Source organism: Pedobacter sp. BG31 (assembly GCF_042464845.1).
Lineage (GTDB): Bacteria > Bacteroidota > Bacteroidia > Sphingobacteriales > Sphingobacteriaceae > Pedobacter > Pedobacter suwonensis.
The window spans coordinates 57,672-236,594 of record NZ_JBHNZK010000008.1; the positions used below are offsets into that span (position 1 = coordinate 57,672).

Here is a 178,923-nt window from a genome sequence, read left to right on the forward strand (position 1 = left end):
TTGTTTTGTGGCCTGATCGCCTTTAAAAAGCTGAATGACGTCTTTATTTTCTTTAACGGATTTACACATGAAGTAAAAATTAAACTCCCCCTGAAAGATCATAAATCCTGCTTTTTCATTTTCAGTTTTCGGTAAAAAATGTAGTGATGTACTGGCTGAACAGAACATGTGTTGCTGCCTTTTGCCTAAAAAAGCTGGATTTCCTTTTTCCATGCAGGTTTCTGGCTTAAGTTTCATCATTAGCCCATTTTTCTTGTCCAGTTTGTACCATGAACTGTCGTTTTTTCTTAAGAATAACAGGGATGGATCTAAAACTTTATCAAATGTGGTGCGATAAGAAAAATTACCACTTTGTGGTGGCGTTCCCTTTTGTTTAACTTCTTTAAAATTCGCCTCATATTGATATTGTACTTCTTTGAAATCGGGATTGATTACCGGCCATCCATCTGTCCATTTAACCGGCGCGATGAAAGTTTCTCTTCCGGTGTTGTAAAAATTCCCTTCATATGGACGCACGGCAAGAAAAATGGCGTAAGTTTTTCCATCAGGTCCTTCAACCAATTCGGCATGACCGGTCGAGGTAATCGGATTTGCACGGTTGGGGTCTAAATCCCGTTGCGTTAGAATGGGATTTTTTTCATAAGGTACATATGGGCCGGTAGCCGAGCGACTTCTAAGGATAACCTGCGAATGGTTTACACTCGTGCCACCTTCAGCAGCGCAGATATAATACCAATCACCGCGTTTAAAAATGTGTGGTCCTTCAATCCATACCGGTTTTTTAGAAATATCTACACCACCATTTACGAGCAAATGCTCTTCCCCTTTAACTTTGAGTGTTGCAGGATCAAATTCATAGGTGCGGATGGTACGGTGGCCGCTATAAAGGGGTTTGTTGTCAGGAGCATCACTATTGTAAACAATATAGGCCTTATCCTGATCAAAAAATAACGACGGATCTATTCCGCGTACTTCACGAAGCCATACCGGATCGCTCCATGGACCTGCAGGATTTTTAGCCGTCATCACAAAATTTCCGCCCTTATCTATATTGGTACAAGTCATATAAAAGGTTCCGTTATGGTAATTGATAGACGGCGCGAACAGACCGCGTGAGGTTCCGTCGCCCAGAAAAGTCATCTGCGAATTTCGCTCAATCACATTTCCAATCTGTTTCCAGTTTTTTAAATCCTTGCTGTGAAAAACAGGAATGCCCGGAAAATAGGAAAAAGTAGAATTAACCAGGTAATAATCAGATCCCACTTTAGTGATACTTGGATCCGGATAAAAACCGGCAAGAATGGGGTTGGTAAATTTTATTTGGGCAAATGCTTGTGTGGTGAAGCATAATAAAAATAGATAAAGGATTTTTTTCATAATTGTATTTGGTAATTGAGGAAATATGCTCGGATTTTTGATGTTATTTTTAAACAGGATTTTTTCGATTTATCTAGCGAAGTATGTTTTCTGTCTTTAAAGTTTCGCTGATGCCCAATTCGAGTCCGCGTAGTTCGGCAAGGCCTTTCAGTCTTCCTATAGCAGAGTAGCCAGGGTAAGGATTTTTATCTAAATCATCGAGCATCTGGTGCCCGTGGTCGGGGCGCATAGGGATCGAACGGTTTTCTTCGGACATGAGTTTTAGGATAGCCCTGACCAAACTGCTCATCTCTGCATTTCCTTCCAGGTGGTTGGCTTCATAAAAGTTGCCGTTATCCTCTCGCTGAACGCTGCGAAGATGTAGAAAATAGATTTTGTTGCCCAAACGTTCAATCATTCCTTTTAAATCATTATCCGGCCTGGCACCGAAAGACCCGCTACAAAAACAGATTCCATTGGAAGGTGCAGGTACTGCCTGTAATATTTTGTGGGCATGTTCTTCTGTGCTCATAATTCTGGGCAGACCCAAAATCGGGTAGGGAGGATCATCCGGATGAATAGCGAGTTGTAATCCGTTTTGATCCGCCGTTGGCGTAATTTCCTTTAAAAAACTGATTAAATTATTGCTGAGTATTTCTGCAGAAATGTTCCGGTATCCTTCTAATAAATTCAATACCTGATCTTTGGTAAAATGATCTTTACTTCCCGGCAGGCCCTGCAAACAGTTGCTCATTAAAGTGCTTTGTTCTTTTGCATTGAGTTTAATAAAGAAATTTTTGGCATCTTCCAGTTCCTGCGCCGTATAGTCAGCACTTGCACCCGGTCGGTTTAGCAAATAAAGGTCAAACGCAATAAACGCTGTTTTCTCAAATCGTAAGGCGAGTGCGCCGGTACTGGTTTTAAATGTTAAATCGGTACGCATCCAGTCTAACACCGGCATAAAGTTGTAGGTAATCACTTTAATGCCGCAGCTGGCCAGATTTTTCAGACTGATTTTATAATTTTCAATCCACTGCTGATATTCGCCCTGTCTCTTTTTTATGTCTTCATGTACCGGTAAACTTTCTACCACTTCCCAAACCAGACCAGAAGATTCTATGAGTGATTTCCGGGCCATTATTTCCTTTTCAGTCCAGATTTCTCCAACGGCGATATGATGTAAAGCCGTTACTACTCCAGTGCAGCCTGCCTGCCGGATATCGGCAAGCCTAACAACATCATCAGGGCCATACCAGCGCATGGTTTGGATCATTTTCATAGCATCACGGTATTGTTTTCAAATATTTTATGATTGCAGATCATCGCATTTCCTGTCTGCTTTTTACGTTGAGCATTGATACACGGCCGCTCTTTGAGGTTGTTTTTCATATTTGGTTTTTAGGTTTGGTCCTGTAAAATGTTATGCCCACAACCATTTGGGCTTTTTTCTGCAATCGATTGCTAAAAAGCTTAACCATGCTAATTTTTTCTTAGCTTAGTTGATGCTTAAAGCCTGTTAATTACGAAACGCTTCCGGTCAGATACCTTTTTCCAAGAAGTATCTCTAAACCGAAGTTCATTAAAGATTTTTAAATAAATGATGATTTGTTCTGCTTAAAGGCATTTTTGAACATTTTTGCACTCAAAATAATCAATGGTTCCATTACCCTGATGTGCGATGCGCTTAAGTTTGTATTAATAATTAATTTCAGGCAGGCTATCAATTATTGCTGCCAATCACCGCTAACCAATTCAAATGAAACGATTAATCTCCATCTTCGCCACACTTATTTTTATTCAGGTTGCAGTTTTCGCACAAAAGCAGATTCCTGCGGCGCCTGCAGATTTCGATGTTAATCAGGAAAACATCCCGCATGGCAAAATAGATACGATCCAGTATGCATCAAAAACTGTTGGGACAAATAGAAAAGCTACTATTTATTTCCCGCCAGGTTACCTGAAAACCAAAAAATACCCGGTTTTATATCTGCTCCACGGGATTGGCGGCGATGAAAAGGAATGGCTGAACGGTGGTAAACCTCAGGTAATTTTTGATAACCTGTATGCTGCTGGAAAGCTTGCACCGATGCTGGTGGTGATGCCGAACGGAAGGGCGATGCAAGACGACCGTGCTACCGGAAATATTATGGCTCCGGATAAAGTTGCTGCTTTTGCAACCTTTGAAAAGGATCTGTTACAGGATCTGATTCCATATGTAGAAAAAAATTATCCTGTTTTTAAAGACAGGGAACACAGAGCGCTTGCCGGATTGTCTATGGGCGGTGGTCAATCCTTAAATTTTGGATTGGGCAATTTAGATACTTTTGCATGGGTTGGCGGCTTTTCTTCTGCACCAAATACCAAAGTGCCTGCTGAATTATTGCCAGATCCGGCCAAAGCTAAAACCATGCTTAAGTTGCTTTGGATCTCCTGCGGGGATAACGATAGATTACTTAATTTCTCTCAACGTACCCACGAATACCTGGTAGAAAAAAATGTACCCCATATTTATTATGTTGAACCAGGTGTGCATGATTTCAAAGTATGGAAAAATGATCTTTACCTGTTTAGTCAGTTGTTATTTAAACCTGTTGATCAGGCTGCCTTTCAAAAGTATAGCCTAAATCCTTAACAACTGATTATTCTGCTCCATGAAAAAAATTGTAACCCTGTTGCTATTCACCAATGTTGTTCTATCAAGCCTTGCCCAACAAAAACCAAAGTTAAAACTATGGTATAATAGCCCGTCTGGCCAAATTTGGGAAAATGCATTACCTGTGGGTAACGGCAGGCTTGGCGCAATGGTTTATGGAAATGTGGTTAATGAAATTATTCAGCTAAATGAACATAGCCTTTGGAGCGGTAGTCCCAACAGAAATGATAATCCTTTGGCATTAGATTCATTGTCCCGCATCAGAGCGCTTATTTTTGACGGCAAGCAAAAACAGGCAGAACTGCTTGCCAATAAGGTGATCATCAGCAAAAAATCTCAGGGACAGATTTTTCAACCTGTTGCAGATTTACACCTGGATTTTGCTGGTCATGAAACCTATACCAACTTTTACCGTGAATTAGACATCAGTAATGCGGTGAGCACCACCACCTACCAGGTAAAAGATGTTGTTTACACCCGGCGTGTGCTGGCCTCAATGGCCGATGGAATAATTGCGATTGAGCTTAGCTCGAGTAAACCGGGTGCATTAAGCTTTACGGCTTCCCTATCGTCTCTGCAGCCCAGTGCTAAAATGAATACGCAGGTGCCAGGGCAAATTGAAATTACCGGAACTGCTACCTCTCATGAGGGCGTACCTGGGCTTGTCCGCTTTAATGGGATCGCGGCATTTAAGCATATTGGCGGTAAAATCTCCAGTACCGGGCGTACAATTGTGGTAGAAAATACCAATGCGGTAACCATTTATTTAGCTATTGCCACCAACTTTATCAATTACAAAGATATTAGCGGGGATGAAAAGTTAAAGGCCAGGGAAATGCTAAACCGCGCGTTGCCTAAAAAATTTGAGGCTGTTTTAAAAGCGCATCAATTACAATATCACAAATATTTTGATCGGGTAGATTTATCGTTAGGGAAAAGTGATTTTGAACATGTACCTACTGATATCAGGCTGAAGAACTTCAATTCGGTTAATGATCCGCAGTTTGCAGCTCTATATTTTCAATATGGACGCTACCTGCTCATTTCGTGCTCTCAGCCGGGCGGACAGCCTGCTAACCTGCAAGGCATCTGGAATAATAAATTATATCCGCCATGGGACAGCAAGTATACCATCAACATTAACGCAGAAATGAACTATTGGCCTGCCGAGAAAACCAATCTGGCCGAGTTGCATGAGCCTTTCTTAAAAATGGTTCAGGAACTGGGCGAAACCGGAAAGCAAACTGCCCATGATATGTACGGAGCGAGGGGATGGATGGCGCATCACAATACAGATATCTGGAGAACTACTGGTGCTGTTGATGGCGCATTCTGGGGCGCATGGACTCATGGTGGTGGTTGGGCGAGTCAGCACCTTTGGGAACACTATCTTTACAGTGGTGATCAGTCATTTCTCAAATCAGCCTATCCAACTTTAAAAGGAGCAGCCATGTTTTATGTTGATTTCCTGGTTAAAGACCCTAAAAGAGGGTTTTTGGTCATTAATCCGGATATGTCTCCTGAAAATGCCCCTCCTGCGCATCAGGGCTCTTCGCTCGATGCCGGAACAACCATGAGTAATCAAATTGTATATGATGTTTTTAGTTCGGTAATCCGTGCGGGAGAAATTCTGGGTGAAGATAAGGCCCTGGTTGATACGTTGAAAAAGATGCGCAGCCAGCTCCCGCCAATGCAGGTGGGACAATATGGGCAGTTGCAGGAATGGATTGATGATATCGACGATCCAAATGATCATCACCGGCATGTATCTCATTTATATGGCTTATTCCCATCTGCTCAGATATCGCCATATCTAACACCGGAATTGTATGCAGCGGCCCGGAAAACACTCTTGCAACGGGGCGATGTTTCTACCGGCTGGAGCATGGGATGGAAAGTGAACTGGTGGGCAAGGCTGCTGGATGGAAATCATGCCTACCAGCTTATTCAGAGTCAGTTAACGCCAGTGGGAGGAAACCGGGCAAGCGGTGGTACTTACAACAATCTTTTTGATGCGCACCCGCCTTTTCAGATTGATGGTAATTTTGGTTGTACTTCGGGTATTGCAGAAATGCTGATGCAATCAGATAACGGCGCCATTCAACTTTTACCTGCACTGCCCGATGTCTGGAAGGCAAGCGGACATGTTAGCGGCTTAAGAGCGAAGGGTGGGTTTGAGATTGTTGAACTGGAATGGGTAAACGGTATGGTTACCAAATTAGTGATTAAATCGCATTTGGGCGGAAATTTAAGGATCAGGGTACCTAATGAATTAAATTTATCCAAACTCAAAGCTAAAAAGGCCACCGGTGATAATGAAAATCCTTTTTTCTTCGTTAACGAGACACCAAAACCGGTAGTTTCCAAGCTGGCGCCAGCTGTAACTATTGATTTGCCTGAAACTCAACTGTATGATATTAAAACAGCTATTGGGAAAACCTATACGATGTATAAAAAATAAAAAATCTCTGTTTTACCGCAAAGTTCGCAAAGTTTTTGACGCGAAGGAGGTAAAGATGTTGGGGAATTCGTAGTTACATTTATTAACTCTAGAGTTGTCGTCATTGCGAGGAGGAACGACGAAGCAATCTCTCGGATAATTATAAATCCTTGCTATAAAGATTGCTTCATCGGCTGAAAAAGCCTCTTCGCAATGACGATTTTTAAAGGGATCTACTCCTATTCATAATCGCGGCTTTTGGTCATTTCCTTTAACGATTGAAGATCATGGACCGGGCGTTCGATTTCAAATGGAATTTCTCTTCTGCTAAACTGCTGGAAATAAAGTAAACAGGCATCTTTCCAGATCTGGGCATCTCTGCTCTGTGTTCGGAGTTTAGATTGCACCTCTGCAAAACGTTCGCTGTCTATCGATCCCTTTATTTTGTCCCAGCCTTTCTGAAAAGACCTCACCTGTTGAACGCCATGGTCATAACGGATGCATAGTTCCGTCCACAAATCCCTGCCATTTTTTAAACGGTAAGACCAGGGTACATGATGAAACCACAGCAGGTAAATTTCCGGGCAGCTGGAAAGATTATTAAAGGTTGAGCTTAGTGGCTCATGATACTGATCAACCGCATCACTTCCGCTTCTGGTCCTGTCAAAACCTATTCCTGCCGTATCTGCCTTATGGTAATAAACAGAGGTCCAGTCGGGGCGTATTTTATCATTGGAAAACCAAGGTGCCGGTCCATAATGATGACCTTCCGCAAAAATATGGTGTAAACCCAATGGCATCATATAATCAACGGCTGCTTCTCTGCTGTCAAGCATGATTTCCTGGATGGTTTTAATGAAGTTGGTGTCGGTTTTCTTTTCTTTATCATCCAGAAAAGTCTGTTTTATCCATTCTTCAGCAATTGTTTTGCTTTCGAGTTTGTTGTTCCAGGCCAGGCGTCCGAAAGCATACCAGTTTGCCTGGGCAAAAGTATGTCCGGTCCAGTTTACATCGTTTCCAATATTGGCCACACCAGCAATGGCGGTAAAATCTGTTTTGCTCAATGAGCCATCAGTGCAGGCGGCTACGGTACTGCCCTTTCCGTTTTTGTAAGTGTCGCTATTTAAACATTCTTCCCATAAGGTAGAGAGGAAAACGAGTTGCCTGGAAGCGCCCAGATACTCCTGGGTGATTTGGAATTCAGGCATCACCGGCGTGTTCGACATGGCGCCAAATAAAGGGCTAAAGGGTTCTCTGGGCTGAAAATCAAGCGGTCCGTTTTTTACCTGCAAAATTACATTTTTCTTAAAGGCTCCATCCAGTGGTAAAAATTCTTTATAAGCCTGTTTGGTCCTGTCTTCTGGTGATGGGTTGTAAACAAAGGCACGCCACATCACGATTCCGTTAAAAGGAGCCAGGGCGTCGGCCAGCATATTCGCACCATCCACATGGGTTCTTCCGTAATCCTGCGGACCAGGTTGCCCCTCGCTATTGGCTTTAACCAGAAATCCTCCAAAATCAGGGATGAGTTTGTAGATTTCTGCTGCTTTATCTTTCCACCATTGTTTAACCAAAGGATCCAATGGATCTGCCTTTTTTAATTTGCCAATAAGCACCGGTGATGAAAAATTAACAGATAAATAGGTTTTTATTCCGTAAGGACGCAAACTCTCTGCAATGGCTTTTACCTTTTTCAGGTAAGCCGGAGACAGGATTTTTGCAGAAGCATTTACATTGTTTAAAACCGCACCATTAATGCCAATTGATGTATTTGCCCTGGCATAAGCTTTCCATTTTTCTCGGTCCTGATTTGTAATATTTAATCCATTCGCCGTATTGCCCCAAAATATCGAACTTCCGGCATAACCTCTTTCAATGCTGCCATCCAGGTTATCCCAATGGTTCAGGATTCTTCTGGAGTAGGATGGATTTGAAATAACGTTGCGTTGCGGCAGGTTAAGGTATTGGCGCCTTAACAATTCGTAGGTGCCATATAATAAACCCAGTTCTGTGCGGGCGTTGATTGCTGTTTCCTCCAATTGAAATCCATCACGCTTGATCGACGGATTTTTAGTTAAATTAAGTTTTATGGTCATATTCTCCTTACCCAACCAGCCATTTCTGAGTTCAGCTATGGCAAGATCTACAGTAGCGGAGCGTAATGTGCTTGAAATATTAACTTTGATAGCAGTATGGTTTCTAAGCCACAAGGCGTGGCCATCTTCAGCTTTTAATACTGTGGCCTGGTTTAGCATCAGCAATGCAACGATAATGATCCTTTTAATATATGCCATTTTTCTTTTTACAATCATGCTATGATATATTTGATCTAATTTTCAGCTGCTCAGGCCGAATCTTTTTCTTTTATTGAGATAAATGCCGGAATGTTTAACGCTGTTGAAAACGCCACCAGTCTATATCAATTCCGTTAGCCGAATCAACCCCAGATACTACCAGATACAGATCTTGTTTCCCCTTGATAAGTTCTGCTTTTCCGGTATGCAGTTGTAAACCAGCTGTCTGTTTTCCGGTCGAAACCAGTTTTGCAATCTGTTTTCCGTCTAAACTGCCTGCGCGCACCTCAAGGCTTGTGCCGGGTGAGAGGCCGCTGATTTGGGCGCTAAATAGCTTTGGACCTTTTTTGCCAAAGTCTACACCTTGAATTTTGATCCAGTTATTATTCTTCATGCCCGAAATCTGCATTCCGCCATCAGCTGTATTTTTAGTCATGATCCCCTCCTGATCCTGCAGGGTTTCGGCTTCGTTACGTTGGTAAGGATTTACTGCGCCAATTTGTGTTACGCCATTAGCAGTATAATTGATTTGAACAATCGAACCGTCCGGCTTATAATTTAACTCTTCAATTGCCAGATTCCTTTTGTAAACCGGAGGAATACCTTTTTTAATAGCCACAACCCTGTTATGATAAGCATGGTACCATTTTCCTTTAAATTCAAATATGCCGTGGTGATTATTATTGTTATTGTTGGGCGGTTGTGCGCCAATAACACCTTTGTAAACAAATCCGGTGGTCGGATTTGTACTCATCATATAATCAATCCTCATTTCTGCCTTAGGATTAGAGGAATACGAAAAATAGTAATTGCCGTTTCGCTTGTGCATCCATGAAGCTTCGAAAAAAGCAGGCACATGAAATGAGGTTGCGCGCCCATTCACGCTGATCATATCTTCATTTAATTTAATTACGCGCATATTGTCTTCGCCATTGCCTCCGAAATATAAATAGGCCTGTCCGTCATCATCCAAAAAGGCCATCGGATCGAATAACCACATATTTTTTGCAGGCTGTACACCAGGCGTCTCATTATCAATTAACTTTTTGCCCAATGGGTCTTTAAATGGTCCGATAGGGGAGGAGGAGGTAGCTACACCAATTCCTGAGCCACCATTACCAAAATACAGGTAAATTTTACCATTTCTGGCAATAACTGAAGGCGCCCAGGTTCTGCTGGCCCAGGTTACATCACGTGGCGCCTCAAACACCACACCATGGTCGGTCCAGTTTTTCATATCACTGCTGGAAATACAAACAATAGATTTCATTTTATAACCACTATCCTTATCATCGGTATTGTCATCATCGTTTGAGGCATACAGGTAAACCCTTCCGTTATAAACCAGCGTGGCCGGGTCTGCAAGGTGACGATGGCTGGCAATATGGTCATCAGCAAAAGAATTTTTAGCCAGCATGAATAATAGGCAAAATAGGAGCGTGAGTTTAGGGTATTTTTGGTTTGCTTGTTTCATTATCATTGTTGTAGATTGTTAATGGTTTATTGCAAGGATTAATGAGTTATCTTAGTTACAGATTAGTTTACTCGAATAACTTTTTTGATGATATTTCCGCTTTTGGCAGCTAACTCATCTGGTTGGCTACCACCGATTGCCAATGTAATACTGCCTTTGTAAAATTGTTTCGATCCATTCTGGTCAACATAAGCAAGATCATTGGCTTTTAAGCTGAATTTAACCAGCTTACTTTCTCCGGGTTCAAGGCTGATTCGCTTGAAGCCTTTTAAAGCTTTAGCTGCTGATTTGATTGATTTTTGGTTATTGAGCTGGTACAATTGAACAACTTCGTCGCTCTTTACACTTCCTTTATTACTAACCTGAACTGATATCTCCATACCTTTTCCAGCTTTTAATACTGCAGGAGCAACACACTTTTCATATAAAAAAGAAGAATAGCTAAGTCCATAGCCAAATCCATAGAGTGGTTTACCTTTAAAATAACGGTAAGTTCGGTTGCTCATGCTGTAATCGCTGAAATCACCAAGGTCCTGATCACTTGCGTAAAAGGTAACCGGTAATCGTCCGGATGGGCTGTAGTCGCCGAACAGAATATCCGCTACGGCTTCACCTGTAGCCTGACCACCATACCACGCATTCAGAATAGCCGGGATGTTTTCAGCTTCCCATGGTATGGCAATCGCACTACCGGTCATCATCACGAAAACAACTGGTTTTCCCGTCTCTTTAAGCGATTTCATTAAGGCTGTTTGAACGGCAGGCAGCATGATAGAAGTTCTGTCCCCTCCGCTAAATCCAGGATAATCCACTTTCATTTCCTCTCCTTCAAGTTGTGGAGAAATCCCGCCTACAAATACGAAGGCATCAGCATCTGCATGGCTTTTGGTCAGCGCATTGAAATCGGTTTTTACAAAGGTGCCAGCCTTAAAGCGGATGTTTGCACTTCCTTCTCCTTGCCAGTATTCTACAACCAGATTGTAAACCGAGTCTTTTACGGTCTCTAGGTTATAGGTTTTAGCGCCCCATCGGTTCCTCGACCAGGCATCAATTACATTTTTACCGTTAATCATAAAACGATAGCCGTCATCAGCATTCAATTCAAAAGTGATCGAACCTGAAGCGGATGGTTTAAATGTGGTGCTGTATCTGGCAGAAAAATGGTTGGCTGTCAATTTATCGGCAATTTTTTCACCTTCCTGCCAATTGTTTTCAATTCTGGGTTCTGTACGGATTAATACTGGTTCGCCTTCAAGCGTAGTGTTGTTAAAATATTCTGACTTAAATCCCTGAACACCGTTTATTTTGTATTCGTTGTCTAAATCAAGGTAACTTAAAAGCGTATCATTGGTGAATGAAATGGCCTGCTGGTAAACTACATTGGTCTGCTGGCCAACCTTTTCCCTGATGCCCGCTAAAACTGTGGTAATTTTTGAAGGAATTCCATTATAATTACCCAATACCGAAATTGAATTATCAGCATTAGGGCCCAATACAACAATTTTTCTGAGGTTCTTTTTTAATGGCAGCGTATGTGATTCATTCCGGAGTAACACCATCGATTCGCGGGCCATTTTAAGGGCATGTGCCTTATGCTCGCTATTTTCAATCACAGTAGCAGGGGTATTGGCATATTTGACCATGGAAGGCGGATCAAACATGCCCAACCGGAATCGGATCATAAATAGTCTTTTCACCGAAACATCAATGTCTTTTTCTTTAATAATGCCGGTTTTTACTGCAGTGATCAACGCCTTGTAGGCCTCGGTACCGCAATCCAGATCCGTTCCGTGAAAAACAGCGTCAGCTGCTGCCGATGCTGCATTTGGATGGGTTTTATGGTTTTTATAAAAGTCGTCTATCGCCCAGCAATCAGATGTAACATAACCTTTAAAGTTCCACTTTCTGCGTAGAATATCGGTCATTAAAAGATCATTGGCGCAACAAGGCTGGCCTTGAAAGGCGTTATAAGCGCACATTACACCCGCAACCTTAGATTGTGTAACCAGTTTTTCAAATGCGGGCAGGTAGGTATCCCATAAATCGAAAGCGCTTACTGTGGTATTAAAAACATGCCGAAGTGGTTCCGGACCGCTGTGTACCGCATAATGCTTGGCGCAAGCAGCAGCTTTAAGGTATTTTGGATCATCACCTTGCAGGCCTCTTACAAAAGCGTCGCCGAGCGTTCCTGTCAGGTAAGGATCTTCACCGTAGGTTTCCTGGCCTCTTCCCCAGCGCGGATCCCGGAAAATATTAATGTTCGGAGTCCAGTAGGTCAGGCCAAGATAACGTTCATTTGTTCTTCCCAGTGCTAATGCTTTATTGTAAATAGCCCTACCTTCTAAAGCAGAATAATCGGCCATTTTATAAAGTGCAGATGGATCAAAAGTTGCAGCCATGGCAATGGCCTGAGGAAAAACAGTGACTTTGAAAGGCGTTCTGGCTACTCCATGTAAAGTTTCGTTCCACCAGTCGTATGCCGGAATCTTAAAGCGGGAAATTGCCGGTGCCGAGTTAAGCATTTGCATAACCTTTTCATCCAGGCTAAGTCTTGAAACCAGATCATCTACCCGCTTTTCAAACGGAAGTTTATAGTCTTGAAATGGATACTCCTGGGCGCCGGCAAAACCGCAGAAACTGCAGAGCAAGATTGCAAGAAATAATTTTTTAAGGTCGTTGTGTTTTCTCATAATTATGCTGCTAAAAGCTTACTGCTAAGAATTTTTTTGTATCTGTTTGTTGTTGCAGATTATAAAAAAGATTCGATGATTTAGATTGATCTGGTTAATAGTGCCTGTATGTAGACGTAAAGCGTTTTTAAATTAAAATTTTATATCCTCAGTGTGACTGTAAAAATCATTTTTTTAATTGTTCAAACACCTCAATATAAAAATGTTAGTTAAAATTTTACTACTTCATAGAATGCTTTTTTGGGCATCAGATTTTGATCAAATAACAGCGGAAAATTTTTCCGGCCCCGGTTGTCCAGCCAGCTGTATTGATCTGATAAATTCCAGAAAGTCACACCCGTGATGTTAGCTTTATATTTGCGCAGCACTTCAAAAATCATTTTATATTGCTGGCGCTGCTTTTCTTCCATTTCAGGTGTAAACTGTTCGGTATTGCTACTTTTATTGCCCTGGATTAAACGTCCGCCCTGATTGCCGCTATAAACCGATACATCCAGCTCTGTAATCTGAATTTTAAGTCCTAATGAGGAAAACAGGGCAATGGATTTTTCCAGTTCAGAACGACTTGGATTATTTACAGACCAATGGCCCTGTAATCCAACACCATGGATTGGCACACCCTTAGCCAGCAAACCTTTAAGCATTTTGTAAATTTTCTCACGTTTAGATGGCTGTTCTGTGTTATAGTCGTTGTAAAACAACTGGGCATTGGGATCAGCCTGGTGGGCATACCTGAAAGCCATTTCTACAAAATCTTCGCCTGCGATCTGGTATAGCGGCGATTTGCGGAAATAGGCAGAATCATCTGCTATAACCTCGTTAACCACATCCCAGGCATATATATCTTTTTTGTATCTGCTTACAACCGTGTTAATGTGCGTTTGAATTCTTTTTAACAAAGTTTCTTTGGATACCACACTTCCATCTTCATTTTTAAATAACCAGCGAGGGGTTTGATTATGCCATACCAAACAATGCCCACGCAGCTTCAGTCCATTTATCCTGGCGAAGGATGCGATAGAATCTGCTATTTTCCAGTTATAGGTGTTTTCCATAGGATGGATCGGTCCCATTTTCATTGCATTTTCAGCTGTGATGCTGTTGAACTGATTAAGAATTAAATTCCGCTTATCACCGCTAAGGTCCCATGGGGTAACCGCCACACCTATGGGAAAATATTTTCGGTAATAGTCTTTTAATCCTTTGGTGTTAAACTCCTTGGTTTTATATGCACTGAACATGATGCCAGTAACCAAAAGTAAAACGGCCAGGTAAGGGAAGATGTTCGGTTTTCTCATATTTGATCAGGTAAGCGATAAAGTTGCAAAGTCGCAGGTTTTTTGTGCTGACCAAGCTTCTTATCGTCAATTTAAGGAAACAAATGTCATGTAATGAATTTATGACATGATGGCCTCGCTGCTTATCGGGTTATTAATTTAACCAATTTTGAGCGATTTGATGCTTTTTTGAACATCTGTTCTTATTGTTTTGACAAATATGACTGCCGGTGTATTTACTTAGGTCTAAATTTACTGGATTTTTCCGCTACCCTGATGAGGATAAAATCGACCTTGCCATTCAACCAAATATAAATGCGTACAACTAAATTTCATATTGCCATTTTTACTATTGCTGTTTTCGCGGTTTTTGCCAGTTGCGGCAGTTACCCTAAAGTTAAGAAAAGTAATCCGGGCCTGAAAGATTATTATCAGTCTTACTTCAACATCGGAGTAGCGGTTTCGCCCCAAACCATTAAAGGGGAGCAGGGCGCATTGCTTTTAAAGGAATTCAATAGCATAACGCCGGAGAACGCGATGAAGATGCAACCTATTCATCCGCGCGAAGATGTTTATAACTGGGCGGATGCCGATGCGCTGGTTAATTTTGCACTTGATAACCGACTTAAAATAAGGGGGCATACCTTATGCTGGCATGAGCAGGTGCCGGCATGGATTTTTAAAAACAGTTCCGGAGGCCGGGTGGATAAAGCCCTATTGCTCAAAAGGCTTAAAGATCATATTAAAACCGTGGTGGGCCGTTATAAAGGAAAGGTATATGCATGGGATGTTGTTAATGAAGTGATCGGCGATGAAGATGACCAGTATTTAAGGTCTTCTTTATGGAATGAGATCTGTGGAGAAGAGTTTATTGCCAGGGCTTTCGAATATGCGCATGAGGCTGATCCTGATGCATTGCTTTTTTATAACGACTATAATTCTGAGAGACCTGTAAAAAGAGCCAAGATTTATAAAATGCTGAAAAAACTCGTCGATAACAAGGTCCCTATTCACGGGGTAGGGCTGCAGGGGCATTGGTCTGTTTTTGAGCCTGGTGATACTGAATTAAGGGAGTCATTAAAATTATATGCATCTCTTGGCCTGCAAATTCAGATTACAGAACTGGATCTGTCCATCTATCCGTGGGAGAAAAATTTAAGGGCTAAGAAACCAGATGAGCAGGACCGTTTCACAGCAGCGCTCGAAAAAAAGCAAATTGACCGATACACCCGGATTTTTTCTATTTTCAGAAGTTTTAAAAAGGAAATCAGCAGTGTAACTTTTTGGAATCTTTCTGATCGTTCTACATGGCTCGATCAATACCCCGTACCCGGAAGAAAAAACTATCCCTTGCTTTTTGATCAAAACCTGCAAAGAAAAAAAGCCTATTGGAGTGTGGTTGATTTCAGGAAATAATCAGTTTTTTAAGCTGATAATGAAGAAAATAATACTGTGAAAGCGGTAATGATGCAATGAACTAAATTAGTTTTTTTATCTTACCGCCACTAAGCCAAATAGATCATGTATCCAGATAATTTTGAATCTTCCTTAGATTTTAGCGCATTGTTTAGCTTTTCTACACCTTTTGAAGTTGAAATTTTATTAATACAGCAAAATCATTAAATATGCTCAGGGGTTCTGCTTATCTATCCTTCTTTCTAATTGTTTACCTGCTTTTTAATGCGGGCTATATAAAAGCACAGCCTAAAACGCAACAGCCTGAATTGCGTTTCACCTCGCTGACCTCTAAAAACGGGTTATCGTCTAACAATGTAACCGTAATTTTTAAAGATCGGTACGGATTGATGTGGTTTGGTACAGAAGATGGATTAAATAAATTTGACGGTACCAACTTTACCACTTATAAATATCAGGCAAACGATTCTACAAGTATTCAGGCTAATGAGGTTAAGACCATTCATGAAGACCGCAGGGGAAACCTTTGGTTTGGTACCAGTGGAGGGTCACTGGCCCTTTTTGATAGAAGAAAAAATTCTTTCATTAATTATCGTGCTTCAAATGGCCCAACAGGTTTTAGTCACAGCCTGATCAGGTATATTACCAGTGATTATTTGGGTAAAATATGGGTGGCCACCTTTACCGGACTTGATCTTTTTGATCCGGATACCAAAAAAGTGTCTAAATTCCCAATTGCAGCCGGCCAGTTGGGTAAACTTCCGCCAACCATAATCAACATCCTGATGGAAGACAGCAAACATCGGATGTGGGTAGGAACAGAGGATGGATTATTTCTTTTTAACCGAAAAAACGCTTCTTTTATCCGGATCGGATCTGCAGCAGATAAACCTGTACAACTGGCAGGAACTATAGTGAAGTCTTTAGCCGAAGATGGTGATGGCAATATCTGGGTTGGTACTACCTCAGGCTTAAGTATGCTCAAATCGGATGGTATGGGATTTGAAAACTATCAACGCGTTCCTGGCGATCCCAATTCACTGAGTGATAATAATGTTCAAAGTATTGCGGTATCGCCAAACGGTCAGTTATGGCTGGGTACCGAAGATGGCCTTAATGTTTTTGATCTCCGTACCAAAAAAGTGAGGGTATACCGGCCAAATCCCCGCAATCCCTACAGCTTAAGGGGCACCAGTGTAAAATATGTATATATAGATAAAGAGGGTATATATTGGTTAGGGTTATACCGCGAGGGAATCAATAAATTTGATAGCAACCTCAATCTCTTTAACCTCATTAAGAGCAATGTGTTCGATGTATATGGTTTAAACGCACCTGTAGTAACTTCATTTGCACCGAAAAACCTTACGGAGATATATGTAGCTACAGAGGGCGGCGGACTGAGTATTTTCAACAGAAATACTGGTCTGTTCCACAAAGTTAATTTAGAGAAGTTGGGTTTGCCACCGCGTTTAACCCTGATGTCGCTATTTGTCAGTTCAGCCAAGAAGCTCTATCTGGGTACTTTTGGCTATGGTCTGATCGTGCTGGATTCAACACTAAGCAAAGCGGCCTCTTACCGGAAAAGCAATACGGATTCCGGTCTTAATTCTGACGATGTATTTTGCATTACCCAGGATAAAAACGGACTGATATGGGTTGGCACCAATGGAGGGGGAATTAATGTGATGGACGCTAACCATAAGGTTGTTTTTAGGTATGTTGATAAGGTACAGTCGCCCACAGACCACAAGTTTCCACTTAATAATTATATCCGTTTTATTAAAGAAGACCGTTTTGCAAACATTTGGGTAGGCTCTCATGGTTCTGGTGTAGCCATGATTAGTTCTGATAAGACCAGTATTAAACATTATAACGAACTTAACTCAGACCTTAAGGGCGATATTGTTCAGGCCTTTCTGGAAGATTCAAAGGGGCGGATCTGGATCGGTACAGCTGGAGGCGGCTTAAACCTATTGGATAAAAGGACAAATAAGTTCATCAATTTTACCGAACGTAATGGTTTGGCAAATGATGTTATTGATGCCATTGTTGAAGACGACAATCAGAATATTTGGTTGAGTACCAGCAAAGGGATTAGCCGTTTCGACCCAAAGACACAAAAATTTAGCAATTACGGCATATACAATGGCGTGCAAAACAATAGCTTTATCAGGGGAGCAGCCTTAAAATGCAAAGACGGTGAAATATTTTTTGGTGGGGCAGAAGGGATGAATTACTTCAACCCGGCCGGATTCAGAAAAAACAAAAATGTTCCCGCTGTACTTTTTACCGAGCTAAAAATTTCCAATAATGTGATCGAGGCGAGCGAGGACGGACCGATAACCGACCATATTTCGGTTGCCAAAAAAATCGACCTGGATTATAAGCAGAATTTTTCACTGAGCTTTGTAAGTGTAAACTACACGGCTCCGGAACAAAACCGTTATAGTTATAAACTTGAAGGTTTTAATAAAGAATGGATTGATGCCGGTACAGCTAAAACGGTTTCTTATACCAATCTCGATCCGGGAGAATATATCTTCCATGTACGGGCAAGCAACAATGATGGCGTTTGGAATACAACCGAATCTTCGATAAAGATAATTGTTCATCCACCGTGGTGGAGAACCATCTATGCTTATATTTTTTACCTGGTTGCTATTGCCGGTACTTTACTTTACATCCGCCACCGGGGCATCAAAAACCTGGAGAGAAAGTTCGCGCTGGTGCAGGAAAAAACAAAAATTGAACAGCAGATTTTGCAGGATAGAAAAGAGGCCGAGCGGTTGCATGAGCTGGATTCGCTAAAAATTAAATTCCTGACCAACCTGAGCCATGAATTCCGTACACCACTTTCGCTTATCCTGGGGCCGGTCGAGAAACTCCTTTCGCAACAGGGCGATGATACCAAAAACGCATCGCTTAAAATAGTAAAACGGAATGCCCGCCGCTTGCTCAACCTGGTGAACCAAATCCTTGATTTTCGTAAAATTGAAGAAAATGAACTCAAGATCAATAATGCCCCGGGTGAACTGGTTTCCTTTATTGCCGATGTAATCGAATCTTTCAACGATTTAAGCGAACGGAAATCGATAAGTCTTACTTTCCAGACCCAGTTCGATAGCTATCCAACGGAGTTTGACCACGACAAGCTGGAACGTATTTTATTCAACCTGCTTTCCAATGCCTTTAAATTTACGCCATCAGGTGGTACCATCACCGTTGATTTAAAGAGAACACCGCGTAACGGCCAGGAAGAGACTGTCCTGATCACGGTAAGCGATACGGGCATTGGCATCAGCGAAGAAGAGCAGCAGAAAGTATTCGAACGATTTTTTCAGGCCGATACCGAGGTATCTATCCTGAACCAGGGAAGTGGAATCGGGCTTTCCATCATCAAAGAGTTTGTCAAAATTCAGGGTGGGACCATTGATTTGCAAAGCGAAGTTGGAAAGGGCACACATTTTATGATTGCCCTGCCTTTACCGCTGCTAGACCATATCGAAAAACTTAACGTTGATTTTTCCAGCCCCGAACCCCCCATACAGACTGAGGAAGAAGTTTCAGCTAAAGCCATTAGCGAAACGGATGGAGAAATCCACACCATTCTGCTCGTAGAGGATAATCAGGACCTTCGGGAATACCTGAAAGATAATTTGAAAGCGCATTACCGTATTGTAGAAGCGGCCGATGGTAGGGAGGGCTGGCAAAAAACACTGGCAAACCATCCTGAGCTTATCGTAAGCGATATCAGTATGCCAAATATGTCGGGTATTGAACTTTGTAAAAAGATAAAAGAAGATAAAAGAACAAAACATATTCCGGTTATTCTGTTAACTGCGCTTACAGGAGAACAGGAACAATTGACGGGACTCGAAATTGGTGCAAATGATTACCTTACCAAGCCTTTTAATATTGATATCCTCAATATTAAAATCAAAAACCTTTTGCTCCTTAACCGTACCCTGAAAAATACCTATACCAAACAGATCAAGATGGAAACAGCGGAGATTTCGGTTGAATCGCATGGTGATAAGTTACTTAAGAATATCTTGAAGTACATTGAAGATAACATCAACAATTCACAATTATCTGTAGAAGATCTAAGCAAAAATGTAGGGATGAGCCGTGGCTCGCTCTACCACAAAGTGCTGGAATTAACGGGGCTTTCGCCGGTGGAGTATATCCGCTCGGTAAAGCTTGATAAAGCTGCGGCTTTACTCATAAAAAGCGACCTGAACATTTCGCAGATTGCCTACCTGGTAGGCTTTGCTACACCAAACTATTTTGCCAAGTCTTTTAAATCAAAATTTGGTATGCAACCTTCAGAATATTTAAACCTTTACCGTAAGCATGATCATGCTCCTGATGCGGGTAATTAGCTGAAATTTACTATTATGCAATCGATTGTTTTGCGCTGGTAAAATCGTTTTATCAAATATAATATTTCGAGTATTAGTATAAATAACGGTTTTTTACTTATTTAAATAATTGTATTTCAGCTATTTGAGTTGATAGAACATTTGTATCTGATTTATGCACAAATCTTCTAACCGTTAAATTCGTTTTTGGGCTATGTTTGGATTAACCAAATAAAACTTATAAACCATGACTAATCAACTGATCAACTTCTATGAGGAAGGCTTAAGCGATCTGGCCCTGCAAAAAGGGACAAATATGCCGGCGATGTCAAATCAATACCAATCCAAAACTTCGGCTTACCCACTTTTAATTCCATTGAGCGATAGGTAGAACAAGCGCTGTAATGGCTAAGCAATGGCTTGCTGTATAAGTTGAAAAATGACTTTCATTTACATGCAGGTATTGAGCCATAACAGGTCGACCTGAAATTCATCAAAGCTAAATGCACTATTGCTTTGGTTAAAAATTACCGGCGATGAGAGGTAGATGTCAGATGGCATTTACACACAAGATACAAACGAAAGTTAGATTACCCAGACCGGAAATGCTGATTACAAAAATAGGTATGCTAAAACGCAATTGGATGAAACCACCAACATAGTAACTTTTTTAAGGCTTCGGTATGCGCTTAACTGATTACACAATTAATAGCCAAATGATAAAATCATGCTCAAGATAGCGTGCCTATCCGTATCAGTTAAATTGGAGAGTAAGCGTTACCACATCATGAAGCTAATCATTATTGAAGAAAGAATTAAAATCAACTTTTCTTCCTATTTAAAAACCCTAACCAAATAATAATGCTAAGAGATTTACTTAAAATTCCATTTAGGAAAACTACTTCCTTTCGAAACGTCTTATCGGGAATAAAATGTTCCGGAACGCCATATCAAACAGACGTCATCAATTTTACCCATCATGCTCAATAAATGACTTCGAAAAATGAAAAGAATTATACTATTGCATTTTGCTGGGGATAACCTGGGCCCGAAAAGACAACTCTTTAAAAGATGTTGTTTAACCATGCTAACCTTAATGCTGATGATTAAAATCACTTTTGCACAGCAGACAAAGGTAACCGGAACCATCTCCGATAATAAGCAAACGCCAATAATAGGTGCCACAGTTACTGTTAAAGGCACAAATATCCGTACCCAAACGGACACTGATGGCCGGTTTGTGATTAATGTACCTGGCGATCAGTCCATTCTGGTAATTGGCTACGTGGGTATGGTAACTAAGGAAGTTTCTCCAAAAGGGAAAAACAACCTCAAAATTGTCCTTTCAGAAGATCAATCGGCCCTTAATGATGTAGTGGTAATCGGTTACGGTACACAGAAAAAAGCCAGTGTGGTAGCCGCCATTGCACAAACTACGGGTAAGGTACTGGAACGTGCCGGTGGGGTATCGAGCATAGGTGCTGCATTAACCGGTAATGTGCCGGGGGTGATCACTACTGCCAGTACAGGGATGCCCGGCGAGGAAGATCCTCAAATATTGATCCGCGGTCGTAGTACATGGAACAATACCGGTCCGTTAATCCTGGTAGATGGTATTGAACGGACAATGAATAGTGTGGATATCGGTTCTGTAGAAACCATATCCGTGTTAAAAGATGCTTCTGCAACAGCAGTATTTGGGGTAAGGGGAGCCAATGGCGTAATCCTGATTACCACCAAACGTGGCCGCGAAGGACAGGCATCAATCAGGGGTACCATCAATAATGTAATTAAATCTCCATCACGTTTACCAGGGAAATATGATTCTTATGATGCCCTGACCATAAAAAACCAGGCCATAGAAAATGAACTTTCCCTTAAGCCTGAAAGCTGGGCAGATTATCTGCCGCAGGCTACGATTAATAAATACCGTTATCCTGCAAATTTAGCAGAATCAGAACGCTATCCGAATGTAAACTGGGACGAGGTATTGTTTAAAGATTATGCCCTGTCCAACAATGTTAACCTAAACATTTCGGGCGGAACCGCTAAAGTGAAATATTTTGCCAATGCTGATTACCTGTATGAAGGCGATTTGTTCCGCACTTTTAAAAACGATCGTGGTTACGAGCCAGGTTACGGATTTAACAGGTTAAATGTGAGAAGTAACCTCGATTTTCAACTGAGTAAATCCACCCTTTTTAAAGTGAACTTATCAGGTTCCAGAGGGGTGAAGAAAAGCCCATGGGGCAATTCCAACAGTGATTATTCTTACTGGATTTCTGCTTATTCTACTGCTCCTGATGTATTTATGCCGCAATATTCGGATGGTACATGGGGTTATTATGCACCAAATGTGCAAAAAGGTTTAAACTCTGCCCGGAACCTGGCCGTTAGTGGGGTAGGCTATACCACCACGAGCAGGATTACAACCGATTTTACACTTGACCAGGACCTGGGATCGCTGGTAAAGGGCTTAAACTTCAAAGGTACCATTGCGCTGGATAATTCTTTTATAGAAGGAAACAGGGGGATTAATGATTTGTACAATGGTATTCAAAGCAAATGGATCGATCCAAAAACCGGATTAACTACTTATGAGCAGGCATTTGACGGAACCAACCGCTTCGATTTTCAGAATGGGATCAACTGGACCACAAGCGGAGGTACCGTGCAGGATTGGTCTACCCAACGCAGGTTGTTCTACCAGGGCCAACTCAATTATGCTGTAAAACTGGGTACCAACCACAACATTACAGCTATGGGACTTTTCAACCGGAATGAAGTAGCAACAGGAAGTGAGATTCCAAACTACCGTGAAGACTGGGTTTTCCGTACCACCTACAATTATGCCAATAAATACATGATCGAATATAATGGTGCGTACAATGGTTCTGAAAAATTCAGTACGAAAAATCGTTTCGCATTCTTTTCATCAGGAGGATTGGGCTGGATGTTAAGTGAGGAAAAATTTATGAAACCGCTGAAGTTCATTGATATGCTTAAATTGCGTGCTTCGTACGGAGCCATTGGTGATGATAATGTAAGCGGTCGCTGGCTTTATCTTACACAGTGGGCGTACGGCGGTCAGACCAGACTTGGCGTAACCGGCGAGGGTTCTGAATTAAGTCCGTACACCTGGTATAAAATATCAGCGCTTGGCAATCCTGATGTACATTGGGAAAAGGTAAAGAAAACCAATTTTGGTATTGATTATAGTTTCTTTAAAGGTATGGTTACCGGAAAGGCTGACTTTTTCCGCGACCGCCGTACCGACATCCTGATTCTCGGGGCTAACCGCGCCATACCTTCTTATTTCGGTGTTGATGCACCGGTGGCCAACCTCGGTATTGTAGAAAACAAGGGTTATGAGCTGGAACTGGCCTTCAACAAAAGATTGGGACAGAACTGGAGACTTTGGGCCAACCTGAACTATACCCATGCAAAAGATAAAGTGATCGAAGCTGATGATGCCCAATTGTTACCCGAATATCAGAAAAGGGCCAATAAACAAATCAGCCAGAGTTATTCTTACGTGAGTGCCGGAAATTACAATACCTGGGATGAACTTTATGGCAGCACTATCCACGACAATAACGACGGGCAAAAGTTACCGGGGAATTATTATATCATCGATTATAACGGCGATGGTATTATCGATTCAAAAGATAATATTCCTTATGGTTTTCCATCAAACCCTCAAAACACCTACAACGCTACATTTGGCGTAGATTGGAAAGGTTTCAGTCTGTTTGTTCAGCTCTATGGCGTAAACAATGTTACCCGCCAGGTGGTATTTAGCAGTTTAGCCGGCCAGAATCATTTGGTATATAATGAGGGATCTTACTGGAGCAAAGATAACCCAAATGCCGATGTACCGCTACCACGGTGGCTATCTACGGCCAGTGGTTATACTTCCGGTAACCGCTACATGTACGACGGATCATACATCAGGTTAAAAAATGCAGAATTGGCTTACACTTTTGAAAAAAGTAAAAGTTTCATCAAACGTATCGGCATGGAATCGCTGCGGGTATATGTAAACGGAAATAACCTGTATGTATGGACCAAAATGCCTGATGACCGGGAGTCCAATTTTGCCGGAACAGGTTGGGCATCACAAGGTGCTTATCCAACTGTAAAGCGATTTAACATTGGGGCTAACATTACTTTTTAATGCTACAATCATGAAAAAATATATCAAAACTTTAGTATGTTGTACCATTATCTGGTCGACAGTATCCCTTTCTTCGTGTGAAAAATACCTGGATAAAGCCGATGAAACCGTGATTTCGGAAAAAGAGGCTTTTAAGAATTTTGTTAATTTCCAGGGCTATACCGAAGAACTCTACAACTGTATTGTAAATTTTAGCACAAACTACTGGACCAACTCCTGGAATTGGGGAGAGGATGAGATTACTTCAACCGCCGGAAACTTTCATTTTATCCATAAAATAGACGATGGAAATTTCTGGGGCTGGCAAGCTGAATTTGATGGCTGGGGCTCGGGTTGGATGAACCACAATAATTTTAGCACTAATAACGATCGTTTTAACAAGGACCTTTGGAAAGCGGCCTGGTATGGGATCAGTAAAGTGAACATGGGCCTGGCCAATATGGATAAGATGACAGATGCTACGGATGAGGAAAGAAACCTGATCAAGGGGCAGCTGCTGTTTTTCCGCGGCTGGTTTCACCACAGGCTGATGGAATATTTTGGTGGCTTACCTTATATAGATACCGTTTTGCCTACCGATTCAAAACTCACTCTTCCACGCCTAAGCTATAAAGCGTGTGCCGACAAAGCTGCTGCAGATTTTAGGGCTGCTGCAGATATTTTACCGGTGAACTGGGACAATACCACAGCGGGTAAACGTAGCCTGGGAAAAAACGCATTGCGCATCAATAAAATCATGGCTTTGGGTTACCTGGGTAAAAATTACCTGTGGGCAGGAAGTCCGCTGATGAATTTCGAATCCACCGGTAGCAAGACCTACGATGCCGACTACTGTAAAAAAGCAGCAGCTGCATTTGCCGAACTGCTTACCCTTACCGAAAGTGGTACTACGCAATATGCCCTGGTAGAATTCAAAAACTATTATCGTAATTTTTACACCAGCGGGCAAAACTGGGATTTACCCGGAAGCACCGAAGCCATATTCCGTGGTCCGTTTTTTAGTGCCAATAATTCCAACTGGGGAACCAGTAAGCAATATACACCGGTAGTGATTTCAGAAGGCGACCTTAAGTTTACGCCTACGGCTAATTATGTAGATTATTACGGTATGGCCAACGGCTTGCCGATCCAGGATATTACCAAGGCCGACAGTGAATCGGGTTACAATCCTGAATATCCATGGAAAGGTAGAGATCCAAGGTTTTATAATGATATCGTTTATGACGGTGTAAAATTTGTACAAGGTGCGATGGGCGCCAGTGATGAGAAAAACAGGTATGCCAATTTATACACCAGCGGAAGTTACCGCGATGTAAGTACAGGAAGCAGAACCGGTTATGTTTTGCGCAAATTCATTCCGATTACGGCTAACAAATATGATAATGGTTATTCGTATGGCAATAGCCTTCACATTTATGTTCCTTATATGCGTTTGGCCGATATCTACCTGATGTATGCTGAGGCTGCGCTGATGGGCTACAATTCGCCTACAGGTAAAGATCCTGGTTTTTCCAAAACAGCGGTTGATGCCATCAACATGATCCGTACCAGGGCCGGAGTAGCTAATGTGGCAGCTAAGTTCCTGACTTCGGTAGATGGATTTTTGGGTGAAGTACGAAGAGAACGTGCCGTAGAATTATCATTTGAGGGCCACCGCTTTAACGATCTGCGCCGCTGGTTGCTATTGATTGAAAAACCATACACGTTGAAAACATCGGTTGAGTTTGATCGTAGCGGAACTTTCAGCACTACCGACCCTACAGCTAACCGGGTTGTTAACCTGAAAGAAGTGGTTATTCTGGAGCGGAAGTTTAGTCAGAAACATTATTGGCTGCCACTCAAAAATGCCGATGTGAACATGTATATGGAATTTAAACAAAATCCAGGCTGGTAAGGGCGTAAACTAATTCAAACGAATGAAATGAAACAGATCAAGATAATATCAGCCTTATGCCTTGCCGTTGCCCTTTTACTGCCGGCAGCAGGATCAGCGCAAACCAACAGGCAGGCCAGAAAAAATAATAAATCCGTTAATAAAAACGAAGAACGCCAGCCACAAGATACCATATTTGTAATGCCTCAGGTAGATTCTGTACAGGTTGCATTCAGAAAAGTGGCTAAACGCGACCTTTTAGGTGATGTTTCGGCCATAAATCTATCTCAAATGCTGGAAAAAAACTATACTACCTCCAGCCTTGAAGGCCTTGATGCCCTTTTGCCGGGTTTTAACGGTAACATTTGGGGAATGGGTGGCTACCTCGTATTGGTAGACGGAATTCCAAGAGACATCAACAACATTATGCCGACGGAAATTGACCAGGTTACCGTACTTAAAGGTGTTAATGCGGTAGCATTGTATGGTAGCCGTGCAGCTAAAGGCGTACTGTACATTACCACCAAAAGAGGAGGTAATTATGAACAAAAAGTAAATGTAAGGGCCAATACAGGTTTAAATGTTCCTAAAAGCTATCCACAGTTTCTGGGTTCTGCAGAATATATGACCTTGTATAATGAAGCGCGCCGCAATGACGGATTGCCAGACCTTTATACCCAGCAGACCATATACAACTATGCCTCCGGGGCAAATCCTTACCGCTACCCGAACGTAGATTACTATTCTTCAGATTATCTGAGAAACAGCTATGGACGAAACGACCTTACCGCAGAAATTTCAGGCGGAAACAACCGCACACGTTATTACACCAACCTCGGTTACTGGTCGATTGGTTCGCTGCTGAATTTTGGTGAAGCCGTAAAAAACAGTGGTGCCAACCGCTTTAATGTACGTGGAAATATTGATGTAAAACTGAATAAGATCATTTCCTTAAATGTGGATGCTACGGCCAGTTTCTATACCGGAAAAGGTGTAAATACCGATTATTGGGGCAGCGCAGCTACGGTTCGTCCGTATCGTTTTGCGCCGCTCATTCCCATCAGTATGATCGAGCCTGGTGATGTGGCTTCGCTGGCACAGGCCAATAACAGCAATAATATCATCAATGGCAGCTATCTGTTGGGCGGAAGCCAGCTGGACCAGACGAATACTTTTGCCAGTATTTATGCAGGAGGTTACAACCGTAACGTATCCCGCCAGTTCCAGTTTAATACCGGGATAAATTTTGACCTTAACAGCCTGATGCAGGGACTGAGCTTTAAAACCATGCTAGCTGTTGATTATTCAAGTGCTTTTAATCAATCGTATAATAATACCTATTCGGTTTACGAAGCAACATGGAACAATTATGCAGGCATTGACCAGATTTCGAGTTTAACAAAGTATGGTATCGATGCCAGATCGGGCGTGCAGAACGTGAGCGGAAGTGCTTATCGCCAAACCATCTCTTTTTCAGGTCAGTTTAATTATGCACGTACTTTTAAACAAAAGCATAATGTTACCGGATCATTGTTGGGTTATGGTTTTAACATCAGCGAATCTTCGGTTTATCATGCTACCAACAACGCCAATCTGGGTTTGCAGTTGGGTTACAACTATGATCATCGCTACTATGCCGATTTCAGCGGTGCATATGTGTATTCAGCAAAATTACCAATAGCTAACCGTGGCGCATTCTCGCCAACACTATCTTTAGGATGGCGTCTTAGTGAAGAAGCGTTTCTTAAAAACTCTGAAATCGTTGATCAGTTGAAGGTTACGGCTTCTGCAGGAATCCTGAATACCGATCTCGACATCAACAACTATAACCTTTACCAGGGCTACTTTACTTATAACGATGCGGCCTGGTACAGCTGGCGTGATGGCGGATTGGTACATACTTTCGACCGTCGAAGAGGAGATAACCCTAATTTAAAGTTTCCGCAGAGAAGAGAGATTAATATCGGTCTGGAAGGATCGTTCTACAAAAACCTGATCAACTTTACGGCTTCTGCATTTTTCAGTCAAATGCGCGGCAATGTAGTACAGCCAGGTGTACTTTATCCTTCCTACCTGACTACCGGATTTCCGGTATATTCTGATATCCCGTTTGTAAACTACGATAACGATCAGCGCAGAGGATTCGATTTTGGCATCAGGATGAATAAAAGAACCGGTGAGATAGATTGGACTCTGGGGGTAACCGGTACCTATTACGATACCAAAGCCACCAAACGTGCTGAATCTTACCAGTTTGATTACCTGAACCGTACAGGAAAACCACTTGACGCGCTTTGGGGGCTGCAAAGTATGGGCTTTTTTACCAGTACTGCTGATATCGCTGCTTCGCCTGCCCAGTCTTTTGGCCAGGTTAAACCCGGAGATTTAAAGTACAAAGACCAGAATGGTGATGGTATTATTGATACAAGGGATGAAGTTTACCTGGGTAAAGGTGGATGGATGGGAGCACCAATGACTTTGGGTGTTAACCTGACTGCGAAATGGAAAAATTTAACTCTGTTTGTATTGGGTACCGGCCGTTATGGCGCCAAAGCCATGAAAAACAGTAGTTATTTCTGGGTAGACGGCGAGGATAAATATTCCGTAGTAGTTAGAGACCGCTGGACTCCTGAAACGCAAGCTACAGCGACCTATCCACGGTTAACCACAGCAAACAGCGATAATAATTTCCGCTCTTCAGACTTCTGGCTGTACAGTACGAACCGTTTTGATTTGTCGAAAGTGCAATTATCTTACCAGTTTCCGGCCAACCTGTTCCGTAACGGATTCGTAAGGGAACTAGGTATTTATGCCAGTGGTATGAACCTGCTTACCATTTCTCCGGAACGTGATATACTGGAACTCAATGTCAATACTTCACCTCAAACCCGGTTTTATAACCTCGGTGTAAAGGCTTTGTTTTAACCCTGATAACAAATAGATATGAAAAAAATACAACTTCTGATCGGTTTGGCAGTACTGCTTTTCTCTGTTGGCTGCAAGGATATGTTAAAACCTGAAATCGAGAACAATCTCGATCTGGAAAGCACTTACAACAATGCAACCTATGCACAGGGTTTACTGCTGAATGGTTATGCCCGCATACCCACCAATAGCTGGTCGTTTAATGATGTAGCGACTGATGATGCCGTAAGCAATGACCGCAATAATGCTTACCTGAAAATTGCTACCGGGCAATGGACGGCGATAAACAATCCACTTTCCCAGTGGACCAATTCGCGTGCTGCTATACAATACCTTAACCTGTTTTTTTCGGTAACAGACCAGGTGAAATGGGCCGTTGAACCCAATATTAACCGCATGTTTAACGATCGTATGAAAGGAGAGGGTTATGCACTCCGTGCCATGTTTAATTACTACCTTCTGCAGGCGCATGCTGGTAAAGGAAATAACGGGCAATTACTTGGTGTTCCTGTTGTATTGCAACCAGAAGGCCAGGATGCCGATTTCAATAAACCCAGAGCCACATTTGATGCGACTATGGAGCAAATTTATCGCGATCTGGATATGGCTGAGCAACTGCTGCCTACTGATTTTGAGGATATCGCCAGTGATGCGCAGGTGCCTGCTAAATATTCGGGAGTAGGAAAAGATAACTATAACCGGGTTTTTGGCTATTATTTCAGGGGACGTGTAACAGCACGTATAGCAAAAGCCATCCGTGCTAAAGCCTCATTGCTGGCTGCAAGTCCGGCATTTAATCCTTCAACACTTGCCAAATGGGAAAAAGCAGCAAATGATGCTGCCGCTGTAATCAATTTAAGGGGTGGATTGGTAAACCTGACTGCGAACGACATTAAATGGTATGATAAAGATGCCGGTATTGATGGATTGGCATCGGGTGTAAACCCTTCTGAAATTTTATGGCGGAGTGATGTGGGCAATAGCAATGACCTGGAAAGAAATAACTTTCCCCCAACACTTTTTGGCAGCGGCCGGATCAATCCGACACAAAATCTGGTGAATGCATTCCCAATGGCCAACGGCTATCCGATAGCAGACGCCAATAGCGGTTTTTCGGCATCCAGTCCTTACGATAACCGCGATCCAAGGTTGAAATTGTACATCCTGGTGAACGGTGGTACAGCAGGAACTGCTGGTAGCGCTATTAATACAACGCTTAACGGGCCTACGAATGATGCTTTGAATAAAGTAGAAACTTCTACCCGTACCGGATATTACATGCGAAAACTCCTCAGACAGGATGTGAACCTGAACCCTTCATCAACCACCAATCAGAAACATTATAACCCACGAATCCGGTATACAGAAATTTACCTTTCTTATGCTGAGGCTGCGAATGAAGCCTGGGGTCCTTTAAATGGCGGCACCAATGCTTATTCAGCTTACGATGTAATTAAGGCTATCCGCAGGAGAGCAGGTGTAGGTACCAATAATAACGATGCTTACCTCGAATCGATCAAATCAGATCAGGTTAAAATGAGAGAACTGATCCGCAACGAACGCCGCCTGGAACTGTGTTTTGAAGGCTTCCGTTTCTGGGATCTGCGTAGGTGGAATGCCAGCCTGAATGAGGTGGCCCAGGGAGCAAGCATTACCGGAACAACATTTACCCCGATTAATGTAGAAAACCGCGTGTATCAGCCTTACATGATTTATGGACCGGTACCGTATAGCGAAATTTTAAAGTATAATAACCTTATCCAGAACGCAGGCTGGTAGTTCATCAATACCAGGATTAAAATTTAAAGAAAATGAAAAAGAAAATCCAATTTTTGCTGGCAATGGTCGTGTTTTTAGGAGCATGCAAAAATCAGGAGTGGGAATTTCCTGATTATGGGACCCAAACTGTATATTTTGCCTACCAGAGCCCTGTTCGTACCATTACCCTTGGTGAAGATTTATATGATACTTCTCTTGACAACCAGCACCGTTGCGAAATCATGGCAACCACAGGTGGCGTGTATGAAGTTAAAAATGAGGTAAGTATTGGTGTGGCCGTAGATAATTCTTTGGCCAGCAACCTTACCTTTGGCGGCGCCGGAAACGTGGTGGCCATGCCTGCAAACTACTACAGTATTCAGGGTGGTTCTATCACCATACCTAAAGGTAAAATTACCGGTGGGGTGCAGGTACAGCTTACCGATGCATTTTTTGCCGACCCGCTTGCGCTGAAAAATACGTACGTTATTCCGCTTCGGATGACTTCAGTGCAAAATGCTGATAAGATTTTGGAAGCCAAGAACTATACCTTATATGCCATTAAATACATCAACCCTTGGCATGGCTATTACCTACGCCGAGGTAAAGATGTAATTACCGGTAAAAACGGCAATACCAGTTTAAATAAAACCGTTAGCAGACACATGACATTTGTTGAAAGTGATGAGGTAAATCAGGTGGTAACTACTTCCTTAAAGTCTAATACGTTTAATGCCGTATTTAAAGATAAAGACAACAGGAATATCACCTGCAAATTGCTGCTTACTTTCGATGATTCAGGCAACTGTACAGTATCTGCTGCCGATAACACGTTTACAGCCAGCGGAAATGGTAAATTTATCAAGCGGGGAGAAAAGAACAGCTGGGGAAATACCGATCGGGATGCCCTTTATCTGAATTACAACATTGACCTTACGGACATGTCTGTAGCCACTACTGATACACTCGTGATGCGTAACCGCGGCGTAACCATGGAAACCTTTAATCCGGTTAAAAAATAAAATGTTAATCAAGATGAAAAATATTTATAAAATTGCCTTAATCATCGGTATTCCGGTTTTATCGGTATCATGCAAAAAGCATGAAGCACTTGATTTTTCTGTTGAAAAACCTACATCAATAGCCGCACAGGAGCAGATTGATGCTTATAATGCATTAAAATCTTATTTCAACTGGTCTGCCAATCCGAATTTTAAACTGGGGGTAGCCACATCACTTACCGAATACAATAACAAAGGGGTGTTGTATCGCCTGGCGAACAGCAATTTCAACCAGATTGTAATCGGTTATGAAATGAAACACGGCGCCATTGTGAAAGATGATGGCAGTATGGATTTTGATAATGTGAAGAAATTACTGGAAAATGCTAAAAATTCAAATATGGAAGTGTATGGGCATACGCTTTGCTGGCATGCCAATCAAAATGCCAAGTACCTTAATAGTTTAATTGCACCTACAGTTATTAAAGGAACCAGCGGACCGGCACTTGAGGACAACCTGATTAGCAATGGTGACTTTGAATCGGGAAATATTTCAGGCTGGTTTGGCTGGGGAAATAGTTCTGTTAGGGAGGTTTCGGCAAAGGGTGATGGCTATGGCGGCACGGGCTATGCACTCAATATGTCTAATCCTAAGGTTGTTAATTCCTGGGAGGCACAGACGGCGATGGATTTCACTACTCCATTTCAAAACGCCTCAACCTATAAACTCAGCTTTTATGTTAAAGGTAGTGTTGCCGGAGCAGCCTCAGTAGCGGCACAGGAAACCAAAAGTTATGGAGCAGATGATTTTGGCTCTTTTAATATTTCAACCGATTGGAAACTTGTACAATTGGAAAAAACCATTACCGCCGGTGACAGAACACGTTTGGTTTTTAGCTTCGGTGCCTATGCCGGCAAAATTTCTATGGATAAAATCTCCATTAACAGGGTAAATCCAAATGGGGGCGATAAGATCATTGAAAAAACAGCCGATGAGAAAAAAGCTATTTTAACAGCTGCACTTGATAAATGGATCGCCGGAATGCTTGCCGTTAGTAAAGCCAGCGTAAAAGCATGGGATGTGGTTAATGAGCCAATGTCTGACTGGCCGGACCCATCACTGTTGAAGACAGGTGTGGGTAAAACGAATATAGCTGCTGATGAATTTTATTGGCAGGATTATTTGGGCAAAGATTATGCTGTGACTGCCTTTAAACTTGCACGCCAATATGGTAATGCAACTGATATTCATTTTATAAATGATTATGGATTGGAAAGCAGTCTTGATAAATGCAGGGGATTGATTGAGTATGTAAAATATATTGAAAGCAAAGGTGCCAAAGTGGATGGTATTGGAACACAAATGCACATGGGTACCGAAAATGATAAAACGAAAATCGTTGAAATGTTCAAACTGCTGGCGGCTACGGGCAAATTGATCAAGATATCGGAACTCGACCTTGGCGTTTCGAATAAAAAGACAGCTGCTGTGACACAAGAAGAATACAAAGCACAGGCAGATATGTATAAATATGTGATTGATAAGTATTTTGAGATTATTCCGCCTGCCCAACGTTATGGCATTACCATCTGGAGTCCGTTAGATAGCCCGGCCAGTTCATTTTGGAGACCTGATGAGCCAATTGGATTGTGGACAGGAGGTTTTGTGCGTAAACCTGCTTACGTAGGTGTTGCCGAAGCCCTTAAAGGCAAATAAGCTTTTTGCCATTCATAGTTTTTATATAAAAGCATTAATAATATAGCTCTCCCCGAAGAATCGTCATTCCCAGCTTTTTGGGAATGACGATATCTTTTGAGATATATCACCCAAAAGTTAAATCGTCATTCTCGCGCATGCGGGAATCTTACTCAGCGAAACTAAACCTTGTTAACAGGGTTCAAAAGATCTCTCCGCTCCGCGTTGCTTCGGTCGAGAGGACGAACACTTTTTTTCAATAGTATGAAAAAAGACTTATTTAAGCATATTTTTATATGATTCAGCTCCTTCAATAAATTCATTTTACCCCAGTTATGAAAAACCTTGTATTTTATCTGTGTGTTGTACTTTTAAGTGGATTGTCTTATTTTACAGCCTATAGTCAGTCTGCTACAAATCCCATCATCTTTGCCGATGTACCCGATCCATCCATCATTCGCGTTGGAAAAACCTATTACATGAGTAGTACCACCATGCACATGAGTCCGGGTCTTCCGATTATGAAATCTACAGACCTGGTCAACTGGAAGATGGTAACTTATGTATATGATACCCTTGCAAATACTGACCAGCTAAATTTAACTAACGGCAAAAATGATTATGGCAGAGGATCATGGGCAAGTAGTTTACGTTATCATGAAGGCCGGTTTTATGTAAGTACTTTTTCTGGTACTACCAACAAAACCTACATCTATTCTACTACAGATATTGAAAAAGGTCCCTGGAAAAGGTCTGCCTTTAGTCCTGCACTTCACGATCATTCCCTGTTTTTTGAAAATGGCCGGGTATTTATGGTGTATGGCGCAGGCAAAATTATGCTTGCCGAGTTAAATACCGATTTATCCGGCATAAAAACTGGTACGAGCCCTCAGGTATTGATAGAAAATGCCACTCAGGTGGCTGGTAACAACCCAGGTTTGCCTGCTGAAGGTTCTCAACTTTTCAAGGTAAAAGACCAATATTATCTGTTTAATATTACCTGGCCAAGAAACAGTATGCGTACGGTAATTATCCATAAGGCTGACAAGCTCATAGGGCCATACACAGGAAAAATCGGCCTTCAGGACAAAGGTGTTGCACAGGGTGGGTTGATCAGTACCCCTGAAGGACGGTGGTTTTCGTACCTTTTTCGCGATTATGGTGCAGTAGGGCGGATTCCTTATCTTGTGCCGGTAAAATGGGAACAGGGCTGGCCGGTGCTGGGCGTAAATTCGAAAGTTCCGGATACACTTCAGCTGGCTAAAAACCAAAGCCTGATTCCTGGTATTATCGATTCTGATGATTTTGACGGTAAAGGAGAAGAGAGGGGACTTAAAAAAGTTTGGCAATGGAATCATAATCCGGATCATGCCAATTGGTCGCTCACCAAAAGGAAAGGTTATTTAACCATTCAAACCTCCAGGATTGATACCTCTGTGCTCTCTGCCAGAAATACGCTTACCCAAAGAACCGTAGGGCCGAGAAGTTCAGCCGAAACCAGCATCGATCTGAAGAATATGAAGGTGGGCGATTGCACCGGGATGCTACTGCTTCAGAAAAAGTATGGCTGGATTGGCGTTAAATCTTTAAAAGAAGGCTTATTTATCGTAGTGAATACAGTAAATGATACGCAGCCGACCGAAAGCATCAAAATTCCGTTGAAACAGCAAAAAATTTATTTAAGGGTAAGTTGTGATTTTACGGATCGTCGTGACCTGGCTTCTTTCGCTTACAGTTTAGATGGTAAATCATGGAATACCGTTGGCGAAAAACTAAAAATGGCTTACACTATTCCGCACTTTATGGGTTATCGCTTTGGCCTTTTCAATTATGCAACGGAACAAATTGGCGGACACGCGGATTTTGATTATTTCCATATCAAGGTTAACTAAGCCAGCTCGTTTAAAGATATGATGTGGATCTACTTCTGCCGGGATAAACAATTTTGAACATTATTGGCTGTATTATACTCAAATGGCAAAAAAAACCTAGACGCGTTTAGATAGTTTTGGAAATTGATTAGAATATGAGAACAAAATTCATTTTATACAGCTGGGTCTGGCTACTGCTTTTCAGTTTTTCGGCTTCTGCCAAAATTACTTTACCACAATTGGTATCCAGCCACATGGTGCTCCAGCGCGAAACCAATCTAACGATCTGGGGCTGGGCAGCACCAAAAGAAAAAATAACCGTCAGTTTTAACGGAAAAACATACAAGACTATTACCGATGATCAGGGCTCATGGGCTGTTAAAATGGGCAAAATGAAAGCTGGCGGTCCTTTTAAAATGATGATCAAAGGTGAAAATACAATTACCCTGGAAGATATTATGCTGGGGGATGTTTGGTTTTGTTCAGGGCAGTCTAATATGGCCTTACCCATGGAGCGTTTAAAAGAAGCTTATCCGCAGGTGATTGAAAAGGATCATTTTCCAATGATCAGAAATTTTTTCGTTCCAACCAAAGCAAACCTGTCAGGAGAATCTGCCGATCTTCCTCCCGGAAAATGGGTTCCAGCTACAGGAGCGGATATTTTAAGTTTTGGGGGAACCAGTTATTTTTTTGCCAAAACGCTCTTCCAAAAATACAAAGTTACTATTGGCATCATCAATTCGAGTGTTGGCGGTACTCCTATTGAGGCCTGGATGAGTCGTGATGCATTTTTAACAAATCCCGAGCAGATAAAAAAAATAAATAATTTCAGGGATTCGGTATTTATGGCCAATTACCAGAAAAAAATTAAGGAAAAGAACTTAGCCAGGCCATCAACATCAGCTACAATAGTTGATGAAGGATTATCAGGCCCTGTAAAATGGATTGATCCGGATTTTGATGCCAGCGGCTGGCGAAAATTTTGGATGCCAGGTTACTGGGCAGATCAGGGAATACGGAACATCAACGGAATTCTTTATTTCAGAAAAGAACTGCAAATCCCTGCAGAAATGAGCGGAAAGCAGGCTAAACTTTATATCGGGCGCATTATCGATGCAGATTCGGTATTCCTCAATGGTCAGTTTATCGGCAATACCACCTATCAATATCCACCCCGCAGGTATGTTGTCCCGGCAGGACTGTTAAAAGCAGGAAAAAATATTCTCATTGTTAAAGTCATCAGCAACAGTGGCAAAGGCGGCTTTGTACCCGATAAAAATTATTCTTTGTTAACGCCCGATAAAAAAATAGACTTACGTGGAGAATGGAGTTTTGAAGTGGGCTATGCCCAACCAAAGCAAAACCAGGGGTTCCGCGCCGATGCCGAAATGCCTTTGGTTGCACAGAATGAGCCAACCGGATTATTTAATACCATGGTTTCACCCGCGGTAAAATTTGCAATAAAAGGTTTTGTTTGGTATCAGGGAGAGTCGAACACCGGAGATCCGAAAGCATACGGGCAATTATTGCCGGCGCTAATAAAAGACTGGCGTGATAAATGGAAGCAGGGTGATCTGCCTTTTATTTATGCACAGCTGCCTAATTTTATGGAAGCCAACTACTTGCCCGAAGAAAGTAATTGGGCACAGTTTAGGCAAAGTCAGCTGGAGGCACTTTCTGTACCGAATACGGGAATGGCGGTAACCATTGATTCCGGCGAATGGAATGATATTCATCCGCTCGATAAAAAAGACGTGGGTGAACGTTTGGCACTATGGGCTGAACATTTAGCTTACCACGATCAGCAGATTACCTATTCAGGACCTATTTATAAATCAAATGAATTAAAGGGATCTGAATTGGCCATAAATTTTGACCACAGTTCACCTGGGTTAATGATAAAGGGAGCCGACAAACTGATCGGTTTCGCCCTTGCAGGAGAAGATAAGGTTTTTTACTGGGCCCGGGCCAGGATAGTAGGAGATAAAGTTTTGCTTTCGTGTCATATGGTAGTAAAGCCGGCCTTTGTTCGCTACGCGTGGGCAGATAATCCCGATCGGTCTAATTTATACAATAAAGCCGGTTTGCCGGCTTCACCTTTCGAAGCGGAAGTTACTAAATAGAAATAGCGATGTATACCCAAAATTTTAAATTCTCACGCTATTTATTTTCTTATCGTCGAGGCTGTATAATAAGATGCAAATTTCCACCGCTAATCTGTAAGGTTGAGCTTAGACTGTGCTTAGCTTGAAGAAGTATCGAAACGTCTTTGAAATCTTTAAAAGAGGTTTTTCGACATGCTATCAATTACAGATTTAAAGAATCGCCGTCATTTCGACTGAAGCGCAGCGAAATGGAGAAATCTTTTAACATCGTTCAAAGATTTCTCCACTGCGGTCGAAAGGACGAAGCTTGGAGATTCATACAATCTATCATTTATATTGATTTTTATAAAATAAATTATCTTTCAGGATTGACAATTTTCTAATTATGAATCTCCAATCTCGAGGAATGATATTGCTAAAAGGTAATAGAAATATTAATTTATACTATAGAATAAATTTGATAATTATAGTAATAATATGGTTATTTAGTCATCTGGTTTTTTAAAATAAAAACAAAAATTCAACCGATTGCATAAGATAATTTTTTACCTTATTTTCTCTCATTTGTAACTTTTTATTAGCCATTTTTGTGAATATATGGTGTATCTAGTTAAAAGCTAAGTCTGCTTTCTATACAAGTCTAATGATATCTTTTTTTGGATTAAAAGTGGTTTTTTTAGTATTTTAAGGCTGTTTTTAATTCGATTTTCCAATTCTAAAAGACACTCGTTTTCACTTTGGTAGTAAGTTTTTGTCTTTTAAATGACTTGCTTTTGTCTCTGTTTTTTGTGTTTTGCCTGTCATGATAACTTCCTTTCCGTTTGAACATTTATTCCATTAATATGCACAATCAAATCAGGAGCAGATGCGCAATGTAAATAACTTTATCACAGCATAAGTAAGAACTGACCAGACAAGGTATCGTCCCTTAATTTTCGGCGAGTGATTTTGACATTACACTTGTTGATCATTTCGATCGATGGAGCTGTTTTTCTTATTCTTTAACCATTATAAACCATAAATTATGAGAAGTGAAATTTTACAATTTTGTGTAACGTCGCGCTGGAAATTTTTCAGGTATCTCCCCAAAGTGATGTTATTGGCAACACTGATATTTTCGGCTTTTATTGCACAGGCACAAACTGTGGTAAAAGGGAAAATTGTTGATGAAAAAGGTAATGCAATGCCAGGTGTAGGTGTCCTTTTAAAAGGAACCAATACCAGTACCTCCTCGCAGGATAACGGAAGTTTTTCCATTACCACTACTGGTACAAACCCCGTTTTAATATTCTCCTTCGTGGGTTATACCAATAAAGAGGTTCCGGTAAAAGGTCAGAGCACTTTAAATGTAAGCCTTCAACCAAGTGCAGCAGAGCTGGGCCAGGTGGTTGTGGTAGGTTATGGTACCCAACGCAAAGAGGCGGTTACCGGGTCTGTAGCTTCTATTGGAGGTGAAAAAATCCGCGAAGTGCCTGCACCCAATATCGCTCAGGCCATTCAGGGACGTTTGGCAGGTGTTAATATTTCCCAAACTTCAACCAAACCTGGTGCAACCATGCAGATCCTGATCCGTGGTCAACGCTCTCTTTCGGCAAGTAACGATCCGCTGGTGGTATTGGATGGAATTCCATTTCCTGGCTCAATCGGCGACATCAATCCTAACGACATTAAAAGTATCGATATCTTAAAAGATGCATCTGCAACCGCCATCTATGGCTCTAGAGGTGCCAATGGGGTAATCTTATTGACGACCAACAGGGGACAGATTGGTGCTCCCGCTAAAATCTCTTACAATACATATACAGGTTTGCAAACCTTATTTGCGAAATATCCGATGATGAACGGACCTGAATTTATTGCATTGAGGAAAGCGGCAGGGCTATTTACAACACCTGGCGTTGATGAATCCAATGATGTGAATACAGATTGGCAGGATCTGTTTTATAATAAAAGTGCTATTGTAACCAGTCATGATTTGGGTGTTACCGGCGGTTCTGCAACCAGTAACTATAGCTTTGGTGGTGGGTATTATAAAAATCAGAGTTTAATTCCAACACAGCAGTACACCAGGTATTCGATGAAGGCATCGCTTGATCAGCAAATCGGTAAGCTTTTTCGTGTTGGATTTACCACCAACAACAATTACAATATCAGTGAGGGCAATCAGGTTGGTATTTATGGTAATCTGAGTAATACCCCTATTTCAAATCCTTATAATGCAGATGGTAGTTTAAAACGTACCGTAAGAATGCCACAAGATGAAGCTTTTGTTTACACCAATGGCATTGTAAAGGATTTGCATGACAAATGGTTGAATGAGACGCGTGGCTTTGCTACCTATAATTCATTATATGGCGAGGTTAAAATTCCCTGGGTGGAAGGATTGAAGTACCGCGCCAATCTGGGACTGGATTTTATCCAGAGCAATAACGGTAACTTTACTGGTGTTGGGGTGGGCAGTACTACAGCCACTACACCTTCTACTGCCGGAGTAAGTAACTCGCAAACCTACCATTGGACATTGGAGAATTTATTGACCTACGACCGCAGTTTCGGAAAACATACTTTCAATGCGGTTGCGTTATATTCTGCTGAACAAAATAAATTCAATTCTTCTTCCATGACTGCCAGGGATATCCCTGCTGAAGCTTTCCAGTTTTATAACCTGGGGCAGGCAAATGGCGAGATCACGATCGGCAACGGTAACTATAGCCTTACCGGGTTGGTTTCTTACATGGGAAGGATTATGTACTCATACGATAATAAGTACCTATTAAGCGCCACCCTTCGGTCTGATGCCTCATCGCGTTTGGCACCAGGACACAAATGGCATACCTACCCGGCTGTTTCTGTGGGATGGAACATCATGAATGAATCTTTTATGAAAGGTATTACCGTAATTGATAAATTAAAAATACGTGTAGGTTACGGACAAACTTCCAATCAGGCTGTTGCTCCATATCAAACACTCGGACTGTTGAGTACCCGCCCATATAATTTTGGCGATAATACTTATGCAACCGGATATTATGTGTCTCAGCTTCCAAGTCCGGGTTTAGGATGGGAATATTCTGAAACCTGGAACTATGGTTTGGATTTTTCAATCTTAAAAAACCGCATTTCCGGAACATTTGAATACTATGACACCAAAACTAAAGATATTTTGCTTAGCGTAGCCTTACCGTCAACTGCGGGGGTAGGTAGCTATACCGCTAATATCGGCCAAACCCAGAATAAAGGCTGGGAGCTGAGTGTTAATGGGGTGATCCTTGAAAATCAAGGTGGATGGACCTGGGATGTAGGCTTCAATATTACCGCAAACAGGAACAAACTAACCGCCCTGGCATCCGGACAGACCCGAGATGAAGGAAATGCATGGTTTGTTGGTCATAATATCAATGCCATTTATGACTTTGAAAAAATTGGACTATGGCAGGCAGGTGATCCTTACCTAAATGTGCTTGAACCAGGTGGAAACGTAGGGATGATTAAAGTGAAGTACACAGGAGACTATAATGCAAACGGGGTTCCAACCAGGGCCATAGGCGCTGCAGACAGACAAATTATCGATATTGACCCAAAATTTACCGGTGGTTTTAATACCAGGGTTGCCTATAAAGGATTTGACCTGAATGTAGTCGGGCTTTTCAAAAGTGGCGGAACATTGGTGAGTACACTTTATGGTTCAGCAGGCTACCTGAACTTACTAACTGGTCGTAGAAATAATGTTAAGGTAGATTATTGGACACCTGATAACACAGATGCCAAGTATCCTAAACCAGGAGGTATAGCCAGTGGCGATAACCCTAAATACGGAAGCACATTGGGGTATTTTGATGCTTCATTCCTTAAAATACGGACGATTTCTCTTGGTTATGATTTTAACAGGGACCTGATCAAAAATTCGAATGTAAGGCTTCGCGCGTATCTAACCGTACAAAATCCTTTCGTCATGTTCTCTCCTTACCATAGAGAGTCGGGTATGGATCCGGAAACAAATTCATATGGAGATGAAAACCAGGCAGTAAATTCTTATCAGCGAAGAATTTTAACAATTGGTACCAATACACCTTCAACCCGCAATTACGTTGCAGGTCTTAATTTAACATTTTAGCATAAACAGGATATGAAAAATATACAATTAAAAACTGTCGCAGCTGTTTGGTTACTGATGGTGATCTTTTCAGGTTGTTCTAAAATTTTGGAAGAAGAACCACGCAGCACTTTTACACCCGATTATTTTAAAACGGTAACAGGCGTAAACGGTGGACTAACTTCTATGTATGCCCACTTAAGAAATATTTATGGGCAGGCTTATTTTTACAATTCTTTAATCACCGGAACCGATGAGGCTACCTGGGGCAAAGATGCTGATGGAAACTTTAAAGATATGGACTGCTCCGGAGTGGGTTCCATCTTATCAACAAGTTTCCCAAGCAGCATATTGTGGAGTGAAGCCTTTCCAAATATCAACAATGCCAGTGGTATCATCGAAAATGCCAGTGCAGCAGGGATATCAAATGCCTTGGTGGCCGAAGCCAGATTTTTCCGTGCCTTCGACTATTTTCTTTTGGTACAAACTTTCGGTGGCGTTCCGCTTGACCTGGGTGCCGGAGAATTGAGATTTAACACCAATCCGGTTAGAACTTCCGTACGAAATACGGTACCGGTTGTGTACACAAAAGGGGTATTTCCTGATCTTATAAAAGCTATTGCGGACCTGCCTGCAACGGGAAGGGTTACCGGTGGTGTTACTAAGGTAGCTGCACAGCTATTCTTATCAAAAGCTTATTTAACTTATGCATGGTGGTTACAAAATCCAAATAATATTCCAACCTATCCTGCATCTGCCAGGACTGACCCTGATGGGCATGATGCCAATTACTATTTTCAGCAGGCTTACGATATTGCTACGGCAGCAATCGAAAACCCAGGTACATTTGGGCTGATGGATACCTATTATGATGTTAACTGGGCGGTGAATGACCGTAACAAGGAAACATTATTATATGCCGACCATACGCAAACAAGCGAGAAATTTAACGGTGGTAGCTTAACGTTTGGAAGCGGTGGTGCGCCAGATAATTTTGCAGGTTGGATGATGACCTGGAATTACACCAATATCCGTAGCGGAGGTATCAGTTCCGTTCAGCGCGAGGCAGAACAGCACTTAGGCCGTCCATGGAACCGTATGGCGCCAACCATTGAAGTATTGAAAAATACCTTTGCCGATAAAACACTCGATTCGAGATATGATGGTACTTTCACCACGGTTTACAGGGGTAACTGGCCTAAGGGTTACAACCCACCTTCAAGTGCACCCGCATCATTGGTTAACGCAAACGGATTATCTGTAGTTCCGGGAGATGCTGTACTGAGCTTTCTAAATACAGATGATGCTACAATCGCTTACCCGACAGGTGCTGGCATAAGTGGTGTAGGTGCAGGTATTCTGCCTGGAAGAGCTGATTATGTGATTGCTCCTGGCGGAATCAGCAGAATTGTTTACCCTGGGCTTTGGAAATTAGGTCCTTACCGTACCGACAATGGCACAGGTTTAGGACAACCAAACGCAGGTAGTACGCGCCCGTTTCCGGTAGCTAAATTTTCCGAGCTTTATTTTGTTGCAGCCGAAGCAGCGGTGAAAGGAGCAACAACCAAAGCTGGTAAAAGCGCACGCGATCTCATCAATGTAATTCGGGCAAGAGCTGGTAAATGGCGTTTCGATAATAATGGTAATGTGGCTAAAGTTGCAGATAACAGTGCAGCGATGGTTGCGGCTACCCCGGCTACAGTAGATATTAATTATATTTTGGCCGAACGTTCAAGAGAGTATTATGCTGAAGGTTACCGCAGGTACGATCTGATCCGTACCCAGAAATGGAGCGAGCTTGCTGCTACTTATACCATCGCAGGAACTGCATACGGCGATCACACGCCACAAACCGTAACCCGTACCATTACGCCTAACTTATATTTACGTCCTATCCCTCAGGCGCAAATAGACGGAATGCAGATGAGTGCTGACGAGAAAAAGGCTTACCAAAACCCTGGATATTAATAATACTTTGGTTTAGTTGGGTGGGCGGCGTCAATTGATGTCGCTCATTCGTTTTTTATAAAAGTGCCTGCCTTTTTTGCGACCAGAAGATTTTGGGCAAATAAAATCACTATTCCGAAATAAAAATCCCACTTGCTAACCTGTTACTTCAATAGCTTGAATACCGGCTAGCTTAAAAAAATAAAGATCAATCAAGAACCTAATTTCTTTCCCTAATGCCAGTAAATTTTTTTAAAAAAAGCCATATTTTTTTTACGTTCCTTATCCTTTTCTCTTTTCGGGTTAATTACACTAAAGCCCAGGCAAGTTTAGGTTTGGAAAAGCAATTTATTCAAGAAACCAGAAAGAATAAAGAAGATTTTGCATTGATAGAAAAAGGAACCGCAACAAATATTTTTTATGATGGGAATGATTATAAAGGCGTAATAAGGGCAATTGGCGATTTAAGTCAGGATTTTTTCCGCGTATCGGGCCTTAAGCCGGAATTAAAAAGCATGAGCCCTGCTGGCAAGTCTGTTATTATAATCGGATCCCTTGGTAAAAGCAAACTCATTGATCAGTTGGTCTCATCAGGTAAGCTGAGCAGTGCAACCATTTCTGGCAAATGGGAGAGTTTTGTTATATCAACTGTTAAAAATCCGTTTCCCGGCGTCAGTCAGGCATTGGTTATTGCAGGGAGCGACAAAAGAGGAACCATATATGGCATATACGAAGTATCAGAACAATTAGGCGTATCGCCATGGTATTGGTGGGCCGATGTTCCGCCCAAACCCCGTCAAAGTGCATTTGCGCTTTCCGGGACTTACAGTTCTGGTGAACCTGCGGTAAAATACCGGGGAATATTTATTAATGATGAAGCCCCGGCCATGACAGGTTGGGCCAAAGAGAAGTTTGGCGGGATGAACAGTAAAATGTATACCCATATGTTTGAACTGCTGCTTCGTCTGCGTGGAAATTACCTGTGGCCAGCCATGTGGAGTAACGCATTTAATGAAGATGATCCTGAAAATCCACGTCTGGCCGACGAATATGGCATTGTTATGGGCACTTCCCATCATGAACCGATGATCCGTGCGCAACAGGAATGGAAAAAACATGGGGTTGGCGCCTGGAATTATGCAACAAACCCTCAGGGGTTAAACGCTTTCTGGCAGGAGGGAATTAAAAGAAACAAAAACTATGAAAGCCTGGTTACGATGGGCATGCGTGGAGATGGAGACGAACCCATGGTTGAAGGTGGAGATATGGCATCCAATGTGAAGTTGCTGGAGAATATTATTACGGATCAGCGCAAAATTCTTGCAGAAAATATGGATCAGCCTGTAGAAAAGATTCCACAGCTTTGGGCCATATATAAAGAAGTTAAAGATTATTACGATTTCGGAATGAAAGTTCCTGATGATATTACCTTATTGTGGGCCGATGACAATTGGGGCAACTTAAGGCATTTGCCCACTGCGCAGGAGCGCAAACGGAGCGGTGGATCAGGAATCTACTATCATTTCGATTATGTTGGCGCACCCAGAAATTATAAATGGCTAAATACCACTTCCCTGCCAAAAGTTTGGGAACAAATGAATCTGGCTTATCAGTACGGCGCCGACCGTGTTTGGGTGGTAAATGTCGGCGACCTGAAACCCATGGAGATTCCCATCGAGTTCTTTTTACGTATGGCCTGGAACCCCAACGCGATAAGCCGCGAAAAGCTGGCAGGTTTTCTTGAACACTGGGCAACGCGCGAATTTGGAACCGGCCAGGCAAAAGAAATTGTAGATTTAGTGCGCCTCTACTCCAAATATACCACCAGGCGCAAACCTGAACTACTGAGTCCTGAAACTTTTAGTTTGGCAAACTTCAATGAAGCGCAGCGCGTAAGTATGGAATGGAGTACGTTAAACAACAGGGCAGCGCAGGTAAATAAGAAATTGCCTCAAAAATATAAAGATGCATTTTATCAATTGGTCTATTATCCCATCCAGGCGATGAAAACGGTTACCGATTTATATATTGCTGTAGGTAAAAACCGCCTGTATTTTAAACAGGGAAGAGCTGCTACCAATCTTCAGCGTAACCTTGCGCTCGATCTTTTTAAACAGGATCAACAGCTTAGCGATGAGTATAACTATCAATTAGCTGGCGGCAAATGGAACCATATGATGGATCAGGTAAGGATTGGGTATACGAGTTGGAACGATCCGAAGAAAAATATCATGCCGAAAACAGATGAAATCCAGGTGCCTTCAGCATCGGGCTTTGGTGTTGCCATAGATGGTTCATTTGATAGCTGGCCCTCAAGCGCCCCGGCGCCCACGCTTCCGGCATTCGAATCTTTAAATAAATCGGAGTCTTACTTTGAAGTTTTTGCAAAGGGGGCTGCGGCGATCAATTTCCAGTTAAAAGCCGATCAGTGGATCCGTTTGAAAAAGGAAAGTGTTCCCGGTACAAATGATTACCGTGTATTCGTTGATATCGACTGGACCAAACTAAACAGTGGAAAACACGAAGGTAAAATCCAGATATCTGGTGACACGACCACTGTCATCATTAATGTGAAAGCCAATAAGGCAACGCCAAAGCAATTGGCAGAAGCAAAAGGAACCTTTGCCAGTTTAGGTGCACCAATTGCATTTGAGGCTTTCCAGGCCAGTAAAAATGTATCTGGAAATGGAATCAGCTGGGAAGCCATACCGGGTTATGGAAGAGGAAAATCTGGCATGTCGGTTTTTCCGGTGACCTCTGCTTCGCTTGATCAGCCTGGTACGCCTGTGTTAGAATATCCTGTTTTCTTTGCCGAAAGCGGTGAGACTAAAATTGATTTGGTGGTAGGACCAACGGTAAATTTCTCGCCCGAAGGCTTAAGGGTTGGAATTTCTGTAGATGGCGCAGCACCTCAAATCCTGACCATTATCGCTAAGCCTAGTGCCTCAGGATCTGATGCCAGTTGGGCAAACGCGGTAAAGGATAATGCCAGAACGCTTACTTCTTCACATTCTTTTAAAAATACTGGCAGGCACACCGTAAAAATATGGATGGTTGATCCCGCAGTTGTTCTGGAAAAAATAATCATCTATAAAGATAAATTGCCACCCAGTTACCTCGGGCCGATAGAAAATGAGATATTAAGATAGAGTCTGTTTAAAAGTTATATAAAATTAATTCGTGTGTCAGTTTGAGCGTAGCAGACTATTTCAACGCATTAATAAAAGCAATCGATTTCGTTATCATTGATGGATACCAATAGAATGGTCGTCATTGCGAGGAGGAACGACGAAGCAATCTATCATACTAATAAGCCTTACTATAAAGATTGCTTCGTCGGCTGAAAAAGCCTTCTCGCAATGACGATTCTTCACGGCCTATAATTAATTAAAATCCCTGTTGTTCATATTGATTTTTATTAAATAAATTATCCCTTAGTTTGACAACAAAAGACAATTTATATTGGTTATGGAAAATTTAAACAGTCTCATGGTTATTTGAATTAACATATGAAAAATTAATATCCAGCCGAATATTTAAAACAGACTGGGTATCAATCGCTATCCAGCTGCAAAAGTAGCATGTGTATATTAATTATTTAACACCCTACCTAAATAACAAAGGCGCAAAATTTTGCAGGCTGCGTCTCCAGGTAAGCCATTCATGCGCTGTTTTCGGAGATTCATAATAAGTATACCTGATTCCCTGCTGGTCTAACATTGCCTTAAATGCGCCAACGGATTTAGGGAAAGGGGCAGGTTCTTTGGTCCCCAGTCCGAGCCAAAGCAGTTTGAGTTTATGGTTTACTTCAGTACCATTTTTAAACTTCCCATCCATAAATACATTCGGATCGACTACATCCGTGCTGGGATAATTTGAGGTACCGCTAAAGCCGCCATAATAGGCAAACTTGTCCAGATTTTTCATGACGATACGCATCGTTTGGTTTGCCCCCATTGAAAGCCCTGCAATAGCGCGGTGTTCACGATCAGCAAGGGTGCGGAAACGTTGATCAATCATTGGGATGACTTCTTTAATCAGTACATCTTCAAAAATTGAAATACCTGGTCCTTTTGAAGGTATCGCATTATCTCCTGCTTTAAATGCGTAGCCATTATCCGCAACGATGATCATCGGTTTCGCCTTATTTTGTGCAATTAAATTATCCAGGATTAAATTTGCTTTTCCCTGGTTAACCCAGCCCGTTTCATCCTCAAAGCTTCCGTGTTGAAGGTAAAGTACAGGGAAACGCGATTTGTTGTTTTCGTAATAACCTGCAGGTGTGTAGATGAAACACCTTCTCCAGGTTTTGGTTAAATCAGAGTAGTAAATATTTTCGCTCACCAGACCATGTGGTACCTTTTGCAAGGCATAAAATGCCTCATCATCAGCCGGAACTTCTATGCCGCTGCCCAACCTTCCCGCACCGTAAAAATAACGGCTGTTAGGATCCGGATTGGATGCCCCATCTACATTAAGCTGATAATAATGAAACCCTTCGTCCTGCGGGTCTGATTCACCCGTCCAAAGGCCAGCTTCATTTTTTGTCATCTCATATTTTTTCCCACCCAGGTCCAACTGGACTTTAGATGCATGTGGTGCATATAAGCTTGCCCTTACTTTGCCTTCCCTATTTACCTGCGGAAATAATTTGCCGGGCTGATTGCTTTCAGCCGGTCTGAATGTTTTTAAATCAGACGTCTGTTCAGTTTGGGCTAAACAAAAATGACTAGCTAAACAGCTGGTAAAAAGTACAATAATATTTTTGGCTTTCATGTTTAAACTTTTGGATTATACGCTTCTCCGATAAAAATTAAATCCGGATTTACTTTTTTAACCTGCGGAATTACCCAGTTCCAAAATGCAATGGGCACCATTTCGGCCATATCACATCTGAAACCATCTACTCCTTTATGGGTCCAAAAGATTAAAATATCGCGCATTTTCAACCAAACGGGTGGAATGGGATCAAAGTATTGTTTCTCGCTGTTCTGATAATCAACACCGTAATTCAACTTAATGGTTTCGTACCAATCATCATATTTTGGTTGTGCTGAAAACACATTATTACCGGTTGTCAGTTTGCGCGTAGCCGAAGACCATTTAACCTGTTAATAAAAGCACTTTTACCATGCTACTGTTGACAGACTAAAAAAAATGTCGTCATTGCGGGGAGGAAAGACGAAGCAATTTTGTAGCATGATAGATTGCTTCGTCGGCTGAAAAAGCCTTCACGCAATGACGATTCTTCACGAATTGACTTTTATGCAGGTTACCAGAATAATCTATTTAAACAATAGCGGAGCAAGCTCACGAAGGCTTCGGCGCCAGGTCTGGAATTCGTGACCTGTATTTTCCGAAACATAGGAAACGGCATTGTAGCCCGCTTCTTTTAGCGCTGCTACAGCATTTTTTACACCTTCAGGACGCTCCTTGCTTCCACAGCTTATGAAAATCAATCGCGGTTTCGGCTTTTCTTTCAGTTCGGCAGGGGTGAATGTTCCGCCACTCAACAATGCATAGTAGCCAAAAAGTTCCGGTTTGTTAAGCGTAATGGTATGCGTTTCCATGCCGCCCATGGATAGTCCGGCCATGGCACGGCCATTTGAGGTTTTTATCGTTGAAAAGTTGGTGTCGATATATGGGATCAGCTCTTCCGTTAATAAGGTTTGAAAGCCATCAATCTTAAAATCTTTCATACGTCCCCATTTAGTTTCATTGGTCATTCCGTAGGTCATCACAATGATAAACGGCTTAATTTTTCCTTCTGCAATCAGGTTATCCATAATCAGGTTCGCGCGGCCCTGATTACTCCAGGCGGTTTCGTCTTCGCCCCATCCATGTTGCAGATACAGTACCGGAAATCGTTGTTTATCTTTACCATAACCTGGTGGCGTGTAAACATATGCCCTGCGTGAAGAGTTGGTACTCTTTGATGGAAAAAGTATTTGCTGCACATTTCCATGGGCTATATTTTTATTGGCGTAAAAATCTTCGTCCCTGGCCGGGATTTCAATTCCACTTTCCCAGCGCGTTGAGCCAAAATAATTCATCGAGCCAGGATCATTAAATACGCCGCCATCAATGGTCAGGTGATAATAGTGGAAACCCTCGTCCATTGCCCCCGCAGTGGTGCCGATAAAAAAACCGTCGGCCGTTTTGGTGAGTTTGGTTCCGCCTTGTCCTCCCAAACCTAGGCTGACCCTAATACTATCGGCCTGCGGTGCTTTGATGCGAAATCTGGCGTAGCCTTGCGAATTAACCTGTGGAAACTCCTGGCCGGGCTGATTGGTTACAGCAGGTTTGAAGTCATCTTTAATCGCCTCAGGATTGTTTTGAGCCTGGCATATACCAAAGCTAAGGCTTGCTCCCAAAGCAATTATCATAAATCTGAATTTCATCATATTTGGTTGATTAAGTTGTGTAGTCCGCCTGGCCCTGTAGATGAAGCGTTATGCAGATTGCTTAAAGATAATGGATATATCTATTTGGGGTTGCGCAGATTGTTTAGTTTTATAGCAGAAATGTTTAATGCCATTCAGGTAAATGGTTAGCAAATCTTTTGCAGCGCTAAACCTGTTCTCGGCTTTCTTAACCAATAAAAAAGGCGGCCCGCAAACGAACCGCCTGAATCAAGTATAATTCCTTTTCTTTATTTGCCAAGCAAGGCAAGTGAATTTTCAGTGTTTAAACTGGTTTTGGTATTAGCGGCAACAAATTTGTCCATCGTTAACTTTTGTTCTTTGCCCATTACCAGCATATGGTCGCCGGTTGAGCCGCTTAAGGTTAAGTCAGCATGATCTTCAATCACTGTATACAATCCTTCAGTTTGTGAGTTTAAGTCTAAGGATGCATTTCCGCTTAAAAAAACCTGCAGGTATTGCGCATTGATTTTACCTTGTGTTTTTACTTTAGCATTATCCATGGCTTGGATTCGGTAAATATCATTTACATAAATGGTCAGTTTCGCAGTGTTATTGTCTGCAGCGGAAATTTCTAAACCATCTCCGCTTTGCATCACCTTAACTTCTCCGCTGTTTTCATCCGCATAGCTAATGCCTGTACGTTTTCCCTGTATAATGGTCAGCTCTACATTTCCTTTTACTTTAATGCGTTTGAAGTTCAACACTTTTGAAGCATGAACTGGTTTAAGGGTTTCAGTTGCATGAGCTGATACTACTGCTGAAGTTGATAATACCAATGCTAAAGATGATGCGAATAATGTTCTAAGTAAAGTTTTCATATGCTTTAAATTTTAAGTTTTTATAATGTTTTTATTGATTGTTCTGATTATAAGACGTGCAGACCTGGCAAACGTTTCAGCGTAAATCAGGGCATTATACCAGTCTGGGTAGCCAATCGACCAACGCCCAAAATTTAAAGACAAAAAGATGGTGGTCGCTGTGAATTTTCCTGATTCGCTTTGCAGGTAGATGATTGTATTTCTTTTTTATTTGAGGAAGATGGGTTTTATCGTTGCCGTTGTGGTGATGCCTTTCGGCTTTCGGTAACAATCAAATCCATGTTGATCTGGAGCTTAACCTAATATAGGTAAATCAGGGAAATCGCTTTTAACTTTTTACTGTTAGTTCTAGATCTTTCTGCACATGCCTAAGTGTTATGTTTGCCACGGAAGCACGACAAACACGGAAAAATTTTAATCTCCTCCGTGATTTCTGTGTTTCCGTGGCTAATTAATTTTTGCAAATGTTTTAAAAGCAATATCCCTGATAGGTAAATGAAGGAAATTGTGATTTAACACAGTTTTTCGTATATTTGTGGTTTGGTATTTGTACCAGAAAAACTTTCTCTGGGGCCGTTCTTGGATTTGACGGGGTGGCGAAAGTTATGTTAGCATGCAGTGCGTTGTTCGGAGAGCACTTAAAGTGAACGATCAAATTTTAGTTGGCGAAAATACTTACGCCTTAGCTGCCTAGTTTAGAACTAGCTTAGCTTTTGTCCCTCTAACTGCTGCATTGTTGGGTTAGAATCTGGGGCATCGAAACAACAAAGCTGGCTTTAAGGAGATACGACTTAAAGTGAGACAAAGTATCTAAGGATATAAATAAGGTCGGTTTTCAGCCCGTTTATTTCCCGAAAATTAACTGAAAAATAAGCATGTAGAAGGTATAATTTATCTCACCACTGGACAAGGGTTCGACTCCCTTCGGCTCCACACAAAAAAAAACCTCTATTTGATTGATTAGCAACTTCGCAAATTATTAAAATAGAGGTTTTTTATTCTAATCTGTTTGCAGATTTTTTATAAGCACCTTTTGATTCTAATATCGCTTCTTTTATTAAAAACATATTTGATTTATTTACGTTAACAACTTATAAACTGGACAATTATTTTTATATTTGATTTCAATATTTATAAAATGAGCGAAAAAGACATATTATTACTAATTGAGCTTGCAGAGAAAAAACTTGCTGAAGTAGAAAATATGTCAAAGACAGAAGCTATTTTATCTTTGAACGACGCTGGTATTTTGACAAAAAAGGGCAAGTTGATGAGTGCCTATTCTGAACTGGAGGAAGAACCAGCTTAAGCATTATCATTAATGTATGATCAAAGGCCTAGTATGATTATTGGCTTTCATGGCTGTGATGAAAGTAAAGCAAATCAATTAGTAAACGATCCAGATACAATTTCATTTAGTAAAGAAAACTACGATTGGCTTGGTCATGGGTTATACTTTTGGGAAAATAATTACGACAGAGCTTTAGAATGGGCTACACACAAAAAAGCTCAGGGAAAAATAAAAAATGCTGCGGTTGTTGGAGCCATTTTACAGCTCGGACAATGTTGTGATTTCCTGGATACCAAATTCATTAGGACGATTTCTGCCTATCATAAATTGATGGAAAGTCAATATCAACAAGCCGGGAAAAAATTACCAGAAAACTTAAATGCGACTGTAGATCCACATAATGATCGTTTACTAAGGATGTTAGACTGTGCTACAATAGAATTTATGCATAAAGAGATAACCCAGAAATATAACGAAGATATTCTAAACACAGGTTATTCGAAAATCAAAGTTTTTGACTCTACAAGAGGTGTTTTTACTGAAGGTGGTTTAGCATATACTGGAGCTGGAATATATGCTAAAAGTCATATCCAAATTTGCATCAGGAATTTTAATTGTATCAAAGGATTCTTTATCCCTAGAAAAGAGATAGATTTTCCTACGCCAATTAAAAATACCTAAACTCTCATTTTGCGGTATAGCTTTTGTCCCTCTAACTGCTGCATTGTTGGGTTAGAATCTGGGACATCGAAACAACAAAGCTGGCTTTAAGGAGATACGACTTAAAGTGAGACAAAGTATCTAAGGATATAAATAAGGTCGGTTTTCAGCCCGTTTATTTCCCGAAAAATTAACTGAAAAATAAGCATGTAGAAGGTATAATTTATCTCACAACTGGACAAGGGTTTGACTCCCTTCGGCTCCACGTTATTGAATATTAAAACAGAAAACCCTGCAAATCAAATGTTTGCAGGGTTTTTTTTACAAAGATCATTCATTAATCTGCAATAAATGAAGTATTGGATTATCTTTTAACAGATAGTATAGCCTAAATATCTTTATTTTTTTCGATGAGCTGCATCATATGTTTGTTGAATAGCGAAACATCATTCTTTAAGGTATTAAAAAATGCCAGGTCGGCACGCTCAATCTCAATCAAAGCTTTTTGCAAAACGCGGCCTCCATCAGTTGTTAACTTAATCGTCTTTGCTCTTGTGTCTGTTTTGTGTTCCTGCCTGGTGATAAAGCCTTTTTCCTGAAGGGTACGCAATACTTTTGATACCATCATTCTGTCTGCATTGCTTTGGTTGGCAATGTCTACCTGGGTTACTGCATCACTTTTTTTTGAAAGCCATGCTAAGGCTGCCATTAATACCAATTGGGTTTGTGTTAAATTCAAAGGATCAAGTACCCTTTTTTGCTTTCGTTGCCAAAGCATAGTGACTTGCCCTAACAGATAACCTGGACTATCTGCCGGGCTTTTAAAATGAAATTCAATTTCTTCATACATCATTCAGGATCCTCTTTTTAATCAAAATATTGATTCTCTTCTTATATCGATAAAATTAAAAATTCCGTAGTTAATTCCATATCAGATCTATTTTAATATTTGTTTTGCCGTTTATGTGAATTGCATCTGCTGGTTTATTTAGCATTCAGGAAAGTCAATTTATAGCCATCAAGATCTTTAACATGAAATGCACGGCCAAATGGCGTTTCAATGATTTCTCCCGTAGTTGTAACCCCGTTCCCAATAAATTTTTCTTTCAGTTCTTCAACATTTTCCTCAACGGCGAACCAAATGGCCACCCCAACACCCAGTTCTCTGTCTTCGAGTGGTTCAAGAGGAGTACGGATAGCGAAACTTGCTTCGCCCTGGTTATATTTAAAAACACAGGCTTGCGGATTCGAGTTGCCGACTTCGAAACCCAAAAGGTTCTCATAGAAGGCTTTTGAAGCGTCCAAATTTTTTACTTGTAGGGATGCAAATGTTAATTGTCTCATAGCTTTTATTATTTTTTGTTGTTGTAAATATAATATACACGACTACAAAATATTGACAGATTAATTATTTTTACAAATAATAGACAATTAAATTGTTAGGTAATTCAGAAGTTTTGAATGGCTAGATCTTATTTGGAAGATATCATTTAAAATCTCATACCTTATAATGAGCAATTTATTTTAAGATTAACATCGGCCTAAATTTATGGCACCATGTCTTTGCATCTACTGTAAATCCCTGATCCATCAGCGTAATAGATTCTAACTATTTCATTATAGAATTAAATGATTGTGATTAGTTATTTCAATTCTCTAATTTTAATCATCGGTTAATTTTTAATAACAGATCAGATTTTACTAAAAAAATATTATACATAATGGAAAAAGAATCGAACGATATCAGCAAATGCCCGTTCCATAACGGCAGCATGAAGAGTAATGTAGCAGGTGGTGGCACCAGAAATGGCGATTGGTGGCCTAAACAGTTAAATTTGAGTATTTTACGTCAGCATTCCAGCTTATCTAACCCAATGGATGATGGATTTAATTATGCTGAGGCTTTTAAAAGTTTAGATCTGGCAGCTTTAAAGGCAGACCTTCATGCACTGATGACCGATTCACAGGATTGGTGGCCGGCAGATTTCGGTCACTATGGCGGTTTGTTTATCCGCATGGCCTGGCACAGCGCCGGAACCTATAGGGTAGGCGATGGCCGTGGTGGTGCTGGTGCCGGCTTGCAACGTTTTGCACCGCTGAACAGCTGGCCGGATAATGTGAGTCTTGATAAAGCGCGTAGGTTGCTTTGGCCGATTAAACAAAAATACGGGCGCAAAATTTCCTGGGCAGATTTAATGATCCTAACCGGTAATGTTGCTTTAGAATCGATGGGTTTTAAAACTTTTGGTTTTGCCGGTGGACGCGAAGATGTTTGGGAAGCCGACGAATCCGTATATTGGGGTTCAGAAACTACCTGGTTAGGTGGCGATCTCCGTTATGGGCATGGTTCTGATGGCGCAGATAAGGTACACGGCGTGGTGGTTACAGATGATGATGCCGATGGCGATATACACTCCCGTAATTTAGAAAAACCCCTTGCAGCGGTGCAGATGGGTTTAATATATGTAAATCCTGAAGGACCGGATGGAAATCCGGATCCGATTCTCGCGGCCAAAGATATCCGCGATACTTTTGGTCGCATGGCAATGGATGATGAAGAGACTGTGGCTTTAATTGCAGGCGGCCATACCTTCGGTAAAACCCATGGAGCTGCTTCGGCAGACCACGTGGGCAAAGAGCCTGAAGCTGCTGATATCGAAAATCAGGGTTTTGGATGGAACAACAGTTATGGTTCTGGCAAAGGTGCTGATACGATTACCAGTGGACTGGAAGTAATCTGGACCAAAACGCCAACGCAATGGAGCAATAATTTTTTCGAAAATCTTTTTGGATTTGAATGGGAGTTAACGAAAAGTCCTGCGGGGGCACACCAGTGGAAAGCAGTAAATGCAGGTGCCATTATTCCTGATGCTTTCGATGCCTCAAAAAAACACCTGCCAACGATGTTAACCACCGATCTTGCTTTAAGATTCGATCCGGCGTATGAAAAAATATCAAGACGTTTCTTAGAAAATCCAGATCAGTTTGCAGATGCATTTGCAAGAGCATGGTTTAAATTAACCCATCGTGATATGGGGCCAGTGGCTCGTTACCTCGGTCCAGACGTACCACAGGAAGAATTGCTTTGGCAAGATCCGATACCCGCTGTTGACCATGTGTTAATCAGTGAAAGTGATGTAGCTGCATTAAAAGCAAAAGTATTGGCTTCAGGATTGAGCGTTTCAGAACTGGTTTCTACGGCATGGGCTTCAGCTTCTACCTTCCGGGGTTCCGATAAACGTGGCGGGGCAAATGGCGCAAGGATCCGTTTGGCACCACAAAAAGACTGGGCTGTTAACAATCCGCCGCAGTTGCAAAAAGTATTGAATGTGTTGGAACGGATTCAAAATGAATTTAATGCGGCGCAGTTTGATGGTAAAAAAGTCTCCTTGGCCGACTTAATCGTGTTGGCAGGCGTTGCTGCAGTAGAAAAAGCAGCTGCTGACGCCGGACATTCAATTGTAGTACCATTTACACCCGGCCGGATGGATGCTTCGCAGGCACAAACCGACATCGAATCATTCGGTTATCTAGAGCCAGCGGCAGATGGTTTCCGGAACTACCGTAAAGCTAAATCACCTGTTCCTACTGAGGAATTCCTGATTGATAAAGCCCAGTTGCTTACTTTAACCGCGCCTGAATTAACGGTATTGGTAGGTGGATTGCGTGCATTGGATACGAATTTCGATGGATCTAAAAACGGTGTGCTAACTACAAAACCAGGTCAGTTGACCAACGATTTCTTTATCAATTTATTAGATATGGAAACCGCATGGAAAGCTATTGCAGAGGATAAAGAGCTATATATGGGAAGCAGCCGTTCAACCGGTCAGCCAAAATGGACCGCAACCCGCGCTGATCTGGTATTTGGTTCCAATGCCGAATTAAGGGCTATTGCAGAGGTTTACGCAAGTGCTGATGCACAAGAAAAATTTGTGAAAGACTTTGTGGCCACCTGGAATAAAGTAATGAATTTAGATCGCTTTGATTTGAAATGATAAGTAAAGGCTAGTTTGATAAAGGGGCTTTAAATAAGCCAATTTTTAATTTTTTTCACGTCAAGCTCAGCTTATGTTGAGCTTGACCAATCACAGAAAGGCCTTATACGATATTATGATAAACAGGTATATCGTCATTGCGAGGAGGAACGACGAAGCAATCTTTCGTGCAGCGATCCTGGCTAAAAAGATTGCTTTGTCGGCTGAAAAAGCCTTCTCGCAATGATGGATTTTTTGGTTTTTTTCCCTAACTTCTTTTGTCGCTTATGTTGTCTGGGTAACATTATTTATTCCTATAAGTTGAATAGTAAGAATTATTAAAATATTTTTTATTTATTAAAACAATTCCCAAACTCATTTGTCTTATAGTCTCATTAGTTTGTTTGGTTTAGTTTTATTCTGTGGATGCAAATAAAACAAAATAATTGGCCTCATAGAAATATGAGGCTTTCTAGTTTATATACGGTGCCTATCCGGTCGCAACATTGTCGATGTTGATTACTTCTCCTTCAAAAAAAATAATAGACTTTACTCGATAAGCTAATTTTTTTTATCAAATTCTTAAAAATAGGCCTAAATATTTGAGGTTTAATTGTTTAAGATGCAGTGGTTTCTCATTCACCTGAAATATTCAGTCAAAAATTTCAGCTTTTGTAAAAGTAATTATACCGTAATTTAATTTCTACGATAATGTATTTCTAGTGTCCGAAACAATATTCTTGATTTCTCAATAAAATACTTATTATTGAATACATAAAACGATTTATGAATAACCGAATATATCGATGAGCTGATGGCTTTATTGTACCCTGTGCGCAATATATGTCTGTGTAGTTTGCTTTTGTGTAGTTTTAATCCATTTATATGGGAGCTCCTATTACAAAATTGCCTACTTAAGCCGTCTGATTGAAAGAATTGATAAAGCGTTTTAGCTGCTAGCAGTAGAAATTTTACACTATTAACTAACCATTTACTAAACCTAAACCAATGAAAATCAATCTACTCAAGATTTCGGGGCTTTCTGCGCTTTTTCTGCTGAATAGTCCTGCTTTTTCGATGAATCCGGTTGTTGAAAAACCCAAGGGGTTTTCCGGCCCTACCTTGCCTCTGGTGCATATTCAAAATCGAAAAGTAATTACAGGCACCGTATTAGACGAAAAAAATATGCCTATCCCTGGAGTTGGCATCAAAAACCTTTCGTCAGGTAAAACTGCAGTAACTGATGACACAGGTAAATTCAGCATTGAGGCCAATGTAAACGATGTGATCCGTTTTTCTTATGTTGGCTATCAAAATAAGGATGTTACAGTAGGGAGTGAAGCCAACATCAGCGTTAAAATGACACCTGCTGAAGCCAATAAGTTAGATGAGGTGGTGGTAATTGGTTATGGATCGGTGAAAAAAACCGACCTGACGGGGTCTGTTGGTGTGGTTAAAGCAAGTGAACTTCAGGAACGTCCGTCTTCATCCCTCAATCAGGCATTAGCCGGCCGTATCTCTGGGGTACAGGTAAATACCAACTCAGGCCGGCCTGGCGGACAAACCAATATCAAAATCCGTGGATTTAGTTCAATAAATACGAGTAACAATCCTCTTTATGTGGTAGATGGTGTGGCTTTGCCGGTGGGCTCGCAAACACAGAATAGTAATGCCATTGATTACATCAATCCAAGTGATATCGCTTCAGTAGAAGTGCTAAAAGATGCTTCTTCTACGGCCATATACGGCGCAAGGGGTGCAAACGGGGTAATTTTAATTACCACTAAAAAAGGAACTGCAAATGCCCAGCGCATTACCTATGATGCAGATTTTGGCATAAATACCCTAGCCGCACACCATGTTAAGATGCTTGATGCTTTTGAGTATGTAAAAGTGCAGGACCTCGCTTATGAAAATATCAAAGTTTACGATCCGGTAGGTTGGGCAGCAGGAAGTTATGCCTCAACGCCTGTTCCCAAGGCTGCCAGAATTGCTTTACCTCAGTTTTTTGATAGCAACGGAAATCCATTATATAATACGGATTGGTTAAAAGAATCTACTCAGAATAAACTTTCACAAAATCATCAGCTGGGTTTTACCGGTGGAAACGAAAATAATACTTATGGTGTTTTTGCGGGTTATCGCGATGACCAGGGACTTTTACTAAACTCTTATTTAAAACGTTATTCGGGCCGGTTTAATTTCGATAGTAAAATTAAACCCTGGTTAAAGGTAGGCGGTAATTTGAGCTACAATAACCAGATTGAAAACATTGTTGATCAGGGAACAGGCGGCTTAAATTCAGTGCGTATGATTACAGAAGCATTCCCTTTTCTTCCCATTAAACTGGCAGATGGCAAATGGGGCGATAATAAACTGATCCCATGGGCAGAAGGAGGCTCCAATCCGGTACATATTTTAACCGATCAAAAATATGGCATGGTTACCCAAACGGCTTTGGGAAGTATTTATTCTACCATTAGCTTTAGCAAAGATTTAGAGTTCCGTACCCAATTAGGAGCCAATATTGTAAGCCGTAACATTAATGAATACAATGCCAAACAATTATACGGTATTTCTGACGGGCAGAATGGAACGGCGAACGTAACCAACGATCGGGAAACCTTCTGGTCATTGGAAAACTATTTGACCTATAATAAACGTTTCGCCGAATCTCACGCCATCAATGCCTTATTGGGTATCTCGTGGCAGGCGACCAATTTCTTTAGCAATACCAGTCATGCCGAGAATTTTGTAACCGATTTTTATGGAAACAATAACATGGGCTCCGGAAGTAAATCGATTACAGTAGGCTCCAGCCGGAACAGATCGGCTTTTAACTCTTATTTCGGAAGATTAAATTATGCCTTCAAAGATAAATACCTGGTTACTTTTACAGGCAGGGTAGATGGATCATCCAAATTCGGAGAGAATCATAAATTCGCCTTTTTCCCTTCGGCAGCATTGGCCTGGAAAGCCTCAGATGAAGATTTTCTTAAAGGAAACAAAACCATCTCTAACTTAAAACTAAGAACCAGCTATGGTTTAAGCGGTAATTCAGAGCTGCCAGCCTATCAGTCGTTGGCTACATTGGTGAATAATGCCGCTATTATTAACGATAGCAGGGTGACGGGTATCGGTATTGGCCGGTTAGCCAATCCAGACCTGGTTTGGGAAAAAACAGCACAGGTTGATGCAGGTTTAGAGTTAGGCTTGTTTAACAACCGCATTAATTTAGAAGCCGATCTTTATTATAGAAAAACAACCGATATGTTATTGGATGCCCCGGTTCCGCGTACCACAGGATACGCGGTGATCAGAAAAAATATCGGATCTATGCAGAACAAAGGTTTAGATTTAGGGATCAATACGGTAAACGTACAAACCGATAATTTTACCTGGAAAACCAGTTTCAATATTTCCCTTAACCGCAACAAGGTACTTTCTTTAGCCACTCCTGATGATATTTTTGGTGTGGGTAACCCAAATTTCACCAATCAAACGGGTATTATCAGGGTAGGTGAGCCAGTGGGTTCATTCTGGGGGCTGGTACGTTTAGGCACCTGGAGCGAGGCCGAAAGGGCAGAAGCAGCTAAATTTGTGAGTTACCGTGGTGGTAAAACCTTGCTTCCGGGCGACATCAAATATTTGGATGTAAACGGTGATCATGCCATTACCGATGCCGATCGCCAGATTATTGGCAACGGAATGCCAAAAGGCTGGGGATCCTTTGGTAACTCATTTCGCTATAAGAACTTAGAACTGATTGTAGAACTGCAATACTCTTATGGCAATGATGTGTTGAATATGACCCATCACTCGGGTGAAGACAGACAGGTACAGGCCAATAGTTTTGCCAGCGTATTAAATGCCTGGACTCCGCAGAATCAAAATACACCAATTGCCGCCATCAGGGATCAGGCTGCGGGATATGTAACCAATGTAGATACGCACTGGTTGGAAGATGGCTCTTTCATCCGCGGTAAAAACCTGTTGCTGGGTTATACTTTTGATAAAGCACTTGTTGAAAAATTACGCTTAAGCAAACTACGTGTTTATACATCTGTTCAGAATTTCTTCCTGGCAACCAGGTATACCGGTAACGACCCTGAGGTAACTACCTACGGAAATGCATTTGCACAAGGTCAGACATTTTTCGATTATCCAAAGCCAACTACTTTCATGGTAGGCTTAAACATTGGATTATAAACATTAAAAAAGAAAGGATATCAACATGAAAATAAACATAAGAAATATCGCTGTTTTGTTTTTGCTGAGCGGCGCTATCATCGGGAATTCGGGATGTAAGAAGTTTTTAGATGAAACAGATCCGACCAATCTTTCACCAAATAGTTTTTACACTTTGCCCGAACACGCAGAAGCAGGTATTGCTGCCGTTTATGCAGAGCTCCGGTTTATAGGGAATGGTGCGGGTATTTATTCCAACAACTGGCAGATGCTGGATGCACCAACGGGCATACAGTCAACCGAAACCGCACAAAACTCCGATCTGAACAATTTGTATTCACTCATTTATGACGGCACAAATCTGCATGTTAACCAAAACTGGAACGGACTTTATAAAGTAATAGCACAAGCTAATCTGGTTTTGGATAAAGTTCCGGGTATAAATCCAATGGATAATGCACAGAAAAAAAGAATTTTGGGAGAGGCTGCGTTTGTCCGGGCCTGGGCCTATTTTTACCTGGTGCGTTTATGGGGCGATGTGCCTTTAATTACTAAACCGGTTACCAGTCCTAATGATCCTAATTTTGCGCCTTCCCGTACACCACAGGAACAGGTTTACAAATTGATTGTTGATGACCTGGTTGCTGCAGAAGCCGCCGGCTTGCCTTATACGGATGCCAGCGGACGTGTTTCTACAGCAGCAATTAAAACTGAACTGGCAAAGGTATACCTGACCATGGCCGGGCAACCCCTTAACAAAGGAGCAGCTTATTATAGATTAGCTGCGGATAAAGCCAAAGAGGTAATTGATTATTCAGCAGGAAATCCATCATCACTTGGCTTGTTTTCCAGTTATGGAGCGCTGCACGATGCAAAGAATGACAATAAAGTAGAGCATTTGTTCGGAATCCAGTACAATGATGCTGCCGGATCGGGGAACCCCTTACAGTCATCTTATTTACCTTTGCACCAGCCATTGGTTTCTAAAATTGATGGAATTGGAACGGCTATTCCGACTACAAGTTTTTATGGTTCGTATGAGGCAGGAGATTTAAGGGCTAAAAACCGGGAAGGTTATTTCTTTACTGATTATTATACCGATGGATTTAAAATGCCGTTGATTAACCGCGGTAAGCCATATATTTTTAAACACTTCGATCTGATTGCTAACGGAACACTAGGCGTAGAAGGTACCAGCAGAAGCGATCTGAATATTCCACAGATCCGTTATGCCGAAACCTTATTGATTTATGCCGAAGCACAAAACAGGGCAGATGGTAGTCCGAATGTTGCTGCCTATGCTGCGGTAAATGCCATACGTAAGAGGGCCCAACTGACTGATCTTGCGGGTTTGAACCAAACACAGTTTGAAGAGTCGGTGTGGAGAGAACGCTGGCACGAGCTATGCTACGAGGGGATTATCTGGTTTGATATGGTCCGTTTGCGTAAAGTGTACAATGAAACCACCAATGGTTTTGATAATTTTGTCGGACACATTAATAAAAGTGTAAACCAACCATTGCAAACCAAACATTTGCTGTTCCCGATCCCTACTCCTGAAATCAAGAATAATCCTAACCTGACGCCAAATCCAGGTTATTAGCAGTTATAGGATGGTCGCCATAACACTGACCATCAATAATTTTCAACAAAAACGGGTGTCCGATATTCGGATACCTGTTTTTTGTTAGGAGGGGCAGACTATTAAACCAAACCATATAACCAGCGAATGGTTGCGCTTATGGCAATTTGAAAAATGGGTAAAAAATAAAAAGGCCTGAAAGGATTTTTTTTAATTAATTAGGCTTATTTTTGCAGCAAATTATAGAACCACACAGGAGATCAAAAATTCCTGTGCACCTCGACAATCATTTGAAAGTTAATATTTAATCCATGACAAACGACAAAAAAGAAATATTCGAAAGCGTAGCACAACGTTTAAAAATTGAAGGTTTTAATGTAGTAAATCGCGATGAAACACGTCCTTGGGGTGGTTTCTTTGTAATAGATGAAGCGCAGGCGCAACAATTTGCAGATACTTATTTTGATGGATTAAATGTTGAAGACCTAAAAATTGGTGGTAAATTAAGTCCGAAAATCTTAATCGTTGCGCCAAATACACGCCTGTCATGGCAATATCACCACCGCAGAGCAGAAATCTGGCAAGTGGTTACCGGCACGGTCGGCATCAAAACCAGCCAGACTGACGAAGAAGGTGAAGTGAAAAAATACGCACCAAAAGATCAGATTAAATTACAACAAGGTGAACGCCACCGTTTAATCGGCTTAGAAGATTGGGGAGTAGTTGCTGAGATTTGGCAACATACCGATGCTTCAAACCCGTCAGACGAAAGCGATATCGTACGCGTTCAAGACGATTTCGGTAGATAATAAAATAATAAAACATTATCCTGTTCCACGTTTTAGAAGAGGATAATGTTTCTCTAAACGTTTAGGCCAGTATAGTTTTTGTACGGTATGAAAACTAAAAGTCTTAAAGCTACGTTTATATAGTATACACACTCATACATGATTATCCTCATTTTTTTTCTTTGCCATTGGTTTTTATCCCTGTTTAGCCAAACCTTTTTCCTTCATCGTTACTCTTCACATAAGATGTTTAAAATGGAGCGTTTTTGGGAGCGGTTTTTCTATCTGGTATTACTAATCTCGCAAGGTTCATCATTTTTAAACCCGCGGGCTTATGCCATCCTGCATAGGATGCACCATGCCTATAGTGATACCGAAAAGGATCCACATTCTCCACATTTTTTTAAGGATGTTTTCGGGATGATGATTGCAACAAAGAATATGTACATGAATTATCTGAAATATAAAATACAGCCTGAACCAGCTTTCCAGGGAAATTATCCTGAATGGCCATTGGTTGATAAGATCGGAAATTCATGGGCCTGGAGAATTGCATGTGGGTTGTTTTATATCGGTTTTTACATTGCTTTTGCCAATTACTGGTGGATGTATTTACTGTTACCGATCCACTTTTTAATGGGGCCATTACATGGGGCAATTGTAAACTGGTGTGGACATAAGTATGGTTATTCAAACCATGATAATGAGGACCATAGTAAAAACTCATTACCCTGGGATTTTTTATTGATGGGCGAGCTTTTTCAGAACAACCACCACAAAAAACCAAATAGTCCAAATTTTGCTACTAAATGGTGGGAGTTTGACCCAACCTATCCGGTAATGAAAGTTTTGCACTGGATGAAGATTATCAAAATCAGAAAGGTTTAAAAGCCTATATCCATGGTCTGTGTCTCACAGACCATTATTATTTAAAATCCCTTTCCTTTACTATTCTCTGTTAACTAAACAGCAGCGAAAATTCTTTTACCTGCAATAACTTTCAAATACCCTGTCATGCTGAGGTACGAAGCATCTGCACCCGATGAAAAAGGATATTTGCTCACAGCATAACAGCATCTCAAAAAGATTGCAGCAAATGGCAGGACTATCGCAACCGATGAGCACAGGAACCTGCTTTCCAAATAAAAATGCATTGGTTTTTTGCCACGGAAATACGGAGTATATCCCGCGCTTGATCAACCCTGGGGTATAATTTATGAAACAAAAATAAATGGCAGGAGAACTTAATAGTAAATAAAATCTCCTCTGATTATCGTCATTATAAGAAGGCTTTTTCAGCCGACGAAGCAATCTTTTATGGCAAGGATTAATGGTATGAAAGATTGCTTCGTCGTTCCTCCTCGCAATGACGGTCGTGTTAATGGAGCCTGTCAATGGTAGCGGAGTCGAAGGGTAAAGGCAAGGGTTTTACCATAAAATCTTTTTTGCCTGTCTTAACGTATATATTCCAATCTGTTTCAAAACTTAAACTATCATATGATCAACCTCCTCAAATTTATTTTCTCCGCACTGTTGGTTTTTATGTGTTATAAAGTAATCAGCACCTCGTTAGAAAGCAACCTTTTCGAACAATGGAATTTCCTGGGCAGCATTCCATGGATGCGTGCTACCCTCTGGGATTTTTATGCCAACATCTTTATTATTACACTTTGGATGTTTTATAAAGAAAAAAGCATTATTCTTAAAATCTCTATTGCTGTTTTGTTCGTATGTTTAGGCAGCATTGCAACCCTGGCTTATGTTTTAGTGTATTTATTTAAACTAAAAGATGGTGAAGGTGTTAAGGAATTACTTTTAAGACGTGAGGTGTAAGATTTAGGTTGCAGAATGGCGTAACGGTTTTTCTTAGCAAAGCTAACTGGCTTTTGGGCCTTAAACCTTTTACTTTAAACTTATGCCGCTCCAAACAGGACATCTTTTATCTATCGCACTCCTTTCGCTTATAGCCTGCTGTTTTATCATGGCCATGGTTTGGCTTTGGGCGAAGAAAATCAAAAACGCAGGTGTGGTTGATGTTTTTTGGGCACTGAATTTTCCCGTAATCACCGTCATTACATTTTTTTTATCTGAGGGCTACGAACCCCGGAAAATTTTAATCTGTGGGATGTTTTTACTGGCTGAGTTACGTTTAGGTGTTCATCTTTGGCAACGTGTTATTGGTCATCTGGATGAAGAAGAAGGCAGGTATGTACAGTTGCGTAAAGAATGGGGAGACAAAGCCGATCGAAATTTCTTTGTCTTTTTTCAATTTCAGGCCATATCAAATGTCATACTGGCCATTCCATTTTTTATCATCACCGCCAATCAGTCGCAGGCTATTTCCTTTTTTGAGTATGCAGGTGCATTGGTTTGGGTAATCGCGTTTTTTGGAGAAATGATTGCCGACAGACAACTTGCAGCCTTTAAAAAAGATCCGCTTAATAAAGGCAAAGTACGCGACACCGGTTTGTGGTACTATAGCCGTCACCCCAATTATTTTTTTGAATGGTTAACCTGGATGGCTTATTTCATTTTTGCGCTGGCATCGCCATGGGGAATTCTGGCTATTATTAGTCCGGCAGTGATTTTGTATTTATTAACAAGGGTTACTGGTGTGCCGAACAATGAAGAACAAAATCTAAGGAGCAAACCTATAGCTTATAAAAGATACCAGGAAACAACGAGCGCCTTTTTCCCCTGGAGGAAAAAGAGGTGAAATGTAATATGGATAAGGTTCATGCAAACCGCAAATCCATCAACCGTTTCACACCGTACATTAACCTAAACCTCAATCATACATTTTTATTACACGTAAACCTTCAACCTTACAACCCTTAACCTTCCAACCTCAAAATGTGGTACGATAAACTTTTAGAAAACGACAAACTTCCGGATACGGCCTTGCGTATAGGCATTAGGAAATTGTGCAAACAGCGCCTGGATGATGAAACGCTGGGCAATGAAGAATTGCAGCAGGAAAAATTTATGGACCTGGTGGCAGAGCTGAAGCAATCGCCTATTGCGGTAAATACTGCTGATGCGAATGAACAGCATTACGAGCTTCCAACCGAATTTTTTCAGTACTGTTTAGGCAAAAACTTAAAGTACAGCAGTGGTTACTGGAAACCTGGCGTTAAGGATATTGATACTTCGGAAGAAGATATGCTGGCATTAACCTGTAAAAGGGCCGATTTACAAAATAGACAGAATGTTTTAGAATTGGGCTGTGGCTGGGGGTCGCTGTCGCTGTATATGGCAGCTAAATATCCGGAAAGCACATTTACCGTGGTATCTAACTCTGCTACGCAAAAAATTTTCATTGATGAAACGGCGAAGCAACGCGGAATCCAAAACCTAACGGTTTTAACCGCCGATATGAATACGTTTACCATTGCCGATACATTTGACAGGGTGGTTTCTGTTGAGATGTTTGAGCACATGCGCAACTATAAATTTTTGCTTAACAAGGTGGCCTCATTTATGAAGCCTGATGGGAAGCTGTTCGTACATATTTTTACGCACAAAACCCTGGCTTACAAATTTGAAGTGATTGACGAAACCGACTGGATGAGCAAATACTTTTTCACCGGCGGGATTATGCCATCCAACCATTTGTTCTTCTACTTTAACGACGACCTTAAAATTGATAAACATTGGGTGGTAAATGGAAATAATTATGGCAAAACGGCTGAAGCTTGGTTAAGCAATATGGATAAGCATAAGAAGGAAATCATGCCAATTTTCGAAACGACTTACGGGAAAGATCAGGCGGTAAAATGGTGGGTATATTGGAGGTTATTTTACATGTCATGTGCAGAACTTTTTAATTACAACAAGGGAAACGAATGGATGGTATGCCATTATTTGTTTGAAAAGGTATAAGGTAAAGGGTTTAAGGTGTATCGTTTATCCGGCTCAAATCTCATGTCTCACGTCTGATATCTTCCGTCATCCATATTAAATTATCCATCATTAAATCATGAAAACACTCGCCATTATTGGTTCAGGAATAGCAGGCATGGGTTGTGCCCATAAACTGCAACATCAATATAATCTTACGATTTTCGAAGAAGCAGATTATATTGGCGGACATACCAATACGATAACGCTTGAAGAGGATGGTAAACCCATTTACCTGGATAGCGGCTTTATGGTTTTTAACTATCAGACTTATCCAAACCTGACAGGGATGTTTGCGGAGATTGACGCACCCGTAATGAAGACAGATATGTCTTTTAGCGTGCAGTTTCTCCCCAAAAAGTTGGAATATAGCGGCTCAAGCTTGAATCATCTTTTTGCCCAGCGGAAGAATTTATTCAATATTCCGTATTTAAAAATGTTGATGCAGATTAACCGTTTCAACAAACAAAGTGTAGAAATTTTGGATAAGCCTGAATACCGGGATTATTCGATCGGGCAGTTTTTTAAGGAATTTGGCTACAGTGACGATATGCTCTGGCAATACCTCATCCCAATGAGTGCTGCGGTATGGAGTGCGCCAATGGAACAGATTCTGGATTTTCCGGCAGTTACCTTAATCCGTTTCTTTAAAAATCACGGCTTTTTAGGTTTGAATACTCAGCATCAATGGTATACATTGCAAAACGGCAGTCAGGCTTACCGTGAAAAACTGATTGCCCCGTTTCGCGACAGGATCAAGATCAATACCAAAATTGTAGCGGTAAAACGGTTAGGGAATGGTAAAGTTGAAGTAGAAAACCAAAAAGGTGAGAAATTTGAATTCGATAAAGTAATTATGGCCAGCCATGCCGACCAGACTTTTGAGATCGTAAAAGATAAAACAACGCTGGAATCTGAATTGCTTTCCAAATTTAAATACCAGTTAAACAAAGCCGTTGTACATACTGATGAGAAGCAGATGCCTGAAGCCAAACTGGCCTGGAGCAGCTGGAATTACCGTGTAGAACAGCAAGGTGATAAGTTATTGCCAAGTACTATTTATTGGATGAATAATTTACAAGGTGTGTCTAAAAAGCAGAATTACTTTGTTTCCATTAATCCTACCGAAACGTTAAATCGAGATAAGATTATCAAAGAAATTGACTACCATCACCCATTGTTTGATGTTTCGGCAATGCAGGCGCAGGAGCATTTGCACAAGCTAAATGAAACCGGTCCTGTTTACTATTGCGGAAGTTATTTTAAATATGGTTTTCATGAAGATGCTTATAAGAGTGCGGTAGATTTGTGCAAACAGATGTAATTGATCTTAAATTACCGTCATTTCGAGCGGAGTGCAACGAAGTCGAGAAATCTACCAGATAGATCTCTCCGTTTCACTGCGTTCCAGTCGAGATGACGAATCGATGAAAAGATATCCACAAAAAAAAATCGTAAATTGTTACAAAAATGGCATTCAATTCAAACATCTACACCGCAAAAGTCATGCACCACCGCCTGGCGCCCAAAAAACATTTCTTTTGGTATAGCGTGTATATGTTTTATATCGACCTGGATGAGTTGGATCTGTTGGATAAAAAGTTGCGCTGGTTCAGCAGAAATAAATTTAACCTTTTTTCTTTTCGTGATTCGGAGCACTTTCAGTTACCAAAGGAAAATCCCGATCAAACCAAAAACGCACGTCAGCATGTAGAAACTTATTTAAAAGAAAATGGCGTTGATGGTAGCAGACTTAAAATAAAACTGCTTACCAACCTCAATGTGCTGGGTTACAACTTCAATCCTGTTTCCTTTTATTATTGCTTTGACAAGCAGGGCAATCCGGTTTGTTGTGTGGCCGAAATCAGCAACACTTACCGGGAAATGAAACTTTTTTTCTTTGGAAAAGACGAATTGCATGGGGATACCTTTACCAAAATCACTACTAAATATTTTTATATTTCACCGTTTATTGACCACGACGATGCTTTCGATTTTAAGTTGAGGGTTCCGGCTGATAAACTTGATATCAAAATTGACGATATAGATAAGCAGGGCAATCGCTTTTTTATCAGTACTTTGAAAGGAGAAAAGAAGCCATTAAGCAACATGGCTTTGCTTCGTAATTTTTTTTCTATCCCCTTCATTCCGTTGCAGATCATGGGCATGATCCACTGGCAGGCCTTCAAACTTTGGATTAAAAAAATACCATTTCATCCAAAAGCCGAAAACCCTGAATTGCAACGTAACGTATATAAACCTTACAAACCACAAATTAAATAGATCAGACGCTATGAATACGCTTACCGCCGCCAGAACATCAAAGGGCTTTTTCGAAAGAGCAGTATTGAATGCACTTTCTAAAATGACCTTGGGCAAATTGGAACTTTCACTGCCAGGTGGCGAAACACTGGTTTTTGGAAATGGTGAACATCAAATAGAAGCGCACATACAGGTAAATCATCCTCATTTCTTTAAATCCATCGCACTTTATGGCGATATTGGTTTTGGGGAGGGCTATACCTCTGGCCTGTGGGATACCACAAATATTACCAACGTAATTAAATGGGTCATCCTGAATATTGAAAATGCACCCTCAGTAACCGGCAGTAAGGTAAATTCCATAGCGCTGAATATTTTTAAATGGGTAAACAAAATCTACCACGTGCGCAGGGCAAATACTTTGGCCGGATCGCAGAAAAATATTTCAGAGCATTACGATCTGAATAATGATTTCTTCGCCACTTTCCTGGATAAAACCATGACTTATTCGAGTGGTTACTTTAACCCCGATAATTTAAGTTTAGAAGACTCGCAATATGCCAAATACGATCGCCTGGCGAGGCAGTTAAAAATCAAGTCGACCGATCATGTATTGGAAATCGGAAGTGGCTGGGGTGGTAATGCCATTTTCTTGGCCAAAAACTACGGCTGTAAAGTTACTTCGGTAACCATTTCTAAGGAACAACAGAGATTAGCGATGGAACGCGTGCATGAAGAGGGATTGGCCGATAAAGTTTCGATCATTATCCAGGACTACCGCAAAATTGAAGGTGTTTTTGACAAAATCGTATCAATCGAAATGCTGGAGGCTGTAGGACATCAATATTTGGAAACCTATTTTGAAAAATGCCAGCAATTATTAAAACCTGATGGAATTTTTGCCTTTCAGGTCATTACGTCTCCTGATTGTAGGTACGATAAATTGAGAAATGGCGTAGATTGGATTCAGAAGCATATTTTTCCGGGTTCGCTTTTACCTTCGGTAGCAGCCATTAACAAAGCTATAAATGAAACCGGTGATTTAACCATGGTTGATTTAAAAGATATGGGTTTGGATTATGCCCGTACACTTCATTTATGGTTTGTTGAATTTAACAAAAACCTGAATAAAGTGAAAGCATTGGGTTTTGATGAAACCTTTATCCGCAAGTGGAACTATTACCTGAATTATTGTGAAGCTGCTTTTGCCATGCGGAATATTAATGTGATGCAAATGGTTTATTCCAGACCTAACAATATTTCGAGGTAAGGATGATGTGAAATGGAGGATGTAAGATGGAGAAGTGAAATTCTCATCTTCCATTACACATTTTACTTCTTCCATGTTTTTTTGCCGATAAAAGTGTGGGCTTCGCCGGGTAATTGGTAGAGTTGGTGCAAAAAGTATAGCGTATTATTGTAACAAAATGCAATTTGCGCAGACTAATTAAAAAAGACAAACTCTTGAAATGAAAAAACTTTTACTATTAAGCTTTATCCTTGGTATATTTTTTAGTGCACATGCCCAGTTTCCTACTGGCGGACTTGGTGGAGCACCCAAAAAATCAACAGTTACCGGACGGATCACGGCCACTATACTCGATTCATTAACTAAAAAGCCAATTGATTACGCAACGGTTTCTTTGATTAGTGTGAAAAACAATAAATCGGTAAACGGTGGCGTAACCGACGAAAAAGGAAAACTTACCTTACAAAATGTTTCTCCTGATTCATATAAGCTGATGATTGGTTTTATGGGCTATAAAACAAAATCTGTTCTGGTTACCACCACGCCATCTAAACCGGATAATAATATCGGTACGATTTATATCGTGGGAACAGAAAATACTTTGGCAGATGTGCAGGTGCAGGGTACAAAGGCGGTTATCGAAAATAAAATCGACAGAATGGTTTATAATGCAGAGGCTGACGGAACAAATGCCGGTGGTGATGCAACAGATGTAATGCGTAAGGTACCCATGTTATCTGTAGATATGAATGGAAATGTTCAGCTGCGTGGTGGTGCGGTACGTGTGTTAATTAATGGTAAACCTTCTGGTACGATGGCCAGTAGCGTGGCTGATGCGTTAAAGATGATCCCGGCAGAGCAGATTAAAAGTGTAGAAGTCATTACCAGTCCATCAGCAAAATACGATGCTGAAGGTTCTGGTGGTATCATCAATATCATTACCAAAAAATCGAATGCACAAGGTGTAAGTGGTTCTGTAAATGCGTCTGCTGGCACACGACAAAACAACGGTGCTTTCAATTTGACAGCTAAGACAGGCCGTTTAAGTGTTAATACAGCGCTTGGAGGTAACTTTGCATATGCCCAGAATTCAAGGGTTGTAATTGTTAACAATACGCAGCTAAATAATGGAAACGCCATCAACACGTCACAAGATGGATACTCCAAATGGAGTAGGGATGGTTTGAATGGTAGCTTAGGTATAGATTACGATTTTAATGCATATAATAACATTAGCTCTAATGTAAAATTTAACCGTTTTTCGAATGGCGGACCAGGCGAATCAGATTTTATTTCTAATGGTATCCGTCAAAAAAATATTAGTGATATGGATATGACATTCAGTAATATGGATTGGAATGTCGATTATAAAAAAACTTCCAAAAAAGAAGGAGAAGAGTTTTCTATATCTGCGCAACTATCCACTGGTCGTACCCCTCAAAGATTTAGTAATACGTTTATTCCTGAGGGTGCTTCAACAGGGAACACTACTGAGCGAAATAATACCAGTAGAAATAATGAGTATACCGTTCAAACAGATTATACTTACCCATTTTCTAAATCGACTACTTTAGAACTAGGAGCAAAAGGGATTTTCCGTGAGATTAAAAGTCAATTCGATTTTTCTTCTCAAGATTTTGATTACAATCAGGACGTTGCTGCAGCCTATGGTGTAATCAACTTCAACTTAACCAAGAAATTAAAGTTTAAAGGTGGTTTAAGAACGGAGTATACTGCGATTAGTTTTAATACAAAAGCAAATGGAATTCAGAAAAATGATTATTTAAATTTATTCCCAAGTGCCATTATTTCTCAAACCTTAAAAGGCAACGCCACGTTGAAATTAAGTTATAACCGTCGTTTACAAAGGCCCGGTCAGAATTATTTGAATCCTTTCCTTAACGACAGTAACCCAATTAGCTTACAGCAGGGGAATCCGTATTTGGATCCTGAACTAAGCGATAACTTGGAACTGGGTTACAGTACTTTTATAAAAGGATCAGTAATTAATGCGTCCGTATTCTATCGCCGTACAGGTGGGATAATTGAAAGCTCGCTGACTACAACTGCTGCCAATGTGCCGTTAACCACTTATATCAATGTTGGTACTGGCCAAACTTATGGTTTCAATGTTTTTGGCTCATACAATCCTAAGCCTAAATGGACTTTAATGAGTAATTTTGGATTAAATACTTACGAAGTGAATAACAAAGTAATTAATTTTAATACCGGTACTTTTGTAAACTATAATCTGTTTATCCGTTCAGCTTATGGCTTTGGTAAAGGTTACAATTTTGAATTATTTGGTGTAGTAAATTCGCCAAGAAGAACATATCAAGGCAAAACAGATGCGATGGTTTTTTATGGCGCATCATTCAAAAAAGATGTCTTAAATAAAAAAGGTTCAATCGGTGTTAATACATTAAATCCTTTTACAAAAGATCTTCACATCCAAACTGTAAATAATTCTGTTACGGCTAATGAAACTGTTTTTCAAAGTCAGAATATCTATTATCCATTACGTTCTTTTGGTGTTAATTTTAGTTACTCTTTCGGCAAGCTTAAGTATACAGAGAAGAAAAAGATTAAAAATGACGATATCAAGCAAGACCAGCAGCCGGGTAACATGGGCGGTGGCGTTCAGCAGTAAAAACCAAATTCAAATATATATTAAAGTCTTTCCGTTAATTCGGAAAGACTTTTTGTCGTTAAAGGGAAGCTACCAGCTTTCAAACAGGGCTATTGGCATATGGTTTAATGATCTGAGGTTGATCAGGCGGTGTAATAACTGATAATTATTTCAATAGTGATGCGTAGATAAATTAATATCCTACGCCACATGAATACGCCCTGGATTTTCGCCAGTTTAGCCGAGTGATTGCTCAAATTATGTGTATACTTCCGTATTCTTGGTTTTTAAGATTCTATTTAGGTGTTTCTTAACTAATTTATCATTTCTAAGTGAGTTTTCACTGTTTTTGAATGCGTATTCTGCTTGTTTGTGCGAGGTACGCCAATTTGTAATGTAAAAAATACTTTAAATTAGGGATTGCTGTCTGTTTTAATGCATTTTTATTTGGTTAAAAACCTATATTGCAATCAACTAGCAATCACTATCCTAAATAATCTACATATGAAAAAACTCTTTACCTCGCTTGTTTTTCTCTGCATCTTACTTACCGGATTACCTACTTTGGCCCAGGTAAAAACCATAACAGGCAAAATCACTTCAACTGATGACGGAGGTCCGTTACCCGGAGTAAGTATAAAAATTAAGGGAACTGCAATAGGTACCTCAACTGATAGTAATGGTGCTTTTACCATTCAGGCACCTTCGCCAAGCTCGGTACTCGTAGTTAGTTTAATCGGGTATAAAACCCAGGAAATTACCGTTGGCAGTAAAACCACGGTTAATGCAGTGCTGGCTTCTGATACGCAAGAGTTACAGGAAGTAACCATTTCTACTGCTTTAGGTATCACCCGGCAGGCAAAATCTTTAGGTTATGCCGCACAAACTGTAGGCAGTATTGATTTAAACTATAATCACCAACCCAATCTGCTTAATGCATTGCAGGGTAAAGTAGCAGGAGCAACCATTTCTAGTACAGGTGGTGGTCCGGGCCAGGGGGCAAGTATCCGAATAAGAGGAGTAAACTCCATTGATCCGAACATTTCGGGCGATCCTTTATATGTAATTGATGGGGTACAGATTGATAACTCAACCTCTACTATTGGTGCAAATCCTGATGGTACAGCATTTGGTTCTAGAGGAGTAACAAACAGGGCATCAGATATTAATCCTGAAGATATTGAAACCATTAATATTTTAAAAGGAGGCGCCGCTACCGCACTTTATGGCCTAAGGGGAGCCAATGGCGTTGTAGTTATTACCACGAAAAGGGGGAAACAAAATGGTGTTAGTATAAACTTTAATAGCAGTTATGGCTTTGATGAGGTTTTGAAGTCGCCAGATGTTCAAACAGAATATACCCAAGGCGTTCTGGGGGTTTATACCAATCCACCGGGTGGTATCGGACCAGGCTGGGGACCAACTATTGCCGAGGCAAAATTAATCGATCCAACACATCCCGATCAATTATTCAATAATTACGACCGCGCATTTGGTACCGGTCAGCAGGTTAAAAATTCCTTATCGGTTACTGGTGGAAGCGATGCTATAAAATTTTTCTCTTCCATTTCGCAGCTTTATCAAAAGGGGATGATGCCGAATACCGATAACAAAAATTTCTCTGGAAGATTGAATACCGACTTTATCATCAGTCCGAAATTTAAGGCATCAGTAAACATGAATTTTACCAATTCGGGTGGTTATACCTATAGCGCAGATCGATTTGGCGAAAGCCTTGCTTACTGGTCGCCACGCTATGATGTTGCCGATTATCAGAATCCGGATGGATCACAAAAATATTTCGGAACCAATAACCCGATTTGGGGTACTGCAAATAATAGGTTCAAAGGTGATGTTAACCGTTTTATTGGTGGGGCAAGTTTGAGTTACGATCCTGCCAAATGGCTTAATTTTTCTTACCGTTTAGGGGTGGATACCTATGGTGATAACCGCGTTCGCACCGCACGTGGTCCAATGTATGCCACTGAAGCCATGTATGATAATGCGCAGGGCTTTTATGGAGAGTATAACACCAAATTCAGGACCATCAACAGCACTTTTGTTGCCACTTTTAATACAAAACTAACTGACGATATCACCGGAACGTTAAGGATTGGACAAGAAGTCTACGACCGTATGTCGAAAGATGTGGGTACTTTGGGCAGTATCCTTGGGGTATATAATTTCTTTAATTTAGCGAATGCTGGTGTGTTAACCCCTACGCAAACACTAAAACAAAAAAGATTGGTAGGTTATTTTGGAGAGGCTACTTTCGATTATAGAAATTACCTTTTCCTAACCATTACTGGAAGAAATGATATTACCTCAACGCTTCCTAAGGCAAGCAGGTCCTTTTTTTATCCTTCTGCCAGTTTAAGTTATGTATTTTCCGATCAGTTTAAATTACCCGCAGCCATTAGTCAGGCCAAATTGCGCTTATCTTATGCCAGGATCGGTAAGGATGCATCAGAATATTCTACCTTTACAGGCTATACACCTTATACTTCTTTGCCAACCGGTACCGGAGGTTTAACTATTGCTCCAAATCTTGGTAATTCCGAGCTTCGTCCGGAGTTTACCAATACTTATGAAGCGGGTTTGGAAATGTCGTTCTTTAAAAGCCGTTTAGGTTTTGATTTAACATACTATTATTCATTAAGCAAGGATCAGATTATCCAAACACAGGTGTCGTCTGCCGTCGGTTATGTAACCAAATCGATCAATGCAGGCGATATCAGGAACAGAGGAGTGGAGCTGGTATTAAATGGTAAACCCATTGTATCAAAAGATTTCAGATGGGATGTAAATGTTAATTTTTCTGCAAATAGGAATATGGTACTGAGCATGCCTAACGGAATATCAGAAATTGTATACGGTGCCGCAAGGGGGTATGGCAATGCCGGAGTAACCATGAAGTTGATTAAAGGTCAGCCTTATGGTAATATTTACGGTAGTTATTTTAACCGCTATTATGGAAATACACCAGAAGATCCGGTTGTGCTTGATAAAAGCCTTCCATTGCTGATCGGTGCAAATGGTTTCCCTAGCATTTCAGGAGGAAAGCAGAAACTGTTGGGTAACTCGCAACCGAAATATATTATTGGTATGGGCAATACCTTCAGGTACAAAGATTTTAGTTTAAATGTATTGTTTGATGCACGTTTGGGATTTGAAAAATACAACTGGCTGGAAGATTTTTATTCGGCTTTCGGATTACCTGATTATACTGCTGACAGAAGAACCATAAAAGTATTTGATGGTGTCCTGGCCAACGGTCAGCCGAATACAAAACCGGTCTACATGGGCCAAAGGATAGGGCCTGACGGCGTTGATTACGGCGAAGGATATTACCGCATTTACTACCGTAACGTTTCTGAACCTTTTGTAAGCGATGCCTCCTGGGTACGTTTGCGCTCTGCCAGTTTAACCTATAGCTTACCAGCAAACTGGTTGCCTGCAAAAACGATCAAAAATGCTTCGCTATCAGTTACCGGAAATAATTTATGGCTGTGGACGAAATATTACGGCGTAGATCCTGAATCCAGCTCTTATGATGCTGGCAGTAATAACGATGGTTCTGCTGGTTTTACTTATCCATCTGCCCGTACAATAATATTCACGCTTAATGTTGGTTTTTAAATAGAAATACGATGCAAAAAATCATAAAATATACATTGTGCTCAGCTTTGATTGCAACACTAGGTCTGCAAAGCTGCAAAAAAAGTTACTTTGATTCACTGTCCGACAACCCGAACCAGGTTCCCGTAGCTACTTTAAGTACTTTGTTGGCCACATCAACTTATAAGGCAGCAAATAACAATTACCTTATTGGAAACATCATCGCTCCTTATGTACAGTATACAGCCAATCCTGCTGCGAATGGTGCCGGCGATACTTATCAGGCCATTGATTTTACCCCCAGCTGGGATGCCCTTTATTTTGCTATGGCCGATGCCAATGAAATGAAAAAGCTGGCCGTTGCTCAAAACTCAAGCGAATATAAAGGCGTAGCTGATGTACTTATTGCTTATAACCTTACATTGGTGAATGATCTTTGGGGAGATGTGCCATTTTCGGAAGCCTTTAATATCAATAACCTAACACCGAAGTACGATAAACAACAGGATGTTTATAATCAGGCCATAGCACTTTTAGATGAAGCTATTTTGGAACTTGCCAAAACAGATGCAACTGTTAAACTGGCGCCAACCAGCGATTTAATTTATGGTAAAAGCACAACAGAAAGAGTAAACTGGTTAAAAATGGCTTATGCTTTAAAGGCCAGGTTATTAAATAAGATTAGCAAAACCAGTGCCTATAACCCTACGGCTGTGTTGGCCGCATTGGGCAGTTCTTTTACAGCTAATACAGATGATGCCACTATGGCTACCTTTAAAGAGCGTAATCCATGGGCAAATGTCGCATTATCCAATTTACAACAATCATTGGGAGGCTGGCTTTCTGAACAATTAATTGATGCATTAAATGGTAAGACATTTAGTGTTTTTGATCCCCGTATAGAAAAGATTACCGATAAAACCATCAATAACATTTATATAGGAACGATAAACGGTGCAGGTAACAGGTTGCCTGGGGCTAATACGACGAAAGATGAATGTTATATTTCGAGAAACTCCCCATGGACCAGCGATACTTCGCCAATATTCATCGTTACGTTTGCTGAATTGAAATTTATAGAGGCTGAAGCTTATTTCAATACCGATAAAACGAAGGCTTATGCAGCATATCTCGCAGGTATAAGTGCCAATATGGATAAGTTTCAGGTTACTGCAGCAAATCGTGATGCTTATCTGGCAAACCCTTTAGTGAGTGTTGGTGAGGCTGCCTTAACCAAAGACCTCATTTTTAAAGAAAAGTACATTGCAACTTACCTGAATCCGGAAGCATGGAATGATGCCCGCCGTTTTGATTATCAGTACAAAGATTTTGGTATGCCTGCTAATGCTGCGCTTCCTACATTCATCCGCCGGTTAGATTATACGCAAGGCGAAAGAAGTAAAAATGGTGCAAATGTGCCTGCCGATGTTCCAAGAACAACCAAACTTTGGTGGGATCAGTAATTCAAGCGTATGGCATTTGGCGTGAAACGCTTGTTCTTTTCTTCGCCAAATGCTTAACCCTTAAAAATACGTTTGGCAGAAAGCAGTTAATCTGACTTCTGCCAAACGCTATTCACAATGCACTAACCGCCAAACCAGTTACGAAATGAAGAAACTATCGCTTATCCTTTTCGTTTTATTTTCTGCTTCCAATCTATTCGCCCAGTCTTTCACTTTAAAATCTGTTTTATCTTATCCTTTTCCAACCCAATTGGTGGCCGCGCCTGTAGGGGCTAAAATTGCCTGGGCGGCAAACGAACAGGGAAAAAGGAATATTTACGTAGCAGAGGCACCAGGTTATAAAGCAGTAAAAATTACAGACTATATGGATGATGATGGGCAGGAGCTAACCAGCTTAGCTATTTCTGCTGATGGAAAGCGGATTGTATTTGTACGTGGGGGAGATCATGGAGGGAGAGATGGCGGGCCGGTTAATGCAAACTCATCGCCAATTGCACCTAAAGTGCAGGTATTTAGTGTTTCTTTTGAGGGAGGTGATATAGTTACTTTAGGCGAAGGCGATAATCCGGTAATTTCGCCCAATAGCGACCAGGTTATTTTTGCCAAAAACGGTCAGGTGATGGTCAGTCCTCTTGATGGAACATCAGCGGCTAAAAACCTCTTTTACGCCAAAGGAATAAACGGAGCTTATAAATGGTCGCCCGACGGAAAAAAAATAGCTTTTATTTCAAACCGGAGCGATCACTCGTTTTTAGGGATTTATACTGATCAGCAAACACCTGTTAAATGGCTATTGCCTTCATTTTCTAAAGATAATACGCCGGTATGGTCGCCGGATGGAAATGATATTGCCTTTATCAGAACGCCCGGTGTTGGCGGGGAAACCGACTCCATTTTAACCAAGAAACATCAGCCCTGGGCCATATGGACGGTAAACGTAAATACGGGTGCGGGAAAAATGATCTGGAAAGCTCCCGAAACTTTACGTGGTTCTTTCCCTTCAATTGATGGTGGTACAAACCTGTTATGGGCCGACGGTAAAATTGTTTTTACCTCTTATGAGGACGGTTGGCCGCATCTGTATGCCATCAATCCAGACGGATCAAAACGCATGCTGCTCACGCCCGGTGATTTCGCTGTAGAGAACATTAAATTAAGTGCCGATAAAAAAACATTGGTTTTTGCCGCCAATAAGGGCGAAGATGCAGATGACATGGACAGGAGGCATATTTATAAAGTTTCAGTTAATCAGGCCAATATGCAGGCCTTAACTTTAGGCAAAGGAATAGAAGCCTATCCTGTTATTGCAGCCGACAATCGAACAGTTTTTTGTCTGAGTTCAACTGCTGAAAGACCACTATTACCTGCATTGATTACTACTGGAAAAGCGCTGGAACTCATTGGAGAATCCCTCATTCCAAATGATTTTCCACTGAAAAATATGGTAACTCCTAAACATGTGAGTTTTAAAGCTGCAGATGGTAATAGTGTTTATGGCCAGTTGTTTTCGCCAAAAAAAGCGGGTAAAAATCAACCGGCGATTATTTATGTACACGGCGGACCGCAAAGGCAGATGTTTTTAGGCTGGAATCCGATGGATTACTATTCGATAGATTATGCGTTAAATCAGTATTTGGTTAATATCGGTTTTACTGTGCTGTCTGTAAACTACCGTTTAGGAATCGGCTATGGTTATGATTTTCATAAACCCTTAAAAGCAGGCGCACAGGGTGCGTCAGAATATCAGGATATTAAAGCCGCCGGCGAATGGCTGGCTGCACAGCCTGGTATCAACAAAAATAAAATCGGGATTTATGGTGGTTCTTACGGCGGATACCTCACCGCGCTCGCCCTTGGCAAAGATTCTAAATTATTCGCAGCAGGTGTAGATATCCATGGTGTAAATAACCGGTTTACTACTTCAGATCAGGAAGGAAGAAAACCAGCTCCGGATGCGGCACTTGCAGCAAAAGTAGCCGAACAAACATCACCGGCAAGCTATGTAAGTACCTGGACTTCGCCCACATTGATTATCCACGCTGATGACGACCGCAATGTTGCTTTTAACCAAAGTGTCGATCTCGCTAAACGTTTTGAAGATAAAAAGTTTGATTTTGAATTTTTGGCCATTCCGGATGATACCCACCACTGGATGAAATTTTCAAATGGTTTGAAAGTAAGCGAAGCAACGGCTGATTTCCTTAAAAGGAAGTTGATGGGTGAAAAGTAGTTTGAATAGTTTGTCATCCTGAAGGATAATTTATTGGATAAAAATCAATATGATTGACGAAAGTATTTAATGGAAATAAGCCTCTGCGAGGATCGTCATTATAAGAAGGCTTTTCAGCCGACGAAGCAATCTTACAGCAAGGATCATTAGCATGAAGATTGCTTCGCCGTTCCTCTCCTTGCAATGACGACCGTACTACTTGATCTTGTCAATGGTATTCTGTCGAAGGATCATAATTATCTAATTCCTAAGAGGTCTTCGACCAGCTCAGACTAACACAGTAATCTTTAAGTTAATAAATTACTTTGTTTAAGCAACAAAACCTATTTCTACCCCTTTTTAATCCTTTTTAAAATCATCAGGCTTAGCGGATTAAAAGAATAGCCGCTGATATTGTTCTGTAGCATCACCACTGATTGATCGTAGAATAAAGGGACAACCGGAGCGTAATCCATTACCATCTGGTCCATTTTTCGGTACAGCTCAAAACGTTTTTCATTATCGCTTTCATAATAGCTTTTCTCAAAAAGCTGATCAAATTCTTTGTTGTAAAAAGCAGTATAATTTGGTCCGTAAGGCACTTTGTTTTTAGAGTAGAACATAGAAAGGAAATTCTCTCCATCGCCGTAATCGGCCAGCCATGAGCCACGGAAAAAATTAACACTGTTTTTAGACATCAGATCCCTGAGGCTTGCGCTGGGGCTAACATCTATTTTAACTTTAATCCCGACCGCGGTAAGCTGGCCCTGAATAAACTCGATCAGATCTTTATAGGTTGTAGTGGTATTTAAGGTAACCTCTTCCATCCCTTTCCCTTCAGGGAAACCCGCTTCCACCAACAGTTTGGCCGAAAGTTTTGGGTTATAGGCATATCCACGGACGGCCAGACTATCGAAACCGGGCATGCCTTTAGGGATAAAACCAGATGTGGCTGAAACACCAATGCCATTTCTCAGGTACTTAATTAATCGGTCACGGTCTATGGCATAATTAATGGCCTGTCTGACTTTTTTAAAACGCAATGGCGATTTCTTTACAATCGAAAGATTGGTGTCAACCAAAATACCAACATATTCGGTGCATAGGTAAGGGCTTTTGGTTAGCGTAAATTTCCCCTTATATTTTGAGGTCATTTTTCCGCTTTTGGTCAGGATATCATCGCGGTAACTGCCATCTACATTATAGTAAAAATCCAGGTCCTTTTTCAGGAAACTCATAAAACCACTTTGTTTATCGGTAATGAAACTGGCTTTGATGGCGTCAAGGTAGGGTAATGATATTCCTTTCACATCTTTTTCAAAATAATGTTCGTTTTTTAACAGCACCAGTATCTCGCCCTCTTTCCAGTATTTAAATTTAAATGGGCCGGTACCCACCGGATGGCTCCTGAAGTCTTTACCGTAATGTTCTACTACTTCTTTGGGAACAACAGAGCAATATTGGGTAGTAAGTAAGCTCATAAAGGGCGGAAAAGGGCGTACCAGTTTAATTTGGAAAGTAGAATCGTTCAGTGCAATAAAATTGTCCTTGTCCTTTACCTTGTCACTAAAAATCCATCCGCCTGATGAAGCCACTTTTGGATCGATCAACCGATAAAAGCTATATACAAAATCGCTGGCAACTACTTTTCGGCCTTTTCCATTTTTAAAAATGGGGTCGTCATGAAAGTAAACATCGCTACGCAGATTAAAAGTATAGGTAAGTGCATCTTCCGAAACCGTCCAGCTTTTGGCTATGCAGGGAAGGGTTTGCAGGGATGAATCAATCTGTACCAAACCATTAAAAATCTGATTGGTCATCCAGATGGCATTCTGGTTTCGCGCAAAAGCCGGGTCAATTGAAGTTAAACCCTGATCGAGGTTGATATTGAATACTTTTTTATTGCTATGATGAGCATTTTCCTTACATGAAATGCAGATGATTACATAAAAAAACCAAAATATATATTTAAATGAGCCTCTCATGCGATCAGGAATGTTATTTTTGCACAAATTAATAAATTTAATGCAGATGTCTTTTTTTAACGATTTATTTATTGGCCTCGATGAAGCTAAACAGGAAGAATTGCAGGAGCGTTTAGATCTGGTAGAACATAAGATTAAATTTATGGATAAAGTGCCTGTAGCCTGTATCGATACCAGTAATTCTCCCGTCTACCTGCTTTCAGAAGAGATTGCTTTGGCAGGCGGAATGTTGGAAGCTGATATTTTAAGTGCTGTTTTCATCATTTATTATCAGCCTGGCAAAATGCTCAATGATTTAATGCGCGAAGTACCATCTGTATTGGATGCGAACTGGCCTGCGGTAAAAAGCAACCGTATTATTCTATTAAATGATGACGTAGAACGAGAACGGACCGCCGAAAATGTTGTTTCCCTGATCGAAGATATTGCTGAAATGCTGCATCCCGGTTCATTTATCTTCGGACATGAAGGTGATAAGTGGATCAGGTTTGGCGCTTAAGGCTGATGTAAAATGGATGATGGAAGAGTGATAATGGGCACTACCATTCGCGCCCAAATCTTTCAACTTTCCAGATTTCGATGCTTGTGCTAACTTAAAAATGTTTCTAATTGAATTTTAGCGGATGGATTTTTAACCTTCCAACTTTTAAACCTTTCAACTCCCTAATTAAAACATTGTACCTTCTGTCAGATGGTAACTCTGACAGCACGAGAAAAATTTACAACCTGCTAACCTTCAACCTTCCAACCCTCAAACCTCTTTAATCTGATACTCCTCTATCTTCCTGTAAAGTGTGGTTAAACCAATTCCCAATAACCTGGAAGTTTCTGTTTTGTTGCCTTTGGTGTGGATCAGCACTTTTTGAATGTGCTGTTTTTCTATTTGCTGCAGGTTATATTCATTTGCTACGGGTGTAAAATCAAAGAATTCAGGTGGGAGGGCAGTTGCGCTTAGTACATTGTCATCTGATAAAATAACCAAACGCTCGATGATATTTTTTAACTCCCGGATATTTCCTTTCCAGCTATGGCTGCTCAATACGGATAAAATTTTATCGTCCATTTTCGGTACTGACCGATTTACCTTATCTGCAAATTCTTTCAGATAGTAAGTCGCCAATGCATGGATATCGGCTTTACGCTCTCGGAGCGGAGGCAAGGTAATGGTAAAAACGGAAAGGCGATAATACAGGTCAGACCGGAATTTTCCTGATAAGGCATCGGCTTTTAAATCTTTATTGGTGGCGGCTAAAATCCGGACGTTTACCTGTTGCGTTTGGGTATCGCCTACTTTAATAAAAGTCTGGCTTTCGAGTACGCGTAATAGCTTAGCTTGCAAATCCAGGTTCATTTCTCCAATTTCATCCAGCAATAAAGTACCGCCGTTGGCTTCTTCCAATAAGCCCTTTTTGTCTTTATTTGCACCCGTAAAGGCTCCTGCTTTATATCCGAATAACTCACTTTCCAATAAATCCGGACTAAAACCGCTGCAGTTTAAGGCTACAAATGGTTTTGCAGACCTAAGGCTTTCATAATGGATAGACTGTGCAAAAACTTCTTTTCCTGTTCCGGTTTCGCCAAGTAATAAAACGGTAGTATCGGTTTTGCTTACTTTTTTTGCCAGATCAATAGCTTCTTTTAATGCTTTAGACTGCCCGATGATCGTTTCAAAGCTATGTTTTCTGGCAATCTTGTTTTCAAGATCAGAAACCCTGCGCTGCAGGTTAGACTTATCCATCGCTTTGTACAAAAGCGGGATGATTTTCTCATTATCGTCGCCTTTTACAAGGTAATCAAATGCGCCGTTTTTAATAGCCAGAACCCCATCAGCAATGGTTCCATAAGCGGTGAGGTTAATAATTTCTACGTAGGATTTTATAGCTTTGATATCTTTAACCAGTGCAACACCATTTACGTCGGGAAGTTTTACATCGCTGATGACAATACTTACCTCATTGCTTTTTAAAAGTTTGAGTCCTTCTTTTCCGGTATTGGCCTGTAAGGTTTTAAAGCCTTCCAGTTCTATAATCCTGGAAAGTAAACTGCAGATTTTCTTTTCATCATCGATGATGAGGACCATCCCATTCATAGGTTAAAATTATGCTACAATATTAACAATAAATATACCGAATAATTAAGGTTTGTAATAATTCGGTCTTTCCGGTTTAGCTCAAAACTGAATTGATGAAGCAGGGAACAAAAATAACTTTTCAATATGATAAAAAGCCTTTCAAAATGGTAGGAACTTATTTATGCTTAGCCTGGTTTTATTTTTATTTTTTTGAATTTTAACTTTGATAAACAGTGTTTTATGTTTTTTATCTCTCTCTGGGTATCGCTTTTGATGACTGGCAGATATGAAATTTTATTAAAATGAACAATTCAATAATTTTTGTCAGGATAGCAACTAGCGCAGATGCAAAATATGCAGATGAAATTGTAGCAGAAACACAAAGCTCCGCATTGTTAAGGGGTTCAGGCATTGCGAAGAGAACACCTGCTTCTGTTGTCGAAAAAATAAACGCCGGGAAAGCCGTTATTGCCGTAACTGCTGCTGGCGAATGGGTTGGCTTTTCTTATATAGAAAGCTGGCAGAAAAATACCTTTATTTCCAATTCAGGGTTAATTGTTGCGCCTAAATTTAGAAACTCGGGTGTTGCCAAAAGCATTAAAAACCGGATTTTTGGTCTATCCCGTCGCTTGTATCCCGAAGCCAAAATATTCAGCATTACCTCTGGCGCAGCCATTATGAAAATGAACAGTCAGCTGGGGTTCGAGCCCGTAACCTTTGCACAAATTACCCAGGATAATGCCTTTTGGGAAGGTTGCAAAAGCTGTGTTAACTATGGTATCCTCGAAAGCAAAAATAAAAGTAACTGTTTATGCACGGCCATGTTGTTCAGCCCGGCACATATCGATCAAATTATAGCCAGTGCAGAAAATACCCTAAAATTGAAACAAAACCTAAATCTTAAAAGCATTTAATATACTGCTATGAATACTGTAGTAAAACAACTGAACATCAGCCACCCTGATTTAAATCAATTATATAACGAAGCCATAGAACTTTTGTCTGCTTTAATCGCCATACCATCTTTTAGTGGCGCAGAGCAGGGAACTGCCAATGAAATAGAAGCGCACCTGGCTAAACATGGCATTAATACCATCCGCAAGAACAATAATGTTTGGTGTTACAATAAATTTTTCGACAACGCAAAACCTACTATTCTGCTCAATTCGCATCACGATACCGTAAAACCAAATGAGCAATATACTTTAGACCCATTCAATCCCATCATTGATGATGAAAAAATACATGGCTTGGGCAGTAACGATGCAGGTGCTTCATTGGTGTCGCTTATTTCTACCTTTATTTATTTTTACGAATCGACTGATCTTGCTTTCAATTTGTGTTTGGCAGCTACTGGCGAAGAAGAAAATTCGGGCTTAAATGGCATCAGGAGTATATTGAATGATCTTAAACCCATTTCTTTTGCCATAGTTGGGGAGCCAACAGGTATGCAAATGGCCATTGCCGAAAAAGGTTCGATGGTAATTGATTGTGTAGCCAAAGGCAGGTCAGGACATGCTGCACCCGAAGAGGGCGATAATGCCATTTATAAAGCCATTAAGGATATCGATTGGTTTTCACATTTCAAGTTTCCGATTGAAGACCATTTACCAGCTCCGGTAAAAATGACGGTTACAGAAATAAATGCAGGTTTGCAGCATAATATTGTGCCGGGAGAATGCCGTTTTACGGTCGATATCCGTTTCGATCACAATTATACCCCTCGTGAGATCCTGAATGTCATCATTAACCACACCATAAGCAGTTTTAACGTACGCCCTAATGTGCTCCATCCTTCCAACATCGATGTATTACATCCGCTGGTCGTGGCCGGACAGGTACTTGGCAAGAAAACCTATGTTTCCCCTACCAGTTCCGATCAGGGTTGGCTTACGATGCCTTCTGTAAAAATGGGACCGGGAGAATCAGCCAGATCGCATACGGCAGATGAGTTTGTACGGATTGAAGAAATTGAAGAAGGGATTACACTCTATATCCATCTGCTCGAATCTGTTTCTAAAAGATTATAATGCGAAGAAAGACCATTTTTGTACCTTTTTCGTTTCGGAAGCACTAAAATAAAAGCTTTTTGAGCATATTTGAATTTTGCAAAACAAATACTATGTTCAAAAGATTAACTGCCATACTCACCCTATGCTTACCGGTAATGTTTTGTTTGGCGCAACAGGTTCGTCCATCAAAATCTTCCGAGATTTACAGAGAACTTAAAACCTTAAAACACCTGCCTAAGGTTTTATATTTAGCAGCCCATCCTGATGATGAAAATACAGGTTTGCTGTCGTGGTTGATTAACGATCAGAATGTAGAAACAGCTTATTTATCGCTAACCAGGGGAGATGGAGGGCAGAATCTTTTAGGTACCGAACAAGGCGCAGCATTAGGCCTGATCCGGACACATGAACTTTTGGAAGCCCGTAGACTAGACGGTGCGCAACAATTTTTTACCAGGGCAATTGATTTCGGATTCTCGAAGAATACCAACGACACTTTTAAACAGTGGGATGCCGATAGCATTACGGCCGATGTGGTTTGGGTGATCAGAAAATTCAGGCCTGATGTGATTATCTGCCGTTTCCCGCCTACCGCTGCTGCGGGCCACGGACAACATGCCGCTTCTGCAGTTGTTGCAGAGAAAGCATTCAAAGCGGCTGCCGATAAAAATATGTTTCCGGAACAGCTGAAATATGTTTCCGTTTGGCAGCCAAAAAGATTGTTATGGAATACTTTCAGGTTTGGTGCTGTGAACACAACAGCCGAAAATCAATTAAAGGTGGCGGTTGGACAGTATGATGCCCAATTGGGCATGGGTTATGGTGAGCTGGCCGGATTAAGCAGAAGTTTGCATAAAAGTCAGGGGGCAGGAACACAGTCTGTGGCTGGTATACGTTCCGAATATTTTGTCAATGTTTTGGGCGATCCTGCCAAAAGAACTCTTTTTGATGGCTTAAATATGAACTGGTCTGATAAAGGCGTAGGCGATATTGATGAACTCATCGATATTATATTGTTATCATTTAATTACAACCAGCCTGATAAAAGCCTGCACGGACTATTGATGCTGAGAAAAAAAATTGCAGAATTGCAGGATGTCGCATTAAGAGCGGATAAACTTGCTGCGATCGATAACATCATCTTAAGCAGTGGAGGGTTTATGGGCGAAGTAGTAACCAATCAGCCCGAAGCACTTGCCGGTAACAGTTATAATTTCCGTTTAAACTTAATTTCAAGATCGGCTACTCCTGTAAAGGTAGAAAGTGTAAACTGGCTAAATCAGACAGATCATTTAAACAGAACGCTGGCCAATGATTCGCTGATTACCATTGAACGAAAAATCCAGATTCCGGCAGATGCTGCGCCAACTGAACCTTATTGGCTGGCCAAGCCTGCAAAAAACGCAGCAACATTTAGCGTACCGAATGATACGTTGATCGGACTTCCGGAAATGCAATCGCCAGTTAATGTATTGTTGACACTGAAAATAGAATCTGAAAAATTCGCGGTCAGTTTGCCTTTATCCTATAAAAAATTAGATCCTGTTAAGGGAGATGTGGTAGAAGCACTTAGAATTGTCCCTGCATTAGACTTAAGTTTTAGCGAACCTGTTTATTTTGCAAAAGAAAAAGAAGCTTTAAATGTCGGCCTTCGCTTAAGGGCTAATAAGAATATCAATTACGGCAGAATTACTTTTAAAATAGGGAACCAGGTTGTAAAAACCTTCCAGGGGATTAACTTGGGCGAGAATACGCTGAGCACGATGAATTTCGTTATCCCTGTTGAAGATTTAGCTAAAATTAAAACCAGCCAGAATAAATTAGAAGCAGTTTTTTCATCAGAAACAAATGAATATTCAAAAGGGCAGGTATTGATCCAATACCCGCATTTACCAACCCTTCAGTATTTTGTTCCGGCCACTACCTGGTTAATTAAGGGAGACATCAAAGTATTGGCTAAAAAAATTGGCTATATTGAAGGGGCTGGCGATCTTATCCCCGAATTTTTAAGACAGGCCGGTTTACAGGTTGATGTGCTGACAGAGGCAGATATCCTAAACCCGGTTAAACTGGCAAGCTATGACGCCGTGGTAACCGGCGTAAGGGTAATCAATACCGAAAAGAGAATTAAAAACTGGCAAACTGCTTTACGCAGTTATGTAGAGTACGGCGGAACCATTGTCATGCAGTACAATACTACACAGGATATGGCACTTCAGGATTTTGGTATTTATCCATTTAGCATTAGTGGTAAAAGGGTAACCGAAGAAAATGCAGCGGTTAAGTTTTTAAAACCTGACCATAAATTACTGAACTATCCAAATAAAATCACTGCTGAAGATTTTAAAGGCTGGGTGCAGGAACGTGGTGCTTACTTCCCTGACCAATGGGATCCCAGATACGAAACGCTTTTTGAAATGCACGATACGGGCGAGGAGCCACTTCAGGGTTCAACCCTTTATGCTAAATACGGCAAAGGGAATTTCATTTATACACCTTTAGCATTTTTCAGGCAGTTGCCAGCAGGTAATGTTGGCGCAGCCAGGTTGTTCTTTAACTTTTTATCAGCCGGAAAGTGATGAAAAATCAACTTAAAAACTGGAATACCTGGTATGTATTACTCGCTTTGGCGCTGGTATTTCAGCTTGTGTTTTATTATTTGTTTACCAAATTCTGGGCATGAGTAATATCGATTGGGCCGTATTGATATTCACTTTGCTTGCCGTGGTAGCCTATGGCGTTTTTATTGGTCGTGGGCAGAAAAGCAATGCCTCCTATTTAAAGGCAGATAATAAAATGCCCTGGTATATTGTGCTGCTTGGTATTATGGCCACACAGGCCAGCGCCATTACTTTTTTGTCAGCGCCAGGGCAGGCCTATACCGACGGTATGCGTTTTGTTCAGTATTATTTCGGCCTGCCTTTGGCTATGATCGTGATCTGCATTACCTTCATTCCCATTTTCCAGCGGTTAAATGTATATACAGCTTACGAATATTTAGAAAACCGCTTTGACAAAAAAACAAGGGTATTAACCTCATTGCTGTTCCTGTTTTCGCGGGGATTATCAACCGGCATCAGTATTTATGCACCAAGTATTATCCTTTCCAGTGTGTTAAACTGGAATATTTATTTAACCAATATCCTTACCGGGGGCATTTTATTGATTTATACTTACGTGGGTGGTGCAAAGGCCATTGCGCATACACAGAAGTTACAGTTTTTGATCATCTTAGGCACCATGGCTTTTGCTGCATACCTTTTGGTGCAGAATATGCCTGAAGGAATCGGTTTTAAAGACGCGCTTTACCTGGCCGGAAAATCCGGAAAGTTAAATGTAATTACCACAGAATTTGACTGGAAGGATAAATACAACATCTGGAGCGGTTTAATCGGTGGGTTTTTTCTGGCGCTTTCTTACTTCGGCACAGATCAGAGCCAGGTTGGAAGGTACATTACGGCGAAAGATAATACCAATGCCAAAATGGGATTACTGTTAAATGGGTTGGTTAAAATCCCGATGCAGTTTGCGATCCTCTTAATCGGCGCATTATTATTTGCTTTTTTCTCTTTAAAACCGGCTCCGATTTATTTTAACGAACGATCCTATCAGCATTTAAAAGAAACTCAGCCACGGCAGGCCGCAGCTTTTGAAAAAGAACAGCAGGCCTTAGCACAGAAATTTAACCAGCAATCAAAAAATATTCTTCTGGAAAAAGAAAAGCAATCGCCAACGCTAAATTCTTCCATAGCAAATTTTAAAGCAACCCAAAAACAGGTTAAAGAGTTACATAGCCGGGTAGAAGAAGCCATTAATAAATCAAATTACAATGCAGAGAAAACCGATACCAACTATATTTTTCTGTACTTTGTGAAAAATACACTTCCGGTGGGGATGATCGGTCTGCTTTTCGCTGTCATATTTTTGGCCAGCTGGGGATCTATTTCAGCCGCATTAAATTCGCTGGCTGCCTGTTCCTTAAAAGATGTACACCTTATTTTTGGTAAAAAAGAAGTAGATGACGAAACGGAATTAAAATATAGCCGTTTGCATACTTTAGCATGGGGTATCTTTTCAATCGCAGTAGCCATGTTTGCTACACAAATGGGTTCGTTAATCGAGGCCGTTAATGTACTGGGCTCACTTTTTTATGGACCAATTCTGGGCATTTTCTTAGTGGCTTTTTATTTGAAAAAGATAAACGGGCCAAATGTGTTTATTTCGGCTATCTTATCAGAAATTGCCGTTGTAGCAATCTATAGGTTTGATATAGTTTCATTTCTTTGGCTTAATGTAATTGGCGCGGCCGCAGTAATCATCTGCTCAATAATCGTTCTGTTGTTTTCAAATCAAAAAGTTGCGACTGGCAAATCAGCCTGATTTTTTACGCAAAGCAGATATTTTTCCCTGGGCGCAGGCCTGGAAATTTAATACCTTATTTTCTAAATAATAACGACATGGATGATGCCTGGGTTGATAGGTGGAATGACCGCTACAGTACCAATGAGTTTGCTTACGGGGAACAACCGAATAATTACTTAAAAGAACAATTGACACCTTTGGGTACCGGAACGATACTTTTTCCGGCAGAAGGCGAAGGCCGAAATGCGGTTTTTGCGGCTAAACTGGGTTGGAAAGTTTCGGCCTTTGATATCAGTACTGAAGGAAAAAACAAGGCTATTCAACTCGCCATTCACAATCAGGTTAGCATCGATTATCAGGTGGGCGAACTTCAGGATCTTAACTATAAAGCTGGGCAGTTTGATGCGATTGCTTTGATTTATGCACACTTTCCTTCGTCAATCAAATCGACCTATCATAAAACACTAAGCCATTATCTATGCAAGGGCGGTTTGGTTATTTTCGAAGCTTTTAGCAAGAAACACCTTCATTATATTGCAGCAAACGAAAAAATTGGTGGGCCGAAAGAAATTGATATGCTGTTTTCGATGGAAGAAATAAAGGCTGATTTCGAAGATTACGAGATCATTGTGTTGGAAGAAAAAGAAATTGAACTGAATGAAGGCTTGTTTCATAACGGACTAGGTTCGGTAATCAGATTTGTTGGGAGAAAGAAATAAACCTCCTTCAACATCCGGAAATGGCGTGGCGCTACGGATTAGAGAATGGATAAGCGTCTCTGACTCGCTTTTAAGCATTGAGTAAACCCATTCTTGTTTATTGATCGTAAAGGCCTATTCTTAAATTCGTGGACAATATATTAAGCTACCATAGATACCTGACCTTTACCGTCATTCCCGTATCAATTTATTCAAGGGTATTGTTTTATCGTGTTAAAGCCATAAATTCGTAAAATAAAACAACAGAAACAGATAATATAATACTATGAAAACGATGATTAAATCAATCACATTGCTGTTTACGGCAATTACCATTTCAGTGAGTGCAATGGCACAAGATGCGCAGCCTAAACCAAGTCCGGCGGCAACTGCAACAGGAAAAGTTAAAGGTGCAACCATTACGATTAACTACAGCAGTCCGGCGGTAAAAGGTCGTAAAATCTGGGGCGGTTTAGAAGCCTTTGATAAAGTATGGCGCGCTGGTGCAAATGAAGCTACCACTTTCGAAACCGATAAAGATATCATGGTAGAGGGTAAACCTTTGGCAGCAGGAAAATACAGCTTCTTTTTAATCCCTAAAGAAAGCGGAACCTGGACCGCTATTTTTAACAAAGAACCAAAACAATGGGGTGCCTACAAATATGAAGAAGCTAAAGATGCTTTACGTGTAGATGTTAAAACCAAAGCATTAAAAGCAACACAAGAACGTTTGGTTTATAAAATTACCAAAAGCGGTTTTGCTTTAGAATGGGATAAAATTTCTGTTCCGGTAAGTATTAAATAATTAGATTAAATTCTTGAAAGCCGTTCCAGTTTAATACTTGGGCGGCTTTTTTTTGTCCTTTTTTTCGGGAAATGAACGTATAGCAATGCTTGGAGGTTAACAGGCCGCTTTGCGCTTACTCCGTTGCACTTCGTGTTCACTGTAATTGAGTTCAGGAAAAGGAACTTCTGGTCGTGTAGGGGCTTGTGCTTTACATGATATTTGTGTTTAGGATTAGGAAATGAGTGGCCTGTAGTGCTTGGAGGTTTGCAGCCCCGCTTTGCGCTTTACTCCGTTGCACTTCGTGTTCGCTGCAATCGGGTTTAGGAACAGAGGTTTGTGCACTCCGCAACCCAACAAATGAAAGGCTACTGTAGCCATATAGCCCCGGTTGCAGCGTTTACCCTACAGCAACGAGGTACGAGGCAATAGAGCGTATAAACGGAAAATGGGAAGAAATTTAGTGTTTTTATTCCCTGGTCTGTGTCTGCACAGACCAATAGATAGATTATCTATACAAGCAATAAATACTCAATAACATATTTGAGTTCGGAAATGAGTGACCTGTGGTGCTTGGAGGCTGATAGTCCCGCTATTCATTTCAAGTCCTCGCTGCGCTCCGGGCTTTACATTTCTATCGGGTTTACGAACAAAGGTTTGTACATATTGCAACCTAAAAAATGGAATGCTGTAATAGCCATATAGCCCCGGTTGCAGCGATACCCTGCAGCAACGAGGTACGAGGCAGCGAAGCGTAAAAGCGGAAAACGGGAAGAAACTTCTTGCCGTGCACAGGCATTGCGCTCCAAATCATCATATATTTATTGTTCAGTAAACTATACTTACCCTTTCTACCCTTTTGTAACGAACCTAAAACATAATATCTACTTCTTATTAAAGTGCTATTTTAGGCCGATTTAAAAATAAACACAAATAATGAAGTTTTCCTTTAAACTATTGGTCTTATTGCCGCTTCTTTCGTTAAACGTTTTAGCACAGCAAAAGGCGCAACTTTTTTCCATAAAAACTGCAAAACCTGTTGATCAGGTGAATGTTTTTCTAGGGTCTTCTGGCGATCACGGACAGATGTCGCCAGCTGCCTCCGCGCCTTTCAGTATGTTGAGTATAGGTCCGCAGACTTACCCAAAAACGCATACCGGTTACGAATACCTGGCCAGGAAATTTGAAGGCTTCACCCACAATCGTTTTGAAGGAGTGGGCTGTCAGGGTTCGGGTGGCAATATCTTTATCAAACCATTTTTAGGTAGTGATCCGGCGGCGTCTGAATTGATTAAGGTTTCTGAAAAAGCGAGTCCAGGTTATTATGAAGTTGGTTTTGAAAATAAAATTAAAGCCAGTTTTACCGTATTGGGTAAAGCAGGTAAACATGCCTATCAATTTCCGAAAGGAGCAAAAGGGTTTTATATCGACCTGGCTTATGCTTTTAACGGTGCTTTTGTAGATGAAGCGCACGAAGTAAACGCCAATACCGTGAGCGGGTGGATTAGCTCGAAAACAACTTGTGGAGCAGGAAAATATAAGTTGTTTTACTATATGGAGATTGACGATAATGTATCGTGGAAGGTAACCGGTGATCATAAAATGATTGCCATGCTGAAAGGAGAGGAAACTTCAACAGGAATCAATATCGCTCTTTCTGCCGTTAGTGTTGAAGCAGCAAAATCCTCTATCAATAAAAATTCATTCGTTACTGTAAAAGAACAAAGCAAAGCCGATTGGAATGCAAATCTCTCCAAAATTGCTGTGAATGGCGATCTGGAGAGTGCAAAGCTTTTTTATTCGCTTTTGTACCGTACCATGCAATCGCCATATGTCATATCTGAAGCTGATGGTACATACCGCAATACAAAGGGTGAAATTCAGAAAGATAAAGAGATTCGCTACAACGGTTGGGCCATTTGGGACAATTACCGTACGCAGTTACCTTTGCTTTCAATTATTGAGCAGGATCGGTATGCCGGAATGGTAAGTTCTATTGCAGATCTGTACAACTCGGGTAAAAAGGATTACGCCGGACAGCATGAGCCTTCAAACACCGTGCGGTCTGAACATGCCATTGTGGTTTTGCTTGATGCTTACCGTAAAGGTTATCCGGTTGACTTTGGGAAAATAGCTGATTCACTGGTGAAAGAGGTGAATGGTTTGGATTACAGGTCGCCGGATAAAGCTTTAGAGTCAAGTTATGATAACTGGGCACTTGCAGAAATATTTAAGATTTTAAAGCATAAGGAAAAATCTGATTTTTATCTTAACAAGGCGCTGGAATACAAAAAATATTGGAACAAGGATTTTAAAGATATGACCAAAAATGATGTGGACCGGATGCAGGCCCGTGGTTTATATCAGGGTACCATCTGGCAATATAGATGGTTCGTACCTTATGATTTCAAAGGATTGATCGAACTAGATGGAGGGGAGGAATCTTATATGGCGAAACTTGATGAATTTTTTGCCCGCGATTTATACAATCATGCCAATGAACCGGATTTACAGGTTCCGTTGATGTATAATGTGACTAAGTCTGGTTATAAATCGCAATATTGGATGGACCAACTGGCGGCTGATACCGTTATCCAGAATTACTTTAATGACAATAGCCGTGGAATTGGAAGTTACATTGGCAAAATTTACAGAAACCAGCCAAATGCCTATCTGCGCACCATGGACGACGATGCCGGAGCGATGAGCGCCTGGTACGTGTTTGCAGCAAGTGGTTTTTCTCCTGCCTGCGTAGGTTGGCCTATTTATTATCTGAATGTACCTTTGTTTCCATCGTTAACCTATAACTTGCCAGAAGGAAAGAGCTTTACCATCCAAACCGAAAATTTTAACTTCAAAAATAAATATATCAAGGCTGTTTTTCTTAATGGAAAGCCTTATAAAAAGAACTTTATCACGCAGGAAGATATCAATGCAGGTGGGGTGCTGAAAATCGTTGCTTCAGCCATGCCAGTTAAAATTTCAGATACGGAGAACTGGATTTCAAGTCTTGAAAAATAATTTAAAAAATTAACTAAATATGGCAAACTAAATCCCATTATTGCTGTTGTTCTAGTATAAATTCAAGATCATGGCACCGTTAAAATTAAGCGAAGAGCAACATGCTACATTAAGCAATAGAAACACATTAGAACAAGTTAACGAACAACCTTTAGAACTTCATCCGGAAGCTTATAAAGTAAAAGGCCCATCGCCGGATAAAATGAAGACGGTATCATCCTCTTTAAGGAATTATGCACATGGCCTTTACGGATTGTTGTAAAAACGCTTCCCAAAAAACTACACATAACAGATGATATAGAGCAGCAGACTTAATAAAGGTCGGCTGCTTTTTTATGGAAAGAAGTCAAGTTTTAAAAACTTGACTTCTTTAGGTATAAAAATAGTATAATAAATAGCTGAGGCATATGATACTAGCTTTGAATTTATAATAAAGCTTAAGTCTTGAATTCTATAGCGATTATTCGATTTGATAATTGTTGGTGTAGAAGTACTGACTTTGAATTTGATGTTGTTTCACAAAGCTATCTTTACCACCAAAAAAATCTAATATTTTTTCTCTTTGCAAAATTGTCTTTTTCTCAGATAATATAGTTTGATAGGATGACCATTTGTAATTTTTAAATTCTTTACAGATACCATGCTTTAGTGCATTTGCATGGATATATATAACCAATTGGTGTAAGTGAATTTCGTCAATAATTCTTACTCTTCGAAAAGGGTTTACAAATAAAGATCCGGATCTGTTATTTTTCTTATTAAATGCCATAGCATAAGCAATGAAGAAATCTTTCATTTGAAATTCAACAGCTTCGCTATAGCATATTTCATTAGCTAAATATCTTTTCTGGTGTGTTTTTAACGAATCCTTACTCAAAGATTTCAAATATGATTTAAGCTCATCTGAACTTGTATTTTTTATCAAGAAGTGAGCATGATTATCCAATAGGATATAAGCATAGGTGTTTAAATATCCAGTAGAGTATTGTGAATATTTGAGAAGAAAATAAAGCCTATTATCATCATTTTTAAATAATTTCGACCCACTAATGGATTTACATATAATGTGCATAAATCCATTTTCAGTAAAATCTTCAATGTATTTCTCATTAATTGGCATAAATGAATTTATTGATTTTTTTTAATAGCGTCAAATCATATTGATTCAAATTTAAAGAAGTCAAGTTTCAAAAACTTGACTTCTTTGTATACAATTCATAACTTAAGATAATGAAACAAAGCGCAGGAATACTACTTTTCAGGAGAAAAGATCGGCAGATAGAATTTTTTCTGGTTCATCCCGGTGGACCATTCTTCGCCAAAAAAGATCTTGGATTTTGGACTGTGCCCAAAGGAGAATTAAATGAAGGAGAGAATGCTTTAACCGCAGCAATCCGCGAATTTAAAGAGGAAACAGGTCAAAGTTTGACCGGCAATTTCATCGAATTAACACCTGTTATGCAGAAAGGAGGTAAAAAAGTTTGGTGCTGGGCGTTTGAAGGCGACCTTGACCCCTCAGCCATTGTCAGCAACACCTTCGAAATAGAATGGCCGCCAAGGTCTGGTAAGAGGAAAAGTTTTGCCGAAATAGACCGGGCTGGGTGGTTCGGTTATAGCGATGCCATTACACATATTAACGAAAAGCAGATTGCTTTGCTTGACGAATTGAAATCAAAATTAGGCTGTTAAGTCAAAGTTTAAAATGTTCTTTTCTGCACCGTTAATAATGATCGAGATCTGATGGTCGCCCAAATGAAATTTACGTGTGGTAATCAGCACAAATTTTTGTTTCCTGATGATGTTTATTGTTGCGCCGGCAGGATAAATCCTTTCCGAAATTTTATATACTTTTTTAGTGTTCTGCCCATGTTGCTTTTTATAATAAATGGCGTATTCCAGCCTCACTTTTTGTTCAGCAGGATTGCTATTAAGAATAGTAAACGAAAACTCCAGGCTTTCGCCAATCCTGACTTGGGGCGTTAAGATTTTGAAGTCTTTTAATAAAATCCCTGCATCATCTAAACCATAATGTTTAAGGATATCGGCATGGCCTTGTTTAAGTAATGTACGGCTGCCGTGTTTAATAATTGCAGCTGTTTCGGCACCCAAACCCGACCAGTTTTTAGCCATATTTAAAACAACCTCAGGATGATCTTTTGCAATATCATTTAAGCTGTTGGCAACACTCCGTCTTACATATGCTGATGGATCTGTTTTAAGATTTTCCAGTATCGGTAAAATGGATGTCGGGTCTTTTTTCAGAAAGGGAATACCCATGGCCCATGGTAAACGCGGTCTGCTGCCCTCGCTGGCGAGTCTTCTTACTTTGTGGCTTTCGTGCAGCGACCATTGCTGCATCCTTAAAATCATCTCATTTTCGTATTTTAAGATAAAAGGACGCACTGCAAACTCACAACTTACAAACTGGGTAATAAACTCAAGCGCATTAACTGAGTTTTCAAAATCGTGTATGCCATAAGTTTCGATATAATCTGGCAGGAACATGTAAGCCAGTCCGTCCTCTCCGATTCCCTGGATCCTTAATTGCGTAATTGTTTTTTTGATCAGTTCAATACTTTGTAGATATTCTTCGGGTAAAAAATCATGTAATACCTTCGAAGTGTGTTTCATCCGCTCTTTAAGTTCCTTTGATTCAAATTCAGGGGTAAAAACCGCATTAATAAATTTCCCTTTATCAAATTTTGGAATGCTAATCGCTAAGGCATTGCTCAAACGATCGTAAAAAGCAGGAGAGTATAAATCTTTCAGTAGGCTGGCCATATTTGCAAATTGCTTTTGTGCTATCCAATTTTATTAGCGACCAATTTACTAATTTTATTAGTATTTTGGTTCTTGTAACTCGAAATAAATCATTTTGCGGTAGTATTTTTACCAACTGCTAAATAATTTCAGCTTTTTCTTTACCACATTTGTTTATCATAAAAACAACGACATGAACACAACAAAAATAGGCTGGATCGGCTTGGGCAATATGGGAATCCCAATGGCAGAACAATTGATAAAAGCTGATTACGCAGTTACCGTTTATAACAGGAGTAAGGATAAAGAAACTGCTTTGAAAGAAATGGGTGCATCAACTGCCGAAACACCCCAAGAGTTGATCGAAGCTACTGAAGTGATAGTTATTATGGTAGCTGATGATGCTGCCATTGAGCAGATTTTTAACGGAGCAGGAGGCCTTTTCAGCGCAGAAATTTCAGGCAAAATCATCATTAATATGAGTACCGTTTCTCCTGCTATTTCAAAAAAAATGAACACGCTGTGTAAAGAAAAAAGAGCACAATATTTAGATGCACCGGTTTCTGGAAGTGTAAAACAGGCCGAAACCGGTCAGCTGGTGATTATGGTGGGGGGTGATGAAGCTGCTTTTGAGCAGGTAAAACCTATATTCGAAAAAATAGGTAAAATGGCGGTACGCCTGGGCGATACTGGTGCAGGTAATGTGGCTAAACTGGCCATTAATTCACTACTGGCTTTGTATACCCAGGGTTTGGCTGAAACGGTAGTATTTGCCAATCAGCAGGGAATTAAAACTGAAGATCTGCTTAATCTGCTCAATAATGGCGCTATAGCTAACACCTTCACCAAAATTAAAGGCGATGCCATTATAGCCGATAACTATAAGCCTGCTTTTGCCCTTAAACATATTGTAAAAGATTTAAACCTGGCCAAAGCAATCGGACTTGATTCACCTTTGGCCAAAACCGCGTTACATACTTTTGAGGCAGCAACCGCCAAATATGGAGAGGAAGATTTGATTTCCGTAATTAAACATGTTAAAGAGTAAAGAGCGCTTTTTAATGCTAAAGGAATAACCATAGGAAGTTTTGATGCTTTCTTATGGTTATTGTATTTGAATAATTTAATCTAACTATGTTAGTTATCGCTCTGTTGAGATAAGAATTCGAGCAGGTTTTTCTGTATTATACCGTCTTTGTTTTGCCCAAGTAGGATATCATTTAAAGTAATAACATATTTTGGATAGTTGTCTTCTATTTTTAAAAGATTTCCAAATTCCCTGGTCGCAGTGTTCTCACTCTGTATGGTCAGGCAAACTTGTATGTACATCTTTTTGCCGTTTTTTTCTGCCATGAAATCAATTTCGTTGTCGCCGAGTTTACCCACAAAAACATTAAAGTTCTGTTGTCTTAAGTGTAAGTAAACTGCGTTCTCCATTAATTTATGGATATCTGCCAATTGATTAAAACCGATAATGGCATTTCGGAGGCCTAAATCTTCAAAGTAATATTTTTCTCCTATTTCAAATATTTTTAGCCCGCCCACTTCAGAGCGCTGAACTTTATGAACAAAAAAAGTATTGCTTAATGCCCGTAGGTAATTTATGGTTAGCTGTGTAGAAATATCCACCTTTTGGGATTTTAGATATTTGCTGATATTGTTGGCGGAAAATAAACTCCCCATATTATCTGCGAGATAGGTAACCAGATTTTCTAAAAAGGAGACATTACGGATGTTCTCTCTGGCTACAACATCTTTGAGCAATATTGTAGCGTAAACACTTCGAAGGTATTCGTATGGTAGGTTCTCTTCCAGCCCAATATTTGGTAAAAATGGCATTCCCCCATACTTAAGATAAAGCATAAGTGAGTCTGATTTATTTTCAAGTTGATGAAACTCAAGAAATTCGAGAAAGCTTAAAGCATGGATCTGAAAAACCATGTACCTACCTGATAAATGAGTAGCAAGTTCACCAGAAAGCATATTGGCATTGCTACCCGTACAATAAATATCGCAGGTATTTTTTGCCAGTAAACTCCGTAAAGTCCGTTCAAATTCTTTTACTTCCTGAACCTCATCGATAAAAAAATAGTTGTTTTTATCTGACGGGAATTTGTCTTTAAGGTAAGCAGATAAATCTTCATGTGTTTTAATGCGCGAAAAATCATCCACCTCCATATTGATGTATACAATATTGGCATCTTCATCGGTGGCCTCTATGTTTTCAATCAACTCAAGCATAACATAACTTTTACCTACCCGCCTTTGACCAGTAAGTACTTTAATTACTTGTTTATTGATAAACGGTATAATCCGATTTGTATAGGTTGGCCTTTTTATGAGTTTCATGTATATCGTATACTTTTACCAAAAGTACAAAAAGTTTCTTTTATACCGTATACTTTTATTTAAAAATTAAAAAGTTTCATGTATACCGTATAATATGGGAGGCTATATATTTAATCCGCCAAAAGTGCTGCCTAAAATTATGGCTAGTACAATTAAAGTAATCACAACGTAGAGTTTATCTTTTTCCAATATAAAAGCGAACAGCGAGAATATAATCCGCAAAATTGGTGTGATGATTAAAAGTAATACCCCAAACTGGATAATAGCCATTGGTTTAAAAGTAAAAAGTCCTTTAAAAATACCATCAAAGGTGATAAAGTCGGTTTCTTCACCTTTAAAAATGTGGTAGTCGGGCCGGCTTTGCGCTCCGTGCTGTACCAAAAAAAGCAGGCCGCCCAATAACACCACCAGGCTTGCGGTAATTACGCCAAACCTTAATAGCTTGCCTACAATTTTTTCTACATCGCGGTCTTGTATAAGATGAGTTGAGATCATATTTTTCATTTTATTTTAACTTAAAATTTGTGATGATAGCCGTTATAAATCATTTCCAGTGCAACGAAAGTAATGGCGATACAGAAAATAATCCTTAAAGTGGAAGGATTGATTCTGGTTAATAATTTAGCGCCTGTAAAAGCCCCGCCCAATACGCCAAGCACTACAGGGAATGCAATTCCCGGATCCATGTAACCACGTTGCAGGTAAACTACAGCACTGGCTGCTGCCGTAACACCTATCATGAAATTGCTGGTGGTGGTACTTACCTTAAAAGGAATTTTCATGGCTGTATCCATCGCCAGTACCTTTAATGCGCCCGAACCAATCCCAAGCAAACCCGACATTACGCCTGCTACCGTCATGATGGAAAAGCCGGCGCCAACATTTTTAAGCTTATAATTAACCGGGCCGGTTGGCGTGGGATAGCTGCTATTGAGTTTTAATACGGCAGAAAGTTTGCTGCCTTCTGTTAAAGCTTCCTGATTCTTTTTTCTTAAGGTCATTGCGGCAGAAAAAAGCAGAACACAGCCGAAAAGGATGGCGATGGTATTGGTAGGTGTATAAATAGCAATTACTGCACCAAGTACTGCACCTAAGGTAGTTGCAATTTCCAGAAACATCCCCAGGCGGATATTGGTAATCCCTTCTTTTATATATGCACTTGCGGCGCCAGATGAATTGGCTATAGAAGCGAGTAATGCAGCTCCGATGGCATATCTGATATCAACATGAAAAACAAGGGTAAGTAAGGGGATTACGACTACACCTCCGCCGAGGCCCGTTAGCGATCCAATCAGTCCGGCAAGGTAAGCGCCGAGTATTAAGATCAGGGTAAAAGTTAAAATGGTCATGATATTAATGGTTATTGTTCAAAATGGTAGTGGTTATGGAAAGGGCCGCTTCCGGGTTACCAGCTTTTATGGCATCAAACAATGCCTCATGCAGGTGGTGGCTCATCGCGAAATGAGTGATGCCGGCAGATGCACGTTTAGCAAAAAAATCGCGGATGATCACCGTAAAGCTTTCATAAAGATCGCTCAGTACATGGTTGCCAGATGCGCGGGCAATAGCCAGATGGAATGCGATATCAGCATTGGCACAGTCAGTTCTCGATTCTTTTTCAATGGCAGATTTTCTTTTTTCAAGTGCTTCGCTAATGGATTTCAGGTCTGATTCTGTACGGTTTTTACTGGCCAGGCGAACAATTTCCTGCTCGAGCAAAGCCCTGACCTGATTGATTTCTTTAAAATCAGCACTTCGCAAACGCTGCTCAATAGGCTCTGAAGGGGTAGCATTCACTTTTGTTCCAAAACCCTGTTGTACTGTGAGTATTCCTGATAAGGTGAGTGATTTTATAGCTTCCCGGATGGTAGAGCGGCCTACACCATATAGTTCCATTAACGCTGGTTCAGAAGGAATTTTTTCTCCTACTTTAAATTTACCTTCTTTAATGTCTTTCCTGATTTTGGTAGACACCTGTTCAAAAAGTCTGCTTTCTTTTTTCATAATATGAAATCAACAATACAAACATACGATGTTTATTTTAAACATCGGATGTTTTGTGTCTGGATTAGATCATTTTATTTTTAGCCCGCTAGTATGCTCTGCTTAAAATATCTCAATGTTAATGTTTACACTAAACAAATCCAGGAAAAAAAGACTTGTGATGCCTTAATGAAGAAACTGCATTGATTTAATTATCTTAAAAACAATTACTTAAATAAATTTTTAAAAAATAAACTACCTAATGTTTGTATCGTACGAAATTTATCGTACCTTTAAAATATGAAAAGTAATCAAGCTGAAAATAATCTTCCCGAACCAACCAAAGCTGAACTTGAAATTCTTCAGGTGTTATGGGAATTTGGACCTTCGACCGTTCGGTTTGTAAACGATAAGCTGAATGAACTTAGAGAGGTAAATTATACCTCTACTTTGAAACAGATGCAAATTTTAGCTGAAAAAGGAATTTTAAAGCGTGATGAAAGCCAAATGAAACACATTTATATTCCGGTTGAAGCAGAGGAAAAAACAAAAGATCAGTTATTGAACCGTTTCGTAAACACCCTGTATAAAGGTTCTGCATCGAAATTGATGATGCAGCTGTTGGGCAATGAAAAAACATCAAAAAAGGAAATAGAAGAGATTAAGCGGCTATTGGATAGCATGGAATAATTAACCAGATCAAAAGCTACAGAACCACCATAATGGAATTTAAATTAATCAATCTTTTACCCGAAAACTGGCTTCATGCCCTGGGTGCTACCTTGTTCCACTCTTTGTGGCTTGGTGTAATTTTAGCTTTGTTAGCTGGTTTGGTAATGTTTACCTCCCGCAAGGCAAGTGCTACATGGCGTTATAACTTGCTTACCTTATGTTTAGGTTTCTTTGTTGTGGCAATAGGATACACTTTTTATCAGCAGCTTCAGCAGCCGGTTAATCATACACAATCGCAGGCCGCTCATCAGGTTGGAATTAACTTGCCCAGGGTAATTGCAGATCAGGAAGCCGTTACAGAAGTACAGCACGACATGTACTCAGGAATCAATCGCATCTTCTCTTTGTGGAATGCTTATGCCTATCAGATCGTATTGGTTTGGTTCCTGATCATTTGCGGAAAAAGTATCCGGTTAATGGTGGGCTTAAACGGTGTTTATCATTTGCGTAATTATAAAATCTATGCGGCGGGTAAAAAATGGGATGAAAAATTAGATGAACTCGCCCAAAAACTAGGCTTAACACAAAAGGTTAAGCTAATGCAATCGGGTATTGCGCAGGTACCCCTGGTAGTGGGGCACTTTAAACCTTTAATCCTTATTCCTTTGGGGTTGATCAATGGTTTATCCAATGCCGAAGTAGAAGCCATTCTCTCTCATGAACTGGCCCACATTAAACGGAAAGATTACCTGGTGAATATATTGCAAAGCTTAATCGAAATTATATTTTTCTTTAACCCGGCGGTACTTTGGGTATCGCAATTAATAAAAACAGAACGCGAGCATTGCTGCGATGATTTGGCCATCGCCTGTGTAAACGATCGCAAAAATTACGTTCAGGCCCTTATTGTGTGTCAGGAGTTTAAGCAGCGTGCACCTGCTTATGCTATGGCCATGAGCGGGACTAAAGGTAACCTGCTGCAAAGAGCAAGCAGGATGTTATTCAATACCAATTCAACTTTAAACAAAATGGAAAAAACGATATTAACCATCGCCCTGGTATCAGTAGTGGTTTGTACTGCCGCTTTTAAAAGCGTTGGCCATGCAAAAACCGTTACCAGAAAAGAAACATCCACAACAATTGTTACGCTACAGGATACAACCAGGAAAAAAGCTAAAGCTACAGAAGGAAAATCTGCAGACCAAATGGAAAAAGAGATCAATGCAAAGGTTGACAACGAGCTAAAAAGGATGAATGAAAAACAGCAGCTGCCAGAAACTAAAGAAGATAAAAAGGCCAGACTTGCTGATGAAGAAGCCAGGCAAGCGGATGAAAAAATACGGCAGAACGATGTAAGGCAGGCGCAGGAAGATGCGAAGCAAGCCGTTATTGATGCTAAAGTAGCCGAAAATGACAGGAAGCAGGCCATCATTGACGCCAAACAAGCTATTGAAGATGCCAAACAAGCTATTGAAGATGCGAAAGAATACAAAAATTCGGCTAAAGTGTATAAATCATATGGCTATGCGATGGTACCAGGGATTCCTCGCCCGCCTAGAACACCAAAAGTACCTAAAACACCAAAAGTACCCGGAGTTGTATATGCAGTACCAGCTATACCTGCTGTCCCTGCTATGCCTCCAACCCCACAAACTCCAGCTGTTTATGGCGAAAGAAGTAACACTAAAACCAGCTCACAGCGTACAGTTACCTCAAAAACGGTAACCAATGGCGATGGACATGATTATACCAATGCAATCAATCAGGAATTGATGAAAGATGGCATCATCAGCAGCACCAATAAACTTTCATATAAACTCAATAAAGATGAGCTGATTGTAAACGGTGTGAAACAAAATGCCGAAGTCCAGCAAAAGTACAAAAAGCGCTTTTTAAAGAATGATAAACACTCGCTGATGTATAATTTCATGATTGAAAATAATTAAAATCAATTTCTAAAAGCGCTAATCCAATTCACATCATGAAATTTAAGCTCATGGCTTTTTTAGCCGTATGGATGAATATTGCCCTAACCTTTGCCCAAGCCCAATCCCCTCAATCCAGAATTTATGGCCGTGTATTGGATGCCGAAGGAAAAAATATAGAATTTGCTACAGTGGCCCTACTCAAAGATTCTGTATTGGTTAAAACTACTTTCACTGAAAAGGATGGACTGTTCAGTTTTGATCAGCCCGGTTATGGAAAATTTCTGATTAAAATATCAGTGGTCGGATCGCCCGTATACCAAACTGATACATTAGTGCTGACAGCAGGCCAGTCGGTTATTACATTGCCAGATGTTAAAATCAAAACGGGAGCAACCAATTTAAAAGAGGTAACCATTTCGGGACAAAAAGCTTTTGTAGAGCGAAAAATAGACCGTACGGTTGTTAATGTGGATGCTTTGATTTCGAATGCGGGTACAACGGCATTGGATGTGCTCAGCAAATCGCCTGGCGTAAATGTAGATCAGAACGGGGTAATTTCGTTAAAAGGCAAAAATGGGGTGACTATTTTTGTTGATGATAAACCGACTTATTTATCGGGTTCGGATCTGGAGAACTATTTGCGTTCCTTGCCTTCCTCATCGCTTGATCAGATTGAACTGATGACCAATCCACCAGCCAAATACGATGCTGCCGGCAATGGCGGTGTAATTAATATTAAAACCAAGAAAACCAAAACCGCCGGGTTTAACGGTGGGGTTAATCTGAGTTTAAACCAGGGCGAATTAAGCCGTTCGAATAATAGTTTCAACTTTAATTACCGAAAAGACAAGGTTAACGTTTTTGGAAACCTGAGCTACAACCTCAATAACAGCTTTACCGATCTTGATCTGAACCGGAAATATAAAAATGCTGATGGTAGTGCCAAATCCTATTTTAATCAAAATTCTTATTTCCGCAGGCATGGCAATACCTTTAACCTGAAAACCGGGCTTGATTATTACGCATCAGAACGCACCGCATGGGGTGTAGTACTTACCGGCATGAACAGGATTTCCAAACAGGTGAACAACAATACCAGTAATTTATCTAATGCCTCCATGCAGTTAGATTCGATAATCAAGGCTGAAAATATCGATCAGATCAAGTACCAGAATGCAGGTGTAAACTTAAATTACAGACATAAATTTAAGCAGACGGGGCGTGAATTAACCTTTGATGCAGATTATCTGCTTTATCGTAATCAAACCGATCAGACCTATAATAATTTTAGTTACCTACCCGGCGGAGCTTTAAAATACCAGGATGTTTTGAGCGGGAATCTACCATCAGATATTGATATTTATACTGCTAAAATGGATTATTCGCATCCCTTGGAAAACAAATGGAAGCTGGATGCAGGAGTTAAAACTGCTTATACCAAAACGGATAATATTGCCGATTACGCTAATACCGCAAATGGAAAAACGAGTGCTGATTATCAGAAGAGCAATCACTTTTTATATCAGGAGAATATCAATGCGGTTTACCTGAACATGAGCAGGGAGGGGAAGCGGTTTTCGCTCCAGGCCGGCTTGAGGTATGAAAACACGGTTTCTAACGGGCATCAGTTGGGGAATCTGATTAAACCTGATTCCAGTTTTAAAAGAACTTATAACAGTTTGTTTCCAACGCTTTATTTCTCTTATAAACTTGATACAGTAGGTAATAACGAACTCGGACTGAATTACGGAAGAAGAATCGATCGTCCGTATTATCAGGACCTTAATCCCTTCTTTTCTCCATTGGATAAGTTTACCTATTATGTTGGTAATCCGTTTTTAAAACCCTCTTTTACACAAAGCATCGAACTTTCTCATACCTACAAAAGTAAGATTACGACAACATTTAGTTACAGCTGGGTGAGAGATGAAGTGAATGAAACCATCGAAATTTTAAATGGCACCTATTATAGCCGACCAGCCAATGTAGGCAAAACAAGGGTAGCCAATGTTTCGGTAAATGCAGAAATCGACATTACGAAATGGGCAAAATTAAATGCCTATCTAGAGTTTGGCAAAATAACCTCAAAAACAGATTTTTATACTGGTTTTTTGGTGACCAATGGTAGTTATTTTAGAACAAATCCTAATCTACAGTTTAAAATCAGTCCTACCTGGAATGCAGAGCTGAATATGAGCTATCAGAGTAAACTTTCAAACGTTCAGTTTTTGCTGGCCTCGGTGCATGATTTTGGCGCAGCAGTGCAGAAAAAGCTTTCGGCTAAAAGTACTTTGAAATTAACTGCAAATGACATTTTTAGAACCCGGATCTACAATGGGATAATTAATAACCTTGCGGCTACAGAAGCTGGTTGGAGAAACAGGCAAGATTCCAGGAACTTTGTTTTAAGTTATAGCTATCGCTTTGGAAAGACTTTTTCTTCTCCTGAAAAACACGAATCTTCTGGTGCCGATGCAGAGAAGAACAGGGTAAAGAATTAAGGTTTTAGATCGTTCGTAATTATAAAGTACAGACTGCCCCTGATTTTCGGGGAAGCAGTCTTTGAAAGAAGGGCAGAAGCAATAGGTTAAATTCCGCTCTCGCTTTGATCCTGCCTTGGGTTGTGGTGTATGAAGGCAAAGATTTCCGTGCTTTTTCCGGCGGAAATCTGCGAGGCCGGGGAGCAGGGTGCAGGCAGCAGGGTGTGTAAGATAGTTTCTAATATGGTATTTGTCCCATCAATAAATCCGTCATTGCGAGAAGGCTTTTTCAGCCGACGAAGCAATCTTACTACTATGGGTAATCTGCGATTTATACCTCAGCTCGGGCTTGCCTCGGTTAGCCACCGAAAGGCTCTTTCTTTTGGCTTGGCCCAAAAGAAACAAACCTGAGCGCAGCGAAAGCATGCCTGCCATTAAAAATAACAAACACAAAGGCATAACTGAAAGGCTTGCATCCTTCCTTGTAAAAAGCTACGGAAATCTTAATTGCGGCAGCATCGAGGCTCTTAGGCCTTGCTTTGTTCCACCGCGCTCGCTTTGATCCTGCCTTGGGCTGTGGGGTTATGAGGGGAACTGCAAAGATTTTCGTGCTTTTTCCGGCGGAAATCTGCGAGGCCGGGTAGCAGGGTGCAGATAGTATGGTGTGGAAACAATATTCGTGTATTGATCATTGTGAAACTATGAGGGGAACTCCCCTCTTGATTTAGGAGGGGCGGGGGTGGTTATGAATAGAATTTTTTTTAGTCCTTTCCCTTTTAAGGTGCAGGTGATTAAAGGGTATTATAAGGAGTTTTTTGAGGGGTTTGTAGAGGGGGTGGAGCGGTGGTATGAGGTGAAGAGGGATAATTTTTGTTTTATAACTATGGGTGGGAGCTCCCCTCCTACAGGAGGGGTTGGGGAAGTTTTGCCCTTTGCTCTGGCTTGCCTCGGCTCACCGCCGCCGAGGGGCTCTTACCTTTTTCTTGATAAAAAGGTAACCAAAAATCAAGGCTTGGATCTGATGTCGGATAAATTCGTCAAAGCTTTGAGGTCGCCAGCACAAGCCCCGATGAAGACCTAAAATCCGCATGTCTGTCGTAATCTAAATATTACTAATTTATAAAGATGAATATCACCTGATTTTATTCGCCGATAATTATATTTTTAGCCTCAATTTCATTTTTGATTTGAATTTTCGAACAGATCTGGGATCCAAATTCTGTTTTGGGCATAAAAACGGTAATGAGATCTCCTCCCGGCGATATACCAGGTAACATATTGGCGCTATTATTTCTTTTTTTGTTGCTGAACCTATGGGTAGCGGTGATCCATCGAGTAGATTCTCAGTTTTAGCTGTCTGCCCTGTCTGACCCATTTGGCCGGCCGGATGATGAACCTGAAAATAAACTTTTTTAGTCTGAAAGATGGCTTCAGCGTTTTTACCTTTTGTGAAAAATAATCAATGATCTTATTGTATATGTTTCGGCAGACCGCTGTAAGATATAGGAAAACCAGGTTTTTGTCCAATGCGGAAAAAGGCATGTTGTTCCATCCAAAATCATTTTTGAGGATATCAAACTGCCGCTCCATGCCTCCTCTCTGGCCATAAAAACGGGCAATGGCTACAGTATCCGTTTCGAAGTCGTTGGTCAGGATCCCCCTATATCCATAGGCATCCTGGGTGATCAGGTCGACCTGGCCATCTTTTTTCAATCTCCTTTTGGCAACCAGCCTGTATGTCTGCGGCTGCCGGTCCTGTTCCCTGGCCTGAGTGGCAAAGGGAAGGATGTCAATGTATCCTACTTCCAGCGGGCCATCTCTGTCCTCCATCACTTTCCAGTTACGGATCTGGGGGAAATATTTCTCGACATAGCTGTTTCTGCACCCTATGTAAAAATGTTCCACTTTCTGTTCCAGGAGGGCAACCACGTCATACTGGTACGATGCTGCATCTGCCCTGAAGTTTCTGATCTTTTTTACCTTCTTTGTTTCAAGTAGATCAAAAATCCTCCCGAGCGTATCCCTTTGAAATGACTTTGCATCAGAATTCCCGTTCCTGTTTTCGATATAAAGTATAAACTGCTCATTGATCGTGCAGACACCCGGCTGATAGCCATAATCCCTTTTGTAGGTCATTTGGCTGTCCTGTTTCTCATTGAAAATGATCGTGTTGTCATAATCAAGGGTAAGTTCACCAGAGTCAAGGACCCCGATCTTTTTTAGGACTTCAAGGTTGAAGTTTTCAAGGGTCCGGTTGGTACAGTATTGATGTGTGACCGCCCCCCGCTTGGTTGCACAGGTTCTTGCCTGTTCGGCCAGCCCGGAGAGCCTTCTCAGAACAGTATCGGGACTTGCAAGCCTGACATAGGGACTGTCTGTAAAATGACCCCGCAAGTGGGTATGGAGATCTTCTACACAATCGCCGCCACAGAGAAAAACAGATTTGAGAGAGTAGAAGACATCCTTCCAGGAATACCTGCTCTGGGCAGCAACGCCAGGCAGATGTGCATGGCAGAGCTTATCGATTTCCAATCTGTTTAAGTAATCAAAAACAAAATTTATGCCTCCGAAAGCGGATATTGGGTCTGAATTTATTATTTTCACAGCAGTAATATTGGTCAACACTAATTTAAGTGAATATTACCTTGCTGCAAAACATTGTTTATCAAAGTTTTGCAGCATTTTTTTTCCTAACTTGCGGATTTTAGGAACTATCGGATCCAGCAAGGTGGCCCGCACAGCCTTCGCACATCAAAAAAACAGCGGCGCTTCGTTTAATCAGTTTTTGTTTACGTTTTCTATGGGCTGATTGAGCCCTCCGGGGTTTGTGTTCAAATTTTCAGAAGAATTTAAATATCACTTATGAAACACAAAACCACTGCGTTTAAGGCTTGGTAGTGCAGTCTTTTCTTTTGTGCACCTGTTTTTTGATTTCCCCACCACTTGGGATTGACCGCGTTCTTCGCTCCAGGCTGTGGTTGTTTAAGGCAAGCCTAGCATGACGCTAAAAACTAATCCCGAATATGAATCAACGAGGTCGGATAATTACACAAATTAGCAAGGAAACATAAATTCCGGTCTGCGAAAATCTATTTGATCTGCGGGAACATGACTCCGTCATTGCGAACTGAAGAAAGGGACTTCGCGTTGGAGTGAAGCAATCTTTTTTGACTATAGCCACGGAAACACAGAAATCACGGAGGAGATTAAAATTTTTCCGTGTCTTCGTGCTTCCGTGGCAAACATAACGCTTAAACATGTGCACAAAGAGCAAGAATTCACAGCGAAAAGTTAAAAGCGATTTCCTAGCGCCAGAATCTATTTCTAATAACATTTTAACTACTTTTGCCCTTAAATGAGTTTAAAAAAGAAATTTGCCAGAGAAAGTTTTACCATCATGAACGAATTGGTATTACCCAACGATACCAATACCTTAAATAACCTGATGGGTGGGCGTTTGCTCCACTGGATGGATATTGCAGCGGCAATTTCGGCTCAAAAACACTGCAACCGTATCGTAGTTACCGCTTCGGTTGATAATGTTTCTTTTAAACAGCCCATTAAATTAGGAGATGTCATTACCATCGAAGCCAAAGTAACCCGGGCTTTTAACACCTCGGTAGAAGTTCGTTTAGATGTATGGGCAGAGAATATTCCGAGTGGTGCACGCCAAAAAAGTAACGAAGCTTATTATACCTTTGTAGCGCTTGATCAGAGTGCACGTACCATCCCTGTGCCCGAACTGATTCCGGAAACGCCCGAGGAAATCGATTTATATGATGGCGCCCTCCGCCGCCGGCAATTACGCTTGGTTTTAGGCGGAAAAATGAGTCCTGATGAAGCCAGCGAACTCAAGGCACTTTTCTTTAAAGCGTAATTTTTTTCAACAAATTCCTTTCTGCTTGGTTTGATTGTTTTACTTTAGTGTTTACCTTACGCTGAAAAATATGACAACCTACACCATACTTATTATTTTAAGCGGATTAGTTATTTTCTCTTATCTGTTTGATTTAGTGGCCAGTAAAACCAAAGTACCATCTGTTTTATTGCTGTTGTTACTGGGCATTGGCCTCCGTTTCCTGGTCGATTACCTCAAAATACAAACCTTTAATTTCCTCTCTATTTTACCCACACTCGGTACTGTAGGTTTAATCCTCATTGTTTTTGAAGGTTCGCTCGAACTGAAGTACGACCGCGAAAAAAATAAAGTCATCAAAAGTGCTTTCTTCTCTGCATTAACCATTCTACTCGCCACAACATCCATCATCACGCTGATTATCTACCAGATTACGCATAAAGATTTATATACCTGTATATCCAATGCCATTCCTTTTAGTGTCATCAGTTCGGCCATTGCCATCCCCTCTGCTGCTGCATTGGGGAAACAAGACCGGGAATTTGTCATTTATGAATCTTCCTTTTCCGATATCCTTGGCATTATCATTTTCAACTTTGCCATTACCAACCACTCCATTACCACATCGGCCTTTATAGGCTTAGGCCTGAGCACTTTTTTAATTATTTTATTATCGGCCATTGCCTGCGTGGTACTGCTTTATGTAATGGGGAAACTGGTACACCATATTAAATTCTTCCTCATTATTTCGATACTCATCCTGGTTTATGCCATCGGGCAATCGTACCATTTATCGTCACTGGTGTTGATTTTGAGTACCGGATTATTTTTGAACAATGCCGATACCATCCAGAATGCATGGTTCAGGGGTGTATTTCTGTATAAAAACCTTTCTGCAGATTTATCGCAACTCTATCAGCTCTCTGCCGAAAGTGCCTTTATTTTAAGAACGTTTTTCTTTGTTATTTTTGGTTTTACCATGAACATTAGCGAGCTGAACGATAAACCTGTACTCGCCAATGGTTTTTTCATTTTGCTAACCATTTTCGCCGTTAGGTTTTTCTTTTTAAAGGTATTTAAAAATGGCGCACTTAGCCCAATCGGTTATATTGCACCACGTGGTTTAATCAGTATTTTACTTTATTTTAACCTGCCTAAATCGCTTAAAATTGCGGAGGTTGGCCCTTCTTTCCTGTTTTTGGTAGTGTTAGGCACCAGCCTGGTAATGACTTTGGGTATTACTTTAAGCAAAAATAAACCCGAAGAAACACCTACGGTTTAAATGAAGCCGAAATTGTTTTTATTTTCTGTAGTTCGGTAATTGGGTTGGTATTTTGCTGATAATAAACCGAGAAATAATCAAGGTCAGTTTTATGCTGTGCATACTTTGATGCATCGCCATTAATTTTAAAGTTTGCAATACTCGGATTAATCGCTTGTATAGGTGCAGCGATAATGTTACCGGTAATATTGACTACGGTTGCAACCACATGTCCGCCTACCTCTTCGCCTAATGTCGGGTCTTTTTCTCCCCATTTCCGAACGATGGCGCCATCTGCCCGTTTTTCATAATTATCGGCATTCCAGGGGTCATATTTCAAAAACTGAATAATACTGGCCTCCTTTTTCGGAGTTCTGATTTTAATCGTCTTAATCTCGTCCACCGGTAAAGTAACGGGACTACCGTCAACAATCATTACTACACTGGCAGAATCTACTTTATACAGCACCCCTTTTACAACATCGGCTTTCGTTTTTACAATGGCAATGTAGGGCTTAATTCCCTGCGACCTGCTTTCGCTTACGAACAGACAAGCGGCCAGGATCATGATCGCTGCAATGATTTTAAACTTCATAAGGAGGATGTTAATTGTAGATAAAACTATTCATAAAAACTGAAAATTGCTAACTGCATACTGAAAAATCCCAACTGAAAACTGTAAACTGCCGACTGAAAACTTTAAAACGTAGCATTAGACGCTCAGTAGGAAAACTCCAAACTAAAAACTCCCAACTCCAAACTAACTACGTAGCATTAGGCGCTCAGCAGGAAAACTCTCAACTCCAAATCAACTCCAAACTAACAACTTCCAACTCCAAACTAATCAGCGCTCATTTCCAATATCTTATCAAATTCATTAGCCTTAAGCGGCATGACCGATAAACGCCCCTGTCTGATTAACGAAATATCAGCTAAGCTTGGTTCAGCCTTAATCTGCTCTAACGATACCGGGTTCTTCAACGTTTCTACCGGAGCCAGATCTACCACCACCCAATTCGCATCATCAGTAGTAGGGTCCTGGTAAAACTCTTTTACAACTTTGGCAATACCCACTACGTTTTTACCCTCGTTACTGTGGTAAAAAAGCACCAAATCGCCTTCTTTCATGGCCTTTAGGTTATTACGGGCCTGGTAATTACGCACACCATCCCAAAAGGTACGGCCATCTTCGTTAAATTTTCCCCAACTGTATTTAAAAGGCTCTGATTTTACTAACCAATGGTTCATGCTGCTTTGTATTTATTTCGATTATTTTACCCTCAAAACTAAGAAAAGGGAATGGATTAGGAAATAGGTTGGAGAGATAAGCGATAACGTAAATAACGCGGTATACTTAATTATGTGTAATTATGGTTTCCAGTAATGTTGGTTAAAATTAATTTTATATTTTAGACCATATTTAATAAAATGTTTTAAAGGATTTTAGCTTCGTATATTTAAGAGTTGGCAGTATTTTTTAGTGACAGTAACCAATGTTCAAATTCTATACAATACCTTCAGAAGACATAATAGATAAACTTATTGGAGATGAAGCTACAATTAAGCTGTCTTCTGCCTTTAATCTTAATGACCCTTATGAACTTAAATTTAATTTGGACATAGACCCTTTAGCAGAGGGGCACGAAAAAGAATATTATAAAAATAATCCAGGTTCTTCTATTCAAGATTTTGAAGATTGGAAAAAACACGCGATAGAACACGATGGTTATACGTGGTACACAGAACAACAGCAAAGAAATTCTGTTGCACAGACGATTGCTTTATGTTCATTTACGGAGAAAAATGATAATAACTTAATGTGGTCACATTACACCAACAACCACAAAGGGATTTGTATTGAATATAAACCAGAACTATTTGAATACTTAAAAACTCTAAAAGGGTACCTTATCTTTTGGAAGGTAAATTATTCTGACGAACCGCCAATAGTTAAAGGGCTTGACGACATTAACTTGAAAGTCGAAAAAATCATGTTTAACAAACAATCCGAATGGAAATATGAAAGTGAGCACCGAATTGTTTTCTTAAGCGATAAGGACACGGAGTTTATACCAATTGACAGAAAATTTATTAAAGCTATTTATATTGGTTCACGAGCTGACATAGATATTGACCAAAAAATATTATCTGTATGTAATAATACTGACATCGAAGTTTACTACGGAATAAGTCTTGGAAAAACATATAAAGTACATTTTGAAAAACATAAAAATGGAACTAGTTATTCCAGAGCATTTTGGAGATAATCTAATCCTAACAAGGTATTGCACCCAAGCTAAGACTTGCGCTAGATGTGGTTTAGTCGCTATCAAAAATCACTAACAAATGGTATCTACATATACGCTTGATGACCTTAAAAACTATCACCACGAAGCTATAAGTTTCTTTGGATCTGAGCTAATGCTTTTGAAAGAAGTTATTCCGAAAATTAAAAATGAAAGAATTGCTAAAGCAGGGGTTCTATTAATAAGCTGTGGACAGACCGGTGCTGCGCTTCTTCAATTGGCTAGTCAAACGGATTCTTTCACAACGCAAGCGGGAATGCTTGCTCGTGCTTTCATGGAAACAATAACCAACTTTTGTTACGTTGGAGTTTGCGATGAGCATGAGTATCGGGCATTTATTCTACATCCAATCTACAAGCAATATCATAATATAGACAGTTATAGAATTGCGGATGATTTAGATTTATATATACAGAATATATCTGCAAGGAAGGATAAACAATCAAAATTCAAAGAAATTCCTATTGTAAAAGAAGCACTTGAGGTTTTCTCTGAAACAAAACCAAATTTGAACTGGACAAAAAAAACATTGTACCAACGAATCGGGGTATTAAAAGAATGGGGTAAGTTTATGGATGCGTTCTTTACTATTAATAAGATTCAATACTATTCTGATGCTTCCGAGGCTCTTCATGGTTCATTATATGGCTGTACTTATCAAGTTGGCACATTCGATCCAGAATTTGATTTTAGCAAGAAAGATGAATTAGAAAAGAAATTATATAAAGAGAGTTCATGCATTTTACTACATCTCGGCATGCTCATTCATGAATCATTTACTCTTATATCTTATTCAGACGATATAAAGGACATCTGGGATTATTCCTATAAAAATAGAGGGCAAGCATTAAACTTGTTGTTCCGTGTTTTAGAAAAGAAAGATAGCAAAACGACCTTTCAATAATTGGACTAGTCTTGTAATCCTTAACAACATAAGCTATATTTGGAAAAAATTACTTTCAATAAAATTAACGCCTCCAATGAATAAATTAGTAATCTATGCTGTATTCTTAACAGCACTTTATAGTTGTAGTAGTTAACCGAAGGAAACTTCTCGACAACGACTCCAAAAACAATTTTGGGAGCAAGAAAGTCTGAGCAACAGAATAAAGAGAGGCAACTAACGGCAGAATCTCAAGAGATTTGAATAGCTTACCTGCTTATAAAAAAATGAAAAAAAAGAGTGGAAGAAAAAGCTCGCTATGAAGCTCAAAAGATACAAAATCAATCATCAAGCTATAACGATTTAGAAAATAGAGTTCAAGAACTTGGGACGAAAATAAGAAACTTAAATCAAATGATCAATAATCTAATTTACACGCTATGGCATTACCATTTTTTCAATTATTAGCACAACAATCTGATGCAAGTGGTTCTAGATCGACAATACTTAAATCCTTAACATGGTTTCTTGCTTTGCTTTTCATTCTTCTGGGGGCTGCTATGACAGCAAAAGCTGATTCCTATATAACAATATTTATAATAGTTTTGATATCAATCACCTCATTTGTATTCTTATCAGCTTTTGTGTATTGTTTATTTACCGACAAAGATGCTCTAAGAAGTGAGAGCTATTCAATCAAAAAGATGCAGATTGAAAAGGGGATAATTGGAGATAGTACAACAGGAATTTTGCCAGAAACAGCTACTAGTATTATTGATGTTGAATCGGAAGAAGAATCTGCATAATGAGAAAGAAATACGTAATATCTATTAATAACTCGACAAAAGATCAAGAACAAGCTTTTGTAAGATACATTCAGGATAAGAACTGGGCATGGTGGCATAGGCTAACAAATACATGGCTGATAGTTGATGCTCGAGGAAATTCAAGCGCTGCAAGTATAAGAACTGATCTAAAAGAAATATTTGCAAACGAATATTCATTAGTTATTGAAATTAATGGGAATATAGATACTTGGGCAGGTTTTGGCTCAACTAGAGACGGAAAAAGCATGTTTGAATGGTTGAAAAGGAATTGGAAAACCTAACTTCACTAAGAAAGATATTCATGGAAAACAATATAGACCCTTTAGTTGAATGGGCCGTTTGGGGCCATCTTGATTCCAAAAATGACCTAGAGCTATTATTGCTAAAAGGACATTTGCTTATTGAAATAATTCTACAAACAGTACTTAAGCGTAATAATATTACAGAAAGTGAAAACTATTCATTTCACAGAAAAATAGTTGCTCTTGAACGAATTACAGTAGTAGATAATGAAGAAAACAAAAGATTAATAATACAGTATCTAAAATCCATAAATAGAATAAGAAACAAGATTGCTCATGATTTTCACTTCGACATTAACAATGGAGAGTTTGAAAAATGGGCTTCAGATATTCTAAATAACTTACAGGGCACGAAATACACTAAATACACATATAGAACTAGATTGGTTCATTCGTTCTCAATTTTATCTAAAAATATTCTTGAACTAACCGATGAGATTTAAGTAATTTAAAGGACTGGCGCATGCGTGCCGCGTGTGCATTTGATACTGGTGCACCTTAATATTTATTTCACACGCAGTGCGCCAGCACATTGTCTGAACTATCGACATTAATGAATGAACTAGCGACTCAACGTCTGAAATATAAGCCTAAAGTACAAAACTATCCCCATTACAAGCACAAGTCTCCTCGCTGGCGCACGCTTGTATCGATGCATTGATAGTCGTACATCTTAATATTTTATTTCACACGAGATACGCGTGCGCAAGCGCATTAGATTAATTTTATTGTTTTTCAGCATAAAACATCTTATCTTCAAACCAAGTTATTTTTAATAATCGAATATTATATTAATGCATCTTAATTGTCTCGAATGTGGTTGTGGAATTAGCCCACAAGTACATAATTATTCACACGATTACTTCGGAATACCACTTTGTATGCCACATCAAAAGTGGGTTAAACAGCAAGAATTAGTTAGCACTGTTTCTGCGATGTCTCTATATTTTGCTTTGAAAGATCGTGGTGTGCCGGCCCAATTGGAAAAGTTTGATGGCTATAAACACATAGATATTGCAATACCACAAGCGAAAGTTAATATTGAGGTTGATGGCGGTCATCATAATTATAGTGACAAGCAAGCATTATCTGATTTGAAAAGAACATATCATTCTTTTCTTAAAGGCTATCTTACACTTAGAATTCCAAATTCATTGGTTAAATATCACTTAGATGACACAGCAGATCATATAACTGAAATGCTGAATATAAACAGAGAAAGAATTGCAAGAACTAAGTCTACCTTTAAACAATTTTAATTTAAATAATAATGGCCGGCCCTCGCTGACACATGCATGCGCCAGAGCATGGAGTATTATTGATTATTTTATACTAAGCTGCTTTCACGAATGGTTAAAGCTAAAATTAAATACAAATGGATGACAGGAAGTTAATTTTACTGATCTTTTTAATCGTAGGATGCAGATCACCATTCTTAGATTCATTTAAACAGATTCGTTCATCGATAGAAAAGTCAAATGCTATCTTACAAGTCTCAAACCGAAAGATACTAAAAGAAATTAAAGCAAAGGACATTAACGCTATTTCGAACAAAGCTGATTCTATACAGTTTGCTAATCAAGATCTCAACGATTTGATTGACGAATACAAGAAAGAAATTGAAAACCTTGATTTAATTGGATCTGATGAAGATATTGCATATGAGGTTCTTGCTACTCCAGATTTTATTAAAGGTGCTTTAATGTCTGCAACCTCTACTCTTGTTAAGAGAGTTTCAAAAGTTGAAATCGATCAATCAATAAAGGCCCATCTTGACAGCCTCATTTCCGAAGTTGCTCAAGCTCATACAAACTCACTATATTTTGAGCAGCATTTCAAAGGCATCCCTTCTTCCAACGCCTTGGCAGAGCTTGCTAAGCTACAATTACAAAGTTCGGAAATGACAAATATTAGTTTAGTGGGGTTACTTAATAAAAAGTTTGAATAACCTACTGCAACGTCTTATCGACCGCAACGTCTGAACTATCAACCGCAACGTCTGAACTATCGACTGCAACGTCTGAACTATCGACCGCAACCTCTGAACTATCGACCGCAACATTTGAACTATCGACCGCAACGTCTGAACTATCGACCGCAACGTCTGAACTATCGGCTGCAACGTCTGAACTATCGACCGCAACGTCTGAACTGCCGACTGCAACGTCTGAACTATCGACCGCAACCTCTGAACTATCGACCGCAACGTTTGAACTATCGACCGCAACGTCTGAACTATCGACCGCAACGTCTGAACTATCGGCTGCAACGTCTGAACTATCGACCGCAACGTCTGAACTGCCGACTGGCAAGACGAAACCGCCCTAATTTATGCTTATTTGAGCAAAAAGATTTTGTAGATTGATATATTGTATCTATCTTGCCTATGCAGATTAATAAATAACATATTTTTTTCACCCAACAGAGAGAAAGCAATTTCAAAAATTAAATTTTAAAAATATTCCTGGACGAGCGTTTAAGAAACGTATTTTCTAATTTCTCTGAAAAGAGTTATTTGTTAGTCTGCAGCGTCCAGGAACTTTAATTAAATGTTATGCAGACTAACAATTGTAAAAACCCAGACACACAGCTCCCAAATGAGGTAGCAGCTGTAACCGAATTCCGGAAACTGATTGAAGCCTATTTCGATATGATTGGTTTATCGGATGTGAATCAACTCCTTACTGAAATGCTCAGCGCCTGTACCGGCCCCGATCCACGTTCCGGTAAACACAAACCCATTACCATTGCCAACACACTTTACGATGTAAACAACATCATCAAGCTATTAAGCAGAGCAAAACTTTTGGCCAATGAAAGCACCTTTAAGCAATATGCCCAAAACCAGGCTGATCAATTGTTAGCCGTTGGCCATTTCGATATAGAACACCTGACAGAACTGTTATACTATGGCTTAAATGCTTACATTTTTCAGGAAGAAGATTTTGAGGGTGCAAGCCTAAATTTCTCTGCCGAGATTACCGCAGCCTATAAAATGATTTTTGATTGGTTAGCCGCTTGCGATGCCTGGCGTAACGCTTTTGAGCATGATGAAAGTAATGAAACGATCCATTTAGCAGCCACAGCATAAACGTTTAAATTTTAAATGGCCATTTATCTTATACAGCTTTGAGGGGCCACTCCCCTCCTTTTTAAGGAGGGGTGTCCAAAGGGCGGGGTGGTTAAGGTTTTTAACCACAGATGCACACAGATCAACACGGATTTTTATAGCTGTGTGCATCATTTTTATCTGTGGTTAAATTTTTTCACCACTAGCGCAGCTCTTAGTGTATAGGCTAGCGGACTGCTGACTTATGCTTTTAAGTAATTAATTGAGCGTCTTCTTTAAAACTAATCAGGTCTTACTCCTGGCTTATGAGCTAAGACTTGAGCTAAAATGAGGTATTTAAATCATAGCTTAACCTTACATCATATGCGAACTTTACTAAAATGATCTTTGTTAATACTTGATTTTGTACGTATACTGAATTATAAGTATTTACGCGTTTTCATATCTACCAGTGCTTTTTCTTTTTAACTTAGTGCAGTAATTACAATCACAAGTAGAGTCTTCATTTATGGCTGTGATGTTAAGACTTGTGATAGATGCGGTCTAGAGATTTCATACATAACCAAACAATCCAATATAAGCTATGGATCAAAAATCAGAAAATGTTAACGAATTGGTTAAATACCTTGAAAAAGAAGCAAAACAACATCAATCGGCTTGTAGAATCAAGAATGTTTTAGCTCAATTATTGTTTTTAATTACAATTACATTTAGCGCACTAGGCTTGATTAATACAGGAACAGACTGGTTTAACTTAAAAGAAATGTCAGCAATTGCTGCTATGCCAGGAATTATTTTAATTTTTTCAAATACTTTTAAGTTCGAAGAACGTTCAAAATGGAACAAATTAAAGCAAAGAAAGTTAGAAGGATTACTTTTCAAATTGAAATTTGAAAATGCTATGGTCGAAGAAATTTCCAAAGAAATGCGAGAGGAGCTAGAAAAACTTGACGAAATGAGAGTTCAATTAGAAAAGCCGACTACAAAATAAATTCATTACTAGCGCAAATTTTAGTTTCTAGGCTAGCAGTTGGCAACTACGTATTTAAAATAGAATACAACTAAACATAGATCAAATCCGGTTAGTTAGCATTTAAATGCTAACTACAATATCTATATTTGCGATAAAAGTAACGCCTTTAAATATGTCCAACTTAAAGACTCTCATTCCGACTTTCGCATTTCTGATACTATTTAATTATGCAAGTGCACAATCTGCCAATTGCAGAAAAATGAGAGAAGGTGTCTTTAAAATGGTTACACAAGGCATTCCCACAACAATTAAACGGTATAAAGACTATCAACTTGAGTATTTTAATAACTCCAATAAGCCAGTATCTTTTAAAGTTCAATGGATAGACGATTGTACTTACACGCTCAAACCCAATGCAAGCGCCTTCCTTAAGTACCCGCAAATCCCAAAGAATGCTTTACTAACCGTCAAAATAACTAAAACATATGAAAAAGGTTACACTATGAAAACCACAGCCAACTTCAATGATAAAACTATGGTTGGGGAAGTAACCAAAGTGAAATAGAATCCGAACACAACTATACATTATTAGCAAAAGTTCTAGTGTATAGACTAGCGGGATGAGTGACTCGTGCTTTGATTATTTATCTTTTTTATATTAGTTACGGTGATTATTAAAACCTGCTAATTAACCGCTCTTCATCAATGAGGGGATAAGTGGTTTAACACCTAACGCTGAGGTAAGGGAGAAGGCAATAATGATATTGTTTACATCAATTTGATTTACGTTCTAGAAAACAATAAAAGGCAAGATTAGCAACCATTATTATCATGCGACAATACCTCTATATCCTATTTTTTCTCCTTTCAAGCTGCTCATCAAGCGATCCAAAAGCGATTTTTGAAGACAGAACTGGTTTATCAATTAGTGATTCTATTAGTAATGTCAAGGCTACCGATAATTACGAATTGCTGGAAGGAGAGTTCAGCATCGTGTTTAAAACAACTCAATCTCAAATTAACTCGTGGCTAAAAGGTAGTCCACCGTGGAATAATCTAAAATGGCACAAAGGGAGAATCCCACCTGAAATAGGCGTTGCTGCTCAATTTAGCTTTACAGAAGTATCTGGTTTAGAAGTCATTAACGATGACGAAGCCACTTATTTCGGTGATGAGAATCTAATAAAACTACTTAATGACACTACAAACTACTACAGTTATGTGGAAGATTGTTGTGCTGCTGAAAAAGATTTGAGATTTCATGATGGAAGACTTTTGATACTTCAACCACATACCAAAATGATTTATTACGCTGTATGGGATTTCTAAGATAAAGGTCGCTAACATCCATTTAACTATAGGTCACTGTCTTACCAAACGAAATGATAACAAAACAAATTAAGCACTTACTTGAAACTTAGGCGCTAAGATCTGTGCCAGAATTAATATCTTGTTTAACAGATACCAGGTTTAACCTCTCAGCTTACCCGGCGTTACTGCAAACTTCTTTCTAAAGGCATTGCTAAAGTGCTGTACTGATGAATAACCGAGCATAAAGGCGACTGATTTTATGGAAATACCATCCAGTAGTAGCTCTTTTGCATGGTTAAGCCTGTAATCGCTTAGGTAGCCAAATATGCTGTTATCAAATAATCCTTTAAAACCTTGTTTCAGTTTAAATTCGTTAATGCCGCATATTTTAGCCAGTTCTGCAACCGATGGTGGCTGGTGGATATTTTGGATCAGGTAATCTCTGGCCTGGTAAATGCATTCCCGATCATAATTAGAAGATAAAGCCGCAGGCTGTTTTTGGTTAATGGCCCGTTCAAAAGCTTCAGCCTGGAGCACAAGGAGTTCGATACATTTTGATTCGATAAACATCTGTTTCAGGCCTTCCGGGTAATCACAATCGAGAATATCGCGGATGCAGTGCTGCATGGCCCATGAAACCGGGAGGTTTTGCTCCGACAGTTGTGCGTAACGACCAGTATCAGCATGATCTGCTAAAATCTGTAATGCTTTGGTGGAGTGCTCTGCCAGCTGCAAAAACTTTTCCTTAGCAAAATGTACCTCAAAAAAGCGGTAGCTATTGCTGGTATCATATTGGCCTGTACCATCAAGTTCAGGCATGTAAATCATATTCTGCTGGTTAGCATTAAAGGTGTACTGCTGTTTATTTACATCGTTAAAGATGGTGCCATTGCCAGAGAGTGTAAAACGGAGTTTAATCATATCCGGCACCTCGTATGTGGGCCTGAAATATACCTGTTGTTGTTTAAACAGGATATCGCCATATACGATGTAAATGCCAGGAATATTAATCTGTACCAATTCGGCATCGCTGAAAGAAAAACTATATTTATCCTTTCTTTTGGTAACCAATCCCCCCTGTACGGGAAGATCATCAAAGCTGCCCCCTACCTTTTTCCAGGCACCATAATTCTTACCAACATTGATTCCCATAAGCGCAATAATCACAAAAAAAGCCGAGATAACATGCTGGGATTATCCACATTTCGGTTTTTTGTAAAAGAAAATCCTTTTTGTGTAAAAGCATGAAGCAGGTATTTTTCAATTTTGCCCGAATTGCGAAATGCACCGCAAGAGATTACTTATGATATTATGGAAGAGCAAGTAAACCCGATTACCTTAACGTTTGATGAAAAAATTGATGTTCTCCCACCTAAAAACACGCTAATTTTTAAGCTTTTACAGGATTTACCTTTAAAAAAGGAAGAAAACATATTGGAAATCGGTCCTGCAGATACCGAACACCTATCGTATCTATTGCAGAAGGCAAAAAATATCACTTACACGGGAACTTATTTCTCAGATGCTGGAATAAAAAATGTCTTTTCCGCTTATAAAACCGATGGCAACAATGTAGAGTTTGCTAAAATAACGGATAATGAACTCGATTTACAGGATAATTCCTTCGATTGGTGTTTTACAGCCGATACCATCTATTTTTGGCCCGATCCATTAAAATACCTATCTGAAAGCTACCGGGTATTAAAATCAGGCGGAAAAATGAACCTCGCCTTTGTTGAAAAAAACTTTGGCGCCCACCTACCCTGGACACAGCTCGATTTTACCTTTTACGAAACTGATGAAGTTAAAAGCCTTTTCAAGCAATCGGGATTTGTAAATATTGAAGTCAGGAAAATGACAGAAACGATAACGGATCAAAATCGAAAGGAGATCACCAGACCGTTTGTTATCGTATCAGGCCAGAAAAAATAGTTGATCTGGTTTAAATTCACATGCTTGTGGAATTAAATATCATTAAGTTAGGAAAAATTAAAGATTCCTTCGACTACAATTCTGAGGGATCGGTAAGCTCCAATAGAATGGTCGTCATCTCGACCGTAGCAACGCGCAGTGGAGAGATCTTTGAACTATGTTAAAAGATTTCTCCACTGCGGTCGAAATGACGCCTCTCGTGTATCCGTGTCTATCCGTAGCCTGCTGCGGACAGAGCAAAAAAATCCGGACCGCCGTTGTTGTTTCTTCAATGGAGCCGCTCCGACACAATTATACATCAACAATACTTTAAGATAACTTCCACTTTACCTTTTATTCAGCTATTATTAACCTGCCGATCTAAGGTGAGTCAAATCTTTGATCTACCTGATCTCCATCAGCTGTATCACTTAACCAAAGCAAGGGTTAAGCAGTGTGAAGGCAGGTGTAAGGCAAGCCTGGGCGGAAGGTGGCTAAAACGTGGGGTAAAGGTGGCGTAAAGGTGGACTTAAAGTAATGTTTTTAGGAGGGCTTCAATCAGACGGATTGATTTGGGTTATCATCGCTTTTGATTGACCTAATATAAAAAATTATGGTGAAATGGGCAAAAAAGAGCTTCGTAATTGCAGGTAAGGGCAGCAGAAATGCAATTTGTTCGTGTCTGTCCGTAGCGTTCCGAAGAGTTCTACGGATTAATAATAGAAAAGAGTCTGTGATTCGTTTCTATTAAGTTTATAAACTCAATTTATTCTTGTATCTATCGAGATGCTATACTTAAACCACGGACAGAACCGCAGGCCAATGATCAAGGCAATGTTCGCTAAGACTTGCGCTAGAATACGAAAAGACAATTTCACTTGAAGAATCGTCTTACTGAACTTGTTTCAGGATCTTATTGTGATAAATTTAGAACAACATTCGTCACAATAATTCACAATAAAAGAAAAACGGCTTACCTAAGAAATGAGTAAGCCGTTTCTACAAATTCAAGGTTGGTGGCTAACCAACCTATCTGAACATTATGTCATGCTGTTAAATAGCGCTATAATAGTCGTTTATATATCTGCCCGAGAAAAGATCCTTCACAGCGTTCAGGATGACAAAAAGGGAAGCCTAAACAACTAAAAATAAACATATAAGTCTTAGTTATTTAACCACCTTCATCTGGCCTTTCATCACCATATAATGGCCCGGATAGGTACAAATAAAAGGATATACACCAGGTTTGTTAGGCACAGTAAAATAAATCGTATCCGATTTTCCGGGTTGTAACAATGAGGTATAAGCCAATACCTTCGGTGTTGCCGGAACAAAATCATACTTTTCGCCATCAAGGCCCATTTTCAAGGCCATTTCTCCTACTGCATTACCTGATGCCGGCATGGTAAGCACAAAATTGTGCAACATATCATCCACATTTTTAAAGGTTAGTTTTACTTTAGTGCCGGCTTTTAGCGTAATATTGGTCAGGTCAAATTTCAAACCTGGTTTGGTACCCAATACAATCGTTTTATCTGGTCCTTTAGCCCAGGTTTCAGGCTGCTGGGTAACATGTTTGGTAACATCGGTATTGCCTTTAACTGCGCCACCCGCTGCAGGCATATTGCCCATTTGGTGATGCTCCATGCCTTCCATATGGTGTGCCGCCTGTGCGTTGCCTGTAGGTTTATTTTCATCAGTTAGCGCCAGCTTTTCTCCATCCGGAATTTTGTTCATGGTATAATATCCATAATCGTGCAATAAAGGGATTTTTCCATTCTCACTTCGTAATCCTTCCATTTTAATTTCGTGGATATAACCTTCTTTTAAACTATCCAACACCAAACGTACCTTTTTATGATCAGGAGAAACCACAATGGCTTTTATGCCGCGCGCCGATTGGTTAATTACCGGACTGCCGTAAATGTGGTGGTATTTATAGGTAAAAGTAGAGAGTTTATAAGTGCCTGCATCGCGGGCAGTTTTTTCGTCAACCGGCATGGTAAACTCCAGCTCGAAACCGTCGGGCTGGGCCTTTACCGTTTGTACCTCAAAGGGCATAATACCCGACCAGGTTAAACGCTGCAGTCCGTATTCGGCTTTGCCTGTTGATGACCATCCTCTTGAAGTCATCCCCACCAACATGCTCCCATCTGAGCCCCAGTTCATCCTGAGGATACCCGAAGAAAATCCCCTGCGGAATGGAAATACCACCCCCTGATACACCCCTTTAACTTTTTCTAAAGATACCCTGTTGATATTACTCTGCGATTGATCGCCCACAAAAAGCTGCCCTTTAAAAGGCCCCATATTGCCATTATCGGTATAATTAAGAATACCTGATGTAGAGTTGCCCATAATGGAATGCGGAATCCACACCGCAGGCGTTTTTAATCCAGGCACTCTTTTGGCCACCTCAAATTCAGGTTCTCCGGTATCAGGAATATCCTTTTTGTGAAGTTTAACCGGTGAGCCAGGCTCATCCGACCATATTAAGCCGGCAGGATTGCCCACAAAATCGCCTTCCTGCACATGGGTAATGCTGCCCGAGCCTACCCAGTCGCCCTGGTTTTCGGCATAAAATATCTCTCCGTCGCTATTCAGCGCCATTGCTGCAGGCGAGCGGAAGCCGGTTGCGAATGGCTTCATTTTGAAATCAGGCGTAAATTTGAGCATCCAGCCGTGCCATTTAGATAAACTGGCACCGTAACCGATCCAGCCCAGGTTCAATGTAACCACCATATTGCCATCTTTATCCAACATCGGACCATAAGCATATTCGTGGTAATTGCCCGATAAAGGCCAGGAATACATCGTGCGGTATTCATCAGCTTCGCCATCACCATCCAGATCGCGCAGGCGTGTAATCTCGGCACGCTGGGTTAGGTAAATATCTCCCTTAATATAGTTTAGGCCCAATATTTCGTGCATGCCATGTGCAAACAAGCGGTATTTGGGCTGTTGGCCGTCTTTCATATACGGATTGGTAATGATCCAGACTTCACCTTTACGGGTGGCTACTGCCAGCTCATCGTTAGGTAAGAAAGTCATTCCACCCACTTCAAGTGAAATTTCTTTGGGTATGGGAACGGTTACGATGGGATAAATCTGTTTTTCTGTTTGTGGTTGTGTTTGTGCTTTTACCGTTACCAGACCAGTGCCCAGCAACAAAAGAGACAATAAGTATGTTGATTTTTTCATGTCTTGATTACCAGGTGATGGAATAGGTTAACGAATCGGTGGCATTGGCCAGTTGTACCAGCAGTTCTTTACCCTTTTGGGTTTTCCTGATGAAAGCTTTTGCACCATCAGCTACTTTTATGGTATAAGCTTTTTCGCCAACAATATAACTATTGCTTTTATGTGCCTCGATGTTCGGGCCTACTGCAATACGACAATAAAGTGGTTGCTCGCTATTTTTGATACTAATGGTACGGCTGAGTCCTGCGCCACCATCTAAAACGCCTATTTTATCGCTTACATCGGCACCGTTAGCCGTATATAAAAACGTAGGCATTTTGCTTTTATCTAAAACGTAGCCCTGGGTTTGCAGATCGTCAAAAGCAATGGAATCTGGCCATGCGGCATCCTTATCGGCCAGTGAAGCAAGGGCTGGGCTTGCAGAAAGTGGTAAAACCGTACCTAAAGGTTTAGCAAGTTGAGGCTCCCCCCTATCTTCCCACATTTCTCTGGCATCTATAAAATCTCCACGCCATACTTCCAGCAAAGCACCCTGTTTTAAATCATAAGCATAGTTTACCTTTTCTGGCGTACCTACAGAAATTACATGGGTACGTTTTTTGCCTTCAAACATCAGGAAACTTCGTAATAAACAAGGTTTAGTTGTTACATTAATGATGTAAGGATTGGCATTTTGTGCCATAGAATAAGCTGCGCAGCTGGTCAAGAGTGCCAGGCAGCACATCATTCGTTTGTAGATCATAATTTTGATTTGGTTAAAGCGCAACAAAACAATCGGTTGCATAACAAATATATCATTAGCAGATCAGTTTACAAAAACAATCGCCCATAAAGCATACAATAAGTTAATTTACAACCAGATAAAGTTAAATTTTAATCAGACAAACGATAGCATAATCAGGCCATAAATTAGTAAAACCTTTTACTAAAAATGTATACATTTAACTTAATCATCCATTAGGTTTTACTTTTTAGGTAAGGGCAAACCGTCATTTCGCAGCTGGCAAAAAAAGCAAGATCAATTATTAAGATTTAGCACAGATAGATCTGCACTACGCTTGAAATAATAATTAAAGAAATGTTTCCTGAGGCTTAATGGACAATCTTAAACACCAGTTCTTTCAAGAGTTCTCCATCATCAACGTTGCCTGTGCTATCCAGTCCTTTGCTTTTTAAATCGTATTCGCGAAGTAAGCTGATTACCTGAAAAACTTTCCCTGTATTGTAATTTCTTGCTGCTACCTCATAATCTTTAATGAAAAACGGAGGCACACCCAAAGCTGATGCAGCATCGGCTTTATTGGGGATATAATGATATTTGAGGAGCTTGGTAAAATAACCACCTAAATTGGCCAAAACCATTACAGTTGGGTTTGCTTTAGGATTGCTGGAGAAGTAATTGATAATTTTATTACATTTTAACACATCGCGGATGGCCAGGGCTTTCTGTAATTCGAAAACGTTATATTCTTTACTAATGCCGATGTTTTTCTGAACCAGATCAGTATTGATAGTTACTTCCTTCGAAACATTGAGCATCAGCTTTTCGATCTCGTTGGCAATTTTGGAAAGATCTGTACCTAAATACTCAGCCATTAGCGCCGAGGCCTGCTGATCGATCTTATACCCCTTCTCTTTAACAAATTCTTCGATCCAGGGCACCAGCTTATAATCGCGAACCGGATCAGACTGAAAAATCAGTCCGCTTTTATTGATGGCTTTGTAGATTTTTTTACGCTTATCGAAATTGGCATATTTATAGGCCAGTACCAGAATGGTACTCGGTAGCGGTTTTTCGAAGTAGTTGAGTACAAATTCACCCTCTTTTGAACTGTCTTCCTTACCCCACTTTAAATCCTGCGCTTCTTTAACAATCACCACCTGGTAATCAGACATCATGGGATAACGCTTGGCAGCCCCCAAAACCGTTGCCATATCGGTATCTTTACCATACAAAACCGTTTGGTTGAAGCCTTTTTCGGCATCGTTCAGCAGCTTATCCTCAATATAATCCGTTATTTGATCGATATAGTAAGATTCTTCACCATGCAACAAATACACAGGTTTGAACTTTCGGGCTTTGATATCTTTAATAATTTCGGCAGCAGTCATGGCCTGTAAAATTACAATTTAGGTTTAAGGATTTGGTAAATGTTTATAAATTAAGAGATGTGAGAGGATAGATGTGAGATTTGAGACACGAGATTTGAGACTTCATTGCATAGCACAAAATTAATTAACTTTGGGGTCACTGAGTTATAATGGATCAGGATACTGCAAAATATATTGTGAATTATTTTTCTAATCTTCTCTCTAAAGAAGAGAGGTTAGCAATTCGGCATACCCATTCTGTAATTAAGCTGGGATTAGATTCGGGCCAAGTAAATAACCGGAAGGTCATTAATGTATATAAAAAAGCTGGCTGGCTAAGCGAAGATGAGAATATCTTAGTGTTGTTGCAAGATGGATACGATTCATTCGAACTCACTGTTGCGAAAAGAATTTTACTACAACATCCAGAGGTAGTATCCTTAAATAAATGTCCCAATTGCGGTAAACTTGCAAGGACACCATTAGCTAAACAATGTAGATTTTGTTCACATAACTGGCATTAAACATCAAAAAGTGCTAATAGATTAATAATGAAATATACGCACTAAAATAGCCCAAAAATTGTTCTTTTATTACCTGAAAACTGCCAACTGAAAACTGCCCACTGAAAACTGAAAACTGCCAACTGAAATGTTCACTCCTACTCCGCTTAACCTGCCGCCATACCCATTTAAAATCACCAAAAAAGATGGTGTGGTATTTATTTTCGATGAGTTGAGGAAGAAACACCTGGTGCTTACACCCGAGGAATGGGTGCGTCAGCATTTTATTCAAAGTTTGATCCTGGAAAAGAAATTCCCACGTACTTTGATCCAGATTGAAGGTGGTTTGGTACTAAATCAACTGCAAAAACGAAGTGATATTTTAGTCTACAATACTGCCGGCGAAAAACTGATGCTGATTGAATGTAAGGCACCAAAAGTAAAAATTACACCATCGGTTTTTGATCAGGCTTCACGATACAATTCGATTCACCAGGCCAAATGGATTGTGTTAACCAATGGTCTGCAGCATGTTTACGCCAAAATGGATCTGGAGAAAGGCAGCTTTAACTTTGTAGAAGAAATGCCGGATTATTTGAAGTTGTAGTTCAAATTGTTAAAAACTGGAGAATAAAATCCGTCATTCCCAGCCTGTCTGGGAATCGTAATGCCCTCGCTGGGTTCAATGGTTGGATTTGCGACATTATAACTTTATCTTGCTTTAAGATTCACTTTTTCAAGAGAATGACGATTCTACCTAAAAAAATCCGTCATTCCCAGCCTGACTGGGAATCGTAATGCCCTGGCTGGGTTCAAATGGTTGGATCTATGACACTATAACTTTATTTCGCATTAAGATTCCCTTTTTCAAGGGAATGACGATTCTACCTAAAGAAAATCCGTCATTCTCAGCCTGTCTGGGAATCGTAATGCCTGGTTGGGTTCCAATGGTTGGATTTACGACATTATAACTTATCTTGCTTTAAGATTCCCTTTTTCAAGGGAATGACGATTCTACCTAAAGAAAATCCGTCATTCCCAGCTGACCGGGAATCGTAATGCTGTAGCTAAATCTGTAAATAAGATTCTTCCTAATCACGTGCTCTATTTTTTCACAGATCACTTTAAACATTCCTTTTCGTGCTTCGCGAATACAATTGATTATGGTAAAAGTATTTTTATTATAGGGAGCGCAGGGTTAATGCAAAACACTAAATTTCTTCCCGTTTTCCGCTATACGCTTCGCCGCCTCGTACCTCGTTGCTGCAGGGTATTGCTGCAACCGGGGCTATATGGCAAAAATAGTATTCATTTTTTAAGCTGGAGTATGCAAAAAACCTTTGTTCCTAAACCCGATCCGATGGCTATCGGATGCAATGGAAAGCCCGGAGCGTAGCGAGGACTTGTATTGGAAAGCGGGGCTGCAGACCGCCAAGAACTACTGCATGCTCATTTCCAAATACCAAACAAGAAACAAACCAGGAATACTCCACACGATGCGCTCACCTGATTGGCAGAATTTAACTTTTTGTGTTCCCATACCTGATAAAAAAATTAAACGCTTTTACCACATCACTTTTTGCTGTTTAAATTATATTCTTCAATGCGCCGATTGTTGAATTAATAAATAAAACACCAACAGGAGAAAAAAATAAATGTACATATAACGTTTATTATGTTAAATATTTTACTTTTACTTTTAGAATCTTCCAGATATAAAACCGTATGAAATTAAATTACCCAATAAAAAGTATCTTCTCTGCATGTATAGCTTACGCTGCCATCGGAGCTGGATACACTACAACAGCGCAGGCACAAACTGCAAAAGTAATTAAAGTTAAAACAGACCAGCCTATTGCTAAAGTGCAACCTAATATGTGGGGTGTGTTTTTTGAGGATATTAACTTTGGTGCCGACGGTGGTATTTATGCCGAACTGATTAAAAACCGCTCTTTCGAGTTTACAAAACCGCTGATGGGCTGGAGCATCCAGCGTAAAAATCCAAAGGAAGGAGAAATATTGGTGGTAAACCGCAAAGAGGTAAATACAGCCAACCCCAGATATTTACAGGTAAAAAAACAAACTGACGATTTTGAACTTATAAACGAGGGATTTAAAGGTATCGGCGTTAAAAAAGGATTGCGCTATGATTTTTCATTGATGTACCGCCAGTTAACTCCGGGGGTTAAACTGGTATTGATGTTAAAAGATGCGAACAATAAAATCATCGGGCAAGGCACTTTGACTCCTGATCAAACAGGAAACGACTGGAAAAAACAATCAGCAAGTTTTATCGCTACTGAAACAGATCCTAAAGCTAAATTTTCCATTCTGTTTCAGGGAAATGGAAATATTGACGTGGATATGATCAGTCTTTTCCCAGGCGATACCTGGAAAAACCGTCCGCAGGGATTAAGAGCAGATATGGTGCAGTTATTGGCCGATATGAAACCTGGTTTTATCCGTTTTCCGGGCGGCTGTATTGTAGAAGGCACCGACCTGGCAAACCGTTACCAGTGGAAAAAAACCATTGGCCCGATTGAAAACAGACAGCTGATTATCAACCGCTGGAATACTGAGTTTCCTTACCGTGCCGCACCAGATTATTTTCAAAGTTTTGGCTTAGGCTTTTTTGAGTATTTCCAACTGGCTGAAGATATCGGCTCAGACGCCCTGCCGATATTAAATTGCGGTATGGCCTGCCAGTTCAACTCAGCTGAAGTTGCTTCGCTTGATGAACTGGATCCTTATGTACAGGATGCTTTAGACCTGATTGAATTTGCCAATGGCGATGTAACAACCAAATGGGGCAAAATGCGTGCTGATTTAGGTCATCCAAAACCGTTTAACCTAAAAATGATGGGTGTAGGAAATGAAAACTGGGGTCCGCAGTATTTAGAAAGACTTGCCATTTTCACCAAAGCCATCAAAGCAAAATACCCTGATTTTAAAATCATTAACAGTTCCGGAACGGATCCGGAAGGCGACCGTTTTAACCTGCTTAATACCACATTGAGAAATAATCATGCTGATTTTATAGATGAACATTATTACCGTCCGGCTGATTGGTTCTTAAAAAATGCAGGCCGGTATGACAATTACCCGCGCAACGGCTCGAAAGTTTTTGTGGGTGAATATGCGGTGCACGCCGATAGTAAAATTGAAGGCAGCAATAGAAATAATTGGGAAAGTGCATTGGCTTCGGCTTCGTTAATGACCGGCCTGGAACGTAATGCCGATGTGGTTCAGATGGCTTCATACGCACCACTTTTTGCAAATGTCGACGCCTGGCAATGGGCGCCGGATATGATCTGGGTAGATAATTTAAAATCGTATGGCACACCAGATTATTATGTTCAGAAACAGTTTTCTACCAACAAGGGAACGGATGTGGTTTCGATTACACTTGATAATAAAAACATTATTGGACAGGATGGACTTTACGCTTCTGCCGTAACCGATCAGGTAAAAAAAGAACTCATCATTAAAATTGCCAACAACGCTAATCAACCCCAGCAGATCGATTTCGACCTTGAAGGAAAATTGAAATTAAAAAGCAAGGGTACCAATGAGGAAATAGCAAACAGCAACCTTAAACAGGTTAACTCATTCGAAAATCCTGAAGCGGTAAGTCCGAAGAAAAGCACGATTAACCTAAAAGGCAAGAAATTAAATATTTCGTTAAAACCTTATTCTTTTAACGTCATCAAAATTCCATTTACCACATAGATTTAACGAGATCAACATGAAAAAATTTGTATTATCTGCGGCTTTATTCTGTAGTTCTATTTTAGCACAAGCCCAAAACGAAACCCAGCTCACCATTAAACCTGCAGGCGACCAAGTGGTGAGCAAACACATTTATGGCCATTTTTCAGAACATCTGGGCCGTTGTATTTACGATGGGTTTTGGGTAGATGAAAATTCGACCATTCCAAATAAAGGTAGAATAAGATTAGACATTGTAGAGGCATTAAAAAAAATAAAAGTTCCGAACCTGCGCTGGCCCGGTGGTTGTTTTGCTGATGAATACCACTGGAGAGATGGCATTGGCCCCAGAAACCAGCGCCCAAAAATGGTCAACACCAACTGGGGCGGTGTAACTGAAGACAATAGCTTTGGCACACACGAGTTTTTAGACCTTTGCCAGATGCTTGATTGTGAACCATATATTGCCGGGAATGTAGGCAGCGGAACCGTTGAAGAAATGGCTAAATGGGTTGAATACCTAAATTTTGACGGCGTAAGCCCGATGACCGCCATCCGCAGCCAAAATGGAAGAGAAAAACCATGGAAAGTTTCGTTTTGGGGGGTTGGTAACGAAAGCTGGGGATGTGGTGGCAACATGACACCGGCCTATTATTCTGATTTGTACCGTAGATATGCCACCTATGCACGTAATTATCCGGGCGCTCCGTTAAAAAGAATTGCCAGTGGCGCTAATGCGGGAGATTATAACTGGACTGAAACCTGTATGAAAAATATTGGCGACCAAATGTGGGGATTAACCTTGCATTATTATACGCTTCCAACCGGAAATTGGAACGCAAAAGGGTCTGCCACTAAGTTTGATGAAGCTCAATACTTTTCGACCATGAAAAATTGCCTGCACATGGAAGAACTGGTAAGCAAACACGCTGCAATAATGGATAAATACGATCCTAAAAAGAAAGTTGCCCTGGTGGTTGATGAATGGGGAATCTGGACTGATGTGGAGCCTGGAACCAATCCTGGTTTCCTGTATCAACAAAATAGTTTACGCGATGCTTTAATTGCAGGCACAACCTTAAATATCTTCAACAACCATTCTGATCGTGTTAAAATGGCTAATCTGGCCCAAACTGTGAATGTACTACAGGCTTTAATCTTAACCGAGAAAGATAAAATGATCCTCACCCCTACTTATCATGTTTTTGATCTTTACAAGGTACACCAGGATGCCAAATATTTACCAATTGCTTTTACCAGCCCCGATTATGTATTAGGAGACCAAAAAATACCAGCGCTGAATGTTTCTGCTTCGCAGGATGCCAGCGGTGCGATCCATATTTCATTGGTTAATTTAGATCCAAATAAAAAAATTGCAATCAGTACGGTTTTAGATGGTTTGAAATGGAACTCGGTTACCGGGCAGATTTTAACCTCTGCTAAACTTACTGACGTAAACACTTTTAACGATTTGAACAAAGTACACAACGCTAAATTTACAGGCGCCAAAAAATCGGGTAATTCATTAAAAGTAGAGTTACCGGCACAATCTGTTGTGGTTCTGGAATTGAAATAATTTTATAGGAAAGATAAAATTTTCTGACTGAAGTGAAGTTTTTGAACGGCTTGTGATCGTTGTTAAATAAATTAAAATTATGAAAAAAATAGGATGCCTTTTTGTATGGTTGTTATCAGCATGTTTAAATGCTGAAGCGCAATCTGCAAAAGGGCCATACCTTTTTGCTTATTTTAAAGATAATGGCCAGGATGGCTTGCACCTTGCCTATAGTAATGATGCCTACAAATGGAAGGCACTGAAGAATGATCAATCATTCTTAACTCCAACAGTAAGCCAAGATAAGCTGATGAGAGATCCTTGTATTATACGAGGCACCGATGGCCTATTTCATATGGTGTGGACGGTGAGCTGGAACGACAAAGGCATTGGTTATGCCAGTTCGAAAGACCTCATTAGCTGGAGCGCACAACAGTTTTTACCTGTAATGCGTAAAGAAGATGGTGCCAGCAATACCTGGGCTCCTGAAATCACCTACGATAGCGCTACCAAAACCTATATGATTTATTGGGCTACAACCATTAAAAATAAGTTTAATGAAACGGCCTCTACGGAGGAAAACGGATATAACCACAGAATTTATTACGTTACGACAAAAGATTTCAAAACTTATTCGGAAACCAGGTTGCTTTACGATCCGGGATTTAACGTAATTGATGCCACTATTGTAAAAGATGGTAAAAGGTTTATCATGTTTTTAAAAGACGAAACCCGCCAACCAGCTCAAAAAAACATTAAAATAGCGTATGCCGATCAGTTGACCGGTCCGTATAGCCAAGCAGGAAATCCAATTACCGGAAATTACTGGGCTGAAGGCCCAACCACCTTAAAAATCGGCAATAAGTGGTTGGTGTATTTCGATAAGTACGTCGACCATAAATATGGGGCGATAGAATCTGCAGATTTAAAAAACTGGACTGATGTTTCAGACCAAATCTCCCTGCCAAAAGGCTTAAGGCATGGCACCATATTAACCATTAAAGAAAAAGAACTGAAAGTCTTATTAAGGCAATAAAATAAGGCTAAAGCAGTATAAAATTTCTCCAACAAGATCCTGAACCATGTTCAGGAGGACGATTGAATTTAAATAGCGCTAGTGGTCTGTGAGGACACAAACCACGGAATAGTACATTCCATTAAATCAACATTCCTTTGTCTGTGTCTCACAGACCATTATGATAAATCTCCACCACGTACCATGCTGAACTTGCTTTACGGTGCAGCTTTCTGATTCGCTACAGCAGGGGATCTGTATCGTTGGTGCAATTCGCTCCAAAAACCTTCCTCATAGATCCTAAAAAAGTTAAAGAAAAGCCATCATTGCAATAACGATTATTGGAGGTAATTTATTCCTTTAAATCCTGTCACTCATATTTATTTTATATAAAAAATTAGTGCTCAGGATGAACAATCGCATTTGAAAATGCCAGTGGTCTGTGAGGACACAAAACATGAACAAGAATATCGTCCGACCGGAGCAATGCGAAGAGGAGAGATCTTTAGATCTGATCCGTGGTCTGTGAGGACACAGACCATGGAACAAGTTAAAGAAAAGCCATTACTGCAATAACGATTATTGGAGGTAATTTATTCCTTTAAATCCTGTCACTCATATTTATTTTATATAACAAATTAGTACTCAGGATGAACAATCGCATTTGAAAATGCCAGTGGTCTGTGAGAATACAGAACATGGAACAAGAATGTCGTCCGACCGGAGCAATGCGAAGTGGAGAGATCTTTGGATCAGACTATAAGAATTAGATTTAATCCGTGGTCTGTGAGGACACAGACCACGGGAGTGAAAATTTACTTCACCAACCTGACTTCATAAATATTGGCAATCGCTGATCCCTGATCGGCAACAAATTTCACTTCTAAGTCTGCTTTCAATAGTGCTTTTGGAATCTGATATTGCTGGGTGTAAAAAACAGTTCCCTTGCTTCCATCTAACTTCACATTTTCAATTTTAACTCCATTGATCAGAATAGCGAAGCTTTTATCCTTTTCTTTTCCAAAATAGGTTAAACTCAGCTTATTTCCAGATAAATCTTTGTTTTTAAGCATGTAACTAAACCATGCTTTCCCATTTCTAAAATGCCTTTCCTGGTAGGTTCCGTTATCCGTTTGTTCACCTTTAAAATTATGATCAGATTCTGGTTGTTGTTCACCAGGATTAACCAGATCAACTGTTTGCTGTTCAATCTTCATCTTTTCTTCTTCAGCCAGTTTAATCGCCTTTGCACGTTCCGGCAAAGCCTGTTCACTGCTGTAAGGAAAGTAAACTACATAACGCTTTTCGGCAAGGGTGTAAAAAGGAACCAATTTTAAGGATTTGTATCTGGGCTGATAGACCGCATTACGGGCACTAAAGGTTAAAGTTTTTTTATCGGTCAGTGTAATTTCATCGGCAAGCGTATTTTTCGGCCCGGTAACCAGGGGCGCATCACTAATCGGCAATAAAGCACCAGAGGCGATATGTCCCATCCGGCTACCATCAGCGGTTAAATTAGGTTGATTCAAAGTATCCATCTCTGCAGCAAGTACAATTGGTCCACGCAGAAAGGCAACCCAATCAGAACCATCAGGCATAAATTCTGTTGAGGTATGCATCGGCAAGGCTATATCAACTACATCGCCCGTACTCCAGGTGCGATCAATACTGGCATAACCATTTGCTTCACTTTTAGCCATTACCTTTTTTCCGTTTACCATTACAACCAATTTCCCTTGTCCTACCCAGGAAGGCTGACGGAAATGTAAGGCAAAACGTTGTTTTTGCTTTAGCTGAAGTTTGACCGTTGTTTTTTCTGCATCTGGAAAACGCGTTTGCTGTGTAAGCTGAATACCTTTTTCTTTCCAGTTTAGGGTTGAGGGGATAAAAAGATTCACAAATACGTCATTCGCACGGTGTGCATAAATCAGTTCCCCATATTTGCCATGGTTTTCCAATCCCGAACCTACACAGCACCAGAAACTTTCCTGCGGATTCGAATAGGTACGGTAATGCCCCGGACGCATCGGCGTAAAATATACAAAACCACCTTCCGGCCTTTGCGATGAAAGGATATGATTATACAGTGTACGTTCATAATAATCGAGATAGGTGTTTGATGGATCTGCAAGAAACAGTTGCTTGGTCAACTTCAACATGTTGTAAGAATTGCAGGTTTCAGGTCCCTCCCGCGATTCTGTCATCGAAGAAAAGTCATTTGCGGGATGAAAATGCTCTCTAACGCTATTTCCTCCGATAGCTACTGTTCTGTGATCGACTACTGTTTTCCAAAAGAAAGCAGCGGCATCAGCCCAGGCCGGATTTTTATCCAACAGCGCAATCTGCTCAAAACCAATCACTTTCGGGATCTGTGTATTGGCATGTAAGCCATTTAAGGCATCGGTATTTTTTAATAGTGGATTGAGAAGAGATTGATCTGAAAACCGTTTGGCCAATTGAAGATACCTTTTATCGCCTGTGATTGCATAAACATGGGCAAAAGCTTCATTTAATCCACCATGTTCGCTCTTTAATAATTCCTGTACCTGTTGATCGGACAAATTGGAAACCAGATCTACGCACCAATCTGTTAATTTGATCAGCATTTGCTTCGATTTTGCATTGCCGGCAACTGCATAGGCATCGTACAGGCCTGCATAAATTTTATGAATATTGTACAAGGGTACCCATTTTCCATTGAGCGAAAAACTGGATGATTTGATGTTACCGGCTTTAATCTCTTTCCAGATTTCTTTACCTCCGGGGATTCCGGCAAGATAACCATCACCATTTTGACGCTGGCATTTGTCCAACTCGGCAATCATATAATCTATCCGGTCCTTCACCTTTGCATCGCCGGTAGCAGCATACATTAACGAAAGGGCCGATAGGTAATGTCCGCCGATATGCCCGTCTAAACCTGTGTTTTCCCAATTACCATAGGATTCAGCTTTAGGTTTCAACCCTGCTTCTCTTAAATAGGGTGCCAGAAGCCGATCTGCATCCAGCGATAGTATATACTTTTTATCAGTTTCCTGTGCCTGTTTAAAAGGCCCATCAAGCAGGCGGACTTCCATTAAACTAAATGGCTGCAAGACAGTTTGCCCCAAAACAGTTCCGCATAAAGCGGATAACAAAACGGCGGTAATTATTTTTTTCATTTTTAAAAACTTCTTCATAACAAAGATGATTGATCATAGTTAGTAAATTCAGGTAGACCGTTAATAACCTTTGGCAATAAATAATGTGTTTTACGTGCCTTCTATTGATGATTAAACCCAGGATAAAAAACGGCCTGGTATAATTTCAATGCTCATAAAATTAAAGTTTTAGTAAACCATTGGCTAGTGGATTATACCGTCTAAAAGCAGCATTTATAAATTTGGTTAAAATAAACGTCCTAAAGACATTTATAAAGCGAAGATATAAAAAAGAATTGCCAATCAGGTCATGATTGAAACAAATCATTTAGCGCCAGTGGATTTTTTATCAATTTCAGAAACATTAAAAAAAACGTTTGAATGCCTTCCAACAGATTACCCCAGTGCATTTTGTTCATTTTTTATTTTTTCAATAAAAAAACCGTTACATTCCATAACTTAATAAGGAATTTTAAAATCAAACACTTTGCATCCAATACTCATCAGAAATAATGTAAAAATACTTGGCGAAGGCAGCCAGGTACTTCTGTTTGCTCATGGCTTCGGCTGTGCGCAAAATTCCTGGAAATATATTACAGATGCTTTCCTGGAAAATTACAAAGTGATCTTATTTGATTACGTAGGCTCTGGTGATTCGGACCTTAGCCAATACAACCAAAAAAAATATGCTACATTAGAAGGATATGCCTGTGATATAATTGATATCATACAGGCACTTGACCTCAAGAATATCATATTTATTGGACATTCAGTTAGCAGCATGATTGGCATGATTGCCGCCCTGCAGCTTCCGGATGTATTTAAAAAACTGGTTTTTATCGGACCATCACCAAGATATTTAAACGATGGTGATTATATCGGCGGATTTAACACCGGAGATATAGAAACCATTTTTACCCACATTGCCCAGGATTATGTAACCTGGAGTAAACAATTGGCGCCACGAGTGATGGGCAGCCTTTGTAAACCTGAACTATGTGATTTTTTACAGGAATGTTTTGAAGCCACTGAGCCAAGTGTGGCCCTTGCCTTTGCAATGGCGACCTTTAAAGCCGATTACAGAGACCAATTGAAAAAACTCGAAGTACCAAGCCTAACGCTGCAATGTACAGATGATGAAATAACCCCAATATCAGTTGGAGAATACATTCACAAAAATACGCCTGACAATTTCCTGGTTGTAATGAAAGCTACCGGGCATTTCCCACACATCAGTGCGCCCGACAAAACCATCAGGGAAATCAAAGATTTCATCGAAAATGCCGGTTCGAAATCAGCATCAGATCACCTCCATACTTCAGGAAATTTTGCTCACCAATAACCTATTTTTAGCTTAAAATGTAAACATTGAGCACAAAAATGCTTTTTCAACCGTCAATCGTCATAAAACAGCGCTGACCGAGCAACAATATTTTATTTCATGAAAAGTAAAGGAACAGTTAAATGTTAAGTTGATAACCATTAAAAACGCGCCATGTCATTTATGACTAACAAAGCCATAAAATAACCAAAAAGGCAGATAATTTTGAAAAAACTTATTTATGATATATATTAAGCGGTACAACCTGTGAAAGAAAGCTAAGACATGAAAAACGCATCCGTTATTGCATCACCTATTGGCCAGATTACCATTCTTGCCGATGATGAGTTTGTACACGCCATCACTTTTGCTGAAACAGATATTACAGGACTTACTGAAAATCCGCTCACACTAATAGTTGCTCAACAATTAGGTGATTATTTTGATGGCAGGTTACGGCAATTCAATTTTCCAATTAAACAAAATGGCACCGAATTTCAGCAGGAGGTTTGGCGGAATTTATTAACCATACCTTTTGGCGAAACCATTTCGTATGCTAAATTTTCTGCCCACCATCCATTAGCGATACGGACTATTGCTGCCGCAAACGGAAAAAACAATATCGCCATTATAGTGCCTTGCCATAGGGTTATTGGCAGTAATGGCAAGCTGGTGGGTTATGCCGGCGGTTTATGGCGTAAACAATGGTTACTGCAGCACGAACGCGAAATTGCCAAAAGAGGACAGACTGAATTAAAATTTTAATCCATATTTTTGAAGATGAATAGAGATCAAGCCGTGACACCAAAAAATTACCTTAAAGCGATCCGTTTAATTAATATCGAAGGCGACAAATGTGCTTTCGAAATTGGCAAAGTCCCTATCCGCCAGCACATCAATGCCAATTACTTTTTCGCCCAAACAGATGTATCTAGTTTAGAGCGAATCCCCCATCCTGCCCCGCGCCGTCAATATGTAATTACTTTAAAAGGGAAACTCCGTTTCACCGTGAGCAATGGCGAAACCTTTATCATTGAGCCGGGAATTATACTCATTGCCAATGATACCGCCGGAGAAGGGCATACCTGGGAAGTTGTGGATGGCGATGAATGGGAAAGAATTTATATTCCGCTGGAAGATAGTGTTGAGGATTATTTTATAGCTGACTACTAGTATTTAAATTTGATTTCTAATACGTACTTTGAAAATACTTTTTTAATTTTGAAAGATACCAAACGCTCAATGACCTATACCCCTGGATTACACATTTTAGCTGAATTTTCTTCTAAAAAAGCTGAACAACTTTGTTCTTATCAGTCTTGTAAAGCTGTTTTTAACCAGCTAATTAACCAAAAAAACCTAAAAAAAGTTGGCGAAGTTTACCATAACTTTCCCAATGGGGGTTTTACAGCCATTATCTGCCTAACAGAATCTCATTTATCCATCCATACCTGGCCAGAATTTAAACTGGCTACTTTCGACATTTTTTTATCTAATTACAAGAAAGACAATACCCAAAAAGTTAGAGAGATCTATGAAGCCGTACTTCACTTTTTTGAAGGCGAAGAGATACAGAAGACTGAAATTGTACGTTAATGAAAAAACCGGCTCAATCATTTTTCAAATTATCAGAAACAATTCCCTGCTCAGTATGCAAACAAAATATTGTTCTTTACGATTCAGCTAAGAGTGAGTACATAGCTTGTCCTTCATGTTATTCCTATTTACATATTGTTAACCGGGTAGAATGCAGGTTAAATAAAAAATTAAATCAGCCAGAAAAGGTTGTTGTATTGAAACTGGGTTCAACGGCAAACATACATGGTACTGACTTTCAGGTTATCGCCTATTTAGAAAAAAAGGAATCGAATACGATTTATGCCTGGAGGGAGTATATTTTAAACAGCCTTGAAAAGGGCTACGTTACTTTATCCGAATTTAACGGCCATTGGAATTTTATTGCAGGTAAGGAGTTTCTGACTGATTACAAACAGCCTACCAACTGCGGTCAAAATGTCAATTATAAAGATATTGAATACGAACTTTTTAACAAATACAGCCCCATAGTAACAGCTATGCTTGGCGAAGTGGATTGGGATGTTGTTAATGAGCGGGTCAAAGCTACCGAATATGTTGCGCCACCATTTATGATTGTAAAGGAGGTGATGAATAAACCTAAATACCATACTGATTACTACATTGGCGAATACCTTAGCAGCGATGAAATTGCTACCGCATTCAATCTTAATAAAAGTAGTCTTCCGGAACAGATTGGTATAGGCGCCAACCAGCCATCTCAAGCTTATGACCGATGGATATCCTCTTTAAAAGCAACTTGTATTGCCACAATTGTAGTCTTACTTTTGCATGTGCTCTTTGGTGTAGTAAAACCAGAAAAGGAATTAATAAATGATAATTTTTTAATTACATACGATGCCAAGGCGGGTGCCGATGCTTTCAAACCCTTCATCACACCTTCATTTGTTATGGAAGATGAATCATCAAATATTGAATTTGACATTGCTTCTGGTGTTGACAACAACTGGCTGGAAACGACCATTGTATTGGTCAATGAGGCTAATAACCAAACCTGGGAAGTAAGCAAGGGAATAGAATATTACCATGGCATAGAAGATGGCGAAAGCTGGCAGGAAGGCTCAACCGAAGAATCGATTCTTCTATCCGATATACCCAAAGGCAAGTACCACTTAAATGTATATCCGTCATCCGGGGATACATACCGAAATAACTTGTTTATCAGGGCAACCGCAAACGTAAGCATGCTGCGCAATACATTGATTACAATAATGATACTTTGCCTATTCCCGGCAATTTGCTGGTATCTGATGCGGAATTATGAAAAAAGAAGATGGGATAACAGTGATTTTTCACCTTTTGTAAAAGCAGATTAAATGGATTTAAAACCAATTAAATATTACCTCATTCTGCTACTCATTATTTTGGGTTTTTATGGCTATAGTGGCCTCCACGGGCATGCCTATTACCAAGACAAAGTAGAAAAAAACACCGAGTTCAATGGAAACCAAGGCCATGGCGGCCATGTAAACAGATTTTACCATAAATAAAAAATTATGAGCTTAAACGAATTAATCAACATCAAGTACATTATTGCATCTTTGGTTTACTCTATATTGGGTATTGTTGTTCTTTTTATCGCCTTTTGGGTTATCGAGAAAATTACGCCCGAAAACCTGTGGAAAGAAATTCTGGAAAAACAAAATTTAGCCTTAGCCATTGTTTTTGCAGCCTTTATTATTGCTATCGCGATTATTATAAGTTCAGCCATTCACAGCTAGCATGAACAAAAAGTTACCAGCACTTTTATTGATTTCAGTTTTTGTTGTAGCAACTTGTGGCTTAATTTACGAGTTAATAGCAGGCACACTGGCCAGCTACCTGCTTGGAGATTCGGTAACACAGTTTTCTACCATAATTGGAGTTTACCTATTTTCGATGGGTATAGGTTCCTGGGTTTCTAAATATTTTAACAAAAATATTCTTTCCTGGTTTATACAGATTGAAATTCTGGTTGGATTGGTCGGCGGTTTTAGTTCAACTGTTTTATTCCTGGTTTTCGAGAGCATTGCCTCCTTCAGGATTGTGCTATATGGCTTTGTAAGCTTAACCGGTATTCTTGTAGGTTTAGAAATCCCTTTACTGATGCGCATCCTCAAAGATCGGTATGAATTTAAAGACCTGGTCTCTAAAGTTTTTACTTTTGATTATATTGGTGCATTACTGGCTTCTTTAATTTTCCCATTGCTGCTCATTCCACATCTGGGCTTAGTAAAAACTGCCTATTTGTTTGGAATGCTCAATGTTGCTGTAGCATTGATTGTTTGCCTGAGCTTTAAAAGAGAGATTAAGGCTGCAAAATACCTGCAAGGCGGTTCTTTTATCAGTATGATCGCTTTACTTGCAGGTTTTATCTATGCCGACAAAATAACGAGTTTCTCAGAAAGTCAAACCTATAGCGATACCATTATTTATTCGAAAAGTACACCTTACCAACGCATTATCCTGACCAAAAAAAATAAGGTTATTAGGCTTTTCCTAAACGGAAACCTTCAGTTTAGCTCTGACGATGAATACCGCTATCATGAAGCTTTGGTACATCCCGGATTACAGGCATTACCTTTTGCAAAACAAGTTTTGGTAATGGGAGGTGGGGATGGACTGGCCGTTAGAGAGATTTTAAGATATCCAAATGTGGATTCTGTAACCCTTGTTGATTTGGATAAGGGAATGACACGCCTCTTTCAGTCGAACAAAATTTTGCTGGGACTCAATAAAAATGCACTTCTATCGCCAAAGGTTAAAGTGATTAATGCTGATGCATTTAGTTGGGTGAAAGCGCAACGCAAGAAGTTTGATTTTATCGTGATTGATTTTCCCGACCCATCTAATTATGCTGTTGGGAAACTCTACACCAATGCATTTTATAAACTGGTTAAAGGCATCCTTGCTCCAAAAGGCTTAATCGTAGTCCAGTCTACCTCGCCCTTCGTTGCGCCAAAGTCTTTTTGGACGGTAAACAAAACTTTGGAAAGTGTGGGTTTGAAAACCATCCCTTATCATAATTATGTGCCTTCATTTGGCGAATGGGGCTATATTATGGCTACAGAGCCCGATAATTTATATAAAAAGCCGCTACAATACTTGCCAGACCTAAGATTTATTTCCAAAGAAAGCTTAGATTTAATGCTCTATTTTCCGAAAGATATGGGCAAGGTAGAAACTGAAGTAAATAAGCTTAATAACCAGATTCTGGTTAAGTATTTTGAAGATGAGTGGGCAAATGTTTTATAAGGATGAGTTCTCGGCCTATCTGAAGCGTCGCTCTTTTTTATTGAGGATCGGATTAATTACGGGCGGCATTTTTCTAAATAGCTGCTACAAAAAAATCAGGTCGGCTAAATATAATATCCAGGGTGCTTTGCAGGGCCCTGACGCCAACGCAGGCCATCTGTTACGTGATAAGCTTAAACTACCTGTTGCAAAGAATACAAGAAAAGTAAAAACGCTGATTGTTGGCAGCGGTATTTCAGGACTATCGGCTGGAAGATGGCTAAAAAAGAATGGCGAAACTAATTTCGAAATTCTGGAGCTTGAAAAACACATCGGCGGCAACTCCTATTTCGGAAGCAACAAAATAGCTTCATATCCCTTAGGTGCACATTATATCACCATAGCCAATAACGACGATGCTTTGTTGATTGATTTTTTAAAGGAAATTGATGTGATTACGCATTTTGAGGGGCAGTTACCCTACTACAACGATTACTATATAACTTTTGATCCTGAAGAAAGGTTATTAATAAACGGCGCATGGCAGGAAGGTTTAATTCCGGATTTTGGTGTACCCGTTGCCGATAAAAAGGAAATCAGGCGTTTTTTAGCAGAAGTAGATCAGCTAAAAAACACCAGGGGTAACGATGGTAAATTTCTATTCAATATACCTTTAAATTCTTCTTCTACTGATGAAAACTACAGAAAACTGGATAAAATAACTTTTGAGGCCTATCTGAAAGAAAAGGGGTACCGTTCCAAATATCTGCTGTGGTATTTAAATTATGCCTGTAAAGATGATTATGGTCAAAAAATCAGTTATGTATCGGCTTGGGCCGGCCTACATTATTTTGCATCACGCAGAGGCATGGCAGCAAATGCAGCGCAAAATGCGATTTTAACATGGCCAGAAGGCAATGGCTGGATCATGAAAAAGCTTGCTGAACAGCTCAAAGCGCATATAAAAACCTCAAACCTGTGTTACGAATTAAAACCGATAAGCAATGGCAATACTTTAGTAACCGTATGGAATACGAAAACACAGCTTACCGAAAATATTGAGGTTGAAAAAATTATTTTATGTGCTCCGCAGTTTGTAAACAACCGCTTGCTGGAAAATTTTAACCGCAATATTGATTACAAAGCTTTTAATTATTCTCCATGGCTCATTGCAAATATTACTATCAATGAATTACCGGAATCGAAAGGAGTAAGCCTTTGCTGGGATAATGTGGCCTACAATACCCCATCTGTTGGCTACGTAAATGCTGCGCAACAACATTTAAATCTTTCAGAAGATAAAAAGGTAATTACCTATTATCTCCCACTCTGCGATTTTGAACCTGCAATTGCCCGTTTAGCCGCATATTCCAGAAATTACGAACAGTGGCTTGATATCGTTATTCCAGAACTGGAAGTGATACATCCGGGAATTACCGAAGCCATTGAGACTATCGATTTTTGGGTATGGGGGCATGGTATGATCACTCCTGCTAAAGATTTTATCTGGAGTAAAAATCTGGAAAAAGCAAAGTTGCCCATCGATAATAAAATTTTCTTTGCCCATAGCGATTTAAGTGGAGTTTCAATTTTTGAAGAAGCTTTTCATCAAGGCATCAACGCCGCAAAACAAGTAATAAATGCCACATCATAATCAAAATCAGCCATGGTTAAATTCGCGGGTTAACGATATTGTTTTCATCCTGTCACCTTCGTTTGCTTCTTTGCTGCTGGTGTTCCTTTTTCCATCACAATTTCAAAATACCGAAGGAATTCCTATAACCTATTGGGTATTTTTAATTGTTTTTATTGATGTTGCCCATGTCTACAGCACTTTGTACCGCACCTATTTTAACCCTGTTAATTTTAAAAAACAATATGCTTTACTCACTGCCATACCCCTATCCTGTTATATCGTAGGCGTAATAATTTACCGCTTTGATGGCCTATGGTTTTGGAGAATTCTGGCCTATCTGGCCGTTTATCATTTCATCAGGCAACAATACGGATTTATGCGTTTATATTCCCGCAATGAGAAGATTTCCCCTGTTGAGCGACTCATCGATAAAGTAGCCATTTATACCGCAACCTTGTACCCACTACTATTCTGGCATCTTAGCACGGCAAGACATTTCAATTGGTTTATAGAAGGTGACTTTTTTTCATTTAAAAATGATGCATTGCTAAAAGGTTCGGAGATTGTATATATGGCCATCATTGCAATCTACCTTGTTAAAGAGCTACTGACTACAATCAAGCGAAAATGGATGAATATCCCGCGAAATTTAATTGTAATCGGCACATTCCTGTCTTGGTATTTTGGTATTGTTTATTTTAATGGCGACATGGCCTTCACCACACTTAATGTAATTTCGCACGGTATTCCATACATGGCCTTGATCTGGTTTTTTGAAAAGATAAAAATAAACAAAACAACTATTAAATCTAAGATTATGACGCTCAGCTTTACGAAATGGGGAATATGTTACTTTCTGATCATTCTGATATCTTTGGCTTATTTGGAAGAGGGGTTGTGGGATGGACTAGTTTGGAGAGAACACCTGTCTGTATTTAAACCATTTTCTACTTTACCGCAAATTGGCAGTAGCGAACTGCTTTCCCTTATAGTTCCATTATTGGCATTACCACAGGCTACGCATTATGTGTTGGATGGTTTTATCTGGAAAGCGAAAAATAAGTTCTGACAATCTGTTTTCCGGGTGCTTTCGTAAATCAAAACAAACCCTGCTGAGATGAAAACAATCTGCTCCATACTCTTTATTCTTTTCGCCCTTTTACCTATAGAAAAAAATGTCCCTATAGCCAAATTAGACTTAAAAAAATATGCAGGAACATGGTATTCATTATATTCTATCCCTACGATTTTTGATAAAGGCAGCAGGGAGACTACTACAAATTATACCTTAAATAAAAATGGCTATTATAACGTTGTAACCACTTACAAAAAGCCCGGGGATGAAAAGGTTTATTCCAGAACATCGAAAATGTTCCCATCAGAAAACGGTAGTAAAGGAGCATTACAGGTGCAATTTATCTGGCCGATCAAGGTAGACTATTGGATTATCGAGCTTGCAGCTGATTATTCCTATGTGGTAGTAGGTCATCCCGATCATCGATTTTTATTCATCATGAGCCGTAATCCGGAAATGCCGAAGAAAACCCATGATGAAATTGTGGCCAGCTGCAAAGCTAAAGGATACGATGTGTCTAAATTAACATCGCAATTGCATTAAAAAACCTAAGCTGTTATTTTTTCTCCACGTTTAACACTGAAAAGCATCAATATAACACCGACTAAAAGTACAATCCATCCCCACTGGAAATGGACCACTTTGCCGATCAGTTTATTCGCAAAACCATATTTAGTATAATTATGAGCGGTAAAATAAACAGCAATAACGGCTAAAATATACCAGATAGCCATGATGAAACTCAAGAACCGGAATGCCCCAACTTTTCTGATAAGAAGGAATAACACCGAAATAGAGATGATGGCATATGTGATCAAAAATAAACGTGCATCAGATTGATATAAGTTCCAATTACCCTTGATTGGCACTTTCAACATTGGGCAGAAACCAGCAATAGCGCATAACAAAATGCCTAACCAAGCCATGAATTTATTTAATACTAACATAGTTTTAAGATGATTAACTTAATTTTAATAATTGAAAGGGTTACGAAATAAGGCAATGATTGATCACTAACTTGCATGGCAATTTTTCAATGACCAATGACCAATGACTAATGACTAATTTTAATGACCAATAACCAGCCTACTGTCCTTCAATAATACCCATCTTATCAGCAAAGTGGGCGCAATAGTCGCGCAAGTCTTCTACAATCAGCGTTTCGCCTGTTGCCTTCAAAAAACTATCGCCCATGGTTTGCAGGGTTTCATAAAAAAAACGCTTCATTTCATCTACAGGCATGTCTTTTGTCCAAAGATCTATTTTTAATGTATTTTTATAATTATGATCCCAAACGGATAAAAACAAAGCCTTTGCAGGCACTTTATCAGCATTTCCTGAATCTGTACTTTCCCAAAGTATGTTCTCCGGATTGTTCCCTTCATCTAACTCAACAGTTAGTTTTATTTCTGCTTTTTTCATATTTTCAAAATGGGTTTCACCGATAAACGGAATACACCAATTTACCGGTATTTTATTCGGGGCAAAGATGATGATTTTACCAAATACTTTGCTTTGATATTATACTAGTTTTTGTAATATTAACATCAATATTGCCGCAATAACGATGAATAACAGTTCTACCATCCAGATCCGCTTAATATCTTTTAAAGTAAAGCGAAAGATAAGATCTGTTACGAAAGTAACCAAAACCAGGCAACCCAGAATAAGCAAATAAAAGCCACTGAAGTTAATCTGCCCTGGTGCCGTACTTTTTTCAGAAAAAAGACCAGTAACCATTAAACCTAAGCCAATTGCACCAACAATGTTTAATGGCGTAACGCGAAGTTTAATCATTACTTTTTCTTATCAAAACGTTTACCCTTTTTAAAACTTTTAACTGCCTTACCCGCCTTTGCCTTAGCTTTATCCCTGGCCTTCTGTTCTATGGCTTTTGCGTTTTTCTTTTCATGGAAAGCTCCCTTAAAGTCAGGATCTTCTTTACGTTTCTGTAAATCAATCTCTTTTGCGATCTGCTGGCGCTCTTCATAGGAGGTTTCCTCTATAAAAACCCCCTGCGGGATGGCTGCAACCGGGATGGACTGGCGGATGAGCTTTTCAATTTTACGTACGTAGTATTTTTCGCCTTCAGTAGCAAAAGTTATGGCGTCGCCCTTGGCAAAAGCCCTGCCGGTACGGCCAATACGGTGTACATAATCCTCAATAATAATGGGTACATCAAAATTGATCACATGACTTACATCACTTACATCAATCCCCCTACTGGCTACATCTGTGGCTACCAGAAACCTCACATTTCCTTCTTTAAAGCTATTAATGGAATTGATTCTGGTATTTTGACCTTTATTGGCGTGGATTACACGAACATGATCAGCACCATATTTACGTTCAATAAAACTAAAAATATTATCTGCAACTGTTTTGGTTTTACAGAAAATGATTAAACGTGTAAATGCCTCATCATTCTTCAGTAAATGTTGCAATAAATTCAATTTCGTTTTAAAATTCGGAACATCATACAGGGTTTGGCTTACATTAGCTGCAGGAGTTGCCTGTTGTGCCGTTTCGACAACAGTTGGATTTTTCAGGAAATCGCCGGCAATTTTTTGAACCAAATCGCTCATGGTTGCCGAAAACAGTAAATTTTGGCGCTTTCGCGGTACAACTTCCAAAATGCGATGTATTGAGCCAATAAAGCCCATATCCATCATTTTATCGGCCTCATCCAGCACCAGAAATTTTAAGCTTTGCGTATTGATATCGCCGGCCAGGTATAACTCGAGGAAACGGCCGGGTGTAGCGATCAGAATATCGACACCTTTTGCCAATTGTTCTTTTTGTGTTTTAGGGCCAATACCACCAAAAATTACTAATGAACGCAGATCGGTATAAGTAGAAAACAGTTTTACCTGTTCTTCAATCTGCATAGCCAGTTCGCGGGTTGGCGATAGGATCAAAGCACGTATATTTTCGCCCTGCGCATATTTAAGCTGCATTAAAATCGGCAGTACGAACGCAGCAGTTTTTCCGGTTCCGGTTTCGGCAATACCAAAAATATCCTGACCGGACAATATGGGTGCAATTGCTTTTTCCTGTATCGGCGTTGCAACGGTGTAACCCGCATCGGCCACAGCATTTAAAATCTGCCTGTTTAACTTAAATTCTTCGAACGGTTTCGCCATAGCGTACAAAGATAGTGATTAAGGTTGAGGGTTTGAAGGTGTAAGGCAGAAGGTTTAAATCAAAGCTGACTGAAAGCGCATATCTAAAGGATACAAAGGTTAGTTTATTAACCGTGTTGACATATAAACCTGTCCTAATTTTTCAAATCCCCTATCTAACTTCTCAAATCTATTTTTACCTTTGAAACCATGAATACTTACCTGATAAAAGCTGCCACCATTGTAAATGAAGGACAAAAAATTGTAGCCGATGTTTTAATTAAAGATGGATTGATCGATAAAATCGGACAGAATCTTGCTGCACCTGGTGCACAGGAAATTAATGCCGAAGGTCAGTATCTTTTACCAGGTATGATTGATGATCAGGTGCATTTCCGCGAGCCTGGACTTACGCACAAAGCCGATATTTTTACCGAAAGCATGGCTGCTGTTGCCGGAGGGATTACCTCTTTTATGGAGATGCCCAACACCGTACCCAATACCTTAACGCAGGAATTGCTTGCAGATAAATATGACATTGCCGCGCAAACTTCTCTGGCCAATTATTCTTTTTACATGGGCGCGAGTAACGATAATATTGAGGAGGTTTTAAAAACCGATCCGAAAAATGTTTGCGGAATTAAGGTTTTCATGGGTTCATCTACCGGGAATATGCTGGTTGATAATGAAAAAACATTAGAAAACATCTTTAGCAAAGCACCGATATTGGTGGCAACACACTGTGAGGATGAGGCAACTATCCGTCATAACTTAGCGGAGTATAACGCTAAGTACGGTGATGACTTGACCATTGAGATGCACCCGTTGATCCGTAGTGCAGAAGCCTGCTATAAATCGTCTTCGCTGGCAGTAGAGCTGGCTAAACGCTACCAAACCCGTTTACACATCCTTCATATTTCGACCGCTAAAGAAATTGCGTTATTCGACAATACCATTCCGCTAAAAGATAAAAAAATTACCGCCGAAGCCTGCGTACACCACCTTTGGTTTAATGATAAAGATTATGCTTCAAAAGGAAATTTCATCAAATGGAATCCTGCAGTAAAAACCGAAGATGATCAAAAAGGAGTTTTAGCTGGTGTTTTGAATGATCACATCGATGTTATTGCTACTGATCATGCTCCACACACCTTGGCTGAAAAGCAACAGGCTTATGCTCAGGCCCCTTCGGGTGGCCCGTTGGTACAACATGCTTTACCGGCTTTATTGGAAATGCATTTACAGGGTAAGATCTCTTTAGAAAAAATTGTCGAAAAAACGGCGCACAGCCTGGCCATCTGCTTTGATATCGAAAAGCGGGGCTTTATACGTGAAGGTTACTGGGCTGATTTGGTGCTGGTTGACCTGAATGATCCCTGGAAAGCAACCAAACTGAATAATTTCTACAAATGCGGCTGGAGTCCTTTTGATGGCGATACTTTTAAAGCCAGTATTACGCACACTTTTGTATCTGGTAACCTCGCTTATGTTAAAGGCAAATTCACTACCGACCAGATTGGCAAGCGATTAACATTTACCAGATAGATTTGTTATATTTGTTTAGATTAACAAATTTGCAATGACGGATGCACAGTTATTTTCTGAAATTTCAGCCCTTCCTGCTAACATGAAGCAGGAGGTGATAAACTTTGTTGCGAGCTTGAAAGGGAAAAATAAAAAAAATAATTCGATAGCTATTGCTGAGGAACCTACTGTAAAATATGGCATAAAATTTTCAGATTTACTTCTAAATGGACCTGTTTTTTCTGATGCGCAAATTCAAAAGATCGAAGAAACAAGAAAATCATTAAATGAATGGCGAACCAAGTAATAATGGTTGACACATCTATTTTAATTGACTATTTCAGAAAAAAGGATAAATCAAAAACAAGATTATATGTTTTGTCTCAGCAATCAATAATCTTATGCATTTCTAGCATAACTGAATTTGAAATTTACACAGGTGCAAAAGGTGAGCAAATAAATTTCTGGAAAGCCATGTTATCAAACTTTATTGTATTCCCATTCAATAGCGAAACCGCTTTGGTGGCTGTAGAAATACAAAACAAACTCAAAAGACATCGCAAAAGCATTGATAAAGCAGACCTGTTTATTGCAGCTACCGCTATTGCCCATGATGTACATTTCGATACGCTTAACTATAAGCACTTTGAAAATATTGAAGACTTAAAGATGACTAAGAGTGGGACCACTAACTAAAGAAGTCTTAATTTATTTCTCCCATAAGACCGTTTCAGCAAGTAATGACTAAATCTATAATTATTAAATCAACGGTACTTCTAGGTTTAGCTGTCCTGATTTACGCTTTCGGCTTCTTCCCTACCCTTGTCCAAAAATATTACTCAACAGGTTTTTATCCTTACATCTCTTCAGCTTTAAGGTTTATATCAGGTATTTTCCCTTTTGCTATCGGCGACCTGATTTATATTTTACTTATTGGCTTTATACTGTATAAAATTATTAGATTTTACAAAAGGCGTCAATCCTTAAAAAAACAGGATATAATTATTATTTCCTTACAGATTTCAAACTTTTGTTTAATACTCTATATCGTTTTCAAAATAGTTTGGGGTTTAAACTATAGCCGGCCAAGCATAAGCGAAGAATTGGGAATTGGCAACGAAAAGTATAATGCTAAAGAACTGGTTGTTCTGGGCAATTATTTCGTTGATAAAACCAACAGCTTAAAATTGATGCAAGTCAAAGTGCCTGCTTACACAATTAATGAGCTCGAATCTAAATCTGCAGCAGCATATTCACTTATGGCGAAAAGAAACAAGATATTCAGGTATAATAACCCTTGTTTAAAGTCCGTTTTAAATTCTTGGATAATCAGTAAAATTGGCATTGAGGGTTATTATGCCCCCCTTTCAGGTGAAGCCAATATGAACATGAACTTGCCTGATTTTGTTAAACCTTACGTTTCCTGCCATGAAATTGCCCATCAGCTTGGTATTGCTTACGAAGATGAAGCCAATCTTTTAGGCTACCTAACGGCAAGCAATAGCCCTGATTTGAATTACCAGTATTCAGCCAATTATGAAATGCTCAGGTATATTCTTTTCGAAATCAGAATGAAATCGCCAGATGATTACAAAATACTCTACGAAAAGCTACTTCCGCAGGTTTTAGCCGATTTTAAGACAGAAAAAGAATTCTGGCGCAAATACAACGGTTATATGTTCGGTTATATGGACGCCGCTTTCGATCGTTTCTTAAAATTGAATAACCAGCAGAAAGGCATTGATAGCTATCAGGATATTGTGGTCTGGCTGTGGAATATTTATAAGTCAGAAAGTCTGAGGTCCGAAAGTCGGAAGACTGAGCGATAAAAGGCATTCCATTTTTATTTATAAAACTCAGTTAGCGGTTATAAATAACAGTTATCTGTTTAATATAGTCTACTCTAAAACTGAAAATGAGTAGTTAACATTAAGCATAGCCATTTGAAAATTGTTTAACTACCAACAGAAAACTGATCTAGCCGTGTATCGCCTCCTTTGTACCAAAACTCTGAATCAGTTCTCCTTCAAAATCAAGCCACTCTTTCCAGCGTTTATCCACATCTACATCGGTACTATATTTACGGGCAAAGTTTAGGAATGTGGTGTAATGGCCTGCTTCCGAAACCATCAATTCATGGTAAAACTTGGCCAGTTCTTTATCCTGAATGTTTAAAGAAAGCACCCGGAAACGTTCGCAACTTCGGGCTTCAATCATGGCCGCAAACAAAAGCCTGTCGATAAAAGCCTGGTTACGGCTGCCGTCTTTTTTACTGAATTTCACCAGTCTGCCTACATAATCATCTTTACGTTCGCGGCTTAACGTATAGCCACGTTCTTTAATGATATTGATCACCATTTGAAAGTGCTGCATTTCTTCAATGGCAATAGCCGTTAATTCATCAACCAGTTCCTGATGCTCTGAATTTTGTGTAATTAATGTAATCGCATTACTCGCGGCTTTTTGTTCGCACCAGGCATGGTCAGATAAAATTTCTTCCAAATTCGATTCTGCAATATTTGCCCAACGCGGGTCTGTCAATAATTTTAATCCTAACATCCGATGCTTTGTAATTGAGCTGCAAAATTAGAAATAATCGGCACGGTTTTAAAATTGTGAGCTAAAAACCATTTATTTTGCAGAAAATTAAATCATGACCACAAAGAAATTATTAATTATTGGAATGGTTTGGCCCGAACCCGGATCGTCGGCAGCAGGCACAAGAATGGTCCAATTGGTTGATTTATTTCTGGCTAATGGCTATCAGGTCACTTTTGCTTCGGCAGCATCAAAAAGCGAATTCAGTTATGATTTTAGCCATACGACAGTTGCTGAACAGGAAATTAAGTTAAACGACGAGAGCTTCAATACTGTGTTAAAAGCGCTTACCCCTGATATTGTGCTGTTCGATCGTTTTATGATTGAAGAACAATACGGCTGGCGCGTACAGCAGGAATGCCCGGGTGCCTTGCGGATTTTAGATACCGAAGATCTTCATTTTTTACGGCAGGCCCGACAACAAAGCACCAAAAAGCAGGAAATAATAAACCTGTTTTCGGATATTGCCAAACGCGAAATTGCAGCCATCCTCCGCTGTGATCTGTCTTTGATTATTTCGGAAGCAGAGCTAAATCTACTCCAGGAAAAGTTTAAAATTGATCCGGGCTTACTGTATTATCTGCCTTTTTTGGAGCAGCAAATTACTGCAGACATTACCCGAAAATGGATTCCATTTGCAGACAGGGCCGATTTTGTTTTCATTGGAAATTTTATACATGAGCCCAACTGGCACACCGTGCAAACCTTAAAAACCAAAGTATGGCCTTTGCTTCGGAAAAAACTGCCCGAAGCCAGCCTGAACATTTACGGAGCCTATCCTACACAAAAGGTATGGCAGCTCGAAAATAAAGCAGAACGTTTTTTCATTAGAGGTAGAGCCGCAAACGCACAGGAAACTATTGCAAAACACAAAATTTTGCTTGCACCGATCCAGTTTGGTGCTGGGGTTAAAGGCAAATTTATTGATGCCATGCTAACCGGCACACCATCGGTAACCACAACTATTGGCGCCGAAGCCATGAAAGGTAGCCTGGCCTGGAATGGCTTTATTGAAGATGATTTGACTCAATTTGTCGAGAAAGCGGCTCAACTTTACCAGCGCCAATCCGAATGGCAGGCTGCACAACAACAGGGTATCCAAATTATCAACCAACGTTATGTCTCCACTGCTTTTACGGATGCTTTTCTGTTGAAAATAACCGAACTTTTATTGTCCCTAACGAAACACCGCCAAAACAACTTCATTGGCCAGATTTTAAACCACCATACCCTTCAAAGTACAAAGTACATGAGCCTTTGGATTGAAGAGAAAAATAAATAGAGTCAGAGGTCAGAAGTCAGAGCTCCGAAGATGTCGCGGCATAAAATTTCAATTAAAACTCTTAATTAATAACACACCCGATCTTCCGACTTCGGTCTCCGGACTTCCGACTAAAAACTATTGACTTTTAAAAAACATTCAGGTTCTGAAAGCTAGGAACAATATTGTAAATTTGCGGCTATGGCAAAAATATCGATTAACCTTGCTACAGGTTCGTTTCAAAAGGAAGAAATTATCGTCGGAATAGATTTAGGTACCACCAACAGTTTGGTTGCGTTTATTAACCCTGATAAAAATCCTCAGGTGATTAACGATTCGGGCAAGGGCGTATTGGTGCCATCAGTAGTTTATTTCAATAATCAGAACGAAGCCGTTGTAGGTAACGAGGCAAAGGAATTTTTAACCACTGACCCTTCTAACACCATATTTTCTGTTAAAAGACTACTAGGACGTTCGTATAAAGATGTAGCCGATCACGCCGCTACTTTTTCTTACAAAATTATTGATGATGATACCGATGCATTGGTAAAAATTCAGGCCGGAAACCGTTTCTATACCCCGATTGAGTTATCTGCCGAAATATTAAAAGAGCTAAAAGCCAGAGCCGAACATGCGCTAAAAACACCAGTGAACAGGGCTGTAATCACTGTTCCGGCTTATTTTAACGATAGCCAGCGCCAGGCCACCCGCGATGCCGGAAAACTGGCAGGTTTAGATGTGATGCGCATTGTTAACGAACCCACTGCGGCCAGCTTGGCTTATGGAATTGGTTTAGACCCTACACAGCAGAAAACCATTGCCGTTTACGATTTAGGAGGAGGCACTTTTGATGTTTCCATCCTGCAGATTCAAAACGGTATTTTTGAAGTGTTGGCTACCAACGGAAATACCTATTTGGGCGGCGATGATTTTGACCGGGCCATTTTAGATTACTGGATCGCTCAGAATAAACTTGATGTAACGACGCTGGCTCAGAATAATATTTTGATGCAAACGCTAAGGTTACAGGCCGAGGCAGCAAAAAAAGCATTATCAAGCCAAAATTTATATAATGAACAAATAGGCGAAATCTGGTGTACACTTGATAAGCAAACTTTTGAGCAATTGATTGCTGCGAAAGTAGAGGAAACGATTACAGCCTGTAAAAATGCATTAAAAGATACAGATTTAACATCTGCTGATATAGATGAGGTCATTTTAGTCGGCGGTTCTACCCGTACACCTTTTGTAAAGCAGGCAGTCGAAAATTTCTTCGGTAAAAAACCTCAGGATGATATTAACCCCGATGAAGTAGTAGCCTTAGGTGCTGCCATCCAAGCTGACGTATTGGCCGGAAACCGCTCAGATATCTTACTGCTTGATGTAACCCCGCTTTCTTTAGGTATCGAAACCATGGGTGGGTTAATGGATGTCATTATTGCACGCAATAGCAAAGTGCCAACCAAAGCTGGCAGGCAATATACCACTTCAGTTGATGGTCAGGTAAACATGAAAATTTCTGTTTACCAGGGTGAACGCGATCTGGTTAAAGAAAACCGTAAGCTTGCTGAGTTCGATTTAAAGGGAATTCCGGCTATGCCCGCAGGTTTACCTAAAGTAGATATCAATTTCCTGCTTAACGCAGATGGTATATTAACCGTACAGGCAATTGAATTACGTTCTGGCGTAAAACAAGAGATCGAAATAACGCCAAGCTACGGCTTAAGTGACGACACCGTTGAGAAAATGCTTTTAGACAGCATTGAGCACGCACAAAGCGATGTACAACAAAGGATGTTGATTGAAGCCAGAAGTGAGGGTGAGCAATTGCAGTATACAGCTGAGCGCTTCATCGAAAAACATGCGGAGCATTTAACCGAAGCAGAAATAGCAGAAACGAAAACACATATCGAAGCGCTTAAAACGGCTTTGACCACTCAGGATAAGGATACAATCCTTAAAAAAGCAGATGAACTGAATGAATTTACCCGCCCTTTTGCCGAGCGTGTAATGGATGCTGCTATTTCCACCGCGATGAAAGGCAAGAAGATCGAGTAGTTTTCAGCTAGCGTTTGGCAGTTTTCGGTTTTTAATTAGCAGTTGGCAATTTCAATTTCGATACGTCGTTCTGAACTCGTTTCAGAATCTTTTTGGGTATAAGTTGGTATTGATCTTATGTTCCTTAATGGCTTAAACCTGCGAAGATTCTCACACGATGGAAATCCTGGATTTCTGAAAATAAGCAAAGTAATTGATGAAGTTTATAGTGGATTGAGTTCTTTTAAGTTGCAACAAATATTGCTGGATATGGTTAAATCGATCAAAGTTAAAGATAATGGAAACATATTTATGATGATTTATATCTTCTGCATGTTTCCATTGTTCTTTGTGGCACCAATATTTATGTTTGATCTGAGTTATGTTCAATCAGCTATAATTTCAATGTCCATATTAACTGTGTTCTTTATTTTCTACTTTAAAAACCTAATCGCCAGGCAGGATGAATACGCCATTATTGCGGATGAAAATGAAATCACCTTATTAAACCTCGGAACCTTTAAATGGAGTGAAGTTAAGCTTATAAAAGCATTTGAAGAGTCGTTTGGCCGCAGGAGCTATTCTTACCTCAATATCGTTTTGGAAAATGGCAAAAAATTTAAGATAGAATCCACAAATTTTGATTATCCCAATCAAGAGCTCGAAACCATTTTAAATGCTTTGGGTAAACTGACCGTTTAATATTCAATTCAACTTTTTTCTTACCATACATCAAAAAGCGACAAACACAAACGCCTTACTTTTGTTAAAATTATTTAACAATATGGAATTAGGTATCGGAATGTTTGGCGATTTGCAGATCAATGCAAAAGGAGAAATTCAACCAGCACAGCAAAGGCTTCAGGAAATTATAGCAGAAATAAAACTAATGGACGAAGTTGGTCTGGATTTCTACGGTATTGGCGAACACCATCGTTCTGATTATGCCGTATCCAGTCCCGAAATTATACTCGCCGCTGCAGCTACGGTAACCAAAAATATCAAATTAAGCAGTGCCGTTTCAGTTTTAAGTTCATCTGATCCGGTTAAATTATACCAAAACTTTGCAACCATCGATTTAATTTCAAACGGAAGAGCCGAATTAATGGCTGGTCGTGGAAGTTTTATTGAATCTTTTCCGCTATTCGGCTATAACCTGCAAGATTATGATGAACTTTACGAAGAAAAGCTCGAATTGCTTCTTAAAATAAACAAGGAACCTAAAATCAGCTGGAAAGGTAAATTCAGGCCAGAATTGAATAACCAGGAAGTTTTACCAAGAGCGGTAAATAACAATTTAAAGATTTGGGTAGCCGTTGGTGGAACGCCAGAATCAGTTGAACGTGCCGGCAGATTGGGATTACCCGTAATGTTTGCCATTATCGGAGGCCAGCCTATACAGTTTAAACCACTTTTTGATTATTACAAAAAAGTTTACCAGGCCTATGGACATGATATGAACAAGTTTGAAGTGGGCGTGCATATGCATTCTTTATTTGGCGAAAACAGTAATGAAATTGCAGATTATTATTACCCGCTTTATTCAGCACAGATGAACCGCATTGGCCGGTCGCGTGGTTGGGCACCTTACCAACGCAATCAGTTTGATGGTGGCCGAGGCAGTAGCGGAGCGCTAATTATTGGCGATGCAAATGAATCGGTAGATAAAATTCTCGCCATGGAAGAAACCTTTGGTTTAACCCGTTTCTCTGCACATATGGATGTTGGCGGACCATCTCATAACGCAATGATGAAATCAATAGAAATTTTTGGGACAAAAATTGCCCCGGAAGTGAGAAAAGCACTGAACAGATAAAGCTGATGATTGGCTGTAGAATATCCCCACTAAACTTAGCAGATTAAAAATGAAAGATATTGTTGAAATTAGCTTTAAAAAAAGTAATATCATCATTAGTATTCTTTTATGTGTATTAGGTTTAGGGGCTTCTATATTTTTACTTTTTCACGCTTATTTGCCACCTAAAATAATATGCCTTGCAGGCATAATTCTGCTTTTAGTTATTCTTTCTGAACGAATTTTACAGTTAAAAAAGTCGATAAAGGGAGAGTTAGCTTTAAAGCTGACTAAAGAGGGATTAATAAATTTTACGCTTGTAAAAACTGTAAGCATTCCATGGAACGAAATTGAAGATTTTCATACAGGTTTTTACAGAACCAATTCAATTTTAGTAAATGTAAGTAACCCTGCTCAATACAAAACCACAGCAATTAAAGATTATTTTTCCCTAATCGCATACCTCAATGATATGTTTAGTTCAAAACCATATTTATTGTGGATAGACATCGATATGCTAAACATCAAAAAGGCTGAGCTAATGGCAATTTTGCAACAGAGGAAACTACATTCTGCTTAAAATAAAAGCACTTAAACTTACTTTACGCGATTAAAGTTGAATCTGAAGAGCTGGTTTGTGAAGCGATTAGAAAGCATTTAAAAAACAAATACCCCCCGCCCCCCCCTTATTAAGGAGGGGAGCTAACTCATCAAGTAAATTTGATACGGAAAATGAATACCCACAATTAAACAGTACATACATCTGATCAAGAAAATAACTAATTCATCATACAGAAACATAGCCAGTGTCCCCAACTACAAACCTTAACATTCCCAACCAATTTGGCCAAAGCAGTTCCTAATCCCCTCCTATTTTAGGAGGGGTAAGGGGTGGTAAACTGAATAAAATTAATTTTGAACAGTTAAAAAATTAATACAGCCACCTGGAAAATAATGTTAACCGAGAGAAGAACTACTTCATCATACAGAAACATAGCCAGTGCCTCCAACTACAAACCTTAACACTCCCAACCAATTCGGCCAAAGCAGTTCCTACTCCCCTCCTATTTTAGGAGGGGTAAGGGGTGGTAAACTGAATAAAATTAATTTAAAAATATTTATATTGAACTATGGTAATCCATAATCTCAAGTATCTAAAAGAAAAAAGAAGGGAATTGAGAAATAACCTCACCCCAGCTGAGGCGACCATGTGGGGGTACCTCCAAAACTCAAAACTTGACGGCAGAAAATTCAGGAGACAACATAGTGTTGGAAATTATATTTTAGATTTTTACTGCCCCTCTGAAAAATTAGCTATTGAAGTTGATGGAAGCAGTCATGATGATTATTCAGCGGAAATATATGACAAGGAAAGAACTGATTTTTTAGAGAGCAAAGGAATTAGGATAACCAGGTTTGACAATATTGACGTTTTTGAATCTGAAGAGCTGGTTTGTGAAGCGATTAGAAAGCATTTCAAAAACAAATAACCACCACCGGCCCCTCCTTATCAAGGAGGGGAGCTGATTCATCCAATAAATTTGATACGGAAAATAAATACCAAAAATTGAACAGTACATGCATTTGATGAAGAGTAGAACTACTTCATCTTATAAAAATATCTAGTACCTACTAATTACTAACCTAAGCACTATAAATTTATCTTGACCACCCCCGGCCCCTCCTTATCAAGGAGGGGAGCTAACTCACCGAGTAAATTACATACAGAAAATGCATACCAAAAATTAAACAGTACATACATCTGATCAAGAAAATAACTAATTCATCATACAGAAACATAGCCAGTGCCTCCAACTACAAACCTTAACACTCCCAACCAATTTGGCCAAAGCAGTTCCTAATCCCCTCCTATTTTAGGAGGGGTAAGGGGTGGTAAACTGAATAAAATTAATTTTGAACAGTTAAAAAATTAATACAGCCACCTGGAAAATAATGTTAACCGAGAGAAGAACTACTTTATCTAATAAAAATATAGCCAGCGCCTACTGATTACAAACTTAAGCACTCTAAACTTACTTTGACCACCCCCCAGCCCCTCCTTATCAAGGAGGGGAGCTGATTCATCCAGTAAATTTGATACGAGAAATAAATACTAAAAATTAAACAGTACATACATCTGATCAAGAAAATAACTAATTCATCATACAGAAACATAGCCAGTGCCTCCCAACTACAAACCTTAACACTCCCAACCAATTTGGCCAAATCAGTTCCTAATCCCCTCCTATTTTAGGAGGGGTAAGGGGTGGTAAACTGAATAAAATTAATTTTGAACAGTTAAAAAATTAATACAGCCACCTGGAAAATAATGTTAACCGAGAGAAGAACTACTTCATCATACATAAACATAGCCAGTGCCTCCAACTACAAACCTTAACACTCCCAACCAATTCGGCCAAAGCAGTTCCTAATCCCCTCCTATTTTAGGAGGGGTAAGGGGTGGTAAACTGAATAAAATTAATTTAAAAATATTTATATTGAACTATGGTAATCCATAATCTCAAGTATCTAAAAGAAAAAAGAAGGGAATTGAGAAATAACCTCACCCCAGCTGAGGCGACCATGTGGGGGTACCTCCAAAACTCAAAACTTGACGGCAGAAAATTCAGGAGACAACATAGTGTTGGAAATTATATTTTAGATTTTTACTGCCCCTCTGAAAAATTAGCTATTGAAGTTGATGGAAGCAGTCATGATGATTATTCAGCGGAAATGTATGACAAGGAAAGAACTGATTTTTTAGAGAGCAAAGGAATTAGGATAATCAGGTTTGACAATATTGATGTTTTTGAATCTGAAGAGCTGGTTTGTGAAGCGATTAGAAAGCATTTTAAAAACAAATAACCACCCCCGGCCCCTCCTTATCAAGGAGGGGAGCTAACCCATCAAGTAAATTTGATACGGAAAATAAATACCAAAAATTGAACAGTACATACATTTGATGAAGAAAGTAACTAATTCATCTTATAAAAATATCTAGTACCTACTAAATACAAACCTAAGCACTATAAATTTATCTTGACCACCCCCGGCCCCTCCATATCAAGGAGGCGAGCTGATTCATCCAATAAATTTGATACGGAAAAATAAATACCAAAAATTGAACAGTACATGCATTTGATGAAGAGTAGAACTACTTCATCTTATAAAAAGATCTAGTACCTACTAAATACAAACCTAAGCACTATAAATTTATCTTGACCACCCCCGGCCCCTCCTTATTAAGGAGGGGAGCTGATTCATCCAGTATATCAGATCCGAAAAAGCATACCCACAATTAAACAGTACATACTTTTGATTTAAAGAAAATTGTTTATCTTAGGTTATATGAAAAGATTAACGATTTTAGCCGCGTTAATCATCCCTATATTTCTTTGTACCTCCTGGGGCTTCTTTGCACACCAAAGGATAAACAACCTTGCTGTCTTTACTTTACCGTCAGAAATGATCGGTTTCTATAAAAAGAATATTAAATACATTACCGAACATGCCGTTGATGCCGACAAACGCAGATATGCGGATACCTTGGAAGCGCCACGGCACTACCTCGATGTGGAGAACTATGAACAAAACATTGATAGCATTCCAGAAAAGTGGGATGATGCCCTGGCTAAATACGGCCTGAAAAAGCTAAATACTGATGGTATCATTCCATGGCAGGTACAGCGAAGCTATTATGGTTTAGTGAAGGCCTTCAAAACGCATGACTCGATAAAAATTCTAAAATATTCTGCAGATCTGGGGCATTACATTGCCGATGCACATGTTCCCTTACACACTACCGCCAACCATAACGGGCAACTCACCAACCAGGTAGGCATCCATGCCTTTTGGGAAAGCCGTTTGCCCGAATTATTTTCAACTCAATACAATTTTGTGGTAGGCCGGGCTCATTATATCGAAAACCCATTGCAGGAAATCTGGAAAGTACTTAAACATACCCATGGTTTGGTTGATACGGTACTTAGCTTTGAAGCAAGTTTAAATGCATCATTTCCCGCTAGCGAAAAGTATAGTTTTTCAGAACGAAACCATACCGTACTTAAACAATACTCCAGAGAATATGCAAAAGCCTATCACGATAAGATGAACAATATGGTCGAAAAACAAATGCGTGCTGCCATATTAACCACAGGTTCGTTTTGGTACTCTGCCTGGGTAGATGCCGGACAGCCAGTACTTAAAAACCTGATCAAAACCGAACTATTGCCTGATGAACAAAGCGCAGAAAAAGAGATTGAAAAGCGATATCAAAAAGGAATACTGATCGGAAGAGAACTTTAGTTAAGCGTTCGGCTCCTCCCCTTCAATCATTTTTTCCACCTTTTTAGGCTGTAAGCGACTTCTGATAGCAGCCCAAATGGCAGGAACAAATGTAACTACAGCAATAAAGATGATAACCAGTTCGAAGTTATTTTTAATTGCCGGAATTTGTCCCAACAGATAACCACCGATTAACAAGGCAAAAATCCAGGCAACCCCACCAATAATATTGTAATAGGTAAAGCGACCGAAAGGCATTTTAGCTATACCGGCAACAAAAGGAGCAATTGTCCTGAAAATTGGTAAAAAACGGCTCAGCATAATGGCTTTACCGCCATGTTTTTCGAAAAATTCGTGAGATTGATGGTAATATTTGAGTTTTAAAATTTTGTTTTTTTCTTTAAATACTCCCGCCCCCAAAACGCTTCCTAATTTATAATTAACGGTATTTCCTAAAATCGCAGCTACAATTAATATCAGGAGCATAATCCAGATATTTAAACCTGTTTCATGTTCGCCCGCAATTAAAGCACCCATGGCAAAAAGCAAAGAATCGCCAGGAAGGAATGGAGTTACCACAAAACCGGTTTCGGCAAAAATGATCAGGAATAAAATAAGATAAGTCCAGGTACGATATTCGTTAACAATCTGGGCCAAATGAACATCAATGTGGAGAATAAAATCTAAAAGCTGCTGTAGTAATTCCAATTTATTTGATTTTGGGCAAAAGTAAGCATAGTAAAAGAATAATATGCTTTAAATTTTAATAAATAATTAGTTTGCCGGAATGATCCGATTTTTAAGTTCTCCCTTTTTATCACCATCAAATAAAATCAGATAAACCCTTCCCCTATTAATCGTAAGCGAATCTAAGCGTGTTACCGAAGGCGGTGGATTTGTTGCGGTGGGGTTAGCTAACTTAAACGCATACTTCATTACATTATTAACCTTTACCTTAAAAGTTTTGGTTTCACCATAGCCCAGTAACGATTCAGTCGGTTTAGCTGTATTTGTACTATCTGTAATTACAACCTTAGACCCAAGTGTATAACCCAGATTTAAAAATGTCAGCTTAGCTGAATCCAGGTCGGGCTTTACATCATCCTGATAAACTTTCAACTTTGCAGGCTTATCAATTGCTTCTTTCAGATAAAAAACCGAATAATTTTGACCGATTTTAAATTTTTGTTCTGTCAGAGATGCCGCATCTACGCCAGTTCCAATATTTTTGCTTGTGATATTAATAATAGAATCGCCAGGTATAACTACATAACTTGTATTGCTATTATAAGCTACGGAAGCGCCGATCTGCCTGCCGTTTAAATAAAAATTTTGAGTGGTATCGGTAGAAGCTGCCTGAAAAAAGCGGATTTTAGCATCACCTTTAATGAAATTATTGTTTTTGATGCAGGAGCTAATTAAAAAGACGCACACCACAAGAAAAAATATTCTGGAAAACAATACTGTATTTTTCATATAAATTACCAATGCTACTAAAACGTAAAGATAGCAGAAAGCGCAAAAACTGCGAAATTAATTATCGGTAATGATATGTGCCGTCAAAGTTGCAGCGGCGGCACCACTAAACCAAATGGTATAAATTTTCCCTGCCTCCAGGCTTTTGGCATCAATGGTTTTGATACTGCCTGAACCAACCACTGAATACCTCAGGTTTACTTCAGGATCAACCGTAAAATAATTAGATGCTTCTTTAAAAGCCAGGCCATTAACAAATTGTGTGCCGCCCTGTACCGTCACATTTATCCCTGTGGCAAAAGCAGGGGTAAGATTTATTAATTTAATCTTTGCTTTGGTTGATTCTGTATTGCTCAGGTTATCTTCATAATTGACAATTTCCAGTTCACCTTTTTTATTGGTAACCAAAAAAGCAGTATAAGTAATAGATGGTGTAAAGTTTAACGAAGTATCTGTAGCCGTACTATTCGTTCCGGTGTAAGAAACACTTCTATTACCTGAAGGAATTTTCACATAATCACTGGTTTCACCAAAAGCCAGAGCCGAAGTGGTGAGTTTTTCATTATCGAGATAGAAATCCTGATGAACATCGGCAGTCGAAGCATTAACCATTTTTAACTTGGCTTGCCCCTTTGCCACTTCAGCCGGATTATCCTTTTTGCATGATAATAAACTTATGCTGCAAGCAGCAATGAGCAAAATCAATACTGTAGAGCGTTGGTTATAGATTTTCATTGGTTTTGGTTGGTTGATATAAAACAAAAATGGCTCGGTCAAAAACCAAGCCATTTTCTTATTAAAACTAATAAACTAGTTTTTTTTTTAATAACTGTTATTCAGCATCACCGGCATTACCAACATTAGAACGTCTTCATTTTCGTCATTGGTTTGCGGAATTAAAAGCCCTGCCCTGTTCGGAGTAGAAAGTTCTAAAGTAACCTCATCACCACTTAAATTGCTCAACATTTCAATTAAAAAACGGGCATTAAAGCCAATTTCAAGGTCTTCACCATCATATTGGCAACTTAAGCGTTCATGTGCCTCGTTCGCAAAATCCAAATCCTCGGAAGAAATATTTAATTCGCTTCCGCTGATTTTCAACCTTACCTGATGCGTCGTTTTGTTGGCAAAAATTACAACCCTACGGAGCGTATTTAGAAACAAGCCCCTGTCAATAACCAGTTTATTAGGATTATTGGTTGGGATAACTGCCTCATAATCTGGATAGCGCTCGTCTATTAAACGACACACTAAGTTTATATTTTCGAACTTGAAGAAAGCACTTGTAGCATTATAATCTACTGATACATTTATATCAGTTGAAGGCAAGGCAGCTTTCAAAAGTGTTAAAGCTTTTTTGGGAAGAATAAATGAGGTGGCTTTATCAGCTTTGCTATCCATACGGCGGTATCTTACCAGTTTATGTGCATCGGTGGCCACAAAAGTGATGTGCTGAGGAGACAGCTGACAAAATACACCTGTCATTGCCGGGCGCAGCTCATCGTTACTTACCGCAAAAATAGTTTTGGTAATGGCTTCGGTTAAAACCGATGCTGGTAAATTTACAGAAGATGCATTTTCAACTACGGGAATCTTCGGAAAGTCATCGCCATTTTCACCACTTAATTTATATTTACCATCACCCGCACTGATTTCAATGGCAAAGGTACTATCATCAATATTAAATGCAATCGGTTGATCTGGTAACGTTTTTAACGTATCTAGTAAAATTTTAGACGGAACGGCCACTTTACCTTCTTCCTTCGATTCTACAGCCAAAGCGGTTGTCATACTGGTTTGCAGATCGGTAGCAGAGATCGTTAAGTTTCCATCTTTAATTTCGAAGAGAAAATTTTCTAATATAGGCAAAACCGTACTGCTGCTTGATGCACCATTTACGGTTTGTAAGTGTTTTAACAGCGTTGATGTGGATACAATAAATCTCATGATATTATTTAGTATTCTTCAAAAATATAAAAATTATTTAGCGTACTTGTATTTGCGGTAATAATGTTGAAAAATTGCAAAGAATATTAACAATAGCAATGGCGCCATAACATTTATAAACTGCCATTTCGTTTTTTCAAGCTTAATTTTGGCTTTATCCAATAATCTGATTTTTACTTCTTTATTCCTTAACGCAATTAAGTTATCATTATCCGTGAAATAATCAACGATGTTAAGTAACAAGGCTTTATTACCAAAGGTGCGCTGCGAATATCGGTCAAAACCCAGGGGGAAGGGTGATCCGTTCTGTTCAGATACCTGGTTTTTAAAGATATCGCCGTCCCCTATTACAATCATTTTAGCGGGTTTTCCTACACTGGCTGAGGTATAGGGTTGCTTAATCGTTGCGGGTAAGGGGCGCCCGGCAAAAACCGACGGAAAATTACCTTCCAACATCAAACCCACATGCTGTGGTTCACTTTGAAAAGACCGTGGATCCAACTGCTCGCTTAACATTTGCAGGCTGAACAGCTTCGGCACATTAAATACTTTGTTATAAGGAGAAGTACTTAAAATGTACGATTTCTTTACTCCTTTAACTCCGATCGTATCTACCGTGCTCGGAAATTCAGATTTTACTCCATCCAGCTTCTTCACCACACTTTCAGCCGTATCGGGCAATAAAATCGGGTAATAAATCCATGGAACCAGCTGCATCTGGTTTTGTCCACCTACCACTCCCGTTGAGACCGGAATTTCGGCACTGTTCGCAGGATCAGCTATGAGATTATAATTAACCCTTGAGCCATACATAAATAGCATATCGTCCAGGTTAAGGTTGTTATTAATGGCCATTTGCCCGCTTTTACCACGCAAACTATCCAGTTCGGCATTTACCTGATCGATACTCCACAACACCCGCCCACCATTCATTACAAAATAGTTGATTTTGTATTTCTCCGCTTCAGTAAAAGGTTTCCTAGGCTTGGCTATGATGAGCATTTTCAATTTATCAAGTCCTGCTTTGTCGATACTATTTAAATCAATACGGCCCACCAAATAACTGTTTGACAGGGTATGGATCGCATCTGCCAGCTGCAGATCAGAAAGCTCACCATTTGACTCAGAGAACCCAATCCTGGGGTTATCACCCGATATCACCTTTTTTAAACCTGAAGTAAATATATATTCCAGATTTTCAATCGCACGGTTAATATTGTCTTCATAATTTCCCCGGGTATCTAAATTCTGGAAAAGTTTAATCGGGAATTCCTTACCTCCGCTTTCCATCATGGCCATTGGAAATACAAGCTTCTGCGTTAAGCCACTTTCTGTTTTAACACTTAAATTGGTGGCTTCTATGCCTCTTTCATACAAATTATTGATCACCGTATCCTGATCGGCCTGGTTAAGACCGGCTAAGGGGTCGACAAAAACCACCTGTACGTCTTTTTTGGCATAGGCTTGATAGTCAGATAAGATATCAGAAACTGCAGCCTGGAGGCGCTTAAACGCAGGTGGCAGTTCCCCGGCTAAAAAAACGGTAATCATCAACGGTTTTTCGTTATCCTCCAGCAAGGCTTTTGTTTTTTCGCTTAGTGTGAAACGTTTATCGGCTGTAAAATCAAAACGATAAAAAGCGTATTGCCCTACAATATTTAAAATGATCAATGCCGCTATAACGATGATGGAGTTACCCCATTTATGCTTTAGTCTCATTTCCTTTTCCCTCCTATCATCAATTTGGTGATTAATAAAAACAGAACGGAAAACGTTATAAAGTAAATCAGATCCCTGGTATCTAAAACACCACGGCTTATCGAAGTATAATGTTGATTGATCCCTAAATTCCTAATGATATTCCCGATACTTTGAAATGCAGCCAGCTGACTGCTATAATCAAAGCCTAAAAAAGCGAATGCACATAAGGCCGCGCTGATTACAAAGGCAATAACCTGATTTTTAGTTAATGCAGAGGAGAAAATCCCCATTGATGTAAAGGCAGCGCCTAATAAAAACAGGCCAATGTATGAGCCAATAACTGATCCCGAATCGATATTTCCTTCAGGAAAACCCAGCTTCGAAATACTATAATAATAAATTAAAGTTGGGATCAGTGCAAATAACACCAAAACCAGGCTCGCTAAATATTTTGCCACAACGATCTGCCAAATGTGGATGGGGCGGGTAATTAAAAGTTCAAAAGTGCCCTCTTTCCTTTCTTCAGCAAAAGCGCGCATCGTAATGGCCGGAATGAGAAACATAAAAAGATAAGGCACTAAACTAAAAAAGCCATCAAGTTCGGCATAACCATAATCGAGTATCGAAGTATCAGGAAAAAACCAAAGTAACAGGCCAGAAACCAACAGAAAAATGCCAATGGTGATGTAAGCCACCATCGAACTTAAGAAACTGAATAACTCGCGTTTAAAAACTGCGTACATAGTTAAATTTAAATACCGAAGTTAAGAAATATTTTTTCGTTAGGCTATCCGGACAACATCGCTCAATTTTACTTAGATGCTAAATAAATAGGCAAACCTAATGCCTACAAACCCTCTGGTATTGGTTTTACTAAGGCCAAAAATATCGCTTTTACCCGTCCAGCCTTCGTATCTGATGCCAAGATCGAGTTTATTACCTCCTGATAATTTAAACTGGTTACCAATGCCAGGCGACCAAATGAACAGTTTTTTTTGTTCGTTATTTAATGGCAGTGCGGCACCCAGTTGACCTTCTGCATAAAAGCTTTCGCTAAACTGATATTTTAATCCGGCTTTTGCAGGAATATAGGTTAAATCCTGTACATTAAACAATTGATTTCTTTTGCCAAAGAAATTCATAAAACCCGCATTTAATGTTACTGCGAGATTTTCTGCAACCAGCAGATCAGCTTTTACCGAAACGCCCAGGCCAATACCGGATAGGTTAGAGAAATTGCCTGATGGTAAACCAATTTCTGCCGCAATACCAATGCTGGCGTTATTTTGAGCCTTTAAAAATGATGGGCTTAAGAATAAAAAGCCAATAAGTATGGTTCTGATGTTGATGCTACGCATGAATTTAAGCGGTAAGTTTTCTGAAAATATCTTCTAATGATTGTTGTTGGTGCATTTTTTTAAGTCCCTCTAACGAATCGTTTGCTACCATTTTACCTTTGTTCATAATAATAATATCATCACAAATGGCTTCAACCTCTTGCATAATGTGGGTAGAAATCACAACCGTTTTAGCTGTACCAAGCGTTTTGATGAGCTGCCTGATATCCACAAGTTGATTAGGATCTAATCCGGACGTGGGTTCATCTAAAATTAGAACCGACGGGTTATGGATGATCGCCTGGGCCAGACCTACCCTTTGGCGATACCCTTTCGATAACATCCCTATCTTTTTATGCTGCTCTGGCGTTAAACCCACCATTTTAACAACTTCATCAATCCGGGCAGGTAAATTGACAATTTTATAGGTCTGCCCAACAAAACTTAAAAATTCCTTTACATACATATCGGGATAAAGAGGCGTATTTTCAGGAAGGTAGCCAATATGCTTCTTGGCTTCAATGGCATCAGAAAAAATGCTTTTACCAGCAATTTCAGCCTCGCCTGATGTAGGTGCCAGATAACCGGTAAGCATACGCATCGTGGTTGATTTACCAGCGCCATTTGGTCCTAAAAAGCCAAGAATACGTCCCGGTCTGGCTTCAAAACTAATGGCATCTACTGCTTTTTGCTTATCGTAATGTTTAGAAAGATTTTTAACTGAAATACTCATTATGCATGTTTAAAACCAAATTTTCTACAAGTTATTGAAGTTAAATTAAGAAATATCGTCATTGCGGGGAGGAATGACGAAGCAATCTTATAATGACGATCAAACTAATTGATATGCGCTGAACTTAACTTTTTATTATACCTGAACTTATCCAGCTCTTCTGCTGCCTGCGGCAAATTATCGCCAGATAATATATCTGCACCATTGTTAACCAAATGATAATAAATATTTTTTACCGGACTGGCTATGGCACTTTTATCAATATTACCCATGGTACCTAAAATAGTGGTAATGCCTTTATTGTGTAAGTATTGATATAATTCTTTATCTGGTGCGGAAACACCAACAAAAGCTACAATGCGGTTATTCGGGATCCCCAGTCCATTTAACCGTTTCAATTCTGCTTTTTTCTGAATAGATGCCGAAATCATTAATTCTGGCGCCAACTGATGCACCTCCTTTGCCTGATCTGCTGTGTAGGTGATGATAATGGAGTTACTTTCTGCTTTATAGTGTCTAACTTTTTCAATCACTTTTGCATAAGAAACGCCTTTTTTCAAATCAATAGTCAATAGCACCTTTCCTTTGCTCCAGCTGAGTACGCTATCTAAAGTGGGAATTTTAAATTTTGTTTCTTTGCCTTCATTATCTTTAAGGTTAAAGGCTTTCAGCTCTTCATAAGTATAACTGCCAATCGGCCCTTTCCCTGTAGAAGTACGGTCGAGCAGATCATCGTGCATAATCACCATTACGGAATCTTTACTGTAAGCGATATCAAATTCAATTACGACCGGATTATAAGTAGTGGCATTATCGAATGTTTCGATGCAGTTTTCGGGATAACCGGGCATTGGCCCTCCGCGGTGCGCACTGATGAGCGGAAAACGGTTCTCTGGCGTCCACTTCAAAAATTGATATAACTCCGTAATGGCATTGAATTTAATATAGTGATGCTTTTTCTCCTTTGGCGTGCATGAGGTAAACAGTATAACAATAACCAGTAATAACAAATGATGGAATTTCATGATTCAAAAGTAGGAAAAAATGAAAGATAGAAGCGGTAAAATAGCATGTTAAATATCTACTGAGTTAAATGAATAGCTATTAAAGGGTTAATGGGTTAATTGTTGAAATCGGTTAATTGGATTACCCGTTAACCCATTGATAAAATTAGTATTGCATTTGATGATAACTATCCTTTTATAATTGATAGTTAAAAAATTATGGCCACAAACTGGCCATCTAAACCTGATTGCAGCGGACACGATCCCGATTTTTCATCAACAGAAACAAATCAGAAAACAGGGCATCTGAAACCGATTAGCACTGACCCTGCTTTCCAAAATACCTAAACCATATAAGTGATTTAAGAAAATATGAGCTAATTGGCCAAGCATCTGATTCTTTAAAAAGATGTGGCAAGATTCTGATAGTTATTAACCAACATCACGATAGCATTGCCTTTGCGTTGATCAAAAACCTTCAACCTTATACCTTTAAACCCTCCGCCTTTTTATTATCTTTGCTGCATTATGGCTCAAAAGAATAACGACGAACAATTTAAAAATGTAATATCACATGCTAAAGAATACGGTTTCGTATTTCAGAGCAGCGAAATATATGATGGCTTAAGTGCTGTTTATGATTACGGCCAATTGGGTGCCGAGTTAAAAAACAACATAAAAACCTATTGGTGGAAAGCCATGGTGCAAATGCACGAGAACATTGTAGGGATTGACTCTGCAATTTTTATGCACCCAAAGGTTTGGAAGGCCAGCGGACATGTGGATGGCTTTAACGATCCGATGATTGACAATAAAGATTCGAAAAAACGTTACCGCGCCGATCAGTTACTGGAAAACAAAATTGATGAACTATATTCGGAATTAGCCAGTTTCAGTGCTGAAAACAAAGCCAAATTTGAATCGTTTCAACAGGAGATATTGGGTTTGAGTGACGAAGGACAAGCTGCCTGGATCCCTGGTTTTAAAGACGAAGAAACGATTTTAGATAATACAAAATATCCATTTGTTGATGAGGCCAGCTGGAGATTTGTTAGAAAGGGTTTGGCGCTTGAAGTAGAAATGAACCTTGCGCTTAAATCTGAAAACCTAGCACAGCTTAAAGATTTAATCGTAAACTATAAAGTAATCTGCCCAATTTCTAAAACTTCAAACTGGACCGACGTGCGTCAGTTTAACCTGATGTTCAGCACCCAATTTGGTGCTATGGCCGAAGGCAGTGATGAGGTTTATCTTCGTCCGGAAACCGCCCAGGGAATTTTTGTAAACTTTTTGAATGTTCAGAAGTCAGGCAGGATGAAAATTCCTTTCGGTATTGCGCAGATTGGTAAAGCTTTCAGAAATGAGGTAATTGCCCGCCAGTTTATTATGCGTATGCGTGAGTTTGAGCAAATGGAAATGCAGTTTTTTGTTCGCCCGGGTGAAGACAAAAAATGGTTCGAATACTGGAAAGAAGCACGTTTAAAATGGCATAAGGCTTTAGGCGTAAACCCAGAAAAATACCGTTACCACGACCACGTTAAGCTGGCGCACTATGCCAATGCCGCTACCGATATTGAATTCGAATTCCCATTCGGGTTTAAAGAAGTTGAGGGTATCCACAGTCGTACAGATTTCGATTTGAAGCAGCACCAGGAATACTCCGGCAAAAAAATGCAGTATTTCGATAACGATTTAAATGAAGATGGTAAACCTTACGGCAATTATATCCCCTATGTAATCGAAACGTCTATCGGTTTAGACCGTATGTTCTTGTTAACGATGATCAATGCGTTTGAAGAGCAGGATTTAAGCACTGAAGATAAGCAAGACAGCCGTACTTTATTGCGTTTACACCCTGCTTTGGCACCATATAAAGTAGCTATTTTCCCATTGACCAAAAAAGACGGTTTACCGGAAAAAGCACGCGAAATTATGGATGAACTGAAATTCGATTTCAACTGTATTTACGAAGAGAAAGATGCGATTGGTAAACGTTACCGCCGTCAGGATGCAGTAGGTACGCCATTCTGTATCACAGTTGACCACCAGAGTTTAGAAGACAATACGGTTACGATTCGCCACCGCGATAGCATGGAGCAGGAACGTGTGTCCATTGCTGATTTAACTGGTATTATTGGTAAAGCAACCAGCTGGAAGGCATTGTTGGCTTAAAAGTATAGATTCGTCATATAAAGCGGAGTTCAACAAAGCCGAGAACCAAGTAAGTACGCCGCGAAGCTAGATCTGCATTGAATAGATCTCTCCACTCCGCGATGCTTCGGTCGAGATGACGATCACTTTATTCAGTCGCAGGTTTTACCCCTGCGACTTTTTTTATTCAAAGTAAACAGATTGAACTGGTTTATAACGATTGGTACCAACGGAAAAAACATGTGAAAAAGCTCTATACCTTATTAGCAGTTGACTAAATTCATTCTATTTACACCTAATAGTGAATAAATCACTTTAAGGAATGATATATTTGTTTAGCGATCAACAGCATTGATATGAAAATTCCACAGAAGTTTTTTGCCCGTCGACATGAAATTGCGGCAGATTATTTAAAAGAATTAGACAAACACCTTGACGACATTGTATCTGGCCGTGCCACAGAAATGTTTGAGGTAAGAGATTTTGCTGAGCTTATTCATGTTCACCCTACACATTTAAGCAATACCATAAAAGCCGCTACCGGGCACTCGCCCTGTTATTTTTTCGAAGAGCGCTTAATGGAAATTTCCAAATCGATGTTACATAATGTAAGCATGCCTATTGCCGAAATTGCCAGGATATTAACTTACGACCCATCCAACTTTACCAAGTTTTTCAAACACTTTGCCGGCCAGACGCCAAAACAGTATCGCGAGGCTTATTTCGAATCTTTAGCTACCAGTAAGGAAATTGCCACCACATAAAACTTAAACACTCACCTTTTTTACTTAAGCTGTCACCATTTTTACAGCCGATTTCCATCTAATTTTGTTTAATAAATAAAAAAAAAATGGAAACACAAAATAAAATTGCCCTGGTAACCGGTGGTAGCCGCGGACTGGGAAAAAACGCAGCCATAAAAATCGCCTCAACAGGAATCGGTGTAATTTTAACCTATCAATCTAAAAAAGAGGAAGCAGATGCTACCGTAAACGAAATTAAAGCACTGGGTGTACCGGCAGCAGCAATTCAGTTAAATGTTGGCGATGCCAAAACTTTTGACGCTTTTTTCAGCGAGGTTAAAAGTGTATTAAAATCTGTCTTCAATGCCGAAAAATTCGACTTCCTGATCAATAATGCAGGGATTGGCATCCACGCTTCATTTGCTGATACTACAGAGGAACAATTTGATGCCCTGGTAAATATCCATTACAAAGGCGCTTTCTTTTTAACCCAGAAAGCCTTACCCTTATTAAATGATGGTAGCGGTATCATTAATATATCATCGGGACTGGCTCGTTTTGCGACCCCGGGCTACGCCGCTTATGCTTCGATGAAAGGTGCAATAGAAACCTTAACCCGATACCAGGCGAAAGAGTTAGGTTCAAGAGGAATCAGATCGAACGTTGTGGCTCCTGGTGCAATTGAAACTGATTTTGGTGGTGGAATGGTACGGGATAATGATCAGATTAATGCCGCAATCGCCGCCAACACTGCTTTAGGCCGTGTGGGCTTGCCAGATGATATTGGTGGTGTGGTCGCGTTTCTATGTACCGAAGAGGCAAGATGGATTAACGCCCAGCGTATTGAAGCATCAGGCGGCATGTTTTTATAAACTTTTCGCTATTTTTAACCACCGAGGCAAAAAGACCACAAAGAAATTAACTTTTGTGACCTGGTGTTTTGGTGGTTATTTTTTCGATATTGCTTGTCAGCGCCAAACATTACCTCAAATCCATCATCAGAAAATAATCTGAATTAAATGGCGTTATTCATGAAAATCATCTGATGCGTAAAATACTTTTACCTATTCTTTTATCCTTATTCTTTGTTACCAGCGTAAATGCTCAAAAGTGGACGGATGCCGAGCTCCGCAGGGCCAATACCGCAGTAAATGCTAATTATTTAACTAACGAGGAAAAAAATGTGGTGATGTTTATGAACCTGATCCGCATTGATGGCGAAAAGTTTTATTATACTTTTTTAGAAGATTACATTAACAACTATAACGCTAAGGTAAAGCAATATAGAAATTACAACCAACTGCGGATTGCCCGCAACAACAGTTATTATACCTCTTTATTAAAGCATTTGAAGGGCATAAAAAATCTACCGGTATTTTACCCCAACGGTAAATTGACTGATTTGAGCCGTAGTCATGCGCTGGATCTTAACCGAAACAACCTCAGTACACATCAAAGCAGCAATGGAGATCAGTTTTCGAAGCGTATATCCAAATATTTCCCAAACAAAGCCATGAGCGAAAATATCGACTTTGGTTTCTCAAACAGTTTGGACATAGTATGTCATTTATTGTTGGATTGTGGCGTACCTTCCCTGGGTCACCGGTTCACCTTGATCGATCAGAAATACAAACTAAATACTGTTGGTGTAAGTATCCAGCCCCATCCGTCTTACACATGGTGTGCAGTGATTGATTTTGTGGCCCTACCCTCAGCTGATGTTGAGGAGGAGTAATACAGCAATGATCTTTTACCCGGGCAATAAAAATTTAATTGTAAATTGCGCCTAAAAATAATAACGAATAATTTAAGTAATGCGCAAAGCAATTTTAGCCATAATTGATTTTTTTTACCCCCCTTTTAAAAAGTTTATTTCCCTCCATAATTTCAGGTATATGGCCACTGGCGGCGGCACCTTGCTACTGGGTATCCTGAGTTATTATTTTGCCTATTTTGTTATTTTTAAAACAGAGGAAGTAAATTTTGGCACATTTGTGCTTCAAAGAGAAACTGCCTCATTATTAATAGACTACGTTGTTGCCATTCCAACCAGCTTTTTGCTCAACAAATACGTTATATTTACACATAGCGAATTAAAAGGTAGGGTGCAGCTTTTCAGGTTTTTGAATCTTCAGTTTATCAATATACTGGCCACTTATGTTTTTCTGAAATTTTTATTGGAACTTTTAAGAGATTATCCAACTCTGTCCATTTTATCAAGAATACTTGTTTCAGTATCAATGGCTCTTTTCAGTTACCTGTATCAACATTATTTCACTTTCAGTGTGAAGAAAATCGGAGATAAAACAGGTAAACAGGATTAGTTGACCGCAGTAATTATTTGCCACGGAAGCGCAGAAAGCACGGAATTAATGTTGCCGAAAAATAAAGCTCAGGGGATAAGCACAGGCCTTCGTAACTAAACGGAATGGAAACGACATTCTCTGATTTAAGCACTATTTTTTGTCTTTTTTATGGAGTGCTTGCTTGTTTCACAGGGTTCATTGGAGATATAGCGAGCAGCCCGGCCGGAGCATCCCTATGAAATGCTACAGCACCTTTCCAAATTATAATCTTATTTCTTTTTGAAAAGCAGTTGCACTAGCATTTGGGTTTCTTCAGTCCCGCCTTCGCTTCAAGTCCTCACTCGTGCCTCGCTCCGGGCTTTATGCACCAGTCGGGTTTAGGTGGACATGATAGTACGGCTATTTTCGTTTTATAGCTAATCGCAGAGAAAACCGGGTTCATCTGCATGAGCACCTGTAAATAAACGGGATGGTAGCGGCATACTTTTGCGCCAGCCTGAGCGGAGTCGGAGGGCAGCAAAAGATATAGCGAACAGCCCGGCCGGAGCATCCCTATGAAATGCTACAGCACCTTTC

Annotated in this window: 136 protein-coding genes and 1 other RNA gene (1 of these 137 cut by a window edge); 95 read left to right on the forward strand and 42 right to left on the reverse strand. The window is 39.9% G+C overall.

What is annotated here, in order from left to right:
- Together ACFE6N_RS11770 and uxuA are read right to left on the reverse strand one after the other, a co-directional pair.
- On the reverse strand, nucleotides 1–1,377 hold the 5' portion of the coding sequence (locus ACFE6N_RS11770) for a glycoside hydrolase family 43 protein (RefSeq protein WP_378936629.1). It extends 288 nt beyond the left edge of the window; the window shows 1,377 of its 1,665 coding nt (coding positions 1–1,377); it begins with the start codon at nucleotides 1,375–1,377; its stop codon lies off the left edge, out of view.
- Nucleotides 1,378–1,450: 73 nt separating this feature from the next.
- Nucleotides 1,451–2,635, reverse strand: coding sequence for a mannonate dehydratase (gene uxuA, locus ACFE6N_RS11775; protein ID WP_378936631.1), 1,185 nt, complete (start codon nucleotides 2,633–2,635; stop codon nucleotides 1,451–1,453).
- Between the two features lie 477 nt (nucleotides 2,636–3,112).
- On the opposite strand from uxuA, the gene ACFE6N_RS11780 reads away from it, so the two are divergent.
- Together ACFE6N_RS11780 and ACFE6N_RS11785 are read left to right on the forward strand one after the other, a co-directional pair.
- Nucleotides 3,113–3,988: an esterase family protein gene (locus ACFE6N_RS11780; RefSeq protein ID WP_090981701.1), complete on the forward strand. Its 876-nt coding sequence runs from the start codon at nucleotides 3,113–3,115 to the stop codon at nucleotides 3,986–3,988.
- Between the two features lie 19 nt (nucleotides 3,989–4,007).
- Entirely contained in the window at nucleotides 4,008–6,470 is a 2,463-nt protein-coding gene (locus ACFE6N_RS11785) for a glycosyl hydrolase family 95 catalytic domain-containing protein (RefSeq protein ID WP_378936633.1), read from the forward strand.
- A gap of 218 nt (nucleotides 6,471–6,688) precedes the next feature.
- On the opposite strand, the gene ACFE6N_RS11790 is transcribed toward ACFE6N_RS11785, so the two are convergent.
- The 4 genes from ACFE6N_RS11790 to ACFE6N_RS11805 all read right to left on the reverse strand — a co-directional run bounded on the left by ACFE6N_RS11790 (nucleotide 6,689) and on the right by ACFE6N_RS11805 (nucleotide 14,205).
- Entirely contained in the window at nucleotides 6,689–8,743 is a 2,055-nt protein-coding gene (locus tag ACFE6N_RS11790; RefSeq protein WP_378936635.1) for an alpha-glucuronidase, read from the reverse strand.
- 94 nt (nucleotides 8,744–8,837) lie between these two features.
- Nucleotides 8,838–10,217, reverse strand: a complete 1,380-nt coding sequence (locus tag ACFE6N_RS11795) for a glycoside hydrolase family 43 protein (protein WP_378936637.1) — start codon at nucleotides 10,215–10,217, stop codon at nucleotides 8,838–8,840.
- A gap of 62 nt (nucleotides 10,218–10,279) precedes the next feature.
- Nucleotides 10,280–12,907 (reverse strand): glycoside hydrolase family 3 C-terminal domain-containing protein, encoded by a 2,628-nt coding sequence (locus ACFE6N_RS11800; RefSeq protein WP_378936639.1) that lies wholly within the window; start codon nucleotides 12,905–12,907, stop codon nucleotides 10,280–10,282.
- Nucleotides 12,908–13,116: 209 nt separating this feature from the next.
- Nucleotides 13,117–14,205 carry an endo-1,4-beta-xylanase gene (locus tag ACFE6N_RS11805; protein WP_378936641.1) on the reverse strand — a complete coding sequence of 363 codons (1,089 nt, stop codon included), beginning with the start codon at nucleotides 14,203–14,205 and terminating at the stop codon, nucleotides 13,117–13,119.
- Between the two features lie 294 nt (nucleotides 14,206–14,499).
- Between ACFE6N_RS11805 and ACFE6N_RS11810 the strand changes: the two genes are divergently transcribed.
- From ACFE6N_RS11810 to ACFE6N_RS11875, 14 genes are all read left to right on the forward strand, one after another.
- Nucleotides 14,500–15,600, forward strand: coding sequence for an endo-1,4-beta-xylanase (locus ACFE6N_RS11810; RefSeq protein WP_378936643.1), 1,101 nt, complete (start codon nucleotides 14,500–14,502; stop codon nucleotides 15,598–15,600).
- Nucleotides 15,601–15,809: 209 nt separating this feature from the next.
- Nucleotides 15,810–19,985: a two-component regulator propeller domain-containing protein gene (locus ACFE6N_RS11815; RefSeq protein WP_378936645.1), complete on the forward strand. Its 4,176-nt coding sequence runs from the start codon at nucleotides 15,810–15,812 to the stop codon at nucleotides 19,983–19,985.
- 226 nt (nucleotides 19,986–20,211) lie between these two features.
- Nucleotides 20,212–20,355, forward strand: coding sequence for a hypothetical protein (locus ACFE6N_RS11820; protein WP_378936647.1), 144 nt, complete (start codon nucleotides 20,212–20,214; stop codon nucleotides 20,353–20,355).
- Between the two features lie 612 nt (nucleotides 20,356–20,967).
- A complete protein-coding gene (locus ACFE6N_RS11825) occupies nucleotides 20,968–24,141 on the forward strand; it encodes a SusC/RagA family TonB-linked outer membrane protein (protein ID WP_378936649.1) in 3,174 nt (1,057 codons plus the stop codon).
- A gap of 10 nt (nucleotides 24,142–24,151) precedes the next feature.
- On the forward strand, nucleotides 24,152–26,035 hold the full coding sequence (locus ACFE6N_RS11830; protein WP_378936651.1) for a RagB/SusD family nutrient uptake outer membrane protein: 1,884 nt from the start codon (nucleotides 24,152–24,154) through the stop codon (nucleotides 26,033–26,035).
- Between the two features lie 27 nt (nucleotides 26,036–26,062).
- A complete protein-coding gene (locus ACFE6N_RS11835; protein ID WP_378936653.1) occupies nucleotides 26,063–28,939 on the forward strand; it encodes a SusC/RagA family TonB-linked outer membrane protein in 2,877 nt (958 codons plus the stop codon).
- Between the two features lie 18 nt (nucleotides 28,940–28,957).
- Nucleotides 28,958–30,718: a RagB/SusD family nutrient uptake outer membrane protein gene (locus ACFE6N_RS11840; protein ID WP_293744528.1), complete on the forward strand. Its 1,761-nt coding sequence runs from the start codon at nucleotides 28,958–28,960 to the stop codon at nucleotides 30,716–30,718.
- A 32-nt stretch (nucleotides 30,719–30,750) separates the two neighbouring features.
- Complete coding sequence (locus tag ACFE6N_RS11845; RefSeq protein WP_378936655.1) at nucleotides 30,751–31,719, forward strand: DUF5627 domain-containing protein; 969 nt, start codon at nucleotides 30,751–30,753, stop codon at nucleotides 31,717–31,719.
- A gap of 13 nt (nucleotides 31,720–31,732) precedes the next feature.
- On the forward strand, nucleotides 31,733–33,415 hold the full coding sequence (locus ACFE6N_RS11850) for an endo-1,4-beta-xylanase (protein WP_378936657.1): 1,683 nt from the start codon (nucleotides 31,733–31,735) through the stop codon (nucleotides 33,413–33,415).
- Between the two features lie 314 nt (nucleotides 33,416–33,729).
- On the forward strand, nucleotides 33,730–35,286 hold the full coding sequence (locus ACFE6N_RS11855; RefSeq protein ID WP_378936659.1) for a glycoside hydrolase 43 family protein: 1,557 nt from the start codon (nucleotides 33,730–33,732) through the stop codon (nucleotides 35,284–35,286).
- 134 nt (nucleotides 35,287–35,420) lie between these two features.
- Complete coding sequence (locus ACFE6N_RS11860) at nucleotides 35,421–37,388, forward strand: sialate O-acetylesterase (protein ID WP_378936661.1); 1,968 nt, start codon at nucleotides 35,421–35,423, stop codon at nucleotides 37,386–37,388.
- A gap of 1,006 nt (nucleotides 37,389–38,394) precedes the next feature.
- A complete protein-coding gene (locus ACFE6N_RS11865; RefSeq protein WP_378936663.1) occupies nucleotides 38,395–41,484 on the forward strand; it encodes a SusC/RagA family TonB-linked outer membrane protein in 3,090 nt (1,029 codons plus the stop codon).
- A 12-nt stretch (nucleotides 41,485–41,496) separates the two neighbouring features.
- The gene (locus tag ACFE6N_RS11870; protein WP_378936665.1) at nucleotides 41,497–43,431 is read left to right on the forward strand and encodes a RagB/SusD family nutrient uptake outer membrane protein; all 1,935 of its coding nucleotides are present in this window, start codon (nucleotides 41,497–41,499) and stop codon (nucleotides 43,429–43,431) included.
- Between the two features lie 215 nt (nucleotides 43,432–43,646).
- Nucleotides 43,647–46,559 (forward strand): glycosyl hydrolase 115 family protein, encoded by a 2,913-nt coding sequence (locus ACFE6N_RS11875; protein ID WP_378936667.1) that lies wholly within the window; start codon nucleotides 43,647–43,649, stop codon nucleotides 46,557–46,559.
- A 457-nt stretch (nucleotides 46,560–47,016) separates the two neighbouring features.
- On the opposite strand, the gene ACFE6N_RS11880 is transcribed toward ACFE6N_RS11875, so the two are convergent.
- From ACFE6N_RS11880 to ACFE6N_RS11895, 4 genes are all read right to left on the reverse strand, one after another.
- A complete protein-coding gene (locus ACFE6N_RS11880; protein ID WP_378936669.1) occupies nucleotides 47,017–48,186 on the reverse strand; it encodes an alpha/beta hydrolase-fold protein in 1,170 nt (389 codons plus the stop codon).
- A gap of 2 nt (nucleotides 48,187–48,188) precedes the next feature.
- Nucleotides 48,189–48,473, reverse strand: coding sequence for a hypothetical protein (locus tag ACFE6N_RS11885; protein ID WP_378936671.1), 285 nt, complete (start codon nucleotides 48,471–48,473; stop codon nucleotides 48,189–48,191).
- Between the two features lie 222 nt (nucleotides 48,474–48,695).
- Nucleotides 48,696–49,814 (reverse strand): alpha/beta hydrolase-fold protein, encoded by a 1,119-nt coding sequence (locus ACFE6N_RS11890; protein WP_378936673.1) that lies wholly within the window; start codon nucleotides 49,812–49,814, stop codon nucleotides 48,696–48,698.
- A gap of 248 nt (nucleotides 49,815–50,062) precedes the next feature.
- Nucleotides 50,063–50,653 (reverse strand): GIN domain-containing protein, encoded by a 591-nt coding sequence (locus ACFE6N_RS11895; RefSeq protein ID WP_378936675.1) that lies wholly within the window; start codon nucleotides 50,651–50,653, stop codon nucleotides 50,063–50,065.
- Between the two features lie 569 nt (nucleotides 50,654–51,222).
- Between ACFE6N_RS11895 and ssrA the strand changes: the two genes are divergently transcribed.
- From ssrA to ACFE6N_RS11910, 3 genes are all read left to right on the forward strand, one after another.
- Nucleotides 51,223–51,589: a transfer-messenger RNA gene (ssrA, locus tag ACFE6N_RS11900) on the forward strand.
- A 202-nt stretch (nucleotides 51,590–51,791) separates the two neighbouring features.
- Nucleotides 51,792–51,962: a hypothetical protein gene (locus tag ACFE6N_RS11905; RefSeq protein WP_186462443.1), complete on the forward strand. Its 171-nt coding sequence runs from the start codon at nucleotides 51,792–51,794 to the stop codon at nucleotides 51,960–51,962.
- 12 nt (nucleotides 51,963–51,974) lie between these two features.
- Entirely contained in the window at nucleotides 51,975–52,625 is a 651-nt protein-coding gene (locus tag ACFE6N_RS11910; RefSeq protein ID WP_378936677.1) for a hypothetical protein, read from the forward strand.
- Between the two features lie 367 nt (nucleotides 52,626–52,992).
- Here the strand turns inward: ACFE6N_RS11910 and ACFE6N_RS11915 are convergent, their stop codons facing one another.
- Both ACFE6N_RS11915 and ACFE6N_RS11920 read right to left on the reverse strand, forming a co-directional pair.
- Nucleotides 52,993–53,457, reverse strand: a complete 465-nt coding sequence (locus tag ACFE6N_RS11915; RefSeq protein ID WP_378936679.1) for a MarR family winged helix-turn-helix transcriptional regulator — start codon at nucleotides 53,455–53,457, stop codon at nucleotides 52,993–52,995.
- Between the two features lie 131 nt (nucleotides 53,458–53,588).
- Nucleotides 53,589–53,948, reverse strand: a complete 360-nt coding sequence (locus ACFE6N_RS11920; RefSeq protein ID WP_378936681.1) for a VOC family protein — start codon at nucleotides 53,946–53,948, stop codon at nucleotides 53,589–53,591.
- A 377-nt stretch (nucleotides 53,949–54,325) separates the two neighbouring features.
- On the opposite strand from ACFE6N_RS11920, the gene katG reads away from it, so the two are divergent.
- From katG to ACFE6N_RS11995, 15 genes are all read left to right on the forward strand, one after another.
- Nucleotides 54,326–56,602, forward strand: a complete 2,277-nt coding sequence (gene katG / locus ACFE6N_RS11925) for a catalase/peroxidase HPI (RefSeq protein WP_378936683.1) — start codon at nucleotides 54,326–54,328, stop codon at nucleotides 56,600–56,602.
- A 987-nt stretch (nucleotides 56,603–57,589) separates the two neighbouring features.
- Nucleotides 57,590–60,790 carry a SusC/RagA family TonB-linked outer membrane protein gene (locus ACFE6N_RS11930; RefSeq protein WP_378936685.1) on the forward strand — a complete coding sequence of 1,067 codons (3,201 nt, stop codon included), beginning with the start codon at nucleotides 57,590–57,592 and terminating at the stop codon, nucleotides 60,788–60,790.
- Between the two features lie 25 nt (nucleotides 60,791–60,815).
- Complete coding sequence (locus ACFE6N_RS11935) at nucleotides 60,816–62,372, forward strand: RagB/SusD family nutrient uptake outer membrane protein (RefSeq protein ID WP_378936687.1); 1,557 nt, start codon at nucleotides 60,816–60,818, stop codon at nucleotides 62,370–62,372.
- A gap of 290 nt (nucleotides 62,373–62,662) precedes the next feature.
- Nucleotides 62,663–63,160, forward strand: coding sequence for a phosphoheptose isomerase (locus ACFE6N_RS11940; RefSeq protein ID WP_025142534.1), 498 nt, complete (start codon nucleotides 62,663–62,665; stop codon nucleotides 63,158–63,160).
- Between the two features lie 138 nt (nucleotides 63,161–63,298).
- Nucleotides 63,299–64,027 (forward strand): acyl-CoA desaturase, encoded by a 729-nt coding sequence (locus ACFE6N_RS11945; RefSeq protein ID WP_090981758.1) that lies wholly within the window; start codon nucleotides 63,299–63,301, stop codon nucleotides 64,025–64,027.
- 609 nt (nucleotides 64,028–64,636) lie between these two features.
- Nucleotides 64,637–64,972: a DUF1475 family protein gene (locus tag ACFE6N_RS11950; protein ID WP_378936690.1), complete on the forward strand. Its 336-nt coding sequence runs from the start codon at nucleotides 64,637–64,639 to the stop codon at nucleotides 64,970–64,972.
- Nucleotides 64,973–65,054: 82 nt separating this feature from the next.
- Entirely contained in the window at nucleotides 65,055–65,855 is an 801-nt protein-coding gene (locus ACFE6N_RS11955) for a DUF1295 domain-containing protein (protein ID WP_378936692.1), read from the forward strand.
- Between the two features lie 137 nt (nucleotides 65,856–65,992).
- On the forward strand, nucleotides 65,993–67,021 hold the full coding sequence (locus ACFE6N_RS11960) for an SAM-dependent methyltransferase (RefSeq protein WP_378936695.1): 1,029 nt from the start codon (nucleotides 65,993–65,995) through the stop codon (nucleotides 67,019–67,021).
- A 97-nt stretch (nucleotides 67,022–67,118) separates the two neighbouring features.
- Nucleotides 67,119–68,363: an NAD(P)/FAD-dependent oxidoreductase gene (locus ACFE6N_RS11965; protein WP_378936697.1), complete on the forward strand. Its 1,245-nt coding sequence runs from the start codon at nucleotides 67,119–67,121 to the stop codon at nucleotides 68,361–68,363.
- A gap of 146 nt (nucleotides 68,364–68,509) precedes the next feature.
- On the forward strand, nucleotides 68,510–69,322 hold the full coding sequence (locus tag ACFE6N_RS11970; RefSeq protein ID WP_378936699.1) for a DUF1365 domain-containing protein: 813 nt from the start codon (nucleotides 68,510–68,512) through the stop codon (nucleotides 69,320–69,322).
- Nucleotides 69,323–69,332: 10 nt separating this feature from the next.
- Nucleotides 69,333–70,571 (forward strand): class I SAM-dependent methyltransferase, encoded by a 1,239-nt coding sequence (locus ACFE6N_RS11975; RefSeq protein WP_378936701.1) that lies wholly within the window; start codon nucleotides 69,333–69,335, stop codon nucleotides 70,569–70,571.
- Nucleotides 70,572–70,770: 199 nt separating this feature from the next.
- Entirely contained in the window at nucleotides 70,771–73,200 is a 2,430-nt protein-coding gene (locus ACFE6N_RS11980) for a TonB-dependent receptor domain-containing protein (RefSeq protein ID WP_378936703.1), read from the forward strand.
- Nucleotides 73,201–73,683: 483 nt separating this feature from the next.
- On the forward strand, nucleotides 73,684–76,818 hold the full coding sequence (locus ACFE6N_RS11985) for a SusC/RagA family TonB-linked outer membrane protein (protein WP_378936705.1): 3,135 nt from the start codon (nucleotides 73,684–73,686) through the stop codon (nucleotides 76,816–76,818).
- An 11-nt stretch (nucleotides 76,819–76,829) separates the two neighbouring features.
- Nucleotides 76,830–78,260 (forward strand): SusD/RagB family nutrient-binding outer membrane lipoprotein, encoded by a 1,431-nt coding sequence (locus ACFE6N_RS11990; RefSeq protein WP_378936707.1) that lies wholly within the window; start codon nucleotides 76,830–76,832, stop codon nucleotides 78,258–78,260.
- A 145-nt stretch (nucleotides 78,261–78,405) separates the two neighbouring features.
- Nucleotides 78,406–80,490 (forward strand): S9 family peptidase, encoded by a 2,085-nt coding sequence (locus tag ACFE6N_RS11995; protein ID WP_378936709.1) that lies wholly within the window; start codon nucleotides 78,406–78,408, stop codon nucleotides 80,488–80,490.
- Nucleotides 80,491–80,819: 329 nt separating this feature from the next.
- Here the strand turns inward: ACFE6N_RS11995 and ACFE6N_RS12000 are convergent, their stop codons facing one another.
- Nucleotides 80,820–82,454: an ABC transporter substrate-binding protein gene (locus ACFE6N_RS12000; RefSeq protein WP_378936711.1), complete on the reverse strand. Its 1,635-nt coding sequence runs from the start codon at nucleotides 82,452–82,454 to the stop codon at nucleotides 80,820–80,822.
- 46 nt (nucleotides 82,455–82,500) lie between these two features.
- On the opposite strand from ACFE6N_RS12000, the gene ACFE6N_RS12005 reads away from it, so the two are divergent.
- A complete protein-coding gene (locus ACFE6N_RS12005; RefSeq protein WP_378936713.1) occupies nucleotides 82,501–82,953 on the forward strand; it encodes a hypothetical protein in 453 nt (150 codons plus the stop codon).
- A gap of 252 nt (nucleotides 82,954–83,205) precedes the next feature.
- Here ACFE6N_RS12005 and ACFE6N_RS12010 read toward each other — a convergent pair whose 3' ends face one another.
- Nucleotides 83,206–84,543, reverse strand: a complete 1,338-nt coding sequence (locus ACFE6N_RS12010) for a sigma-54-dependent transcriptional regulator (protein ID WP_378936715.1) — start codon at nucleotides 84,541–84,543, stop codon at nucleotides 83,206–83,208.
- 284 nt (nucleotides 84,544–84,827) lie between these two features.
- Between ACFE6N_RS12010 and ACFE6N_RS12015 the strand changes: the two genes are divergently transcribed.
- From ACFE6N_RS12015 to ACFE6N_RS12050, 8 genes are all read left to right on the forward strand, one after another.
- Nucleotides 84,828–85,439, forward strand: coding sequence for an N-acetyltransferase (locus ACFE6N_RS12015; protein WP_378936718.1), 612 nt, complete (start codon nucleotides 84,828–84,830; stop codon nucleotides 85,437–85,439).
- 9 nt (nucleotides 85,440–85,448) lie between these two features.
- Nucleotides 85,449–86,555, forward strand: coding sequence for a M20/M25/M40 family metallo-hydrolase (locus ACFE6N_RS12020; protein WP_378936720.1), 1,107 nt, complete (start codon nucleotides 85,449–85,451; stop codon nucleotides 86,553–86,555).
- A 92-nt stretch (nucleotides 86,556–86,647) separates the two neighbouring features.
- Nucleotides 86,648–89,116 (forward strand): PIG-L family deacetylase, encoded by a 2,469-nt coding sequence (locus ACFE6N_RS12025; RefSeq protein WP_378936723.1) that lies wholly within the window; start codon nucleotides 86,648–86,650, stop codon nucleotides 89,114–89,116.
- A gap of 100 nt (nucleotides 89,117–89,216) precedes the next feature.
- The gene (locus ACFE6N_RS12030; protein ID WP_378936725.1) at nucleotides 89,217–90,917 is read left to right on the forward strand and encodes a sodium:solute symporter; all 1,701 of its coding nucleotides are present in this window, start codon (nucleotides 89,217–89,219) and stop codon (nucleotides 90,915–90,917) included.
- A 77-nt stretch (nucleotides 90,918–90,994) separates the two neighbouring features.
- Nucleotides 90,995–91,618, forward strand: coding sequence for a class I SAM-dependent methyltransferase (locus ACFE6N_RS12035; protein WP_378936727.1), 624 nt, complete (start codon nucleotides 90,995–90,997; stop codon nucleotides 91,616–91,618).
- Nucleotides 91,619–91,892: 274 nt separating this feature from the next.
- On the forward strand, nucleotides 91,893–92,402 hold the full coding sequence (locus tag ACFE6N_RS12040; protein ID WP_378936729.1) for a DUF2911 domain-containing protein: 510 nt from the start codon (nucleotides 91,893–91,895) through the stop codon (nucleotides 92,400–92,402).
- Between the two features lie 915 nt (nucleotides 92,403–93,317).
- A complete protein-coding gene (locus ACFE6N_RS12045) occupies nucleotides 93,318–95,402 on the forward strand; it encodes a glycoside hydrolase domain-containing protein (protein WP_378936731.1) in 2,085 nt (694 codons plus the stop codon).
- A 70-nt stretch (nucleotides 95,403–95,472) separates the two neighbouring features.
- Nucleotides 95,473–95,664 (forward strand): hypothetical protein, encoded by a 192-nt coding sequence (locus ACFE6N_RS12050; protein WP_090499394.1) that lies wholly within the window; start codon nucleotides 95,473–95,475, stop codon nucleotides 95,662–95,664.
- Nucleotides 95,665–95,862: 198 nt separating this feature from the next.
- Here the strand turns inward: ACFE6N_RS12050 and ACFE6N_RS12055 are convergent, their stop codons facing one another.
- Complete coding sequence (locus ACFE6N_RS12055; protein WP_378936733.1) at nucleotides 95,863–96,522, reverse strand: transposase; 660 nt, start codon at nucleotides 96,520–96,522, stop codon at nucleotides 95,863–95,865.
- 110 nt (nucleotides 96,523–96,632) lie between these two features.
- Between ACFE6N_RS12055 and ACFE6N_RS12060 the strand changes: the two genes are divergently transcribed.
- Complete coding sequence (locus ACFE6N_RS12060) at nucleotides 96,633–97,091, forward strand: NUDIX domain-containing protein (RefSeq protein WP_378936735.1); 459 nt, start codon at nucleotides 96,633–96,635, stop codon at nucleotides 97,089–97,091.
- Here the strand turns inward: ACFE6N_RS12060 and ACFE6N_RS12065 are convergent.
- The gene (locus ACFE6N_RS12065) at nucleotides 97,080–98,183 is read right to left on the reverse strand and encodes a DNA alkylation repair protein (RefSeq protein ID WP_378936737.1); all 1,104 of its coding nucleotides are present in this window, start codon (nucleotides 98,181–98,183) and stop codon (nucleotides 97,080–97,082) included. The genes ACFE6N_RS12060 and ACFE6N_RS12065 overlap by 12 nt on opposite strands.
- A 172-nt stretch (nucleotides 98,184–98,355) precedes the next feature.
- On the opposite strand from ACFE6N_RS12065, the gene ACFE6N_RS12070 reads away from it, so the two are divergent.
- Entirely contained in the window at nucleotides 98,356–99,210 is an 855-nt protein-coding gene (locus ACFE6N_RS12070) for an NAD(P)-dependent oxidoreductase (protein WP_378936739.1), read from the forward strand.
- A gap of 89 nt (nucleotides 99,211–99,299) precedes the next feature.
- Here the strand turns inward: ACFE6N_RS12070 and ACFE6N_RS12075 are convergent, their stop codons facing one another.
- From ACFE6N_RS12075 to ACFE6N_RS12090, 4 genes are all read right to left on the reverse strand, one after another.
- Entirely contained in the window at nucleotides 99,300–100,511 is a 1,212-nt protein-coding gene (locus tag ACFE6N_RS12075) for an ATP-binding protein (RefSeq protein ID WP_378936741.1), read from the reverse strand.
- A gap of 102 nt (nucleotides 100,512–100,613) precedes the next feature.
- A complete protein-coding gene (locus ACFE6N_RS12080; RefSeq protein ID WP_378936743.1) occupies nucleotides 100,614–101,015 on the reverse strand; it encodes a DUF1634 domain-containing protein in 402 nt (133 codons plus the stop codon).
- 11 nt (nucleotides 101,016–101,026) lie between these two features.
- Nucleotides 101,027–101,860, reverse strand: coding sequence for a sulfite exporter TauE/SafE family protein (locus tag ACFE6N_RS12085; RefSeq protein ID WP_378936745.1), 834 nt, complete (start codon nucleotides 101,858–101,860; stop codon nucleotides 101,027–101,029).
- Nucleotides 101,861–101,864: 4 nt separating this feature from the next.
- The gene (locus ACFE6N_RS12090; protein ID WP_378936747.1) at nucleotides 101,865–102,515 is read right to left on the reverse strand and encodes a FadR/GntR family transcriptional regulator; all 651 of its coding nucleotides are present in this window, start codon (nucleotides 102,513–102,515) and stop codon (nucleotides 101,865–101,867) included.
- A gap of 279 nt (nucleotides 102,516–102,794) precedes the next feature.
- Between ACFE6N_RS12090 and ACFE6N_RS12095 the strand changes: the two genes are divergently transcribed.
- The 3 genes from ACFE6N_RS12095 to ACFE6N_RS12105 are packed head-to-tail and all read left to right on the forward strand — an operon-like array spanning nucleotide 102,795 to nucleotide 107,595.
- Nucleotides 102,795–103,184 (forward strand): BlaI/MecI/CopY family transcriptional regulator, encoded by a 390-nt coding sequence (locus ACFE6N_RS12095; RefSeq protein WP_090981802.1) that lies wholly within the window; start codon nucleotides 102,795–102,797, stop codon nucleotides 103,182–103,184.
- 32 nt (nucleotides 103,185–103,216) lie between these two features.
- Entirely contained in the window at nucleotides 103,217–105,112 is a 1,896-nt protein-coding gene (locus tag ACFE6N_RS12100) for a M56 family metallopeptidase (RefSeq protein ID WP_378936749.1), read from the forward strand.
- 35 nt (nucleotides 105,113–105,147) lie between these two features.
- Nucleotides 105,148–107,595: an outer membrane beta-barrel protein gene (locus tag ACFE6N_RS12105; RefSeq protein WP_378936751.1), complete on the forward strand. Its 2,448-nt coding sequence runs from the start codon at nucleotides 105,148–105,150 to the stop codon at nucleotides 107,593–107,595.
- A gap of 1,290 nt (nucleotides 107,596–108,885) precedes the next feature.
- Here ACFE6N_RS12105 and ACFE6N_RS12110 read toward each other — a convergent pair.
- Nucleotides 108,886–110,178 (reverse strand): IS1380 family transposase, encoded by a 1,293-nt coding sequence (locus tag ACFE6N_RS12110; RefSeq protein ID WP_378936753.1) that lies wholly within the window; start codon nucleotides 110,176–110,178, stop codon nucleotides 108,886–108,888.
- Nucleotides 110,179–110,929: 751 nt separating this feature from the next.
- On the opposite strand from ACFE6N_RS12110, the gene ACFE6N_RS12115 reads away from it, so the two are divergent.
- Both ACFE6N_RS12115 and ACFE6N_RS12120 read left to right on the forward strand, forming a co-directional pair.
- Nucleotides 110,930–111,451: an acyl-CoA thioesterase gene (locus ACFE6N_RS12115; protein ID WP_090500110.1), complete on the forward strand. Its 522-nt coding sequence runs from the start codon at nucleotides 110,930–110,932 to the stop codon at nucleotides 111,449–111,451.
- Between the two features lie 70 nt (nucleotides 111,452–111,521).
- Complete coding sequence (locus ACFE6N_RS12120; RefSeq protein ID WP_378936756.1) at nucleotides 111,522–112,712, forward strand: sodium:proton antiporter; 1,191 nt, start codon at nucleotides 111,522–111,524, stop codon at nucleotides 112,710–112,712.
- Here the strand turns inward: ACFE6N_RS12120 and ACFE6N_RS12125 are convergent.
- Nucleotides 112,702–113,286: a hypothetical protein gene (locus tag ACFE6N_RS12125; RefSeq protein ID WP_378936758.1), complete on the reverse strand. Its 585-nt coding sequence runs from the start codon at nucleotides 113,284–113,286 to the stop codon at nucleotides 112,702–112,704. The genes ACFE6N_RS12120 and ACFE6N_RS12125 overlap by 11 nt on opposite strands.
- A gap of 245 nt (nucleotides 113,287–113,531) precedes the next feature.
- On the reverse strand, nucleotides 113,532–113,939 hold the full coding sequence (locus ACFE6N_RS12130; RefSeq protein WP_378936760.1) for an EVE domain-containing protein: 408 nt from the start codon (nucleotides 113,937–113,939) through the stop codon (nucleotides 113,532–113,534).
- 245 nt (nucleotides 113,940–114,184) lie between these two features.
- Here ACFE6N_RS12130 and ACFE6N_RS12135 point away from each other — a divergent pair, with 245 nt between their 5' ends.
- The 11 genes from ACFE6N_RS12135 to ACFE6N_RS12185 all read left to right on the forward strand — a co-directional run bounded on the left by ACFE6N_RS12135 (nucleotide 114,185) and on the right by ACFE6N_RS12185 (nucleotide 122,381).
- Nucleotides 114,185–114,958 carry a DUF2971 domain-containing protein gene (locus ACFE6N_RS12135; RefSeq protein ID WP_378936762.1) on the forward strand — a complete coding sequence of 258 codons (774 nt, stop codon included), beginning with the start codon at nucleotides 114,185–114,187 and terminating at the stop codon, nucleotides 114,956–114,958.
- A 79-nt stretch (nucleotides 114,959–115,037) separates the two neighbouring features.
- Entirely contained in the window at nucleotides 115,038–115,901 is an 864-nt protein-coding gene (locus ACFE6N_RS12140) for a DUF5677 domain-containing protein (protein WP_378936764.1), read from the forward strand.
- Between the two features lie 419 nt (nucleotides 115,902–116,320).
- Nucleotides 116,321–116,686, forward strand: a complete 366-nt coding sequence (locus ACFE6N_RS12145) for a hypothetical protein (protein ID WP_378936766.1) — start codon at nucleotides 116,321–116,323, stop codon at nucleotides 116,684–116,686.
- Nucleotides 116,686–116,988, forward strand: coding sequence for a hypothetical protein (locus tag ACFE6N_RS12150; RefSeq protein WP_378936768.1), 303 nt, complete (start codon nucleotides 116,686–116,688; stop codon nucleotides 116,986–116,988). The genes ACFE6N_RS12145 and ACFE6N_RS12150 overlap by 1 nt, the downstream gene beginning before the upstream one ends.
- Complete coding sequence (locus ACFE6N_RS12155; RefSeq protein WP_378936770.1) at nucleotides 116,961–117,452, forward strand: hypothetical protein; 492 nt, start codon at nucleotides 116,961–116,963, stop codon at nucleotides 117,450–117,452. Before ACFE6N_RS12150 ends, ACFE6N_RS12155 begins: the two co-directional genes overlap by 28 nt.
- Nucleotides 117,453–117,890: 438 nt before the next feature.
- Nucleotides 117,891–118,268, forward strand: a complete 378-nt coding sequence (locus tag ACFE6N_RS12160) for a DUF559 domain-containing protein (protein WP_378936772.1) — start codon at nucleotides 117,891–117,893, stop codon at nucleotides 118,266–118,268.
- Nucleotides 118,269–118,384: 116 nt separating this feature from the next.
- Entirely contained in the window at nucleotides 118,385–118,957 is a 573-nt protein-coding gene (locus ACFE6N_RS12165; RefSeq protein WP_378936774.1) for a hypothetical protein, read from the forward strand.
- A 606-nt stretch (nucleotides 118,958–119,563) separates the two neighbouring features.
- Nucleotides 119,564–120,100 carry a hypothetical protein gene (locus tag ACFE6N_RS12170; protein WP_378936778.1) on the forward strand — a complete coding sequence of 179 codons (537 nt, stop codon included), beginning with the start codon at nucleotides 119,564–119,566 and terminating at the stop codon, nucleotides 120,098–120,100.
- Between the two features lie 562 nt (nucleotides 120,101–120,662).
- Nucleotides 120,663–121,070 carry a hypothetical protein gene (locus ACFE6N_RS12175; RefSeq protein WP_378936780.1) on the forward strand — a complete coding sequence of 136 codons (408 nt, stop codon included), beginning with the start codon at nucleotides 120,663–120,665 and terminating at the stop codon, nucleotides 121,068–121,070.
- Nucleotides 121,071–121,311: 241 nt separating this feature from the next.
- On the forward strand, nucleotides 121,312–121,617 hold the full coding sequence (locus ACFE6N_RS12180; protein ID WP_378936782.1) for a hypothetical protein: 306 nt from the start codon (nucleotides 121,312–121,314) through the stop codon (nucleotides 121,615–121,617).
- 266 nt (nucleotides 121,618–121,883) lie between these two features.
- Nucleotides 121,884–122,381, forward strand: a complete 498-nt coding sequence (locus ACFE6N_RS12185) for a hypothetical protein (protein WP_378936784.1) — start codon at nucleotides 121,884–121,886, stop codon at nucleotides 122,379–122,381.
- Nucleotides 122,382–122,522: 141 nt separating this feature from the next.
- On the opposite strand, the gene ACFE6N_RS12190 is transcribed toward ACFE6N_RS12185, so the two are convergent.
- The gene (locus ACFE6N_RS12190; protein ID WP_378936786.1) at nucleotides 122,523–123,515 is read right to left on the reverse strand and encodes a helix-turn-helix domain-containing protein; all 993 of its coding nucleotides are present in this window, start codon (nucleotides 123,513–123,515) and stop codon (nucleotides 122,523–122,525) included.
- Nucleotides 123,516–123,674: 159 nt separating this feature from the next.
- Between ACFE6N_RS12190 and ACFE6N_RS12195 the strand changes: the two genes are divergently transcribed.
- A complete protein-coding gene (locus tag ACFE6N_RS12195; protein ID WP_378936788.1) occupies nucleotides 123,675–124,295 on the forward strand; it encodes a class I SAM-dependent methyltransferase in 621 nt (206 codons plus the stop codon).
- Nucleotides 124,296–125,441: 1,146 nt separating this feature from the next.
- On the opposite strand, the gene ACFE6N_RS12200 is transcribed toward ACFE6N_RS12195, so the two are convergent.
- The 3 genes from ACFE6N_RS12200 to holA all read right to left on the reverse strand — a co-directional run bounded on the left by ACFE6N_RS12200 (nucleotide 125,442) and on the right by holA (nucleotide 129,587).
- Nucleotides 125,442–127,475 carry a plastocyanin/azurin family copper-binding protein gene (locus ACFE6N_RS12200; protein WP_378936790.1) on the reverse strand — a complete coding sequence of 678 codons (2,034 nt, stop codon included), beginning with the start codon at nucleotides 127,473–127,475 and terminating at the stop codon, nucleotides 125,442–125,444.
- Between the two features lie 7 nt (nucleotides 127,476–127,482).
- Nucleotides 127,483–128,217, reverse strand: coding sequence for a hypothetical protein (locus tag ACFE6N_RS12205; protein ID WP_378936792.1), 735 nt, complete (start codon nucleotides 128,215–128,217; stop codon nucleotides 127,483–127,485).
- Between the two features lie 350 nt (nucleotides 128,218–128,567).
- Nucleotides 128,568–129,587, reverse strand: a complete 1,020-nt coding sequence (holA, locus tag ACFE6N_RS12210; RefSeq protein ID WP_378936794.1) for a DNA polymerase III subunit delta — start codon at nucleotides 129,585–129,587, stop codon at nucleotides 128,568–128,570.
- Nucleotides 129,588–129,736: 149 nt separating this feature from the next.
- Between holA and ACFE6N_RS12215 the strand changes: the two genes are divergently transcribed.
- The 5 genes from ACFE6N_RS12215 (at nucleotide 129,737) to ACFE6N_RS12235 (ending at nucleotide 136,368) form a co-directional block, all read left to right on the forward strand.
- A complete protein-coding gene (locus ACFE6N_RS12215) occupies nucleotides 129,737–130,090 on the forward strand; it encodes a hypothetical protein (RefSeq protein ID WP_134203931.1) in 354 nt (117 codons plus the stop codon).
- A 127-nt stretch (nucleotides 130,091–130,217) separates the two neighbouring features.
- The gene (locus tag ACFE6N_RS12220) at nucleotides 130,218–130,676 is read left to right on the forward strand and encodes a type I restriction enzyme HsdR N-terminal domain-containing protein (protein ID WP_378936796.1); all 459 of its coding nucleotides are present in this window, start codon (nucleotides 130,218–130,220) and stop codon (nucleotides 130,674–130,676) included.
- 1,118 nt (nucleotides 130,677–131,794) lie between these two features.
- On the forward strand, nucleotides 131,795–133,798 hold the full coding sequence (locus tag ACFE6N_RS12225; RefSeq protein ID WP_378936799.1) for an alpha-L-arabinofuranosidase C-terminal domain-containing protein: 2,004 nt from the start codon (nucleotides 131,795–131,797) through the stop codon (nucleotides 133,796–133,798).
- Between the two features lie 16 nt (nucleotides 133,799–133,814).
- On the forward strand, nucleotides 133,815–135,353 hold the full coding sequence (locus tag ACFE6N_RS12230) for an alpha-N-arabinofuranosidase (RefSeq protein WP_378936801.1): 1,539 nt from the start codon (nucleotides 133,815–133,817) through the stop codon (nucleotides 135,351–135,353).
- 79 nt (nucleotides 135,354–135,432) lie between these two features.
- The gene (locus ACFE6N_RS12235) at nucleotides 135,433–136,368 is read left to right on the forward strand and encodes a glycoside hydrolase family 43 protein (protein ID WP_378936802.1); all 936 of its coding nucleotides are present in this window, start codon (nucleotides 135,433–135,435) and stop codon (nucleotides 136,366–136,368) included.
- Between the two features lie 794 nt (nucleotides 136,369–137,162).
- On the opposite strand, the gene ACFE6N_RS12240 is transcribed toward ACFE6N_RS12235, so the two are convergent.
- Nucleotides 137,163–139,508, reverse strand: coding sequence for a beta-L-arabinofuranosidase domain-containing protein (locus ACFE6N_RS12240; RefSeq protein WP_378936804.1), 2,346 nt, complete (start codon nucleotides 139,506–139,508; stop codon nucleotides 137,163–137,165).
- Between the two features lie 466 nt (nucleotides 139,509–139,974).
- Between ACFE6N_RS12240 and ACFE6N_RS12245 the strand changes: the two genes are divergently transcribed.
- The 11 genes from ACFE6N_RS12245 to ACFE6N_RS12295 all read left to right on the forward strand — a co-directional run bounded on the left by ACFE6N_RS12245 (nucleotide 139,975) and on the right by ACFE6N_RS12295 (nucleotide 148,871).
- Nucleotides 139,975–140,829, forward strand: coding sequence for an alpha/beta fold hydrolase (locus ACFE6N_RS12245; protein WP_378936806.1), 855 nt, complete (start codon nucleotides 139,975–139,977; stop codon nucleotides 140,827–140,829).
- Between the two features lie 264 nt (nucleotides 140,830–141,093).
- A complete protein-coding gene (locus ACFE6N_RS12250) occupies nucleotides 141,094–141,573 on the forward strand; it encodes a methylated-DNA--[protein]-cysteine S-methyltransferase (RefSeq protein ID WP_378936808.1) in 480 nt (159 codons plus the stop codon).
- A 15-nt stretch (nucleotides 141,574–141,588) separates the two neighbouring features.
- Nucleotides 141,589–141,981, forward strand: a complete 393-nt coding sequence (locus ACFE6N_RS12255) for a hypothetical protein (protein ID WP_378936810.1) — start codon at nucleotides 141,589–141,591, stop codon at nucleotides 141,979–141,981.
- A 48-nt stretch (nucleotides 141,982–142,029) separates the two neighbouring features.
- Nucleotides 142,030–142,404 carry an S-adenosylmethionine decarboxylase family protein gene (locus ACFE6N_RS12260; RefSeq protein WP_378936812.1) on the forward strand — a complete coding sequence of 125 codons (375 nt, stop codon included), beginning with the start codon at nucleotides 142,030–142,032 and terminating at the stop codon, nucleotides 142,402–142,404.
- A complete protein-coding gene (locus ACFE6N_RS12265) occupies nucleotides 142,404–143,720 on the forward strand; it encodes a DUF4178 domain-containing protein (RefSeq protein ID WP_378936814.1) in 1,317 nt (438 codons plus the stop codon). The genes ACFE6N_RS12260 and ACFE6N_RS12265 overlap by 1 nt, the downstream gene beginning before the upstream one ends.
- On the forward strand, nucleotides 143,721–143,894 hold the full coding sequence (locus tag ACFE6N_RS12270; RefSeq protein WP_378936816.1) for a hypothetical protein: 174 nt from the start codon (nucleotides 143,721–143,723) through the stop codon (nucleotides 143,892–143,894).
- Nucleotides 143,895–143,900: 6 nt separating this feature from the next.
- Nucleotides 143,901–144,125 carry a DUF350 domain-containing protein gene (locus ACFE6N_RS12275; protein WP_145856052.1) on the forward strand — a complete coding sequence of 75 codons (225 nt, stop codon included), beginning with the start codon at nucleotides 143,901–143,903 and terminating at the stop codon, nucleotides 144,123–144,125.
- Nucleotide 144,126: 1 nt separating this feature from the next.
- Complete coding sequence (locus ACFE6N_RS12280; protein ID WP_378936818.1) at nucleotides 144,127–145,638, forward strand: polyamine aminopropyltransferase; 1,512 nt, start codon at nucleotides 144,127–144,129, stop codon at nucleotides 145,636–145,638.
- Complete coding sequence (locus ACFE6N_RS12285) at nucleotides 145,616–147,271, forward strand: NAD(P)-binding protein (protein ID WP_378936820.1); 1,656 nt, start codon at nucleotides 145,616–145,618, stop codon at nucleotides 147,269–147,271. Before ACFE6N_RS12280 ends, ACFE6N_RS12285 begins: the two co-directional genes overlap by 23 nt.
- Nucleotides 147,258–148,322: a hypothetical protein gene (locus tag ACFE6N_RS12290; protein ID WP_378936822.1), complete on the forward strand. Its 1,065-nt coding sequence runs from the start codon at nucleotides 147,258–147,260 to the stop codon at nucleotides 148,320–148,322. The genes ACFE6N_RS12285 and ACFE6N_RS12290 overlap by 14 nt, the downstream gene beginning before the upstream one ends.
- A gap of 48 nt (nucleotides 148,323–148,370) precedes the next feature.
- Nucleotides 148,371–148,871 carry a lipocalin family protein gene (locus ACFE6N_RS12295; RefSeq protein ID WP_378936824.1) on the forward strand — a complete coding sequence of 167 codons (501 nt, stop codon included), beginning with the start codon at nucleotides 148,371–148,373 and terminating at the stop codon, nucleotides 148,869–148,871.
- A 5-nt stretch (nucleotides 148,872–148,876) separates the two neighbouring features.
- On the opposite strand, the gene ACFE6N_RS12300 is transcribed toward ACFE6N_RS12295, so the two are convergent.
- From ACFE6N_RS12300 to ACFE6N_RS12315, 4 genes are all read right to left on the reverse strand, one after another.
- On the reverse strand, nucleotides 148,877–149,275 hold the full coding sequence (locus ACFE6N_RS12300; RefSeq protein WP_378936826.1) for a hypothetical protein: 399 nt from the start codon (nucleotides 149,273–149,275) through the stop codon (nucleotides 148,877–148,879).
- Between the two features lie 139 nt (nucleotides 149,276–149,414).
- Nucleotides 149,415–149,750, reverse strand: a complete 336-nt coding sequence (gene gldC, locus ACFE6N_RS12305; RefSeq protein ID WP_090987907.1) for a gliding motility protein GldC — start codon at nucleotides 149,748–149,750, stop codon at nucleotides 149,415–149,417.
- A gap of 99 nt (nucleotides 149,751–149,849) precedes the next feature.
- Nucleotides 149,850–150,125 (reverse strand): hypothetical protein, encoded by a 276-nt coding sequence (locus tag ACFE6N_RS12310; protein ID WP_378936828.1) that lies wholly within the window; start codon nucleotides 150,123–150,125, stop codon nucleotides 149,850–149,852.
- Nucleotides 150,125–151,471 (reverse strand): DEAD/DEAH box helicase, encoded by a 1,347-nt coding sequence (locus tag ACFE6N_RS12315; RefSeq protein WP_378936830.1) that lies wholly within the window; start codon nucleotides 151,469–151,471, stop codon nucleotides 150,125–150,127. The genes ACFE6N_RS12310 and ACFE6N_RS12315 overlap by 1 nt, the downstream gene beginning before the upstream one ends.
- A 189-nt stretch (nucleotides 151,472–151,660) precedes the next feature.
- Between ACFE6N_RS12315 and ACFE6N_RS12320 the strand changes: the two genes are divergently transcribed.
- The 4 genes from ACFE6N_RS12320 to ACFE6N_RS12335 are packed head-to-tail and all read left to right on the forward strand — an operon-like array spanning nucleotide 151,661 to nucleotide 154,803.
- Nucleotides 151,661–152,995: a dihydroorotase gene (locus tag ACFE6N_RS12320; protein ID WP_378936832.1), complete on the forward strand. Its 1,335-nt coding sequence runs from the start codon at nucleotides 151,661–151,663 to the stop codon at nucleotides 152,993–152,995.
- Nucleotides 152,996–153,029: 34 nt separating this feature from the next.
- Nucleotides 153,030–153,281 (forward strand): hypothetical protein, encoded by a 252-nt coding sequence (locus ACFE6N_RS12325; RefSeq protein ID WP_378936834.1) that lies wholly within the window; start codon nucleotides 153,030–153,032, stop codon nucleotides 153,279–153,281.
- Entirely contained in the window at nucleotides 153,266–153,670 is a 405-nt protein-coding gene (locus ACFE6N_RS12330) for a type II toxin-antitoxin system VapC family toxin (RefSeq protein ID WP_378936836.1), read from the forward strand. The genes ACFE6N_RS12325 and ACFE6N_RS12330 overlap by 16 nt, the downstream gene beginning before the upstream one ends.
- 44 nt (nucleotides 153,671–153,714) lie before the next feature.
- Nucleotides 153,715–154,803: a DUF3810 domain-containing protein gene (locus ACFE6N_RS12335; RefSeq protein ID WP_378936839.1), complete on the forward strand. Its 1,089-nt coding sequence runs from the start codon at nucleotides 153,715–153,717 to the stop codon at nucleotides 154,801–154,803.
- 148 nt (nucleotides 154,804–154,951) lie between these two features.
- Here ACFE6N_RS12335 and ACFE6N_RS12340 read toward each other — a convergent pair whose 3' ends face one another.
- The gene (locus ACFE6N_RS12340) at nucleotides 154,952–155,533 is read right to left on the reverse strand and encodes a tRNA-(ms[2]io[6]A)-hydroxylase (protein WP_090987922.1); all 582 of its coding nucleotides are present in this window, start codon (nucleotides 155,531–155,533) and stop codon (nucleotides 154,952–154,954) included.
- Between the two features lie 94 nt (nucleotides 155,534–155,627).
- Between ACFE6N_RS12340 and ACFE6N_RS12345 the strand changes: the two genes are divergently transcribed.
- The 8 genes from ACFE6N_RS12345 (at nucleotide 155,628) to ACFE6N_RS12380 (ending at nucleotide 164,970) form a co-directional block, all read left to right on the forward strand.
- A complete protein-coding gene (locus tag ACFE6N_RS12345; RefSeq protein ID WP_378936841.1) occupies nucleotides 155,628–156,854 on the forward strand; it encodes a glycosyltransferase in 1,227 nt (408 codons plus the stop codon).
- A gap of 180 nt (nucleotides 156,855–157,034) precedes the next feature.
- Nucleotides 157,035–158,891 carry a molecular chaperone DnaK gene (gene dnaK, locus ACFE6N_RS12350; RefSeq protein ID WP_378936843.1) on the forward strand — a complete coding sequence of 619 codons (1,857 nt, stop codon included), beginning with the start codon at nucleotides 157,035–157,037 and terminating at the stop codon, nucleotides 158,889–158,891.
- 117 nt (nucleotides 158,892–159,008) lie between these two features.
- A complete protein-coding gene (locus ACFE6N_RS12355) occupies nucleotides 159,009–159,572 on the forward strand; it encodes a hypothetical protein (RefSeq protein ID WP_378936845.1) in 564 nt (187 codons plus the stop codon).
- 82 nt (nucleotides 159,573–159,654) lie between these two features.
- The gene (locus tag ACFE6N_RS12360; protein ID WP_378936847.1) at nucleotides 159,655–160,686 is read left to right on the forward strand and encodes an Atu2307/SP_0267 family LLM class monooxygenase; all 1,032 of its coding nucleotides are present in this window, start codon (nucleotides 159,655–159,657) and stop codon (nucleotides 160,684–160,686) included.
- 49 nt (nucleotides 160,687–160,735) lie between these two features.
- The gene (locus tag ACFE6N_RS12365; RefSeq protein WP_378936850.1) at nucleotides 160,736–161,245 is read left to right on the forward strand and encodes an STM3941 family protein; all 510 of its coding nucleotides are present in this window, start codon (nucleotides 160,736–160,738) and stop codon (nucleotides 161,243–161,245) included.
- A 550-nt stretch (nucleotides 161,246–161,795) separates the two neighbouring features.
- Nucleotides 161,796–162,155, forward strand: a complete 360-nt coding sequence (locus tag ACFE6N_RS12370; protein ID WP_378936852.1) for an endonuclease domain-containing protein — start codon at nucleotides 161,796–161,798, stop codon at nucleotides 162,153–162,155.
- A 1,015-nt stretch (nucleotides 162,156–163,170) separates the two neighbouring features.
- Nucleotides 163,171–163,530: an endonuclease domain-containing protein gene (locus tag ACFE6N_RS12375; protein ID WP_378936854.1), complete on the forward strand. Its 360-nt coding sequence runs from the start codon at nucleotides 163,171–163,173 to the stop codon at nucleotides 163,528–163,530.
- A 483-nt stretch (nucleotides 163,531–164,013) separates the two neighbouring features.
- A complete protein-coding gene (locus ACFE6N_RS12380; RefSeq protein ID WP_378936856.1) occupies nucleotides 164,014–164,970 on the forward strand; it encodes a zinc dependent phospholipase C family protein in 957 nt (318 codons plus the stop codon).
- Here ACFE6N_RS12380 and ACFE6N_RS12385 read toward each other — a convergent pair whose 3' ends face one another.
- From ACFE6N_RS12385 to ACFE6N_RS12425, 9 genes are all read right to left on the reverse strand, one after another.
- Nucleotides 164,971–165,657: a DedA family protein gene (locus ACFE6N_RS12385; protein ID WP_090988086.1), complete on the reverse strand. Its 687-nt coding sequence runs from the start codon at nucleotides 165,655–165,657 to the stop codon at nucleotides 164,971–164,973.
- A 66-nt stretch (nucleotides 165,658–165,723) separates the two neighbouring features.
- Nucleotides 165,724–166,425, reverse strand: coding sequence for a DUF4397 domain-containing protein (locus tag ACFE6N_RS12390; RefSeq protein ID WP_090988084.1), 702 nt, complete (start codon nucleotides 166,423–166,425; stop codon nucleotides 165,724–165,726).
- Nucleotides 166,426–166,482: 57 nt separating this feature from the next.
- Nucleotides 166,483–167,160, reverse strand: a complete 678-nt coding sequence (locus ACFE6N_RS12395; RefSeq protein ID WP_378936858.1) for a DUF4397 domain-containing protein — start codon at nucleotides 167,158–167,160, stop codon at nucleotides 166,483–166,485.
- A gap of 87 nt (nucleotides 167,161–167,247) precedes the next feature.
- Nucleotides 167,248–168,372 carry a DNA polymerase III subunit beta gene (gene dnaN, locus ACFE6N_RS12400; RefSeq protein WP_090988080.1) on the reverse strand — a complete coding sequence of 375 codons (1,125 nt, stop codon included), beginning with the start codon at nucleotides 168,370–168,372 and terminating at the stop codon, nucleotides 167,248–167,250.
- A gap of 33 nt (nucleotides 168,373–168,405) precedes the next feature.
- The gene (gldG, locus tag ACFE6N_RS12405) at nucleotides 168,406–170,091 is read right to left on the reverse strand and encodes a gliding motility-associated ABC transporter substrate-binding protein GldG (protein ID WP_378936860.1); all 1,686 of its coding nucleotides are present in this window, start codon (nucleotides 170,089–170,091) and stop codon (nucleotides 168,406–168,408) included.
- Nucleotides 170,088–170,816 carry a gliding motility-associated ABC transporter permease subunit GldF gene (gldF, locus tag ACFE6N_RS12410; RefSeq protein WP_378936862.1) on the reverse strand — a complete coding sequence of 243 codons (729 nt, stop codon included), beginning with the start codon at nucleotides 170,814–170,816 and terminating at the stop codon, nucleotides 170,088–170,090. Before gldF ends, gldG begins: the two co-directional genes overlap by 4 nt.
- Nucleotides 170,817–170,888: 72 nt before the next feature.
- Nucleotides 170,889–171,431 carry a hypothetical protein gene (locus ACFE6N_RS12415; RefSeq protein WP_378936864.1) on the reverse strand — a complete coding sequence of 181 codons (543 nt, stop codon included), beginning with the start codon at nucleotides 171,429–171,431 and terminating at the stop codon, nucleotides 170,889–170,891.
- A gap of 4 nt (nucleotides 171,432–171,435) precedes the next feature.
- Entirely contained in the window at nucleotides 171,436–172,143 is a 708-nt protein-coding gene (locus ACFE6N_RS12420) for an ATP-binding cassette domain-containing protein (protein ID WP_134203941.1), read from the reverse strand.
- 104 nt (nucleotides 172,144–172,247) lie between these two features.
- Entirely contained in the window at nucleotides 172,248–173,168 is a 921-nt protein-coding gene (locus ACFE6N_RS12425; protein WP_378936866.1) for a glycerophosphodiester phosphodiesterase family protein, read from the reverse strand.
- Nucleotides 173,169–173,675: 507 nt separating this feature from the next.
- On the opposite strand from ACFE6N_RS12425, the gene ACFE6N_RS12430 reads away from it, so the two are divergent.
- The 5 genes from ACFE6N_RS12430 (at nucleotide 173,676) to ACFE6N_RS12450 (ending at nucleotide 178,365) form a co-directional block, all read left to right on the forward strand.
- Nucleotides 173,676–175,319: a glycine--tRNA ligase gene (locus tag ACFE6N_RS12430; protein ID WP_378936868.1), complete on the forward strand. Its 1,644-nt coding sequence runs from the start codon at nucleotides 173,676–173,678 to the stop codon at nucleotides 175,317–175,319.
- A 335-nt stretch (nucleotides 175,320–175,654) separates the two neighbouring features.
- Nucleotides 175,655–176,062, forward strand: coding sequence for a helix-turn-helix domain-containing protein (locus tag ACFE6N_RS12435; protein ID WP_378936870.1), 408 nt, complete (start codon nucleotides 175,655–175,657; stop codon nucleotides 176,060–176,062).
- An 86-nt stretch (nucleotides 176,063–176,148) separates the two neighbouring features.
- Nucleotides 176,149–176,913: an SDR family NAD(P)-dependent oxidoreductase gene (locus ACFE6N_RS12440; RefSeq protein WP_378936872.1), complete on the forward strand. Its 765-nt coding sequence runs from the start codon at nucleotides 176,149–176,151 to the stop codon at nucleotides 176,911–176,913.
- A 173-nt stretch (nucleotides 176,914–177,086) separates the two neighbouring features.
- A complete protein-coding gene (locus ACFE6N_RS12445) occupies nucleotides 177,087–177,776 on the forward strand; it encodes a CAP domain-containing protein (RefSeq protein ID WP_378936874.1) in 690 nt (229 codons plus the stop codon).
- 79 nt (nucleotides 177,777–177,855) lie between these two features.
- Nucleotides 177,856–178,365 carry a GtrA family protein gene (locus ACFE6N_RS12450; protein ID WP_145856109.1) on the forward strand — a complete coding sequence of 170 codons (510 nt, stop codon included), beginning with the start codon at nucleotides 177,856–177,858 and terminating at the stop codon, nucleotides 178,363–178,365.
- The last annotated feature ends 558 nt before the right edge of the window (nucleotides 178,366–178,923 follow it).

Excerpts from the sequence above, each read along its gene's own strand:
- ACFE6N_RS12075 (WP_378936741.1), bottom strand. The coding sequence starts at position 100,511 with ATGAAACTCATAAAAAGGCCAACCTATACAAATCGGATTATACCGTTT.
- ACFE6N_RS11930 (WP_378936685.1), top strand. The coding sequence starts at position 57,590 with ATGAAAATCAATCTACTCAAGATTTCGGGGCTTTCTGCGCTTTTTCTG.
- ACFE6N_RS12285 (WP_378936820.1), top strand. The coding sequence starts at position 145,616 with ATGAGTGGGCAAATGTTTTATAAGGATGAGTTCTCGGCCTATCTGAAG.
- ACFE6N_RS12310 (WP_378936828.1), bottom strand. The coding sequence starts at position 150,125 with ATGATTAAACTTCGCGTTACGCCATTAAACATTGTTGGTGCAATTGGC.
- ACFE6N_RS12140 (WP_378936764.1), top strand. The coding sequence starts at position 115,038 with ATGGTATCTACATATACGCTTGATGACCTTAAAAACTATCACCACGAA.
- ACFE6N_RS12295 (WP_378936824.1), top strand. The coding sequence starts at position 148,371 with ATGAAAACAATCTGCTCCATACTCTTTATTCTTTTCGCCCTTTTACCT.
- ACFE6N_RS12170 (WP_378936778.1), top strand. The coding sequence starts at position 119,564 with ATGCAGACTAACAATTGTAAAAACCCAGACACACAGCTCCCAAATGAG.
- ACFE6N_RS11890 (WP_378936673.1), bottom strand. The coding sequence starts at position 49,814 with ATGATGAAATTCAGATTTATGATAATTGCTTTGGGAGCAAGCCTTAGC.
- ACFE6N_RS11945 (WP_090981758.1), top strand. The coding sequence starts at position 63,299 with ATGATTATCCTCATTTTTTTTCTTTGCCATTGGTTTTTATCCCTGTTT.
- ACFE6N_RS12290 (WP_378936822.1), top strand. The coding sequence starts at position 147,258 with ATGCCACATCATAATCAAAATCAGCCATGGTTAAATTCGCGGGTTAAC.
- ACFE6N_RS12275 (WP_145856052.1), top strand. The coding sequence starts at position 143,901 with ATGAGCTTAAACGAATTAATCAACATCAAGTACATTATTGCATCTTTG.
- holA (WP_378936794.1), bottom strand. The coding sequence starts at position 129,587 with ATGACTGCTGCCGAAATTATTAAAGATATCAAAGCCCGAAAGTTCAAA.
- ACFE6N_RS11820 (WP_378936647.1), top strand. The coding sequence starts at position 20,212 with ATGACTAATCAACTGATCAACTTCTATGAGGAAGGCTTAAGCGATCTG.
- ACFE6N_RS12100 (WP_378936749.1), top strand. The coding sequence starts at position 103,217 with ATGGAATTTAAATTAATCAATCTTTTACCCGAAAACTGGCTTCATGCC.
- ACFE6N_RS12055 (WP_378936733.1), bottom strand. The coding sequence starts at position 96,522 with ATGCCAATTAATGAGAAATACATTGAAGATTTTACTGAAAATGGATTT.
- ACFE6N_RS12300 (WP_378936826.1), bottom strand. The coding sequence starts at position 149,275 with ATGTTAGTATTAAATAAATTCATGGCTTGGTTAGGCATTTTGTTATGC.
- ACFE6N_RS12065 (WP_378936737.1), bottom strand. The coding sequence starts at position 98,183 with ATGGCCAGCCTACTGAAAGATTTATACTCTCCTGCTTTTTACGATCGT.
- ACFE6N_RS12265 (WP_378936814.1), top strand. The coding sequence starts at position 142,404 with ATGAAAAAACCGGCTCAATCATTTTTCAAATTATCAGAAACAATTCCC.
- ACFE6N_RS12005 (WP_378936713.1), top strand. The coding sequence starts at position 82,501 with ATGTCTTTTTTTAACGATTTATTTATTGGCCTCGATGAAGCTAAACAG.
- ACFE6N_RS11810 (WP_378936643.1), top strand. The coding sequence starts at position 14,500 with ATGCGTACAACTAAATTTCATATTGCCATTTTTACTATTGCTGTTTTC.
- ACFE6N_RS12030 (WP_378936725.1), top strand. The coding sequence starts at position 89,217 with ATGAGTAATATCGATTGGGCCGTATTGATATTCACTTTGCTTGCCGTG.
- ACFE6N_RS11915 (WP_378936679.1), bottom strand. The coding sequence starts at position 53,457 with ATGATGTATGAAGAAATTGAATTTCATTTTAAAAGCCCGGCAGATAGT.
- ACFE6N_RS12180 (WP_378936782.1), top strand. The coding sequence starts at position 121,312 with ATGAGAGAAGGTGTCTTTAAAATGGTTACACAAGGCATTCCCACAACA.
- ACFE6N_RS12440 (WP_378936872.1), top strand. The coding sequence starts at position 176,149 with ATGGAAACACAAAATAAAATTGCCCTGGTAACCGGTGGTAGCCGCGGA.
- katG (WP_378936683.1), top strand. The coding sequence starts at position 54,326 with ATGGAAAAAGAATCGAACGATATCAGCAAATGCCCGTTCCATAACGGC.
- ACFE6N_RS11815 (WP_378936645.1), top strand. The coding sequence starts at position 15,810 with ATGCTCAGGGGTTCTGCTTATCTATCCTTCTTTCTAATTGTTTACCTG.
- ACFE6N_RS12390 (WP_090988084.1), bottom strand. The coding sequence starts at position 166,425 with ATGAAAAATACAGTATTGTTTTCCAGAATATTTTTTCTTGTGGTGTGC.
- ACFE6N_RS12415 (WP_378936864.1), bottom strand. The coding sequence starts at position 171,431 with ATGCGTAGCATCAACATCAGAACCATACTTATTGGCTTTTTATTCTTA.
- ACFE6N_RS12445 (WP_378936874.1), top strand. The coding sequence starts at position 177,087 with ATGCGTAAAATACTTTTACCTATTCTTTTATCCTTATTCTTTGTTACC.
- ACFE6N_RS11850 (WP_378936657.1), top strand. The coding sequence starts at position 31,733 with ATGAAAAATATTTATAAAATTGCCTTAATCATCGGTATTCCGGTTTTA.
- ACFE6N_RS12025 (WP_378936723.1), top strand. The coding sequence starts at position 86,648 with ATGTTCAAAAGATTAACTGCCATACTCACCCTATGCTTACCGGTAATG.
- ACFE6N_RS11965 (WP_378936697.1), top strand. The coding sequence starts at position 67,119 with ATGAAAACACTCGCCATTATTGGTTCAGGAATAGCAGGCATGGGTTGT.
- ACFE6N_RS11870 (WP_378936665.1), top strand. The coding sequence starts at position 41,497 with ATGAAAAATATACAATTAAAAACTGTCGCAGCTGTTTGGTTACTGATG.
- dnaK (WP_378936843.1), top strand. The coding sequence starts at position 157,035 with ATGGCAAAAATATCGATTAACCTTGCTACAGGTTCGTTTCAAAAGGAA.
- ACFE6N_RS12115 (WP_090500110.1), top strand. The coding sequence starts at position 110,930 with ATGAGTTTAAAAAAGAAATTTGCCAGAGAAAGTTTTACCATCATGAAC.
- ACFE6N_RS12020 (WP_378936720.1), top strand. The coding sequence starts at position 85,449 with ATGAATACTGTAGTAAAACAACTGAACATCAGCCACCCTGATTTAAAT.
- ACFE6N_RS11805 (WP_378936641.1), bottom strand. The coding sequence starts at position 14,205 with ATGAGAAAACCGAACATCTTCCCTTACCTGGCCGTTTTACTTTTGGTT.
- ACFE6N_RS12130 (WP_378936760.1), bottom strand. The coding sequence starts at position 113,939 with ATGAACCATTGGTTAGTAAAATCAGAGCCTTTTAAATACAGTTGGGGA.
- ACFE6N_RS11855 (WP_378936659.1), top strand. The coding sequence starts at position 33,730 with ATGAAAAACCTTGTATTTTATCTGTGTGTTGTACTTTTAAGTGGATTG.
- ACFE6N_RS12250 (WP_378936808.1), top strand. The coding sequence starts at position 141,094 with ATGAAAAACGCATCCGTTATTGCATCACCTATTGGCCAGATTACCATT.
- ACFE6N_RS12450 (WP_145856109.1), top strand. The coding sequence starts at position 177,856 with ATGCGCAAAGCAATTTTAGCCATAATTGATTTTTTTTACCCCCCTTTT.
- ACFE6N_RS12155 (WP_378936770.1), top strand. The coding sequence starts at position 116,961 with ATGGTTGAAAAGGAATTGGAAAACCTAACTTCACTAAGAAAGATATTC.
- ACFE6N_RS12345 (WP_378936841.1), top strand. The coding sequence starts at position 155,628 with ATGACCACAAAGAAATTATTAATTATTGGAATGGTTTGGCCCGAACCC.
- ACFE6N_RS11960 (WP_378936695.1), top strand. The coding sequence starts at position 65,993 with ATGTGGTACGATAAACTTTTAGAAAACGACAAACTTCCGGATACGGCC.
- ACFE6N_RS12200 (WP_378936790.1), bottom strand. The coding sequence starts at position 127,475 with ATGAAAAAATCAACATACTTATTGTCTCTTTTGTTGCTGGGCACTGGT.
- ACFE6N_RS11865 (WP_378936663.1), top strand. The coding sequence starts at position 38,395 with ATGAGAAGTGAAATTTTACAATTTTGTGTAACGTCGCGCTGGAAATTT.
- ACFE6N_RS12330 (WP_378936836.1), top strand. The coding sequence starts at position 153,266 with ATGGCGAACCAAGTAATAATGGTTGACACATCTATTTTAATTGACTAT.
- ACFE6N_RS11990 (WP_378936707.1), top strand. The coding sequence starts at position 76,830 with ATGCAAAAAATCATAAAATATACATTGTGCTCAGCTTTGATTGCAACA.
- ACFE6N_RS12190 (WP_378936786.1), bottom strand. The coding sequence starts at position 123,515 with ATGGGAATCAATGTTGGTAAGAATTATGGTGCCTGGAAAAAGGTAGGG.
- ACFE6N_RS12050 (WP_090499394.1), top strand. The coding sequence starts at position 95,473 with ATGGCACCGTTAAAATTAAGCGAAGAGCAACATGCTACATTAAGCAAT.
- ACFE6N_RS11970 (WP_378936699.1), top strand. The coding sequence starts at position 68,510 with ATGGCATTCAATTCAAACATCTACACCGCAAAAGTCATGCACCACCGC.
- ACFE6N_RS12315 (WP_378936830.1), bottom strand. The coding sequence starts at position 151,471 with ATGGCGAAACCGTTCGAAGAATTTAAGTTAAACAGGCAGATTTTAAAT.
- ACFE6N_RS12235 (WP_378936802.1), top strand. The coding sequence starts at position 135,433 with ATGAAAAAAATAGGATGCCTTTTTGTATGGTTGTTATCAGCATGTTTA.
- ACFE6N_RS12090 (WP_378936747.1), bottom strand. The coding sequence starts at position 102,515 with ATGAAAAAAGAAAGCAGACTTTTTGAACAGGTGTCTACCAAAATCAGG.
- gldG (WP_378936860.1), bottom strand. The coding sequence starts at position 170,091 with ATGAGACTAAAGCATAAATGGGGTAACTCCATCATCGTTATAGCGGCA.
- ACFE6N_RS12085 (WP_378936745.1), bottom strand. The coding sequence starts at position 101,860 with ATGACCATTTTAACTTTTACCCTGATCTTAATACTCGGCGCTTACCTT.
- ACFE6N_RS11860 (WP_378936661.1), top strand. The coding sequence starts at position 35,421 with ATGAGAACAAAATTCATTTTATACAGCTGGGTCTGGCTACTGCTTTTC.
- ACFE6N_RS12280 (WP_378936818.1), top strand. The coding sequence starts at position 144,127 with ATGAACAAAAAGTTACCAGCACTTTTATTGATTTCAGTTTTTGTTGTA.
- ACFE6N_RS11920 (WP_378936681.1), bottom strand. The coding sequence starts at position 53,948 with ATGAGACAATTAACATTTGCATCCCTACAAGTAAAAAATTTGGACGCT.
- ACFE6N_RS12145 (WP_378936766.1), top strand. The coding sequence starts at position 116,321 with ATGGCATTACCATTTTTTCAATTATTAGCACAACAATCTGATGCAAGT.
- ACFE6N_RS12105 (WP_378936751.1), top strand. The coding sequence starts at position 105,148 with ATGAAATTTAAGCTCATGGCTTTTTTAGCCGTATGGATGAATATTGCC.
- ACFE6N_RS12010 (WP_378936715.1), bottom strand. The coding sequence starts at position 84,543 with ATGAATGGGATGGTCCTCATCATCGATGATGAAAAGAAAATCTGCAGT.
- ACFE6N_RS12270 (WP_378936816.1), top strand. The coding sequence starts at position 143,721 with ATGGATTTAAAACCAATTAAATATTACCTCATTCTGCTACTCATTATT.
- ACFE6N_RS12360 (WP_378936847.1), top strand. The coding sequence starts at position 159,655 with ATGGAATTAGGTATCGGAATGTTTGGCGATTTGCAGATCAATGCAAAA.
- ACFE6N_RS12070 (WP_378936739.1), top strand. The coding sequence starts at position 98,356 with ATGAACACAACAAAAATAGGCTGGATCGGCTTGGGCAATATGGGAATC.
- ACFE6N_RS11825 (WP_378936649.1), top strand. The coding sequence starts at position 20,968 with ATGAAAAGAATTATACTATTGCATTTTGCTGGGGATAACCTGGGCCCG.
- ACFE6N_RS12225 (WP_378936799.1), top strand. The coding sequence starts at position 131,795 with ATGAAATTAAATTACCCAATAAAAAGTATCTTCTCTGCATGTATAGCT.
- ACFE6N_RS12035 (WP_378936727.1), top strand. The coding sequence starts at position 90,995 with ATGGATGATGCCTGGGTTGATAGGTGGAATGACCGCTACAGTACCAAT.
- ACFE6N_RS12425 (WP_378936866.1), bottom strand. The coding sequence starts at position 173,168 with ATGAAATTCCATCATTTGTTATTACTGGTTATTGTTATACTGTTTACC.
- ACFE6N_RS12395 (WP_378936858.1), bottom strand. The coding sequence starts at position 167,160 with ATGAAAATCTATAACCAACGCTCTACAGTATTGATTTTGCTCATTGCT.
- ACFE6N_RS12325 (WP_378936834.1), top strand. The coding sequence starts at position 153,030 with ATGACGGATGCACAGTTATTTTCTGAAATTTCAGCCCTTCCTGCTAAC.
- ACFE6N_RS12335 (WP_378936839.1), top strand. The coding sequence starts at position 153,715 with ATGACTAAATCTATAATTATTAAATCAACGGTACTTCTAGGTTTAGCT.
- ACFE6N_RS12080 (WP_378936743.1), bottom strand. The coding sequence starts at position 101,015 with ATGAAAAATATGATCTCAACTCATCTTATACAAGACCGCGATGTAGAA.
- ACFE6N_RS11995 (WP_378936709.1), top strand. The coding sequence starts at position 78,406 with ATGAAGAAACTATCGCTTATCCTTTTCGTTTTATTTTCTGCTTCCAAT.
- ACFE6N_RS12060 (WP_378936735.1), top strand. The coding sequence starts at position 96,633 with ATGAAACAAAGCGCAGGAATACTACTTTTCAGGAGAAAAGATCGGCAG.
- ACFE6N_RS12015 (WP_378936718.1), top strand. The coding sequence starts at position 84,828 with ATGAACAATTCAATAATTTTTGTCAGGATAGCAACTAGCGCAGATGCA.
- ACFE6N_RS12355 (WP_378936845.1), top strand. The coding sequence starts at position 159,009 with ATGTTCCTTAATGGCTTAAACCTGCGAAGATTCTCACACGATGGAAAT.
- ACFE6N_RS12175 (WP_378936780.1), top strand. The coding sequence starts at position 120,663 with ATGGATCAAAAATCAGAAAATGTTAACGAATTGGTTAAATACCTTGAA.
- ACFE6N_RS11785 (WP_378936633.1), top strand. The coding sequence starts at position 4,008 with ATGAAAAAAATTGTAACCCTGTTGCTATTCACCAATGTTGTTCTATCA.
- ACFE6N_RS11950 (WP_378936690.1), top strand. The coding sequence starts at position 64,637 with ATGATCAACCTCCTCAAATTTATTTTCTCCGCACTGTTGGTTTTTATG.
- ACFE6N_RS12240 (WP_378936804.1), bottom strand. The coding sequence starts at position 139,508 with ATGAAAAAAATAATTACCGCCGTTTTGTTATCCGCTTTATGCGGAACT.
- ACFE6N_RS12120 (WP_378936756.1), top strand. The coding sequence starts at position 111,522 with ATGACAACCTACACCATACTTATTATTTTAAGCGGATTAGTTATTTTC.
- ACFE6N_RS12215 (WP_134203931.1), top strand. The coding sequence starts at position 129,737 with ATGGATCAGGATACTGCAAAATATATTGTGAATTATTTTTCTAATCTT.
- ACFE6N_RS11830 (WP_378936651.1), top strand. The coding sequence starts at position 24,152 with ATGAAAAAATATATCAAAACTTTAGTATGTTGTACCATTATCTGGTCG.
- ACFE6N_RS11780 (WP_090981701.1), top strand. The coding sequence starts at position 3,113 with ATGAAACGATTAATCTCCATCTTCGCCACACTTATTTTTATTCAGGTT.
- ACFE6N_RS12365 (WP_378936850.1), top strand. The coding sequence starts at position 160,736 with ATGAAAGATATTGTTGAAATTAGCTTTAAAAAAAGTAATATCATCATT.
- ACFE6N_RS11840 (WP_293744528.1), top strand. The coding sequence starts at position 28,958 with ATGAAAAAAATACAACTTCTGATCGGTTTGGCAGTACTGCTTTTCTCT.
- ACFE6N_RS12150 (WP_378936768.1), top strand. The coding sequence starts at position 116,686 with ATGAGAAAGAAATACGTAATATCTATTAATAACTCGACAAAAGATCAA.
- ACFE6N_RS12320 (WP_378936832.1), top strand. The coding sequence starts at position 151,661 with ATGAATACTTACCTGATAAAAGCTGCCACCATTGTAAATGAAGGACAA.
- ACFE6N_RS12205 (WP_378936792.1), bottom strand. The coding sequence starts at position 128,217 with ATGATCTACAAACGAATGATGTGCTGCCTGGCACTCTTGACCAGCTGC.
- gldC (WP_090987907.1), bottom strand. The coding sequence starts at position 149,750 with ATGAAAAAAGCAGAAATAAAACTAACTGTTGAGTTAGATGAAGGGAAC.
- ACFE6N_RS12380 (WP_378936856.1), top strand. The coding sequence starts at position 164,014 with ATGAAAAGATTAACGATTTTAGCCGCGTTAATCATCCCTATATTTCTT.
- ACFE6N_RS12420 (WP_134203941.1), bottom strand. The coding sequence starts at position 172,143 with ATGAGTATTTCAGTTAAAAATCTTTCTAAACATTACGATAAGCAAAAA.
- ACFE6N_RS11975 (WP_378936701.1), top strand. The coding sequence starts at position 69,333 with ATGAATACGCTTACCGCCGCCAGAACATCAAAGGGCTTTTTCGAAAGA.
- ACFE6N_RS11910 (WP_378936677.1), top strand. The coding sequence starts at position 51,975 with ATGTATGATCAAAGGCCTAGTATGATTATTGGCTTTCATGGCTGTGAT.
- dnaN (WP_090988080.1), bottom strand. The coding sequence starts at position 168,372 with ATGAGATTTATTGTATCCACATCAACGCTGTTAAAACACTTACAAACC.
- ACFE6N_RS12195 (WP_378936788.1), top strand. The coding sequence starts at position 123,675 with ATGGAAGAGCAAGTAAACCCGATTACCTTAACGTTTGATGAAAAAATT.
- ACFE6N_RS12230 (WP_378936801.1), top strand. The coding sequence starts at position 133,815 with ATGAAAAAATTTGTATTATCTGCGGCTTTATTCTGTAGTTCTATTTTA.
- ACFE6N_RS12045 (WP_378936731.1), top strand. The coding sequence starts at position 93,318 with ATGAAGTTTTCCTTTAAACTATTGGTCTTATTGCCGCTTCTTTCGTTA.
- ACFE6N_RS12160 (WP_378936772.1), top strand. The coding sequence starts at position 117,891 with ATGCCACATCAAAAGTGGGTTAAACAGCAAGAATTAGTTAGCACTGTT.
- ACFE6N_RS11985 (WP_378936705.1), top strand. The coding sequence starts at position 73,684 with ATGAAAAAACTCTTTACCTCGCTTGTTTTTCTCTGCATCTTACTTACC.
- ACFE6N_RS12220 (WP_378936796.1), top strand. The coding sequence starts at position 130,218 with ATGTTCACTCCTACTCCGCTTAACCTGCCGCCATACCCATTTAAAATC.
- ACFE6N_RS12430 (WP_378936868.1), top strand. The coding sequence starts at position 173,676 with ATGGCTCAAAAGAATAACGACGAACAATTTAAAAATGTAATATCACAT.
- ACFE6N_RS11880 (WP_378936669.1), bottom strand. The coding sequence starts at position 48,186 with ATGAAAGCCAAAAATATTATTGTACTTTTTACCAGCTGTTTAGCTAGT.
- ACFE6N_RS12375 (WP_378936854.1), top strand. The coding sequence starts at position 163,171 with ATGGTAATCCATAATCTCAAGTATCTAAAAGAAAAAAGAAGGGAATTG.
- ACFE6N_RS12095 (WP_090981802.1), top strand. The coding sequence starts at position 102,795 with ATGAAAAGTAATCAAGCTGAAAATAATCTTCCCGAACCAACCAAAGCT.
- ACFE6N_RS11835 (WP_378936653.1), top strand. The coding sequence starts at position 26,063 with ATGAAACAGATCAAGATAATATCAGCCTTATGCCTTGCCGTTGCCCTT.
- ACFE6N_RS12165 (WP_378936774.1), top strand. The coding sequence starts at position 118,385 with ATGGATGACAGGAAGTTAATTTTACTGATCTTTTTAATCGTAGGATGC.
- ACFE6N_RS12435 (WP_378936870.1), top strand. The coding sequence starts at position 175,655 with ATGAAAATTCCACAGAAGTTTTTTGCCCGTCGACATGAAATTGCGGCA.
- ACFE6N_RS12340 (WP_090987922.1), bottom strand. The coding sequence starts at position 155,533 with ATGTTAGGATTAAAATTATTGACAGACCCGCGTTGGGCAAATATTGCA.
- ACFE6N_RS11935 (WP_378936687.1), top strand. The coding sequence starts at position 60,816 with ATGAAAATAAACATAAGAAATATCGCTGTTTTGTTTTTGCTGAGCGGC.
- ACFE6N_RS11895 (WP_378936675.1), bottom strand. The coding sequence starts at position 50,653 with ATGAAAACTTTACTTAGAACATTATTCGCATCATCTTTAGCATTGGTA.
- ACFE6N_RS11940 (WP_025142534.1), top strand. The coding sequence starts at position 62,663 with ATGACAAACGACAAAAAAGAAATATTCGAAAGCGTAGCACAACGTTTA.
- ACFE6N_RS11875 (WP_378936667.1), top strand. The coding sequence starts at position 43,647 with ATGCCAGTAAATTTTTTTAAAAAAAGCCATATTTTTTTTACGTTCCTT.
- ACFE6N_RS12040 (WP_378936729.1), top strand. The coding sequence starts at position 91,893 with ATGATTAAATCAATCACATTGCTGTTTACGGCAATTACCATTTCAGTG.
- ACFE6N_RS12185 (WP_378936784.1), top strand. The coding sequence starts at position 121,884 with ATGCGACAATACCTCTATATCCTATTTTTTCTCCTTTCAAGCTGCTCA.
- ACFE6N_RS11955 (WP_378936692.1), top strand. The coding sequence starts at position 65,055 with ATGCCGCTCCAAACAGGACATCTTTTATCTATCGCACTCCTTTCGCTT.
- ACFE6N_RS11845 (WP_378936655.1), top strand. The coding sequence starts at position 30,751 with ATGAAAAAGAAAATCCAATTTTTGCTGGCAATGGTCGTGTTTTTAGGA.
- ACFE6N_RS12255 (WP_378936810.1), top strand. The coding sequence starts at position 141,589 with ATGAATAGAGATCAAGCCGTGACACCAAAAAATTACCTTAAAGCGATC.
- ACFE6N_RS11795 (WP_378936637.1), bottom strand. The coding sequence starts at position 10,217 with ATGAAACAAGCAAACCAAAAATACCCTAAACTCACGCTCCTATTTTGC.
- ACFE6N_RS11800 (WP_378936639.1), bottom strand. The coding sequence starts at position 12,907 with ATGAGAAAACACAACGACCTTAAAAAATTATTTCTTGCAATCTTGCTC.
- ACFE6N_RS12370 (WP_378936852.1), top strand. The coding sequence starts at position 161,796 with ATGGTAATCCATAATCTCAAGTATCTAAAAGAAAAAAGAAGGGAATTG.
- ACFE6N_RS12135 (WP_378936762.1), top strand. The coding sequence starts at position 114,185 with ATGTTCAAATTCTATACAATACCTTCAGAAGACATAATAGATAAACTT.
- ACFE6N_RS12000 (WP_378936711.1), bottom strand. The coding sequence starts at position 82,454 with ATGAGAGGCTCATTTAAATATATATTTTGGTTTTTTTATGTAATCATC.
- uxuA (WP_378936631.1), bottom strand. The coding sequence starts at position 2,635 with ATGAAAATGATCCAAACCATGCGCTGGTATGGCCCTGATGATGTTGTT.
- gldF (WP_378936862.1), bottom strand. The coding sequence starts at position 170,816 with ATGTACGCAGTTTTTAAACGCGAGTTATTCAGTTTCTTAAGTTCGATG.
- ACFE6N_RS11790 (WP_378936635.1), bottom strand. The coding sequence starts at position 8,743 with ATGGCATATATTAAAAGGATCATTATCGTTGCATTGCTGATGCTAAAC.
- ACFE6N_RS12125 (WP_378936758.1), bottom strand. The coding sequence starts at position 113,286 with ATGAAGTTTAAAATCATTGCAGCGATCATGATCCTGGCCGCTTGTCTG.
- ACFE6N_RS11905 (WP_186462443.1), top strand. The coding sequence starts at position 51,792 with ATGAGCGAAAAAGACATATTATTACTAATTGAGCTTGCAGAGAAAAAA.
- ACFE6N_RS11980 (WP_378936703.1), top strand. The coding sequence starts at position 70,771 with ATGAAAAAACTTTTACTATTAAGCTTTATCCTTGGTATATTTTTTAGT.